Origin of the sequence: Acinetobacter sp. yr461, assembly GCF_900110445.1 — a bacterium.
Classification (GTDB): domain Bacteria; phylum Pseudomonadota; class Gammaproteobacteria; order Pseudomonadales; family Moraxellaceae; genus Acinetobacter; species Acinetobacter calcoaceticus.
Genome location: NZ_FODU01000001.1, coordinates 230,687 through 461,372 on the forward strand (window position 1 = coordinate 230,687; position 230,686 = coordinate 461,372).

Below are 230,686 nucleotides of genomic sequence, written 5' to 3' on the forward strand. Positions count from 1 at the left end.
AGTGGCTTTTGCACAAGTCGATGAAGCAGGACGTCGTTATCATAGTCGTTTACATTCAGCGGGACATTTGCTTGGACATGTAATGCATCTATTTGGCTGGCAAGCTGTAAAAGCACAACACTGGCCACATGATGCGCGAGTTCAGTTCATTGCTTTGGACACAGCTCAGCAGTTAGATGCTCAAATACTTGAACAGCATTGTGTACAATATATTCAGGCTAATTTACCAGCCAATCTTCAGCAACATGCAGATGGTTTTCGTGAAATCGGTTTTGGTGAGTTTTCTGCATTTCCATGCGGTGGGACTCATGTTGCAGCATTGGGGGATATTGGTTTTATAGAAATTCAGTCCTATCAGATTAAGAAAGGAAAGCTTAGTGTAAGCTATAGCGTTGCCAAGGAGGCTGAATAAATGTGGCAGTTGTATGGGCATGAGTTTTTAACACTGGCACTCATTCACTTTTTGGCAGTGATTTTACCGGGACCAGATTTTGTGGTTACGGTAAGACAAAGTGTACGTTATGGCTACTTAATTGGATGTCTGACTGCGATTGGTATTGGTGTTGGAATTTCGGTCCATGTGTTTTATACACTTGTTGGCATTGGCTTTTTGATTCAACAAAGCGAATGGCTCATGTCACTCATCAGAACAGCGGGAGCAGCTTATTTGCTTTATTTAGGATGGCAATGTTTACGTAGTCAGCCGAATACTAATATTGAGATTAATGACCAAGCAGAAAGTGACACTCCGAGTTTGTTTAAAGCCTTTACGATGGGTTTTTTAACTAATGCTCTTAACCCAAAAGCCACAATCTTTTTTCTGGCGATTTTCACTACGATTGTGAGTGTAACCACCCCCATGAAAGTTCAGATCTTTTATGGCATTTGGATGTGTATGGTTAATGCGATCTGGTTTATGGTCGTGAGTGTAATGTTTGCTCATCCAATAGTACGTAAACGATTTTTGGAGTTTGGTGTTTATTTTGAGAGGGTCATGGGGCTGTTGTTAATTGGGATTGCATTGAGATTGATTTGGGGATTATTTGTTTAATTGCCGTGAGTATTTAGTGGGGTTGCAGAAGTACGATTTTAGATTGCTTATAGTGTTCAAGGCGGAGTCTTATCGTTTATATACCAATAGAAAGTAGCTAATTCTGTTACTTTTTTTGGAAAAAGTAACCAAAAAACTTTGTCATCTACAGAACCTGTTAACTGTTTTATCTATCAGAAAATGTTGCGAAAACATTATTTTTATAAATTATGGGCAGGCTGTAGATGACTCTTAGCACGAGCCGAAGGTTAATCTAGGAATCGAAATTAAAATAACAAGACTCCGCCGCGATAACTACTTTGATTTATTCTTATTGCTGATGACCTTTTGCTCGAGCAGTTTTAGTAAATAACCCATAAAAAAGACCGCTCGAAAGCAGTCTTTTTTTTTCAAAAATAGATTTAAACACTACGCTTGTTACGTGTTAACTGGTGTAAAACAGACACCAATAAATCAATTTCTTCAGTCGTATTATAAAAAGCTAAAGACGGGCGCACGGTTTGTTCCACACCAAAACGACGTAAAATTGGCTGTGCACAATGGTGACCAGAACGTACGGCAATACCATGTTGGTTTAAAGCTTTACCGACCTGTTCAGTCGAATAGCCTTGTAAGGTAAACGACATGACACTGGCTTTGTGATGCGCAGTTCCGATCAAGCGTAAACCAGATACACTACTTAATGCATTTTGACCATATTCAAGCAAATCATGTTCATAGCGAGCAATGTTATGGATACCTAGACTTTCTACATATTCAAGTGCTGCACCTAAACCGACTGCATCAGCAATATTGCCTGTGCCCGCTTCAAACTTGTTTGGTGCAGGTTGGTAAACTACCTGTTCGAAGGTGACGTCCTGAATCATGTTGCCGCCACCTTCCCAAACCGGCATGGTTTCTAGCAGTTCTGGTTTCGCATAGACTGCACCAATGCCTGTTGGACCAAACACTTTATGCCCAGAGAACACAAAAAAGTCGGCATCAAGGGCTTGAACATCGGTTGGTATATGCGAAACAGATTGAGCGCCATCAACCAATACACGTACACCTTTGGCATGGGCAATTTTAATCACTTCAGCAACAGGGGTAACTGTTCCCAAAGCATTAGAAACTTGAGTAATAGACAGCAGTTTAGTGCGTTCATTAATCAGTTTTGGTAACTCTTCTAAAATAATTTGACCCGTATCATCAACAGGAATGACTCGTAACTTTGCTCCAGTTTTTTTAGTGAGTTGATACCAAGGCACAATATTGGCATGGTGTTCTAAGTGAGAAACAATAATTTCATCACCTTCACCAATATTTTGTTCGCCCCATGTTTTTGCAATTAGGTTAATGCCTTCAGTGGTTCCTCGAACAAAAATAATTTCTTTGGAAGAGGGTGCACCGATAAAACGGGCAACTACATTTCTTGCATGTTCATAGGCATCGGTCGCACGAGCTGCTAACTCATGTGCAGCACGGTGAATGTTTGAATTTTCATGCTGATAAAAATAAGCAATTCGATCAATCACACGCTGTGGTTTTTGCGTAGTAGCAGCATTGTCAAGCCAGACTAGCGGGCGACCATTGACGCGTTCCTGCAAAATTGGAAAATCACGACGAATGGCATGCACATCTAAGGGCTGAGTACTGCTTGCTACAAAGGTCGGTTGCGACGGTTGATAGTGACTATAACTTTGTCCACTTTGAGGCAAGTCTAAAAAATAAAATGCAGAGCTTGGTGAGGTTTTTGTTGGTGTGTCAGCTGCAAAACGATCTTCAATGAGTAAAGACTTTAGCTGGTCGCCATGCGGCAACTGAAAAGACTGCGCAACCGAATAATTATCTTCAACACCTTTAACAGATGGCTCTGCTGCATTTGGAGCAGAAAAATCATTTAAAAAATAATAAGGTGATTCACCAGTACCTGTCGGTAAGTTTGGTTCAATACGACGTGGCACATTCGGCTCACTATGAACAGCTTGTGGCAAATGTGGTTCAAATGGCGGACGAGGTAAATTTGCACCACCAACTACAGGTGCAGAAGAGACAATCCGACGTTCAGGATAGTCTGGTAAGTTAGGAATATGCTCAGGATATTCCGGATTAAGACTTTTCTGAAAGGCGATATTCGGTGCACGACCACTGAGTGCCGAAAATGGTTCACCCGGTTGTGGTGGATGTGGAGGTGTACCTACAGGTAAATCCAAGTTAAGGCCCGATGGAGAAGCTGAACTGCTTGAACTTGGCAATGCTGAAAAAAACTCATTAGCAAGACGAGCAATGGTGGACTCATCAGGGAAGTTGGCTGGTGGTGGGTTAACACCAGTTACTTCCGACCCTTTTGGGCTACCTTGCAGATTACTTGTAGTTAACTGGGTAGTCATGATATTTGTCCACCTCCACATCATCTAATACTGCCAACGCATCATCAGTCAGTACTGCTAGCGAGCAATATAACGAGATGAGATAAGATGCAATCGCGTTACGGTTAATGCCCATAAAACGCACTGAAAGCCCCGGCGATTGTTCACCTGCAAGCCCCGGTTGGAATAAGCCGACAATACCTTGACGTTTTTCACCGACACGAAGCAGTAAGATTTTAGTTTTACCATCTTCTACCGGAATTTTATTAGATGGAATGAGGGGAATTCCGCGCCATGTAATAAATTGCGAACCGAATAAACTCACTGTTGGAGGCGGTACACCACGACGTGTACATTCACGGCCAAATGCTGCAATTGCATCTGGATGTGCTAGGAAAAATCCTGGTTCTTTCCAGACTTTACGTAATAAATCATCTAAATCATCTGGAGTTGGTGGGCCATTTAAAGTCGAGATACGTTGATCATCTGTCACACTCGCCAATAAGCCATATTCAGGGTTATTGATGAGCTCACTTTCTTGACGTTCTTTAATGGTTTCAATGGTTAAACGGAGCTGTTCTTTAATTTGGTCATGTGGACTACTGTAAAGGTCAGCAACACGTGTATGTACATCCAGAACAGTCGATACACCATTCAAAAAGTATTCGCGTGGCTCTGGGTCATAATCAACAAAAGTTTGGGGTAAAGTTGCTTCATCACGTTGTGTGCAAGCCACTTGAATATCATCGGTATTATTTACACGGTTTAGGCGATAAATACCTGCTTCAACAGGAAGCCATTGAAGTAAGTGAGTCAGCCATCGGGGAGTAATCGTAGAAAGTTGAGGAGCTGTCTTGGTTGCATTGGCCAGTTGGCGGGCCGCATGGTCCCCAAGCGCAAGTTGGGCTTTATCAGTATTTTTCGCCATGAATCATTTTTCCTTATTACAGTGGCTTGGTAAAATCAAAAAATTAAAAACTCTAGTATTGCTATAAACTAGAATTAGTTCTGGTTTTAAAAAAATAAAAAAGGTTTTATAAACTTTGAATAGGTGGCTTATTAATTAAAAATCTATCTTTAAAATAAAAATATATTTAAATGAGAAATAAGCATTAAATTAATTTAATTCAGCTCTTACTATTTATTTGTCTCCTTATCTATTTATTTCACATCTATAGTTTTTAACCGGGAATATGATTTTTTTGATAAGACTCATTTGGTGACTGTAAAATCTGGCTACCTGCGGCAATACTATGTGTCAGCCAGACATTTCCCCCAATAATGGACCCTCGACCAATCGTAATACGGCCTAAAATAGTGGCACCTGCATAGATCACAACGTCATCTTCAACAATTGGATGGCGTGTATAATCTTTTTTCAAAGCACCATCATCATTGGTTTCAAAGCGTTTTGCTCCAAGCGTTACTGCCTGATAAATACGGACACGTTCCCCAATGACACTGGTTTCACCAATCACTACGCCAGTACCATGATCTATAAAAAATCCTTTACCGATTTGTGCACCCGGATGAATATCAATTCCTGTTGCAGAGTGGGCTAACTCAGAAATAATGCGAGACAGTAGAGGTACTTGGCCATATAACTGATGTGCAATTCGGTGATGAATAATCGCGAATATGCCTGGATAGCAGAGTAATACCTCATCCACACTATGTGCTGCTGGATCACCTTCGTAGGCCGCACGCACATCGCCATCTAAAAGACGACGTATAGAAGGCAAGGTATTAGCAAAATCCTGAACAATATTTTGGGCAAGCTCTTGTGGCTGTTGGGCTGTGCTTGAATGACCCAAATGACGCTTTGCCTCATAATTTAAAGCCAGTTGTACTTGAGCATGTAAGGCTGTGAGTACCCGATTTAAAGTATAGGCAATATAAGAATCTTCAGTTTCCTGACGTAAATCGGCAGGGCCTAAGCGCATTGGAAATAGAATCCCGCAGAGATCATCTAAAATAGCTTTCAAAGCTTCTTTAGATGGAAGTTCACGGCCCCCAAATTCTTTGATTCTGTGCTGTTGCTGACGCCAGTCATGCCTTGCTTGTTGTAAACCCTGTACAACAGCATTAATGTTCCATTGAGTCACAAGCTTTCCTTGATTCACTGAAAATGTGTTGAAGTTTTAGTCTTGTTGCCAAGGCAGTTGATGAATACGCCAGCCGTTTTTTTGATTACGCTGCTGTTGATCATCTAAGTCACCTTCAAAGCCTTCAAGAACGTTATAAATGTGCTCAAAACCCGCATTAAATGCAGCTTCGGCTGCTAATGCGGAGCGGTTTCCGCTACGACATAACAAAAGAATGGTTTTATCTTTACCCGTCTTGGTTTCGAGTTCTTTTAAAAAACGTGGATTACGATTGAAAGAGGTGCCAGTTGCCCATGCAACATGAATACTTTCAGGAACATATCCTACAAATTTGCGCTCTTCGTTAGTACGTACATCAACTAAAACTGCTTGTCCTTGTTGTACGAGATGCCATGCATCAGTGGGTGATAAACTTCCACTAAAATTAAGTTCATGGTCTTGGGCATATTGTTTTGCTTTAGAAAGAATCTCTTCGTTTGACAAGGATGTATTTGAACCCGATGAAATAAAACCAGAACGGTTTTCTGTATTTAATTTGGCATTCATTAAAAATATCCTTTATCTTCTATCTAGATTGTTATTGTTAAATTTACGCTGATTTGGATATAAGCAGAAATAACGAATATCTATTTATATATATTTTTTTGATAAAATGAATTTTAATGTTTTAAGTGTAAATGTATAAATTACTTGAAAGTTCTTATATTGTTTTAAGCTATATTTATTATAAATTTTAGATTAACTGATTTTAATAAAAAGCCCACTTAAAAAGCGGGCTAAATATTTTAAAAATGACGATTAAACTTTATCTTGCGTTTTGGTCTCAAAATCACTTGCATCATGACGTTCATGTAACTGTGTTTCTAAATCGCCAAAAGTGCGATTAACCATACGACCACGTTGAACAGCAGGGCGTGCCAGAATTGCATCTGCCCAGCGTTTTACATGTTTATATTCATCAACACCTAAAAACTCCGCGCCGTTATAGACCCAGTTTTTAACAAGTCCACCATACCAAGGGAATGCCGCAATGTCAGCAATGGTATATTCAGAACCAGCTAAATATTCATGCTTTGCTAGATGTTGATCTAACACATCAAGCAATCGTTTTGTTTCCATGGCAAAGCGGTTAATCGCATATTCAATTTTAACGGGCGCATAGGCATAAAAATGTCCAAAACCACCACCTAAATAAGGCGCGCTACCCATTTGCCAGAATAACCAATTAAGGCATTCAGTACGTGCAGCAATATCGGTCGGAATGAAAGCTTTAAACTTTTCAGCCAAGTAAAGCAAAATTGAGCCAGACTCGAAAACTCTTAATGGAGGGTTTTGGCTATGGTCAACCAATGCCGGAATTTTAGAGTTAGGGTTAGCTTCTACAAAGCCACTGCCAAATTGTTGGCCTTCACCAATTTTAATGAGCCAAGCATCGTATTCAGCATCTTGAATTCCTAATTCTAAAAGCTCTTCAAGCAAAATAGTGACTTTTTGTCCATTAGGTGTTGCTAAAGAATAGAGTTGGAGCGGGTGTTTTCCGACGGGCAGAGTATGTTCGTAGCGAGCGCCTGAAGTAGGTTGGTTTAAATCGGTTTTTTCTCCAGTCCATTGCCAAACTTGTGGAGGAATATAGTTTGAATCACTCATTTTTTTATCTCATGTTTGGTTGAAATATAGGGTTTAGTTATGTCGCAAGGCAAGCCATTTTTGAACGCTCGGGCGTTGCCATTGTTGCAGTGCATAATTTTTTAATCGCTCTGGTACAGCGTCACCATTTTGGATGAGGCGTTGTAACATTAGTGCGAGTTCAGCATCCACAATGCTCCATGAATCAAACAGAAATTCGGCATGAGGCGCTAGAAGTTTTTCTGCAACAAAGAAAAGTTTCTCGGCTGCCTTTTGACCTTCTTCTGAAAGGGGGATAGATGTGGGTTGAATAAAAATAACATCAGTTGGACGTTCAGTTCTTAATGCCACCAAGTCTGATCTGAGCCATGCCTGAATTTGTCGAGCTCTTGCACGTGCCTGAATATCTGTTGGATAAATTGGTGTGTTTGGATAGAGCTCTTCTAAATATTCCAAAATGGCAGATGATTCTGATAAAGCAAAATCATTGTGTTCAAGTACAGGGACTTTTGCTGTTAATGACTTTTCTAGATAAGATTTTTCAAACTGGTCTTGTTGGCCTAAGTTGATGGTCGCTATTTCAAATGGAATTTGTTTTTCATGTAGCCCGACAAAAACTGTAAATGCATAGGGGCTTAGAAATTGTGAATCTGTGTACAGCTTAAAATGTTCATTATTCATTGTTATTGTCCATGTCATAAAACGGATGGGATCTAGTCTAAGTGAGCTGTTCCAAGATTGGGTAGCTTTTTTGTGGAAAAGCTTTATCGGTTTTTGAATTAAGCAATTTCAGTGTTCATGAGGGTTTAATGTGCTGAAAATGTTCACGAACAACGCTGAGCCAAGCGTCTACGGCCGGAGAGATAGGGAGGTTCTTTTTCCAAGCCATCACTAAGTGCCATTGAATATTTGGTTTTTCGAGTGGCACTGCTGCAAATAAAGTAGGGTCAAGCATGTCAGTATAATATTGAGGAAGAAGTGCAATCCCCATACGTTGTAAAACCATATCTGCCAAGAGGTGCCATTGACTGGTACGACAAGCGATAGAGGGATAAAATCCACGCTGTTTACAAGCATCGAGAATAATACTATTTAGAGAGAAGTTTTCTGGAAACATTAAAAACGATTGGTGTTGTAGCTCTTCTAGATTTATTTTTTTACGGGTTGCCCAAGTCGCATCCCGACGTAAAAGAACCATTAAAGGGTAATTACATAACTCAATGCTATTAAAGATTTGCTCATCAAAGGGCTGTAATAAAACGCCAACATCTAACTCGTTATTGAGTAAGGCTTGTTCAATACCGCGCGAACCAACCTCCATAAAAGCCAATTCAATATCTGGCCATTGTTGATGATAATCAAACAGGGCAGTCGTTAGGAGCTGCGAACCTAAAGGCGGTACGCCAAGTTTTAAAGTCCCTGTTTTTAATTGTTGATAGTTTTCAATTTCAAGAAAGATGTTTTGTTCTGCCTGAAGAAGTTCAAGAGCATGTTGATAAATACGCTCTCCAATTGTAGTTAATTCAATTTGTCTTTTGCGTCCATGATCCGGTTTAATTAAAAGCTGTACCTGAAGCTGCTCTTCGAGCTGTTGTAAGATTTTACTAATCGTCGGTTGAGTCAAATACAACTCTTCAGCGGTACGGGTAAAGCTTTTTGTTTTTACCAAGGTAACGAAACACTGTAATGATTTTAAAGAGAGCATAACGAAGAGTAGATTATTCCATTTTGGAATAATATTAACATGAATAATTCATATTTAGCAGATTTAACCAAGGTAGCATAATGGTGTAGTTAACCATTTAATTTCGTAAAATGAGTACTGAATTTGCTTCTGGAACACCCACACCACATTCACTTTTAGAGTTAGTTAAACAAATTCTGATTTTGGCTGGATTTTGGTGGGTGGGATATCTTTTACATCAAAAACTCGGTGTACCTGTTTCGGCAGGCATTTTAGGTATGTTTTTATTGCTTTTATGCCTGTTCTTTAAAATTATCAAAATGGATCAGGTGGCAATGGGAGCAACTGTTGTTTTAGGTGAGCTGTTACTGTTTTTTGTGCCTGTTGTGGTTGCCGTTGTTCAGTATAAAACTCTGTTTATGACCGAAGGGTGGCAAATTGTCTTGAGCATTGCAGTTGGGACTATTTCAGTCATGCTAAGTACGTGTTTGACCATTCATTTTTACAATCGTTTGAAGGCTTATTTACAGGCTCGGAAACGTCTTCAACATAAGCATATCTAAGAGCACGACGACATGAATATCTGGTCAATTCTTTGCCTCATCTGGACTTTGGTAGCTTATGTTGTGGCAAAGAAAATCTATCAAAAGCATCCAAAACTTTGGTTGTCACCCGCAATTAGTGTGCCTGTACTTACTATTATATTGATGACGATTTTTGGAATTTCATACCAAACTTATTCAGAAGATACGCAGTGGATTGTTAATTTATTAGGGCCAGCTACGGTCGCATTTGCTGTACCTATTTATCGTTATCGGGAAACAATCCGTAAAAACTTAGGTGTTTTATCTATCGCGATTATTGTGGGAATGAGTGTGGGCGTGATGTCTGCCTATGAAATGGCACAGTGGTTCCATTTTAGTCCTGAAGTCACCAACAGTTTGATGGCACGTTCGATTTCAACACCATTTGCCATGATTTTAGCTGAAGATATTCATGGTTCGGCGGCTTTGGTTTCATTATTCACCGTCATTACCGGTTTGGTCGGAATGATTTGTGGCGATGCAATTTTAGCGATTACTAAAATTCGTTCTAATGTGGCAAATGGAGCAGCTTTGGGGAACGCAGCCCATGGTTTTGGTACAGTCCGAGCTCAGCAGCGCAATAGTGAAGAGGGCGTAATTGCAAGTTTAACCATGGTGATTGCAGGTATTTTAATGGTACTGATCGGCCCATTTGCTATCCATCTATGGTTGCTGTTGTAGGTTTTGTCTACGTTGGCTTGTCATGTTGTTGAATAATTTTTGATAGTTTTTTGATGGCTTGTTCCATAAGTTTGGGTTCAAAGTCACCCAAGCCAACAATTAAACCTGAACGTTGCTGTTCTTTTGAAAATGTTGGTGAGATTGCTTTAATGGCGATGCCTGCATTGACCGCCGTGCTTGCAACTTCAACGTCATTAACATGTTGAGCAAGCCATAACACCATATGCATGCCTTGATCGCCCGGTTGTAACCAAGCCAGTTCTTGAGGGATGTATTTATCAATTAAACCAATAATGTGTTCTCGAACTTCTGAGTAAACATTCCGAATACGTCGAATATGCCGCTCCAAATAGCCTTCTTGAATAAAAGCAGCCAAAACATGTTGGTCGGCTGTAGGCGGATGTCTATCAATTAACACCCTGAGTCCACAAAAAGGTGCCACCAGTTCTTTAGGCAACACTGCATAGCCAAGTCTAAGAGATGGAAATAGAACCTTGCTAAACGTTCCGAGATAAATCACCTGATCTGGTGCCATGCCTTGTAAAGATGGAAATGGCTGACCGTTATAGCGGAGTTCACTGTCATAGTCATCTTCAATGATCCATGCATTTTGCTGCTTTGCCCAAGCCAATAATGCAGTACGTCTTGCTAGACTCATCGGCATGCCAAGTGGATATTGGTGAGACGGTGTCACAAAAGCAGCACGGGCATGCTTAGACAGTTTTATACCAGCCTCAACCTCAATACCTTCTTCATCGACAGGAACACGCACCATGCGAATATTTTGTACAGCATGCTCAAAAATGGCCGTGGTCCCACGATAAGCTGGATCTTCAATCCACACCTCATCTTTGGCTTCAAATAAAATCTGGCTACAAATATAAAGTGCTTGTTGAATGCCGGGTGTAATCACGATTTGTTCAGGTTCGCAGTGTACAGAGCGTGAACGACGTACATAGTCTGCAATAGCAATTCTTAGTGATAACACGCCTTGCGGTTCACCATATCCCGAAGGTGCACCTGCGCCTCGTGATCTAAATTTATTGCCAAACTTACGCCAGATATCATTCGGTTGAGTGCGGCCAACCGGTACAGATACAGCAAATGGAACATGGGGAAGAGGTTTAAATTCCTTGAGCACTTGGGCATAAGAAAGAGCAGATTTGGTCAAAGGTATTGAGCTAGGTGTGGTTTGTTTTTGAGAATGTTGCGGCGTAGTTTTTTTAGCTAAAGAATGAGACACATAGGTGCCAGTTCGTGCTTGAGAATCAAAAACACCTTCAGCTAAAAGCTGGTCGTAAGCTTCAATAATGGTTCCGCGAGCCACATCAAGGGTTTGAGCCAGTTCTCGGGAAGATGGCAAAGGGTCTCCTGGTTGCAAATCGCCACTTTGTACAGCTTCACGTAAAGCTTGGGTCAATTGAGCACTAATCTTTCCTTGGCTTTTATCAATCTTTGCAATAGACGGAAGTTCAACAACTTTTGCCATTCTTGCCATAATTCTGGTCTACTTAAAAAAATACAAAGTGGTTCTTTTTAATAAACCACATAAACCAGAAAATTTACAACACAAAATATAAATAACCCTGATATTTACAACGAGGTTCTTAGCCATGTATATCCCTGATGATTTTGCAGAAAACCGTTTGGACGTATTGCATTCTCTTATTTTGGAGCATCCATTTGGGGTGCTTTTTACTCATGGAAGCAATGGTTTAGATGCAAATCATCTTCCATTTGAGTTACAGGCAAATGAAGGGAACTTGGGGGTATTGCATGCGCATGTGTCTAGAATTAACCCTGTTTGGCAGGACATTAAAAATGGAGATGAAGTGCTGGTCTTGTTTCAGGCGGGAGATGCTTATATTTCTCCAAACTGGTATCCATCCAAACATGAACAGCACAAACAAGTGCCAACATGGAACTATAGAGTTGTACATGCATATGGCAAAGTCACGATTCGAGATGATGAGCGTTATGTTCGAGGTGTCGTGGCTCGTTTAACCCGTACCCATGAAGCATCTCAACCTGAACCATGGAAAATGTCGGATGCGCCAAAAGACTATCTAGAACCCATGCTAAAAGCCATTGTGGGTATAGAAATTGAAATTACCAAGCTTCAAGGAAAATCAAAACTTGGGCAAAACAAAGATCGTCGAGATATTTTAGGTGCGGCAGATGGTCTATCGAAATCTGGTCATAAAACTATAGCGGATGCTATGTACAGTGTGGCTGAGTTAAACAAATAGTTTTGAAAATATAAAATTTTAGTATTCATTAAGGAGAAAAACATGTCTTGGACTACACCTGTTGAGTTGGTAGGTGAGCACGTTATTTTAAAGCCCTTAGACTTAACTCAAGCTGAATCACTGGCGGAGGCTGTTTGCGATGGGGAACTCTATAATCTTTGGTATACCCGTGTGCCAAGACCTGAACAGATGACTACTGAAATTGAAAGACGTCTTGGTTTACAACAATCAGGAAGCATGTTGCCATTTTATATTGAAGATCGAAAAACTGGGCAAGCGGTGGGTATGACGACCTTAATGCATATTGAAGCTGCACATCGCCGTGCAGAGATTGGTTCGACTTGGTATCGTAAATCTGCACAGCGCACGCCTGTGAATACTGAGTGTAAAAAGCTATTGTTGGCTCATGCATTTGAGTCTTTAGACTGTATTGCGGTTGAGTTACGCACATCTTCTTTAAACGTTCAAAGCCAAGCTGCAATTGTACGTTTAGGTGCAAAGCTCGATGGGGTACTCAGAAGCCATCAAATTGTGAAAGATGATATTTTGCGAGACACCCATGTTTATAGCATTTTAAAACACGAGTGGCCTGCGGTTCGTCAAAACTTGGAATGGCTGTTAAGCAAACCACGTTAGAAATAAGTCTTAGGTTAAAAGTCCGAAAACTCGTTCATCAATAGCTGTTCTTTATTTCAACCATTAACTTCAGGTTAATGACTACCGATGTAGGTTGATTGATCAAAATTCCATAAAGCGTTTTTATAGATTCAGAACAAAACTGCGATCTATAGGTAAGCATACATGGAAGGCTCAGTTCAGAATAAAGAACGGTTATGGACAAAACGGCGTCATGCCAAACAACTAAAACTGGAGATGGCAAGCCAATATACCGACGGAGTTGTCATTCCAACTCAAGACATTATTAAAGTCTTAGAAACCCTGATTACACCGGGTGACAGAGTCGTACTCGAAGGGAATAACCAAAAGCAAGCAGATTTCTTATCTCGATCTTTGGCACAAACCAATCCAGATGTTTTGCATGATTTACATATGATCATGCCAAGCGTTGGACGCTCAGAACATCTTGATCTGTTTGAAAAAGGTATTGCACGCAAGCTAGATTTCTCTTTTGCTGGCCCGCAAAGTTTGCGTATTAGCCAGTTGATTGAAGATGGATTATTAGAAATTGGTGCTATCCATACCTATATTGAATTGTATTCACGCCTTGTAGTCGATCTTATTCCAAATGTGGTGCTTTCGGCCGGTTTTATGGCAGACCGCCAAGGCAATATCTATACAGGTCCAAGTACTGAAGATTCTCCTGCACTCATTGAACCTGCGGCTTTTAGTGACGGTATTGTGATTGTTCAGGTGAATGAACTGGTCGATGACGTCACTGATTTACCACGTGTCGATATTCCTGCCTCTTGGGTTGATTTTGTGGTTGTGGCAGACCAGCCTTTTTATATTGAACCGTTATTTACCCGTGACCCAAAACACATCAAGCCTGTGCATGTGCTTATGGCGATGATGGCAATTCGCGGAATTTATGAAAAGCATAATGTGCAATCGTTAAACCATGGTATTGGTTTTAACACTGCGGCAATTGAGTTGATTTTACCGACCTATGGCGAGTCTTTAGGTTTAAAAGGAAAAATTTGCCGAAACTGGACTCTTAATCCGCATCCGACGTTAATTCCAGCCATTGAGACAGGTTGGGTAGAAAGCGTGCATTGCTTTGGTACCGAACTCGGTATGGAAAAATATGTTGCGGCACGTCCCGATGTCTTCTTTACAGGTCGCGATGGCGCCTTACGTTCTAACCGCATGATGTGTCAGCTTGCAGGTCAGTACGCCGTTGATCTATTTATTGGTGCAACTTTGCAAGTTGATGGAATGGGGCATTCTTCGACTGTTACCAAAGGCCGTTTAGCTGGTTTCGGTGGTGCACCGAACATGGGGCATGATCCGCGCGGACGCCGCCACGACACACCTGCATGGCTAGATATGCGCTTGCAAGGTGCCAATGAAACAGAAACCTATTTGGCCCGCGGTAAAAAGCTAGTTGTGCAAATGGTGGAAACCTTTCAAGAAGGTGGTAAGCCGACTTTTGTGGATCGTCTTGATGCGATTGATGTTGCTAAAACGGCTGGTCTGCCTTTAGCACCAATTATGATTTATGGCGATGATGTCACCCATTTACTCACCGAAGAAGGCATTGCTTATTTATATAAAGCAAGTAGCCAAGAAGAGCGTCAAGCCATGATTGCCGCAGTGGCAGGGGTAACCAGTATTGGTTTAAGCCAAGACCCTAAAACAACAGCACGTCTAAGACGTGAAGGTTTAGTGGTATTCCCTGAAGATTTAGGCATTCGCCGTACCGATGCTACACGTGAACTTTTAGCTGCAAAAAATATTGCTGACTTGGTGACATGGTCAGATGGGTTATATCAACCACCTGCAAAATTCAGGAGTTGGTAATGATGGCTCAAGTTAAATATCAAACACTTAGTGATAGCCAGCTTTTGGCAGAGATGGCGGTCGAGGCTTTAATTGATGAAGTTAATCTGACACCTAAGCCAGCCTTGGTCGACCGTCGTGGCAGTGGCGCACATGATGATTTGACTTTGGAATTAATGGAGCGTTCTGCGAAAAGTTTAGGTCCAATGTTTGAAGCGATGGCGCAAGCAGCAATCCAGCACGGAACAGTGTGTCAGGCCTTGCGTGAAGACATTGGTGAAATGGGTCGCCAAGGTGAAAAGGTCATGATGTTGGCAACAAATGGTGTCAATACACACCGAGGTGCAATTTGGGCCTTGGGGTTAATGGTTACGGCAGCAGCATTGGCACGCACAAATCAACAGTACTTATCGGCTGTTGAGCTATGTCAGTTAGCAGGTCAGATTGCCCAGCTTGAAGACCGTTTTATTCCCAAACAGGCTTTGAGTCATGGTCAGCAGGTACAAAAAAAATTAGCTGTTTTAGGTGCAAAAGAACAAGCACAACAAGGCTTTCCAACCATTGTGAATTTTGGTTTAAAGCAGCTTTATCAAAGTCGCAGTAAACCCATGAAAGAAGAGTTTGCTCGCTTAGATGCTTTGCTTGCCATCATGACTAACTTGACAGATACCTGTGTGCTCTATCGCTCTGGAACTCACGGCCTAAAGCGTATGCAACAAGGGGCTCAGCAAGTGCTTGATTTGGGCGGTAGTTCAAGCTTAGAAGGCCGACGAGCTTTGCATTTGTTAGAGATTGACCTACTTAGGATGAAGGCATCCGCTGGCGGAGCAGCCGATTTGTTGGCAGCAACATTGTTTATAGATCGTGTTGAGCAGTCATCTTTAAAAAATAAAGAGGGATTTTGATTATGGAAACACTTCATTTTGAGTTTTTGGCGACAGAGCCACCTGTAAAAAAAGCGTTGGTGGGATGTGTGGGGTCGGGTGATTTAGAAATTCTGATGGAACCTGGTGAGGCGGGAAAAACCACTATTCAGGTGGTGACTTCGGTAGATGGTAGTGTTGCACGTTGGAAAAATCTTTTTGAAAGGATTTTTACAGCGCAAATGCCACCAGCGGTCAATATTGATATTCATGACTTTGGTGCAACCCCCGGTGTCGTTCGCTTACGTCTGGAACAAGCCTTGGAGGAGATTGCTCATGACTAATATCCAAAGTTTATTAAATAAACAAGATTTTATTGAACTGAGTGCAAGAGAGCGTGCCAAGGCATTATTGGATGAAGGAACATTTAGAGAGCTACTCGATCCATTTGCACGTGTCATGTCGCCTTGGTTGCTTAAGCAAAATATTGTGCCGCAAGCAGATGATGGCGTGGTGATTGCAAAAGGATTTATTCAAGAGCGACCAGTAGTTTTGATTTCAATTGAAGGCTTATTTCAGGGTGGCAGCTTAGGCGAGGTTGGTGGTGCCAAAATTGCGGGGGCATTAGAGCTTGCGGTTGAAGACAACCTTAAAGGTATTCCAACGGCTGCAATCTTATTACTAGAAACTGGTGGGGTTCGCTTGCAAGAAGCAAATCTAGGTTTGGCTGCAATTGCTGAAATTCAGGCTGCAATTGTGAACTTACGTCAGTATCAACCCGTGATTGCAGTAGTTGCAGGCAGTGTAGGGTGCTTTGGTGGCATGTCGATTGCTGCTGGACTATGTAGCTATATTGTAATGACACAAGAAGGACGTTTAGGTTTAAATGGCCCACAAGTGATCGAGCAAGAAGCAGGTGTACAAGAATATAACGCCAAAGATCGCCCATTTATTTGGAGCATAACTGGTGGCAACCAGCGTTTTGCTAGTGGCTTGGTAGATGCCTATGTTGACGATGATCGCCAGAAAATTCGCCAACAAGTGATCGACTATTTAGCCCAAGGCGTGCCTGAACAGCATCGTAGTTCAAATTACTCATTCTATTTAGCGCAGCTACAACACGTTGATACTACCCAGCAGATTACTCCAGCACAGGTTCAGGCTTTGTATCAAGGAGAACAAGTATGAACATCGCCGTTGATAAATTAAAAGCATCTACGCGAGGTGCACACTGGTTTAAAGCAATCACGAAGGGCTTTAACACAGTTGAAGGTTTTCCAGCTTCGGTTTGGGTGGTTGATGGTCAGATTGATCAGCAAGCAGTACGCGTGATTGCCGTTGTTCAAGACAGCAATAATCTGTTCCCGCGAGCGAGACAAGGTGAGGTTGGCCTTTTGGAAGGTTGGAGCTTGGCAAAAGCGGTTGATGATGTGATTCAAGCTGATGCGCATGCCGAGACTAAACGCGGCATTTTATGTCTGGTTGATGTGCCTAGTCAGGCCTATGGGCGCCGTGAAGAATTATTAGGTATTCATCAAGCTTTAGCGGGTGCAGTAGACAGCTATGCCAGAGCCAGATTGGCAGGCCATCCTATTGTCAGTTTATTGGTTGGTAAGTCGATGTCAGGTGCTTTCTTAGCGCACGGTTACCAAGCCAATCGTATTATTGCCTTAAAAGATTCAGGTGTTATGGTGCATGCGATGGGCAAAGAATCTGCTGCACGCGTTACCCAAAGGTCGGTTGATGAGTTAGAGCAACTGGCTGCAAGCATTCCTCCAATGGCTTATGACATCGAAAGTTATGCAACGCTTGGATTGTTGTCGGAACTGTTATCGGTTGAGAACCCTGAACAACCGACAAATGCTGATCTGTGGTTAGCGAAACAGGTGGTTGCTCGAGCATTTAAAGAAATTAATGCTGAGCAGTCTAGAGGACTGGAACAAAGACTTCACGGCCAAAACCGTCAGATGTCTAAAAAGGTTCGTGAATTATTGCGTGAGCAATGGTCATGAAATTTGATCTCGAAGCCCATGATTTGCTGTGGGGTATGACAGCCGACTGCTTGGCTGATGATGCTCCGTTTTGGGTGAAAGAGGTGTTACATCGCGGCGATCCTGTTGTAGTTCGGCGGGAAATCACTCCCGTAGATCAGGTGGCTGTGGGCGTAAGAGGACAATTACGTTATCAACGATATGCATCACAAATGCCACGATCTGCTATTACCAAACAACTTAAACCTGAAGCACTGACTCACGTTAATACACAGCGGTTTGAGCATTTGGCAGAACGTTTACAAACCATTTCTAGCATCATGAAAAACTTTTCAGGATGTTGGGGCTATACAGGAGGTTTTGGGTTTGAGTTGGCAACGGGTATTGAAACAGTCACCCAGCAAAGTGACATAGATTTGTTGATTCGAGCTGAACAGCTTTTTGCCAAAAAGCAAGCAGTCGAGCTACTCGAAAATTTTCAGCAAGCGGGGCTGAATGTGGATATACAGCTACAACTGCCACAGGGTGGTATGGCTTTAAAAGAATGGGCTAGCAATAGCGGAAAAGTTCTGCTGAAACGTGCAGATGGTGCTGTTTTAGTAGAAAACCCATGGAATTAGGGAATAGATATCATGGCTTCAATTTGGGTATATCCGGGACAAGGTGTGCAACGAAGCAATATGTTGCACGACTTACCTCAAAGCGCTCTGGTTAAAGAATACCTTGAGCGTGCATCGAATGCACTCAAAGAAGATGTCTTGATGCTAGATAGTTCTGCTGCATTGCAATCGACAAGAGCCGTACAGCTTTGTTTGCTCATTTCAGGCGTGGTGAGTTCAGCTTTATTAGCTGCTGAAGACTTAAAACCTGATTATGTAGCAGGTCTATCGATTGGTGCATGGTCGGCTGCGGTTGTAGCAGGAGTTTTAGCCTTTGAGGATGCCGTTCGTTTGGTTGCCTATCGAGGTGAACTCATGCAAAACGCCTATCCAACAGGCTATGGCATGACTGCCCTGATTGGTACAGACCGTGCAGCTGTTGAAACATGGGTCAAACAGATTTATGAAATAGCGCCAGAGGTGTTTGTCGCAAATATTAATGCACATAACCAAATCGTTATTTCAGGAAGTTTTGAAGCCATGAACCAAGTTGCTGTTTTGGCAAAGCAACATGGAGTGGTGGCAAAAAAATTAGATGTATCGGTGCCATCGCACTGTGAATTATTAAGTCAGCAAGCAGAGCAACTTGCAGCGTCTATGGAGGGAGTGACTTTAAAGCAGCCTAAAATTCGTTATTTAAGTGGTACAACGGCTCGTACGCTTAGCAGGCCAGAACAAATTAGGGATGACTTGGCTTTTAATATGAGCCGAATGGTGGATTGGGAAAGTACCATCCAAGCTGCATGGGAGCGAGGTGTCAGGTTGCAGATCGAAGGTTTGCCGGGAACGGTGCTTACTACACTTGCACGTCGAACATTTAAAGAAGGAACCGTGTTGTCTTTTCAAGGAACACGCATAGACAGCATTCAGATAGCAATGCAAAAAGAACAGGACAATAGTTTTTCTTTTTGAATCTGATTTTACAAAAGCATAAATGATCCAAGGATATGAGGGATTGTCATGATTATATATGGAGTTGGTTTACTCGCACTTTGCACCTTGGTGGGTGTGATTGTCGGTGATCTGTTGGGCATTTTATTGGGCGTAAAGTCCAACGTTGGTGGCGTGGGTATCGCCATGATTTTACTCATTTGCATACGGTTATGGATGGAAAAACGTGGTGTTATGACAGTTGAAACCGAAAAAGGCGTTTCATTCTGGGGCACCATGTATATTCCTGTTGTTGTTGCTATGGCAGCACAACAAAACGTGGTTTCAGCTCTATCTAGTGGACATATGGCACTCTTTGCCGCTGTAGTTTCAGTTATCGTTTGTACGCTCACGATTGCGGGTTTAAGTCGTTATAACAAAGCAACCCCTTTACCGAAGGAAGAAGACACCACATTAAACCGCATTGGAGGCAAAGTTCATGGTTGAATTATTATTAAAAGACTTAACCCATTTAGGTTTAATTACAGCTTTCGCCTTAATTGCTTTAATTATGTGGTTGTCGACCAAGTTATCTAAATATTTAACCAATGGACGAGTGCATGCTTCAGCAATTGCGATTGTGATTGGTTTAATCTTGGCGTGGTTCGGCGGAAAAATGACGGGTGGTGAAAAAGGCATAACTGATCTTGCACTCTTCACAGGTGTAGGGCTCATGGGCGGTGCAATGCTACGTGACTTTACAATTGTAGCAACGGCATTTGAGGTACAAGCCACTGAAGCGAAAAAAGCCGGGTTTATTGGCGCATTCTCTTTATTTCTCGGAACCATTTTGCCATTTATTGTCGGTTGTATGTTTGCGTGGATTTTTGGTTATCGAGATGCGGTGAGTATCACCACAATCGGTGCGGGTGCGGTGACTTATATTGTGGGACCAGTTACGGGTGCTGCAATTGGTGCAAGCTCAGAAGTAATGGCATTGTCAATTGCAACTGGTTTAGTTAAAGCAATTTGTGTGATGGTTTCAACACCGCTCACTGCTAAATTTATGGGACTTGATAATCCACGTTCTGCCATGATTTTTGGTGGCTTGGCTGGAACTGTCAGTGGTGTATCAGCAGGCTTGGCAGCAACAGATCGCCGCTTAGTACCTTATGGCGCACTTACAGCAACGTTCCATACGGGACTGGGCTGTTTAATGGGGCCGACCGTTTTATTCTTTGCTGTTAAAGCATTGGTCGGTGGCTAAGCATCCCCGGCTTAAATAAAAAGGGCTGTTGTTATACAAAACAACAGCCCTTATTTTTATCTTTTAAAATTAGAAGCAAACATACGACACTCGGCAATCAGTGCGAGTAAATTAGGATCTCGTTCTTTACTTTTCAAGAAAACCAAACCAATTTCTTGTTGCATATGATATTGCTGTTTTAGGGGAATAAGCTTAACTGAGCTTTCATAAACCGCAGAAATACGACCCGGTAAAAGGGCAAATCCAACGCCTGAACTGACCATACTAATTAAGGTAAAAATATCGTTCACTTGCAAAGCAACTTTAGGAGAAAAACCTGCTTTTTTAAAAATAATATCGCTATCGTTATGGGTCGCAAAGCCTTTGGTTAAAGTGAGGAAGGTCTCTTCTTTTAATAAACTTAAATCAATGTCTTTAAAATCTGCATATTTAGAATCTTTGTTTACCGCCAGAAAAATATCATCTGAAAACATCGGCAAAATTTCAAAGTCATCATCTTGAGTGGTTTCATTTAAAGCCACAATAATTGCATCAAGTTCCGTTGCTTTAAGCTTTTTAACTAAATCCTGATTTGAGCTCAGTAACAGTTGAATATCTAGTTCACTACGTCTGAGCTTAAGACCACTAATCACATTTGGAATTGTTTTGACAGTCAAAGAATAAAGAGAACCTAAATGTAAAACTTTTGCCGCAAAGCCAGCAGCTTCTCTCGTTTTATTAACGGTTATAAAAATGTCCTGTACGATTTTTTGCGCCCGTTCTTCAAATACATAGGCACTTTTTAAAGGAATTAGATTACGGCCTTCATTTTTAAAAAGCGGGCAACGCAAAGCGCTTTCTAAAGAGTGCAATGCTTTGTGAACACTGACATTACTAAGCTCCATTTCTGTTGCTGTTTTAGACAAATTACCACAGCGCATAAATGCTAAAAAAATCTGTATCTTTTTAAGGGTGAGTTCTTCATCAATTTCCATATTAATCCCTTGAACCTGTTTCCTTTAAAAATATAGATTTAAGCTATAAATTTACCACAAACCTACCACTATAAAATTGTGCTTAGGTCGAAGTACTTTATTTAAGAAACAGCTTCAACTCTTTGTTGAATTGTCTTAATGATTTGTTCTAATGCACTTTGAATTTTAGGTGTTGATTCAAAAGAGCAGTTGATTCTTAAATAATGCTGCTGGGCGGGTAAAACACTAAACAATGGGCTTGGAGCTACCCCAATGTTTTGTTGAATTAACTCTTCATAAATTTGCATACTATCTAAACTATTCGGCAGCTTAACCCAAAGAAAATAACCACTTGGGTAATAATACACTTCGCAAGATGGTGGCAGATGTTGCTTTAAATAATGATAAAACTGCTTTTTATAACGCTCAAGTGAAAGCCTGAGAGTACGTAAGTGCTTTTCATAGTGATGATGAGACAAAAACTCGACCAATGCATTTTGAATGAGTGCATTTACTGAAATGGTACTCATGAGTTGTAAGTGTTGAATATGGTCTGAAAACTTCCCCGCATAGACCCAACCGACCCGAAAACCTGCACCTAGAGTTTTAGAAAACGAAGAGCAGTGAAGCACCAGATTTTGCTGATCAAAATACTTCATTGAAAGTGGCTTTTGTCCGCCATAAAACAGCTCTTCGTAGACATCATCTTCAATCAAATAAATCTGGTGCTCATGAAGCAATTTGGCAATTTTATATTTAATCTCATCGCTGACTGTAAACCCAATTGGATTATGGCTATTGAGCATGAGCCAACATACTTTAATTGGATAATTGTTAATGACCTGTTCAAAAGCTTCTAGATCAAAACCATGTTGAGGATGTTCAGGAATGGTAATAACTTTTAACCCTAAACGCTCTGCTGCCTGCCAAGCTCCATAAAATACATTTTGCTGTAATAAAATATAGTCGCCAGGCTGAGCAACTGCTTGTAAAGAAAGATTGAGTGCATCCAATCCTCCCGATGTAATGACAATGTCATCTGGGTCGGTCTGTATACCTTGCATGCAGTAGCGTTGAGCAATAAGTTTTCGTAAAGCTAAATTACCCGGAGGTAGGCTTGTAGTTTGGTCATAACTTTGTTTCTGGCGGGCAAGCTGCCCCATAATCTGAATGAGTTTAGGTGCATATAAAAGCTGACTATCGGGAAAGGCCGAACCAAAAGGGATGACAGACTCATGTTGAATCGATTTAAGATATTTAAAAACTAAAGAGTTAATTTCAATTTTAGAATTGAGTGAAACAACAGAATATTGTTCTAAAGGTTTAAGCGTAATTTGTTCGGCAACGAAGTATCCCGATTTTTCTTTGGAATAGATCAAACCTTGAGATTCAAGCTCTTGGTAAGCATTCATTACCGTCATTAAACTAAAACCAGAGCGTTGCACCTGATCTCTTAAAGAAGGTAACTTCTCGTGTGCATTTAAAGTGCCGCTCTCAATGAGTTGGCGAATGCTATGGGCAAGTTGTTCTGATTTATACATGTATTGGCTGCACGAAATGACAAAATGAAAGATGCACTTAATCAATAATAAATGCCGTTTGTAGAATCTACAAACGGCATTTGCTTATAAAAATAAGTTTACTTTAGGTAAGGGGCTGCATAAATCAATATCACTTTAAACAAACCGGCAATCACAGCTAATGCTAAAAAACCACCTAGCCATAGCAAAATAAACCATTGGGTTTGAGACAGTTTAGAAGATAAATTTTTCATAAAACCCTCCTAACTTTAATGATAGCCTTCATCACCTACACGTACTTTGTCACGGAATACCCAGTAAGACACAATAGTGTAAGCAATAATGATTGGAATCAGAATGAGCGCACCGACTAAAGCAAACAGTTGGCTTGAATGTGGAGCTGCGGCTTGCCAGATGGTGACTGATGGCGGAATAATATAAGGCCATAAACTAATCACAAAACCTGTAAATGCAAGGAAAACGAGGGCTAGCGTATATATAAATGGTTTAAGGTCATGTTGCTGCTTTTTACAAGCCGATAAAATCAGGCCAACAAACAATAAGACCAAAATAGGTACAGGGCTAAAATAGAACAGATTAGGTAAAGAGAACCAGCGATCTGCGATTTCAGGATGAGTCAACGGAGTATATAGACTCACTCCACCAAAAATAATGAGCAGTGCAATAATCAGCTTTGGCATAAGCTCATACATACGTTGCTGCAAGCCTTTTTCGGTTTTTAAAATAAGCCATCCACATCCTAAAGTGGCATACATGGCAACTACACCAATACCAGTAAAGAAGGTAAATGGTGTCAACCAATCAAGTGATCCGCCAGAAAAAATACCATTGGTGGTTTTAATGCCTTGAATATAGGCTCCCAAGATGATGCCTTGAAGGAAGCTAGTTAACACTGAACCCCAAATAAAAGCTAAGTCCCAAAGGTATTTGGTGCGATGAGCTTTAAAGCGGAATTCAAATGCGACTCCACGGAAAATTAAGGCAATGACCATAAAAATAATAGGTAAATACAGTGCCGATAAAACCGTTGAGTAAACTAGTGGAAATGCAGCATATAGACCAGCTCCACCGAGTACCATCCATGTTTCGTTGCCATCCCAGACAGGGGCTACGGTATTCATCATCACGTCACGTTCTTGGCTGTTCTTAATGAAAGGGAACATGATCCCGATTCCTAAGTCAAAGCCATCCATCACGACATAAATCATGACACCTAAACCGATAATACCGACCCATATTAAAGAAAGATCAATCATGACGGTTCTCCCCAGAATTTTGTTTACTGTCAATGTTTTCATCGACAGCACTGAGTGGGCGCATTGGTGTTTTAAAGTGTCCAACACCGCCTGCTTCCATATTTGGCGTATCGATAAATACAGGGCCTTTATTAATCAATTTTAAGGTGTAGTAGATACCGCTGCCAAAAACGATGGTGTATACCACTACAAAAATAAAGAGGCTCAGGCCGACTTGTTCTGCCGACACAGTATGAGATAAACCATCTTTAGTTCGTAGGATGCCATATACCACCCATGGTTGACGGCCGACTTCAGTAGTCACCCAACCTGCAAGCATGGCGATATAACCAGATGGGCCCATCACTAAAGCAAACTTATGGAACCAGGAAGTTTCATAGAGTTTTCCACGCTTACGTAGCCAAAGGGCTATTAAAGACAGCGTAACCATGAGTACGCCAAGCCCGACCATCACACGGAAACTCCAGAAAACGATGGTTGAGTTTGGTCGATCTTCAGGGGCGAAATCTTTTAAACCTGTGACTTGGCCATCTAAACTGTGAGTTAAAATTAAACTACCTAAATATGGAACACCCACTTCAAAATGGTTTCGTTCTTCTTTCATATCTGGAATTGCAAAGAGTAACAGTGGCATAGGTTCATTGTGATTCGTTTCCCAATGACCTTCCATCGCTGCTAGTTTGGCAGGTTGATGCTCACGGGTATTTAAACCATGGTTATCGCCAATAACCACTTGCAAACATGAAGTCACAAGCACCATCCAGAGACCCATCGAGAACGATTTTTTTACCAATTCATCACGACGGCCTTTCACTAAGTGCCATGCAGAAGTTCCGACCACCAATAATGAAGAAACTAAAAAGGCTGCTGCACCCATGTGGGCAAAGCGGTAAGGGAAGGATGGGTTAAAGACAATTGCAAACCAGTCTTTTGGCACAATAATGCCATTTTCTATGGCAAAGCCTTGAGGGGTCTGCATCCAGCTATTGGACGATAAAATCCAGAACATGGAAATACAGGTACCTATTGCAACCATGAGTGTTGCAAAAAAGTGGGCTCTGGGTCCGACTCGTCCCCAACCAAATAACATAATGCCTAAGAAACCAGCTTCTAAAAAGAAGGCACTCAAGACTTCATAGGTAAGTAAAGGACCAGTAATACTTCCTGCAATACGAGAAAACTCACTCCAGTTGGTACCGAACTGATAACTCATGACCACGCCCGAGACCACACCCATACCAAAGGCAACGGCAAAGATTTTGATCCAGTATTTAAACAGATCTTTATAAATCGGGTTTTGGGTTCTTAACCACTTCCACTCTAAAACTGCTAAAAAGCAGGCAAGACCAATGGAGGTGGCTGGAAAAATAATATGAAAGGATACTGTGAACGCAAATTGTATTCGTGCTAATTCTAAAGCGGTTAGACCGAGGCTCATATACATTCCCCCTGTGAACTAGCTGATGATGATTGATTGTGTTAAATACTTATTTTCAGGCAATAAAGTATTCTGACGATTGAACTTACTTCTGTGATAAATGTTCTTAGCAAGTAAAATGCCAGAAGGGAGAAGTAATATAATTGCTTGATATTTCAATAGAATAGACCGATTGATTGTTCTCAATCTGTTAACAAAGCTCATGCTTGATGTTGCATTTGTAAAAATGCATGTTGCATTGAAACATTGATGAAATATCTGACGATGAACCATAGATCGTTTCATGAAAACTACCTACCTTAAGAAGTTTTCTTAATCATGCACTCACTCATTTTGTATATGTAGATACAGAAATTTTTTATAAAACTATAACAGTCCGAAGTCATTATTATGGGTGCTATAGTTTTTTTTCAATTATCTGTAGCTATATATCCCTTCATCTAAAGTCCAAAATAAAAATGAACAAGATTTATGGCTAACCAAAATCAATCTTCAAAAACAGCATGAATGCGACTTTGGGGTTACATATGAGCACAGGATAAATTTCTTCTTGTCTATTCCCTTGTTGTTTTGTATGAGGTCTGGTTGTTACGTAGGTTATTAAAGACCTTGGTTTAAGTGTAGCTCTTCTAAAATAGCTTGGATGTTAAAAAATGTTTATTACTTCTCAACTCAATATCCTAAATAAAATTATTAAAAATCAGGCTATTCCAGCACCTATAATGGCTCAATTAGAGCAAGCTTATGTTAATCTTGAAGCAACTTTATTAAGAGCAAAAGTCTTAAGAGACTTTTCTAAATCTCAAACTGTTTATTTAATTCAATCACATATTCATCCGCAGCAAAGCAGTTTGGCTTATCTATTTTCACCTTTTGTTTTTGCTAACCTCAATAAGCCTGCTATTTATACAACACCAGCAACAAAGCCAGTTCTTGCTATTCTCAATAAATATTATCAAGCCGAAAAGAAAGTTTTGTTTAAAGTAGATGAAGTTCTAGAGAGTCTAAAAATATATTTAGATTTAGAATTATCAGAGTTGAGTGAAGTTGGGTTTATTTATTTAAGCTTAATCAAAGCGCTGTGCCGAAGTGATATCTCCACCATTTTTTTAATTACAAATTTAGATATAGACCTAGAGTATTTAGAAGAGGTTGGGTTGTTTTTAAAAGTCAAAATTTATTGGATTAATCCTCAACAAAATACTGATTTAAACGATCTAAATGATTTAGATATGCGTCAATTATTATTTAAAAATAAAGATGAAACCTATGTGAAATTGTGTGCCCAATTTGCCCAGCTAAATGCACAGCTTGTAGGCTTATGCGATACTTTTACCGCCTCTCAAATGACCCATTTAATTGATGATATGTTTTATTCGGAACATATTTTTGAGAAGTTATCTGTCTATTCCGAATATATGCAAACCTTATTGCAAAGTCAGCATAGTCTTCAAAAGAAAGAGATCGCTTAATGTTGGTAGGCATTTTCTGTCGTTATATGAAGAATGAATACTGTTATAAAAAAATAATCGTTTTCATGTGAAATAAATATTTTATGGTAAAAGCAAAGCAATCTTGGTTTTACATAAATGACAAATCTAAATTTTGAGCATCATCTCGGTTCACTAACTCACGCTGCACTTAGTCAGGCCTCAATCATTTCTCGGGTATGGGGTGAAGGGCCTTCTGAACGTTATGATGAATTGGCAAAAAATTTCAGACCAACTTTTGCACGCATTAAAGAAGGGGCTTTAATCCGTGAGCAACAGCACATTCTGCCGTATGAACAACTTCAGTGGCTCAAAGATATTGGTTTTACAAGATTACGACTTCCTAAAGCACATGGTGGCTTTGAAGCATCCATTCCTGAATTATTTGCATTGTTAATTGAACTTGCAGAAGCAGACTCAAATTTACCGCAAGCGTTGCGTGTGCACTTCGGTTTTACTGAAGATGTGTTGGTCAGCAAAAATAAAGAATTTCAACAGCGCTGGCTAAGTCGAATTGCAAATGGTGAAACGGTTGGTAGTGCTTGGTCTGAAGGTGGGAAAGAGTCAATCGATCAATTCGAAACTCATTTATATCGAGATGCTGACGGAAAAATTCGAGTTAAAGGTCAAAAATACTACACCACAGGTAGCCTATATGCGGACTGGGTTGACGTTGGTGTAACAGATTTAAATGGGGAATCTGGCTCAGTCGTTGTCCGCCGTGAAGATGAAGGCGTTGAAATTGTAGATGACTGGAATGGCTTTGGTCAGCAACTCACTGCAAGTGGTACGGCATATTTCCATGACGTATTGGTTAATGAAAGCGAAATCTTACCTGATGATGATCGTTTTAAATATTCGGCTGCCTATTATCAACTTGTGCAACTGGCAATCATTACTGGTTTAGGGCGTGCTGCGACATATGAGGTTTCACAAGCGGTGGCTAAACGTACCCGAAACTATACTCATGCGAATGCCCAATTTGTAAAACAGGACCCGCAAATTTTACAAGTAGTGGGACAAATCCGTGGCGCTGCTTACAGTGCAGGGGCGATTGTTGAAAAGGTTGCACAAAGCTTACAGCGTGCTTACTTGGCAGCATTTCAAAATAATGAGCAGCTTGAAGAAGAGCAAAATGCGCTTGCCGAACTTGAAAGTGCACAATCTCAAACAGTTATTACCGATCTAATCTTAAATGCATCTACCATTTTATTTGATGCATTAGGTGCTTCAGCAACAGACAAAGATTTAGGCCTAGATCGATACTGGCGAAATGTACGAACCTTATCTTCACATAATCCAAGAGTGTTTAAAAATCGGATTGTGGGTGATTTTAGTGTGAATGGAACATTACCGCCTTATCAGTGGCGAATTGGTAACGTTGCTAAACAATAATTTTAAAGTTTAGATATTAAGCTGCTATTTTAGCGGCTTAATATATTTCTTGTTTTTAAAATAAATTATAAAAATCTATTAGAATAAAATCATATTTTGTTTGGGATTTATATTATAAAGAATAGGTGTAAATTGTTTTAGTATGAAAGTAATTAAAATGCTGGTTGATATTTTATGACTAAGAAGATTAGTTTTAATGCTTTTGAAATGAATTGTATTGCACATCAATCTCCCGGATTATGGCGACATCCCCAAGATCGCTCTGTTGAATATAAAGATTTAGAATATTGGACAGATTTAGCACAAATTTTGGAACGCGGTTTTTTTGACGGTATTTTTATTGCAGATGTGTTGGGGATTTATGACGTTTACCATCAGAGTGCTGAACATGCCTTAACAGGGGCGGTACAAGTTCCGGTCAATGATCCATTACAGATTGTGCCAGCGATGGCAGCAGTCACAAAGCACTTGGGTTTTGGTGTCACGACCTCTATTTCCTTTGAGCATCCTTATCCTTTTGCTAGACGGATTAGCACGTTAGACCACTTAACCAAAGGGCGAGTTGGTTGGAATATCGTGACGTCTTATTTGGAAAGTGGTTCGAAAAACTTGGGCCTAAAAACTCAGGTCAATCATGACAATCGTTATGATATTGCTGATGAATATTTAGAAGTCCTATATAAACTTTGGGAAGGTTCATGGGAAGAAGGTTCGGTACTTCGTGACCGTGAAAGCGGTGTCTTTGCTGATCATAAAAAAGTGCATCCAATTCAGCATGAAGGTAAATACTTTACAGTGCCGGGCATCCACATTTGTGAGCCATCACCGCAGCGGACGCCTGTACTTTATCAAGCAGGTGCTTCCTCACGCGGGCAGAAATTTGCTAGTCAAAATGCCGAATGTGTATTCATTGCAGCGCCGTCTAAAATTGCCACTAAAAAAGTGGTACAGGGCATTCGCCAAAAACTGGCTCAAGAAGGCCGCGACCCGTACTCAGTTAAAATTTATGCACTCTTGTCTATTGTAACTGATGAAACAGATGCAAAAGCTCAGGCTAAGTTTAAAGAATATCAAAGCTATGGAAGCTATGATGGAGCTTTAACATTGCTGTCTGGCTGGTCAGGTGTCGATTTTTCACAATACCAACCGACTGACAAAGTTGAATATATTCAAACCAATGCGATTCAATCTTTATTAGACTCTTATGTAAATGCAGATCCAGAGCGTGTATGGACGATTGAGGAAATTGCAAACTGGAATAGCTTAGGTGGTAATGGCCCAGTATTGGTGGGTTCGGCAGAAACAGTTTCCGATGCTTTACAGCAGTGGGTTGAAGAAACCGATGTGGATGGCTTTAACCTAGCCTATATTTTGGCTCATCAAACCTTTGCTGATGTTGTAGAGTTTATTGTTCCAGAGTTACAAAAACGTGGGGTATATCAAACCTCATATGCGCAAGGAACATTAAGAGAAAAATTATTTGGTGCAGGTCCTTATTTACCTGAAAATCACCGCGGTGCTAAATATCGTAATCTAAAAGAATTAAAACTTGCTGAGGCGAGTTAATATTTTAAATAGTATTTAAATAAAGGCTGGTTAAATACCAGCTTTTATTTTGTCTTTTATATCGGTTTTATTGCTGAGTTAATAATGAAAAAATAATTCTATAATTCAGATTAAAACATCAGATTAATTTGTTTTTGTATTGTGTGAATAATCATTATTTTGTTTCTGTTATTAAAATTCAGGAATTATTAAGTGAGCACACAAGAACTCGATCATAACCACCGTTATGAAATTAAATCTCCCGATGATGTTTCACAATTAATTTCCAAGTTTGCAGGGAAGGGGAAGTCTAATAAAGTCATTTGGTTGGCGCTAATTGGCGTGTTTATTGATGCTTATGATTTAACAACACTCTCTTTCGGTATTGAGCAAGTCATCTCAGAGTTTTCTTTAAGTCCCGTTATGACGGGTGTGGTGGCTTCAGCAATTGTCTGTGGAACCATTGTTGGTAATTTAATTGGCGGTTGGCTGACTGATAAAATTGGCCGTTATCGGGTCTTTATGGCGGACATGGTGCTGTTCGTCATTGCGGCAATTGTCGCTGGTTTTGCACCAAATGTTTGGGTTTTAATTTTAGCCAGATTTATTATGGGAATTAGTGTGGGGATCGATTTACCCGTCGCAATGTCCTACTTATCTGAATTTTCCAAATTTAACGGAAGTAGCAATAAAGCAGCCCGTCTAGCGGCATGGTGCCCAATGTGGTATGCGGCTTCTTCTGTCTGCTTTGGTCTGGTTTTAGCGCTTTATTTTCTTTTACCACCTGAACATAGCAACTGGTTATGGCGAGCATCGTTAATTTTTGGAGCAGTGCCTGCGCTACTCATTATTTTCATTCGCGGTAAATATTTAACCGAGTCACCAATCTGGCTTGCCAACCAAGGTGATTTAAAAGGGGCAGCTAAAGTTTTACAAGAGTCCTATGCAATTAATGCAGTCGCCACAGTCGAAAAAGTAGAAAAAACAGCTGAAAAGAAAAAGCGTGAGGGTTTTGCGGTTTTATTTAATAAAACTTATTTGCCAAGAACGATTGTGGCCATTGTGATTCATATTTCGGTGGCGTTTCAGTACACCACTATTGCCTTCTTTTTACCTTCTATTTTGACAAGGTTCTTTCATACAGATGTTTTGACGACCATTACTACAACGCTCGGACTCAATTTACTGTTTGCATTTACGGGCGGACTATTAGGTGTATTTGTTGCCAGCAGATTTAAATCTCGTCATGTGTTGCTTACAGGCTTTTTACTTCAGTTTATTGCCCTCATTGCATTGGCATTAATTGGTGAACCCGGTAATAGTTTTTTACTCTACACCGCAATTGGCATGCTCGGTTTGTGGCTTTTTGCTGAAGGCTTTGGTCCAGGGGCACAAATGATGGTTTATCCAACCATGGCTTATCCTGCTTCAATCCGTGGCGTTGGTGTTGGCTTTAACCGTGCGGTAACTGGTGTTGCTCAGGCGATTGCTTTGTTTGTTTTACCAATCTGGATGGCGGGTTATAAAACGGATGTTTATCTGATTATTTCTATCTTTGCATTTATTCCTTTAATTGTGATTGGATTACTGATTAAGTTTGAGCCTACTGCCCAAGATGTCGATGTTGTTGATGAAAACAGTCCAGAAATTCCACTCAATAATTCACCTGTAATTGATTAGTTAAATCTAAATCTTTAGATAAAAATAAAGGTCAACATGTGTTGGCCTTTGTTTTAAGAGTTAGAAGTAATAAGCAAAAATCACAAACGCTTTTTTATTCCATTTATCATTGATTCCACCAGCTGCCAGACCTTCACTGTCTCCTAGGTATGGGTCGTGTTTGCCCATCAGCAACTCTGCTTGTACCGTCAGTTTTTGATAGTTAAACGCAATGCCAGGAATAAAACGGGTTGAGTCTTTAAAGCCATCTTGTTCTTTTCGATAAGAACTATAGTTTAGGTAAGGACGAACAGAGGTAATTGGGCCAAACTGCTGAGGAAATAAATAGCTCAGTTCGGCTGAATAAATCTGACCTTTGGTTGCCGAGTTAAATGAATAATCGAAACCGCCCAAAGTAAGATGGTCCTTATATTGGGTGTCGGCATTATCAATGTCTTGATAACCGGCCAAAAGCTGCAAATTCCATTGGTTATAATTGGTATTGCTAAAAACTGAATAGACTTGGCGGTCGCCATCTTGGCCTGAGAGTTTGTTTTCAATGGTGGAATACCAAGCAGAGGCACCAAGTTGGGTAGAGAAATTTTCTTGCCCTAAAACGTTCTTAAAGGTGTGAGCACCGCGAATAACAATCGAGTTCTTTTCTTTGGTATTGGTGCCTTGCGGTACAGAGTCATCCGCATTGACAGGGTTGATACTAAATCGACTCGAGTCTTTGCTTTTACCTCTATAGGTGCCACCATCGGTAGGATAAAAGGCGAGTTGTGCTTCATTGATTCCATCATTGAAATCATATTTCACCCCAAGGTTGTGCACATCTTCCCAACCTGCACTATTGGCAATGCCTAAATAATAAGTATTTCCCCAAAAGCGACCTAAGCCAAAAGGAACAGGGTTTAAGCCAACAATAATTTTACTGTTGTCATTAATTTTATAACCCATCCATGCATCGGTCAGCCAATTGGCATCGCCTAAACGTCCATAATACTCATAGATCCGATAATCTAAACGACCAATCCATTTGGGTGAGTTGTAGTCTAACCATAATACGGCATCATTAAAGGAAAATTTGCTAGTCGTTGGATCAGAGTCAAAATCATAAACATATTTAGCCCGAACAGTACCACTCACTTTAAGTTGGCCTTCTTCAGCATTACCAAAAGTAAGGGCTGCATGACTTGAAAGGCTGAATGTAATTAAAGTCGTTGCGATGAATATTTTTTTGAAAATTGTGGGATGTTTAAACAAGGGGCTATTTCTCCTCTTAAAAAATAAAAATTAAATTTGCGTCATGTATAAACCAGAAAAAGATTTGTCCAAATCTCAATATTTGCAGAAGATTAAAGATAAAAAGATAATAAAATCTGTACTTTATATAAAAGAATGAAAATTAATTAGATGCAAAACTCTGGTTGCGATAAGCAAAAACAAAAATGATGAAATGGATAGGATAAAATAATTAGAGGGTGTGTGTCAGGTGTTCATCATCATGTATTTTTTAAATATCGTTTTTAATTATTGATATATAAGTATTTTAATTTTACCTCTAACCTGTAAGTTTGTTTGATATTTGTTTTTTACCAAAAGATAAAAACTTATAAGGAAAAGTTATTTATAAAAACCTGATAAGCAACTCATATTTTTTTATTTTTCATTATAAAGCCGGCTGCATACCATGAGCTTATATTATTGAAAGATCATGAAATTATGAGCACAAAGACCAAACCGTTGATTATCACGGCAATTGTGGTTGTAGCAATTGTTGCATTTATCGTATGGCAAAATAAGAAAGACAATAATACAAGTGCATCAGTTCGTGACAGCAAACCTGTTGTTATTGCTTATCAAACAGGGGTTGACCCAAGCAAAGTTGCGCAGGCCAATGGAGACTATGAAAAACACAGCCAGCGGACTATCCAATGGAAAAAATTTGATGCAGGTTCGGACGTTGTAAATGCACTCGCTTCAGGCGATGTTGTGCTTGGTAATATCGGATCAAGCCCACTTGCTGCTGCGGCAAGCCGTGATTTACCAATAGAAGTATTTTTAATTACTTCAAAACTTGGTGCATCTGAAGCCTTAGTGGTGAACAATAAATCAGGCATTAAAACCCCTCAAGATTTAATTGGTAAAACCATTGCTGTACCTTTTGTTTCGACCACGCATTACAGCCTATTGTCTGCGCTTAAACATTGGAACATTCCAGAAGACAAAGTAAAAATTGTTAACTTGCGTCCACCAGAAATTTCAGCTGCTTGGGAGCGTGGCGATATTGATGCTGCATATGTGTGGGAACCTGCTTTAAGTAAAGCTAAAGCATCTGGCACGGTCTTAACAGACTCAAAACAAGTAGGTGAATGGGGTGCTCCAACCTATGACTTATGGGTCGTACGTAAAGATTTTGCAGAGAAAAATCCTGATTTCTTAAAAGCTTTTGTACAAACCACACTTGAGCAACTCGAAAAATATAATCAAGACCCAGCTGCTTACGTTAAAGATGCTGATAATGTGCAAAAAATTGCGCAGTTAACAGGTTCTGATGCAAAAGATATCCCGCTTTTATTAAGTGGAAACATCTACCTTGACCACGCTCAACAAAAACAAACCTTAGATGGCGACTTTGCGCAAAATATCTTTGATACTGCGAAATTCTTAAAAGGTCAGGGTAAAGTCGACCAACTTAAAGCCGATTATAAAGGCAATGTGAACTCTTCATTTTTGCAGCCTTAAGGAGTTGTCATGAGTGTATTAGAAGCCAAACATATTCATCTGACTTTTCCTAAACAGCAGAAGCCAGTTTTACAAGACATTAACCTTAAAATTGAAGAAGGTTCTTTAACCGTCATTTTAGGAGAGTCGGGTTGTGGTAAAACAACTTTGCTTAATATCTTGGCAGGTTTTCAAAAGCCGAGTTCAGGCGATGTGCTTGTAAATCATGAAGTGATAAATGGACCAGATGTAACACGCGCTGTGGTGTTTCAGGATCATGCCTTACTTCCTTGGTTGAACGTTGCAGATAATGTTGGCTTCGCTTTGCAGTTAAAAGGTTTAAAGCGTGGGGATATCGAAGCGCAAGTCACCGCAATTTTAAAAATTGTAGGTTTAAGTCACGTTGAAAAAGCCAATATCTGGGAACTTTCCGGCGGTATGAAACAACGTGTGGGTATTGCCAGAGCTTTGATTAGTCACGCGCCATTTATTTTGTTAGATGAACCTTTTGCCGCATTAGATGCTTTTACTCGTGAAAACATGCAGCAGTTAGTGCTCGATTTATGGATTCAACAAAATAAAAGCTTCTTTTTAATTACTCATGACATTGAAGAAGCATTGTTGCTGAGCAATCAGTTGGTACTGATGACCGCGCATCCGGGCAAAATCGTAGAAACTCTACATCTCGATTTTGCTAAACGATATCGTGAGGGCGAGTCTATTCGCTCGATTAAATCTGATCCTCAATTTATTCAGCTTAGAGAACAGCTATTTGAAAGTTTAAGGGCACAAAAACAAAGCGGTAAGGAGGCGTTAACCACATGAGCACTAAAGATAACGTCTATGAATATGACAAAGCAGGGCTAAAACTTAAGCCAGATGTGCAAACAGAAAATCCTTCATTTTTATCGACATTTTTTGAAAAGCATCGAACTTTGGCAGTGAGCTTTATTAGTGTTGCAAGTGTAGTTGCGCTCTGGTTTCTCATTACAGCTTTGCATGTCGTTCCTGAGCTATTTTTACCAAGCCCACAGGCGGTATGGCAAAAATTTATATCAGTGAGCCAACAAGGCTTTATGAAAGCTACTTTGTGGCAACACTTGGCAGCCAGCATCTCGCGTGTGTTTTTAGCGCTGATTGCTGCCGTAGTGATTGGTGTTCCGCTAGGTTTATGGATGGGACTAAACAAATGGGTTCGTGCTGTCCTAGATCCTTTGGTTGAATTATTACGTCCAATCCCACCGTTAGCTTATTTGCCTTTACTTGTAATTTGGTTCGGTATCGGCGAAACCACAAAAGTCCTTTTGATTTTCTTATCAATATTAGCACCCGTCATTATTAGTAGTGCGCATGGTGTGTTGAGCCATCAGCTTAATCGTGAGCGTGCTGCCTTGTCGCTCGGGGCAAGTCAGGCACAAGTCTTTTGGCATGTCATTTTGCCAACGGCTTTACCTCATATTATTACCGGTATTCGTATTGGTCTTGGAGTGGGTTGGTCAACATTGGTTGCAGCGGAGTTGGTTGCAGCGGACCGTGGTATTGGTTTTATGGTGCAGTCGGCCGCACAGTTCTTAATTACCGATACGGTGATTCTGGGCATTATTGTGATCGCGATTGTCGCAGTTAGTTTTGAGCTGTTTTTACGTTGGTTACAAAAACAGTTTTCTCCTTGGTATGGTCAGCAGTTGTAGTAAAGAAGATGAATACAGTAGTAGCAAACTTAAATATTGAAGTGATCAAGCCTACCATTGGCGCAATTATTCACGATATTGATTTGAATGCGTTAAATGAAAAGACGACGCAACAAATTCAGCAGGCTTTGCTTGATCATCAGGTCATTTTTTTTCGAAAGCAACAATTAGCGCCTCAAGCACAAGCAGATTTAGCACGTAGTTTTGGCACCTTACATGTGCACCCGATTTATCCTTCAATTGAAGATGTACCTGAAGTCATGGTGCTCGACAGTTGGAAACAAGACCTGCGTGACAATGAACTTTGGCACACAGATGTCACCTTTAGCAAAAATCCGCCATTAGGGTGTGTGTTGCAAGCCATTAAAATTCCAACTGTAGGCGGAGATACATTATGGTCGAGCAATATTGCAGCTTTCAAAGGACTTCCGCTTGAGTTACAGCAAAAATTACGTGGCTTAACTGCGACGCATGATATTCGTAAATCTTTTCCACTTGAACGTTTTGCTCATAACGAAGAAGAACGTGAAAAGCTTTTGCAAACCTTTAAACGTAACCCACCAGTGGTTCATCCCGTTGTGCGTACCCATCCGGTCACAGGTGAGCCTTTGTTGTTTGTTAGTGAAGGCTTTACCACTCGAATTAATGAGTTAGCAGAAGACGAAAGTGAGCAGTTACTTAATTTCTTGTTCGAACATGCGACTCAAGAACAGTTTCATTTGCGTTGGAAGTGGCAAGATGGTGATGTCGCGATTTGGGATAATCGTTGCACACAACATAAAGCATTATTTGATTATGGCGATGCACATCGTATTATGCACCGCGCAACCATTAATGGTGATGTGCCATTTTATAAAGAAGAACAACAGCCAGAGTTAGCCGAGGTTTAATTCTTTTAATTTCTCTTTGTTTTAATTCCAACGCAGTGTTTTGAGTTGGAATTGAAACAATAACTCTTTAGCGCATTCCAAAACCTGACAATATGCCTGTGTAGTGCTTTGCAGGAGGTAAGGCCCAATCTCCAACTTTACTGGTTTTTAACTTTAACTGAACTAACATTTCAGCTTGTTTAACGGCTGTTGTTACGCCGTCAATAACTATTACACCTAACTCATTTTGTAGCTTTAGACATAAGTCACTCATACCTGCACAGCCCAACACAATCGCATCGCTTTTATCTTCTGCTAGTGCTTTTTTGCACTCGTCTCGTACAATTCGATAAGCGTCTGAGTCTGGAAGCTCCAACTCTTCAACTGCGATGTCACAAGCTCGAACGTTTTTACAAAATGGCTGAGCCCCATAGCGATGAACCAGATGCCAACTCATATTCACTGTCCGCTGTAATGTAGTGACTACACTAAACCCAGTACTTACATAACTTGCAGTTCGCATGGCTGCTTCGGCAATCCCAATTACAGGTGCTGAAGTAATTTCACGGGCGGCATAAAGCGCAGGGTCACCAAAACAGGCAATAATATAGGCATCTACATTTAGCTGTTCACCTTGTTGGATTTCCTCCAGCACACCTACTGCACTTAATGCTTCATCATAATAACTTTCAATCGTTGCAGGGCCCATTTGAGGACTGACTGCAATAATTTGAGTATTAGTCCCTGCGACTATCTTTGCAGAAGCAGCAATTTTGTCTGTCATACTTTGAGTGGTATTGGGGTTAATAATTTTAATTTTCATTGTACTTATACCTTGGTCATTACAGATTTAGCATGAGTAAGCGGTTGGTTAAGAAATCGGTAAATCACAAAACCAAGCCCCATGCCAATAAACCAAGTGAAATTAGCAAGCGCAGACAATTGAGGTAAAAGCACGCACAAAACAGGAATTAATGAAGCTGGAATTAAGGCATAAAAAGCAGAACGGTTATAACCATTTTTGTACCAATACAAACCCTTAGGGTCTAAGGTATATAAGTCATCTACTACGATTTTTTGTTTTTTCACGAAGTAAAAATCAGCTAGCAATACGCCAAAAAGTGGGCCGATAAATGCACCTAAAATATCAATGGTGTAGTGAATCACTTGAGGATTATTAAACAGATTCCATGGAGTGATGAAAATTGAACCTACTGCTGCAATCATTCCACCCATACGCCAGCTAATTTTGCTCGGTGAAACATTCGAAAAATCAAAGGCAGGCGAAACAAAGTTAGCGACAATATTAATCCCGATGGTCGCAATCATTAAGGTCAAGCTGCCTAAAATGACTACAAAAGTGTTATCCAATTTGCCAACCATTTCGACAGGGTCGGTAATGAGTTTGCCGTAAACAGGTAGCGTTGCTGCAATACAAACCACAGTAAGTAAAGAAAAGCCTAGAAAGTTAATCGGTAGTCCAAGAAAGTTACCCATTTTAATCGCACTAAAACTTTTGCCGTAACGAGCGAAGTCGCCAAAGTTCAGCATAGGCCCTGAAAAATATGAAACAACAAGCGCAATAGCACCAATCATGACAGGTACAACCGCGAAACCGTCGTATTGAACACCACTTAAGTTTAAATCAATATTTTGCCATCCGGCTTTCCAGATGAGCCATACTGCCATGGCAAACATCACAACGTAGACCGCGGGACCAGCCCAGTCTATGAACTTACGAATGCTGTCCATGCCAGACCAAAAAACAATAGCTTGTAGTAGCCAAAGCAGCATGAAGCCGATCCATCCTAAAAAGGAAAGCCCAAGAAAGCCATAAGTTGAAACATCGGCATAGACTGTCCATTCAGGAAAGAACTTTAAAATGACTAATAAGAATGCACTTGAGGCTAAATAGGTTTGGATGCCATACCATGCGACAGCAATCAGACCACGAATAACGGCAGGAATATTTGCACCAAGCACACCGAAAGTGGCACGACAAATAACAGGATAGGGAGTACCAGTTTGTTGGCTAGACTTGGCAATCAGATTTGTAAAAAACTGAACAATTGCAATACCGATGAGTAAAGATAAAAGTACCTGCCAGCTATTCAGCCCAAGTGCAAAAAGGCTTCCAGCCATAACATAACCACCGACACTATGAACGTCAGACATCCAGAAGGCAAAAATATTGTAAGCACCCCATGTTTGCTTTTTTAAAGGGGCTAAGTCTTGATTTGTCAGTTTTGCATCATAAGAAGGTTTAATTATTGCTTCGCTATTATTCATCTTGAACGCTCACTTCCCTAAGATGGTGGGTACTTTCAGCAGCTTTGAACTTCTGTCTAAAAGAATGAAATTAAGATTGTGTGCAATTTGATATATGGATTGTGCACAATCTTAACTGAGCAAAAGTTATGCCAAATTCCGAAATCAAAGCTTGTGAGTTTTTCATTCAACTCGTAGTTTAAGTATTGAGAGGTAAATTAATGCAAGTTAGTCTGCTTAATCTGTTATAAAAAAATGAGTAAATTTAAAGGAATGGAAGAATCTTATAATGTTAAATCTTGAATAGATCTTCCAGCATAGATATTGTTCTTATGAGAGAAATATTTCCAAATAGTTAAGTTGGACATACACTGTTCAAATTAAATAATGTTTTAAAAAAGAGGGGGCGTTAATAAAAATGGAGAAATCAATGCCATCGAATGCACCAAAAAAAGCTGTAGAAATGAGCAATGATGAAATTGATGACCATATATATAACGCTATTGTAGATGCCATTTTAAATAGGCAACTTACACCTGGAGCACGCTTGGTTGAAGCACCATTATGTGAAGCATTTGGTGTGACACGGGGAGTCTTAAGACGCGTTTTTGTTAAACTCGCCCATGATAGAGTCATCGAAATACAGCCCAATCGTGGGGCACTCATAGCAAAACATAGCCTTGATGAAACAAAAGAGGTCTTTGAAGCACGGAGTATGCTTGAAATCGCCACGGTAAAAAAACTTGCACAAAAGTCTCATCATTTAGATTTTAGTGAGCTTCGAACCTTAGTCGATCAAGAGTCTCATGAGCGTTTAGCTGGGAATTGGGCCGAGTGGATTAAGCTATCAGGTAAATTTCATCTAAAGCTTGTTGAAGCTAATCAAAATACGATTATGACCAGTTATTTGCAGACGCTTATTGCAAGGACTTCGTTATTGATTGGGTTATATGAAATTCCCAAACATAATAATTGTTCGGCAGATGAACATCGTGCAATTTTAAATGCCATTGAGCAAGGCGATGAAAAGCGAGCCACACAACTGATGGAAGAGCATTTAGAACACTACGCGACGACATTTATTGAAGAAAGCAGCGTAGTAACAGCAGAGCAAAATTTATTAAATTTATTTAAAAATAAGAAGATTGAAGCTACTCAAACCAACTAAAAAAAGTGGGCCAATTCTTATGGAAAAGGCCTAACTCACTTATTTTATGGGAGCGATTTGATGTGTTAAAAAATCAATAAATAGTTTTACTTTCTTCGATAAAATTTTACGGTTTGGCCATGTCACATATAAGTGAAGTGGCTGACTAGTGTAGTCTTCTAAACATTTCTGTAATTTACCTTCTTTGTAGTAAGGCTCCGCAATAAACTCTGGAAGAAAGACAATACCGTGATCTTTTAGGCACATATCTAATAATAATTCGCCATTATTACAGGTCATCACAGGGAAACAATTAAAGGACACTTCTTTTTGATCTTTTTGGAAAATCAATTTCTTATGACGGCTATCTTGATAATAAATTAAAAATTTATGATCTTTGAGTTCTTCTAAAGAGGCGGGTAATCTATGCTGATTAAAATACTCAGGCGTTGCGTATAAGTAACGTTGATAGGTATTTAATATTTTACTATTTGCCAAATTTGGAGGAGAACCATCTACACGAATTGTTAAATCAAATTTATTATTATTCATGTCTAATAACTGATCTGTCATGAACAAATCAATTTTGATACTGGGATATTTCTCTATAAAGTCTGAAATTATATTTTGAAGAAAAATATTGCTAAAAGACATGGGGGTATTGAGCTTGAGTTCTCCTTCAGGGTACTGCTGATTGTAGCTAATTTCGTAGGCAGCCCATTCAAACTCACTTAAAATAACTTTGCTATGCTGATAAAACTTTTCTCCACAAGAGGTGAGGTTCATCTGTCTTGTGGTTCGGGTTAACAGTGTAGTTTTTAGGTCATTTTCGAGGTAGCAAACGCGTTTGGCAACCAAGTCACGAGAGATATCGAGTGCTCTGGCTGCACTACTAAAATTACCATGTTCTACGACACTTACAAAAGTGGAAATACAGTCTAATCGATCCATGGATAAGCGAAAGTTAAAAAAATATATATCAATGATTAAACTATAAAAATTAAAAAGCAATCATTGTGTTTATTGTATCCGTGCAGGATACAGATTCGTGCTGATTTGCTGTCTATGCTTTTACATTTTTATCTGTTTTGATAGAGACCAGTAAGCAATTTCAATGCATTACTCATAAGGAATAATGGAGTTTACCCATGAATAAATCACTTTTAGAACAACTATCACCAACGAATTGTCAGGTTATTTTTATTGATCACCAGCCACAAATGGCTTTTGGGGTACAGTCAATAGACCGCCAAGTATTAAAAAATAATACAGTAGGTCTCGCAAAAGCGGCTAAAACTTTCAATATTCCTGTCACCATTACTACGGTTGAAACTGAAAGCTTCTCTGGGCATACCTATCCTGAGCTTTTAGATGTATTTCCAGATGCTCCATTATTAGAACGTACATCAATGAATTCATGGGATGACCAAAAAGTACGTGATTCACTTGCAAAAAATAATCGTAAGAAAGTGATTGTTTCAGGTTTATGGACTGAAGTGTGCAATAACACTTTTGCTTTTGGTGCCATGCTTGAAGGCGATTATGAAATTTATATGGTTGCGGATGCTTCTGGTGGTACATCGAAAGAGGCACATGACTATGCTATGCAACGTATGATTCAAGCGGGTGTTGTTCCTGTAACTTGGCAACAAGTATTACTTGAATGGCAACGTGATTGGGCACACCGTGATACGTATGATGCAGTCATGGCAATTGTACGTGAGCATTCTGGTGCTTATGGTATGGGCGTGGACTATGCCTATACAATGGTTCATAAGGCACCTGAACGTACCACATCAAAACACGAAGTACTTGCGCCAGTTCCTGCAAAATAAAATAGTACTTATTTAGGTAAAGACATGTCTAGTATTCAATATTGAAGTGATATTAATACGGATATGCCTTTATTTTTTAGAACGATAATTCACAAGAATGGAGTTCAGAATGACCGAAATAAACCTCATACTTAAAAACGGTAAAATCACCACACTAGATCCTAAAAATCCAGAAGTACAAGCAATTGCTATAGCAGATGGTAAAGTTGTACGCACCGGCACAAATGATGAGATCATGAAGCTGGCAGCAGCGACGAGCAAAGTTGTAGATTTAAATGGTCGTCGCGTTATACCGGGTCTAAATGACAGTCATCTGCATATTATTCGTGGTGGTCTAAACTACAATATGGAGCTGCGTTGGGAAGGTGTGCCATCTGTAGCGGATGCACTACGCTTACTCAAAGAACAGGCAGATAATACACCAGCTCCGCAATGGGTACGTGTGGTTGGTGGTTGGACTGAATTCCAGTTTGCCGAAAAGCGTTTACCGACTTTAGAAGAAATTAATAAAGCCGCTCCTGATACTCCAGTATTTGTTTTACATTTATATGCTAGCGCCTTGTTGAACCGAGCTGCACTTGATGTATTGGGCTTTAATAAAGACACGCCAGACCCGCCCGGCGGCAAGATTGTACGAGATGAAAAGGGTGAGCCAACGGGTCTATTACTCGCAACTCCATCCGCTATGATTTTATATTCGACCTTGGGCAAAGCACCGAAATTGCCAGTTGAAGACCAAGTCAATTCAACTCGTCATTTCATGCGTGAACTAAATCGATTAGGTATTACTTCTGCAATCGATGCGGGTGGCGGTGGGCAAAACTATCCTGAAGATTATGATGTGATTAAGCAATTGCATGATCAAAATCAAATGACAGTGCGAATTGCTTACAACTTATTTGCTCAAAAGGCGGGTCAAGAACTTGATGATTATCGTCGCTGGACAGAAATGACATTCCCAGGCGATGGTGATGAACTATTTAGAATGAATGGAGCGGGTGAGAACCTGACTTGGTCGGCGGGCGACTTTGAAGATTTCTATGAGCCGCGTCCAGATTTACCAGAAAAAATGGAAGGTGAACTCGAAGCCATTGTAGAGCATTTATCTGAAAAGAAATGGCCATTTCGTATTCATGCAACCTATGATGAAAGTATTAATCGATTACTCAATGTCTTTGAACGGGTAAATGCCAAACAGCCATTTGCAACCCGATTTATTATTGACCATGCTGAAACCGTATCTGAACGTAATATTGAGCGTATTGGTGCATTGGGTGGTGGTATTGCCATTCAACACCGTATGGCATATCAAGGTGAGATTTTCGTAAAACGCTATGGTGCAGAAGCCGCTCAAGCAACGCCACCAGTTAAGAAAATGCTAGAACTAGGTGTTCCTGTAGGTGCAGGAACAGATGCAACACGTGTTGCATCTTATAACCCTTGGGTGTGTTTATATTGGCTGAGCACAGGTAAAACCGTTGGTGGTTTACCTTTGTATGATGAAAAAAATCTGTTAGATCGCCAAACAGCGCTTCTGCTCTGGACCAAAGGTTCTGCATGGTTTTCAGGTGAAAAAGATGTCAAAGGCTCATTAACAGCAGGGGAACTTGCTGATTTGGTTGTATTGTCAGATGACTACTTTAAAGTTGAAGCAGATGATATTCAGTGGATTGAATCTGTACTCACTGTTTTGGGTGGCAAAGTGGTATATGCCGGAGCAGAGTTTAAGCAAGATGATCCGCCGTTACCACCAGCATCTCCAACATGGTCGCCAGTAAAACGCTTTGGTGGACAATGGCGTTTATCTGAAAACCGTAACGCACCTTCAAATCAGTCTTTACAGTCAGAAAGCGCGCTTTGTGCATGTGCTAGCAGTTGTGGCATGCATGGACATAGCCACTCATGGATGCTTGATGTTCCGGTAAATGATAAAGATAAAAAATCTTTCTGGGGCGCACTAGGGTGTTCTTGTTTCGCATTTTAAATAAAACAGTATGGGAGCCTGCCGCTTTAAATGGCTTGGTTCTCTAAGGTATGTACCATGAAAATGTACTTATTATCTTTGGCTGTAGGGTTGCTCGTTGGTGTCTTATATTATGTTTTAAATGTGAAGTCGCCAGCTCCACCTCTTGTTGCATTAGTTGGTTTATTAGGCATGGTGATAGGAGAACAACTTCTTCCTTTTATTAAGTCCTATTTTTAACCGTTTTCATTTAACAAAAAAGCTAAATGGTATTGCGCCATTTAGCTTTTTATATTTATGAGAATCTTAAATTATTTTACTCGTTGACCTTGTTCATTAATGATCACTTCACCATCTTCTTTTGCAAAAAAGCCTAAGTTTTCTGAATCTAAAATATCAAGGACAATTTCAGAAGGGCGGCACAGACGAGTACCCTTTGATGTCACCACAAACGGACGATTGATTAAAATTGGGTACTGAATCATAAAATTAATTAATTGTTCATCTGTCCAGCGGTCTTGTTCCAAATCTAAATCTTTATATGGATCAACATTTTTACGAATTGCATCGCGAACAGTTAATCCAGCATGTGAAATGAGTTGAGTAAGCTCATCTTTACTAGGAGGTGTCTGTAAATATTCAATAACAATGGGTTCAATCCCAGCGTGACGAATAAGTGCCAGCGTATTACGTGAGGTTCCGCAAGCAGGGTTATGGTAAATCTTCACTAGCTCAGTCATGACAAATTTATCGCCAAATTAAGATATTGCATTTATATATGGATATCCGTATATTTGCAATAACGAATATGAACTGTTGCTGACATGATTACTCAAGTCGATTTTTTTAAATGTCTTTCGGACCCTACTCGGTTAAATATTCTTAAATTAGTTTTAAACAAACAAAACATATGTGTCTGTGAGCTAACTGAACAACTAGATTTAAGCCAACCGAAAATTTCTAGACATTTAGCTCTACTGCGTACCCATGGCGTATTACTTGATGAAAGAAAAGGACAGTGGGTTTATTACAGCTTAAATCCAGTTTTACCTATATGGGCGTTGGATATTTTAAAAGTTATAGAAAAGCATCAAGACGGAACTATGGTCCAACAACTGGATCAACCTTTATCAATAGCGACTTGCTGTGATTAAGGTTTGAAAAACTTTATTTGAAAAATGTTTGCTTGTTTAAGTTATGGGAATAAATCATTTCTATATGACAAGTAAAACTCATAAATTCTTTCATTGAGCAGAACATGACTAAACAAGGCCTTTCTTTTTTAGACCGGAACCTAACGCTATGGATTTTTATTGCTATGGGTTTAGGTGTGGCAATAGGTGTTTTCTTTCCTCAAGCCTCGGTTTCTTTGAATCAACTTAGTGTAGATAACGTCAATATTCCGATTGCAATTGGTTTAATTTTAATGATGTATCCACCTTTGGCAAAGGTAGATTACGCAGCTTTACCGGAAGTATTTAAAGATAAAAAAACGTTGGCTTTGTCTTTAGTACAAAACTGGTTAATTGCTCCAATTTTGATGTTTGCTTTAGCGATTATTTTTCTTCATAACTATCCGGAATATATGACAGGTCTAATCCTGATAGGCTTGGCACGATGTATTGCAATGGTATTGGTCTGGAACGGTTTGGCATGTGGGGATAACCAATATGTTGCTGCTTTAGTTGCATTTAACAGTATTTTTCAAATTTTATTCTTTAGTACTTATGCATGGCTTTTCTTAACTTTCTTGCCGCCATATTTTGGTGTGGCGGGTCAAGTCATTGATGTGAATTTCTGGACCATTACCCATGCTGTATTGGTGTATTTAGGTATTCCATTTTTAATGGGTTTCCTCACGCGGCTCATTTTAGTGAAAGTAAAAGGATTAGATTGGTATCAAACTAAATTTTTGCCAAAAATTAGTCCAATTAGTTTGATTGCATTACTTTTTACCATTGTAGCTATGTTTAGTCTTAAAGGTGGTGATGTGGTGAGCTTACCTTTAGATGTATTACGAATTGCGATTCCACTGACGATTTACTTTGTGGTGATGTTCTTCATTAGCTTCTTTATGAGTAAGCGTATGGGGAATAACTATCCACGTACCACTGCCATTTCATTTACCGCTGCGGGTAACAACTTTGAGCTCTCTTTAGCCGTTGCGATTGCTACTTTTGGTTTAGCATCACCTGTAGCATTTACCACTGTGATAGGACCATTGGTCGAGGTTCCGGTTTTAATTTCACTCGTTTCAGTTTCTCTTTGGCTAAAGAAAAAGTATTTCTCCCATGAACAGTCTTAACAATGATTTATCCAATGTAGCGTTAAATCTTTTAGATAAGCCTACCTTTGAACAAGTGCAAGCACAGCAACTTGAACATCCACCACGCATTTTATTGCTATATGGTTCTAATCGTGAGCGTTCTTATAGCCGTTTTGCTGTGTTGACGGCTGGACGAATTCTTGAATATTTAGGTGCCGAGGTTAAAATCTTTCATCCTAAAGGTTTACCTTTACCAGAAGATGCAGAAACAGACCATCCAAAAGTTCAAGAATTACATGAACTTTTGGCTTGGGCAGAAGGAATGGTTTGGTGTTCACCAGAACGTCATGGTGCAATGAGTTCGATTTTAAAAGCTCAGATTGATTGGATTCCCTTAGCTGGTGGAGCAATTCGTGCAACACAAGGTAAAACCTTAGCAGTTATGCAAGTTAGTGGAGGTTCTCAATCTTTCAATGCTGTGAATCAAATGCGCATTTTAGGGCGCTGGATGCGTATGATTACCATCCCAAATCAGTCCTCAGTTGCTAAAGCTTTTTTAGAGTTTGAAGAAGATGGAAGTATGAAACCATCCTCTTACTATGACCGAATTGTCGATGTAATGGAGGAACTCTATAAGTTCACTTTATTAACACGTGGACAAAAACAATATCTGACAGATCGCTATTCGGAACGTAAAGAATCGGCAGAAGAGTTATCAAAACGAGTGAACCAAAAATAGACTGTTTTACTCAATAAAAAGTGCTCCGATAGGGGCATTTTTTATTGAGTAATTTTTTGCTTACGTAATTGTTGGTAATAATTTTTGTAATAAATTAATAAAGTTTGAAACTTTGGCTGAATTTTCATTTTCTCTTGTAATCAAGTAAAGAGGAGCATTAAGTTTTATTGAACTATCAAATTCGCGATAAACAATTTCATGGTCCCAGAAGTTATGCATTGAGGCTGGTACAATAGTGATGCCAATTCCAGCAGCAACTAAATTTAATGTTGCGGTAGGTCGAGGCGCTTCCTGAATAATACGTGGGCTAAAACCCGCTTGATAACAACTGTATAAAATATTGTCATATAAACCCTGCCCTGAAGAGCGACGGTATAAAACAAAATTTTCATTTGATAAGTCACTTGAACTAATTTTTTCTTTTTGTGTAAGTGGATGTCCTGTAGGTAATGCCACCATCATTGGCTCATCTAATATATGAAGATGTTTTAACCCAATATCACGACTAATCGGGGCTCTTAAAAAGGCGATATCAAGTTTTTCCGAGATTAACCGATCTAATTGCTTTTGGCTGCCTGCTTCTTCAAGTTTGGTTTGTACCTTTGGGTATATTTCCCGATAGGAGCGCAATACTAATGAAATCAGTGGATGCAAGCCTGCAGAACTTGTAAAACCAATATTGAGTTGTCCTGTTTTACCTTGGCTGACATCTTGAACTAATTTAGGAATATGTTTGGCATGCTCTAATAAAATTTGTGCTTCTTTAAATAGTGCTAAGCCTGCTTCAGTCGGTTCAATTCCCCGTGGTTGGCGAACAAGTAATTGCGTACCGAGTTCTTCTTCAAGTTTTTTGAGTAAACGCGTTAAAGGCGGCTGTTGAATAAACAAACGGTTTGCCGCGTGAGTGATGTTTCTTTCTTCAACAACCACAACAAAGGCATGAAGCTTGTGCAAATCTAGCATAGGAATACCTTTAGGGTATGGTTAAAGAAAATAAAAGCATTTGTAGATATGTCATAAAAGTATCATTCTATCTTGGTCAGATAAAGTGAAAAGTAACGAAAATGAACCATGTTGAGATTGCCGTGCAGAAGGAGAGTGTACCGAGCTGCACAGAACTATTTTTAGGTTTTTTAACATTAGGTTTAATTGGATTTGGCGGCGTGTTGCCTTTAGCACGAAAAGTCGTTGTAGAACAACGACAGTGGCTAAGTCCTGAAAAATTCACTGAGTTACTTGGTCTGTGTCAATTTTTACCGGGTGGCAATATTATTAATTTATCTGTTGCGATTGGCATGGAGTTCCGTGGTGTTCGTGGCGCCGTGAGCTCACTGATTGGCTTAATCTTTGCACCGACGGTAATTGTTGTACTTTTACATTATGTCTATGAGCAGTTCCAAGACAACCTCATGGTTAAGCATCTTTTTGAAGGATTGGCAGCTGCTGCTGCTGGGCTACTGGTTGCAACAGGGTTGAAAATGCTTAAGCCTTTATTACGTAATCCATTAGCGATGTGTGTAGTTGTAGTGGCAATTGTCAGCATCGCTTTTCTGAAAATCTCTTTACTTGCGACCATGCTGGTTTTGTTGTCATTTTATTCAGCTGTTATTTGGAGACGTGTGTAATGGGCGCAGTTCTACTTACTTTAGCTATTATTTTTACTCAGTTATCACTTATTGCTTTTGGTGGCGGAAATACGATATTGCCTGAAATGCAACGTCAAGTCGTTGATATTCATCACTGGATGACTGCACAAGAATTTAGTGCCTTATTTGCAATAGCTCAAGCAGCACCCGGACCTAATATGATGATTGTGCCGCTCGTTGGTTGGCATGTAGCAGGGCTATCGGGTTTGCTTGTGACATCAACCGCCAAATTTCTACCCTCATCTATTATTACTGTATTTGTAATGAGAGGTTGGTCAAAATTTAAAGATAAGAAGTGGCGCCGTGTTTTACAGCTTGCATTACAACCTGTCACAGTTGGAACGGTACTTGCCAGTGCGTGGATTATTTCTGAGGCGGCTGCAATCAACACTTTACTCATTATTATGGTTATCGTTGCAACGTTATTGTCTTTAATTAAAAAAGTTCACCCATTACATGTCTTGATTGCAGGCGCTGTATTTGGTGTTGTTCTACTCTAGTTTAACCAGTTTGCCGACCTGCGCTGGATGAGTTCAGGTTGGTTTTTTTATTTAAGTAAATAAGATTAAAATCTAGAAAACCGATTGAATCTATAAAAACATACTGTTTTACCTATTCTATGTTTTAACGTACTATGCATCTATTGAAAGAATTTGGATGCATTGGAGTAAAAACAGATGTTAGATCAAAACATTAAAACTCAATTAAAAGCTTACTTAGAACGTTTAGAAAGTCCAATCGAATTAGTTGCTGCTTTGGATGAATCAGATAAAGCAGCTCAAATTAAAGAACTAGTTACCGAAATTACTGAACTTTCTGACAAAGTAACGGCCCGTTTTGATGGCAACAATACACGTCGTCCAAGCTTTGGTGTGGCTAAAGCAGGTGAACAACCTCGTGTGTTCTTTGCTGGTTTACCGATGGGCCATGAGTTTACATCTTTGATCTTGGCACTGTTACAAGTGTCTGGCTATGCTCCTAAAGTGTCTGATGAAGTACTTAACCAGATTAAAGGTTTAAACCTCAAAGCAAACTTTGATGTGTTTGTATCATTAAGCTGTCATAACTGTCCGGACGTGGTACAGGCGCTTAACCTGATTGCGATTTATAACCCGAACACAACGGCAACCATGATCGATGGTTCATTCTTCCAAGACGAAGTTGAACAACGCAAAATCATGGCGGTTCCAATGGTGTTCCAAGACAATGAGCACATTGGTCAGGGTCGTATGACGCTTGAAGAAATCGTAGCAAAACTCGACACCAACTCTGCTGAAAAAGATGCAGCGGCGCTTAATGCCAAAGATGCGTTTGATGTGTTAGTAATTGGTGGTGGGCCTGCAGGTGCAACTGCTGCTATTTATGCAGCACGTAAAGGCATTAACACAGGTATCGTGGCTGAACGCTTCGGTGGTCAGGTCATGGATACCATGGACATTGAAAACTTCACTTCTGTGCAAAAAACTCAAGGTCCTAAATTTGCTGCTGAAATGGAAGCACATGTCCGTGAATACGATGTTGATATCATGAACCTGCAACGTGTCAGCAAAATCACAGGTGCAAACCAAACCGCAAATGGTCTGGTTGAAGTTGAACTTGAAAACGGCGCAAAGCTTGAATCGAAAACAGTGATCCTTTCAACAGGTGCACGTTGGAGAGAAATGAATGTACCGGGTGAACAAGAGTATCGTACCCGTGGTGTCGCGTACTGCCCACACTGTGATGGCCCGTTATTCAAAGGCAAACGTGTTGCCGTGATTGGTGGCGGTAACTCGGGTGTTGAAGCTGCGATTGACCTTGCGGGAATTGTTGAGCATGTCACTCTGGTAGAGTTCGACACCAAACTACGTGCAGACCAAGTGTTGCAAAACAAACTGCATAGCTTGCCAAACACAACTGTGATTATGAATGCCTTAAGTACGGAAGTGTTAGGTGACGGATCACAAGTAACTGGTCTTAAATATAAAGATCGTGCGACCGAAGAAGAACATGTGGTTGAGCTTGCAGGGATCTTTGTACAGATTGGTTTATTGCCAAATACTGACTTCTTGAAAGACAGTGAGCTTGAGTTAACCAATCGTGGCGAGATCATTGTAAATGACCGCAACGAAACCAATGTAAAGGGTGTATTTGCTGCGGGTGACTGTACTACGGTTCCGTACAAACAAATCATTATTGCTACAGGTGAAGGCGCGAAAGCATCACTCTCTGCGTTTGATTACATCATCCGTTCTGGGCAATAAGATTTAAACCCAGAAACAAAAAAGCCAAAGATCATTCTTTGGCTTTTTTTATTTTATGGTTTATATAAACCGTGCTCGACTAAATGCTCTCGTAAAATACGACGCAGTTCTAATACAGCTTGCGGCGTTAACTGAATTGAATGTCCACCTGGAAGAACCTTCTCAGATTTGGCACCCTCTAAGTGAGCACTTTTATACGGAACAATACCATCCGTAATTACGTTTGGATCATCGCTCTTGGTGATATTTCCCATAATTGAGTGAAAAACTAAGCCTTTATGAGGATTAATATTTTCTGTAAGCTCCATAAATTTGGACTGATGACTCAAATCGCTTGGACCATTTTGAATCAAACCACTATCAATATTACTCAAAAAATCTTTAACATCTAAATTTTCGGTTGTGAGTGAAGTTGCTACAGCTGATAAAAAAGCACCAGGTAGGCGAATAACTTTACGCGCTGCTAATGTAAACCAGCGATCTGCATAATCTGTACCTCGATGAGGGGAAGCCAAGAAAATTGCACGATCAAAATTATTGATTGAATGCATTTGCAATCGTTCAGTAACCATTGGATGTTTCTTAAAGCGGTTTTGTTGACGTGTCGTCATTAGCTCTAAAGCAGGCTTGGTAATATCTCCATCACTTACCAGTAAACGGCTAATAATACCTCCCATACTATGTCCAACCAGTACGGCATCATGTGCAGCAGGATCATTAGCGTTCAAAGAACCAAAAGCTTGCTTAAGAAGAGCATAAGTTTGGAAACGGCTTTCCAAAATCGGCATGTTGGTTGAATAGAAAACTTGCCAAACTTGATAATTATCTCTTAAAACCGTATCGCCCATAACATCATTAGTCAGTGCAATCCATGCCTCAGGACTACTTGCGAGCCCATGGACTAATACAATAATTTTCTTATTTGGGTTGTATGGTTCAAGCATATATAGGTGTGGCATGGTTAAGTGCTGATCACGATCAATCAGACTTAAATAAGCCGCGACACCTAAATTATTTTCAGCTAACCATAGGCCGTAAGGCGCGGAAAAGTTGGCCGCTAGAGGATATTGTTTTCCTGCTACACTAATATTATCGGTCCGGTATGGATCGTAAACCCGAATCACGAATTCAGGATTATTAATAATTTCTTCAACAGTGGTCGCATGTTTTGGTTCAGCTACAATAGTTGCAGCCAAATAACGTGCATGATGAATATTTGGATTAACACCATTTTTATAATTGTATTTAAGCGGGTCTAAAATATATTCATTAATATCTTCTTTTCCTGAACTCGGAAAAACCGCTACAAATTCAGATCCAAAACCATCACGACGGTTAATGGTTCTTAACCCTGAAAAATTTAAATTATAACTAGAAATTAACTTTTCTAATTTTTGCCCAGCAAGCTGCTGATGAAATTCGAAATCAATCGAATAGACACTTTTACCAATATGTATTTGAGGTTCAACACCATTTTTTTTAGGGTAGCGTAAATCATAAACACTCACCATTTTTGCGATGGCTTGATTATAAAAGTCCCGAATTTGAACTTGTCTATTATCAAAAATACGGTCATTAGGCTGACGTTTTGTTGAGAATAGGTAGGCATAGCTGTAACGAATACTTTTATCCAGTAAATTCAATTGCTGGTCTAGGCAATCATCATATTTACTTTGAATATTCGTTTGTTCTTCTTCAGACTTATGTTTAGTAAATCTACTAATTTTACAATTAGATGAATCTGACAAAGCCATTGCTTTTGCCAAATACATTTCACTTGCAGCTGATAAGAACTGTTCATCTAAAATTTGAGGAAGTTTTTTGAGTTGATTTACACAGTTATCAGGTGTGTCAGTACAAACTTTAGCTTCCTGACCAGACATTGATAAAACATTCAGACTTGCTTCGCTGAGTTTATCTTGCGTAAGAATACTATTACGTTCATTTGCAATAGTTACATTCAAAGCTTGCTGTTTAACATTAACGACCTGACAACCACTCAGAATTGAACCGAGTAGTATGACCGTCAATACTGTTTTGCTTCTTTTTATTGAAAACATTATGGTCAAAATTTAGTGGCTCAATGGTAGGTAGATCATACAAATTTTAAAATATTTTTCAAATGATCAAATAAAAAAAGGGCTGTCAAAACAGCCCTTTTTTATCTAATTACGCTTATTTTTGAGGTGTTGTGCTAGGAGTAGTGGCAGACATTGCAGGGTTAGTTAAAACTTGCCATACATTCCAACGACCTTGTTTTTCAATTTCTTGAATTAAACGATCAGCAATTTCCGATTCATCTGGATATTTAACTTTATAATTCTTAAGCGTCTGGATCGCATTTTTCTTTTGCTCCATCGCAATATAGTTATTTGCAGCAGCTAAATATGCTTCTTGAACATTACCTTTAATTGCTTTATCTAAATATGGAATGGCTTCGCGTTGACCACCACCTTCAGATAAACCAAAACCGAACCAGAAGTTTGCTTCCGCGTCATCTGGATTAATTTTTAAAAGTCTTTGAGCATATTCTAAAGATCTAGTGGTATGAGCAGTACCTAAATCAAGGTTACGTGCAAGAACACTTGCTTTAAAAGCGCGAAGTAAAATATCAAATGATGCATTTGGGTTTGCAGCAAGTGTATCGAGTTGCTGTGTTACTTCTTTAAGTTTACTTTCGAAGCCTTTACGTTCTTGGCGGTCAGTAAAGCGAGGTGGATAGTGACGTGCTTTGCCTTCCACTAACTGTAAGAAGTCATCAATGCTCGTAACATCAATTTCATTCTCGCCAGCTAAAACTGCATATTTCATTGAACGCTGTGTGTTATTTACAGTCGGAACAATCAGTTTATTGGTGTCGAGAGTAAGCTGTTTGGTTGGGTCATCTTGACGATTAACCACCATTTTCGTTACCGGCTGTGCAGCAGCTTCTTTTAACGCAACTTCAAATGCTGGCGGTTTATCATAGTTAAAAGGATTTAGTGCATAAAAAGGAGGAGTAAGCTCTGGTTCCTTGAAAACAAAAGGCTCAATTTTTTGTTGTTTTACAGGTGCCATTGTACAAGCTGTTAAACTTGAGGTCGCAAGGATGATATATGCCAAAGGCTTAAAATTCATAGGATCTTCCGTTCATTTTAGTAAAGTCAGATTTGGTAGTGGTAAGTCTAGGAAAAGCTAAACCGACATGCAAGAGTAAGCGTGTTACATTATGAATCAAGAATATTACGTTTTTGATATCTTGTTTTGTGCGCCACATTCACGACGCACTTCTTCAAGAATTTTTAGCTCTTCATCACTAAAAGGTTGTTCATCTTGGCTTTCTTTTTTGAAGCTAGGGTCTAGCTCGGATAAACGCTGGCATAAATTATTCATACGCGTTTCATTGTTCTGAATACGATCAAGCAAAACGCGCATACCTTCTAAAATAGGGTCTGACTGATCAGCAGTTGTCGCATATGGGGCAAAACCAATACTTTGTGCATAATCACGGCGACGTTCTTCATCTTTATCTTGGTTCTTGTCGGTATCTTTATAGATATAGCGAGCAGGGTTTCCAACAGCAGTTACACCAGCAGGAACAGCTTTAGTCACTACAGCATTTGAACCGACTTTAGCACCTTTACCTACCGTAAATGGGCCCAAAATTTTCGCGCCAGCACCAACCACCACACCATCTTCTAAAGTTGGGTGACGTTTGCCGGTCTTCCATGTTGTACCGCCTAAGGTAACACCATGATAAAGCGTAACATCATCGCCAATTTCAGCAGTTTCACCAATCACAACACCCATACCATGATCAATAAAAAAACGCTTACCGATTTTAGCACCCGGATGAATTTCGATTCCTGTGGCAAAACGGCTAAATGAAGAAAGTAGGCGAGCTGCACCTTTACAATCTTTTTGCCATAATTCATGTGCAACACGATGCATCATAATTGCATGAATGCCAGGATAAGTCGTAAGAACTTCGAGTGTATTGCGGGCAGCAGGATCTCGCGCAAATACAGCCTTTATATCTTCTTTAAGCTGCTTAAGCATTGGGTTGATCCTCCTTGTCAGATAATGCTTTTTTCCATTTACCACTGGTTAGAGCTTGTACACGACTAAAAATACCGCGAAGTAAATGATATTCCATACGATCTAATTGTATACGACCAAACAGACGACGCAAGCGTAAAGGCAATAAACGTGGATTCTCTGGGTCTAAAAATTCAATTTCAGTCAGCATTTTTTCTAAATGAGGATAAAACTCTTCCATTTGTTGCTGAGTAACCAAAGGTTCATCCCATTGCATGCTTTGGCCTTGCACTAATGGCATTTCATCTACATTCTGATCGACTTTATCTTGTTCCAGAGCAGACATTCGAAGCTCATAACATACAACTTGAATTGCTTGCGCTACATTCAACACGCCATAGTCCGGATTTACAGGAATCGTTAAATGGTAATTTGCCAGTGCTAATTCTTCGTTAGTTAGACCACGATCTTCGCGGCCAAAAACAATCGCAATTTGTTGTCCTTGAGTGGTTGCTTTAATGGCTTCTTTAGCTGCAGGTCGCACATCCAGTAAAGGCCAAGGAATGGTGCGACTACGTGCACTTGTTCCAAAAACCAAATGGCAATCTTTAATCGCATCTTCTAAGGTGTCTACAATCTCAAGATGTTCAAATAAATCTTGGGCACCAGCGGCAAGTGCTTGTATATCTGGATGAGGATATGTTTTGGGTGCTACGAGAACTAATTTAATTAGTCCCATTGTTTTCATGGCACGTAAAGCACTGCCAATATTAGCAGGCAAAGTTGTATTTACCATGACAATACGCACTTGTGCTAATTGTTTTGACACGGTGGTGTGGTCAAACGAACTCATAAGATTTCCAGAAATTACGAATATTGAGAAACTTCGCTTTGGTATAAATCCAATGCATCGTCCATAGACATACCCGCAGGAGGAGAGGCAACAGCATGTGGACGAACAGGATCTTCTGCTTTAGCCGCTTTAGACTTTACTTGATATTCAATGTAAATATTATCTTTACCAAAATAATCTCTGAGCTTAGCAAGTAATTCATCTAGAGGAGCGACTTTCCATTGCGGACCAAACAGAAGCTCGGCTTGAGCATAGGGTTGATCAATCTGTAACTGTAGAGCGATATGTTGATGCATATCTACATTGCAAAATGGCAAGATCATGTTTTGCAGATCTTTTGCCAATGTTGGTTGCATGAACTCTTCTGTTAATTTGATTTGAATACTGTTAGCACGTTTTTGTCGTATTTCATTTAAGGTGAAAGCTTTGGTTAAACGTCCCATTGGACGATCAAAGCCTTCACGCTCATAGATTTCGCCTTCGAAAACTACAACACGTTCCACTTGAACGATATCTTTAAAACGTTGGAAGCGCTCATGATTACAGCTGACTTCAATACGTGCCGTACCATCATCAAGTACAATAACAACTCGGTTCGGGAAGTTTGCCACATCAATGACCAAACCTGCATAAACCGTAGTAACACCACGACGCGTAGCTGTAATTTCATTTAGTTTTACAGGAATAAATGCTTTGAGTTCTTGTCGGTAAACATCAATTGGATGGCCCGTTAAATATAAACCAAGCGTATCTTTTTCGCCTTTTAGACGAACTTCATCACTCCACGGTTTAACAGGCTTAGCTGGTTTACGCTGAACTTCTTCAACTTCACCAAATAAATCCATAATACCGCTTTCACGGTTACTTCGCGCTTGTTCAGCAGCTTGAACAGCTTCAGGCAATTGAGCCATTAAGCTTGCACGTTCAATACCTAGGCAATCGAGTGCACCCGCACGAATTAAAGCTTCAAGAGTACGCTTATTGATTTTCTTTAAATCAATACGGTGGCAAAAATCGAATAGATCTGTATAAGGGCCATATTGTCGACGAGAGTCAATAACTGACTGCATTGCTTGTTCGCCGACGCCTTTAATTGCACCTAAGCCGTAAACAATCGTTTTATCATTACTCGCATGGAAGTGATAAGTCGACATGTTGACCGAGGGCGGTAAGACATCAAGATTATTATTTCGACAGTCATCAATCAAGAATACAACACTGTCTGTGTTTTGCATTTCCGATGTCATTACCGCTGCCATAAATTCAGCAGGGTAATGAGCTTTCAACCATGCTGTATGGTAGGCAACGAGTGCATAAGCAGCGGCGTGAGATTTGTTAAAACCATAGCCTGCAAACTTTTCCATATAGTCAAAGATATGGTTGGCTGTGCTTTCATCAATCCCTTTTTCAGCAGCACCTTCTAGGAAAATTTGGCGTTGCTTAACCATTTCCTCAGGTTTCTTTTTACCCATTGCACGGCGTAATAAGTCTGCGCCGCCTAACGTGTAACCTGCACAGATCTGTGCAGCCTGCATAACTTGTTCCTGATAAACCATAATGCCGTATGTTGGTTCTAATACACCTTCAAGAAGGGGATGAAGATATTCAAAATCTCCACCATGCATACGGTGAATAAAGTCAGGAATCAGGTCCATTGGACCTGGACGATACAATGATACGAACGCAATAATTTCTTCGAATTTGCTTGGGCGTGCTTCTTTAAGCATCCGTTTCATGCCGACGGATTCAAACTGGAATACCGCTGTCGTATTTGCATCGGCAAAGACAGAATATGCTTTAGCGTCGTCTAGAGGAACATGCAAGATATTGAGCTGATCATTACTGTCGCGGTTTTTATTAATATTTTGGATCGCGTCTTCAATAACGGTTAAGTTACGTAAGCCCAAGAAGTCGAATTTGACCAGACCTGCTGCTTCTACATCGTCTTTATCATATTGAGCAACACGGTTCGTCCCATCTGCATCACAAAGTACAGCCGAGAAATCGGTAATTTTACCTGGTGCAATGACTACACCTCCGGCATGTTTACCAGTATTTCGGGTTACACCTTCTAATTTTAATGCCATTTCCCAGATTTCGCTTGCATCGTCGTTATCTGGGTTAGATGGGTTGGTCACAATATCTTTAAGCTGAGGTTCCATATCAATAGCGGTAGCTAAGTCCACACCGAGCGGTTTGGTAGGCACCATTTTTGAAATACGGTCAGCTAAACCGTAAGATTTACCTAATACACGTGCAACATCACGGATTGCACCTTTTGCTGCCATGGTTCCGAAAGTTGCAATTTGTGAAACGGCTTCGCGACCATAAGTACGTGATACATAATCAATGACGCGGTCACGTCCAGCAATACAGAAATCGACGTCAAAGTCAGGCATCGATACACGTTCTGGGTTTAAGAAACGTTCAAAGAGTAGATCGTAACGAAGTGGATCAAGGTCAGTAATTTTTAAGCTATATGCGACTAAAGAACCTGCACCTGAACCACGACCTGGCCCTACAGGAACACCATTATTTTTTGCCCATTGAATAAAGTCCATGACGATGAGGAAGTATCCTGGGAAACCCATTTTCAGGATAATACCGACTTCATAATCAATTCGTTCATCGTAAGGCTTACGAATCTCTGCCCAGTCCTCGCCACGTTTTTCAACAGGGTAAAGATAATTTAAGCGCTCTTCCAAACCTACTTTAGATAAATGTTCAAAATAAGTGTCGATGGTAAAACCATCTGGAATTGGATAGTCAGGTAAAAAGTAAGTACCGAGTTGTAGTTTAACGTTGCAGCGTTTGGCAATATGATAGGTGTTCTCGATAGCACTAGGAATATCGGAAAACAATTCGATCATTTCATCTGAGGTTTTAAAGTGCTGCTCTGGGCTATACGTCCGTGGACGGCGATTATCTGCTAATACATAACCATCAGCGATACAAACACGTGCTTCGTGTGCCTCGAAATCTTCTTTTTCTACAAAGTGCACATCATTATGTGCAACTACACCAACATTATATTGAGCAGCAAGCTTAGCTGCTTCTTGAATAAAGTCTTCTTCACCTGGACGGTCAGTACGTGTTAAAGCAAGATAAACACGGTTACCAAACTTTTCGAGCCATGCTTCTAAAAGGGGAGCAGCTTTTTGAGGGTTAGATGAGCAAAGCATCTGACCAACATCACTATGCTGGCCAAGTAAAACGATAATATCTTGATGCTGTTCAAGTACCCATTCTTTTTGTACACATGGAATACTGAGCTGTTGTCCTTCAATAAAGCCGCGTGAAACGATTTCGGTGAGACTTTTCCACCCAACATCACTCATTGCAAGTAAGGTGACACGATGTTGAGCATCATCAAGGCGAATTGTGCTACCTAAAAGCGGCTTAATTCCTTTTTTTAAACAAGAATTATAAAATTTTACCGCCGCATGGAGGTTAGAGAGATCAGTTAATGCCAACGCAGGCATTTGGTCTTTAACCGCAGCATTGACCAAGTCAGGTATGCGAACTATCGACTCTGTAATCGAAAATTCTGTATAAATACCTAGATGAACAAACTGCATAAACCAATCCTTAATGCGACCACAGCATAGTTTAACACGCAAAGTTAAAAGGAAATGGTTAATATTTTGGCAAACTGTTAAGGATTTTATTATTTAAGAAGAATGAGTTGAACAACTATTGTACAGATTTAATATAAAAGACATTATTTTTATAAAATATGACCAGCTCAAACATCTAGGTTTGAGCTGGTTGAAAAACTTAGTACTGCCAGAACATGCGTTGAATTTCTTTAGCATCGGTAGTCTTGGTAAGAGCTAATGCTGCAAGAAGACGCGCTTTCTGAGGATTTAAATCATGTGCTGCTACCCAGCCATATTTAGAGTCAGGTTGTTCTGCATCACGCACTACAAAACCTTGTGGAACACGTGATGAGCGGATAATTTGAATACCGTTCTTGTCGTGAAGATTTTGTAAAGTTGGTACGATATAGTTCGCAACTGAACCGTTACCAGTACCTGCATGGATAATCGCTTTAGCACCAGCTTTTGCATATGCTTCATAAGCATCTGGAAGCATAGAGTCTGAGCCATAAACGATCTGCACCATTGGAAGTGCATCACCTTTAATATTTTCAATATTAAATTCTGAAGCATTTGTAAAACGTTTTACAGACTGTCTGAACCAGTATGGCTTGCCTTCAACTAATGTACCTAAAGCGCCCCATTGGCTAACAAAAGCATTTGTATGAATGTTAATGCCTTTAGTTACATCACGCGCAGCAAAAATAGAGTCGTTCATAAGAACCATAACGCCTTTATTTTTTGCATCATCAGAAGCAGCTAAAGCAACTGCACTATAAAGGTTAAGTGGGCCATCTGCTGAAAGAGCAGTTGAAGGACGCATTGAACCAACAATAACAATCGGTTTATCAGTGTGAACAACCAGATTTAAGAAAAATGCTGTTTCTTCTAAAGTATCTGTACCGTGAGTAATCACAACACCATTAACAGATGGTTTTTTTACCAGCTCATTTACTTGACGAGCAATTTGTAATAATTCCTTGTCAGTAATACTTTCAGAAGCGACCTGTAATGCCTGAATACCAGTTACATTCGCCAAATCTTTGATTTGTGGAACTGCATTAATTAAGGCATCAACTGGAACTTTCGCAGCAGTGTAAGTTGCACTGTTTGTTGAATTTGCGCCAGCACCTGCGATAGTACCGCCAGTGGCAACAACAACTACATTGTTTTTTGCGTAAAGTGGGAGAGAGCAGGCCAATAAGCCCATCGCTAAACCTAAAGATTTAACAGTTTTAGTCAACATCGAAAATATCCTTATGAAGTGACGAAAGTAAAAAAAGTTTGTCGAATATGTCTGCTTTTCCTAAGCAAAATACATACCATGTAAAACATATTCGTAACTTGCTGAATAAGAAGCATCCCTGAATAGCATTTTGTTTCACCAATAATTACTTAGTCATTGCTTTTATTCAGCGTTAATAAATATCATGAATAAAATAAAAAATCTATTAAGTTTTTCTAATTTATCTCGATTTGTTTGCTTTTTAATATAAAGAAAGCAAATGATTTTTTTATCTTTATAAAATTAAAAAATAATGGGTGTGGTGCGGGTTTTATTTACCATTTGGTACTTATATGGTATTGATTACAAAGTTTATTATTTATAAATAAAATTATATAAATTTTTTAGTAGGGAAACTAAATAATAATTACAATAGTTTAATATAATTAAGTTGTAATAAAATGAATTAAAATTTAATCACTTGATGCTTACTTTTAAGAATATAAATTCTGTTTGGGTGATTTTTATTCTCTTTTTAAGGTTTATTTTAAAAAAATTTAATAGGAGTTAAAAGCTATTATTTGGTTCATTATTTAATATGAAAATACAGATAAATTTTTATTGTTTAATTTTAGAATAAAAAGAAGAGCAATTTTATAAGGTCATATAAAATTGCTCTTAAGTTGGGAGAGTGGGAGAAAAGAGAAACTTAAGCGGTCGTTTGTTCTTGAGTTGATTTAATTAATACAGGCTCTGGTAGCTCTTCAGTGTCAGCTACTTTATCACCTTCAAGTTTAGCAACTACGGCAGTAGCAATACTGTTACCTACTACGTTTGTTGCAGTACGACCCATATCAAGGAACTGATCGATACCAAGCAATAAGAGAATGCCTGCTTCAGGTAAATGGAACATGGTAAGTGTTGCTGAAATAACGACGATAGAAGCTCGTGATACACCCGCAATACCTTTACTTGTCACCATAAGCGTTAACAGAATTAAGATTTGTTGAGTGAAGCTAAGATCAATGTTGTAAGCTTGAGCAATAAACAGTACTGCAAACGTGGTGTACATCATTGAACCATCTAGGTTGAATGAATAACCCAAAGGTAATACAAAGCTAGTCACTTTTTTAGGTACACCAAATTTATTTAGTGCATCCATTACTTTAGGGTAGGCAGATTCACTTGAAGCTGTAGCAAAAGCAAGCGTTACAGGTTCGCGAATTAATTTGCCTAGGCGTAAAATATCTTTTTTAAGTACGATTGCACCAACAGAGAACAAAATAATCCAAAGCAACAGAAGACCAAAATAGAACTCTGCGATTAAAATACCGTAGTCAACAATCAAGCCTAAACCTTGTACCGTAATTGCTGAAGCGATTGCAGCAAATACTGCAAAAGGTGCGAACATCATGACGTAATCGGTAATACGGAACATGATCTTGCTAAGTTCTTCAGTCAAACGGATAATGACAGAGTCTTTTTCTTTACCTTGATTTACAAAAGCAAGAGCTGAACCAAAGAAGATTGAGAAAACGAGTACTTGGAGGATGTCATTGTTGGCCATTGCTTCTGCAATGCTGCGTGGGAAAACATGGCTTAAGAATGATTGTAGTGTAAAGCCAGTGGTCGCTGGGAGAGAAGCGCCACTAAGTTGTTGAGCTGTTGGTAGTGCTAAGTCTAAAGCTGCACCAGGTTGGAAGAAGTTAGCTAAACCCATACCGATTGCAAGCGATACAAACGAAGCAGTAATAAACCAAGTCATTGACTTAAGTGTAATACTTCCAATTGATGTAGATTTCCCCATTGATACAATGCCTGACACAATTGTGGCAAATACCAATGGAGCAATAATCATTTTGATTAAGCGTAAAAAGATGTCTGAAATGATGCTGAAATAAGAAGCGATTTGCTTCAGTTGTTCACCTTCATTGAAAAAATGGTGACAAATCCAACCTGTCAGTATGCCGAGTAAAATAGCAATAACAATATACTTGAGCAATTTCTTTTGCTTCATATGAACCTCTATCCATTTGATTCAATCATTCTTTGATGGGATTTGAATGATTGAAAGCTTTCCTTGTTAGTTCAGTCCGGTCGTTCTACCGATTTTATCTTCCTAGATATCTGTATCTGTTTAACCGAATCGAATATGGTGGTGTTGTTATGGAAGGGGATTGTTGCTCGATTTTGAAGCAGTGTGAAATGCAAAAATATATTGATCCATGCATTTTTTGCATAATAAAGATTGAGGAAAATGCGAAATTACATACAAATTTAAACGTATGGTAAAAAATATATAAATGAATTTTTAAACTGAATTTATAGATTAAAAGAATTAAATTTCTAATGAAAAGTATTTAATTTCAAATCATTATTTTTGAATTGGTGGGAAAGTGAGAACGTTTTTGATAATTCTTTTTTTTAAGTAATAAAATAGAATTATCAAAAAAGGCATCGTAAATTAGATGCCTTTTTTGATATGCATTTTTTTAACGGCGGTTGGCTAAGAAACGACCTAAACGAGTAATAGCTTCTCGTAATTCATTTTCAGCAGGTAAGAAAACCACGCGGAAATGATCTGGAGTTGGCCAATTAAAGCCCGTACCTTGCACCAATAACACTTTTTCTGCACGTAACAAATCAAGCATTAACTTTTCGTCATCTTCAATTGGATAGATGTTGGGATCGAGGCGAGGGAAACAATACATTGCTCCCTCTGGTTTCACGCAGCTTACCCCTGGAATTTCATTTAGCATTTCCCAAGCAATATTACGCTGTTCGTATAAACGGCCACCCGGACGAATCAAGTCATTGATTGATTGATATCCTCCGAGGGCGGTTTGAATTGCATATTGAGCTTGAACGTTTGCACATAGGCGCATAGATGCCAACATATCTAAACCTTCGATATAGTCAGCAGCACGGCTTTTGTCACCAGTAATTGCCATCCATCCTGAACGGAAACCTGCAATACGATAAGCTTTTGACAAGCCATTAAAAGATACGCATAGCTGGTCACCCGCTAATGACGCCACCGAAACATGTTCAATGCCGTCATAAATAATTTTGTCGTAAATTTCGTCAGCAAATAAAATTAAGTCATGTTTCTTTGCAACTGCGACAATTTGTTCAAGCACATGACGTGGATAGACGGAACCAGTCGGGTTGTTCGGATTAATAATGACAATGCCGCGTGTGTTCGGCGTAATTTTACTTTCAATATCAGCAATATCTGGATACCAGCTATTTTCTTGATCACATTTATAGTGGATTGCTGTACCACCTGAAAGATTAACAGCTGCTGTCCAGAGAGGGTAATCTGGCATCGGAATTAGCATTTCATCGCCATCATCAAGTAAGCCTTGCATCGCCATGACAATAAGTTCAGAAACGCCATTACCGATATACACGTCATTCACGTGCATATTTAGGATGCCTTTTTGTTGGTAATACTGACAAATTGCTTTACGAGCAGGAAAGATACCTTTTGAATCAACATAACCAATTGCATTTGGTAGGTTTAAAGCAACGTCATTAATAATTTCTTGTGGTGCTTCAAAACCAAATGGAGCAGGGTTGCCGATATTTAGCTTGATGATTTTATGTCCTTGCTCTTCCATTTCATTGGCGGCTCGTAATACTGGTCCGCGAATGTCATAACAAACATGCTCAAGCTTCGATGATTTCTTTATTTCTCGAGAAGTTGGCATGGATTGGAGGGTAGCAGTATTTTTAGACATAGCTGGATTCACTTTTGCATATCGGTATAAATAACTTTTAAATGTTTTAACTGTTACCAAATTCAGATCGTGTTGATCTTTTAGCAATTCAACAATTTTTTCATGGGTAAAGCCCGATTGCTGATACTGTTTGATAACTGGTAATAGTTGCTGGAAAAGCACACTTTTTTTCTGAGACATGTTTTGTCCTATACAACCGTGCCAAACAAGAATAGCACCATCTTTGCTTCCTTGGAAGAAAATAAAGCATAATTTTGCTTACTTTTGATTTTGAATTTTGCCTACTTTTTGCTTTCTATTACTTAGATGATTAAATTCCAACAAATTTTACGTTCAGAGACTAGTGTTTTTGTGATGAATGGCGTAAATATAAAAACTCAATCATCAGAAATGTTTACATCAGAATAAAGGTGCATGTCATGGGAAAAGTCAATAAAACAGACCGGGAATGGCAAAGAGAGTTATCACCAGAAGAGTATCGGATTACACGACAAAAGGGCACTGAGCCTGCATTTACGGGGCAATACTGGAATACTAAGCAACATGGTACCTATGTCTGCCGTTGCTGCGGCGCAGAATTGTTCTCATCAGATACTAAATATGACAGTGGTTGTGGTTGGCCTAGCTTCTTTAAACCGATTGAGCCAACTGCAATTGAAGAACATGACGATTTATCGCATGGTATGGTCAGAACAGAAATTGTTTGTCATGATTGCGAAGCCCATTTAGGGCATGTTTTTGAAGATGGACCACAGCCGACTGGTTTGCGCTATTGTGTAAACTCGGCATCATTACAACTGAAATCACAAGAAAAAAATGATGAGGAAACCTATCCATGAGTAATATTTATCAGTTTGAAGCTGAACTGTTAGAGGGTGAAGTTAAGCAATTAGCTGATTACAAAGGTAAAGTTTTACTAATTGTAAATACTGCGAGTAAATGTGGTTTTACACCACAATTTGCTGGCCTTGAAAAACTTTATGAGAAATATAAAGATCAAGGTTTGGAAGTTTTAGGTTTTCCCTGCAACCAGTTTGGGGGGCAAGATCCAGGTAACAATAAAGAAATCGGTACGTTCTGTCAGCGCAACTATGGGGTGAAATTCCCGATGTTTGCAAAAGTTGATGTAAAAGGACCGGAAGCTCATGTGATTTTTAGATATTTAACACGTGAAGCTAAAGGTATTTTAGGTAGTAGCACGATTAAATGGAACTTTACCAAATTTTTGGTGGGAAGAGATGGTGCTGTGTTAAATCGCTATGCTCCTACGACTAAACCAGAAGCTTTAGAAGCTGATATTGAAAAAGCATTAGCAAGTTAATGAATTCAACGAACGCTATTCCCCAAGCTTTTGAGTTTTGGCAAGATGGGCGAATGCCTTATGTTGAAACCAGAAGGTCTTGTTTTAGCCGGACATGTTATAAGTCTCATAGTCATCCAACATTTTCAATTGGAGCTATAGACGAAGGGAATAGCGTTTTTCAAAGCTCATTTGGTACAGCACAAAAGATTTCTGCCGGCACATTAGTCATTGTGCCTGCCCACATTGAACATTCTTGTAACCCACTGCCTGATCAGGCTTGGAGTTACCAGATGCTGCATCTGGATATATCTTGGCTTAATCAATGGTACGCCGAATTTCAAAAAGAGGGCTTTGATTTAAATTTGCCCCAACATAGACCTCTCATTATTAAAGATGAAAATTTATATCAGGCTTTTTCTGATATGAATGAAACTTTATTTGATTCTCAAAAATTAATTCTCGAAAAAGAACAGTCGCTGATCTATTACCTTACACAGTTGTTATTACCTCATTTTATATTAGAAGAAATACAGAAAACTCAATATTTGTATGAAAGCTTTTTGGACTTGATTCATATTATTAAATCATCCGAACGATTTATTTCTTTAGAAGAGCTTGCCCAGCAGGTTGGCCTTAGTCGATATGCAATCATTCGCCTATTTAAAGCCAATGTTGGTTTAACACCCCATGCATTTCAAATTAATTTAAAGATTAATCAGGCCAGAGCACAATTAAAACAAGGCATTCCACTCGCAGAGCTGGCTGTAAATTTAGGCTTTAGTGATCAGAGCCATTTTCATAAAGCTTTCAAAGCCCATACAGGAATCACTCCTCGTCAGTTCCAACTCGTTGCCGCGCAATAATTTACAAGAAATTATTTTTCTCTATTTTTAAGCTATTCCATACTGTTTTACAGATGAAGCCGTTATGGAAGTTTTTTTAGTTATTGCCTTTACCCATTTTTTAGCTTTGTTATCTCCGGGGCCTGACTTCTTTCTGATTCTCACCAGTCTTTTGCAAAAGGGTTCGCGCTATACGTATGGAGTTATTGTGGGAATTACTTTTGGTAATCTCTTGATTTTGATGGCGTGTATGTTTGGATTTGTGTTGCTTGGAAATTTGAGTACGAACATTCTTTTAGTACTTAAATGGCTTGGGGCGGGGTATTTGGTTTATTTGAGCTACCTTTGTTTTAGTGCTGCTCGGTCTGGCACCTTAACTTTTGCTATTGAAAAAAATGGTTTGATGGATCAAGAGCAAAAATACCAGAATAAAATTAAAAGTTTAATGTTAGGAATACAATCTAGTCTTCTTAATCCAAAAAATATCATGTTTTATAGTAGCTTAATGTTGCTCATTCAGCATGACTTTAATCTGCTTCAAAAATTGCTAATGAGTACATGGATGACTGGAGTGGTGCTTACTTGGAACTTATTATTGGTTCGCTTATTGCTTCAAAATCGGGTTCTAGAACAGATTAAACGTTCTGCTAAGGGCTTATATTATTGCTCTAGTTTGGCTTTTATATTTTTCGCAGTACTGCTGGTTATTTATAGTTAATGTAGTGTACAGCCTTTAATATTACTAAAGGCTGTACAATTTACTTATGCTTAGAGAATTGCTTTTAAACGCTTAACCACTTCTTCGCATTGCGCTAAATCGGCAACTAAAGCCATACGCACATGATTTTCCCCAGGGTTACCTTGATCTGTGTCACGAGATAAATAACGGCCAGGTAAAACCTTAATATGTGCTTTTTCTATTAACATCTTGGCAAAAGTTTCATCATTATCAACTTTTAACCAATAATAAAAACCAGCATCTGGCTTTTGCAGAGGTAATAAGTGACCTAGTTCGGTTTGGAATAAATCAAATTTTGCACGATATTGCTTACGATTTTCTTCAACATGGTTCTCATCATTCCATGCTGCAATTGATGCAAGCTGATGTTGAACAGGCATTGCGGCACCATGATAAGTACGATACTGCAAATATGGTTTTAATAATTCTGCATCACCGGCTACAAAACCCGAGCGTAAACCCGGTAAGTTTGAGCGTTTAGAAAGTGAATGGAATACGACACAGTTTTTATAGTCATCACGCCCAAGTTCTGCACAAACTTCTAGTAAACCTGTAGGTGCTTGATCGAACCAAAGTTCTGAATAGCATTCGTCAGAAGCAATAACGAAATTATATTGATCGGACAAGGCAATTAACTTTTTGAATTGCTCTTTAGAAAGCACAGTACCTGTTGGGTTACCTGGTGTACATACAAAAAGAAGGGCTGTTTTTTCCCATACTTCTGCTGGTACAGCATCAAAATCACCTAAATAGCCATTTTCTTCGGTGCAATTGATGAAATAAGGTTTTGCACCAGCCAGTAGAGCTGCACCTTCATAAATTTGATAAAACGGATTCGGCATTACTACATACGGCGCGTCTTCACGGTTAATGAGCGCCTGAACAAATGAGAAAATCCCTTCACGTGTACCTGATACGGGTAAAATATGATTTTCTGCACTAATGCTATTCAGTTTGAAGCGTTTGGTTAACCACTCTGCAATACTTTGGCGAAGCTCTGGCAAACCCTTACTATTCGGATAAGTTGATAGATGTTTAAAGTTGTCAATGATTGCCTGTTTAACAAACTCTGGTGCTGGGTGCTTAGGTTCACCAATTGATAGTGGAATCAATGGAAGATTAGCAGGAGTGATATCCTTAAAAAGCTGGTTTAACTTTTCAAATGGATACGGGTGCAATAACGACAAGCTAGAGTTCATTAAACAGTTACCAATTAGTTGAGTTTCAGTGCTGACAAATTTGATTAGATGCTTCATCTAATGCAGCTTTAAGCTTTTCCGAGAAGAGTTTGACCTCTTCGTTATTTAACGGTTTTCCATCTTTTTTCGTGACAAAGAAAATATCTTCTGCACGTTCACCTAAAGTTGCAATTCTAGCTGAATGGATGTCTAAACCTTGCATCATAAATAAGCCACCTACGCGTGCAAGTAGGCCAGGGTGATCAAGTGTTGAAATTTCGACCATGTTTTGCTGTAACGCTTCATTCAATGTAACGTCGACTGTATTTTCAATATCAAAATGACGTAGTTGACGTGGAATACGGCGTTGCATGAGTCCTGGATATTGGTCTGGCTGACTAAGTGCTTTCACTAATGCAGTTTTAACTGTTTCTTCGCGTTCAGGGTCGGTCAGCAATGTACCGAAACGATCAAGTACAACATAGGTATCTAAGCTAAATGCCGTACTTGCCGTGATAATTTTTGCATCTTGAACGTCTAAATTCATTTTGTCCAAAACTGCAACAGTGGTGGCAAAAAGGTTGGGTTGGTCACGTGTATATATAAAGATTTGCACTGCATCTTGGGCAGCTTTACGGTGAGCACGCAACAGTACTAATGGCTCTGGATTATCGCCGTGTTTCAAAATTGCTTGAGTGTGCCATGCAATTTCATCTGCTGATTCTTTAATAAAGTATTCATCTCCAAGTTCTTGCCATACTTTTTCAACATCTGTTAATGAGAAGTTATTCACCAGTAATTCACTTGCTGCAAATTTGGTGTCTTCAATCAGCATTTGATAGTCAACTGGACGACTTAAACCTGTACGAATTACATCACGGGCATGCGTATAAAGTTGACGCATAAGTGAAGCACGCCATGTGTTCCACAGCTTTGGATTTGTCGCATTAATATCTGCAACTGTTAAGGTATATAGATAATCAAGATGTTCCATATCGCCAAGTTTTTCAGCAAAATCTTTAACAACATCCGGATCGGAAATATCCTTTTTCTGAGCAGTTAGTGACATGAGCAAATGGTTGTGGATGAGCCATGCAATTAGTTTGCATTCACGCTCTGTAAACCCATGCGCACGTCCAAATTCGATGGCATCTTCTGCACCGAGTTCACTATGGTCTCCACCGCGGCCTTTAGCAATGTCATGAAATAATGCAGCGATAAATACAATATCTTGACGTGCGAGACGTTGGAAAACAGAGCTTACAACAGGAAACTCTTTAGCAAACTCAGGTTCTTTAAAACGGTTTAAGTTGCGCAGCAATAATAATGTGTGAGCATCGACCGTATAGATATGGAATAGGTCATATTGCATAAGACCCATAATTTGACCAAATGCTGGAATATAGTTTCCTAAAACACCATAGCGCTTCATCGCAACCAAAGTATCGTATAGGCGATAGGGTGAGCGAATAATCGACATAAACAGCGCTTGATGTTCAGGATTATCTCGATAATTTTGGTTAATCCGTTTTGCAGCAAGAATAAGTAAGCGTAAAGTACGAGCGCGGATCCCTTCAATATCTGGTCGATTAGCCAAAATATAGAATAATTCTAAAATAGCACTTGGGTGTTCTGCGAATATTTTGTGGTGCTGTACTGCAAGCTTGTTATCAACGATTTTAAAATGATTATTAACTTCTTCAATTTTACGTTCGTAATTTGGTAAGCGCGGAGTAATAACCGATTCGCTAAAATAGGCCAACAACATTTCATTGAGGGTAGAAACCTGTTGTGCGGTACGGTAGTAGCGTTTCATGAACTGCTCCACACCGTAATTTACAGGTTGACCTTCTTTACGGACATAACCAAATTGAGCCGCAATTTCTCTTTGATGATCGAACAGAAGACGGTTTTCATCACGTTTCGCTAAGCGGTGTAAGTGGTGGCGAATTTCCCAAAGAAAACTTTCAGCTTCTTCTAAAACTGTTAATTCAAACTCTGAAATAAAACCTAAATGCACTAAGTCATAAATGCGGTTTACACGGAAATGACGCTTGGCAATCCAGCCAATCTGGTTAATGTCACGAATACCACCCGGTGCATTTTTAATATCGGGTTCTAAATTACTTTCAGTATTGTTGTGTTGATGGTAACGCTTGGCTTGTTCAGCCATTTTTGCATCAAAAAATGTTTTGTCTGTCCATGTTTGCGAAACAATACGACGCGGCCATTTTGCCAGTTGACTATTGCCTGTGATTAACCGAGCTTCAATGAGCGTAGTTGCAACTGTTAAATCTGTAGCAGCCTGTTCAACACAGCTCTGAATGGTACGAACGCTAATTCCGGGTTTAAAATTACCAACGTCCCATAAAGAGGAAATAAATGTAGAAATACGCTTTTCGTTTTCTTCGTTAATTTCATGTTCTGACAAAATCATGATATCAACATCGGAATAGGGCAACATTTCACGGCGCCCATAACCACCCACTGCAAAAAGACCTAATCCTGTCTGGTCGAGTTCGGCATGTTTCCATAAAAAGATCAGTGCTTCGTCTACAAGGTCTGAGCGCGCTTTAATGACTTCTCGAATCGATTGCCCATTTTCATATGAATCCTGCAATTGCTTTTCTACATCCGTTCGCCATTGATTAATGGCTTTAATATCATGATGGCTTGTAACGTAGTTCAGCAATGGCGATGTATTGATCATGAAAATGGGTCTACCAATAAGTAAATATTAAGAGTTGGTTTTTACGCTTACTTGATCAGCGGTTTCTTTCGCTAAAGTACGAGCAAGATCAGTATTTTCTGCACGAGCAGTTGCCACACCCATACGACGTCGTTTGAAACCTTCTGGTTTACCAAACAGGCGTAGGTCAGTATTTGGATTGGCTAACGCCGTATTTAAGCCACTGTAGCTTAAGTTGTTGGCATCTACCCCCGCATAAATGACTGCACTCGCGGCAACACTATGCCGGGCTGTGTTCACTGGTAATCCTAAAATTGCACGAGCATGCAGTTCAAATTCGCTTTGAAATTGCGATGCTAGAGTCACGAGACCTGTATCATGTGGGCGAGGTGATACTTCACTGAACCAGACTTTATCGCCTTTAATAAACAGTTCTACACCAAAAATACCACAGCCACCCAGTGCTGTTGTCACTTTATTGGCGATCCGTTTTGCTTCTTCAAGTGCAGCAACTGTCATGGGTTGAGGCTGCCAGCTTTCTACATAATCACCTGCATCTTGACGGTGACCAATTGGATCGCAGTAGTGAGTTTCGATTTCACCAGTTTCAGGGTTTTTAGCGCGAACAGTAAGTAATGTAATTTCAAAATCAAAATCAATTTGAGATTCAATGATGACCGTACCTTGGTTAACACGACCACCTTGCATCGCATATTCCCAAGCAGCATCGACTTCATCGAAACTTTTTACACGAGATTGGCCTTTACCTGAAGATGACATCACTGGTTTTACAAAATTTGGATAACCAATATCATCAGAAGCGGCACGGAAGCTTTCTAGTGAGTCTGCAAAGCGGTAAGCAGAGGTAGGTAAACCAAGTTCTTCAGCAGCAAGACGACGAATACCTTCACGGTTCATTGTCAGGTTTACAGCTTTAGCAGAAGGAATAACTGTTGCGGTTTGGCTCGCTTCAATTTCAACGAGAACTTCTGTAGCGATGGCTTCAATTTCTGGAACAATTAAATTCGGTTTAATTTTTTCGATGAGTTGTTTTAATTGAGTAGGATCAGCCATATTTAATACATAAGAAAAATGTGCAACTTGCATGGCTGGCGCATGATCATAACGGTCGGCTGCATGTACTTCTACACCAAGGCGTTGTAAGGAAATTACAACTTCTTTGCCAAGCTCTCCTGAACCTAACAATAAAACTTTAAATGCAGAAGATTGAAGTGGGGTACCGAGTGTCACGCTCATGCGAATCATCCTGACAAAATTATTTTTTTAAGCATAGCAGAACTTATGGTGGAGTTAAGCCTTATAACGCATAAAAAATAAATTTTGTCGGACAATTAAGAATGTACTTTATTTAGACATTAACTTGATAGTTTAAAAGTAGCTCGTCGGCATTTTTACCACGAATACCCCAATTTTCTTTAGGTGTTTCAAAAATCGTAATTTCGATATCTTGAGGTGCTATTTTGCATTGTTCTTCAATATTGCGAAATAACGTTTGGATGAGTCTCTTTTTCGTTTCTGTACTACGACCTATAAACATTGAAAGCTCAAGGATGATGTAGTGTTGGCTACGGTCAGAAGGATAGATAAAGTTTCCTGGTTTAAGGCTAATAAAACGTTGAAATCTTTTATCAACCGGATATTTTAATTCTTCAATGAGTGCTTGATGTATGGCATGAGAAAGTAATTCTCGATATTGCATAATCGTTTGTTCATTTGCGTAAATTTTAACTTGTGACATTTTTATCTCTAATGGGTAGATGAAGTTATCTTTTTAATCAATTCAAGAAAATTAGTTTTTTAAGCCAGAAGGCTAAATACTTCTGGCTGGAATTTATTTTATATAAGGAAGATAAGTTTATCTATTTATAAAGGTAAATAAGTATAGATCAGGCCATAAACAATTGCGGCAGTTAATGTTGCTGGAACAATTTTCTTAAACTTAAAATAAAGGCCTGCTAAAACCAGAAAGCCGATAAGCATAGCGAAACTCTTATCTGGATTCTCAAGCAGTGGTGGAAGAGTGGCAACGACAAGCATGGCGCTAATTGCAGATATACCAATACAGCCCAAAGCAATTTTTAACCAGACTGAACCGCGTCTTTGCTGCGTACCTTGCAGCTTTTGTATAACAAAGAATGGTCCAAAACGTGAGGCGAAATTAGCAATACCCACAATTATGCCGACCAGAATAATCTCTAGGTTCATTTTAAACTTCGACCTCTTCTTGTTGTCTTAAAACATAATGTTTAAACAGGCCTGCTAAAATGCCTGAAAGAATGCCAATAAAAATGGCAGCAGATAAGTTAATCCAATAGCAGGCTAAAGCTGAAACGACTAAAGATACAGCGACTACAAGGCTATGTTTTCGCTCAAAAGCCGCTAACAAGAAACTCAAAAATAAAGCTGGAAGTAAAAAGTCTAATGCTGCTTGTAAAAATTTTGGAAGATGACTGACCTGATCTGCAAATAATCCGCCCAGTAAAGAGCCACTTGCCCAAGCCATCCAACTAAATAGGCTAAGTCCTAACATCCAAGATTCAGACCATTGCTGACGACGTTGTGAAAGTTGGATCATGCCACTTGCAAAAACTTCATCGGTTAATCCCCATGCCCAAACCGCCGTTTTTTTAAGATTTAACTTGCTTGGAATGAGGTTATATAGGGCAGGTCCATAAAGCACATGACGAATATCAAGTGCAATCACTGTTAATGCTGTTAACCAGATAGATGAACCACTAGCCAAAAGTGCAACAACCAAGAACTGGCTGGCTCCGGCATACATTGAACAAGATAGGAAAAAAGCTTCCCATGGTGTAAAACCAAACTGCGATGCAGAAACACCGAAGGCAAAAGAAACGGGTAAATAGGTGAGTACGATAGCTTGACTATCTTTGGCACCTTGCCAAAAAGTTGCCGTTTGATCAGCCATCAATTGTTGTTTGGACACAATACACCTTGGCAATAAACCAAATGATAAAAATACTTGAAAGATTGAGTATTGTAGCCGAATTTAATAGCATAGTGCCGAAATGTTTAATCGGCAGTTTGATATGTTCAACGCAAAGATTCGTTTAGTTTATATCGCCATGTTGAGTGCAGGTATTTTTACATTGCAGGGCTGTGACAATGGTAATCAGGGTGCAGAAAAAAAAGTAGAAATTAAACCAGCACCGAAACTAACCAATGATGCAACTGTTTATGCTCAAAAAGCATGGACATTAATTAATACGGTTGAGCATTTGGTTTATGAAAAGCAACTGAGTCAAATTAATGACGAAGTTCGTAAACCTTTACGTCAATTGAGTACGGACTGGCGTATTAATGTGAAAATGACTGACTCAGTGACAGAAGGGAAATACGCGCTTTGTCGTAAAGCTCTCACTAGTCTAGATGTGTGGGCACGCGAAACGCTTGAAAATAATGATTCAGTTGCTAAGAAGCAGGCAGATTATGAGCGAGATAAAGCTCAATGTAAGGATGCAATTGAAAAGCCAAGTCTTGGAAATACTTCTCCAAAATAAAGCAGACAAATATAAAAAGCGAGATGATCAATCTCGCTTTTTTGCTTTTAAACGATAATGAGTGAATGTTAATTAAGGTTTTGTTGCCGCTTTAGCTGTGTTAGTAGTTTTTACTGCATCTTGTTTCATTTGATGAGTCATTTGTTGAGATTCATGCTGAGCATGCATAGATTTCATCATTGCGTCATGTTTTTGTTCAGTCATATCTTTTTTAACATCTTGTTTTGCTTTTGCTACTTCTTTTTTAGCAGTTGCTTTGCCGTGTGCCGCAACACATTTTCCGCCTTTATGATTTGGTCCTGTACCGCCTTGTAATTGAGTTCCTTTTGGACATGCAAATGCCGAAACACTTAACATAGCCAATACGCCTGCTGTAAGAATTGTGGATAATTTTTTCATGTTAATCAGCGCCTTGTTGAGTATTATTGCTCAGCTTGAGTGTAGGATGAAAATATCTGCTTTGAAACATTTATTTTGTGAAATAGAGTTTGAACAATGTGTTGTTTTGCAGTGTTATCTAATTTTTTAATTTAATTTTAAGTTTTTGTTATATGGCTGCCTTTGCATGGATTACGGATGGACATGAGCAACTACTTTCAATTTTTCAATATCTAAAATCTCAATTTTTTTAAAAGCAATTTTGATGATCTTTTGTTTTTCGAGCAGGCTTAATTCATGATTGATAGTCTGTCTGGAGGTAGTTAACATATTTGCCAATTGTTCTTGAGAAATATGAATGTGATGATCTTGAATAAGAATATGATTCCCATATCCTTCTAAAATAAATAGAAGACGTTGAGCAAGCCTTTGAGAAATGCTGCGTGTTTGGATAGCAATCTGTTCTAAGAAAACGTACCTGAGTTTTTGGCTGGTTAAGCGTGCAAAGTAATACCAATAATATGGATTGTCTTTGAGTAATTCATTTAATGGTTTTGCAGGAATATGCAGAACGGTACTTTTTTTTAAAGCAATTGCGTCATGTGAGCGCGGTTCATGATCAATCAGCGATATTTCGCCAAACCACATAATTGGCTCAGCAATTGCAGAAAGTGCTTCATTACCATTTACATCGACATAACCTAAGCTAATTGAGCCTTCAAGCACGGTATAAATGCCATCAAACACATCTTGGGCACGGAAAACATAACTATTTTTTTCGAAAGTAATTTGCTTACCATGCTCTAGAATAAAGTTTTGGAATGCCTCCGGAAGCACACTAAACCATGTATTTTCTTTTAGTCGGTTAATATAAATAAGGTCCAATATTGGGGCCATCCATGAAAAAAATCATTACTTTGTCAAATAGCTGACAACTTTAAGTTTTCCTTATTTGTACAGTATGACTATATGTAGATGAATAGGGAACAACTCATGTCAAATCTGGAGCAACAGCTTAGCAAATATGCGGCTTATCATTTAAATCATAAAAATATTTTGACGCATTTTATTGGTATTCCACTCATCGTGTTTTCAATTTTATGTTTAACAGCAAGAGCTGGGATAGATATTGGTAGTTTTAAACTTACTTTAGCCATGGTGTTGATTGCAGTTAGTACGATTTATTATTTTATTTTAGATAAAGTATTTGGTTTACTCATGCTGATTCTTTTAGTTGCTGTCTATCCACTGGCGAGCGAAATTGCCCAATTATCTTGGGGAGAATGGTTAGCAGCAAGTATTGGTATCTTTGTGGTGGGATGGGGCTTTCAGTTTGTTGGGCATTATTTCGAAAAGAAAAAACCAGCTTTTGTCGATGATGTGATTGGACTTGCGATAGGGCCGTTATTTGTATTAGCAGAATTTATTTTTATGCTGGGTTTTAGAAAGCCATTGCATGAGCGAATTTTGAAAGAGGCACGTAGTAAACGAGAGATGATGGATCTGAATCATTCCTTATAAATATAAAAAAAGCCCCAATGTGTTGGGGCTTTTTCTTAATCTTTAACTTAAACGTTAAAACGGAAGTGCATTACATCGCCATCTTGAACGATGTAAGTTTTACCTTCTAAACGCCATTTACCAGCTTCTTTAGCGCCGTTTTCACCGTTGTATTGTACGAAGTCATCATATGCAACAACTTCAGCACGGATAAAGCCTTTTTCGAAGTCAGTGTGAATCACGCCAGCTGCTTGAGGAGCGGTTGCACCAACTTTTACAGTCCATGCACGTACTTCTTGTACACCAGCGGTGAAATAAGTCTGTAAACCTAAAAGTGCATAACCTGCACGAATAACCACATTTAAACCTGGTTCTTCCATGCCCATTGCTTCTAGGAACTCAGCACGATCTTCATCTTCTAATAATGAAATTTCAGCTTCGATTTGGTTGCAAAGAGGAACAACAATTGCGTTTTCTTCAGCAGCAAGTTTTTTTACTGCATCTAAATGCGGGTTATTTTCAAAACCGTCTTCAGCAACGTTTGCAATATACATCGTTGGTTTTAAAGTCATTAAACCAAAACCACGAACTAATTTACGTTCATCATCAGACAAATCAGCAGCGCGTGCTGGTTTACCTTCATCTAGTAACGGTTGAATTTTTTCTAAAACTGCTTTAGTTGCAACAGCTTCTTTGTCACCGCCTTTAGCAACTTTAGTTAAGCGTAAAATTGCTTTAGCAACAGTTTCAAGATCTGCAAGTGCAAGTTCAGTATTGATAGTTGCGATGTCGTCTAACGGATCAATTTTACCATTGACGTGAATCACGTTTTCATCTTCGAAACAACGTACCACGTGAGCAATTGCATCAGTTTCACGAATGTTAGCAAGGAATTGGTTACCTAAGCCTTCACCTTTTGATGCACCAGCAACAAGACCTGCAATATCTACAAATTCCATTGTAGTTGGCAAAATACGCTGTGGTTTAACAATCGCAGCAAGTTTGTCTAGACGTGGATCTGGTACAGGAACAATACCTGTGTTTGGTTCAATGGTACAGAAAGGGAAGTTTTCCGCTGCAATTGCTGCTTTCGTTAATGCATTGAAAAGGGTAGATTTCCCTACGTTTGGCAGACCAACAATACCGCAATTAAAACCCATGAAAACCACTCACAAATGTGTAAATTAAAAATTGTCGCTGATTTTACATGAAAGCCATGACAAAGTCATGGCTAGAGCAGGGTTCTGTTGCGTTTAAACTTTACGTTTATCAAGTTGCTGGGCTAATGCATCACCAGTCGCTTGTACTAACATGACTAAAACAATCAACACTAAAATTACAGCCACCATAATTTGCATATCAAAACGTTGATAGCCATAACGATACGCAATGTCTCCTAAGCCACCAGCACCAATAGCACCTGCAATTGCAGAGGAGTTAATCATGGTAACAATTGTGACCGTAAAGCCTGCCACAATACCAGGTAAGGCTTCTGGTAAAAGCACATGCCAAATAATTTGTTTACGGTTACACCCCATTGCTTGTGCTGCTTCAATTAAGCCTTGATCGACTTCACGTAAGCTGACTTCTGCAATACGCGCAAAGAAAGGAATTGCAGCGATAGTCAGCGGAACAACCGCCGCCCATACGCCGTAACTTGTCCCGACAATCCAGCGAGTCAGTGGAATCAGGGCCACCATTAAAATAAGAAAAGGTACAGAGCGAGTAATGTTGATTACCCAGCCCAACGCCTGATTAATTTTTTGTGATGGGTGAATGCCATGCTCAGAAGTACTTACTAGAACAACAGCAATCGGTAAGCCAATTAAAAAAGCAATCAATGCAGATGCACCCACCATCAGTAAGGTATCTACAGTTCCACTAATTAATAGATCAATGAGCTGGTCGGGCATAGCCAAGTACCTCAAATTGTGCAATTGCAGTTAATGCGTCTTGTCGTATGGATGAAATATCAATTTCTACATTAGGGATACCCACTAAAAGTGAACCAATAATGTGCCCTTGAATGGTGTCGACCTGACTTTGATATAAATTGACCGGTGCTTTAAATCTAGCAAGTAGTTCTTGAATATCAGGAACCTGATGAGCTTCAGCCTCATATTTAAGTTTTATAATAATATGAGTCGAATTTTCATCGGGTAACGGACTGATCTTAAAAGGCAGGGTGATCTGTTCAAGATTCAGCAATTCTTGAGTAATTTGTTGCTCTGGTCGTGAAAATACAGACCAAACTTGTCCAGCCTCTACAATCTCACCTTGATCAATCACTACGACTTGATTGCAAATTTCTCGAATGACCTGCATTTCGTGAGTGATTAATACAATAGTTAAGCCAAGCTCCTGATTAATCTTTTTAAGCAAAGCCAAAATAGTGGCTGTACTTTCTGGATCAAGTGCTGAGGTCGCTTCATCACAAAGTAAAATTTCAGGGTGGTGAACCAGTGCGCGTGCAATACCGACACGTTGCTTTTGCCCACCAGAAAGTTGTGAGGGATAGTAGTTCGACTTATCTGCTAATCCCACCAGTGCCAAAACTTCATTTACACGTTGGTCGATATCTGGTTTGTTATAGTTCGAAACTTTTAAGGGCAATGCCACATTTTCCCAAACTGTTTTTGCAGACATTAAATTGAAATGTTGGAAAATCATTCCAATCCGTTGACGAGTTTGGATGAGCTCGGCATGACTCAATTCAGCAATGTTTTGTTGATGAATATGAATACTGCCAGTATTCACTTGTTCCAAGCCATTTAAAGTACGGAGCAAGGAAGATTTTCCTGCACCACTTTTCCCAATAATGCCTAAGATTTTACCTTGAGGAACATCAAGGTTAATTTCTTTTAAAGCATGGAGTTTTTGACCCTGTGATTGGTAAAACTTATTTAAACCACGAATTTTGATATGGGGTAGAGAAAAATCAACTTGTGATCCAAAACTCACCATCGTCATTCTCCTTATTTCCAGCCTTGAAACCACATACCTTGGCCAAAGTCTTTATCCAGAATATCCTGCGCTTGTTTTGAGTTCTGGAATGCTTTAACAAAGGTTGCAAGTTTTTGGTTTTTATCTTGGTAATCGAGACGGGTCACAAACAAAATTGCATATTTTTTATCAATTGGATCTAAAAATAATGCGCTATGCGGGTCGGTTACCTTTGCCATTTTTAAGTAGTGGGGGAAGCCGAAAATTAAATCGACATCGTTATATGCATGCGCTGTCTGCGGGCCTTCAACCTCAACAAAATTTAGCTGTTTAGGATTAGCAATAATGTCTTGGGTGGTCGAAAGTTCATTGTTGCTGTCTTTTAGCTGAATTAAGCCAGCGCGATGTAGCAAAATTAAGGCACGAGCTAAATTGACTGGGTCGTTTGGAATAGCAACACGTGCTTTTAAAGGTAAGTCATCAAGTGTTTTATATTTTTTTGAATATAAACCTACATGACTTCCTGAACCCACAGCAAATGCGTGTAAGTCATATCCTGTTTCTTTAACTGCATTGCGTAGAAATACACTTTGCTGGAAAAAGTTTGCATCAATATCGCCGTTTTGTACGGCAACATTCGGTGCTCGCCAGTCAGAAAATTCAACAAGCTTGACGTGAATACCTTGCTTTTCAACTTCATTGGCAACGCTTTGTAATAGCTCAGCATAAGGCGGGCTAATGCCAATCGTTAAAACATCATCGGTTTGCTTATTTTTAATATAGCGATAACCGATGAGACCCAGAATTACGATTAAAATCGTAATTCCGAGTAACCAAGGCTTATATTGTTTGAACTGAATAGCCATAATCTTTCCGTTATTACTTCCAGCCAGGGAACCAAAGTGTTGGCCCAATCTCAGCATCTAAGACAGCTTTAACTTTTGGCGAGTTTTGATAAATCTCAACAAATTTCTTCAATTTGTCGCCCTTGTCCTGATAGTCATCACGTACTACAAATAAAATGGCATAACGTTTATTGGTATTGTCATCAAGTAAAAGTGCACTCTCAGGGTCAGCTGTTTTTGCTAAGCGTAAGTAATGTGGGTAGCCAAAAGCTAAGTCAACATCATCAATTGCACGAGCAGTCTGTGGTCCTTCAACCTCGATGAATTGCAAATTTTTAGGGTTTGAAACAACATCTTTAAGTGCAGATAAATGATTGTTTGAATCTTTAAGCGTAATTAATTTAGCTTGCTGTAAGAGTAGTAGGGCACGGCCTTGGTTCACTGGATCATTTGGAATGACTACACGCGCATTTTGTGGTAATTCATCAAGGCTTTTATATTTCTTTGAATAAAGTCCCACATGTGATGCTGCACCCACTGCAAATGCCTTTAATTTAAAGCCCGTCTCTTTAATTGCATTATCTAAGAAAGGTTGATGCTGGAAAAAGTTCGCATCAATATCCCCATGATTTAAAGTAATGTTTGGTGTATTCCAGTCAGAAAATTCAACCAGTTTCACGTTTAAACCCTGTTGCTTCGCTTCATCGGCAGCAGCTTGTAAAGTTTTTGCAAATGGTGGACTAATGCCAATTACAAGTTCATTTGAGCCACTTTGACGGTGTTTATTCCAAAAGAATAAAGCAACAAAAAGGACTACAACGACTAAGCCTACGCCTAGCCATTTTTTAGAGGCTGTTTGAGCCATGTCTATCTCCAAATTTAAGCAGTTATTTCTTCAATTTTTGTTAAGTTTTTGCTGTTGTTATAGGGACTACATCGGAACGCTTGAACAGGGTGCTGTTTCGGTAATTGATCACCCCGATTAAAGATTTTGTTCCGTAGTGAACCCGTTTTATATGCAGTTTTATAGCGACCACGTTGTTGTAGCTCAGGAATGACCAAGCGAATAAAGTCGTGGTGAGACTCAGGTGCAACAGTACGCGTCAAATTAAAGCCATCAATATCAGTCTCATCTAAAAGATGAATTAAATATTCAGCAACTTCTTCGCCACTGCCAACAATGAGTGGATAACGGCCGCCTAAAACATGTTGAGCTTTTAAATCATTTTTAGTGATTTGCTGTTCTTTAAATTTTTCGGTAATGGAAACAATGCTGTTACTTTTCTGATAAGGAATTGCTTCATCGTCGGCAAATTTACTTAAGTCGATACCAGTTGAACTTGCATAATGAGCTAAGCCTGCTTCAGGACTTGCGTACTGACGATATTCATTAAGTTTTTGTACTGCGAGGTCATGTGTCTCAGCAACGACAACGGTTATGCCGACAAAGACTTTAATGTCATCTGCCGCACGTCCTTGCTGTTCAGCAAGAGCGCGGATCTTTTTCACTTGCTCACGAATTTTTTCGGGCTTGTCACCACCAATAAATACACATTCAGCATGACGAGTCGCAAACTGCATACCTTTCGGTGAAGCACCCGCTTGAAATAATGTTGGGGTGCGTTGCACAGAAGGAGACACCTGAAATACACCTTCACTCTGGTAATATTTTCCGTGATGGTGGATGGTGTGAACTTTAGATGGGTCTGTAAAAACACGTTGGACTTTATCTTTTTTGACTGCGTCGTTTTCCCATGAACCTTCCCAATATTTATAGCAAAGCTCTAAAAATTCTTCGGCTTGTTCATAGCGGGCATCGTGGTCTTTTAAACCTTTTTGACCAATCAGACGTTCTGCACTATCTAGATAACCGGTAACAATATTCCAGCCAATACGACCTTGAGTTAAATGGTCAAGACTCGCAAAGCGACGAGCAAACTGATACGGATGCTCATAGCTTAAGTTAACAGTCACCCCAAAACTCAAGTTCTGCGTGACTGCTGCCATAGCTGAAATGAGTGTGGAAGGGTCATGGCTCGGAAGTTGAATTGATTCTTTTAAAGTGAGGTCAATACCATTTTGATAGACGTCATACACACCTGTAATATCGGCAATAAACAAACCATCAAACAGACCACTTTCTAAGGTTTTGGCTTGTTCTGTCCAATAGCTGAGTTCATTAAAACGGTGTGACTCATCACGTGGATGTGTCCATAGACCATGATTAATATGCCCAACACAATTCATATCAAAGGCATTCAGCAAAATCTCTTTAGCTTTAAAATCAGTCATCACAATGTCCCCCGACGAGGTGGTAGAACACCGTTTAAAACATAGTTGCCGATAAAGTAATATTTCCAGCGTGCAGCATCATGCAACGTATGCACGCGTGCATTTCGCCAGAAACGGTCTAAGCCATCTTGTGCTTGACTACCACGGCTACCAGCAAGTTCAATCAGCTTCGACGATGCTTTTAGTGCGATATCGCTACTATGAGCACGTACTTTTGCAACATCAATTGAAGCCTTAGCAATCCTTTCAGGTGTAGTTTCAATTTTTGCGGCATCAATTGATTGAGCAGCTTGTTTTAATAGAACCTCACTTGCTCGTACATCTACTGCAATGCGTCCTAATTCATAAATTGTTAAAGGATCTTGGTTTGCCGTTGCAACTTGCGAATCAATCCATGGGCGAGCTTGATGTACTCTTTGCAAGCTTTCTTCAAAGGCTGCACGTGCAATGCCTACCTCAATCGATGCATGCATAATTTGAGCAAAAGGGCCCACTAAAGTTGGTTGTAAAAATGCAGTATCAAAAGGAATGACATCATCTGCATCGACAAAAACCTGATCAAACTTAACTGTGCCGCTACCTGTGGTTTTTTGTCCAAAGCCAGACCAGTCGTCCACAAGTTTTAATCCTTGCGAACCACTTTTCACAAATGCCAGATATTCTCGGCCAGCATCGTCTAGAACTAAAGTTGGAATACGGTGAGCAAATAAACTTCCTGTGCAGTAAAACTTTTCGCCTTGAATCAGATATCCATTTTCGTGAGGACGAATATTGGTTTGTTTGTGAGTCGAAGTTTTAGTTTTAAACTCAGCAAGTGCATTACCAAAGCGAGTACCATTTAACACTTCGCCATATAAGCGTTGTTTTTGAGCTTCTGTTCCCGTGTTGCGTAAGACTTCTAAAGCATAGAAATGATTTTGTGGAATTTGACCAATTGAACCATCTGCACCGCTTAAAAGCGCAATTACTTTAGCTACTGTATGGCTTGAAACTTCGGCACCCCCATATTGCTTGGGTACTGTAATTGCCCATAGCCCAGACTGGCTTAAGGCATCAATTTCGGTATACGGTAAAATTCGCTTTGTATCGCGTTCTACAGCGGTTTTTTTAAATTGCTCAGCAAATTGTTTTGCAATTTCTAAAGCTTCAGCATCATTTTGAATAATGTGTGCTTGGTTTGATGCTGATGTTTGTTTAGTTTGAACCGATTGATATGAAGTCATGACAATTTCTCCTTAAATCCAGGCATGGCGGGCAGGGAAATGACCATTAAGGTAATAATTGCCAATGGCATGTAATTTCCAACGAACAGGATCGTGTAATGTATGTACACGGGCATTTCGCCAATGTTGATCTAAATTGTGTTGGCTTAAACTTGAACGGCTACCGCCAAGTTCCAGCAGTTTTTCAGAGATTTGTAGAGCGGCATCATTGGCATAGACTTTCGCTTCAGCAACCAAAATTGAAGCTTTTGCTACTTGTTCATCAGTCACATTTTGAAGTTGGTCAAGTTCATCTAAATATTCAGCAGCTTCATCAAGTAATAAAATTGCAGCGTCGAGCACAATATTTAACTTACCAACCTCTTGTAGGGTGTAATGCTCAAAACTGGCTTTTTCAACATTTGCATCAATAATCGGGCGTGCTTTATGAATGGTCGATAAGGTATCTTCAAAAGCGGCTTCTGCAATTCCAACATCAATTGCAACTTGTAATAACTGTGAATAAGCACCGCGATAGGTTGGGGCTTGTGTTAATAAGCGTTCATCAAAAATAAGTTCAGGATTAATTTCAACCTCAGTTAATTTAACTGTACCGCTCGCAGTTGTACGTTGGCCAAAGCCATTCCAGTCATTAATGACTTCAATACCTTGGGCTTCTCGGTTAACAATCACTAAAACGACATGGCCTTCAGGATGAACGGCCTTAATTGCAAGCCAGTGAGCAAAACTTGTTCCAGTCGAATAAAATTTCTCACCGTTTAAAATATATTTGCCACTTTCAATGGTGAGCGTGGTTTTTAGTGTTTTTGAGTCATGTGTATTACGTTCTGGGCCACCGTTGGCAAGACGTTTTCCTGCTAGTATTTCTGAAAAGATAAATTGTTTTTGTTGTTCTGTACCCAAGATTTCGATCAGGTTTAAAAGGCTAATCTGATTTTGTGGAATCTGACCAACATTCGCATCGCCTTTACTTAAAATACGGAAAACTTGTGCCAAGGTTTTATTGGACACAAAAGCTCCGCCATATTTTTTTGCAATTCGGATTCCGCCTAAGCCTTTTTGGCTAAAGCTTTCGATTTGCTCATGAGGTAATAAGCGTTGTTGATCACGTGTATTACGACCCTCTAAAGCATAATCCGCCACTTGATAAGCGGCATTAATGGCTTGTTGATCATTTTGAATGACTTGGACGTATGCCGTCGTTTTAGATAGAGAATTAGACATAATGACACCTTGTATTGCTGTCATTACCTTACAAAAGAAATATTTTTCCACTAAACGAGGACTTATGCTCAGCTTATGAAATAAAGTGCAAAGCATTTTTTTTGATTTTTAATGGAAAAATAAAGATATTAAAAGTTATTATAAATCAATTGGTTATTTTTTTATGCAAAAAATTAATAATAAAATTAGTTTTAATATGAAAAAGAGCAATAAGTACGGTAAAAAAAGATATAAAAAAATAGACTTAACTGTCAGCAAAAATGAGCACAATATCCATTGTTTTCACTAAAAATAGCTTCTAAAGTATCTACTTACCATCGACCATTTTTGTACAAATAGTCAAATAAAAATAAACGTGGAGATTTTATGCGGGTTTTGTATCAGTTCCCTTTGTCCCATTATTGTGAAAAAGCTCGCTGGTTGTTAGACCATAAAGAACTTGATTATGTGGCTCATAACTTGATTCCAGGGTTTCATCGTGCTTTTGCACAACTCAAAACAGGGCAAAATTTGCTGCCAATTTTGAAAGATGATCATCAATGGATTGCTGAATCAACCAAAATTGCACTTTATCTGGATGATACTTACCCAGAACATGTGCTTTTACGTCGTGATGAGCAACTTAGACAACAAACACTGAAAATTGATAGTTTGGCTGATGATCTTGGGATACATGTGCGCCGTTGGGCATTAGCACATAATTTAGCCCAAGGGGACCATGCTCTAGAAATTATGATGGGTGAACAAGGTTATTTACGTCAGTTTGAAAAAATATCAAAACCTTTTCTCAAAACACTCGTAAAGAAGAACTATAAACTTGAAGAGGAGTTAGTGAGCCAGTCCAAAAAGCATATGGACGAACTCATAAATGAACTAAACCAGTATCTAATTGAAAATCAAGCGCGCTATATGGTCGGAGACAGATTAAGTCTTGCCGATATTTCTGTCTGTTCGATGCTTGCACCAATATTAGAGGTAAAAGGTACGCCGTGGGAGCGTGAAGAGGCAGAAGAAGTTTCAGTCGAATGGAGCAACTATCAAAAATATTTACTTGATTTGCCTCTAGGCCAATATGTTTTAAGAATATATCAAACCGAAAGAAACGCGCGCGTAGATTGGCGAGGAATTTAAACTTTATAAAGTGCCCTGATTTTCTCAGGGCATTTTTGTAATATTTCTAAGGTCACTCATTTATCTAAATATTACTATCAATTTTCTAAATGATTTTTATTAAACCATTTGTATATATTATTTTGATGCTTAAGTTGCTTTTTACAATGTGAATTTAATGTTTAGCTAAATCTTTAATAATTTTAATTTTTATAATTTCCCAGAAAATATAATTTTTCTAAAAACAGTTTTTAGAAGAAGTTAAGCCTCTTTATTGTGCATGTGTTTACAATGTAATCAATAATTGCCACATTTAAGTGTAATTAGGTGAGCTTAATAATAGACAGAAGATTAAAATATAGATTAAAGTAGAAACATGTGAGCAGTTTTAAAGGTATTAATTCTGCAAAACAGATTGAATAAAATAAGTGAAGCAAATGGATGTGTCCTACTTGGAAAAGTTGGCTCGATAATTGCAATTTAATAATAAATCACTCTATTTCTCTATATGAATGATTCTATAGATAAATAGAGAGAATGATCATCAAGGAGTTCTTATGAAACGTTCTGCAACCTCTCTCATTGTTTCAACAGTTATGCTTTGTACGGTTGGTGCTACTTCTCAAATTCAGGCAGCAGATACATTAGCTAAAATTAAAAGCAGCGGAAAAATCGTCATTGGCCACCGAGAATCTTCTGACCCAATTTCATATGTTGTTGCAGGTAAACCAGTAGGTTATGCAGTCGATATCTGTAACCAGTTTGCAAATGACATTAAAAAAGAATTGAAAATGCCTGGGCTAAAAGTTGAATACAAGGCGGTAACTTCATCAACTCGTATTCCTGAACTTTTAGCAGGCAATATCGATATGGAATGTGGTACGACCACAAACTCTAAGCAACGCCAAGAACAAGTTGGTTTCTCAACAAACTACTATGCGACTGAAGTACGCATGGCAGTTAAAGCGAACTCTGGCATTAAGAGTTTGGCAGATTTAAATGGCAAGGCTGTTGTAACAACTCAAGGTACAACATCTGATAAATACATCAAGATGAATGAAAAAGGCCAAGCACTTACTATCCAAAACATCTATGGTAAAGATCACTCTGACTCTTTTGCAATGATGGCATCAGGCCGTGCTGCTGCATTTGTCATGGATGATAATATTTTAGCTGGCTTAGTTGCCAAGTCTTCTACACCTAAAGCTTTCGCAATTGTTGGTCCAGTACTTTCATCAGAGCCTTATGGCATTATGCTTGCTAAAGGTGATACAAAATTTAAAGCGATTGCTGACCGTACTGTAAATAATCTATGGAAAACTGGTCAAATGGACGCTTTATATAAGAAGTGGTTCTTATCGCCAATTCCACCAAAAAATACAAATTTGAACATGCCACAAAGTTCATCTTATAAAAAATTAAAAGCTCACCCAACAGATGCAGGGATCTAACAAGATCTTTTTGTCCTAAATTTACTTAAGCAAGTGAAACCTCACTTGCTTAAGCGGTCTATTTTCCTAAAGATATTCATTTAAGGGGCAAACATGTCAGTCGGCTCGCTAAACTGGACTATATTCTGTGCGGAGTCTAATGAATATGGTGTCGATAAAGCCGCATGGGCAGAATCAGTCTGTAGAGTAATTGGTAGCTCAAGCTACAATGCTCATGCTGAAGCGCCCACATGGTTACAAATGTTAGGTTCAGGCGTCTTTACTATGGTTTGGACAGCTGTTATAGCCTTTCTTATCGCATTTTTATTAGGTTCTCTCCTAGGGGTAATTCGTACATTACCCAACAAACCTCTCGCATTTATTGGCAATTGTTACGTTGAAATTTTCCGTAATATTCCACTTATCGTACAGCTATTCTTCTGGGCATTTGTTTTTCCGGAATTTTTGCCGGATAGCATAAGTGCAGGCAGTGGGGATGTTGTTGCTGGTGGATGGTGGAAAAATCTTTTAAATCAGCAACCTGCGGTTATTGGTGTTTTTGCATTAGGTCTCTACACAGCTGCGCGTGTATCTGAGCATATACGTGCCGGTATTAATACTGTTTCAACAGGACAAAAATTTGCTGCTTCCGCAGTAGGTTTTACCACTGCACAAAGCTATCGTTATGTCATTTTACCTGTTGCATATCGTACGGTGTGGCCAACGATTACTTCTGAAGCAATGAACGTTTTCAAAAACTCAGCTGTTTTATATGCTTTGAGTGTTTTGAACTTCTTCGCTTATACAAAAACCATGCGGGAAGAAACTTCTCAGGACATCATTATTCTTATTCTCTCTACACCTGTTTATTTGATCATTACTTATAGCATTAAATTTGTAATGGCATGGATTGAGAAACGAATGGCTGTACCTGGCTTAGGTTCGGGAGGGAAGTAATTATGGATTTTTCTTTATTACAGAACCCTGACGTGATTGCGGCACTCAAAGAAGGTTTCGTTTTTACCCTTACCGTAACTGTATTGGCGATGCTGGGCGGTATTCTGATCGGAACCCCATTGGCAATGATGCGTTTGTCTAGCAATGCCATCGCAAGTAATTTCGCAAAATTTTATGTCGATCTGTTTCGTGGTATTCCATTGATTCAGGTAATCTTTATTTTCTACTTTTTGTTGCCGAAAATATTTGAGTTTCAATCTGATACGTATTGGGGACCGTTGTTTTCGAGTGTTGTGACTTTTGCTATTTTTGAGGCTGCATTTTTCTCGGAAATTGTACGTTCAGGCATTCAGTCTATTTCAAGAGGTCAGGTAAATGCAGGTTACGCGCTAGGTTTTACCTATGGTCAATCAATGCGCTATGTGGTTTTACCTCAAGCTTTTCGTAACATGCTCCCAGTATTGTTAACTCAAACAATTATTTTATTTCAAGATATCTCATTAGTTTATGTGATTAGTGCGCCAGACTTTTTAGGTCGTGCAGATACATTGGCTAATACTTATGGTCCTGAAACGAAAGCAACATTCTATTTAATCGTCGCTGTAGTGTACTTCTGTAGCTCGTTTGTGCTATCGCAATTAGTCAAACGCTTACAGCAAAAAATTGCCATCATTCGCTAATTGGAGATTTTAAATGCCAATGATAGACATCCAACATATCTCTAAATGGTATGGTGATTTTCAGGTTTTAACAGATTGCACGACGAGTATTGAAAAAGGTGATGTCGTTGTTGTTTGCGGACCATCTGGTTCAGGAAAATCAACACTCATTAAAACAGTAAATGCGTTAGAACCATTTCAACAAGGTGACATTATTGTTGATGGCGTTTCTCTAAAAGATCCAAAAACGGATCTTGCTAAATTCCGTTCACGGGTGGGAATGGTCTTTCAGCACTTTGAACTTTTTCCACACATGACTGTTTTGGAAAATTTAACAATTGCTCAAGTTAAAGTGTTAAAGCGTTCAGTTGCCGATGCTCGTGCAAAAGGTTTGAAATATTTAGAACGTGTAGGTTTGCTTGCGCATAAAGATAAGTTTCCGGGGCAATTGTCTGGTGGACAGCAGCAACGTGTAGCGATTGCGCGTGGCTTGTCCATGGACCCAATTTGTATGTTGTTTGATGAACCAACCTCTGCACTTGACCCTGAAATGGTCGGTGAAGTACTTGAAGTAATGGTGCAACTTGCACATGAAGGTATGACCATGATGTGTGTTACACATGAAATGGGCTTCGCTAAAAGAGTATCTAACCGTTTAATTTTTATGGATGAAGGTAAGATTTTAGAAGACTGCCCAACACATGAATTTTTTGATAATTTAGATGCTCGCCACGAGCGTGCTAAACTTTTCTTAGAAAAAATTCAAGCCATGCACTAATACTGCTAATAAAAAAAGAGCCTTTTTAAAGGCTCTTTTTTTACACCTGATTTTTAGAAATTATATTTTGCTAATAAGTTGACACGTGAGTAATCGCCCTTATCACCTGCGAAAGTTTCGCGCTGGCCGTAAGTATATTCTGCACCTAAATCAATATTTTTAACTGGATTCCAGATTAAATTGACCAAGGCATTATAAATTTCTTTGTTATAGCTGGTACTGGTTAAATTGCTATTTGCGTAAACGCTATCATCTTTATATTGAATACCGCCTATTGCAAAAGTAGAGCGGAAGATAGGGCTCCATTTTCGTTGATATCCAATCACTGCACTATCAAATTCACCTAAATTAATATCTTGTGTTGTTGTGTCATAGGCATAAGCAGAATTGCTATAAGATAAATAACGGCCGTCTCCTTTTACATGATAGTAGTTAGCAACCAAGCTATCTTGAGGAGTTAAATCATATTTACCTCCAACGCCTACACCCCAACCAAATTTTTCTTCAGAAGCGCTATCTTTGGGTGCCACACGGTTTTCATGTGCAAGACCATGTAGTTGTAATAGGCCTTTGTTATCAGCAGTTTTAAAATCATATCGGGTTGTTAGAGCAGGGAAGCGACTTCCACCAGCAGCATTACTCACTTTTTCAACATCACCACCTTCTAAAGCAACTAATATTTTTTGTTGTGCATTAATCGGCTGAGTATAACGAACTTGCACCGTACGCGCAGTGCCTGTACCAACAGCTCCAGTGAAATCTAGTGTTTCTGGCGATGTATCGGTGTTCACAAAAGGTGAAGTTGTTTGACCTGCTAACCATTTTCCTAAAGACATATAGGCATGGCGAACACGGAAGGTTCCATTGCCATTATCTCCATTTCCACCCATGAAATCGGCTTCAATTTTACCTGTTAAATCTCCATATTGAGTTGGACGAGTAATATCTAGGCCAATTCGTGAAGTTGCAGCAGATACATTTAACGAATCTTGTCTTGGGTCATCTTTATTTAAAGGGTAGTTGGCGCCATTTGAAATGCTACCATTTGAACCTTTAAAGTCGTAGGTTGCATCTACTCGGACATTACCATAAAGCTTAACTTGGGTTTGACCATCCGCCATTGCCATCCAACCTGGTTTTGATACAGGAGAGGTAGAAGCAGCAGGTGTTGCGGGAGGTGCTGGTGGAGCACTGACCAATAAAGCTGTTTTTTGTTGATCAGATAGTTTCTGAACAAGTTGTTTTAATTCCTTTACTTCATCACGCAACGCATTAACTTCAGCATCTGTAGCTGCATGCACAGGCATCGCCACGCTAATTACACCTAAAGAACTCATTGCTAGCACTAGTGTTTTGATCTTATTCACAGGAATTCCCCGACATGGATAAAAATTTTCCTGCAAATACATAACAATAATAATGCCAACTTTAAGAATTTAGAAAAATAGTAAAATTTCTATTTTTATCATTGGCTTATGTCAAAATAGAAGTGTAAATAAGCCCCTACATTGAAAAAAATAAATGAGAGCATGAAATTGATTCTCTAAAATGAGTCATATGCTCTACTATTTGCACGGTTAAAATGCATAACTGCAATAAAATATGTAAAAGAAATAAATGTTTTAGCTGTTTTTAAACCTTTGTATTTTTCAATGTGTGGGAGTTGTATAGGGTATACTGTCCTCATTGTAAAATTCTGGCTGGAGATAGGAATGGAGTTAGATCGTTTTGATAAACAAATTCTAGAAATTTTGTCTCATGAAGACTTAAATTTGAATGAACTTTCAGAACGGATCAATCTGTCAGTCAGTTCTGTACATCGCCGGATTAAGCACCTGATTGAAGCCAACGTTATGGGGCAGCTCAAAAGGGAAATTAATTTTAGTAAACTCGGCTTTACCTTGCACATCTTATTGCAAGTTTCATTGAGTAAGCATGACACTGAAACATTTGACAAGTTTCTTTCCGAAATAGAAGCAATTCCAGAAGTGACCAATGCATTTCTAGTGACAGGGCAAAGTGCCGATTTTATTTTGGAACTTGTAGCACGCAACATGGATGACTATAGCGAAATTTTATTAAGACGTATTGGAAAAATTGACAATGTGGTTGCTTTGCATTCCAGCTTTGTTATTAAAAAATATAATGTTTTTAACTGCTATAACCTATTAAATAAACTATAAAAAAACGCACCATTAGGTGCGTTTTTTTAATTCAAATGTTTGATTTAGGCATCAAGTTGAGCCAAAACCTCATCTGTGAACTCAACGTTGGTATAAACGTTTTGTACATCATCGAGATCTTCAAACATATCAATCATTTTAAGAATTTGTTTTGCTTGGTCGACATCAGTAATTTCAGCTTTGGTTGATGGACTCATAACCACTTCTGCATTGTCAGATTTTAAACCAGCAGCAGTCAGAGCATCTTGAACTTCACCAAAAGTTTCTGGTGACGTGATTACCAAAATTTCATCTTCAGAAATTTCAATATCTTCAGCGCCAGCTTCTAAAGCAACTTCCATGATTTTGTCTTCTAAAGACACATCTTCAAAAGTAATTTCACCACGTTTAGTAAATAGATAAGCTACAGAACCTGCTGTACCTAAGTTACCATTTGTTTTACTAAAACAGTGACGTACATCTGGTACTGTACGGTTCAAGTTATCTGTCATTGTTTCAACAAGAACAGCAACACCGCCAACACCATAACCTTCGTAAGTTACTTCTTTTAAATCATCATTATCTTCACCACCGGCACCACGTTGGATTGCACGGTTGATGGTGTCACGTGTCATATTAACTGAAAGAGCTTTTTCAACTACTGCACGCAGACGAGGGTTGCTAGCAGCATCTCCACCGCCAAGTCTGGCAGCAGTCACAATTTCACGAATATATTTAGTAAAAACTTTACCGCGACTTGCATCTTGTTTCGCTTTACGATGCTTAATATTGGCCCATTTAGAATGACCCGCCATGGACGTGAACTCCAAAAAAGAAAATGCAAAAGTGCTGGAATATTAGCATAGGCTTGGTTTTGTTGAAAACTGTTGCCCTGCGTTTTGTTAGCCAATTGAATAAGAATAATAAACTTAAGACCTAATGAGTAAGATTAGGCCGAATCAAGTCCAATTTGATTTAGTTAATTTTGACGTCTATGTCAAATTGCGCATATAGCTCTTTAATTGTTTCCAAATCTTTTTGTAAGTCTGTTGGGTAAATTTTTCCTAGAATTCCGCCTTGTTTACTTCGCGCGTTAGCATACATGAGTACAATGGGAACATTAGCTGCTTTGGCAATATGCCAAAAACCTGTACGGATAGGTTTACGTTCAGAGCCATCTTTGGCACGAGTAGCTTCAGGAGCAATCACCAAGTTAAAAGTTTCATGATTTTGAAATTGTTCAACCATTTGAGAAACAATATCTTTACTCGCTTTGCGGTCAACGGGAATGCCTCCAAGTTTTTCTAGAATTGGCTTAAGGGGACCCTTAAAAAGTTCTTTCTTTATTAAAGTATGAATCTTAATGTCTAAAATTTGGAAGAGAGCAACAGATAGCACTGCATCTAGATTTGATGTATGTTCAAAGCCAATAATAACTTGTTTTTTCTCAAGAATTTCTGGATCTACATTGTAGGTCCAGCCAGCAGCTTTAAAGATAGAGTTACCTAGAAATTTTTTCATAGATCAGTGCAAGGTGATAAATTTTCAGGATTCTAATATGAGTTTGTAAAAAAGCCTAGAAAAATTATGAAAGCTAAAGTAAGGCATCAATAATGAAGATTATCTAAGCTGTAGAAGATTTAAAAAGTTCTTTTTATTTTTCTTTTAAACTTAATAAACTTAGATAATTTTAAAATTAAGAGACCTGCTGAGGTATCTCTTCATTAATTAAATATTCAATATATTGCCAAATTTTTTCAGAGTTAATAAGTGCTTTATCTGTTGTTCCATCAATAATCATCCCATCAATAATAGAAATAATGATGTGAGTAAGTGGAGTAGGGTTTTCTATCCCTAATTGAGTGAGCTGTTCTTGTAATAAATGAGTCAACCACTTCGTATATTCGTAAAATGGTTCACGAATTGAAGTATATTGTTTAGATACTTCAATAAATGCTTTTTTAAATAAACATCCATTAAATGTTTCACTATTGATCCATTCAATATACCAATTAAAAATAATATGAATTTTCTCAAGCGGGTTAGCATCTTGACGTAAACTTAGTTGTTCATTAATTGAATTTTGAATATTTAAATTTCGATGTTGCAAGCATTCCATAATTAAATTTTCTTTCGAAGGAAAATATTTATAAAATGTCATCTTTGCAACGTTAGATTCAGCAATAATACGGTCAACACCAGTAGCATTGTATCCAATCTGATTAAATAAATTTAAAGCAGTATTTATAATATCTTCTTTTTTTGACATTACTATTCCATATAGTTAGAACTAATTATAACTTAATCTAAAAAATTAAAATTTTAATATGAATTATCATAATAAAAAAAGGGATTGGATACAAGTTTATATTGTGATAATGATTATCATTATCTGAGTTTTTTTGAAAATTTCTATTTGATTTCGTACGATTTTAATTCTAATATTGATTGATAAGAGAACATATTTAAATATTAATTTAAGTCATTGTTTTTATAATAAAATATGTAAAAATCGATCAGGCTTCAATAAATTTAATGAGAGTGGATATGCCTAAGAAATTTGAGAATTTTAATAATCCTAGAAAGAAAGCACTCGCAGGGATGAAGCAAAGCATTTCAGCCGAACTATGGGAAAAAAATTCAGACTTTTTGTCCCGTTTAAGAGCAAAAATTGCTAACCATGCCGTGTCAAATCATCCAGCAATTGATATTTTAAATAACGGAAAAATTAATAAAGAAAATTTAAAAAAAATTCACTTAGAATATCGTCACGCAATTGTGCAAACTTTTACTGATGCACTGCTCATGGCCCAATTTCAAACTAAACAATTAGAGCCAAGATTGCATGCTGGTGCAAAAATGTTTCCGCGTTTTCTTTTAAGCCTAAATATTTTTGATGAGTTTGGATTTCGACCCGGTTTAGACAAAGATGGTTATTATCAGGGAAACCCAGAATATGCTCACTATCCTTTATTTGAAGATGTATTAAATGATTTCGGTATTACGGAAGAAGATCGTCTGACTTATCAACCAAGTGACATTGCAGATCAAGTTAGAGTATTTTTAGAAAATGCTTATCATGACTATAAAGCTGTTTCAGCCTTATTAGCAGTCGCGGAAGAAGAGGTTATCCTTTATAGTCCACCTCTACGTAAAGCAACTAAAGCCGTCGGTTTGGAGGTGGAGGGTGGTGGTTATTATCATGTACATGGTATTTCTGAGGATGAGAGTGCCGAAGCCGCGGATGATGATCATGAAGAAGACTTATGGTATGTCTTGATGCAAGCTTGTACAGAAGAAGATTATAACTATATTGAAAAGATATGCTTAGAGTATTGTGATTTATGGGAAAAGTTCTGGGATATTCAATTAGAACATTCCGAACCTATGCGGAAACAAATCTTAGCTTAATAGATGAAGTAGAAATATTCAGTGCACAAAGAAAATTTATTTTAAAAAAGCTGAAAAGTTTGGGAATAAAAATAAATTTTAAAATTTGATAATTAAATTTTAAGTATTGTTTATAACGGTGAACCAAATTCTATTTGAATACATATTAAAAAACCCCATAAACTTTTAGTTTATGAGGCTTGGTATTTGGTGGGCCCACACAGACTTGAACTGTGGACCAACGGATTATGAGTCCGCTGCTCTAACCAACTGAGCTATAGGCCCTATAAGCAAGAAAAGCTTTTAATCTCAAGGCTTTTCAGTGCGTGCAATACTAATCAATTTTTTAATTAAACACAAGTCATTTTCTAAAGTAGGCACATAGTAGCCCAAAAAATATTGTGTTGTTTTGGTTAAATATTACAAGCGGTAGTGATTCTAGCGTATGACTACTTCGTGAGTAAAGTGAACTAAGTTATTTATCGATCAATTAGAACTTATTTCAGCCAGCAACTTATAGTGGTATAGGTTTAATTGTTATTTCGATTCAAATTATTAATTCTTTTAAAACATATATTGTTTGAAAAACAACCAATCTGTGGGAGGTTATTTGAATAATACTGACAAGATTAAGTTAGATAAGTTTAGCGAAAAATAGTAGAGCACAAGCTGATTTGTGCATGTATGTATCGCACGCAATTTATAAATTTAGGATTAATTATTTTTAGAAACTATAAAGGACTTTTCCTTCAATTTTTGGAAGTTTGGATATAATCGAAAAATTACTCATAAATATTGAGAGTCAGAGTGTTTAAAATAAATAATCTAATATATAGCATGAATAAAGCTTTAAAGATGAAAAACGAAAAAATATGAATAAAAATGTGCTTATTTTAAAATTAAGCGCTTTATCTCATTTTATTCAAAACATAGAACTTTTAAGTGGAAAAGTTAGAAATTTTTATCATTGAAATTTTTTTCTTTTTCTAATGTGTTTTCTATATGAAACTTAAAGTGTGACTGCTTTCACATGGAATACAAATGATTGTATTTTATTGATTTTATTCTTGACTAAAATGCTAGGTTTTAATAAAGTATAAATGTATTTTTCCAAAATAAAAAACTATTGCTTAGTCCTGAAATACAGTAAGAAGCCTGCTTTTTAAGTAGGCTTCTTGCTTTCTATAATATTGACGGAAATAGGAGCTGAACAATAAGGTAAATTTTTAAAGCAACCATATTTAATTTGAAGTAAAACTATAAAAATAGATCAGATGTACTCGGAACTAAAGTATAAGAAATTATAAATTTTCTTGAATAATTTGGATGAGTTCTCGAGCCGCTTTAGATAATGGGCGGTCTTGAAGCCAAATTAAATAAATAGATAGAGGTAAATGATTTTTGGTATTTTTAAAATCTAAAAGAACTAAATGACCTTGATCGATTTTTTCTTGTACTAATGATAAAGGGAAATTACCCCAACCGAGTCCTGCTTCAACCATATTAATTGCTGTTTGTAGACTATTCGTTTTCCAGTACATTGCACCAATAATTGAACGAGAATCTGTCATTTCATGGTCACTACTCGCTACTACAATTTGCCTAAGATTGATTAACTCTTCAATAGAAAACTGCTTTGTTTTTTCTTTTAGAAGACGATGACTAGACGAAATAGTGGCAACTACTGTTTCAGTCATTACCAATTGCAGATTTTCACGCATTTTTATATTTAGGTCTGAACCCGCTAAACAAAGACTAATTTCTTCCGTATAAAGTAAATTGACGATGTCATCTTGAGGGGCAGTAATAACTTCTATATTAAGTAGTGGGAATTTATCGGCTAATTTTTTTATTGAATAGAATAATAATTTGGTATTTACATCAGAGACAACACCAATACGTAATTTACTTTCAAGCCCTAAAGAAAGTTCATGGGCATGAGTGCTAAATAGCCTAAGCTGTTCAGAAATAATGCGAGCCTGTGGTTCTAAAGCTAATGCTGTAGAGGTTGGAATGACCTTTCGATGGGTTCGTTCAAATAAGATATAACCCAATTCTGCTTCCAAATTAGCAATAGCCATGCTGACTGCTGAGGGGACCCGATTTAGTTTACGAGCGGCCGCAGAGAAAGATCCCGTATCTAGTACGGTGATGAAGAGTTCAATATTTTCACTGTTAAAATTCATTTTGATATCAGTCAAACTGAAAGCTATTAACTTTATATATGATTTTAACTGAAATTAAAATATAAAGAATTAATTAGAGTTTGCCTATTATGCAAGGTGTAAAGCGTCGAATCGTATATGTTTCTTCATATGAAGTGATCGGAATGATTATTTCATCAGTAGGGTTAGCTATCTTGGCAGGTGATAGTGTGGAACATACAGGACCACTATCTGTCATGATTACGACCATCGCTGTAACTTGGAATTTTATTTACAATGTTTTATATGAGAAGTGGGAGGCTAGGCAAAGCAGTAATATCCGTACAGTCAAACGTAGGGTTGGGCATGCAATTGGTTTTCAGCTTACCTTAGTTTTATTTTTGATTCCTCTTATTGCATGGTGGATGGATATTTCTCTGATTGCTGCTTTTTGGTTAGATGTAGCCTTTATTATCATTATTCCCATCTACACTTTTATCTTTAATTGGGGCTTTGATAAATTATTTGGTTTACCTATTTCAGCCCAAGGTAAAGCACTACAAGAATAGCCCTGAAATGATATTAGTAAGCTATCAAGGTATCCGACTTTGATAGCTTATTGAGTTGTACTATTTGGTTTGATCAATGACGAATTGCTTTGAAAACTTTAGTTGAGCTTTTTTTGCGAAAATATAATAAATCAGTGCTGTAGAGATAAGTCCCACTAGCCATGATAGATCTATGCCTCCTAACATTGCAGCAATTTGCCCCGTATAGAATTTACTATCAATAAATGGCAGTTGAATCAAAATACCTAAAAAGTAGCAAGCAATACCAATTCGATTCCAGCGACCATACTTGCCATTTGGATCATAGAGCGCATCTACATCACATTCTTCTTTAGAGATAAAGTAATAATCAACCAGATTAATTGCGCTCCATGGAATAAAAAAAGTAAGTAAAAACAAAATAAATGCTTTAAAAGCACTTAAGAAAGTGTGCTCGCCAATAATTGCTATAAAGGTTGAGATCACAACCATAACAAGGACAATGAGCAATCTTGTTATTTTTGAGATTTGATTTGTCGATTTGAAACTGTTCCAAACTGTAGCAACACACATAAAACTACCATAAGCATTTAAGGTCGTCAGAGTAACTTTGCCAAAAGCAATACTAAAATATAAGAAGGTAACAACTAAGGCGATGGGGTTCATTCCAACCACATATTGAACCTCATTTCCAATAAAATTCCCGTTTGCAACCTGAGCAATCAAAACACCTAAGGTCATGGAAATCTGTGAACCTAATAAAGAACCTAAGCCAACGGCCCAGAAAACGCGAGATGAAGACGTTTTAGTTGGAAGATAACGAGAGTAGTCTGCAACATAAGGTCCAAAAGAGATTTGCCAAGAAGCAGAAAGTGAAACTGCTAACAAAAATGAAGACCAACTAAAATGACGTACTGCTAAGAGTTCTGAGAAATCAGAAAGAGCTAAAATTTGAGTCAGAATAATAACAAAAGCAATCAAGCCAATAATACTGGCTACTTTGCCTACCACATGAATTAAGCGATATCCAATCGTTGCAAATAAGATAATAAAGCAAGCATAAATTAAGATGCCAGTTGTATTGCTGACATGTGCTAGATGTGCAATTGCTTTACCTGCGAGTACCTCACCAGTTGCAGTAAACCCCAGATACATGAGACAGACGAGTATGATTGGAATACACGCACCATATACCCCAAATTGGACACGACTTGAAATCATTTGTGGAAGGCCAAGTTTTGGACCTTGAGCAGCGTGTAGAGCCATGACAGCAGCGCCAAAACACTGTCCCAAAAATAAACCAATAATCGACCAAAAAACATCACCACCTAATACAACTGCTAGTGCACCCGTCACAATAGCCGTGATTTGTAAATTGGCACCAAACCAGAGGGTGAATTGGGCAAACACTCCGCCATGTCTTTCATTCTCTGGAATAAAATCAATGCTTCGGTTTTCAATAAAACTACTATTTGGTTTCTCAGCCGATGAGTCCATTACACTCTCCTTGTCCTTTAAGAGTCCACTCTATTTTTATTAAGTCTGCATTTGTACAAACAAATACAAACATGTATATACAAGTAATTTTAAAAAGAATCAAATACTTTTTGAGGCTGTAGAACCTAAAAGTGGCTTAAATATTTCATAGATAAATAAAAAAATAATTAGACTGATATTATTTTTAAGAGATTTAAATGATATAAAAATAATATATAAAAAAGCCCTCTATTGAGGGCCTGACTTTATACATTAGTGTCTAAGATAGCTTGAAAAAAAGTTGGAAGTTCAGAAAATTGGATGAGTTGGGTTTTATCTTCTTGTTTATAATAATACTGATAGTTTGGAGCTTCTGAATGATTATCGAGATATTGAGTTGCATCGGTAAATTGTGCTTTTGCAACTGGTTTGTCTTTTTTAAATTTCACAATAATAGGATTTACTGAATTTAATTTTACCGGTACACCATTCTCAAATTTAGCAGTTTCAATTAATAAAGAAATTTTAAAATTTCCGAATGTTACACAACAGTGGCCTCCATTTTCTGTTTTAATTTCTTGATCATGAAAAAGCTCTTTAAATAAATTCTTTAAAGATTCTCTATGCTTATCTAAAGCGATTTGAAAATCATGATCTTGTTGTCCAATTTTTTCTTGCTCTTCTTGCAGCAATTGGGCTTGCTTTTCAATGGTGGTGAAATCCAGCTTCATTTTAATATCTCCTTGGGTTGTTTTAAAACTATATACGGCAATATTTTATTAAGTTTTAGAGAAACATATATTATTTGTTACAACGCAATAATTAAGATGAGCTTTTGTGATAAATAATTGAAAATGTAAAAATATATTTTTAAAAAGAAAACTTATAAGATTAAAGAGTTTATTAAGTAAATATTTTTTCTATTTTTTATTTGAAAATGCTGCTACATGATAAACATATGATTTTTAATGTAGCAGCATATTTCCTATTTTGTACAATGTTTTACTATAAGAGGCGTGCCTTTAATTTTAAAACCCCCCCCGCTACTCATTACACCAAGCATTACTAAAGCTGTTCCTATTAATTGCCAGATATTGAGAGACTGCCCTGTAAGTAGGGCGATCAGCATACTAAATACAGGTACAAAGTTAAAAAAGACGGAAGCACGCCCAGCTCCTAACTTTTGTATGCCATTAAACCAGAATAAATAAGCAATCATTGTAGAGCAGATAATCACATAACCCATGGCCAGATGTGCATTTACAGGCGCAGAAGTGATGGCTGTAAGAGGATCTTCAAATATCATACTTAACACGCCAAGGGTTATTGCCCCGAACATCATAGAAAAAGTCGTTGTTTCTAAAGGCGTGGCATTTTTTACATAGCGGCGAGATAGAACGTTTGCTAAGCAAAATCCAAAAGCCCCTAATAATATAAATAGATCTCCAATGTCTATTTTCAGGTGAAGTAAAGTTGTTATATGCCCCTGACTAATGACGAGTAACACACCGCTTAAGCCGAATAAAACACCTAAAAATTTACTGGCGGTAAGTTTTTCACCGTCCAAAATAATTGTCATTAATAGAGTCATCAACGGTGTGGTTGCCATAATTAAAGCACCATTCACGGCAGATGTAGTCTGTAAGCCATAAAAACAACCTATGTTGAATCCTGCAATACCGACAACCCCAATAATAAGATAGATAAATAAATTTTGACTTAAGGCTGCCCATCTTAGCTTGCCTGTTATTGAAAAGATCAGAAGTAAGCCTAGGCTTGCAATTGAAAACCGTTCAGATGCGGCAGATAGCGGAGGCATATGTTGAATAATATAAGACATTGCATTAAATGCTGATCCCCAAAAAAACATCGTTAATACAACACCAGCATAGGCATAAGCCACCGTTCTGTTCATCGACAGGCTCCCACTAAGAAAGGTTTTATTCTGGGCAATTATATAAAGGTGTACAATTCCGTATTAATACACTTCTAATGTGAAAATTTGCACAATGATTGATTGGGAAAATTTACATTACTTTTCAGTTTTTACCGAAGAGAAGTCACTGTCAGCTGCCGCAAGAAAGTTGGGGGTAGACCATGCAACTGTATCCAGAAGAATTGCTCAACTAGAACAAAATTTAAAACTCAAATTAGTTGATCGTAGACCACGCACATACATACTTACCCCAGATGGAGAACGTCTTGCACAAGTAGTCGCTCGTATGATGGAAGAAACGTTTTCTATTGAACGTTTAACTCAGGCTGGTCAGCAAGAAGTGATGGGTAGTGTTTCTATTAGTATGCCTCCTTTAACGGCTGCGCATCTTATCATGCCTCATTTGGGAAGGTTTTATCGTCATTATCCCCAATTAAAATTACGTGTACTCGGCGATGTTCATTATGTTTCTTTGCAGCATAGTGAGGCTGATATTGCTGTACGATTTGGACGTCCTAAAGATGAAAACTTAGTTGCTCGTAAAGTAGGTGAAATTCCTTTTGGAATATATGCTGCTCCAAATTATTTAGCTTCAACTGATTCTGAAAGTTATGAGTGGATCAGCGTAGAGGTCGGGGGGGTACATGGTCAAAAACAGCAGAAGTTAAAAGAAAGATTAGGCAATAAAGAACCTGTAATGGTTACAAATCATCCTGAACTTCAGTGGAGGGCAGCATGTGGCGAAGCTGGGTTAGCTGTGTTACCTGATTTTTTAGGCACACTGAGTAACTTGGTCAGATTGCAAGATGATCATCCTATGAGTGCTGAAATCTGGTTGGTAACCCATGAAGATCTACGACATAGTCCTGCAATACGTGTTGTAATGGATTTTCTGATGAGCTGTTTCGAGTCTTTTAGAACTTAAACTTGGTTAGTTAAATGCTAACGCTTAGACGTCTGTTTAAAGAAGCTGCCATTTTCCCCGCAGCTTCTTTTGAATTTAGTTAGATCAATACGCTAGGTCAGACTAACTTCTATACCTTTACGTAAATTAGATTGATCCTGTTTAGAGTTTAAATCAATTTTAATGTAGGATTTAGCAAGTAAACGTCTAGTAGCCGAATTAATAGGTTTTTCTACCCATTTAGGTAATTTTATCCCTAAAGGATTAGTTTCGGTTTTAGATTCTTCGGTAGTTACTCTTGTGCCCATAATATAATCAAACCAAGGTCTGGTAACGCACCAATTCGCATTCTGATTACTTGTCATATGGTGATCATAATGCCAAGGAATACGCTTTTTTGCATATTCTGGGTCTAAATGAGACTTGGCATGCACGCGCCAATAATTCCATAAACCATAATAGAGTCCAGCTGTAAAAAAAGGAGCTACAGGTAAAAAAATGGTAGCAGCACCTGCTAATCCAATTAAGGCCGTTTTTTCATTATAAATTTCAGCATTTTTAAGCATAGATTCGGCATAGCCTTCATCATGGAAGCCATTTAAACGGGCACGTTTATGATGTGCGATATGGGTGAAAAATGGACTATTACGATACTGGCTTGGAAACTCATGCAGCCAAACTTTATGAAAGTACCATTCCAAGCCATTTGCTACAAAAACACCTACAGGGAATCCAAGCATATTGGTCACTTCTTCTAAATTACAATTTAAAGCCATTGTAAAAGAAGAACGTTTTATCCCTTTGACCTAATAGGCAGTAGACCAATTGCCTTTAGAATCAATTTGATTGTTTTTGTTTACGTTGTCGATAAGCACTTGGAGTTTCAGTGGTCCATCGTTTGAATGCACGCGTGAACGCAGAGGGCTCTGAAAAACCGGTTAAATAAACAATTTGATCAATAGTTTCTTGTGTATTAGCAAGCAAACGTCTGGCAAGTTTTTCTCGATGTTGATTTAGAATCTTTTCATAATTTGTATTAATAGCTTGCAAATCAGCGCGAAGAGTACGAGGGTTGCGGTTTAATTGTTCTGCAATCAATTTTTGATCAAATTGCCCAGATTCAAGTAATCCATTACTAAGTAAACGTTCAATTGCATGAATCAGTTGATGCTTTTCTAATGTTAATAACTGCTGTTCAGCAAGAGTTTCATGGATTTTTAATAATTCTGGCTCAGCAGCTGGCGAGGTCTTATTTAATAGTACACTAGGAAAAACTATAGCACCTTTTGTTTGGCCTAAAATGATGGGGCATTCCCACATCTCTTGATAAGTTTCAGCCGAGGCATCTTGTTGATAAGGTAGAGTAATATGACTAGGTCTGAACTCATTATTAGTAATATATTTAAAAAAATTAAGGAAAATACCAATCCCACATTCTAGATAATGTCTTACGGGATGCTCAAAACCCGATAATATTGCTTGATCTTCATTAATGGTTAAGGAAAGGCTAAAGACATCTGTAAGTAGTGCTTGATATCTTATCGCGCGCTGCAATCCTTCACCAAATGTAGAGCTGCTCAAAAATAGATATTCAATGACCAAACCGGAAAGGGGGCATTTGTTTACCTATATGTAAGCCAATATCAGGATCTTGGCTGATTTCTTCAGCAGCTGTCCAAAAACGGTGTTGGGTAGAATTATCTCTACGAATATTTTTATCAGGCGGGTGATTCGGCAAATTTACACTTGCAAAAATAGATGCTGCATCTAAGCCCATCTTTTGCATAGTCTGGTAAGTCATCCATAAAAAAATTCCAGCGTCTGAAGAATTTTTAGACATAATTTGATGACAACTCTATAAACTATAGCGCATATTCAATCATGATTTTATTGCTGATTCTATATCTCAGAAACTTATATTAGTTTAATGATCAGGAAAGAAACCCGCATCTTCACGTGCTTGTTTTAAAGCTAAGATAAAGGAGGTTAAAAAAAGTAAACCTATAAAAAAAAGAAAAAGATCAATGTTACTAATCGCAAAACCTATACTTGTAGCACCTAGACTTAGTAATAAGATACATAATATTTTCCAAAAAATGAGCATGTTACGTTCTGATAAAAAGTCTAAAACATATTATTTGCAATTGAAGGGGATTTCTAAATTTATTTATGTTTTTTTTATTATAAATTATGTAATTCTTTAAAGTTTAAATTTTTATGATTTTAGACTAACTATTTGAAATTAAATTAAATTTAAGTTTATTCGACTTGAGGAGTGTCTTTTAATTTTTCTTAAAATTAAGTTTTTATTAATTATATAGAATGATAATTCTTTAGAAGCACTATAAAATAGCGATTATAAATTAAATTTATTTTTTTAATTTATTTAAAACAATATGTTATGGTTGGTTTTTAAATTTTTGTTAAAAAAAAGACTTGATCTTTAAGCCGAATTTTGAAATTATACCCATGCAAGTTGTGATCTATTTCCCACAATTTGTATTTCAGGTTAAGTGGTTATCACTAATGCTCATTTGCTATTTTTGCTTATGAGCATTTTTTTATGTGATTTTTTAATAGAACTACAAAGTATGAAAAACATTAGTTTTTTTGAGTTCTCTTGGTAGCATTAAGCTTATTTGTTTTTAGTAATTTTATAGAGAATAGTTAATCATATTGAATCGTCACCGTCGCTGTGGCTTTAACCTCACCTGCGGTCACATTGGTGGCGGTCTGATAATAACGAGCAGTTAAAGGAACATCATATTCAACAGTTTGGTTGGAACTCACCATACCTATATTTAGTTTGCTTGCTTTTTGAATCGGCTGATTTGCTCCATTCATATTCCATAACAGTTCGACACCCACACCGTTGGCTTTGATTGAATTCGCGGCACTGTTGTTAATCACCTGATTATTGGAGGTATCAGAATTATAATCAAAACTTAAGCTGATCGTATTGCTCGTAGCGATACCAGAGTTGTTTTCGCCACCATTACATAAGATTGATAGATTAAAATTCTGTTCCCCTTGGGTTGACCCAATCGCTCTAAAGCCTGATTTCATCACGGTTGGAAGTTGAACTGGTGAATCTACACCATTTTGAATTTCACAAGATGAAGACGCAATAAGAATAGGGGCATTACTTAATACGGTAGTGGTTAAAAATGGGCGGTTCTGTTGTCCTGATACGTAATAGGTGCTGTAACGGCCTGCGACTAGTGCTCCAGAGCCTGTTGTCATGGCAGTTTTAATAACTTCCATAACAAAATACCCAGGGGAAAGTGTATATGTTTGATTGGGTGTTAATGTACGTCTATAGGGATAATATCCTGAAAAATCTGAAGCATCGGCAGCTTCGCGATAAAGTCGAATACCAATACCTGGAATATTAGTCGCATAAACATTATTCCCTATAGGACTAATTGGATAATTTAAGGGGAGAGCTGCAATAATTTGATCACTCGCTCGATTACAAGTTGCAGTCGAATTATTAGGAGATACTGTAAAAGTATTCTTTTGTAAGATCGTTCCTATTGGATCATTTGGTTTTACTACGATTTTACCTATATTCATCGGAATATCGACGGTAGTAAATCCTTTACTTAAATTACAATTTGCATTTGTATGGCTATAAGCAAATAGACTCACTGCCAAAAATCCAATTCTTTTTAAAATATTATTCATTTACAGACTGCCTTTGTCATAATAATTGGTTGGTTGTTATGCTTTATTTGATCCGCTATATCGTATTCAATTTCACATTTTTCAGTACTCGTATTTCCCCATTTCACATATAAATGGTCATGGGTTAAGGGTGTTCGTAAATAAATGCGACTGCCTTGCGCGACAATACCTATTACTTCGTTATTCTGGTTGTACACTTGTGCGGCAAAAGGTAGATGTGAGCCATCTAATGTTGTTGTACTAATAAAAAGTGCATAACCTTTTTTTGTTGAGAATTGAACTTTAGTGATCGAGCCTGCATAGGGAGCAATCCGTAAACTGCTCTCACCAAGTTCAACTTGTGTGGACATATCTTGTGGATCAAGACTGATGTCATTCATACGATAAGGCGTAACATAAGGAATAACGGCATATCCCTTTTTGTTAATACTGAGCCCTGGTGTATTACCGACTTGTGCTCCCGTAGCATCCGGTGCATAGACCAGCACCATAGTTTGAGCCTGATCTGGCCCAAACAGAATTCCTTGGGAATGTGCAACAACATTGCCACTGAAGTTAAGCATTTCTTGTTGGTATGAATCTGCGTGACTTAATGAAGCACCAAGTGTTGTATAGTTTGTTTTATAGGTACCATTAATATTCAGGTTGGTTTGACCACGATCCTGATTAGAAATTGATGCGCCGTAGTTTAAGCGACTTCCTGTAAAGCCACTGAAACTTAAAGTCTGGCTATCCTCACCAATAACACTATTAAAAGTCAGAGAATTTTTCTTAAAATCTAATGGAAAAGATAAAGAAGCAAGATACTGCGTATCTTGACCTGTGCGAGTGCCGCCTTCATTAATCTCGCTGCTAATTGCGGATAAACTATAAGTTAAATCTTTAAATTGATTGCTATAACCTAATTGGAACTGTTTATTGGTCGTGGGTTGATTCCAATAGTTTGTCCATGAACCCACTAAATAAAAATTTCCCCATTGCTTTGGAAGAACTTGATTTAAAGTAATCTGGAATTCACTTTTTTGTTTTCCTACGGAAAAGCTATCAATATTTTGTTGTTGTAAATCTTGAATTAAAATTGCATCACGCAATTTGAGGTAGTTCTCTGTTGAATAGCGATAAGTAGCTAATGTTAAATTAGTATTTGTTGGAGAAAATAGTCGACTGTAACTTAAACGATAACTTTGCCCTGTCATTTTAGATTGATGATCAAACTTAGCTTTTGATTGAGTGGCATCAAAAGAGACAGCTCCAATTGGTGTTGAAAAAGCTGTACCTAGTAATAACGAGAGATATTGCTGGGTCGCTTGAACCGCACTGTAAGTTGTGAGGTAATTATTAATTCCTCGTTGATACTTACCCTGTATCAGCCATGGAGTTAGGCTAAGGTTTGAATCTCGAAACTGCCCTAAAGTAAAAGAGTATCGACTCATTTGAGGGCGTAGCATTTCGACGACAGAAGCATAGGGAATAGAGAATTTTTGAATTATTCCATTAGATTCAATTACCGAAACTTGTAGCTCGCCTCCAAACCCCGTTGGGTAAAGATCATTAATTTCAAAGTTTCCGGGTGGCACCGTTGTCTGATAAATTAAATTGCCTTGTTGCCTAACCTCGACTTTCGCATTGGTTTTTGCATAACCTCTCACTCTGGGAGCGTAACCGAGCATACTGTTTGGAAGCATTCGGTCATCACTTGAAATATTTACCCCGCGATACTGTAACGAATCGATAAAATCACTATTAGTAAAATAATCGCCTAAAGTCACAACGCCATGAATTTTCGGAAATGCTTTTTGTATATATGTATTCGTTGAAGTATAAGAAGAATTATCAGTATGGTCTTGCCATTTCCATTGTCCATTATGGCGCAATTGCCAACTCGCTAAATTTGCTCCAAGATTCGTCCCCATAAAAGCATATGTACTTTCATTTTGTTCGTTAACTATCCGATAAGCAGTCGCGTTATATGTCAAAAAAGCTGCATTAATACCTTGATCCCAAAAATGTGGATCGATATAGCCCTGTGCATTTTTTTCTAATGTGGCTTGGGGGATAGAAATATCAATTCTTAAACGGGAGCTGTCAAATAAATAAAAAGCATTATCTATCCAAGTCCCAAGTGTGTCACAAGAAAGAGATGATGTATGAGAATGTTGGCTAAGCACCTCAGCTTTTACGCCATATTCTAGTAACATGGCTTCTGTGAAACAGGTTTCGGCATTTGCATTGGGAGTATGTGCGTTAAAGCGCATACGTCGTTTACCCAGCCATTGACCATTAATATAGACATCTAAGCTATATTCACCAGCTAAGATGGGGTTTCCATATTTGAAACGACCAATATCAATTTTTTGCGCATTACCTACTAAAAAATTACTATCAAACTCTGCTTTTGAGAAACCTGAAACATCGGTACTATTTTCGGCATATACAGCCGAAGGCATAAATACCGCAATACTTGAGGCCACATAACAAGTAAAAGGGCTTTTTAAACATATATAAGGTATAAACCATTTAGACATAGTTTTAGAGCCTATTCATGATAGGTATTTAGGTTTTCTTAAGTAATACAGTAAGGTTAGAACTTTATTGGGTGCTCAACTCTTCCACCATAATCATTGATATATACAAAGCTCATATCGGCTAAATTTTTAGTTTTTAGTTTTATTTTATCTTCGGAAAAAGGGGCAACCATTAATCCTTGCTGTAATAAGTCTGTTTTATGGCCTTCACTTCCCTGAAAAATGGAGCTAATAGTCAGGAAAAAGGGTGTCGGGTTCTTCACTATTAGATATTGATCATTCATTTTCCATTGAACTTTCTCACTTAGTTGTTCAATATTTTCTTTTAGATTTATAGGGCGATAAAAAAATTTAATGCGCGAACGAACAGCAAGCTGTAAAAAATTATTAGAAATAGAGGTGTTTTGGTCTTGTTGAGTTTTTCCTTCCGGTTTAGGAGGTATATCTAAAACATTAAGCCAAAGAATAGATTCTTGTTGCTGATTTAATTGAAAAGTATTAGGCAGAGCTGTAATTCTTAAGGTCTGGCCTTTATTCGCTTCTACTCGTGAAATCGGGGGAGTAATAATGAAGGGCACATTTGCTTCATCGGGAGTCAACTTTGCATTTCCATCATCGATCCAAGCTTGAACAAGAGAGGGAGCTGTACCGTTATTACTCAGTTGCAAAGTGATCTCACGTGCATTGGAAGGATAAATGACACGAGTTCCATGTAAAACAATTTCAGTATGCCCTGTGGTAGTCAGTGCTACCTGTAGACAAACTAATCCCCAAAAAAACTTACGACCACGAAAAAGCATGAGTCATATTCTCAATAATGAATAATAGATAGGAGATAGCTTCTATCTCTAAATAGAAGCTTCAATTTTAATTTTATTGATAAATAATGGTGTATTTTACTTGCGATGTTACCGTACCCGCAGTAGAGGCGCCTGTAGCATAGTATTCAGCATAATAGTTAAGGTCAGCATCACCACCTGCTGAAACATTCACCCATTGTGAGTTGGTCTGAGCTGCATTCGTGCCTGTAGCGAGTACAGGGATTACAGCATTATTACTGCCTAGCAACTGGATATTCACGTTTGTTGCCCCGCCCGAGGTTGCTTGGTTTAATAAACGACCAGTATTAAAGTCAACGGTAGCACCTGGCTCAAAATAGGTGGCTACTTTACCAGCCGAAGCACAGTTCGTTAAATTAATTTGAAATGGGGTGCGACCAGCTACATCACCTGCATTTTTTAAGGTTTGAGATGAAACTGTAGGCAGGTTAATTGTTAGATTTTTATCTCCAGTATCAATCGTACAAGTATTATCTGTGACAAGACCATTAATAGTAATTGTGCCATCTGCAGCTTGTGCATTTGTTATATTTAAGAGAGAAACCGCCGCCATAAAAATAAATCTTTTCATAAAATCCCCAGAATAGCCTTTTAAAATAAATTCCATTACTTTTCAGCAAGTTTATTCTGCTTAAGTAAGGCGAAGGAAATATATCACTTTTCAACCAAAAAACAAGAAAAACATTATATTTATATATATTTTGATAGGTTGTTTTTATTAATAAATATTTTGGAAATATATTTTTTATCAGTTGGTAAAATAATGTGTGATTCATTTTTAAAATAAAATGAAAAAACTCGTAATATTTAAGTAATTGTATTTTATTAAATTAATCTAACTTTAAAGAATTTAAGATGGAAGTTGTCTATATTTTTGATTTAACCCAATGTTTTTTAACAATAAAATTATTTTTAATTTATCTTGTGAATATATTTGTTTTTTTAAGAATTTTTTAAGATTCAATTCCTACTGTTTTAGTTGTAATTTAATAAAAGATAATCTGGAGTTCCGTTCCATGAATAGTATGAAGTATAGCTATAAACCTAATTACTTTTTCTTTGCTCATAAGCTAGTTTTGTTTTTAAAGGATTATCTCATTAAGCACCCAACGGAGCAGCAGACAACGTTTAACTTGCAAACGATTTATGACATCTTTAGTCATGATCTTGCTTCGAGTACAACTAATCTTGAGGGTATCTTAAATATTGCAGATGAATACGTCTTTGAAACAGAAGACGGTTTACTTCCATTGATCAGTAAGCACTCTGTTAACCTCAAGAATCATGTACTTTCTTTGGAATTTTCACCACAAGCTTTGACAAGCTTATTGTTGGGTCGTTCTTTAGTGAACCCTAAAGCAGCTTAGATTCTCTTTTAAGGTAGAGTTAACTCATATAAAATTCATAAAATTTATTTTTAAGAGTGATTTATGAGTAAAGACTTTAAGGCTTTAACTTATATTGTGGATGATAATATAGCAGATACAGTGACTTGGCTTTTACATCATCAGGATGTTTTTGATTCTTTTAATTTTGATGTGTTAAGCCAAGAGTTGTCTGTAACGCACGCAGCAGGAAAAGACATTGTTCGAGTCGGGACATTTCTTAATGCCACTTATGGAATTTTAGTTACTTCTGTTTAAATAAAAAAGCCCTGATTCTTCAGGGCTTTTTTATTTTACTGCCTTGAGTTATGCGCTCATAGCATTTACTGATAGATCAGCAACTGTTGGTTTTGGTTTTTCTGCGGTTAAGCCGAGTTTGTTAAACAACGCTTGGTCTTTACCTTCCCCTGCATTTGGTGTGGTGAGTAACTTATCACCAGAGAATAATGAGTTTGCGCCTGCCATAAATGCTAATGCTTGATCTGAATCACTTAATGACTCACGACCAGCGGATAAACGAATATAGCTATGCGGCATAATAATGCGCGCAACAGCAATAGTGCGGATCCATTCAATTACATCAAGCTTCTCAACATCTGCTAACGGCGTTCCTTCAATTGGAACAAGCATGTTAATTGGCACAGATTCAGGATGAATTGGTAGGGTAGCTAATTCATGTAATAAACCAACACGGTCATCACGGCTTTCGCCTAAACCTACAATGCCACCACTACAAACTTTCATGCCAGCTTGGCGAACATAATCTAGGGTATTTAAACGATCATCAAAAGTACGCGTGCTAATGATGTGTGAGTAGTACTCACGAGATGTATCTAGGTTGTGATTGTAATAATCTAAACCAGCAACTTGTAGGCGCTCTGCTTGAGATTGGTTAAGCATGCCTAAAGTCATACAGGTTTCTAAACCTAAAGCTTTTACTTCACGTACCATTTCTAAAACATAAGGCATATCGCGCTCATGTGGGTTACGCCAAGCTGCACCCATACAAAAACGTGAAGAACCTGAATCTTTTGCAGCTTTTGCTTCGCTAATCACTTTTTCTACAGCAATACGTTTTTCTGCTTCTAGTTTTGATTCGTAATGTGCGGATTGTGAGCAGTATTTGCAATCTTCAGGGCATTTACCCGTTTTAATCGATAAAAGGGTGCTGACCTGAATCGCATTGGCAGTGAAGTGCTCGCGATGTACTTGCTGAGCCTTGAAAACTAAATCCAAAAAGGGTTGTTCATATAAAGCTTGGATTTCTTCACGATTCCAATCATTACGTAGAGTCATTGTCATATCCATGATGATGGCATTAATTCACTATACATAATCATACAGAATTCGTATTAAAGCTATAGGGCAAAAAACATCATTTTTTTAATTTCATGACTGAAGTTGATTAAGTTGTTGTTCAATTGCCCAATCAATATGCACGTTGACAATATCATCATGCAAAATCTTGCCATTTTGTAGTTGAGCTACAATTTCCTTTGAATAAGGAGCATTTCCTAAACCGATAGCAATATTACGTTTAAAAGATTGATAACCTGTCCGGCGGATTGGACTGCCTTCCGTATTTGCCAAAAACGTAGCTTCATCCCATTGCCAGATGTCTAAAAGACTGATGCTGTCTAAACCATTCCTAGGATTGAAATCGCTAATGGATGCAGTTTTGGCAAAACTATTCCATGGACAGATCAATTGACAGTCATCACAGCCAAAAATCCGGTTACCGATACCTGCGCGTAATTCTTCAGCAATAATTCCTTTATATTCGATAGTTAAATATGCGATACAACGTCTTGCATCGAGCATATAAGGTTCTACAATTGCTTGTGTAGGACAAATATCAATACAAGCACTACACGAACCACAGTGAGAGGTTGTTGGGCCATCAAAAGGTAAATCGAGTGATGTAAATAGTTCACCCAATACAAAAAAAGAACCTGACTTTTTGTGAATGAGCAAAGTATGTTTACCCGTCCAACCCATTCCAGCACTTTCAGCCAATGATTTTTCAAAAATAGGTGCTGAATCAGCGAAAGGACGTGATTCAAAATCACCAACTTTTTCACGAATTCGTATGGCTAAAGTTTTCAATCTACCACGCATGACCTTATGGTAGTCTCGACCACGTGCATAACGGGCGATAATGGCAGAGTTCGGTTCAAAAGGTACATAACGTGGCTTTGGTGACTCGACCAGATAGTTCATGCGAACGCAGATAATACTTTTTGTGCCAGGAACTAATAATGTTGGATCAGCCCGCTTTTCTAGATTTTCCTCTAAATAGGTCATATCTGCATGATAGCCACGTTCAAGATACTCTAAAAAACGTGGCATTTGATCTTGAGCATCTGGTTTTGCAATGACACAATCAGCAAAACCCAAGTCTAAAGCTTGAGCCTTGATCCATGCTTTTAATTCATGAAGATCAAGTTGTTGCACCGTAATGCGTGATGTATCGGAAGATGTCATAAATCAAAACAGAAGAGGATAATAATATGCAGATGGTAGTTTACCATAGCGATGATATTCAAGCATGGGAGCAACGCTGGTTTGCTGCGCAAAACTCATCATTAGGTTTAATGCAACAAGCGGCTTGGTCAATTGCTCAACAGTTAATTGAACTTTTTAAAGAGCAGTCTATTAAAAATATTGCTGTTTGGTGTGGGCAAGGCAACAATGCTGGTGATGGTTATTTTATAGCAGCTTATTTAAAGCAAGCAGGTTGGAATGTTCAAATCTTTGCATCCGAAGTAGGGGCTTCAGCAGATTTACATCAAGCTGTGCAATTTGCAAAAGATCAACTGGTACAAATTCATCAAGGTTTTGAACTCGCAAAGCATTTTGATTGCCATATTGATGCTTTATTTGGTATTGGTTTAAATCGAGAATTAAACATTCATTGGCAACAGGCTATTCAACAATTTAATGGACAAACGGGCCTAAAAATTTCTGTTGATATACCCAGCGGTTTGCAGGCAAATACAGGATGTACTTTACCTTGTGCAATAAGGGCTGATCATACATTTACAGTTTTAGGACTTAAAGCCGGATTATTTACAGCTCAAGGCAAAGAATATACAGGTGAGCTTCATTTAATTGATTTAATTCCTATAGACCAAGAACTGAAACCGTTAGCTTATTTAACATCAACAAATATTAAACTTCCTAAGCGATTAGCATTTGGTCATAAAGGGAGTTATGGGCATGTTTTAGTCGTTGGCGGGCATGAACAAATGGGCGGTGCTGTAATTATGGCTGCCGAGGCTGCTTTTCATGCAGGAGCAGGTAAAGTCACGGTGGTTTGTCATCAAAACCATCATCAGGCTATTTTGTCTCGTGCACCAAATATTATGCTCCGTGATATTAATGCCCTAAATGAAAAGTCTATTAAAGATATTTTATCTCAGGTTGATGCAGTGTGTGTTGGGATGGGATTAGGGCGTGATGATTGGGCAAAGCAGATCTACCGACAATGGTTTAATTTATTAAATCAGAGTGAACATCTGGAGATTGTTTTAGATGCAGATGCTTTATGGTTTCTAGCAAAACAGCCTCAAAAATTGAATGCACATATTTATCTAACACCTCATCCTGGAGAAGCTGCAACATTACTTGAGTGTTCTACTACTCAGATTGAGAATGACCGAATCTCTGCAATTTATGCCTTACAACAAAAATATGCAGGACAGTGGGTGCTTAAAGGAGCAGGTAGTCTGATCTTAGAAGATGCTCTTTATATTTGTACCCAAGGGAATGCTGGTATGGGCACTGGAGGGATGGGAGATGTGCTAGCAGGAATGATTGCGAGTCTAAAAGCACAATTCCATAAGGCAATTGCATTACATGAAATTGTTACCCTTCATGCTCAGGCTGGTGACCAACTTGCAAAACAAGGTATGCGTGGTTTACAGGCTTTTGAGATGAATCAGGCAATTACAAAAGTCGTAAACTAATAAAGCGTTAACGTCTGCGACTGCTAGAGCGGCTTCGTCCACGTGCCATGCCACCTAAGGCATTAAGGACAGACAGTTTGCTCATACTTCCAGATGCATGAGCATGGCAAATTGCTGCTGCTAGTGCATCTGCCGCATCTGCTTGAGGCTTAATGGTCAAGTTAAGTAATCGCATGACCATCATTTGTACTTGTTCTTTGTCTGCGGCTCCATAACCTACAACAGATTGTTTAATTTGGCGCGCAGTATATTCTGCAACCTGCAAATCTAAATTGACCAAAGCTGCTATTGCTGCACCACGTGCTTGACCAAGTTTTAGAGCCGAATCGGGGTTTTGAGCCATAAACACTTGCTCAACGGCAGCTTCAGTTGGACCATGAAATTTAACAATACGTTCAATACCAGCAAAGATACGTTTTAAGCGTTCGGGCATTTCCTTAGTTTCTGTTCGGATAGTACCTGCATCGATAAAACGTAGTTTGCTACCATCTTTTTCAATGATTCCATAACCTGTTAAGCGCGAACCAGGGTCAATCCCAATAATCAAAGACATGCGAAGGCTTACATAAATAATTTAAAGCTATTGTTACATACCAAAATATGATCTGCATGAGTTATTTAAGCAAGTCACTTATGAATGGTTATTTTTCGTTTTTTAATAGATTCTATTTTGGTTACTACAAAGAATAGTTTTTCAAGATTTCTAAAAAAGATAAAATTCTTTAATAATTGACAGGATTCTATTTTAGTGGAATATTTGTCTATAATTTTGGAATTTGAATTTGTGGGTGCATGGAAGATATTAATATTCGCATCGCACAGCAAGTACGTGAACTGCGTTTAGCTCGTGGATATACCCTTGATGTTCTTGCTACACGATGCCAAGTGAGCCGTTCTGCTATTTCGTTAATTGAAAGAGGTGAGGCCAGCCCAACAGCGGTTGTCCTTGAAAAGCTAGCAAATGGTTTAGATGTACCTTTGACTCAACTCTTCGCTAACCAGCAAGGTAATCAATCACCTCAGCCCATTGTTCGGCGTAGTCAACAATCAGAATGGAAAGACCCGGAAACTGGTTATATTCGCCGTCAAATTTCACCTCCAAATTGGAAGTCCTCATTTCAAATTGTTGAAATTGAATTTCCCCCTCACTCACGAATTACTTATGAAATTAGTGAAACTTCCAAGGTGGTACAACAGCAACTTTGGGTAGTTGAAGGGAAAATTGATATTCAATTAGGTGAATCTTCTTATGCTTTAAGCACAGGGGATTGTTTGGCAATGCAACTAAACCAGCCCGTTATATACAGTAATAATTCATCTCAAGTCGCTCGCTATATTTTAGTCGTCTCTAGTCAACTCGTCTCTGCCCTTAAGGAATCTTTATGACCTTTTCCCTCAATTCCAATTTTCGTTTGATTGATTGTAATGAAGCAGAACATTCAGGGGCTATATTAGAGATTCTGAATGAAGCAATTATCAATTCTACCGCTCTATATGACTATTTACCGCGCTCTGAAGAGTCGATGAAAAACTGGTTCTCGGTTAAAAGACAAAATGGTTTTCCCGTCATTGGTATTGTTGATGAGACTGACAAGTTATTGGGTTTTGCGAGCTGGGGAACCTTTAGGGCTTTTCCTGCCTATAAATATACCGTTGAACATAGTATTTATATTCATCATGAGCATCGTGGTAGCGGACTAAGCAAAATTTTAATGCAAGAGCTGATTCAGCGAGCTCAAGAGGCCGAGTTACATGTATTGATTGGTTGTATTGATGCGAGCAATCAGGCAAGCATAGGTTTACATGAAAAAATGGGCTTTATCCATGCAGGTACTTTTAAACAAGTCGGTTTTAAGTTTGGTGAATGGCTGGATGCTGCTTTTTATCAGTTAAATTTAAATACGCCATTACATCCAGCTGATGGCTAATAAATTAGGTTCAACTTTTAAAATTAAAGAAATCGCCCAATCTATGCTTGGGCTATAGAGTTCAACTTATAAGATACCCAGTTGTTCTAAGCCTTTATAAGCAATTTCTTTGCGAATAGAGCTAGGAGTTCCTTTTTTCATTTCTAAATTAAGTGAGAATGCGATAATTTCTCCTTGTGGTTGAACGACCCAGCCTGTTAACCAACCAACTTGTGGTTCAACATCCCATCCCCAACCACTTTTGGCATAAATTTTACTTCCATTTTTTTCTTCTATGAACACCATAGATTGAACTTGTTCTTGTACATTTTTGCTAAATGGAAGAGTTTTATGGGCTAATTGATAAGCAAATTGGGTTTCTTGTTGAGGTGTAATTTTTAGAGGGCCAACGAGCCAAAAATTATCTACTTTTGAACCAATGTTAGCATTACCGAAAGCAATTCTTTTCACCTCTTTGGACATAAGATTCAGACCAATTCGTCGGGCTAGTTCTTGGTAAACTGGAATTGCAGAAGCTTTCATGGCATCGCCTAGTGTCATGTCCTTTTCCCAATCAGGAAATAAACGTTTTTGCCCATCCCATTTAAATACTTCAGTTGTAGTTACCTTATGATGTTCAAGTCCAATTAAAGCATTTAACATTTTAAAAGTAGAAGCGGGAACATATTCGGTTGATGCTCTTTTAAGATCATTTCCATAAATTTCTTCTGTTTGCCCACGCTTAATCACCAAAACACCCGTGGTCTGTGCCTGATGAAACAGTGATTTAATTTCTTCTGAATTTTTATTGGCAGAAATAGAGTGTATTTGATGTTGTTTTACCATATTGGAAGAACAGGCGGATAAAAATAGGAGGTTTATTGCAACGATAAGGGCTTTTTTATACATAATCTGACTAAATTTAATTTGAAGTATTACTAATTAATTTAACTTGAATAGAGCTGTCTTTAGATAGGTAAAATGTAAGCTATCTATGAAGGTTGATATGTCGGTATTGCTTTTAAAGTCCTCTAAAAGTAAAGCATAAACAAAGGAATGCTCCTAAATTTGTTAAGCAAATAAGACTTTATTTGACTAAAGAAGTTCTTTTTTGAACGAATTCTCGCTCAAATAGAATAAAAAAATTAAAATCTGATTGAAGTGGCACTTGATAAAGTTGATACAGCACTCATTAATAATGAAGCATGTTTGTTTTTATCGAGTTAAAATCAAATGTACTCTAGTATTGCAGACTCTTGCCGATGCGATAGTTTTTATTAATTTTTAGAAATTAGAAAGAACAATCAGAGCTAAGAGGAATGCTTAATCCTTATTTGCAACTTAGATAAGGTTAGGTCAAATAAAACTGCAATGAATTTTCTTTTTGAGATAGATAAAGTTTTACATGAATTTACTTCTTATTGTAGTTCTGGGCGCGATTGTTGAAATTGCCGTATGGATTGGCGTAGCACAGTTCATCAGTGGATGGTATGTGTTCTTTTGGTTCATTATTGCTTTCTTTATTGGTTTGGGGCTTATTCGCAGAAGTACTGCTGGTATTATGCCTCAATTACAGCAAATGCAGATGACAGGCCAGCTAGGTAGTGATCCAACAGTAACTAAAAAACTTGCTTATGCTTTTGCAGGTTTCTTATTAATGTTGCCGGGTCTCGTATCTGATGTTTTAGCTGTTTTAATTTTGATTCCTGGTGTTCAAACCGCATTTCGTAATATAGTGATGAGAACTCTTGCAAAACGCCAGCAAGCTATGATGAATAAAATGATGGGTGGTATGGGCGGTAATGCTTCGGGACAAAACCCATTTGCTGATTTAATGCGTCAAATGCAAGATATGCAGAACCAGCAGGGTGGTGGTCAAGGCCAATACCATGATTCAAACATTATTGATGGTGAAGCGCGAGACGTTACCCCAGACCACAAAAAAATAGAGCATAAAAATAAAGATTAATAAGTAAGTGTGTTATGAAAAAGCTTAAACCTCATGGGTTTAAGCTTTTTTTATTTTTAAATAATTATTTATTTTGGCAATCCGAAGTCGATGAATCAATATCATCCATTTCTAATCTAGTTTTTTCTTGTGGTTTCGACTGTGGCTGATATTTATTTGAAGGTAGAGCGGTTTGCTTGTTTTCAGATTGTTGATAACCTCGACTTCGGTTGGCTCTTTCGCGAAAGCCACCCTTATTAATGAGCTGTGTATCTGACATGCATTGACCTAAAATGTGAGATTATTCGCTTATTTTAGCAAATTTGACAAAATATCAAAATAAGAAAAATAGTGCCAAAAAAATAATATTTAACTTATCTTTTTGTATTTTAAAAATATTTTTTAATTGACTCAATTGTTCATTCAGATTGAATTATCTTTTCATTTCACATAGGATAAATATAAAGGATGTATAAATTAAAAAATGCAGCAAACCTATTAAAAAAACAACGGTTGAAATGAGGGAAGGAGGGTTACCTATGCTATATCAATACCATTGTGCGTGTTGCGACAAAGTTGTGGCATCAACTGATAAATCATGTCCACATTGTGGTTCGCAACATATTCGAAGCCCTTATGGTTTGTGGATATTTTGTGTGATGGCTTGTCTAGCGGTTGTCGTCGTATTTAAAGTTGTCCATATTTATGTACAGGACCATCAAGATACTCCTACACAGTCAACAATACTTGATGTGCTAAATCAGGATGATAAAACGACAAGACAATAATTTTGTTCAAAGTTATAAATGATATGGCATCAAGGATGGTTGCTAGAAGAGTAAACCCTACATACTATAAAATTTAAACTATAAATAAAAAAGCCCGCTCATTGGCGGGCTTTTTTATGTCATTTTCTTAGAGACCAGCAGCATCTTTAAGGGCTTCAACTTTATCAGTTTTTTCCCATGTAAATGCAGAGTCTGATCCTTCGCGACCAAAGTGGCCATAAGCCGCAGTTTGTTTATACATTGGTTGAAGAAGATCCAACATACGAGTAATACCAAACGGTCTTAAATCGAAATGATCACGTACAAGTTGAATAATCAACTCATCAGAAACTTTTGCTGTACCAAAGGTATTAATTGAAATTGAAGTAGGCTCAGCTACACCAATTGCGTAACTCACCTGAATTTCACATTTGTCAGCAAGACCAGCTGCTACAATATTTTTTGCAACATAACGACCTGCATATGCAGCAGAACGGTCAACTTTAGATGGGTCTTTACCAGAGAAAGCACCACCGCCGTGACGAGCCATACCACCGTATGTATCAACAATAATTTTACGGCCTGTTAAACCACAGTCACCCACAGGTCCGCCAATAACGAACATACCCGTTGGGTTAATATGGAACTTAGTAGCAGCATGGAACATTTCAGCAGGAATGATCGGCTTGATAATTTCCTCAATGATCGCTTCTTTAAGCTGGCTTTGAGTAATTTCAGGATCATGTTGAGTAGACAAAACGACTGCATCTAGACGTACAGGCTTGCCATTTTCATATGCAAAAGTAACTTGGCTTTTTGCATCTGGACGTAACCATGGAAGTGCACCTGAGCGACGAAGTTCAGCCTGACGTTCCATTAAACGGTGTGCATAAGAAATCGGAGCAGGCATTAACACATCTGTTTCACGGCTTGCATAACCGAACATCAAACCTTGGTCACCGGCACCTTGATCTTCAGGTTTTTGACGGTCTACACCTTGTGCAATCTCTGGTGATTGTTTACCAATCATATTGATTACAGCACATGTTGATCCATCAAAGCCAAGATCAGAGTGGTGATATCCAATACCGTTAACGGTATTACGAACAACAGCTTCAACATCAATATTAGCAGTCGTTGTTACTTCACCAGCAAGTACAACAGCGCCTGTTTTTACCAGTGTTTCACAAGCAACACGTGCGTATGGGTCTTCTTTTAAGATTGCATCCAAAATAGCGTCGCTAATTTGGTCGGCCATTTTATCGGGATGACCTTCGCTTACAGATTCCGAGGTAAAAACAGCGTACTCGCGCATGAAAGTCCTATCTTGGTTATTTCAAAAGACATAATATGTTACATCGACTTGAGCTTGAGGACCAGTTCATACTGACCAAAAAGCATGAATTTGTTTCATTTATACTGTGTTTTAATTGATAAGTGTATTAGTAAAATTGATATAAAGAGTATTCATTTAAAGTATTAGTATTTTAATAATTTGTTGTTAGTGCGTTTTTTAGACATATGACTTAACAAAAAGATGATGTCTTACAAGTCGGATTTTAAAGAAAAGAAACATGATCGATCTAGATAGAGATTTCACAATATTTTATCTATATATCAAAGTCTAATAGAACTTCCTGCTCGTATATGGGAGCAGTATTTAAAAAAATGAGCACTGTTTTGTATAACTTAAAGGTTCAAATGTTTTTTGTGTAACCAAGAAACGATTAAAAATAAAGAAATATACTATGTTGGGGTTTACCCTCAGCCTTTTTTTTAAGACAATATAGCGGCATTGAATTGTTATTCATCTTCTTCTTTTCATCAATCTATTAAAATTGGATTCTGATCTTATGGCGACCCCTTTAAACGAACGTCGTATTGCAAATGCAATTCGTGTATTGGCAATGGATGCTGTGCAACAGGCAAACTCAGGGCATCCTGGTGCTCCAATGGGGATGGCAGATATTGCTGACGTCGTCTGGCGCGAGTTTCTAAATCACAACCCAACTAATCCACAATGGGCAAACCGCGACCGTTTCGTTTTATCAAACGGCCATGGTTCAATGTTGCAATACGCTTTGCTTCATTTAACAGGTTATGATCTTTCAATTGAAGATTTAAAACAGTTCCGTCAATTACATTCAAAAACTCCTGGTCACCCTGAATATGGTTATGCACCAGGTATCGAAACAACGACTGGTCCTTTAGGTCAAGGTATTGCTAATGCTGTTGGTTTTGCATTGGCAGAAAAGACTTTAGCTGCCCAGTTCAATAAAGATGATTTAAACGTTGTAGACCATTTCACTTACTGTTTCTTGGGTGATGGCTGTTTAATGGAAGGTATTTCTCACGAAGTATGTTCTTTAGCAGGTACTTTACAACTTGGTAAATTGATTGCTTATTATGATGACAATGGCATTTCAATTGATGGTGAAGTAGAAGGCTGGTTCAGCGATGATACGGAAGAGCGTTTTAAAGCCTATGGTTGGCAAGTTCTTCGTGTAGATGGTCATGATGCTGATGCGATTCGTCAAGCAACAATCGAAGCAAAAGCTGAAACTCAAAAACCAACCATTATTATGTGTAAAACCATTATTGGTTTAGGTTCACCAAATAAACAAGGTAAAGAAGACTGTCATGGTGCGCCATTAGGTAAAGATGAAATTACTTTAACTCGTGAAGCATTAGGCTGGAAAGAAGAAGCATTCGTTATTCCTGCTGATGTATATGCTGCATGGGACGCGAAAGAAAAAGGTACTGAATCTGAAGCAGCTTGGGATGCGGTATTTGCACAGTATCAAGCAAAATATCCAACTGAAGCAGCTGAGTTACTTCGTCGTATTAGCGGTGACTTACCAGCTGAATTTGCAGCCCAAGCAGATGCATTCATTCGTGAAACAAATGCGAAAGGCGAGACAATCGCAACACGTAAAGCAAGCCAAAACACATTACAAGCATTTGGTCCTTTATTGCCTGAATTGCTAGGTGGCTCTGCTGACTTAGCGGGTTCTAACTTAACGCTTTGGAAAGGTTGCCAAGGTATTCAAGAGAACCCAGCTGGTAACTACGTATATTATGGCGTACGTGAGTTCGGTATGACTGCAATTGCCAATGGCGTTGCATTACATGGTGGTTTTGTTCCTTACGTTGCAACATTCTTAATGTTTATGGAATATGCGCGTAATGCAGTACGTATGTCTGCATTGATGAAACAACGTGTAATTCATGTTTATACACATGACTCAATTGGTTTGGGTGAAGATGGTCCAACTCACCAACCAATCGAACAAATTGCTTCTTTACGTGGTACACCTAACCTAAATACATGGCGTCCTGCTGATACTGTTGAAACTGCTACTGCGTGGAAATCTGCTCTAGAGCGTAAAGATGGTCCTACAGCACTCATTTTCTCTCGTCAAAACTTACCATTCCAAACACGTTCTGAAGAACAAATTCAAAATGTTGCAAAAGGTGGTTATGTTCTTGCTCAAGAAAAAGGCGAATTAAAAGCAATTATTATTGCAACTGGTTCTGAAATTTCTTTAGCAATGGAAGCTTATGCTCAACTTGATGGTGTGCGTGTAGTTTCTATGCCATGTGCAGAAGAATTTATGAAACAAGACGCTGCATATCGTGAAGCTGTATTACCAGCTCATATCCGTGCGCGTGTTGCAGTTGAAGCTGCTCATGTTGACTACTGGTGGAAGTTTGTTGGTCTTGATGGCAAAGTAATTGGTATGACAACTTATGGTGAATCTGCACCAGCAAAAGATTTGTTCCAATTCTTTGGTATTACAACTGAAGCTGTTGTTGCAGCAGTAAAAGAACTAACTGCTTAAATATTGAAGTAGTGTAAAAAAAGCGCTCCCAATGGAGCGCTTTTTTTATATCTGAAAGGTCAAATGCTAAGTTCGGTTTGAATATTAATTTGAGAAGTGAGTAACTTATGAATGGGGCAGTTCTCGGCAACTTTTAATAAACGCTTGTGTTGGTCTTCAGTGAATTCACCTTTGAGCGTGATTTTGCGTTCAATATTATTTTGGCCTTTCTCTGGTTCACCATTTGGGTTTAATGTTAAATCAACTTGAACATGATCAAGCTTAATACCTTTAAGATTCGCATACATCTCTAATGTGATGGTGGTACAAGCGCCTAAAGCAGACAGTAAGATTTGAACTGGGTTTGGAGCAGTATCTAGACCACCTTTGTCTGTAGGTTCATCAGCAAACCATTGGTGACCCGAAGGATCGGTCAGAGTTACTCGATATGGAGTGGAAGTACTTTGTGCTTGAGCAGTATTAGCCATGTTTTACCTTGTTATTGATCAATAAAGTCGAAGTAAAAACGAATTAATTTGAGAGTTCGGAAACGGTATGACAACACCGATATCTTATAATATTGTTTTTAAATAATAACTGTAACGCTTTTATTGTTGCATGGATGAAACATATCGTTTTATAAAGAATAGTGAATTAAATTACTTGATGTATACACTAACGACTATATCAATAAAGGATACGAAAAATGCATCTTAAAACACTAAGCTTTGGTTTGGCAGTAGCATTGGCTAGTTCAGTTACTTTAGCTGCGCCAGTGGACTACAAAATTGATCCTACACATACAGCTACTGTTTTCTCGTGGAATCACTTCGGTTTCTCTACTCCAAGCGCTAACTTCTCGGATATCCAAGGTGTAATTAAAGTTGATAATGCTAAACCAGCAAATTCATCTGTAAATGTGACTATTCCTTTAAGCAGCGTAAATACAAACGTTTCTGCTTTGGATAAAGAGTTCCAAGAAGAAGCTTGGTTTAATGCTGCTAAATATCCAAATATTACGTTTAAAAGTACTAAAGTTGAAACCAAAGACAAAAAGCACTTTAAAATTACTGGTGACTTAACGGTTAAAGGTGTAACTAAGCCTGTTGTACTTGATGCTGTTTTAAACAAGCAAGGCGAACACCCAATGGCAAAAGTTCCAGCGATTGGTTTTAATGCTACAACTTCATTCAAGCGTTCTGACTTTGGTCTAGGAAACTATGTGCCTAATGTTGGTGATAAAATCACTGTAAACATTACGACTGAAGCAAAAGTTGATAAAAAATAAGTTATAAGTTTTCTAAAAGCCCTCATATTTGAGGGCTTTTTTATTAAATTGGTTCTTTTTTATCTGGATCTATAAACACTAAGGGGACTGAAGGATCAATATTCCTTTTTTCAGATTTTTCTCTAAGAAATTGATAAGTAGGGACCTTCATTTTTGCCTGATCACGCAATTTCTTTTTAATATAAAGAACAAGAGCAAAACATGTCGTTGCAACAGTGAGCATCATCCCATTCATATAGCTCATGATTGAGCTTACATAGCCAATCGTCGTTAATCGATGCATCATACGTTCAACTTGAGTGCTACTTTCGACTCCAGTAATTGCCCAACTACATAAATGTTCACAGTTATTAATAATCAGATGGTAGTGGTTTTCATGCATACGTGAACGCATCCGGCGCACGACAGCTCTTCCTTTATAGCGTGGCGTGTCATAAGAGCGAATGTGTATTTTTTTGCCATGCGAGAATGCATCTATTGAGGTAATTTCAATGGGGCGTTTTTTGATGAAATGCGCTAAGCCTGAATAATGGATGACTCGACCTCTCCCTGCGTATATACCGTGATGGCTATAGCCGAGATGCCTTACGATGAGATGAGCCCCTAAAGGGTAGCGCTTATTCGGTTGTTGCATGCTTACGCTGATCCAATAAAGTGTAAATGGCTTTTATTGAAAAGCTGCTAACCATTATAACCAATATAGACATTTTCGAGTGTATTGATTACGTCGAATGGATGAGTTTGGTACATATCCAATTATAATTGTGTTTATTGTATCTAATTTAAAGATTTAATATGAAGAAAAAATGTCATGTCTGGTGGTATTAAATGAAATGGTTGATGTGGTGCTTAACTATATATGTGCTTTTGATTCAGTCTGTCTATGCGATAGAACACCAGCAAGTTAAAACAGCAGAAGGTAATGAGTTTGATGTGGTTTCAATTAGCAATTTAAAACAGTTACGTTTGTTTCTTAAGAATTCTAATAATCAGCAGTATTACAAAAGCTTTAATAGTGTGCAGGAACATTTAAAGCAATGTGAGCGACTTTCTTTTGCAATGAATGCTGGGATGTTTCATCCGGGATTTTCTCCAGTAGGGCTGTATATTGAACAAGCTAAGGTGATTCAGCCATTAAATACAAGTAAAGGATTGGGCAATTTCTTTTTACAGCCTAATGGTGTGCTAGGTTGGAATAAAAAACGGGCATTTATTTTAACAACGCAGCAATATAGTCGACGAGATTTCAACGTTGATTATGCGACACAATCTGGCCCGATGTTAGTGATTGATGGAAAGATAAATTCCCTTTTTTTACCAGATTCTCAATCAAATAAAATTCGTAATGGAGTCGGTATTCGAAATAATAAACTCTACTTTGTAATATCGAAGAATAGTGTGAGTTTCTACAAGTTTGCTCAGTTCTTTCAAAGAAATCTTAAGGTAGAGCAGGCTTTATATCTTGATGGTTCTATTTCTAGTTTATATGTTCAAAAAGACAAGCGTAATGATCAACAATTTGAAATGGGACCAATTGTTGGTTGGGTAGATCAGACAGAGTGTAGATTAAAGTGAAATATAAAAAAGCCAGTACAAGACTGGCTTTTTAATTAATGGATAGATGGTTTTTGAGTGAGTTCATTTAACTCTTTTCGGCTATAACCACGGGAAATAAGAACTTTCTTTATTCCCTTAATGACATCTTCATCTGTTGCTAGTGCAAGAGCACTTAGAAGTTGTTCATTTGTTTTACATGAGCAGTCATTTTCAACACAAGCAGTTTGGTTTTTATGCTCGTTATGCTGTTGATCTGCTAAGAACAGCTTTTGCCAAAAACTCATAGAGCCTTCATATACAATCTAACATAGCTCGAAATATAGCCAATTTAAAATAAAATACAAGTCTCTATAAGTGATAAATCCACCAATTGAACTCGAGAATTTTCGATAGGAATGCGTGAGTTAAACGAAATTATGACGGATAGATGACTTGATATTTTTTGAAAATCTAAATAGTTAAATAAAAAAACATTAAAAAATAAGGAGGTATGTAACCTCCTTTGATTTTAAATTTACAATGAAAGATTTTGTTTAAATCTTCTCAAGTAATACACCTGACTCAACATGATGTGTATATGGGAACTGATCGAATAATGCAAACTTGGTAATACGATGAGTTAAACCTAATATTTTTAGGTTCTCATACAGTGTATCTGGGTTACATGAAATGTAGATAATACGTTCAAAACCTTGTAAAAGTTTTAAAGTTTCATCATCAATCCCTGCACGTGGGGGATCAACAAATACGGTATCAAAGTCATAACTTTGGATATCAATATTCGCTTCTTGTAAGCGGCGGAATTCGCGTTCACCCTGATAGGCTTGAGTAAATTCTTCAGCTGAAAGACGAGCTACTTGAATATTATCAATCTGGTTTTGCTCGATATTCCATTGAGCAGCATAAACGGAAGATTTCGCAAGTTCTGTTGCTAGAACACGTTCAAACTTTAAAGAAAGAGGTAGAGTAAAGTTACCATTACCACAATAAAGTTCTAATAAGTGTTTTTTCGACCCTTCAGCTGCATCACACGCCCATTGCAGCATTTTTTTGCAAACTTGTGCGTTAGGCTGAGTAAAGCTACTTTCGATTTGTTTGTATTTAAATGAACGGTTCAAAAGTTCAAATTCTTCTACGACAAAGTCATCGCCAATAATAATTTTTTGACCACGACTACGACCCATAATCTTAATGTCTAACTTCTCAGCAAGCGCTTTAGCTGCTTGTTCCCATTCCTGATCAAGTTTACGGTGATAGATTAATGTAACTAACATTTCTCCACTAAGTGTTGCAAGAAAATCAGCTTCAAATAAGCGGTTAGAAAGCTTAGGTTCTGCTTTGAGCTCTTCCAAAAGTTTTGGCATTAAATGATTAATGCTTTGGTCTGCAATAGGGAATTCATCAATGCGTACAACGGTTTTTTGTTTGTCATCATCGTTACGTTCAAACATGGCATAGAACATGTCATTTTCTGTATGCCAGATACGAAACTCAGCACGCATACGGAAATGTTGTTCAGGTGACTCAAACACTTCTAATGCAGGTGGAGTAAATTCAGAAAATTGGGCAGTAATGCGGTCAATTTTAGTTTGAAGTTGTTGATGATAAGAAGAGGTCATAGACAAAGAAAATTTAGACAGAATCAAATAGTGAATGGTATCAAAAAAAACGGGGTTACAGGAGCCAATTTTAGCTAGATATCGATACCGACAAGTAGCTAAACCTTAGGTTGATTTAATACACGGCTAATAAATTCTGATTTTATTGCTCTATATTGATCGTGATCTAAATGGCTACACTCTAATTTTAATTGATTATATTCATCGACCAGTGTTGGAGAGGAGATAAGCTTATTTCTAAATGTTAAGAAAAATGTGAACTTTGAACCTGTGACTACAATTTGAAATGCTACATCATCATCGTTGAGCGATTCGAGCATACAAAGCTCATGTGTCCTTAGTGTATTTTGTTTTTCTATAAACTTTAGCTTTTTTAATTGCTCGATTGCGAATTCGAACTGATCAGGCTTAACTTCAATATAAATATCTAAATCACCCTTTGAAATTACATTCGGTATTGAAGATGAACCAATATGCTCAATTTTTGCAAATGGTAGAAGTGTGGAAATATCTTTTTGATATGAATTAAAAAGCTGAGCGCATTTTTGTTGATATTGTTTTGGTTCTAAAAAGATCATTATTAGAATCTCGAATGGATAAAATTTATATATTTAAGAAAAGATTACTTCATTATATAAAAAAGCCCAAATACTAAGATTTGGGCTTTTTTTAGAAACTTACGTATTAATCAGCCATTGTCATTAAGCTTGCGTTACCGCCAGCCGCAGCTGTATTCACACTAATTGCACGTTCAATTACTAAACGTTCAAGTGGAATAGTCTCATTTGGCTCAACATGTGTAATACCCACAATTGCACCAGAACGAGTAGCAACTTCTTGCTGTAATGAGAAGATTTCTTCGCGGTTACCATGATGTAAAACTGCATCAAAATCATCTGAACTGATGTTTTTAATAACACGAATTGCATCTAATACATCTTTTGGCAATGTTTGTTTATGTTTTGCCAATAATGGACTATTTGGCATTACGGCCGCTTGGCTACCAACTGCAAAAATTGCGAGCAATTGATGCAACTGATTTTGTTCTGTATCAGCGATTGAAAGCACACGGTGACGCGGCAAAATAATATATTGGTTACTTTCCCCAGTAGGGCCTTGTAACTCATAGAATTTACCAACACCAAATGGTTCAATTTCGCGATTTGCTTGCGGTAAATGCTGTTTCGCCCAATTTTGTAAGCTCTGATAAACCTCTCGGTTAAAGCCTTCAAAAGCAGTTGGTTCATTTTTCATGGCAAATGGTGTTGCCAATACTTTATTTGAACAATGTTGCATTAAGCGATACATGTAAAGCGGACCACCAGCTTTTGGACCTGTACCAGATAAACCTTCACCACCGAATGGTTGAACACCAACAACAGCACCAACAATATTTCGGTTGATATAAAGGTTACCAACTTCAGCATGTTGAATCACTGTTTGGATCGTTTGATCAATACGGGTGTGTAAACCCATTGTTAAACCATAACCTTTGGCATTAATTCGCGAGATGAGTTGCTCAAGCTCGCCATACTTATAGGTAATGATGTGTAAAACTGGACCAAAGACTTCACGTTGTAAATCATCAAGGTTAGGTAACTCAATTGCTGTTGGTACAACAAAAGTTCCTTTATCTAATTCATTCTGGCTCGTTGCGCCAAACATGAGCTGATGTACTGGATAGCCCTTAGACTTCATTTTTTGGATGTGCTGATCAATCGTCTGTTTTGCTTCAACATCAATAACAGGACCAATATCAGTTTTTAAAATCGCAGGGTTACCTACGCTCAACTGTTGCATTGCACCTTTAAGCATTTTAATAACGGTTGTAGCACTGTCTTCTTGCACACATAAAATACGTAAAGCAGAGCAACGTTGACCAGCGCTATCAAAAGCTGAACTTACAACATCAAGTACGACTTGTTCAGTTAATGCAGATGAGTCCACAATCATTGCATTTTGACCACCAGTTTCTGCAATGAGGGGAATTGACTGGCCATTTTCAGATAAGCGTTTCGCAACAGTTTTCTGTAAAATTTTTGCAACTTCAGTTGAACCTGTAAACATGATGCCATCGATACGGCTATCTTGGCTGAGTTGAGCTCCAACTGTTTCACCACGACCTGGCACTAACTGCACAGCGCCATGAGGAATACCAGCTTCCCATAAAATTTGCACTGCTTGAGCTGCAATTAATGGAGTCTGTTCGGCAGGTTTAGCAATAACACAGTTACCGCTGACTAATGCAGCCGCGATTTGGCCTGAGAAAATCGCAAGAGGGAAGTTCCATGGGCTAATGCAAAGTACAGTACCTAAAGGCTGAATAGTTGTATTAGCTGGAAGGTTCTCAACTTGAGTTGCGTAGTAACGTAAGAAATCTACAGCTTCACGAACTTCAGCAATCGCATTGGCATAGGTTTTACCACTTTCACGGCAAAGCAATACCATTAACTCTTCAATACGGCTTTCCATCAGGTCAGCTGCACGTTTTAAGTATTGAGCACGTTGATCTTTAGGAGTATTAGCCCATTCAGACTGAGTTTGTTCAGCTGCATTAAGTGCAACTTCTACATGCTTTAGGTCAGCTTCTTGTACATGCCCAACAATTTCATCATTTTGTGCTGGGTTTGTAATTGCAACAGAATGACCTTGCTCTAAAGAACCGTTATCTGCCAATAATGGATGGCTTTGCCAAATACGACTACGCAGTTGTTGAGCTGTGCTGTCTAAAGCTTCAAGTGGAGCATCATTTGCTAAATCATATCCTTTAGAGTTTTTACGGAGCGAGCCATACATGTCTAAAGGTAACGGAATAGATGGGTGTTTTAAGCCAACTGAACCTTCAAGTTTAGCTGCGTTGCGAATATCGTAAATTGGAGACTGAATCAGATCTTCAACTTTAAGTGTTTTATCGGCAATACGGTTAACAAATGAAGTATTTGCACCATTTTCAAGTAAACGGCGAACTAAGTAAGCCAACAAAGTTTCATGGTTACCAACTGGAGCATAAATACGGCATGGTACGCCTAATTTATTTTGCTCACGTGGGCCAACAACTTGTTCATAAAGTGGCTCACCCATACCATGTAGGCATTGGAACTCATATTGACCAGCATAATATTTGCTTGGATCAGCTAAGTGATAGATCGTTGCTAACGTTTGAGCATTATGAGTTGCAAATTGCGGATAGATGAACTCTGGTGCTGCAAGTAATTTTTTAGCACAAGCGATATAAGATAAATCTGTATGCACTTTACGAGTGAAGACAGGATAGTCATCCATACCTTCGATTTGTGCTTTCTTGATTTCGCTATCCCAATACGCACCTTTCACAAGACGGATCATGAGGCGCTTTTGGCTGCGCTTAGCAAGATCGATAATATAATCAACCACGAAGAAACAGCGTTTTTGGTACGCTTGAATAACGAAGCCAATGCCTTTCCAATTTGCAAGTTCTGGTTCGAAGCAAAGACGTTCAAGTAATTCAAGAGAAATTTCTAAACGTTCTGATTCTTCTGCATCGATATTTAAACCAATATTGTACTTCTTAGCTAAAAGAGCGAGGTCAAATACTTTACCGTATAGTTCTTGATGAACACGTTCAATTTGCGCGCGTTGATAGCGAGGGTGTAAAGCAGAAAGCTTAATTGAGATACCTGGGCCATCATAAACGCCTTTACCGTTAGACGCTTTACCAATTGCATGGATAGCTTGTGTATAATCATTGAAGTAACGTTCAGCATCATGTTCGGTTAGAGCAGCTTCACCCAACATGTCGTAAGAATAGCGGAAACCTTTGTCTTCAAGTACTTTTGCATGGTCTACAGCTTCTTCAATGGTTTCACCAGTAACAAACTGTTCACCCATCATACGCATTGCAACATCGACTGCTTTACGAATAATGCCACGGCCACTACGTGCTAAAAGCCCAGTAAGTACACTTGAAAGACTAGTTTGCTTTGGTGTTTCCATCAGCTTACCAGTCAGCATAAGGCCCCATGCAGCAGCATTTACAAACATTAAGCTGCTTTGGCCAACGTGTTCTTTCCAGTTGCCTTGATTGATTTTATCTCGAATAAGCAAATCACGTGTTGCTGAGTCTGGAATACGAAGCAAAGCTTCAGCAAGACACATTAAAGCCACGCCTTCTTGTGAAGAAAGGGAGAATTCTTGTAGTAACCCTTGAACAATACCTGCTTTACCCGAAGAAGTTTTACGTTCACGTAAGTTATGGGCAAGATTAAAGGCAAGGTCATAAATTTTATGATCTAAATCATCAGATACTGCGGCAGCTTGTAATAGCTCTTCTACAGCTTCTGGTTCAGCACGACGCCAAGCTGTGTTAATGCGTTGTTCAAACTCACTTTTATCGTTGAATTCGGTGATATAGCCTTGGTGAGATTTATCCATTTGATGAAAAGTATCCATTGTATTCATATCTGTTTCCGCCAACTAGCTCTCATACGATTTATCTTGAGTAGAGAGGTTTAGATAATTTATCATTACAGAAGAAACACCGAATAACTCACTATATTTATCCCATTTTTTAGAGGAAAATTCAGATGAATGGCCCATTATTAAGCCTTGATCGTACTGATTTAAAAATTTTGGATATTCTTCAAACAGATGGGCGTATTTCGAACAGTAAATTAGCCGAACTTGTGAATTTGTCTCCAACTGCTGTGATGGCACGAGTTCAAAAGCTAACGAAGGATGAATTCATCTTGGGATATGAGGCTAAGTTAAATCCTGTTAAGTTAAATGCTAATTTTTTGGTGTTTGTTGAAGTATTACTGGATAAAACGACACCTAATGTTTTAGATGAGTTTATTGATGCTGTGGTGCATTATCCGGAAATTGTTGAGTGCCATATGGTCAGTGGGGGCTTTGATTTTTTAATTAAATTACGAAGTGCCAGTATGGAAGAGTTTAGACGTATTGCAGGGCAAGTGTTATGGCAATTACCGGGTGTAAAAGAGACTCGTAGTTACCCAGTGATGCAAGTCGTAAAAGATACTTCAAAAATTAAAATCAAAACTAAAAATAAATAAAGGGGCCGAAGCCCCTTAGTTTATTTAGATGGATTATACGCTTTCTTTGTAGAGTTTATCTGCTTGTTCAAAGCGTCCAGTTACTGTTGTATTTGGCGCTTTAGTTAAAAGACTCACAACAACGATGCTGATAAATGCAAGGATAAAGCCAGGAATAATTTCGTAAACACCAGTGTCTGCGAAAAGATTTTTCCAACCAATAACCACAACTGCACCAACGATCATACCCGCTAAAGCACCTTGTAAATTCATACGTTTCCAGAACAATGACAAGATGATAAGCGGACCAAACGCTGCACCGAAGCCAGCCCATGCATAAGCAACAAGACCAAGAACCTTACTGTCTGGGTTACCAGCAAGAGCAATGGCAAGAACAGCAATGACAAGAACCATGACACGGCCAACCCATACAAGTTCTTTTTGAGATGCATTTTTACGAAGGAAACCTTTGTATAAATCTTCAGTTAAAGCACTTGAACATACCAAAAGTTGACAGCTTAACGTGCTCATAACAGCAGCTAAAATTGCAGCCAAAATGATACCCACAATCCATGGATTGAATAAAATTTTAGTCAATTCCATAAATACAGTTTCAGGGTTTTTGCTCACAACTGCCGCTAATTCAGGGTGTTGCTCAAAATAAGCAATACCAAAGAAACCAGCACCTACAGCACCCATTAAGCATAAAATCATCCATGTCATACCGATACGGCGTGCAGCAGGAATAGATTTTACTGAATCAGCCGCCATGAAACGTACAAGGATGTGTGGTTGACCAAAGTAACCAAGACCCCATGCCATGGAGGATAAAACTGCTACCACACCAAAATCTGAGATGAGATTAAATGCATGCGGACGTGCAGTTTCAATGAGAGTAACAAAATGAGTTGTGTCCCCGATCGCAAGGTAAGTCACGATTGGCGTTAATATCAGGGCAAAAATCATCAGCCCAGCTTGGAATGTATCAGTCCAGCTAATTGCTAAGAATCCACCGATACAAACATAACTGATGGTCGCAATAGCACTAAGCCAAATTGCAGTGTTGTATGACATACCGAATAAATTTTCAAATAAACGGGCGCCCGCCACCATGCCTGAAGCACAGTAAATAGCGAAGAAAACCAAGATGATAACGGCAGAGAAAATACGAAGTACTTTTTTCTGGTCATCAAAACGGCTTGTAAAATAATCTGGCAAAGTTAATGCATTGTTTTGAATTTCAGTATGAACGCGTAATCGACCAGCAACCAGTAGCCAGTTAAGCCAAGCACCGATAATAAGACCAATTGCAATCCACGCTTCAGATAGACCAGAAAGATAAATTGCTCCTGGTAAGCCCATGAGTAGCCAGCCACTCATGTCTGATGCGCCTGCGGATAACGCAGTAACGAAACTGCCTAAACTACGACCACCAAGAATATAATCTGAGAAGTCGCTTGTAGCACGGTAGGCAAATAAGCCAATAAGTACCATTGCTACGATGTACACCATAAACATGATGAGGGTGGGATCAAAATAACTCATGATGGATGTGTGTCCTTATATCCATAATCCGTGATTGTAACCTAATCCAGGTCGCTGTTTTCTTGTACGGCATTCAAGAGGTTGAGATTCAACCACAAAAGAATTTTTTTGCTCTGTTATTTTTATATTGTATTTTTGTATCTTTGTGTAAGGCGGTGTAATTTAAATTACAATCCAAAAAATATATTATTAATCATTTACTTATAATTTTTTAATATTTTATTTTTTTGAATTTTCTTGAGAAAAATAAATTTTTTAAAAAAATAACTCTATATTTGGTTACAAAGTAAGTGGAGGGAAAAATTTTATTGCGCGAAATTAGAACAAAATTAGAAAATTTGACAAAATTTTGTCCAAAAAATAATAATTTTTATTCAAATTAAATTGATTTTGTACTTAAAAATAGGAGTCAATTGGTTAAATTCTTAAAAAGTTCATGCATTCCTTGAGTAGCTGACATCTTTAACAATTCGTATTGTTGGGGAACACGCACATGATCTGCTTTGGGATCTATATAGTAAGCTTTACATTGAGCTGCAATTTCATGCACTAAACCTGCAACAGGATATACGCTTAATGTCGACCCGATTACAATAAAAATATCTGCACTTTGCACTAATCTAATTGCTTCTTCATAAGCTGGTACAGCTTCACCAAACCAGACTACATGTGGGCGAAGAGGATATCCATCTGGGCAAAGGTCGTGTTCTAAGTCTAATTTCCAACCCGTAATGTCATAAAACTGAGTTGTGAATTGTGCCTTTGGCCCCGAGCTTTTTGCTAACCGAATGTTTCCATGCAAATGTAAAACGTTGGAACTTCCTGCGCGTTCATGCAAATCATCAATGTTTTGAGTAATAACTTGTACTTCAAAATAGTCTTGTAGCTTGGAAATATATTGATGAGCTTGATTAGGTTGAGATTCTAAAATATTTTTGCGTCTTTCATTATAAAAGCGTTGAACTAAAGCAGGGTTCTTTTGCCATGCTTCAGGTGTGGCAACTTGCTGAATGTCATAATTTTCCCATAGACCATTACTGTCACGAAAAGTGCTAATTCCACTTTCGGCACTCATACCCGCGCCAGAGAATACAACAAGTTTTGTCATATAGGTCACCGAATCAGATAACTGATTTTAAATTAACTGCATAAACAAAGAAAAAAACCAGTCTAAATCTAAACTGGTTTTTATTAAATCTTGAAAACTATGCCTATCTTATAAGCCAGCTTCATATTCTGCATTTGTTAAAAGTTTTTCAACATCTGCAATATTGTCTGGTTTGATTTTATAAATCCAGCCTTTGCCGTATGGATCATCATTTACAAAATCAGGATCATCTTCAAGGTCAGTATTTACTTCTACTACAGTGCCTGAAACAGGAGCATGGATATCTGAAGCAGTTTTCACTGATTCAACAACTCCAGCTTGTTCGCCAGCTGTAACTTGACTACCAACTTTAGGAGTTTCGACATACACCAAATCGCCAAGCTCATCTTGTGCGTGATCAGTAATCCCTGTAATAACAAGATCACCTTCAATTTTTACCCACTCATGTGTACGTGCATACTTCAGTTCCGAAGGGTGATTCATGGTAACTCCTTAAGCTTGTGTCCAATAGTTTTAAACATTATAAGTATGGGTCTTTACGCCAGTTGCTTGGGCTGCGGCCACTCCAGCGTTTAAAAGCACGGCTAAAATTTGCAACGTCCGAATAGCCAAGTTCATCTGCAATCTGTTCAAGACTATAATCTGTACGCGAAAGCAGAGATGTTGCATGTCGATAACGGACTTCATCAACTAATGTAGAAAAGGAAGTTCCTTCTGCTGCCAATTGACGTTTAAGCGTGCGGTCCGACATATGTAGGCATTCTGCTACATTTTCTATGCTTAAGTAATGTTGTTCAGAATTACTTAAAATATCACGAACTCGCATTGCTAAACGTCGACGCTCACCCAAAGCGGAAAGTTCAGCTTCACATTGGTTAATGGCAACTTGACTTGCAATAGGGTCGGCGTTGACTAATTTAAGTCCTAAATACTTTTTATCAAAACTGGAAATTAAATGTGGTTGGTTAAAGCGAATTGTACTGCTCAATTTATTTCTATATTTTTCAAAACCTTCTGGCTCTGGGAAATCTAAGTCTACATCTCCAGCTAAATCTTCAATACCAGTCATAGCTTTCGCCATGCTCATAATGCCAATGGTTAAACCTAAAACGATTTCTGTACGTAAAGGCTCAAGTTCAATATCACACTGTAATTGTAAGGTCGCCTTGGGTCCAAATGTTGAGAAATATAATTGTAAAAAGGGCAGGCGTAGCTGAATAAAGCGTGCTGCGAGTGCAATTGCTTCTGTAATATCTTTGGCTGTCATAATTGCATAGCCAATGAAACCATGAATTGAAATACGCATTTGAGTACCAAGATGGTAACCCAAAGTAGTTTCACCAGTTAGTTTAAGAGCGTGTTTAACCAGCTCATTTGCTACTGGTGTAGAAATACGATAGTCAGGGTCAGCCAGTTGCTCGCTTGTAAGATGAAATGGAGCAAATAATGTTTCATCGTTGTATCCCCAACGTGAAACGACATCTAATAGCAATAAGCCATAGACACCCGGAATACCCTGATCTTGACGAGCTGAGGTAATTTTCATATGCGTTCCATTGCTCTCATCAATTTTTCACATGCATTTCTTACACATCTTGTCATGAAATATAATCTGAATTTATAAAAACTGTTAGACAATCATATCAACCATTTTTAAACATTCTTTTTAAAGACAACAATTTTTGTTGTTGAAATAAGTAAGACATCCCCATGCTGATTTAAGGCTTGTGTAACGTAACTTACAATACCACGATCTAATTTTGTTTTGGATGGGGTGATAGCTGAAATTTCAGTTTCAACATGAATTCTATCACCCGGTCGAGTGGGGCGTGGCCACCGCAAACTAGATTCTGAACCTATCAAACCTCCATGAATAGGCATGCATTCGGTCCATAAACGCATAGTAATGGCAGAAGTGTGCCAACCACTGGCAGCAATCCCTTGAAAAATAGGATCATGCTTAGCTTGCTCTTCATCTATGTGAAATGGTTGAGGGTCATAGGAATTTGCAAATTTTTTGATTTCATCTAAGGTGATTTCATATTCACGACTAATAAAACGATCACCAATTTTCAAATCTTCTAAATAAAGCATTAATCTTGACCCTGTAAAACTTTTTGTTCAATTAGGAAGCCACCTGTTTGACGTTTCCATAATTGGGCATATATTCCATTTTGCGCAATTAACTCTTCATGTGTTCCTTGCTCAGCAATTTGGCCTTCATCAAGAACAATTAAACGATCCATTTGTGCAATAGTAGATAATCGGTGTGCAATTGCAATAACAGTTTTATCAACCATAAGGTCATTTAAACTTGACTGGATAGCTGCTTCAACTTCTGAATCTAATGCACTAGTGGCTTCATCTAAAATGAGAATAGGAGCATCTTTTAAAAATACACGTGCAATAGCAATACGTTGTCTTTGACCCCCAGAAAGTTTTACACCACGTTCACCTACTTGAGCGTCATATCCATTACGACCCTTTAAATCTACCAATTGAGGTATAAATTCGGCGGCTTTTGCTTTCTTTACAGCAGTTTTCATATCGGCATCAGATGCATCTGGACGTCCATACTTAATATTTTCAGCGACTGAGCGATGTAATAAAGAAGTATCTTGTGTTACTAAGGCAATATTCGCTCTTAGACTATCTTGAGTCACATCTTCAATATTTTGCCCATCAATTAAAATTGCACCTTGCTTAAGATGATAAAAATGTAAAAGCAACTGAATAAGCGTAGATTTGCCTGCTCCAGAACGTCCAACAATTCCTATCTTTTCACCAGCTTTAATTTTTAAGTTGAAGTGATTAATCACATTTTTATTGTTATAAGCAAAGCTAACATCTTTAAATACAATCTCACCTTGGCTTACTTCAAGTGTTTTTGCATCAGGTTTGTCTTGAATATTAATTTTTTTACCTAATGTTTGCATACCATCTTGAATGGTTCCAACATTTTCAAATAACGCGGACATATGCCACATCATAAACTCAGCCATACTATTAAGTTTTAAAATCATGGCAGTAGTCGCTGCAATTACACCTAATGCTGCTAAACCTTGAGTCCATAGCCAAACTGAGGTGCCAATAACGCCAATAAATAAGACGGCTGATAGCATGTTGATACTTATTTCAAAAAGAGTGCCTAAACGCATCTGAGCATAGACTGTTGTCATAAACTCTTTCATTGATGCTTTTGCATATTGGCTCTCACGTCCTGCATGAGCAAATAATTTAACTGTTTGAATGTTGGTGTAAGCGTCGGTAACACGACCAGTCATAATTGATCGAGCGTCGGCTTGCTGCTGAGATACTTTACTTAAACGTGGAATAAAGAACCACGCACTTAATAAGAATAAGGTTAACCAAACTAAAAGTGGTATCAGCAAAGTTGTTGAAATTGAGCCAAGAACAATACTAACGGTAATAAAGTAAATAGCGACGTAAGCCAACATATCGCCCAAAATAATCCAGAATTCACGAATGGCTAGAGCGGTTTGCATAACTTTTGCAGAAAGTCTGCCAGCAAAGTCATTATGGAAAAAATCTAAGCTTTGTTTTAATAAAAGATTATGGAAACGCCAACGCAAACGCATTGGGAAAGTACTATATAAAATCTGATGTTTTACAATAGATTGAATGTTTACAAAAAAGATATTGGTAAATAAAACACCAATTAAAAGTAGTAAATCATTCGTGTGCTGACTTAAAAAACTTTCAGGATGACTGTTACTTAACCAGTCTACGAGTTGTCCAATCTTTGAAAAAAGTAAGGCTTCAAAGCTTGCCGCACCTGCTGTAAAAAGAATAAGTAAGAATAAGTAAGGGCGTAAGCCTTCCGTTGCTTGCCAGACAAATGGAAAAAAACGAGTTGGTAAAGGTTCATCCAGACCTTTTGTTGGGTAGGGATCTACAAGTTTTTCAAACCACTTCAGCATGAATTACTACCTTTAAGACAAAAGCCACTTAATTAAGTCTTTGCAATTAAATTTACAAAAAAGTCAGTTAGATCAATATCACTTCGGTTTTCGATCTTTTGAATATGCACAAATACACATGAACTGATTATGTTGTACGTCATTCATTCGTACATGACGTAAATTTGGATGCCTGAAGAAATCTTCAAGAATGTCGCGAAGACTTAAAAAATTATGATTTATTATATCGGGATTAATAGATAAAGTGGTGAAGGAATTTATTCTTTAAGTATTTTTTCTTACTATTTTGAACAATTGTTAAATTAACATTTTTTAAATCCATTTGAAAAAGGCCTTTATATTTGCATAATAAAGGCCCTTGTATGTCTTACCACATTAAATCATCAGGAATAACATAAGCTGCATATGGATCTTCTTCATCTGTAGTCTGTTCATTGGACTCAGCATTGTTCAATAAAATAAAACCTTTCATCTTCTGATCAATTTTTTCAGCTAATGCTTTAGGTAAGTAAGCATATTGATTTTGATCTTTAGCAATGACTAGACTGCCTGAAACAAGGGCATTATAAACTTGCTGAGAAATATATACCTTCTTGATCTTACCCTCATCAATAAATTGATAAACACTATCACCATCAGTATTTGAAATTTTATGATGTTTAATCATTTGAATGATTGATGCTTTGAGGACTTTTTCCTCAAGCTGTTGTTGTTTTTCTAAGTTTAAAGCCTGATCTTTAGCTAACTTTTCTTGTTGAGCTTTTTCAATATTCGCTTTGATTTCCGCCTCATTACTTTGACCGATACGTTGTTCATGATGAGCTTGTTTTGTTAACTTTTTTGCTTTTTTATTATCCACTAACCCAGCTTTTAGTAGCTGTGCTTGTAAGGCATTTTTAACCATGACTTAATCCTTATGTGAAGTTGAAGGGCTATAGAAGTAAACTACCCAGTAAGAAATGCTTAAGACTAAGCTTAAAGTTGCTGGCAATAAAAATGCTTGTAACTTTAAATGTGGATGTACCAGCGCGGCGAGAATTCCACCCAGCAGAAAACCCGCAAAAATTAGTAAGTGTAAAACAATACGTCGGTTTTCTACCTGTAAGCCTCTAGCTTTATATCCAAGTGCTAAACCGATATCTGTTAAAACGCCAGATAGATGGGTAGTTCGAATAATGGTTCCTTTATAATGGCTAACCATTGCATTTTGAAGGCCCATTGCTGTACAAGCCCATAATAATCCATAGCGTGGAAAATAAGGAAGTAATAGCCAACAAAGAAAAATGAATAAAGCAACAAGACTCAAAGGTAAGCCATAGCGACGACCTAGTCGAAAATGGCTGCTGCCTAAAATAAAACCACTATAAAATGAACCGCAAACATAACAAATGATCACCAGAAGCAAGAAAATGATATGTTCTGGTTGCCACTCTACCAAACTCATAGCTAGCATACTAACGTTGCCAGTCATGTGTGAAATTGATTGATGCAAAAGGGTAATTAACCCTAATACATTAATCATTCCGGCATTGAATGCCAGTAAAAAGGCTCCAAGTTGGAACCAGTTTGGTAGACGTTGAAATGGCATTTCGTTTAGGAAGCTTGTTTCGAACGAATATCTACAGCTGCGGTAAATAAAACGTCTGTAGAAGAGTTAAGCGCTGTTTCTGTAGAGTCTTGCAATACACTAATAATCATACCAATAGCCACTACTTGCATCGCAATTTCAGTTGAAATGCCAAATAAACTACAAGCTACTGGAATAAGAAGCAAAGAACCACCAGCTACACCAGAAGCACCACATGCTGAAACTGTAGCAACAACTGATAAGATGAGCATTGTTGCAAAATCAACATGAATTCCAAGCGTATGAACAGTGGCTAGTGTGAGTACGGTAATTGTCACTGCCGCACCAGCCATATTTACTGTCGCACCTAATGGAATAGAGACACTTGCTGTAGATGGATTAACACCTAAACGTTCTGCTAAATCTAAGTTAACTGGAATGTTGGCTGCTGAGCTTCGTGTAAAGAAAGCAGTAATCCCACTTTCTTTAAGGCATTTAAACACGAGAGGGTATGGGTTCCCACGTATAGTAAGCGCAACAAGAATTGGATTGATAACTAAAGCAACAAAGAACATCGTACCTAACAGTACTACTAATAATTGCGCATAACTTTCAAGTGTTGCGAGACCCGCATCTGCAAAAGTTACTGCAACCAATCCGAAAATACCGACAGGCGCAAAAGCAATTACTTTATGAATAATAGCACTAACAGCATGTGCAACATCCTGCATGACTTCTTTTGTGGTGTCTGAGCTATGGCGCATCGCTAAACCGAGGCCAATTGCCCAAGCTAAAATACCAATAAAGTTTGCTTCGCTAATGGCTTGAACAGGGTTAGCAATAAAGCTTAAAAGCAAATTTTTCAGAATGTCAGCTAAACTTCCTGGCGATTGCAAATCATTATGAGAAACTGTGTTGAGGAACAAAGTGCTTGGAAAAGAAAGACTAACAATCACAGCTGTGAAAGCAGCAAGCAACATACCTACCACATATAAAATCATGATTGGACGTAAATTCGCACTATGGCCCACCTGAAAATTGGCAATAGAAGAAAGTACTAATACAAAGACTAAAATAGGGGCAACAGATTTTAACGCTTTGATAAAAAGCTCACCAAATAAACTTAAATATGGCGTAATGTCTGGAAATAGTAATGCAACGCCAATACCTAAAATAATGGCGATAATAATCTTGGCTACCAAGCTTAATCGAGAAAAGAATTCAAGCATATAAAGACCTTATTAACCTATTCATGGCTAAAGGTTGAACAAGCGGAGTATTTTATACTTAAGTTATGGGAATCTTAAGCTTTTTTATATCAACTAGACGTTTTTATAGTAGATGGTAATATTAAGTCATTGTTTTAGTTTTGGTTAATTTTTAATTTTAACTTTTTTTATTGGAGGCTTTGCTTGTTAATTGTTCGTCAAGAAAACGAATTATATCAAAAGGGGTAAAAGTGCCGAATGAACTCCGAAGAAATAAATTGATAACAGATTAAATGGCATCGGTGAGGCTTTGGAAAAGCTACGCGAATTTTCAAAACTTTGTGCTTCGACTAGGCTCTAAGCTTTCAAGCTGAAAAATCGCATATTTCAGGAAATTACTACTATTATTATAAAATTATAATTTAAAAATATTATTTACTTGCACAGTACAGCTGATGAAGCGTATTTAAAATTGAATGCATATTGTCATCCTTAATAGAATAAAAAATTTGCTTGCCATCACGACGAGTTGATACAACATCACTTTTACGTAACATCATAAGCTGTTGTGAAAGAGTGGGCTGTGTAATTTGGGTCTTCTCTTCAATCTGTGAGACATTTAGCTCCTCGTAAGCTAAGTGACATAAAATTAATAAACGATCTGTATTAGCCAAAGATTTTAGAATTCCCACGACTGAATCAGCCGCATTTTTCATTTCTTCAATTTGGAGTCCATCTTTCATACTTTATACCTATATCAATATAGCGGGCATAGTATAGATTGATCTTGCTCAAATGAATGTAGCAAAACTAATCAATCCAATTGTTTTTGTTGAAAAGCAATATAAGGGGAATTGATAAATAAGTAGTATTTTTAATTAAAACAGTTGTTTGTATTTCTTTTGTGTTTAAAATGTTGCATTGTGTTATAAGTTTAATTGTTAAGTATAAGTGAATTGAAGTCAACATGAAATAAGCCTTATTTCATGCCGATAAATAGTTAAATCTAATTTATCTTTAAATGAAACAAAAAAAATGATTGAGTTTTTATTTTTTAAATATATAATCTGTTTTGTACAGACAGGTCTGTATATTTTGGTTTAGTAAGGTCGAAAAAAACGTCTAATTTTGAACCAAAATGACTTTCAGACGCAGCGTGATAGATAAGAAGAATATTAATATAAGAAGAAGAATGTCACGCTTTATTTTTAAGCAGCTCTTTCAAAGTCAATTAACTTTTCAACTCGATTCCAATAATCATAAATTTTTATTGAACCATGCTCGACCTGAGCTTGAATGGTCATACCTTCCAATATATTAACGAGTAGTAAAGATAAAGGACCTGGTTCTTTTACATTATATTGGTTGAGAAGGTTTTGCATAAGTTGAGTCAACCAAGCTTTATACAAAGTGGCAGGTTGATGTGTTGATGGATATTGTTTTAAAACCTCTTCCAAAGCTTTTTGAAACATACAGCCATTAAAGTCTTCACTATTAAACCAGTCGGAATACCATAAAAATACTGCTTTAATTCTCGCAAGAGGGTCTAACTCATCATGTTTTGATAAGGCCGAGGTAAGAGAGTTCTGTAAAAGCGTGTTTCGTAGAAGTAGACATTCTTCAATTAATTTTTCTTTTGATGGAAAATGCTTGTAGAAAGTCATTTTTGCAACGCCAGATTCATTAATGATGCGATCCACACCTATAGAATTATAGCTATACGAGTTAAAAAGTCTTAATGCGGTGTTAATAATGTCATCTTTCTTCGACATATTTTTAGCCTCTCACAAATGAATTGCTATTAGCTTGTGAACTGTGATCTGTATTAATGAAAATCTGGATATTTAATTTTACAAGGTATTGTTTGTTATTGATAGAAAAAAGATATTATTTTTTTAAACTGTAACGTTTAAATTTTAAGGAAAAAGTAAGTAAGAAATGTGTCGTTTTTTTAATCATGAAGCTTTTCTATTTTTAATTCTCATTTCAAGATTTTTTCAAAGTTTAATAATCTTAACCACGCATTATTTAAGATTTTTTTAGATAAATTTAACGAATAATAATTGAATGTATTTTTGAGTTTGCTTGCTAATTTAAAAAGTAGGTTTTTCCACTTTCATGAAAAAACCTACTTTTATTAAAACATTTACTCTGCAGGGGGTAAAAGCATCAGAATAGATTCATTTAATAAGTGAGCAACGTTTTCTAGTTTTTCGTCATCATTAAAATGGCTATCAAATGGCAGGCTCTCTCCATTGGCAATCGCTTTTAATTTTTGCTCAAAGGGTTCAGCTATAAATAGAACTTCACCATTTCCCCAAAAGTTTAGGGTTCCGTTTTGTTCTGTATAAAGTAGTCGAGAGGCTGGCTCTAAAAGAACTTCGTATCCTTCGTGTAAAATTTCTTTCAAGTCATCGGCTTCGATTTCATCAGCTTCTGGAATATTATCTGGATATTTAGGTTCACTCATATAAGACATGATAGCGGCGTCAAGTACTGATGAATCTTTTAATTGAGCTAAAACTAAGTCTTTTAAGTGGCTCAGTTCAGTTGCGTTAATTTCACCAATTTGCCCCATCTGTTTGCGTGCAATGTCTACAACAGGATTTTGCAATACAGTATTAGCTGAAAATTGATCACTAATACGTTCCATCATTCCTGCAACGTTTGGCATGCGAAAGCCAAATGAGAAAGTTAAGCAATCGTCTTCGGCAACGCCATAATGTGCCATTCCAGGCGGAACATATAGTAAATCACCTGGTGCTAGAACTTCATCAAATTGTACATCTATTTCTGGTAAAAGTTTTAATGGTTGATTAGGTACAAATGCAGTATTTACATCGCACATTTGTCCTATCTGCCAGCGACGATGTCCGTGACCTTGAACTAAAAACACATCATAAAAATCAAAATGTTTTCCAACTGAACCGCCTTTAGGTGCATAAGACACCATAATATCATCACGGCGCCATTGAGGAATAAAAGGAAATTTTTTCCAAAGCTCAGAAAGATCAAAAGAGTAGTGGTCTACCGCCTGTACTAAAAGCGTCCATAATTTTGGTAGCTTTTGAAAGTCTCCTTTAGTTAGAGGTGAAGACTTGACGTGCCATTCATTTGGATTTCTATCTTTTTGGCGAATGAGTCGGGCACTCGCATGTTCTTCCAAAGCAAGTTCTTGCACATCTTGCGGTTCTAAAAGACCTACAATCTCTGGCAATCCGTTACGTACCAGCAAAGGTTTTTTCTGCCAATATTCTGCTAAGAATTGTTCGGCAGTAATACCGCCTAAAACTGCTAAAGGTTCTGTCATGGAAATAACCTATTTATAAAAATATCTAAAATTAAGGAATCTGTAGACCAAGCTGCCTTAAAATATGGCAAAGTTGAATCATGGGTAAACCCATAAGAGTCGTCTGGTCTTGGCCTGTCATTTTTTCGAACAAACTAATTCCTAAACTTTCACACTTAAAGCTACCAGCACAATGGAGTGGTTGATCTAATGCAATATATCGTTCAATTTCGGCTTGATTCAAGGTTCGGAATTTAACTTGATAATGTTCAATAAGCGTTTGTTCAAAATTCATGTCAAGCCATTGCACACTGAGTGCGGTACTAAAGTAGACAGTTCGACCTGAGTTTTCTGCTAACTGTAATTTGGCATTTTCAATGGTCATCGGTTTACCAATAAAGTCATTGGGAGCATGTTCTCGCCATGCGACTTGATCGGAACCAATAATAATTGCATGTGGGTTTTGTGCAGCAATTACTTGGGCTTTTGTGAAAGCCAACCTTTTTGCAAGTTCATCTGCATGGATCTCATCCCGAGGGCTCTCATCAATATCTGGACTAACACAGATATAGTTAATCCCTAAGCGATCCATTAAGGCTTTGCGTGTTTGACTGCTTGATGCCAAAATAATTTGTGGCTGTACCATTACACTGCAAATTCCATTAAAACATCTAAAGGTACATAGCTTAATACAGCTTGATGACATGCATGTATTTTAATGGGAGGGGCTTGACCTGCTTGATAAGCTTCTACCCAACGAGTTACACAGATACACCAGAAATCACCGGGCTTTAGGCCTGGGAAATCTACTTCTGGTAAAGGGGTAATAAGATCATTCCCAATTTTTTGTGAAAAATTTAAGAAATCAGAGGTCATTTGCGCACATACAGTATGCTGACCAAGGTCTGTGACTGCTGTGTGGCAAAAGCCATTTCTAAAATAGCCAGTAATAGGGTCGAAACAACAACTTGCTAAAGGTTCCCCTAAAACATTTAAACGATTGATTTGTGGATCTGGATGAATAGACATAATGGATGAAATATCAAATGACTATCTCTATCATAATCAAAACTGGGGCTTTCTACAGCTTTTATGCAAAAAAACTAACCTTTTTTGATGTAATCATTTAAAATTGGCGCGTTTTTAAAATCATAAAGAGAGCTTTACATGAATTTTCAGCGTATGACTGACCTTAACTTAACAGGTAAACGTGTCCTTATTCGTGAAGATTTAAACGTTCCTGTCAAGAATGGTGTGATTACTAGCGATGCTCGCTTGCGCGCAGCATTACCAACTATTAAAGCTGCTTTAGAAAAAGGTGCAGCTGTGATGGTGTTTTCGCATCTAGGTCGTCCTGTTGAAGGTGAACCAAAGCCAGAACAATCACTTGCGCCAGTTGCTGCTTATTTAACAGAAGTATTGGGCCAAGACGTTAAATTGTTAACAGATTACCTAGATGGCGTAGAAGTTGAAGCTGGTCAAGTCGTACTGCTTGAGAATGTGCGCTTTAACCATGGTGAAAAGAAAAATAATCAAGATCTTGCACAAAAATATGCTGCATTATGCGATGTATTTGTTATGGATGCATTTGGTACTGCTCACCGTGCAGAAGCATCTACTGAAGGTGTAGCTCGTTTTGCTCCTGTTGCAGCAGCTGGTCCTTTATTGGCAGCTGAATTAGATGCACTTGGCCGTGCAATGCAAACTCCTGAAAAACCGATGGTTGCAATTGTTGCTGGTTCAAAAGTTTCAACTAAACTTGATGTTTTAAACTCACTTTCTAGTATTTGTGATCAACTTATCGTTGGTGGCGGTATTGCAAATACATTCTTGGCAGCTGCTGGTTTTAATGTTGGTAAATCATTATACGAAGCTGACTTGGTTGAAACTGCAAAACAAATTGCTGCGAAAGTAAGTGTTCCACTGCCTACAGATGTGGTAGTTGCTGATGCTTCGCAAATTAATTTTGAAGATTTCTTAGGTTCGTTGGCAGCAGCGCAAGCAGTTGTGAAGAAAGTAGAAGATGTAACATCAAACGATATGATTTTAGATGTCGGTCCGGAAACAGCTAAAGCATTTGCAAATATTTTAACAACATCAAAAACGATTCTTTGGAATGGTCCTGTAGGCGTATTTGAAGTTGATCATTTTGGTGAAGGTACTAAAGCACTTTCTCTTGCTGTTGCACAATCTGCTGGTTTCTCGATTGCTGGTGGTGGAGATACTTTAGCTGCGATTGATAAATATAACGTTGCTGATCAAATTGGTTATATTTCTACAGGTGGCGGTGCATTCCTTGAATTTGTTGAAGGTAAGACTTTGCCAGCAGTTGCTGTTTTACTTGAGCGTGCTTAATACTGTTATCTAAAAAATAAGAAGGGATTGGGCTACCAGTCCCTTTTTTCATGGATAGGTCATTAAACTGTCATATATCTGCAATAAAATAGCGAGCATTAAATCACCAACTGTGGACAATAGTGATGAATTTAAAGCTTACATTTGCTGCTTTGTTAATTGTACCGATGATGTTGACTGCTTGTGCTAAGAAAGATGAAGCATCTCAGGCTGGACAAGAATCGGCTGCTTCTACTGCTGTTTCTGAAAAAGTAACACCTGAGCAACAAGCAGCAATTGATGCGATTGATAAGCCAGTTTTAGATGAAAAGAATACCGATGTGGTTGAAGGTAGTGCACCAAGTGAGGCTGCTGCTTCAGAAACACATTAATTTGTTGTTTTTTGTTAAAAAATCCCTGCATATGCGGGGATTTTTTTTGAAATACTGTGATTTGTTGCTGAATTGAAATAAATGAAAGGGTAGAATAACCCGCACTACCTGGGAGGATATTATGGCACTCATTTCAATGCGCCAGCTCTTGGATCACGCTGCTGAACATAACTACGGCGTACCAGCATTTAACGTAAATAACTTAGAACAAATGCGCGCAATCATGCTTGCCGCGGATGCAACCAATTCACCTGTAATTGTTCAAGCATCAGCTGGAGCTCGCAAATATGCAGGCGCTCCATTCTTACGCCATCTTATTTTGGCTGCAATTGAAGAATGGCCACATATTCCAGTGGTAATGCACCAAGACCATGGTACAAGCCCTGATATCTGTCAGCGTTCAATTCAGCTTGGCTTTAGCTCAGTAATGATGGACGGTTCATTAGGTGTAGATGGTAAAACACCTACATCTTATGAATACAATGTTGATGTAACTCGTAATGTTGTTGCTTTGGCACACGCATGTGGTGTTTCTGTCGAAGGTGAGATTGGCTGTTTAGGTAGCCTTGAAACTGGTATGGCTGGTGAAGAAGATGGTGTTGGTGCAGAAGGTGTACTTGACCATTCTCAACTTCTAACTTCTGTTGAAGAAGCGACTCAATTCGTTGCTGATACAAATGTAGATGCACTAGCAATTGCAGTTGGTACTTCACACGGTGCGTATAAATTTACGCGTCCACCTACAGGCGATATCTTGGCGATTGACCGCATTAAAGAAATTCATGCAGCATTGCCAAATACTCACCTTGTAATGCATGGTTCGAGTTCTGTTCCGCAAGAATGGTTAAAGGTAATCAATGAGTTCGGCGGTAATATTGGCGAAACTTATGGTGTGCCTGTTGAGCAGCTTGTAGAAGCAATTAAACACGGCGTACGTAAAATCAATATTGATACTGATTTACGCTTAGCTTCAACTGGTGCGATTCGTCAGTTTATGGCTGAGAATCCATCTGAGTTTGATCCACGCAAATACTTTGCTAAAACAGTTGATACAATGAAGCAAATTTGTGTCGATCGTTATGAAGCGTTTGGTACAGCTGGAAATGCTGACAAGATCCGCCCAATCTCTTTAGAGAAAATGGTTGATCGTTATAAATAATTCCCGTTAGGGTTTAATTTATAGAAGCCGGTTATTTATATAACCGGTTTTTTATTAGTTAAATTTTATTCATAAAAAAACCTGTGTTTATCACAGGTTTTGATGATGATAAAGAACTTATTTCTGTAAGTTCTTTTTGTCTAAACTTGGATCTTTGATTTCTACATATGCATTTGCACGGACTTCACGCAACCAGCTATCGATTTCAGTGTTAAATTGGCGTTCACCTAAAATTTGACGTGCCATACGCTCTTGATATTCGTGAGTCATATCTTTTTCACGTTTTTCAGTTACTTGTAAGATATGCCAACCGAATTGAGTCTGGAATGGTTCGCTGATTTCACCTACAGGAATTTCCTGCATTTTTTTATCAAATTCAGGGACCATCGTACCCGGAGTTACCCAACCTAAGCTACCACCATCGCGCGCTGAACCCGTATCATTTGAATAGGTAGCTGCAAGTGTTGCAAAATCATCGCCAGCTTTTAAGCGTTTATAGATGTTGTCAATAATTTGCTTGGCATTTTCAAGGCTAACCACTTCAGATGGTTGAATGAGAATGTGGCGAGTTTGAAATTGAGGTACTAAAGCTTTTTGCTCATTTTGTTTACGCTCAATAAGCTTTAAAACATGTACACCATCACGTACTGAAATTAAGTCAGTTGTTTGGCCGTCTTGTAATGGAGTAATACGTGCTGCAAGTTCAGCAGGAATGTCTGAAAGTGGACGGAACCCCATGTCAGCACCATCAACTTTTACATTTGCAGTTGAAAGTTTTTTCAATGCGTTTATATCATTACTTTGTGCAAGCTTTGAACGTACTTCTTGAGCCACAGATTGAACTTCCTGTGGATTATCACCAGCAATACGCATATGGATTACATGTGCTTGGTTGCCTAAAGCAGCTTGTCCCTGAGGTGATTTTAAGAAGTTTTCTACATCTTGATCACTAATTTTAATACGAGACATGACTTGTTGTTGGCGCAAACGACTAATTGCTAAATCTTCAGCGATTCGACCGCGTAAACTTTCATAAGTCCCTGGTGCCATAGCATCTAACTTTTGCTGGAAGGCTTCTAAGCTCTTAGTTCCAGATTGACTTGCTACTTTTAATACGGCTTCATTTAAGCTTTTTTCATCAGGTTTGATACCATATTTTTTAACTTGCTCAAGTTGTGCCTGACGCAAGATTAATTGATCTAACACCTGAAATTGTAAATATTGCTGAGGTGGAACCTCTTTTTTTTGTGCTTGTAGTTCGTGAGCGGCTTCAGCCATCCCTTGTTGAAGATCGCTTTTTAAAATTACGCTATTGTCCACAATTGCCACAACTTCATCAGCGGGTTGGGCAAAACTATGCATTGATGAAGAGATTAGGGCAGCAAGGGTAGTTGCTTTAAAAAACTGTTTAAGATGCTTTGTCTTCATTAACGTTGTGTCCAAGATTGATTAATTTTGTTAAAACCTAAAACGCGATTTTCAAGTAAAGACGCGAGTTTATTGTTTAAACCACCTAAACCTTTTAGTGTAATTTCGGCCATAATGGCGCGCTTTTCACTAACATCTGGAGATTTTGGATCATCTAGGTCGTTGTAGTATGAGCGGCCATAGACTGAAATACCCCAGCAACATGATTCATAGTTAACGCCTAATAAAATCTCACGCGCAACATCGTTATCCATGTCGTATTGTACGTGCCCCATAATACGCCAATTGTCTTTAATTGGTTGTATAAACGATGCAACAACCTGATCGTAAGTATCTTGACGGCCTACAATATCTTTGCGATAGAAATAGCCTAAGTTATATAGATTTCCTTTATCTCCAGTATAGTAAACCTGAAAATCACGCTGAGCGTTATCACCATTAGACATCCATGCTGAGTTGGCTGCGATAGTGAAGTTTTGATTTAACTGGCTTGTTAAACTTACAACTGGACCAGTATTGCGTTCTGTATCAATCTCGTCTTGTTGCTTTAATGTCACACGGCGGTCTTCAAAATAATAACTTTGACCAACACTTGCACGTAGACGTTCTAAGCCTACTGTGTCAAAAAGACTATAACTTAAGCCAAGTGATAGAAAGTTGTTGTCTTCAAGACGGTCATGTCCGTAGAAGCGGTAAGGGTTAAATAATTGATCGTAACTTACTGATGCTGAAGTTGAGTCAAAGTTTGGAGAACTGTCTTGGTTTTTGTATGGAGCATATGCATAAAATGCACGAGGAGTAAGGGTTTGTAAATACTTGCCCTCACGTTCAAAATTCAGTCCAGTGTCCAATGTAAATTGAGGTACAACTACTGATTTATTTTCAGAACCGCCATCTAAACCTTGAGATGCGATACTGTCCTTATCATAGAATGTTTGAATAGAGCGTACGGAAACTTCAGGTATTACAAATGCTGCTGGTGTGCGGTAGTTATAACGCGTAGCAAACTGGTTGTAGATACGTGTACCACTACTTTCCTGAGCAGAATCATCAGTAATTGATTTCTTGAAGTATGCAGTATCGTTATTAAATTCGTATTGTAAGCCTAATGGATTGCCTGTGACATAATTCAATAAGAATTGTGGTAAACGCGCATAAGGCTTATCAATATCCGCAATTTCCGGATCAAGTGTCTGGAAATCTTCGACTTTAAGTTGAGCTTTTAAGCCTGGAATACCATGTTGGTAGTTAAGTTCCCAAGCTCTACGTAAGTTTAGGTCTGTTTTAGAGTTAGGGCTGCTATCTAAATCTGAAAAATAGTCTTTATCTGAAGCGTAGTTATATTCGAGATTAGTTGACCATTGATCGTTGATATCCCAGTTATGTAAGAAATGGAAATCTTTACGATCTTTATCATCGTATTCTTTGTCAGATGGCAACATGCCACCCCACATTTCACCCGCACCAAAACCATCGGTTAAGTATCGAAAGTCACCTTTTAGCATTGCACCGCGGTCTGCTAAATAACGCGGAGTCAGTGTTAGATCATAGTTAGGTGCAAGGTTTAAATAAACTGGAACAGAAAGCTCAATACCACCATCGTTTGAGAAACCAAACTGTGGGTTGAGAATACCTGTAGTTCGGCGATCATCAATCGGGAAGTTAAAGTAAGGAACTGCTAGAACAGGAACGTCTTTAACATACAGTTTTGTCCCGCGAGTTACACCACGCCCAGTTTCCTGATTTAACTCAATTTTATTTGCCTGAATTTTCCAACCCGGTTTTTGGCCTGGTGGGCAAGTCGTATAGGTTGCATCGTTAAGAACCATGACATTTGGCGAGGTTCTTTCGATTTTTCCTGCATGACCATGGGCATGTTGTTGTTCAGAAATATAAAAACTATTTTCTAAATTACCAGTCTGGTTTTTTAGGTTGTAATTAATTTCGTCACTCTGTGAAAGTAACCCGCCTTGAGCGAGTTGTACTCGGCCTTGTGCATGTGCAAAGGTTTGGGTCTTATCAATCGTAACCTTGTCAGCACGAACCGTGCGTCCTTCCTGATCAATAACGACGTCGCCTTCTAAAACAGAGTCACCGGCAGGATTATAATGTCCATAGTTAGCCGTAACGACAGAAGTCGTTTTGTCGGCATCTAGAGCTTTGGTCTCAGGGTTAATCGGTGTAACCCATGTACCCTGGCAAAATGCCGAGCTTAAATATTTATTGTCACGAAGCTGTGCCTCAGGTGCTGATTTATCAACATAATACTGTTGAAAGAATTCTTGACCCGGGTAGGCTTCTTTGATGCTCGCTTTAAGTTGATTATTGTCTATATTGGAGACAACATCAGCTGACTCAGCATAACTTGATTGTATGGAGCCACATAAGAGCGTAAAAATAGCTGTCGCTAAAGGATTAAATTTAAACTGATGCTTCATTGTCTCATTAACCAAGTATGCTAATTCACAATTAATTATTGTCGCATCATAGAGAAAAAGTTTATAAGTGGCTACACTTAACCCTTCAAAAATCTCAGCTTGTTTTAGATTTTATTGCAAATGAATACACAACGTGAACAATTGATATATACATGGCTTACATCTGTTCTTGAAAATGATCAATTTAAGATCGCTTTTTTGGCAGGTGATGCAAGCTTCCGCCGTTATGCGCGTATCCAGTTACAAAATAAAACGTATATGCTCATGGATGCCCCTCCAGAAAAAGAAGACTGTGTTCCGTTTGTGACCATTGACGAATTTTTTGCAGGCCATGGTGTACGCGTCCCTCAGATCGTCGCGAAAGATTTAGCTCAAGGTTTTCTGTTATTGGAAGATTTTGGTGATGTGCTGTTGTCGACATTATTAAATGATGAAACAGTCGATAAATATTATGAACAAAGCTTTAAACAGCTGATTCATTTGCAGTCTGTGAATGGTCAGGAGCAATTTCCAGCATACTCCTATGAGAAATTGTTAACTGAAATGAAGCTATTGACTGACTGGATGCTGCCATCTTTGCAGATTACTCCTAATGCGAACCAGCAACAGATAATTGATGATGCTTTCGATGTATTAGCAAAAACTGCATTGGCTCAGCCGCAAGTGATTGTACATCGTGATTTTCACAGTCGTAATTTGATGAAAATTGCAAATGAACCAGAGCTTGGAGTTATTGATTTTCAGGATGCGGTGATTGGTGCAGATACTTATGATCTAATTTCGATTACTCGTGATGCTTATGTTCAGTGGAATGCAGAGCGTGTGTATCAATGGTTTAGAGTCTTTTATGACTTATTACCTGAGTCTGCGAAATTGAACCGTAGTTTTGAACAGTTCAAACGTGATGCAGATTTAATGGCTATTCAGCGTCATATTAAAATTTTGGGCATCTTTGTACGTCTGTTTGAGCGCGATGGTAAATCAGGTTATTTAAAAGATTTACCACGTGTAATGTGGTATTTGATTGAAGAAAGCCGTGGTTATGCTGAACTTGATGAGTTTATGTTGTTCATAAATGACATAGTTATGCCGAAGTTTATCGAGAAATATGGTAACTACGAGGTAGCAGCATAATGAAAGCAATGATTCTTGCTGCTGGTTTGGGTAATCGTATGCGTCCACTTACGCTATATACACCAAAGCCTTTGCTTGAGGTAGGTGGTAAGGCGCTTATTGTGTGGCATATTGAAAAACTTAAGAAAATTGGTGTGACCGAAATCGTCATCAATTCTGCATGGTTGGCCGATAAACTCATCAGCAGCTTAGGCGATGGCTCTCAATTTGGTGTGGATATCCGTTGGACACGAGAGGATGAAGGGTTAGAAACAGCTGGTGGAATTATTAATGCTTTGCCACTGCTTGGAACAGATCCGTTTATTCTGGTGAATGGAGATGTATGGACCACAATGGATTTTGAAGCCCTACGCCATATTAAGCTAAATGATGATTTAGCACATCTTGTGTTGGTTGATAATCCTAAACAGCATCCTGAAGGCGACTTTACATTGTTCGATGGACGCACTTTTACATTTGATCAAGATGTGACGGGTGAGAATCTCACTTTTAGTGGTGTGTCTGTTATCCATCCTAAGCTTTTTGATGGATTGGAACCTGGTAAACGTCCTTTAGCTCCATTGTTGAAGCAAGCGATGCAGAATCAAAAAATATCTGGCGAAAAACTTAAAGGTGCATGGGTAGATGTGGGAACGCCTGAGCGTTTAATGGAGCTAGATTTGCAAATTCGTGAAGGCTTCTACGATTAACTGTGTAATCCCTAATCGTTAACTAGTGTTCCACGATGCATAAATGGGTATACTTTGTTTTAAATTTTACTTAGATGTTATCTGTTTATGCATCCGTTTTTTCAAGAGTTACAACAGGGTAGTCAAAAATTAGGTTTATCGCTTAGCGATGAAGCTTTGGCATTATTGTTAAAGTATCAAGATGCTTTGGTACTTTGGAATAAAGCATACAATCTGACAGCAATTCGTGATCCGAAAGAAATGTTAGTGAAGCATTTGTTGGATAGTCTAAGTATTTTAAATGACTTACCTGAAGGTAGACTGCTTGATGTGGGTACAGGTGGTGGTATGCCTGGCATGATTATTGCTCTTTGTCAGCCACAACGCCAATGTGTTCTTTTAGATTCTAATGGTAAAAAAATTCGTTTTTTGAAGCAATTTATTGCTGATCTTAAATTGAGTAACGTTGTGGCAGTACAAACACGTGTTGAGAATCAAGATACAATTGATGAGCTTGGCCAGTTTGACGTCATAACAAGTCGAGCTTTTGCTTCTTTAACGGACTTTGTAGATGCGGCTCAGCCATACCTTCATCAGAGCAGTATAATCGCAGCGATGAAAGGTGTGGTGCCAGTTGAGGAAATTGAGCAGCTCAAGCAGGACTTTTCATGTAAAGTGATTGAACTGCGCGTCCCAAGACTTGATGAACAACGTCATTTACTTTTACTTCAACATATCTAAATAAAAAGTATTAAGGTTACCATGGCTCAAATTATTGCGATTGCAAACCAAAAGGGTGGTGTTGGTAAAACAACGACTGCAGTAAATCTTGCAGCGTCTCTAGCTGTATTAAAAAAACGTGTATTACTTGTAGATATGGACTCACAAGGTAATGCTACGATGGGGTCTGGTATTCAAAAGAACGATCTTTTGTATTCAATTACAGATGTTCTTCTTGGTGAAGTTCCAATTGAAACAGCCATTCAAAAAGCAGAAGTTGGATATAAAGTTCTAGGCTCTAATCGTGAGCTTTCAGGTGTAGAGCTTGCTATTGCAGAGCAAGAAGGTCGTGAATTCATTCTAAAGAATGCTTTGAATGAAATCAGAAACTCATTTGACTATATCATTGTGGATTGTGCTCCAAGCTTGAGCTTGATTACTGTCAATGCTTTGGCAGCTGTAGATAGTGTAATTATTCCAATGCAATGCGAATATTATGCGCTAGAGGGTTTGGCTGATTTAACTCAGACCATTGATCGTATTCAAAAAGCACTCAATCCCGATTTAGAGATTATTGGTGTACTGCGTACGATGTACGATGCACGAAATGCTTTAACACGTGATGTATCTGCAGAACTAGAGCAATATTTCGGCAAAAAACTTTATGATACTGTTGTTCCACGAAATGTTCGCTTAGCAGAAGCACCAGCACATGGTTTACCTGTTATCTATTTCGAAAAAAGTTCTAAAGGTGCAGTTGCATACTTAAATCTTGCAGCTGAGATGTTAAAGAGAAGTAAAGTGAAGAAAGGAAGTAAAGTATGAGCATCAAAAAACGCGGATTGGCTAAAGGACGTGGTTTAGATGCATTACTTGGTTCAATTCAAAAAGAAAAACTACAACTTGAAGCACAGGCGTTAGACCACGGACAGTTAAAACAAGTTGATGTGAATTTACTGAAACGTGGTGAATATCAACCACGTCGTTTTATTCATGAGCATGATTTACAAGAGTTGGCGTCGTCTATTGAAAAACATGGGGTGATGCAGCCTATTGTAATCCGTCCAGTTGATGATGAAACTCATCCATTTGAAATCATTGCGGGTGAACGTCGTTGGCGTGCAGCACAAATTGCGGGCTTAACTGAAATTCCAGCAATTGTTCGAGATTTGAATGATCAGGTTGCGATTGCTTTAGCGTTAATTGAAAACATTCAGCGTCAAGATTTAAATCCAATTGATCAAGCAATCGCTTTACAGCGCTTTCATGATGAATTTGGTCTAAGTCATCAAGAAATTGCTGATACGGTAGGGAAAGCACGTACTACTGTGAGTAATTTATTGCGATTATTGAGTTTAGCTGATGACATTAAAGATTTCATGCAGCAAGGCCAGCTTGATATGGGGCATGCTCGAGCAATTTTGACATTAAAAGGGAAAGATCAATTAGAAGTTGCTAAAATTGTAATTGAGAAAGGATTGTCAGTTCGTCAAACAGAGCAATTGGTGCGTGATAGGAGTGAGCCGAAGCAGGAGAAGGAAAAAGCGCCTGTAGCACCAGATATTGAGCAATTGACACAAAAATTATCAGAGCGTTTTGGCGCTAATGTAAAAATTGATCATAACCAAAAGGGTAAGGGTAAACTGGTTATTCATTATCATACCTTAGATGAGTTAGATGGCATTTTAAATATTTGTTTGCCAGAATAATTTGCAGTTGAGTCATGTATTTCTAATTTTATATTCTTGGGGAAGAACATATGTGGGAACTTGTGAGAGCGGGTGGCTGGTTGATGCTGCCTTTAATTCTATGCTCGATTTTAACTGTTGCGATCAGTATTGAACGTTTTGTTCGGTTAAGACGTTCACAAGTTCTACCCGAAGCATTAAGCGGTAAGGGCTCTTTAAGAGCTGAAGATGTCGTGGAAAGTTTAGAACAAAATGTAGAAGTGCAAAGTAGCGCATTAGGACACATTTTAAAAGCAGGTTTTGAGCATCGCGAGCATGGTGAGCAATTTGCTCGTGCGCAAATGGAAGTAGCAGCTTCTCAAGAAATTTCTTATTTGGAAAAAAATATTAATTTTTTGGGCACTCTAAGTGCTGTAGCGCCGCTGTTAGGGTTGCTTGGTACTGTAGTGGGAATTATTGAGTCATTTCTTGTGATTGATTTTGGATCGGCTGGTAGTCCAAGTTTAATGATTCCTGGTATCTCTAAAGCATTAATTACCACAGCTGTAGGAATGTTAATTGCAATTCCTGCTTTAATTGCTTATCGCTATTTTCAAAGAGTGGTACAAGATTATATTGCCGAATTAGAACAGCAATCGACCTTATTTCATGCCTCATTGTTCTATAAGCGTTCTTCGTCTGTAGCTGAACACCGCCGTGTCGGTTAGGAGGTGAAAGCCAGATGAAATTTAAACGTTCTCAGGTTGAAGACATTCATATTAATTTAACGCCTATGATTGACTGTTTGTTATTCATTTTGGTTTTTTTATTGCTGTCGACCACTTTTAATCAGCCAAGTCGCATCAATCTAACATTACCAGATGCACAAGGTGTTCCACCAAAACAGTACGATCATAAAATTGAAGTCGTGGTAGACTCTGCTGGTCATTATGCTGTGAATGGTCAAGCACTTTCGTCTAAAGAGGTTGCTGATCTGAGTACTGCGATTAAGCAAGTTGCTCAAGAGCACCGTGATTTTATGTTCATCATTGCTGCGGATGCCAAAGCGTCTCATCAGGATGTAATTCGCGTTATGGATGTGGCAGGACAACTCGGTTTTGTTAACATCAATATTAGTACCAAAGTTCCTTCTAGAGGTTTTTCTGAGTGAATCAAGATTTTAAGGTTTATAAGCGTCTCATAGCCTATTTAAAACCTTATTGGGGCGCCGCCTTATTAGTACTTATCGGGTTCGGTATAAACTCAGCAACAGAAGTTTCCGTTGCTAAATTGATTAAATTTATTATTGATGCAATCCAAAACAGCAGTAGAGCAGATTTGGATTGGTTCCCGTTATTAATTATTTTATTAGTATTCTTTCGCGGCTTAGGCCTATTTATGGGCGGCTACTATACTGCGGTGATTTCACGCAGTTTGGTTTTTAGTATTCGCCAGGAAGTTTATGCGAAACTTTTAAAACTCCCAGCACAATATTACTTAGATAATTCATCTGGCCATATTACTGCCAAAATTATGTATAACGTTGAACAGCTAACAGCTGCTTCTTCTGAATCATTAAGAACCATCGTTAGGGATGGAATGATTACTATTGGACTATTAGGCTATCTGTTTTATACCAATTGGCGTCTTACTTTATGCGTTTTTGTGTTTTTGCCTGTGATTGGTGTATTGGTACGTAAAGCTTCGAAACGAATGCGAAAGCTTTCGTTACAGGTACAAGATACTATGGGTGATGTGAACCACGTTGTCCAAGAAAGTATTAATGGTAATGCTGTTGTAAAAAGTTTTGCTGGTGAAGAATCTGAACAAAAACGTTTCTATAAGTCATCGGAAGAGAACTTAAAACGCGGCTTAAAAATGGTAATTGTACAAAACCTGAATAGTCCGGTTGTTCAGGTGGTCATGGCTTGTGCTATGGCTCTTATTGTATGGTTGGCTTTACGACCTCAGATTTTAGGCACTACAAGTGCTGGTGAATTTGTAGCTTACCTTACAGCAGCTGGTCTGTTAGCAAAGCCAGTTAAAAGCTTGACTGATGTTAATGAAAAGTTACAACGTGGTTTAGCAGCAGCTCATTCTGTTTTTGAATTACTAGATTTACCTGAAGAGCAGAATAGTGGTCAACTGAAACCTAAATTAAATGGGGCAATTCGTTTTGATCATGTGACATTGAATTATGCTGATGGCGTAGCAGCTATTAAAGATTTTTCTTTGGATATTCTTCCAGGTCAAACTGTGGCATTGGTTGGTCGTTCAGGGGCAGGTAAAAGTTCATTAGTTAACATGTTGGTACGTTTTCAAGAAGCATCAAGTGGACAAATTTATTTAGATGATTTGCCAATTAATGATATTGAGCTTTCTTGTTTGCGTACGCAAATTGCAATGGTAAATCAACAAGTTATATTGTTTAACCGTACTGTTCGTGAAAACATTGCATATGGTCAGTTGGAAGGCGCATCAGATGAAAAAATCTATGCAGCGGCAAAAGCAGCATATGCACATGACTTCATTATGAATTTACCAAACGGTTATGACACTGTTTTAGGGGCACAAGGTCTAAACCTATCAGGTGGTCAGCGTCAGCGAATTGCAATTGCTCGAGCAATTTTAAAGAATGCTCCAATTCTAATTTTAGATGAAGCTACAAGTGCTCTCGATAATGAATCTGAACATTTTATTCAGCAAGCATTTGATGAAGCAATGCAAGATCGCACAACAATTGTTATTGCTCACCGGTTGTCAACAATTGAAAATGCTGATCGTATTGTAGTGATGGATCAAGGGGAAATTGTTGAGCAAGGTACTCATCAAGAACTTCTTGAAAAACATGGTGCTTATTATCAATTACATCAGCGTAATTTTGAGGATAACTAAGCATGTCATTGGCCCAGCTGATCCAGAATGCATGGAATAAGCAATCGAGTTGGTTGATTGCTTTACGTCCATTATCTTGTTTGTATCGTGCTGGGTTTCTATTAAATCGTAATTTTTATACTGCTGGTTTAAAGAAAGTCTATAAAGCACCTGTACCTGTCATGGTGATTGGTAATATTACCGTGGGTGGAAGTGGAAAAACTCCATTATTAATACAACTGGTGAATTATCTACAACAGCATAATGTCAAAGTTGGGGTAATTAGTCGGGGGTATGGTGGTACTGGTCCTTTTCCAATGTTGGTTACTTCGGGTGCTCAAGCAACTCAGGTCGGAGATGAGCCTGCATTAATTGTTCAATCGACGAGTGTACCAATGGCGGTGGGTCCTAATAGGCAGGCTGCAATAGAGCTCTTGATTGCATCAAAACCACTAGATTTAATTATTAGTGATGATGGTTTGCAGCATTGGGCTTTGGGACGACAAATCGAGTGGATCGTACTCGACCAAAATCGTGGTTTAGGAAATCAAAAACTATTACCCGAGGGATATTTGAGAGAGCCAGTTGAGCGTTTAGAAACTGGAACAGTAATTGAACATGCGTATAAACCAACTACAGAATTAAATATGCATCTTGAGACTGGACAGCCATATTTACTCAATCCTTTGTCAAGGGCCGAACACGGTTTTAATCCTCAAAGTAATTATCATGCTGTAGTGGGTATTGGCTTTCCACAGCGTTTTTATCAAACACTTAAAGATTTAGGCCTGAAACAGTTTCAAGAACATGCATTTCGTGACCATCATGATTACTCAATCAATGATTTAATTTTTAATGATGAACTGCCACTTATTACAACTGAAAAAGATGCAGTTAAATTATTACCGCTGCTTGAAAAAAATCCGGAATTTAAACAGCCTATTTGGGTTGTTCCTGTTAAAGCTATCCTGTCTATAGAGTGTTATCAGGTTTTAAAGCAGCAACTGCAGCAACTTGATATCCAATTATCTTAGGAAGAAAAAATGAAACACATCGTCATTCCAGCACGCTTCTCAAGTTCGCGTTTGCCAGGTAAACCATTGTTGCTTATTCATGACCGTCCTATGATTTTGCGTGTGGTGGATCAAGCAAAAAAAGTCGAAGGCTTTGATGATCTATGTGTGGCAACAGATGATGAGCGTATTGCTGAGATTTGCCGTGCAGATGGTGTGGACGTTGTGCTTACAAGTCCTGATCATCCGTCAGGAACAGACCGATTAAGCGAAGTTGCTCGTATTAAGGGGTGGGCAGCAGATGATATTATTGTGAATGTTCAAGGGGATGAACCTTTATTGCCAGCTCAACTTGTTCAACAAGTTGCAAAACTCTTGGTTGATAAACCAAATTGTTCAATGTCTACATTGTGTGAGCCTATTCATAACTTAGATGAATTTCAGCGTGATAGCATTGTAAAAGTAGTCATGTCTAAACAAAATGAAGCGTTATATTTTAGCCGGGCAACCATTCCGTACGACCGTGATGGGGCTGCGCAGGCAGAGCCAAGTTTACATACTGAAGCATTTCGCCATTTAGGTTTATATGCCTATCGAGTGAACTTATTACAAGAGTATGTGACTTGGGATATGGGTAAGCTTGAAAATTTAGAAAGTCTTGAACAATTACGTGTTTTAGAAAATGGACATCGCATTGCGATTGCTGTCGCTCAAGCAAATTTACCTCCTGGTGTGGACACTCAAGCTGATCTTGATCGCTTAAATAAAATGCCTGTCGAATCTTTTGAATAAGCGTTAATTTTTAATGAATCCGAATGTAACCTCGAAGGTTTATCCTTGGCAAAAAACGACATGGGATACCTTAACAACAAGGTTTCCCAATATTGGACATGGCCTATTATTTTATGGCAAGCAAGGCTGTGGGAAACATGCTTTTGCTAAGCATTTTTTGGCATGGGTGCTTTGCCTTAATAAGCAGCCTCATGGTGCTTGTGGTGAGTGCACTAGCTGTCAATGGTTAAAATCAGACACTCATCCCAATTATGTCCATATCACAACAGATGAAGAAAATAAAAAACAGAATGCAAAAATAAAAATCGAAAAGATCCGAGATTTACTGCCTTTCGTGCAACAAACAGGAGAAGGCTGGCGCGTTATTCTTATTGAGCCTGCTGAAGCTCTTAACTTGGCATCATCGAATGCGCTACTAAAAACTTTAGAAGAACCCGGTGAACGTGTTGTTTTAATTTTATTGGCTGATCATTATCTTAAATTACCAGCCACTATTCGTAGCCGATTGCAGCATTTTGCTTTAGATCGTATTTCATATGAACAAGCTACTTCATATTTGGATGAGCATTTATCTGAACTTGCAGAAGTACAACCTGATTTATTACTTGGTCTATCTAATGATATGCCTTTGCAAGCAATAGAGATTGCAAAAAGTGATTGGTTTGCTAAACGACAGATTTTCTTAAATGACTGGCTAAAAATTGTAGCTCAAAAAAATATGCCTCTATTTTTCTCAGGAAAATGGCAAAAAGAATTAAGTTTTAATGATTTTATCGTACTTTTTGAATACTTGTTGGGAGATTTAATTTGTGTCAAGCTAAATCAGCCACAAAAAAATACTGATTTAGATTTTGATCAATTAAGTCCATATTATGATTTAGAAAGCTTATTTAATATTTATAGTGAAGTACAACAAGTAAAAAAGCTTGTTGATCAAAATGTACAAAGTCAACTTATTATAGATCAATTGTTTATAACGTTAATGAATATTTAAGGGGAAGATTATGCAACCGCAAATGGGGGGGATTATTCAGGTAAATATTCCTGATAGAGCTACTTTGCAAGCAAGCTATATGGGATATGTGCAAGGTGGGGGCCTATTTGTACCATCAAAACAAAAGGTAAAGATGGGACAAGAAATTTTCATTTTAGCTACTTTGCCTGAGCAGTCTCAAAAAATTCCTCTAACTGGTAAGGTAATTTGGATATCACACAAGCAAAGTGGATTTAAACCTCAAGGTTTTGCTATTCAATTAAGTGGAGATAAGGGAATTTACTATAAAGCTGAGGCAGAAAGAGTTTTGGCTGGTAGTATGTCTCTAGATCGTCCAAGTTATACCATGTAATCAAATAGGATAGAAAAGTGTTTGTTGATACGCATTGCCATTTAACGATGTTAGATTTAACGCCTTATAACGGTGATCTGGACCTTGCGCTCGCTGCAGCGCGAGCAGAAGGAGTGTCTAAATTTATGGCAATTTCCGTTGATCTTGATGACCATATTGCACTAGCAGAAATTGCAAATAGGCATGAAGATGTTGGTTATACGGTAGGTGTGCATCCTTGTGAAGATGTAGATACGATGGCACGTGCAACGACCGAGCACTTGATTGAATTAGCTCAGTCGGAAAAAGTATGGGCTCTGGGTGAGACTGGACTGGACTATTATCACAGTACAGATTTTGTTGAAGAGCAAAAGGCATGTTTTGCAAGACATATCCAAGCTTCGAAAATTGTAAAAAAACCAGTCGTCGTTCATACGCGTTCAGCAAAGCATGATACGGTAGATATTATCCGTGCTGAACATTCCACGCATGGAATTCTGCATTGTTTTACTGAAGATTGGGAAACAGCTAAGGCTGTACTGGATTGTGGTTATTACATTTCTTTTTCAGGTATTGTGTCATTTAAAAATGCACAAGACTTGCGTGATGTAGCTAAACAAGTTCCGCTAGATCGACTTTTAATTGAAACAGATAGTCCTTATTTAGCACCTGTTCCATACCGCGGTAAAACAAATGAACCAAAATATGTGCCTCATGTAGCCAAAGCGCTCAGTGATGTATATGATAAATCGGTTGAGGAAATTGCAATGATCACCTCACAAAATTTTGAGAACTTGCTAAAAGCGATTTAAGTTATAGAAACTATATAAGAGAGTAATTGCGTGAAGATGGATCGTCAGGCTCAGTTCCGAGCAAGAGAAGTATTAATATTTCAGGTTGCGGAGCAATTATTGCTAGAAAATGGCGAAGCCGGAATGACACTTGATGTCTTGGCTGCTGAGCTTGATTTAGCAAAAGGAACTTTGTACAAACACTTTCAAAGTAAAGATGAATTGTACATGCTATTGATTATTCGTAATGAACGTATGTTACTAGAAATGGTTCAAGATACTGAAAAGGCTTTTCCAGAACATTTGGCCTTTTTCATGTTGCATCATTTACATCATCCTGAGCGGACAGTTTTATTTCATCAAATTGAGGAAAAACTTTCGATTACAGCTCAAGGCGTACATCACCTTTTTAATGAACTTTATCAGGTGCGTAAACAGCGATTACGAATTATCATTCGCATGACAGATCACTATTTAGAATCTATTCAAAGCAATATGACAACTCGAGATTATCTGGCATCTATTTGGTCATTAACTCATGGTGCAGCAGCTATTCTTAACTCAAGTTTTTACCAACGGTATTTAGGTTCAAGGGACACTTTAAGAGTGGCTTATATTGATCAGGCATTAGCCTTACCTAAACAAGCTGTTGAACAATATGCTTAATAGGTCAGTATGAAATCTCAATCACCATCTAAATCACAAAAAGGTTTTACCCTCATTGAAGTGATGGTGGTGATTGTTATTATGACGATTATGACCTCTCTCGTTGTACTCAACATCGGTGGGGTTGACCAAAAGAAAGCGATGCAAGCAAGAGAATTATTTTTGCTTGATGTACATAAAATTGGCAAAGAATCACTTGATCAATCTCGTGTTTTAGCTTTATCTACTCTGAGTGAGACTGACGTTTACCCATTTTCCTATGAACTGTATGAATACCACGATCAGAGTAAATTACAGGTCCAAGATTTAAAAAACCGTTGGCAGAAATACCCAGAATTTACTACGCGCCAATTGCCTAAACATGTATATTTTACAATACAGCCTCTAGATGGGCAGAACTATTCAAAAGCTACGAATACAGATTTAGTTGGAGGGCAGGCTCCTCAGTTAATCTGGTTTGGAAATGGTGAAGCTAAAACAGTTAAAATACAGTTTTACTTTGAACAAAAACCAATTGGTTCAGAAATACAAATTGATCATTTGGGTAAAATAAATGAAATCTAAAGGCTTTACTCTATTAGAAGTAATGGTAGCTTTGGCAATTTTTGCAGTAGCTGCTGTCGCGTTAACTAAAGTGGCCATGCAATATACCCAATCTACCTCAAATGCAATTCTTAGAACAAAAGCTCAGTTTGTGGCAATGAATGAAGTAGCCTTAATGGAGATAAATCAAGAATGGCTTCAAGGCACTCAAAGTAAGCAGGTTACTTCTCAAGGGGAAACTTGGCAGATTGATAAATCTGCTGAAACTACAGTCAGCCCGAATGTTCAGAAAGTAGATTTACAAATTAGCTTATATGATTCTGATAAAGGAAAAGTTCAAAATGGTATTACCCATTTGGTGTTTTTTAATTATCCAATGAAAGCAAAATAATGATAAAAAATAAATATTTTTACTCTCGAAGCACACCTTCTCGTCTTGCGGCACGATCGGAGCGGGTGATGAGGGGCTACTCCGAGCACAGCTCTTCATCTTGCGCTCGGACAAAGCGTCGCTTTAAAGACTCTCACACTCGAAACACAGTTTCTCATCTTGCGGCACGATCGAGCAGTGCTCGATTAACTCGTGCCTCAGGATTTACTTTAGTTGAGCTTTTAGTCGCAATTGCAATTTTTGCTGTTTTATCTTTGTTAGGTTGGAAGATTTTTGATTATTTATTAAAAGTCCGTGATCGTAATGCTCAACATGAAGTGCAGCTATTTGAATTACAAGATGCGTATCAACAAGTTTTGCGAGATACATTACAAATTATACCCTTATCAGCAAATCAAGGGGGGCAGCTTCATCCAGCATTAGAACTTGATAATCAAGTTCTTCGCTTTAGTAAGGCTGGTGTTACTGATCCCTTAAAACAAGGGTTATCACCTTTTGAGCGTATTGAATATCGATATGATCCTGATCAAAAAAAGCTTTATCGTCTTAAATATAGTAATTTAAATACTTCAAACCGAGAGCAACCTTTATCTAGCACTTTGTTGAGTCAAGTTGAACAGTTTCAAATTATGGTGTTAACGCCGCAAGAAGTGACAAAGTGGCCAGAAATTAATCTTGATCCTACAAAGCCCGATGAGTTTAGAAAGCTACCGAAAGGAATAAAAATACAACTCACGGTTGCTGGTGTAAGTTATGAGTGGATTTATAGCTTAAACCAAGGGAATTTATCGCTCTCCAAACAAGGAGGAGCATAATGTTGCACTATAAAAAGAGCCAGCAAGGTGTAGCTTTGCTCACAATTTTGATTATGGTTGCATTGGCTACAATTTTAGCTGCCTCTATTGCAAAGCATCAAACCAATACGATGGAAAACACTGGTTATTTAATGCGTCAGAATCAGTCATTATTATATGCCAAAAGTGCAGAAGCTTTTTTTTCTGAGTTATTAATTCAAGATGCAAACAATGCAGGTGGCGTTGATCATTTAAAAGAAACATGGGCACAGCCAATGCCACCTTTTCCAATAGAAGATGGATCTGTATCAGGGCGTTTAATCGACGAGTCAGGCAAATTTAACTTAAACAATTTAACAACCAATGAAGGTAAGGTAAATGAAGCTGCCAAAAGCTGGTTTGAGCGCTTACTTGTACGTGTAGGCTTGCCAGCAGAGTTAAGTCAAGCAGTTATCGATTGGCAAGATCTAGATGAAGAACCATCTGGACCTATGGGAGCAGAAAGTAGCTATTATGAAGGCCTTGATCCTAGCTATTTAGCTTCAAACGCTAAATTTCATCGTATTGAAGAGTTGAAATTAGTAAGAGGTTTTGATGGCAAGAAATACGATTTAATTGCTCCCTATATTTCTGCATTACCTGAAAATACAAAAGTGAATATTAATACTGCTTCACCATTAGTCTTAGCGAGTATTGATGAAAAATTAGATATAGGGGCGATAGAAAAAGAGCTTCAAATGCGCCAACAAAATTTAAAATTCTTTCAAAATGTTGATGAATTATGGCAATTGAATGCTTTTTCAACAGTCGATACCCAAAAGAGAACTGAGGTGAATAGCCTATTAGATGTAAAGTCGAGTTTTTTTCAAGCACAAATTGAGGTCATGCTTAATAATAGAAAAAGACAATTTACAAGTGCACTCATGCGTAATGATAAGCAGGTTTATGTTTATTCTAGAAATATGTCACCATTTAACTAGTTGAAAAATTGTAATTTATTTGTTTGGGTCATGTTGTGGAAAAGTCATTTTTAGGAATTTCTCTAATGGACATAATAGAATAAATATAAATTTTCCATATGCTTATCTTCAATATTTCTTCACAAGTCTTATCATACTTTTCGCTAATTGTTTCTAATTGAAAAGTGGTGCGAAGTTTTTGTCTTTTGCTTTATAATAATGTTCTTAGAAGGAATGATCGATTTGGCACATGTTAATTCGCAAGTTATTTAAGTTTGAAAATGCACATGTTGTACGTAACTGTACATCGGATCGTTGTAAGCGATCAATTCATGGACATAGCTATAAAGTCGAATTATTGCTTAAAGCTTCGAAATTAGATCATGGACAAATGGTTTATGATTTTGGGCTTTTAAAAGGTGTAATAAAAGACCTTATTGACAGCTTTGATCATGCAATCTGTTTTTGGGAAAAAGATGATTCTCAATATATTGATGCTTGTCAGACTTTTAGTGCTCGCTGGATTTCTTTACCGGTTTCACCCTCAGCTGAACAGTTTTCTCGTATTTTCTTTTATCTAGCTCAGCAAGTTTTGCAGTCAACAATCACTCAAAATGGGGAAGGTGATGTTGAGGTTTATTCAGTTATTGTTCATGAGACCGATACTGGATATGCTCAAAGCTTTATTGAAGATATTCAAAACGAACAAATGGGGATCTTAAGTCTTGATGGAATTGTTTTTTCAGAACAAATTCAGATAGAGTGGGCAAATCCGAAAATGTATGAAGACTTGAAAAAAGGGATGAAATTTAATAATCCTCAAGTTGATTTGCAAGTCGAAGTGTAAATCGAATTACTCTATTTGTAGAATTGAAAATTGATCTAGGATGACATTAATGCAATTAACTGAGCAACAGCAAGATAAACTCAGTAAAGTTCAATTAGAAGAAAGCTGGAAAATATCTTTAGCACCTTTTTTGTTAAGCCCTCAAATGGATAATTTGCGCGATTTCTTATTTCAAGAGAAGCAAGCACAAAAAATAATATATCCACCGAGTAAACAAATCTTTAGTGCTCTAAATACGACACCATTGGCTGATGTGAAGGTCGTTATTCTGGGACAAGATCCATATCATGGACCGAACCAAGCGAATGGATTAAGTTTCTCTGTTCAAAAAGGTATTGCATTACCACCATCTTTACGTAATATTTTTCATGAATTGCATACAGATTTGGGTATTCCAGCTCCTCGCCATGGTGACTTAACGAAATGGGCTAAACAAGGGGTGCTTTTACTGAACAGCGTGCTTACTGTTGAAGCTGGGCAGCCAACTTCACATCAAAAGCAAGGTTGGGAAGCATTTACCGATGAAGTCATTGATGTTTTGAATGAGCAAAGAGAACATGTGGTATTTATTTTGTGGGGTGCTTATGCACAGCGCAAAGGACAACGTATAAATAGAGATAGACACTTGGTTTTAACCGCCGCACATCCATCACCTCTTGCTGCAAATAGAGGTGGTTTTTTTGGGTGCAAAGTGTTCTCAAAAACAAATCAATATTTGAAACAACATGGCATTGAGCCCATAGACTGGCAATTGGACGCATGATGAACTCTCCCAATGTAAATAACTATCACCCGGACTTGGTGGTTGAAGAAGCAAAAAACGGCTGGCGTATAGTACGTTTGAATCGTCCTAAATCATTGCATGCTTTAGATGAATCAATCGTAACGGCATTATTGCGTGTATTTGAAGATTTTCGTGATGATGAGAACGTTAAAGCAATTTGGTTAGATTCAACTACACCAAAAGCTTTTTGTGCAGGTGGCGACGTTAGAAAATTGCGTCAACTTGTTATAAATCAAGAAGTAGATACTGCTAATAAGTTCTTTCAGCAAGAATATGCTTTAGATTTACTTTTACATAATTATGCTAAACCTGTGGTTGTTTGGGGCGAAGGCTATGTTATGGGTGGTGGTTTGGGCTTGTTCATGGCAGCACCATTCCGTCTAGTAACCCCATATTCTCGTTTGGCAATGCCTGAGATTAATATTGGTTTATATCCAGATGTCGGGGCGAGCCGTTTCCTAGCAGATCGAGGTCCAGTAGGTTTGTTTACTGGTTTAACTGGTTCAATTATGACAGCCGCTGGAGCATATAGCATCGGTTGGGCAACACATATTTGTGAAGCACAGCGTGATAATGTTTTGCAAAAAGTTTTAAATATTAATTGGGCTCATTATCCTGCAGGGGATTTCCGCGCAATTGATGATACTTTAAATAGTTTGCATCGTCCTGTTGCGGCAGGTCCGTTGCAAAACTCGCTAGATGTGATTCATAGCGTTTGCCGTGGTTTTAATTTTGAACAAGATTACCAAGCTATTGTTAGTTTACGTGATGCTAGCAGTGATTGGCTCCGCCAAGCGAGTGAGAACTTGCAAAAAGGATCTCCTAGTACTGCGGCAATTACTTGGTTGCTGTGGCAATGGGGTAAACAAATACATTCTTGGGATGAGGTCTTTGACTTAGAAGCTCAGATTTCTGAGTGGAAAATTCGTCATCCTGACTTTGTAGAAGGTGTTCGGGCGCGCTTGGTTGATAAAGATTTATCACCAGAATGGAAACCATGTGAAGACCTAAGCTTAAGAGGCATATTAGCTGATGGTCCGCCAGTGACCTCAATAGATAGCTGGAATGCTTTGCTTAGACAACATGGTGTGATCACCTAAAATACATGACTGAATATAGTGATGAATATTGGATGCAGCTTGCTTACGAGCAAGCTGAATTAGCCGCTCAGCAGGGTGAGATCCCGGTTGGAGCGGTTGTGGTGAGCGAAAATAGAGTGATTGGATCGGGATATAATGCTCCAATTAGTTTGTTAGATCCAACTGCACATGCAGAAATTCAAGCTATCCGCGCAGCATGCTTATCATTAGAAAATTATCGATTACCTGAAGATGCAACTTTATATGTCACTCTTGAGCCGTGCACAATGTGTGTAGGCGCATTAGTACATGCAAGAATCAAACATGTGGTTTTTGGTACAACAGAACCTAAAGCAGGTTCATTGGTAAGCGCTCGTCAATTACTACAACACGGTTATTACAATCACAGATTTACCTTTCAACAGGGTTGTTTACAAGAAAAATGTGCCCAACAACTCAGTCATTTTTTTAAACAAAGACGTGAGCAAAAGAAACTAGAAAAACAACAAAAAACGTCCTTAAATGATTAAAAAGTAACATGAGCTTATGGCAAACTAACGCGATTTTACTGCCATGATTCTATTTAATAAGGAATATTCAATGCGTAATGTAATTACCGTAAAAAAAGAATTTAATGCTCCACTTGGTGATGTATTTAACTTGCTCTCTAAACATTCAACTTATAATACTGCTTTTGCACCGTTACAAGTTGTACGTGTAAAAGACTCAGCAGATTCTAAAAGACCTGATGGTTTAGGTTCAGTTCGTCGTATGGGATTTGGTCCAATCAAGCCATTTAAAGAAGAAATTACATTGCTTGAAGAAAATAAAAGCATTGAATATAAATTAATAGACAATCCTTTGATTAAACACCATTTAGGTCGAATCGAGTTTTCTGAAATTACCCCATATATAACTTTAGTTACATACCGCATCGAGTTAACTGCAAAAGCTCCAGTGGTAAGTAAATTAATCCTTGCACAGCTAAAACTAGCCATTACACTAGGCTTTTCGAGATTAGCTAAAGCAATTGCTTCTTAGTGAGAGTTCAATGACAGTTCAAATTATTACTATTGATGGTCCGAGTGGTTCGGGTAAAGGAACATTGGCCGCAAAACTTGCAGCACATTATCAATATCATTTACTCGATTCTGGTGCCTTATATCGTTTATTAGGGTTGTCATTACATAAACACGATTTATTAGAGAAATTAGACAGTCAGCTCGATGAATGCGTTCAGTATGCACGTCAACTGGATATTAAATTTGAAACTTCCGCAGCAGGGATTTTAGTTTTTCTAGATGGCGAAGATGTATCTCAAACAATTCGTACAGAACGGGTTGGTGAATATGCATCGAAAGTTGCAACAATTCCAGAACTTAGACAGGCATTATTTGAGCGACAAAGAGCTTTTGCACAAAATCCTGGTTTAGTTGCAGATGGTCGTGACATGGCAACAGCTATTTTTCCTGAAGCAAATGCTAAAATTTATCTAACGGCTTCAGCTGAGTCGCGTGCCGAGCGAAGAGTAAAACAGTTGCAGGGCATGGGCCTAGATGCTAAAATAAACGACATTTTAGCTAATATACAGGCGCGTGACAAAAGAGATATGGAGCGAGAAGTTGCTCCACTCAAGCCAGCCGAAGACGCTTATATCATTGATAGTTCGGAATTAACGATCGATCAGGTATTTAAGTTGATGGTTGATTATGTCGATAGCCGTACCATTTAGCAAATAGAATTATCAGTTGACGCATAGCTTGATCAGTTTATAAAGACTATGTTGATACTTAACTAAACCGGCCTTGTCTGATCCAAGACCGCTGAATTTATCAGGTATATCATGACCGAATCTTTTGCAGCCCTCTTTGAAGAAAGTGAATTAAACCTCAACGTTGAAAAGGGTGCAGTCATCCAAGGTGTTGTTGTAAACATCGATAGCGACTGGGTAACTGTTGACACTGGCCTAAAGTCTGAAGGCATTGTTGACCGTGCTGAATTTTTAAATGAACAACGTGAACTTGAAGTTCAAGTTGGCGATACTGTTGACGTAGTTGTTGAAGCTCTTGACAACGGTATGGGTCAAACAGTTTTATCACGTGAAAAAGCTAAGCGTGCTGAAACTTGGACTAAACTTGAAAAAATCTTTGAAGATGGCGAAATCGTTACTGGTGTTATCTCTGGTAAAGTTAAAGGCGGTTTTACTGTTGACATCGGTCCTGTTCGTGCATTCTTACCAGGTTCATTAGTTGACACTCGTCCTATCCGTGACACTACTCACCTTGAAGGTAAAGAGTTAGAGTTTAAAGTAATCAAACTTGATGCTAAACGTAATAACGTTGTTGTATCTCGTCGTGCTGTTATGGAAGCTGAATCTTCTGCTGACCGTGAAGCATTACTTGCTCAACTTGAAGAAGGTCAAACAGTTACAGGTACTATCAAGAACCTTACTGATTACGGCGCATTCGTTGATCTTGGCGGTATTGATGGTCTTCTCCATATCACAGATATGGCTTGGAAACGTATCAAGCACCCTTCAGAAGTTGTTGAAGTGGGTCAAGAAGTTACTGTTAAAGTACTTAAATTTGACCGTGAGCGTAACCGCGTATCTTTAGGCCTTAAGCAATTAGGCGAAGATCCATGGTTAGCGATCATGAGCCGTTACCCTAAAGGTTCTATCGTTAAAGCTCGTGTAACTAACTTAACTGACTACGGTTGTTTCGCTGAAATCGCTGAAGGCGTTGAAGGTTTAGTTCACGTTTCTGAAATGGACCACACTAACAAAAACATCCACCCATCTAAAGTTGTTCAGATTGGTGATGAAGTTGATGTTATGGTTCTTGAAGTTGACGAAGAACGTCGTCGTATCAGCCTTGGTATCAAACAAACTCGTGCTAACCCATGGGAAGAGTTTGCTAAAGCTCATGAGAAAGGCGAAAAAGTATCTGGTACTATCAAGTCTATCACTGACTTTGGTATCTTCATCGGCTTGAACGGCGGTATCGACGGTTTAGTACACTTGTCTGATATTTCTTGGAACGAGCAAGGCGAAGAAGCTATTCGTCGTTACAAGAAAGGTGACACTGTTGAAGCTGTTATCTTGTCTGTAGACGCTGAAGGTAACCGTATCAGCCTTGGTATCAAGCAATTGAACAGCGATCCGTTCAATGATTTCTTAGCTGCTAACGAACGCGGTGCTTTAGTTAAAGGTACTGTAACTGCAGTTGATGCTCGTGGCGCAACTGTTAAGTTAGCTGACGAAGTAGAAGCTACTCTTAAAGCTTCTGAAATCAACCGTGACCGCGTTGAAGATGCAACTAAATTCTTAGAAGTTGGTCAAGAAGTTGAAGCGAAAATCATCAACGTTGATCGTAAATCTCGCTCTATCAACTTGTCTGTTAAAGCAAAAGACGAAGCTGAAGAGAAAGAAGCAGTTGCTACTTTACGTACAGCAACAACAAGTCAAGAAAATGGTCCTAAGACTATTGGTGACTTGATTAAAGCACAAATGAAGTAATAGGTTAACAAAGTACAGTTTCATGTAACGGAATTGTACTTTTTATACAAATTACTGTAAACGGTAGCGTAGTATTCAACATACTACGCTACCGTTTTGTATTTAAACAGGTTATTATCAGACGACATAGAGTAGCAATAAATAACGAGGTCGTAGATGACTACTGAAGCTCTTAATAAGTCTGATTTGATTGAACGCATTGCGCTAAAAAACCCACACTTAGCTGAACCTTTGGTGGAAGAGGCGGTTAAAATTATGATTGATCAAATGATAGAAGCACTATCAACTGATAATCGAATTGAAATCCGTGGTTTTGGTAGCTTTGCTTTACACCACCGTGATCCAAGAGTTGGTCGCAATCCTAAAACAGGAAGATCAGTTGAAGTGGCAGCTAAAGCTGTTCCGCATTTCAAACCCGGGAAAGCACTGCGTGATGCAGTCAACGAATCCGGAAAATAAATAAAAATTTATAAGTGGGGTGCCTATGCGTTATATTTTAATTGCATTGCTTATTGTTGTATTTGGTTATTCTTTAGCCCTTGTATTGCAAAATCCAACAGAGCTGTCTGTTGATTTGCTATTTACTCAAGTTCCAGCTATGCGATTAGGCTTATTATTGCTACTCACATTAGTACTTGGAACGGTGGTCGGTCTTTTGCTAGGTGTACAGGTTTTCAGAGTGTTTCAACAAAGCTGGGAAATTAAACGTCTTCGTAAAGATATTGACCATTTGAGAAAAGAACAGATTCAAAGTGCTCAATTAGCAGCAGCAGAAGCCGCTGCAAATGTAAGACATGAAAAAACCGTTTTAGATGTTTATCCTCAAGATAAAAACTCTACTCCGCTATAATTCGAACACTACTCTTTATTCACGAATAAAGAGTAGTATATTCCTTAATTTATCAGTGTTTTCTTCTTTTTATTTTTCTAAAAATCAATCCCCGTGACATTATTGTCTCTAAATTTGAAAGCCTTCCTTATACATTCCTTTATTACTTGATGACTTGTCTATTATAATGACGCTGATTTTATGTGATGGAAGAAAGTCTCTTGAGTATCATTGTTGCGTTAGATGCAAAAAGCCAATATGACGCTTTAAAAATTGTTGAACAACTTGATCCTACTTTATGCCGTGTAAAAGTGGGTAAAGAGCTTTTTACTCATGAAGGCCCATCTGTTGTAAAAAAACTTCAAGAACAAAATTTTGAAGTTTTTCTTGATCTTAAATTTCATGATATTCCAAATACTACCGCTCAGGCTGTTTGTGCAGCAGCTGATTTAGGAGTGTGGATGGTAAATGTTCACGCTTCAGGTGGCCGTAAAATGATGGAAACCTGTGTTGAGCGTTTAAAAGCAGGTAACTATCAAACCCAGCTTATTGCTGTGACAGTACTCACATCAATGGGTCGAGAAGATCTAAAAGATCTTGGTCTAGATGTTGAGCCTGTAGAACATGTAAAGCGCTTGGCTAAACTCACTAAAGAAAGTGGCTTAGATGGGGTGGTTTGTTCTGCTCAAGAAGCTAAGATTCTTCGTGAATTAATTGGGCAAGACTTCTCTTTGGTAACACCAGGTATTCGTCCAGAAGGGACAAATGCGGACGACCAAAAACGTATTGTGACTCCAAAGCAGGCTATGCTTGATGGTTCTACACATCTGGTCATTGGTCGACCGATTACTAAAGCAGAAAACCCAACAGAAATGTTGAAATCTATTCTTGCTTCAATTGCCTAAAAATTTAGAAATAAGCTAATTAATAACGGGGCGAGTAGGCTTAATAATAAGCCACTCATCATGGCATGTGGTACATAATGTGTACCGCATGACTGTTTTACCATTGCTAAGGTAACATCCATTGACGTTGCGCCAGCACTTGAGATAGCAGGGCGAGGAAAACGCCATCCCATGGTATACATTAAAAATATAGCAACAATTTCTCTAAATAAATCAGTCAATAGTGCGATGCCACCTAGTTCTGCCGAATGTAATTGCGTAAATAAGATCCCTGACATTGAGTACCAGCCATAACCTTGTGCTAATGCTAATGTTTCGTTCAGTGCAAAATGTTTGTTAAGCAAAAAGTAGTTGAAGAAGCCTGCAATACATGACCCTATAAAAGCAGCTAAAGGTACAATTAAAATTTTCCAGCTTAACCATGTACGGTTGAAATGAGTGAAGGCAAGTTCAATACCAATTAAGAAAATAAACAATAATAATAAATACCAACTATTAAATGCCATATGTGAATTGAATTGAGTGGCGATAGCTCCTAATAAAACACCGATACCTAAGGCAAGAAAAGCTTTTGCAATATTCTTTAAAGCATTTACAAAAAGTTGAAGTGAGATTTTTCCTTTTACACTTTGTTTATCAAAAATTGTATAAGCCAATAAACATATAAAGAAAGAACCAAAAGATGTGGTAAGTGCAATGATTATAGCTGGTGGAAGTATCGCAGAAGGGTTCTCAATTTGATCAAGTGCTAGTGTTAACTCTAAAGCCACACTTGCTAATAGAATATAGGAAAAATAGGGCAGTATTTTGAAAATAAACTGTCGGATATTTAGAGATAGTTTAGGTGCTAGAAAATAGCCGAAAGCAAGTGCTAAAAAAATTTGAATGATAAGATAAAAAGATTGCATATAATAATAGGTGGCTTGTTTTTAACCCACCTATTATGTCTTGAACATTTTAAGCTGCATAGCTCTGTGAGCTTTTATTTAAGAGTAAGTAATCTTTAGGATTAACTTTGCGCGTTTCTAACCAATACTTCCATGTATAGGTGGGCCACAACGAAAAGTTTTTTCCATCGGCAGATTGATACCAGCTACTACAGCCTCCAGCTTGCCATACAGTCCCTTGGAGCTGAATTTGAACCCGCTCGTTAAAAGCATCTTGAACTTCTGGTTTGATCTCAATTGCTTTTTGACCGGATTTCTCTACGAGTTGAATCAGTTGTAAAATGTAATTTACTTGAGATTCAATCATAAAAATAACCGAATTATGACCTAAAACTGTATTGGGGCCGACCAATTGGAATAGGTTAGGAAAGTTTTTAGTCATAATGCCATAATAACTTTCTGCACCATCTTTCCATGCCTGTTTTAACTCGATTTGATTGCGTCCAATACAAGTGAAATGTTTTAAGTAAATACGTGGGTCAGTAATAAAACCTGTGCCGTAAATTAAACAATCAATAGGCCGTTCTTTACCATCTTTAGTAATAATACTGTTTTCTTTAATTTCTTGAATGCTATCCGTTATTAGCTCAACATTTTTACGGTTAAATGTAGGGAAGTATTTATTTGAAATAAGAATACGTTTACATCCCATCACAAAGTCCGGTGTGAGTTTCTTGGCCACTTTCTTGTCTTTAACTTGGAAGCGAATGAAAGCTTCAGCCAACTTTTGACCATATTTCATAATTTGAGGTTGAACAATCGGTACAACGCGTGACTCATTACTCCAATAAAGACGACTACGATGAATTTGACGATAAAGATTGGAAGATTTGAATAATGCTTTACTCAAACCTGAGTATTTGCGTTCATCTCGTGGTATTACCCATGCTGCCGTTCTTTGAAATACATAGAGCTGCTTAACATCTCCAGCTATTTCTGGAATATATTGAATTGCGCTACCACCTGTACCAATAGATGCAACTGATTTACCATTCAAATTATAGTCATGTTCCCATTGTGATGAATGGAAAACTTTGCCTTTAAACTTTTCGATACCCTGAATATGGGGAATTTGTGGGATATGCAACGGGCCTGATGCAAAAACTACAAATTGAGCTTCGATCGAAGGCTGATTTTTAAAGTCTAGAGTCCATACATGACGTGCTTCATCATATTGGACATTGCTCACATTATGGTTAAACTTGCAATAATCTTTAATCTTGTATTTTTCTGTAATATCTTGAATATATTGAAAAATCTCTGGTGCTTCAGCATAGCGTTTTGACCAGTCGGTTTTAGGTGCAAAAGAGAGGGAATACATATGAGATTGAACATCACATGCTGCGCCTGGGTAGCGATTTTCCCGCCAAGTTCCGCCAACATCATTTGATTTTTCTAAAATAACAAAGTCTTGCTGTTGATTTTGCAGTAAACGGATTGCCATTGCTAGGCCACCAAATCCAGCACCAATAATAGCGATTTTAGTTTTTTGAATAGCATCTTGCTTTGCGTTTAGCATTGGAAACCCTGCATAAGCTAAAAGGAGGATTGCAGGCAAGACTAACGTTTTTTAACCAGTTTAAACATGATTGTATCGACGTGAAAATTGATAGATTCGGCAATTAATTTTCTTTCTTGTTTATAGTAAAACATTTGAGTCTAGGGAAATTGATAGAAGAATGAAACGGTCGATACTTGGTTTAATGTATTTAATTCAAGGAATGCGCAATGCAGGCATTGATGTCGACTCACGTTTGGCTGGTATAGGAATTAAGGTTGATGCTTTAGATCCGAGTTCCACAATTCATGATCGCCTAGAATGGGATATTCAACAAATTATTAGTGAAAATGTTGAGCCTGAAAAGGGCCTATTTATTGGACAGCATTATGCTTTAGCCGGTTACGGACCATTACTTATGTTGCTTGTAACAAGTAATGATGTTCAAACTGCATTAAATAAAGGGATAAAGTATCAAAAACTTACTCATTTATTTGGTGCTTTAGGCCTATATGAAACTGATGAGCGTACAATTTTAAGTTATTTGCCTGTTGATTTGAAAACACAAATTGGCAAGTTGCGGGCTCAATGTGAAGTTTCAGGAACTTATAAATTTATTCAAGATATTTATACGATGATGGGATTACAAATGCCTGCTATGCGTATAGAACTTCCATTTGAAAAACCAACTGACTCAGATACTTTATCTCGCTATTTTGCATACTATGGCGATGATGTGCACTTTAATGGTAAATATGCAGCATTTAGCCTAAGCAAGGATGTGCTTGAAATTAAGATCCCTTCGGCGGATATCATTACACATCGTATTTATGAATCAAAATGTATTACAGAAATAACAAGATTAAATCAACAAGATCACCAAACTCCACATATCATACAATGTGTGCAAGATTATCTTGAGTTGCAACAAGGTATTATCCCGAGCATGGCGGAAACTGCTTTTGCATTGAAAATGCCTGAAAGGACATTAAGGCATCAATTGCAACAGTTAAATACGAGTTATAAGCAAATTCGTGAACAAATCATCAAGAATAAGGCATTAAAGCTTATGGAATATAGGGAATACTCAATAGAAGTTATTGCCGAATTGCTCGGTTATTCTGAACCAGCGGCATTTAATCATGCATTTAAACGATGGTTTGGACAGAGTCCTCGACAATATGGCAAAGAGTCATCGTCGTAATTCTTGATGCTAAAAGCTAATGTGGTTGAACAAAATGTTCGCTATACTCCTATCAGTTAAAATTGAAATAAAACGATATGTTAAATTTAAAATCTTCTCATAGTACTGCATTCTCACCTTCTTCCCCAGCAGAACGCTATGCTGAGGCTTTAGCTTCAGGCCAGTTTATGGCAGATGAAGCGCAAGCACAGGCAGTGCAAGAATTAGATCGCGTATGGAAAGAACTTTTAAACCGTTATAAAGCCTCTAAAAAAGCTTTCCGTCGTTTTCGCCGCCAAACATCACCTAAAGGTGTCTATATGTGGGGTGGTGTAGGTCGTGGAAAAACTTGGCTTATGGATCAATTTTATGAGTCAGTGCCGTTTCGTCGTAAAACACGTATGCATTTTCATCATTTCATGCAACATGTTCATAAAGAGCTAAATAAGCTTTCAGGCCAACGTAATCCACTTGAAATCGTGGCTGACCAAATTTATAAAGATGCAGTCGTTATTTGTTTTGATGAGTTCTTTGTATCAAACGTAACAGATGCAATGATTCTAAGTGATTTATTTCAAAAATTGTTTGTTCGTGGTGTGACATTAATTGCAACATCAAACATTGCACCAGATGGTTTATATAAAAACGGTATTCATCGTGACCGTTTCTTGCCAACAATTGAAATGGTTAAAAAGAACTGCGCTATTTTAAATGTAGATGCAGGTGTAGATTATCGTTTACGCGTATTAAAACAAGCTCAATTATTTAAATCACCATTAAGTAATGAAGTCCAAAACTGGATGTCGGAACGTTTTAGTGCATTAACTCATACACAAGCTCATTCTCAAGAGCCTATTGTAATCAATAATCGTATTGTTGAGACTCTAGGGCATACAGAAGATGTATTGTGGTGTGAATTTTCTGAACTTTGCTTTAAACCACGTAGCCCAGCAGATTTTATTGAAATTGCAAATATCTATAATACGGTTCTGGTAAGTAATGTTCCGCATTTAACAGATTTCTTGTCTGAAGGTACACGTCGTTTTATCTACTTAGTCGATGAATTTTATGATCGTGGAGTAAAATTACTTTTAACTTCTCAAGATAGTATTATTGATATTTATCAAGGTGAAAAGTTAGCATTTGAAATTGAGCGTACTCGTTCGCGTTTATTAGAAATGCAATCGGATGAATATTTGCATTCAGAACATCGTCATATTGATGAAGCTAAAAACGCATAAAAAATAGATATGAAAAGCGCTCTATATAAGGGCGCTTTTTTTACAACAAAAATAGATAAATTTCGTTAAATAGTGCTTTTTCAAGCTGCAAAGTTTGATATAACTAAATACGCTTTAGAAAAATAAGATAGTGAAATTTTTTGTCTGTTAACAAAAAGTCTAGTTTCAGTATCTTTAAATATTGAATAAATTGTTGGGAATCCTAGTTAGAATTTTAATATTTCCTATATAGAAAAATTTATCTTTGTCAATAGTTTTACAAGGGAAAATGCTTACTATTTAGGAATGTGATATTAGTATTCAGCTTAATTTAAATCGGTATACTAGGATTCTCTTGGTATAAAAAGTAGCAACTTCAGGAAAGACAATGACTGCACGTATTCAAAAAGGCAAGTTAGCGATTGCTAAAGAACTTTACGATTTTATCGAAAATGAAGCTTTACCAGGTTCTGGTTTAGATAGTGAAACTTACTGGAAGAACTTTGAGCAAGTTGTTGTCGATCTTAGCCCAAAAAATAAAGCATTATTGGCTAAGCGTGATGAATTACAAGCAAAAATTGATGAATGGCACCGTAACAACAAATTTGAATTAGGTGCTTATAAGGCGTTCTTAACTGAAATTGGTTATTTATTGCCAGAAGTTGAAGATTTTCAAATTACAACTGAAAATGTTGATGAAGAAATCGCATTATTGGCAGGGCCGCAGTTAGTTGTACCTGTGCGTAATGCACGTTATAGCTTAAATGCAGCAAATGCTCGTTGGGGCTCTTTATATGATGCACTTTACGGCTTCGATGTAATTTCTGAAGAAGGCGGGGCTGAAAAAGGTAAAGGATATAATCCTGTACGTGGTGCAAAAGTGATTGAGTTCGCTAAAAATTTCTTAAATGAAGTTTTCCCACTTGCGCAAGGTTCGCATGCCGATGCAACAAAATATGCGATTGAGCAAAATAAACTTGTTGTAACTTTGAAAGATGGTTCAAAAACAGGTTTAGCTCATGAATCTCAGTTTGTTGGTTTCAATGGTGAAGAAGCGAATCCTACAGAAGTTGTACTTTTAAGTAATGGCCTTCATGTCATTATCGAAATTGATGCATCTAGCCCAATTGGTCAAACTGATTTAGCTGGTGTTAAAGATTTAACATTTGAAGCAGCTGTAACTACAATTCAGGATTTAGAAGATTCTGTTGCAGCAGTAGACGCTGAAGAAAAAGTTGAAGGCTATCGTAACTGGTTAGGTTTAATGAAGGGTACGCTTCAAGAATCTATCGAGAAAAATGGTAAAACGATTGTTCGTGATTTAAATAAAGACCGCGAAATTAAAAACTTAATTGGTGGCACAACAAAACTTCATGGTCGTTCACTTATGTTACTTCGTAACGTAGGTCATTTAATGACTAACCCAGCTATTTTAATAGATGGAGAAGAAATTTTCGAAGGAATTATGGATGCATTGGTAACACCATTGTTGTCAGTTGCTGATATTCGTAGTGAAAACGAAAACAAGAACTCTCGCAAAGGTTCTATGTATATTGTTAAACCAAAAATGCATGGTCCAGAAGAAGTTGCGTTTGCTGTAGAGTTATTTGAACGTGCTGAACAGGCGATTGGATTACCAGCGAAGTCATTAAAAATCGGTATTATGGATGAAGAACGTCGTACATCTGTAAACTTGAAAAACTGTATCGCTGCTGCAAAAGACCGTACTATCTTTATTAATACTGGTTTCATGGACCGTACTGGCGATGAAATTCATACGTCAATGGAAGCTGCACCAGTTGTTCGTAAAGAAGCTGTAAAAACACAAAAATGGATTGCTGCTTACGAAAACCGTAACGTTGCAATTGGTTTGAAGTCTGGTTTACAAGGTAAAGCACAAATTGGTAAAGGCATGTGGCCAAAACCAGATAGCATGAAAGATATGTTGGCAACTAAAGCTGCACATCCAAATGCGGGTGCTTCATGTGCTTGGGTTCCATCTCCAGCAGGTGCAGTACTTCATGCAATGCATTACCATCAAGTTAATGTAAAAGCACGTCAAGATCAGTTAAAAGCTGAAGAAATGTTGTCATTAGATGACTTGTTGACTCCGCCGTTTGCACCTGAAACAAATTGGTCAGCAGAAGAGATCAATAACGAACTTGAAAATAACTGCCAAGGTATTTTAGGTTACGTTGTACGTTGGGTTGACTTGGGTGTAGGTTGTTCGAAAGTTCCTGATATTAACAACGTGGGCTTGATGGAAGACCGTGCAACATTACGTATTTCTTCTCAACACGTTGCAAACTGGTTGCGTCACGGTATTGTGACTCGTGAACAAGTTGAAGAAGTGCTTAAACGCATGGCAAAAATTGTTGATGAGCAAAACGCGAATGACCCATTGTACAAACCAATGGCAGCTAACTTTGAAACCAATATTGCTTTCCAAGCAGCTTCTGACCTCATCTTTAAAGGTTGTGAACAGCCTTCTGGTTATACTGAGCCGTTACTACACGCTGCTCGTTTAAAGTTAAAAGGTTATACAGGTGACTAATTTTAACCTGTCATAAAAAAAGCCTCTTCGGAGGCTTTTTTATTTTCGGTATATTTTGTGCTTACTAGAAAGCAGATTTATAGCTAAAAGGTTTTAAGTTTGATTAATTTAAAAAATCTCAATCGAGAGAATTGGATTCAATCTGCAAGATTATCATTGGATGAATCTCAAAAAGATTATGTTGCGCCAAATGTATATTCTATTGCTGAGTCTAAAGTGGAAGAACATTACTGTCCACGAGTGATCTGTTTTAATAATGAAGTCGTTGGTTTCTTAATGTATTGTGTCGAAACTGATCCACCTGATGAGACATTGTTTTGGTTGTTTCGCTTTATGATTGATGCAAATAATCAAGCCAAAGGTTATGGTACCGCAGCTTTGCAAATGGCGATTGATGAAATATTCACAAAAGGAGCTAAACGCATTCGAACTATGTATAAATCATCTAATCACGTTGCTAATAAACTTTATAAAAAAATAGGTTTTATAGAAACTGGAGAACATGATGAGTGTGGAGATATTATTTTAGAGTTGAATATTTCCCTTCAAAAAAAAACGCTAACTGAAAATTCCAGTTAGCGTATGAAGTAATAGAATAGATTTAAAAGCAATATTAGTTACTGCTCACAATTCCAATTTTAGTGACACCTAAACGCTGCGCTGTAGCCATAACCATCGCTACGTTTTTATATTCAGCCATTTGGTCAGGTTTAAGTTTGATCTGGTCTTGATCTTTTTTGGCAACAACACCTTGAAATAAAGTCTCTAGTGCCGTGCGGTCAGAAACCTGTTGGTTATTCCAAAATACTTTGCCAGCTGCATCAATTTTTACATCAATGACTTCAGGTGGCTTTTCATTTGTTGGCGGCGGTGTGCCATTTGGCAAATTAATATTAATCGCGTTGTTTGGCGCAGGTATGGTAATAATAAACATAATAATGAGTACCAGCATGACATCAATAAGAGGTGTCATGTTGACTTCTAACATCACGTCATCATCATTATTTGAGCCGACATTCATACCCATAAAATTCTCCTTAAGTTAATTACGGGGAGGCTGGAGGGCTAGTAACAAAGGCAATTTTGCCAATACCGGCTTGTTTGGTCGTGCTAATAACCTGATCTATTGCCTCAAAATGGGTAAGCTGATCTCCACGAATGTGTACCTCTGGCTGAGGTCTTTTTTGTGCAACTGCTTGGAGTTTTGACAGCAATAGCTCTTTATTAGGCACATAACTTTCGTTCCAAAAAATATCTCCTTTCTTGTTTACAGAAAGTTGAATATTTTCAGGTGTTGTTGCATACGGAGTATTTTTTTCTTCTGGCAGTTTCACAGGAACCGTATGTGTAACTACCGGTATCGTAATAAGAAAAATAATAAGTAAAACCAACATGACATCAACGAGAGGTGTGGTGTTAATTGTGCCAATCATTTCATCATCATCTTCAGAGCCAACACTCATACCCATAATGTTTACTCCTGATTATTTAATGCTGCGGTTAATGGAGTTATTGGTATTAATTTCTCCACTTAATAAAACCGCATGTAAATCTGAACCAAACGAACGGACATTTTCCATAACTGCTTTATTACGGCGAGTTAGCCAGTTGTAACCAAGTACAGCAGGTACTGCGACTGCAAGACCAATAGCTGTCATGATTAAAGCTTCACCGACAGGGCCAGCAACTTTATCAATAGATGCTTGACCTGAAATTCCGATAGCTGTTAATGCATGATAAATTCCCCAAACTGTACCAAAAAGACCCACAAATGGTGCCGTTGATCCAACTGTTGCTAAAAAGGCTAAACCACCACCTAAGTGATTTTGTATTTTTTCAATTGCGCGTTGAATTGAAATGCTTACCCATGTATTAAAGTCAATACGTTCAAGTAAAGAGCCGCCGTGTGATTTAGTTGAATTAATGCCTTTTTCTGCAATAAAGCGATATGCACTACTTTGCTCTAGATTGTCGGCTGCATTATCTAGTGAAGTTGCTTCCCAAAAACTTTTCTCTGCTTCTTTACCTTGGCGCTTTACTTTAGCTTGCTGTAAGAATTTAGAAATAATGATGTACCACGTACCAATCGACATGAGTACTAATATAAATAAAGTAGATTTAGCAACTAAATCTCCCTCACGCCAAAGCGCTTCTAGGCCATAAGGATTTTTAACAGTTTCACTTGTTGCTGGCTTTGGTGGTGGAGTCGGAGTTGCAGCATTTGAAGTTGTCTCAGCGGTTGCTGTTGCAACTGGAGTATTCGTTTCTTCTGCAAAAACCGAGCTTAATGGAAGTAAAGAGCATGCTGCGATTAAACTTGCAGAAGCGAAGCGTACTAGGTGTTGAGTTGGTTTTTTCATCATATTATCTCCAATATTTTTAATTTCTTGCTAATTCAGTTGTTTATTCAATTACAAATGGATATTCAATTTCATACCAGTCTTGCTGAGGCACGCCATCTTTCATTGCAGGTTTGAACGTACATAGGCTGTAAGCTTTAGTTGCCGCCTTATCTAAGATTCTACTCCCGCTCGACTTCTTCACCTTTGCTTCGATAACCTTGCCATTGGTATCAACTAAAACTCGGATGCGCACAGTGCCTTGTTCACCACTCATTTCTGCTTCACGTGGATATTCAGGTTTTTCACAGCCAGCAGAACCCTCCGAAACACCGCGAGTTACACCCGCAGGTTTTGGTGCTGGTGTTGCAGCAGCAGCCACTGGAGCAGGTGCTGCAACTGGGCTAGGTGATGGAGTGCTAGGTGCAGCAGTTGGAGTTGGGGCAACTTTAGTCGGTTGAGCTACTGGAGTCACTTTTTGTACAGGTGTCGCTTTTTCGACCTGTTTCACTGGCTCGGGTACTTTGGCTACCTTTTCTACCATTTTAGGTGGCTCAGGCGGTTTTTCCTTAGGCTTGGGCTCCTCTGGTTTTGGAGGAGGCGGTGGCTTAATATCCTGAATAATTTGCAATTCCACAGGTTTTTCTGCTGGTTTTTGAATATTGTTTGCTAAACCTGACATCAGAATATAGGCAACAAGAAGATGCAGAAAAAGCACTGCGGCAATACCAATAAGGCGCTTTGCAGATTTATTTTCTATGTCTGTAAAAGTCATGCCCATAGTTACTCCTGAAACTGTAGACAAACAATTTTTTTAAATGACTGTTTGGCTAAGAATGGGTATTTGTTCTGCAAACTAACTATTGAGAGTTATATTTGCAGAACAACCATTTAGAACTTATATGTACCTCGTACAAAGTACGTACGTCCTAAAGGATCTGCGTAACGTGGGTCATATCCCATTTGGAAGTTATCAATTACATTAGAAGCAGGAGGGTCTTCATCAAAAATATTTTTGATACCAGCTGTGACTTCTAGATTTTTAAAGCCTTTATAGGTGCCTGAAATATTATATGTTGTATAGTCACTGACTCTATGGTTTTGCTCATCAGAGTTTTGATCTTGGTACCCACGAGAGAAGTTTTGTTGTAGGTTTAAAGCCCAGTTTTCATAATTCCAATTTAGGTTTGCAGTATGTTTCCATCGCAGAATAATAGATTGATAATCTAAGCCGCTATATGACCCAGCAACACCTATCCATTCTCCATCTGGTTCGGCTTGGTATTTGTAATCTGTTATATATGTACCATCAATGTTCAAACCGAATCGACCTGTAGCAGTCATTGGAGAAACCCAGCTTAAGCCGACATCGAAACCTGAAGTTTTAATTCCACCTAAATTTTGTTGTGTTGTAATAATATAATCTAATGAACCATCAGGATTACGTACAAATTTGTCTGCATATTTCACGGGATCATTAAAAATAGCAGTTTCCGAAAGTGTAGCAATTTGCTTGTCGACTTCGATATTGAAGTAATCAAGAGTAAAGGCTAAGTTTTTAATTGGTTCAAATACTAATCCAGCAGTAAAAGACTTTGATTCTTCAGGATCTAAAGTTTTATTACCCCCATTTTGTCTGTCGAATTGCATATTACAATCGCGTTCTTTTTTTCCTCCTGGTTGTACCTTGCCACCTGTGCAAAGTACTGGATCATCATATGACGCACCTGTATTGGTTACGGAATTTGGACCATTCACTTCCCAAAGTGTTGGGGCTCTGAAACCTGTACTATAAGTTGTACGGAACATTAACTGTTTAATCGGTTCCCAACGAAGTGCAAATTTTGGATTAAACGTATTGCCAAAATCATTGTAGTCATCATAACGAGCGGCGATTTGAGCTTCTAATGTTTTAAGAAGTGGAATATGGAACTCGGTAAATACCGATTTAATATTACGATCGCCAGTATTTTCTGGTTCATCAGGGTCGCTACCTGCACTTGGAGCTACACGGGCAATATCCGCCATAACTTTTGAAGTCCAATCTTCATAACGATAGCTTGCACCAATCGCAAAACCAACGTCTCCAGCTGGTAATTTAAATATAGGTCGGCTTGCAGTGAAATCTACAGTAGTTGTGTCTAGATTAGCTTTTAAATATTTACCTTCAACGCCTAACTGATTCCACGCATCCGCATCTTCAGGATTTTGAGGTCCGAACGGGTTTAATGTGCCATTGGTTAAAGCTTCTTGAGTTTTGTCATAGTTTAAATAGCCACTTACGAGAGCATCCGAGGCACTGCTATGCGCATAGGTAACTCCTGAATTAATATCCCAACCATGAGTTTCACCCTCAATACCAGCAAATATTCTATGTGACTGGTTAATACTATTACTTACACGATTCCCCGATTGTGAACGCAAATATAGAGGGATAGTTCCAGTAGCACCTGCTAAAGCAGGAGTGATACCTTTACCTGGATAATATTTACTGCTTGGGTCAAGCGTCAAATCAAAAAATACATCTGGCGCAACTGAAGTAGTGACTTCACTTCTTGCATATAAATATTCTGCAATCGCATTAAAATTATCGTTCAGTTTAAAAGTAGCTCGGCCCATAGCTGAGATGTCTTCTGTTTTTGGAACAATTCCAATCACAGCTTGACTGTTATATCGACAAGTTTCCCCATCGGTGCTCGCTACTAGAGGATCATTACCACACCCCGTAGCTGCATAGGGATTACCTAAACCAGGGACATTGGCTGGAAAGGAACCGCTACTGGTTCTATTTACACCTAATTCGGGTAATATTCCTCCACGCCGACTGACCTTACGGTCTTTGGCCATGACATCATCGCCTTTGCGATAGTCCACAACACCAAAAACGTTATAGCCATTTTCGTCTAAATCACCAAAGCCACCAAAGATGCTATAGTCTTGCTGTTCACCACCTTTTTGTTCTGGTTTTTGATAACCAGCGGTTAAGTTTAGACCTGTAAACTGCTTTTTGGTAATGAAGTTAATTACTCCACCAATTGCATCTGTTCCATAAATGGAAGAGGCACCATCACGTAAAACCTCAATACGGTCTAACATTGCAAGTGGGATAATATTTAAGTTTGTGACGCCACTGTCGTATGCATTTGCAGCCAACCGACGACCATTAAGTAAAACAAGAGTCTTATTGGCGCCTAAAGCCCTAAGGTTTGCCGCCGAGCCTGCTGTTTTGCTTGTACCCACGTTGCTGGCAGTAACAAAGTTCGATTGGTTTGCACTAATTTTGGCTAAGGCTTCTTCAGTTGTAGTCACCCCTTGTTTTAAAATTTCATCAACTTTTACTACTGTAATTGGTGAAGCGCTTTGAGCAGCAACGCCTTTAATTGATGAGCCTGTCACAGCAACTTTTATGACTTTGACTGGTTTGTCTTCAGATGTTGATGATGGTTCGGTTTCTGCTGCTTGTGCCAGGGTAAGACACATCATGCTTAAACTAAGGGTGCTTAATTTAAGAATTGTTTTGCCGATCTTGGGGGTTACCTGAGATCGAACATTGTATTTTTTTTTCATCGTAGATTTGATCCCTTTTTGTTGTAGTTAGCGATATTGCTGAAAAGTGTTTAAGCAAAGCAAGTGCCAACTATATATTTTTCTTTTTTTAGTTTATGCAAAATACTGATAAATATTGATTTTATTATGGTTGAGGCTGTAATTCAGAGAGTGGAATCAAAGAAATTATTTTTCTATTTGGAAAAAAATAATGAGTTGGCGAAAAGTTTCAAATTTATTTGTATAAAAAATAATCATTGTTTGAATCTTCATGTATTAGATATTCATTTTTGTATCTTTTTAGAACTTTATGAAATGTAATTGTATAACGTAACATTATGATAATTTAATATACTTCTATTTATAAATCAAATGTTTGATCTGTTATTTTTTGTGAAAAATAACGATTTTTTCTGAACTAGAATGAAACATTTATGACTTTTAATTGTGCATTATAGGTTAATGATGGATAAGTTATATAAATATAATATTTGGCATAAACTTACTTTTATTTATATAGTCCCAGAAGTTTTAAGTGCCTAATTAAAATGTAAATTTTAAATATTTTTATATGGATTATTTTTTATCACAAAATATGGCATGAAATTCGCTTTATATTAGATAGTTACAGCTTTCTAATTTTATTGTTAGCTTTTCCATTTGATCAAATAAAAGATTGAATAAAACGGTTAGTAATTTACAAAGAAGAAAGTAGTCCGTTGAGAAAGAACTTTTCTTATGCGGATTTAGATGTTACTCAAAAGGATAATATCTTTAAAATATTAATTAAGTAGGTAGGAACTTGAAATTAAAAATTTTTAAGCTCGCCATTTTAAGTCTGGCTATTACATCAGTTTCTTGTGCTTTCGCCCAAACGCCTGCACAACCAAACAAAGTATTACATGTTGCTTATGAAGCGCCTGATGATGGTTTTGACATGGTTAAAACCACTAATTTTTATAGTGGTAGTATTGTGGAAGCTATTTTCGAGCCTTTACTCAAATATGATTATTTAGCTCGTCCAGTACAGTTAGTTCCTTATACCGCTGAAAGCCTGCCTAAGGTGGAACAAGACGGTAAAGTTTATACATTTAAAATTAGGCCAAGTATTTATTTTACCAATGATCCTGCTTTTAAAGGTAAACGCCGTGAACTTGTGGCAGAAGATTATGTTTATGCAATTAAACGCATTTTAGATCCTGAAAATAGGGCACCTTCTGTTTCATTCATTGATGGGAAATTGTTAGGTGCCGATGCGGTTGTAGCTAAGGCAAAAAAAACTGGAAAATTTGATTACGCCGCACCCATTGCAGGAGTGAAAGCGCTTGATCGATATACTCTACAACTCACTTTAACTCGGCAAGACTTTAATTTTCCTTATATTCTTGCCTATATATCTTTTGGTGGAGTTGCTAAAGAGGTTGTTGATTATTATGGCGACCGTATTGGTATGCATCCGGTAGGTACAGGACCTTACATGTTAAGTAAATATGTACCTCGAAGTAAGGTTGAGCTGGTTGCCAATCCTGATTATCGGGGTTTCGTGTGGAACTTTAAGTCAACAGGAACGCCGTGGGATAACCAGCTTGTTAAAGAAATGAGCGGTAAGAAAATGCCGCAAATTGGTAAAGTTGTAGTCAGTATTATTGAAGAACAACAGTCACGATGGTTAGCTTTTCAGTCGGGTCAATTGGATTTTGATAGACTTACTGCGAATGCAGTTCCTCAAGCTTTAGATAAGGGACAACTTAAAGCATCTTTTCAAAAAAAAGGAATTAAGCATTTCCCTAATAAAGAACCTGAAATTACCTATACGATGATGAACATGCGTGATCCGGTGATTGGCGGTTTTAGCCCAGACAAGATAGCGCTTCGTCGAGCAATTACTTTGGCATATGATCAAAAAGAAAGTATAAGACAGGCTTACAAAGGGCAGGCTGTTAGAGCAGAAATGTTTATACCTGAAGGTGTAAATGGATATAACCCGAAGTACAGAAGTAGCGTAGGATACAATCCGCTATTAGCCAATAAACTACTTGATCATTATGGTTATAAAAAAGGGGCTGATGGTTACCGAAACTTACCAAACGGGAAACCTTTGGTTTTAAAAATTAATAATGAAAATAGCTCAGCATCGGTTATTCATTCTGAACTCTGGAAAAAAAATCTGGATGCCATTGGCATTCGCGCTGACTTCAAGGTGAGTAACTTTGCAGATAACTTAAAAGCTGCAACTCAATGTAAATATATGATTTGGAGTGGAGCATGGATTGCTGACTATCCTGAAGGAGACAATTTTGCACAATTACTTTATGGTCCAAACGCGGGGCAAGGAAACCATGCTTGTTACCAGTCTAAAACTTATGATGCCCTTTATAATCAAGTCACTCATTTGCCACCCCAACAACGTCTACCATATTATGAAAAGCTTAACCGCCAGATTGAAGCTGACAATCCGTGGATTATTCATGTAACTCGACTTCGTAACTGGTTGATACAGCCGCAAGTTCAGGGATTTAAACCTCACCCGATGATGAATACAAACTGGCAATATCTTGATATTACCCCTGTTAAAAAATAATTTTAGATAAAGATAATTATGACTGAAAATTTAATAAAACAGCTCAAGCATTGTAGTGTCAGCCTATTATTCGCCAGTATGGCATTAACTGGATCTACAAGTATTTTTGCGAAAAGCCCAGCCGATCCAAATAAAGTTTTACGTTATGTATTCCCGACAGCTGAAACAGGTTTCGACCCAGCCTATATCCATGATTTATATTCGGCGCATGTAACCACTTCAATATTTGAAACTTTATATACGTATGACTATTTAGCAAGGCCCGCAAAATTAGTTCCTCATATTGCTACAACTATGCCACAAGTCAGTGCAGATGGTCTGACTTATACCATTCACATTAAAAAAGGCATTTATTTTACGCCGGACCCTGTTTTTAAAGGGAAGTCTAGAGAGTTAACAGCCAATGATTATGCGTACTCTTTTAAGCGCTTATTGGATCCGCATTTACGTTCTCCAAATAGCTGGTTGTTAGATAACAAAATTGAAGGTATGGATGCATTAATAAAAGCAGCCAATAAAACCGGAAAATTTAACTATGACCAAAAGGTAAATGGTTTACAAACACCTGATAAGTACACTTTGGTGATCCGATTAGTTAAACCAGATTATAACTTTCCTTTATTACTGGCACATGACCCGACAGGTGCTGTGGCGCGTGAAGTCATCGAAAAGTATAAAGACAAAGCCGGTTTTGTCATGGGACATCCTGTAGGAACTGGACCTTATGTACTCAGTAAATGGGTGCCTGCTTCGCGTATTGTTTTAAAATCTAATCCAGATTTTCGTGGTTTTACTTGGAACTTTGCAGCCAGTAGCCCTGAGGATGAGGCAATTGTGAAGCGCCTGAAAGGCAAACAAATGCCGCAAATAGGCACAATTGATATTCAGGTTATGGAAGAAAACCAATCACGATGGCTGGCATTTCAGCGTGGTGAGATTGATATATTTCAGCTTGAAGGGCAATTGGTCGCGAAGGCGATTAAAGACGGTAAATTAAGACCTGAGCTTGCTAAAGAAGGTGTGCATTTATCTCGTATTGTTGATCCTGAAATTAGCTATATTTATTGGAACCTTAAAAATCCGGTTGTTGGGGGAATGAGTAAAGAAAAAATTGCTTTACGCCGTGCAATTGCAATGTCTCGCTCACTAGATCAAGAAATTAAATTAGTAAGAAATGATGATGCCGAGCGTCTACATTTTCCAGTTCCACCTGGTGTAGTGGGATATGACCCTCAGTATAGAACTAGTACGCCATATTCGGTGAAAGCAGCAAATTTACTATTAGATAGATATCACTATAAAAAAGATGCATCAGGTTGGCGCACTCAACCAAATGGGAAGCCCCTTGTAATTGAATATATGGCTCGCAGTGACAGTATTGGTCAGCAAAGTGCTGAACTTTGGAAAAAAAACTTTGATAGTTTGAATATTCGAATGGTATTTAAACCAATGCTTTTTGCAGATCTAATTCGAGCACAAAAACAGTGCGAAGGTATGTTTGGTGCTTCTGCATGGATTGCTGATTATCCTGATGGCGATAATTTTATGCAGAATTTTTATGGTCCCAATACGCATATGACAAACTGGTCTTGTGGCTCAATTCCAGAGTTTGACCAATTGTATCGCCAAACCCAACAAATGAAAGCTGGCTCTGAACGGGATGCACTTTATCGAAAAATGACGCGTTTGTTAGAAGTCTATATGCCTGTGCAAATGTCCTACGCCCGCTACCGAAATATGTTGGCCCAGCCGCGTGTCATTGGCTATAAAAAGCATCCAATTTTACATGCTGAGTGGATGTACTTTGATATTGATACAAATACTAAATCTAATCATTAAATGAAAAATCTGGAGATATGATGAAGAATAAAACACTAAAAATGACAACGTTATGTATGTTGGCTATAGGTATAAACCAATACGTTTCAGCTGAAACAACTCGTAGTACATTACCACTACTTAAAGCAAAGCAGCTTCCAACATGGTGTGATTCTAATTTAAAAAAAATTCAGCAACAGATTACAGACTTTGAGAAAATACCTGTTAATGCTAACGCCGCAGCGGCACCTATTTTGGCAAAATGGGATAAAATTTTTGCTCATTTTGAAGATTTTTCAGGTCCGATAAGCTTATATAGTAACGTAGACCCAGATGCAAAGTTGCGTAAGGCAGCCGAAGATTGTGAAATCAAAATTAATCAGTTTCACACCGACATATTTCAAAATCCCAAGCTATATAACTTAATTAAAAATACACAAGCAACGGACCTTGTTGATAAAAAATATCGTCAAGATATTTTGAGCCAATTTGAAGATACAGGTGTTCAACTTGAACCTACAAAACGCGCAAGAATGAAAGCTATTCTGGATGAATTGACTAAACTTGAACAAGAATATGCCCGCAACATCCGTGATAATCCTGAAAAACTTGAGTTTACTCCTGAAGAGATGAAGGGTTTACCAGAAAGTTATATTTCAGGTTTGAAAAAGAATGCGAAAGGAAATTATTTGGTTGGTTTTGAATATCCAGAATATCGACCATTTATGGAGTTGGCAGACAACGATGATGCCCGAAAAAGATATCAGATTGCTTTTACAAGACGTGGTACTGAGCAAAATTTAAAACTACTCAAGCAGGCAGTAGATTTGCGTTATGAGTTGGCACAATTGTTTGGAAAAGCAAGTTATGCGGATTGGGTTTTAAAAGATCGTATGGCTAAAACCCCTGAAGCTGTAAACCAGTTTTTGGCAGACGTACAAAAAACGGTAGCACCACTTGAACGTAAAGAAGTCGAAGAACTCCGAGCATTTAAAGCGCAAACTTTAAAAACGCCGTTAGATAAAACTGAGATAACACGTTGGAGTGAAGCTTACTGGAGTGAAAAACTTCGTAAGAGTAAATACCAGATTGATCAGGAAAAGCTTCGTAATTATTTCCCAACTTTAGCTGCTCAAAAGTGGCTGTTTGCCATTTCATCTGACCTTTACGGTATTGACTTTAAACCTGTCAAAGTTAAAGCATGGCAGGACGAAGTTGAATATTACGATGTAGTTGATAAAAAGACAGGAAAGCTTTTGGGCGGCCTATATATGGATAAATTCCCTCGTGAGGGGAAATATGGCCATGCAGCGGTTTGGGGAGTATACGGTGGTAGCACTTTAACCAACCGTTTACCGGTTTCAGCATTGGTCACCAATTTTAACCGCAAAGGTTTAAATAGCGATGAATTAGAAACTTTTGTTCATGAGTTTGGTCATGCCTTGCATGGCATTTTATCAAATACACGTTATGCCAGTCAGTCAGGAACATCCGTAGAACGTGATTTTGTAGAAGCACCTTCTCAAATGTATGAAGAGTGGGCTCGCCGTAAAGAAACCTTATCTAAAGTTGCCGATTATTGTGATCCAGCATGTCCACGTGTTGATGATGAGTTAATTGCCCGTTTAAAAGCGGTGCATAACTATGGACGTGGTTTGCGTTATGCACGTCAGACACTCTATGCCCAGTACGATATGGCTCTTCATAGCGCTGATGCTTTAAAAGTAAAACCTTTGGAAACTTGGCAAAAAATGGAAGCCGCTACAGCCTTAGGTTATGTACCAACAACTGAATTCCCAGGTCAGTTTGGGCATTTGATGGGCGGGTATCAAGCAGGTTATTACGGCTATATGTGGTCTGAAGTTTTGGCTTTAGACATGCTTTCTGCTTATGGCGATAACCTCAATAATCCGCAAATAGGGCAACGTTACCGTCAAACGATTTTATCGCAAGGTAGCCAAAAACCAGCAGCTGAACTAGTTAAAGATTTTCTTGGTCGTGAGCCTGACAATAAAGCGTTCTTTAATGAAATTACCGGACAACGGGTTAAATAAGGAATTATCACTATGCTGGCATATGTTATTCGGCGTTTATGGCAGATGATTCCAACCATGTTGGGAGTAGTCTTACTTATTTTTATTCTTTTTAACTGGGTCGGTGGAGATCCTGCCTATATTTTAGCAGGCAAGATGTCTAATCCTGAGCAAATCGAAAACATTCGTAAACAGCTAGGTGTCGATCAGCCGTATTACGTCCAGCTCTGGATTTTCATTAAGCAGATTCTGACTTTTGACTATGGCGCAAGTTGGAGTACTGGCGAACCTGTTTCCCAAATTATTTTAACCCGATTAGGGCCGTCGCTCACGCTTTTAATTCCGCTCACTATTTTACAAACAGTTATTTCAATTATTTTGGCATTGGCTGTTGCAGCGGTCCGAGGTTCTTTAACCGACCGTATGGTCATGATGCTATGTACTATTGCTATGTCAATTAGTATTTTAGTTTACATTATTGTTTTTCAATATGTTTTGGCTTATCAACTCAGTTGGTTCCCTGTACAAGGCTGGAGTGACACCTTTACCGAGAATTTATTTAAATTTGCCTTACTTCCAATTTTAATCATGTTGGTTGTAAGTATTGCACCGACCTTACGTTTGTATCGTAGTTTTGTGCTTGATGAAATTAATCAGGACTATGTTCGAACAGCACGTGCTAAAGGTGTAGGTGAAAGCCGAATTTTAGGTGTACATGTACTGCGTAACGCTTCAATTCCTATTATTACCGATGTGATGTCAACTTTACCTGCATTACTCATAGGCGCATTTTTAATTGAACGTTTTTTTGGTATTCCTGGTATTGGTCGAGAGGTCATTATTGCAGTTGAGCGAAGTGATTTTCCTGTTATTAAGGCAATTACAGTATACATCGCAGCTGCAACTATGATTTTTAACCTGATTGCCGATTTGGTCTACAAAGTGGTTGATCCACGTGTACAGTTGAAGTAGGTGGGCTATGCTGAGCGTTTTATCAAAAAGAAAAGAACAAACAAAAGCCGAAACTGATTCATCTGGCCTGTGGAAACTTGCCATGCGACGTCTTCAGGCCGACAAAATCGCGATGTCATCACTAGCGATTGTATTGCTTTATTTTATTATCTTGATTCTATCAATGACGGGTGTGATTGCATCTGATTGGAATAAAGAAGTTGCAGTGAGCTACGCACCTCCCACATTTATAGGTGCAGATAAGACAACAGATGCTGGACAAAATGCAGCGGCGGTTGACGAGGAATTACCGATAAATCCGGTGGATCCATTAAAAGATGTTATCAAAGAACTGAATGCGCAGATTAAGCAAAGCAAGAGTTCAGGGGATGCGATTGATTACTATGGTGTAGTTGACCCATTAGCCGATGATATGAAAGCGATCGATCAGCAACTTGGCGGACATTTATTAGACCAGCAAGCAGAGCTTAAAAGTACACTTGTGTTTGGTGCTGATAAGTGGGGACAAGACGTTTTAAAGAAAACAATTAAGGGGGCTGAAACTTCAATTATTGTTGGAGTCATCTCTGCTTTACTTGCGGTAGTTATTGGTACGTTATTAGGTGCAATTTCAGGATATTTTGGTGGTTGGGTTGATGATATTCTCAACTGGTTTTATAACATTTTTACCTCAATTCCATATTTATTATTAGTACTTGCTATTGCTGCCGTGCTTCAACAAAAAGGCATTTTATCTATTGTTCTAATTTTAGGTTTAACGGGTTGGACAGGCGTTTATCGCTTAATTCGTGCCGAATATATGAAACATACTGCACGTGAATACGTTCTTGCAGCTAAAGCAATTGGCGTTGGACATTTCCGCCGTATGTTTATTCATATTTTTCCAAATGTCAGCCATATTGCACTGGTCCAAATGTCGATTTTGGTGGTTTCTTTTATTAAATCGGAAGTTATTTTGAGTTTCTTGGGTTTTGGTGTGCCAGTAGGTGTTGTGTCTTGGGGGAGCATGTTAAATGAAGCACAAAGTGAGCTTCTTTTAGGTAAATGGTGGCAGCTAGTCGCAGCCTCTGTCGCAATGGCTGTTTTGGTTACGGCATTCTCAATGTTTACTGATGCACTTCGTGATGCGTTAGACCCAAAGCTAAAATAAGAGGAAGGTCCAAATGATAGAACAAGAATATGAGAATGCGCCGTTACTACATGTTAAAAATTTACGAGTAAGTTTTAAAGGTGAAGATAAGCAATATATTGAAACCGTAAAAGGAATTTCTTTTGATATTCCAGCAAATACTACGGTTGCTTTGGTCGGTGAATCGGGTAGTGGTAAATCGGTAACTTCGTTGGCAACCATGGGATTACTGCCTGTAGGGCAAAGCAAAATTGATGATCAAAGTAAAATTATATTTGAAGGCAAAGACTTGCTTAGCTTATCTCGTAAAGATATGCGGAAAATCTGTGGTAAAGATATTGCCATGATTTTTCAAGAGCCGATGTCATCATTAAACCCTGTTTTTACGGTTGGAACTCAAATTGCAGAAGTGTTGTGTTTGCATATGGGGTTGAGCCGTAAACAGGCTCGACAACGTGTTTTAGAATTACTTAAAGAAGTAGGTATTCCTTCACCTGAAATTAAAATTGATGCCTATCCAAATCAACTTTCAGGTGGTCAACAGCAACGTGTCATGATTGCAATGGCGATTGCTTGTGAGCCTAAACTACTGATTGCCGATGAACCAACCACTGCACTTGATGTCACCATTCAAAAGCAGATTATTGATTTACTCGAATCGTTGCGTAAGCGCCGTCAAATGTCGATGCTTTTTATTACCCACGATTTGGCACTGGTCGGTGAAATTGCAGATAAAGTCATTGTGATGCGCCATGGTGAAATTAGAGAGCAAGGCGCTGCTGAGCAGGTTCTGGAACAGCCTAAAGATGTATATACCCGAGCATTACTTTACTGTCGTCCACAAATATCACAGCGTCCTTATCGATTGCCTGTGACCAGTGATTTTATGTGCCAAGAAGATAATATTTTGGTTGAGAAAAGTTTTTCTGCTTCAGAAATCCTGCAGCGCAAACGTGGCTTAAATGGTGATGAGCAAATTATTTTAGAAGTAAAAGATCTGAAAAAAAGCTTTTATAGTCGGAAAGGATTATTTGGCAAAGAAGAGTTTCAAGCCGTAAAAGGAGTTTCTTTTAAACTTGCTAAAGGAAAGACTTTAGGTTTAGTCGGTGAATCTGGTTCAGGTAAAACGACGGTAGGCCTATTGCTTATGCGTTTACATCAAGCCTCTGGTGGGCAAGCTTTCATTGAAGGAAAAGATATTCTTTCATTAACTGAGAAAGAGTTTGCTAAATATCAACGGAAAATCCAGATTATCTTTCAAAACCCATATGCTTCTCTTAATCCACGCTTTACAGTTGGACAAATTTTATTAGAACCCATGCAAATTCATAACATTGGTAAAGATGATGCTGAGCGTAAACAAATTGCGCTTGGATTACTTGAGCGAGTGAATTTACCTGAGCAAGCTTATTATCGCTATCCACATGAGTTTTCGGGTGGGCAACGTCAGCGTATAGCCATTGCACGATGTTTAACCCTAAAACCTGAAATTTTGATTTGTGATGAATCTGTTTCAGCACTAGACGTTTCGGTTCAAGCACAGGTCCTCAACTTATTACAAGACTTACAAGATGAGTTTGGACTCAGTTATATCTTTATTTCACATGACTTATCGGTTGTGAAATATATATCTGATCAGGTGATGGTCATGAATCATGGTGAAGTTGTTGAAATTGCCAATTCGGATGATCTCTATGCACATCCTCAACATGATTATACCAAACGACTATTACAAGCCATTCCCCAAGGGATTCACCACGTTTCATAAGCGTAAAGTTATGTCGTTAAAGGCACTTTCGAGTGCCTTTTTATTTGGTTTATCGGCTAAATGCTTATAAAATAAGACATGTAGAACTACTGTCTTTTGATTCTTACTATGTGTGCTAACTTCAAGCCTTTGACTCTTGCCCAATTACAGCAACTCCAATTGCCTGTGGTCGGCTTTAGTTATGCCGAAGAGGTTTATCCTGCGGGAACAATGCCGCTATTATTTAAATCACCACAAGGTCTTGAATGGCGTGAAGTCATGTTTGGCCTAGTTCCTAAATGGGCCGAAGATACAAACATAGCAAAACATACCTACAATGCCCGTCATGAAACGATTTTCCAAAAACCGAGTTTTCAAGAAGCTGCACTTAAATGTAAGTTCGGTGTGATTCCGGTGACTGAATTCTATGAAAGTAAATATATAAATGATAAACCTGAGCGGTGGGGTGTACGCCGTAAAGATGGACAGGCTTTTTTTATTGCAGCAATCTATGAAATTTGCAAAATAAATGAAACGATTATTCGTTCTGCAAGTATGTTGACCATGGATGCCATAGACCATCCTATGATGAAAGATTTTCACGAGCCTGGAGATGTCAAAAGATCAGTTATTGTGATACCACATGACCGATTAGAAGAGTGGTTGAGTTTGGAATCACCTGATATTTCAAGCTTTATCGAAGGTTTTCCAGTTGAAGAGTTTGAATGCTCACATGTACCAAAAGAAAAAATTATAAAACCTACACCACAGTTAAGCATGTTTGACTAATCTATCTAAAATAAGATGAGGTTATTGATATCAAATCTGAATCAATAACCTATATTGCTTATTCAATAGTTTTACTTAATGTTTGTACTTCTGAATCTTGAGCTAGATAGCTCAACTCAATTGGCGAAATAACAAAAGTGGTATTGTCTGAGGTCTGTTTAAATACAAAGCCATATTCAAAAGACTGGCTATTTTTACTTGGTAACCAGAATAGATAAGGACATCCTGTGTAACTGCCATCCCAACCCATTTCTCTTGCTAAAGCTAAAGCTGTATCTGATTTCGCAATGATTTCTTTGAGAGACTCTTTATCTCTTGTTGAAACACCACCATCATCGTCTGCAAATGTTTGTAGGAACTCATTTAAGGGAGTGAGTTCTTCCCAGTTATGTTCGATTGTCGAGAAATGATATCCATATAGCATCATGTGCGCTTTCTTCCATCTTGTTATTGTGTGATTGAACATAACAAGAAATACATGAAAAGAAAATGGATAAATCTGATTTAAGTTGTTTATTTTTCATAACTTATAGATTGTTTTTTGTACAAAATAAAGGCTTTTTTAAACACTATAATTATTCATATTAGCTATATAGCATGCACAGAAAGCAGCGCTTACCTAATGATTAAGATAAATGACTATTTTAGTAAATCAAACTGTTGGTGAATACTGAATTGTTCATAATTCACCTATAATATAAATGAAACTATGTAGAGCATATTTATGTTTATAACAACTACGCGCCCACAAGATACTTTGATTAATCAGCTTCTTCCAGTTTTGGAACAAGCGAGCCAGATTTTATTACAAGAATATCAAAATTATTCTGCGGGTTATGAGTTTACTATTCACGAAAAACAAGATGATTCACCGGTAACTCAAGCAGATTTAAAAGTGAACCTTTTCTTATTAAAGCACTTGGCAGAGATTACTCCAGACTTGCCGGTTTTGTCTGAAGAAAGTGATTATAGTGCTCGGCATGAGTGGTCCACATGCTGGATGTTAGATCCTCTTGATGGAACTAAAGAATTCATACATGAGCGTGATGAGTTTACGATCAACCTAAGTTTGATTAAGGGTAAAGAAACGATCTTTTCAGTTATTGCTGTGCCATGTGAACAAGTCGTGTACTTGGGATATCTGCAAGATTTACCTTTTAAATATAGTTTCACTCAAAAACAGTGGTATCAATATCAAATAACTTCGTTTTCGCCAGATGAGCCTATTCAAATAGGACTTAGTCATGGCAGTAAAAACCCAAAATATCAAAAATTTATTCAACCTATTGAAGAAAAACATAGCATTATTCGACGAGAAGCAGGAAGTGCCTACAAATTCTGCATGATGCTAGAAGGTGAAATCGATATTTACCCGAGATTTCATCCAACTTCTGAATGGGACACAAGTTCTGGTCAAGGTTTGTTAGAAAGTATAGGCGGTGGCTTACTTACTCTTGATGGAAAACCTTTTGAATATAATCAGAGACACACGGTTTTAAATAAGGGCTTTATCGCATTTCGTGATCAGGAAAGCAAAAAAATAGCATTTGAAGCATTGGCCCAAGCAGGTGTTATTGATTGAGAGTTATGCCAGACATGTTATAGTGGCAAAGTATTGAAAAAAGATGATAAGATAAAAATGGCACTCGATTTATTGCCTAAAAGTATGTTTGAAGCAATTGATTTATTGCCTGATGCTTCAACTCCTGTAACCTTATTTACGCGTCATTCTCTAAGAGAACTTGTGGATGGGCAGGGCTTAGCTGGATATGATCTCCAACTTACTCCTCAAGGGCGTGAGCTTGCGCAGGCATGGGGTAACTATTTAATTAAAAATACAGATCGTGTTATTCAGCATTGTATTTCAAGTCCAATACAACGTTGTGTCGATACGGCTGCGCTGATGATCGAAGGGGCTGATGCCGTAAGCCCTGAATTTAATACACATACGATTGAAATTATTGAGCAAGGATTACTCGTTGAGCCAGGGAGTTTTGTACTAGACATACAACAAGCTGCCCCTTATTTTAAAAAGCAAGGTGCTTTGGGTTTTATTAATAGTTTTGTAAATAATGCATTACCTGGTATGAAACACCCAATTACTGGTGTTTTAGATGTACTAGAGCTTATTTATCATACGCATCCTAAAACTCAAGGCGGGCTTAGTTTAGCTGTCAGCCATGACACTATTATTGCTGCAATTGTTGCTGTAATTTCTGGTGAAAATGAAATTAAGAAAGAAGATTGGCCTGAAATGATGGAAGGCCTATTTGTATGGTTTGAAGGTGACGAATTTCCAAATTGCAAATTAAAATGGATTTGGAGAGGTAAGGCCTATGAGCTGAATGTAGCCAAATTTGGAAAAACGCTATAAGCTCAAAAACGATAGATAATAAAAAAAGCCCTATTGGGCTTTTTTTACATGCTTTAATTAGTTAGCTAACGCTTTAACTTGAGCATTTAAACGGCTCTTATGACGAGCAGCTTTATTTTTGTGGATGATGCCTTTATCAGCCATACGGTCGATTACAGGAACAGCTTTTTGGTAAGCTTCTGTAGCAACAGCATGATCACCACCAGCAATTGCACTTAAAGTACGTTTGATGTATGTACGAACCATAGAACGCAAGCTTGCGTTGTGTTTACGTGCAGTAACGTTTTGACGCGCACGTTTTTTAGCTTGAGCAGAGTTTGCCACTCTTGCACTCCTTGAAAATAAGTTGGTCTGGGCGGGCTGTGGTCAATCCAGTAAACTGGTGCAACCATCACCAGCCCGTAAACAAGTGCCATATTGTGATGAATAGACACCGTGAAGTCAAGCCTTGAGAACGTTTTAAGCTGTTTTAGGGGCTGTTAAAACGGTAAGAAAAGGTTAAATTTAAAACAAAGTTAAAGAGGGATGGATAAAAAATGACAGCAAGTAAGAAAAAAGCGATTGTGCTTGGCGCAACAGGGTTGGTCGGATTAGCACTTGTTGAAAAGCTCCAGCAGGCTCCAGAATTTGAAGCCATTACGCTGGTGGTTAGAAAAGAATCTCAAGTATTTAATACATATGAAAAAGTTAATCAGCTCATCATAGAAGATTTCTTAATGTTGAATGATGAAGATGTGAATGGTCATACCCATGCATTTAGCTGTCTGGGAACAACATTAAAAAATGCGGGTTCAAAGCAAGGCTTCTACGCGGTAGATTATGAAATCAATGCCCATTTGGCAGATTTGGTACAAGATAAACATATTCACCTTTTATTAGTGAGCGCCCTTGGTGCAAATGCAAACTCACCAATTTTCTACAATAAAGTTAAAGGACAGTTAGAAGATTATATCGAGAGTTTGGGAATTGAAAAATTATCTATTTTTAGACCATCTTTATTGATTGGTAAGCGCAGTGATGTACGCCTTATAGAGGATTTAGGGCAAAGTCTATTTAAATTTATTGAGAATAAATGGCAAAAACCATTCAAATATAAACCTGTGACTGCGGAGCAATTGGCTCATACCATGGTCGTAGCGGCGCTAACGCAAATTGAAGCATTCAAACGATATGATAATCTGAGCATACAGAAAACTCGATAAGGGAGAATAGAAGTGTCCACAGTACTGTTTGTAACATGTGATTTATTAGATGATAACCCTGAAAAAGACTTACAAGTTGTAATTCCTTCAATGGATGGAAAGTTCTTTCAAAGTTATGGGGCGCGTAAAACTTTTGGGGGACAGGTTGTAACAGTTAAGTGTTTTGAAGATAACTCGCGTGTAAAAGAGTTATTGGCAACAGATGGTACAGATAAAGTACTCGTTGTAGATGGTGGTGCATCTATGCGTTGTGCGCTTATGGGTGACCTGATTGCGGAATCGGCAGTTAAAAATAACTGGAATGGTGTGGTAATTTATGGCTGTGTACGCGATGTCGATGCTATTGCTACCCTTGATTTAGGTATACATGCATTGGCAGCAATTCCCCAAAAAAGTAATCGTAAAGGCATTGGCGAAGTAGATACCACTTTGTATTTTGGTGGTGTCACAATTCAATCAGGCGATTATATCTATGCTGATAATAATGGAATTGTGATTTCAAAAGAAAAATTAGTGTAATCACAGTCTATAAAGGATCGCATGATGGTGAATCATCAAATTAAAGTATTACAGGCAGTTGTCTCTGCAATTGCTGAAGGTGGTCGGGGCGTAACAGGTACAGCATTTCCTCAGCAACCTGTAAAAGCTTTGAAGCTATACGAATTTGAAGGTTCGCCATTTTGCCGTCGTGTTCGTGAAGTGATTACTCTCTTAAATCTGGATGTAGAAATTTATCCATGCCCTAAAGGTGGGACAAAATATCGTTCGGTTGTAAAAGAAAAAGGTGGCAAATTACGGTTTCCTTTTTTAGTAGATGAAAATACAGGTGACTACTTATATGAGTCACAAGAAATTATTCATCATTTATTTAAACACTACGGTAAGACCGGGAAGACGCCTCAGAAATTTTCGAGTTACCCTAACGTCCCTTATGCTGCATTTGCTGGGACCATATTAAATGGTGCTCGGGGAGTTTGGATAAATAAAAAAATCATTAATAGAGCTGCGCCTGAACAAAAACTTGAGTTGTGGAGTTTTGAGGCAAGTCCTTATTCACGAGTTGTAAGAAGTCTACTCTGTGAGTTGGAGCTTCCTTATATTCTGCATAATGTTGCAAAAGAAAGATGGCAAGATCAAGGCCCAGCTATTTTTCGCTTAAAACCTGGTAAATATGTACCTCTAAAAGATGGAAAACGAGAAAAAATATTGCCTGTTATGCAAGGTAAAATGCAGGTACCTTATTTGGTAGACTCAAATACGGGAGTGAAGATGTTTGAGTCTGCTCAAATCGTAAAATATTTAAAGAAGCAATATGGTCGTTGATTAATTAAGATAGGTTTTAGTAAGAGTTTAAGTCAATTTACTTAAACTCTTAGAAAGATCAGATTTCATAAGAACATGAATATGCTAAATTAAAGAGGTTAAATACCCCAATAAGGCATATTTTATGGAATGTATGAGAATTCAACCTGTAACGAGCAGTCCTGGTGAAAATGCACTATTTATCGTATTGGGACTCACGCAAGGTGATTCTGTAATAGAAAAAGTAAAAGATTTTGCTAGTAATTTTTCAGCATTAACTAGAAGTCTAACTAATCGTTATCCAGATAGTAAGTTTAATGCCACGCTAGGTTTTAGCTCAAATGCATGGGATGTATTGTTTAATGATCAGCCAAAGCCACAAGAATTAGAAACATTTAAAGAACTTAAAGGGCCGAAATATACGGCTGTTTCAACACCTGGTGATCTATTTTTTCATATTCGTGCCGATCGCCAAGCTTTATGTTATGAGCTGGGTAATATAATCAATCAACAACTTGGTAAAGTGACCTACCCAATTGATGAAGTGCATGGTTTTCGTTATTTTGATGGGCGGGCAATTATTGGCTTCGTAGATGGAACAGAGAATCCAGAACCCGTTATTGCAGCGCAATGGGCATTAGTGGGCAATGAAGATCCTGACTTTATCGGGGGAAGTTATGCTTTTATCCAGAAATATACACACGACATGGAAAAATGGCGTTCATTAACCGATGAAGAACAAGAAAAAGTGATTGGCCGTAAAAAGTTCAATGATATTGAGTTAGGTGATGATGAAAAGCCTTTAACTGCTCATAATGTTGTAAGTAAAGCGCATGATGCAGAAGGTAATGAGCTTAAAATTATGCGAGCTAATATGCCTTTCTCAAATCCTTCAAAAAATGAATATGGCACATTTTTTATCGGTTACTCGCGTAAATTTAGTACAACCCGACAAATGCTTGAAAACATGTTCTTGGGGAACGAGCAGGGAAATCTTGATCGGTTGCTTGACTTTAGTACTGCTCAAACAGGAACTTTATTTTTTGTACCAACGGTCGATTTTCTTGATGATTTAGGTGATGACTAGTCGTTAAACTAAAAGGCTTAAATGATGGAAGTAACTAGATTACTTCCATTGCTTTAATTGCAAATTAATATGATGTGATGAAATGTTTAAGAAGATAACGCAGCTTTTTCAAGGCTCAAAAGAAACGCCAGAACAAATTTACTTGCGAGAAAATCTATTAAAATTTGATTCTGAACGCGGTCCTATAATCAAGGATGTAGTGATTAATGAGAAATGGTCAGAACATCTTGAGTATTTCTCAAACCGTAAATTACAAAATTTTGATAATCTTCAGAAATTATTCCTAATTACTCCACAAATTAATGAAAAGATTGATCTGGAAATCGCAACCCAACGTTATGTAGAAAGATTAGGAAATACACAAGAAAAGCTACTTCAGCTTAAAGCGATTATACAAATATTGAATCAATATTACGTTTTGTTTTTGCGTGATAAATAATCATAGTTGATTGATTAAAAAATATAAAAAGTAGAGCTAACTAGTAGTTTGATTTTCAAAAAAATAACTCATTTCACTAAAAACATCATGCTACTATTAGGCTCATATCTTCTTAGCTGATAAAAGCCATATACATGTTTCAACAAGAAATCTCTCAATTGAATTTACAACAGCTCAAAGCCGGTGAAAAGCGTTGGGTGGGGTCGTTATTAGGTTCATCTGCTGCATTATTATTTAAAGAAATTGCTGCTCAGCATCCATCTTTACTTGTTGTGGTCGCCAGAAATAACCAACATGTTGCTCAATTAGAAAGTGAACTTGAGTTTTATGGCATAAAACCGACAATTTTTCCTGATTGGGAAATCTTACCGTATGATCGTTTGTCACCTCATCAAGATATTGTTTCAGAACGTCTTGCAATTTTATCTAATATGCCTCAGAAGGGTGTATTGCTCATTTCAGCAAGTACTTTAGCTCAAAGAGTTGCGCCGTATTCATGGGTTTTAGGTGAACACTTTGATATTCATGTTGGACAGAAATTCGATTTAGAGCAACAGAAGTTACGTTTAGTACAAGCCGGTTATCATTTGGTAGACACTGTTTATGATCACGGTGAGTTTGCTGTACGTGGCAGTATTATGGATATTTTTGCGTCAGGGCAAGAAGCGCCTATTCGTATTGATCTGTTTGATGATGAAATTGATACATTAAAATTCTTTGATCCAGAGACGCAAAGAACAACGAAGCCTTTAAAAAGTTTTACAGTTTTACCAGCAAAAGAATTTCCGCTAAAAGAAGCCCGTTCAATTTTTAGAGATCGGTATTCTGAACTTTTCCCTACGGCTAATCCTAAGAAAAACCCGATTTATCAAGATGTCCTAGAGGGAATTGCTTCACCAGGAATTGAATTTTATTTGCCATTGTTTTTTGATAAAGCACAAATGCAATCGCAAAGTACACTTACAACGTACTTCCCAAAGAATTGCATTGTAATTACAACTAATGATATAGATACTGATTTAACTAATTTTTGGAAAGAAGTTTTTCGTCGTTATGAAGACAGACGTCATAACGTAGATCAACCAATTCTTCCTCCTGAAGAATTATTTATTGCTCCAAATCATCTGCTCAGTGCTTTAAATCAATTTCCGCGTATGTTGGTGAGCGCAGAAATAGTTGAAGAAAAAGCTGGCGCGTTAAATCTTAAGGTAGAGCAGCCACCCAAGTTACCAGTTGATCCAAAAAAAGAAAAACCATTCGCGGTAGTCAAAAAATATATTGATGAAGCAAATCATCCGGTCTTGTTGGTTGCAGAAAGTGCAGGTCGACGTGAAAGCTTAAGAGATGGTTTACGTGCCAGTTTAGGAGATATCCCAGGCGTAGACAGTTTTGAACAATTTCTGACAAGTCAGTTTGCGATTGCTATTACAAATGCACCGCTTGACCGTGGGTTGCTTTTAACGGACCAATTGTCAGTTATTTCAGAAAATCAGTTATATGAACATCGGGTAGTTCAGCGTCGTCGTAAACGTCAGCAAGAAGTTTCAGAAGAGTTCTTAATTCGCAGTTTGACTGAATTAAGTATAGATGCTCCTGTTGTTCATATTGATCATGGTGTGGGGCGTTATGCAGGATTAGTTACTTTAGCAATTGAAGGGCAAGATTATGAATTCTTGCAACTAAATTATGCTGAAGGGGCAAAAGTTTATGTGCCTGTGACTAATTTGCATCTTATCAGTCGCTATAGTGGCGGAGACCCAGATTTAGCTCCACTTCATAAAATTGGAAGTGATGCGTGGAGTAAAGCTAAACGCAAAGCTTTAGAACAAATCCATGATGTTGCAGCCGAATTATTACATATACAAGCACGTCGTCAGTCAAAACCCGGTTTTGGCTTTGAACTCGATCAATCGCTTTATATGCAATTTGTCAGTGGATTTGCTTACGAAGAAACACTCGATCAGGCGAATGCTATTGAAGCCACGCTTCACGATATGCAACAAGCTAGACCTATGGATCGACTTGTTTGTGGCGATGTTGGTTTCGGTAAAACTGAAGTAGCAATGCGAGCTGCGTTTGTTGCTGTGCAAAACGGTAAGCAAGTTGCTGTTTTGGTACCTACAACTTTACTTGCACAACAACATTATGAGTCTTTTAAAGATCGTTTTGCTGATTGGCCTGTGCGTATAGAAGTGTTGTCACGCTTTGGCTCAAATAAAGCCCATACAAAAAATATTGAAGATTTAATTGCTGGTAAAGTGGATATTGTGGTGGGAACACATAAACTTTTACAAGAAAATGTGCAATTTAAAGACTTGGGCCTAATGGTGGTCGATGAAGAACATCGATTTGGTGTGCGTGATAAAGAGCGGATCAAGGCATTACGTGCAGATGTAGATATGTTGACGCTTACCGCAACACCAATTCCACGAACTTTAAATATGGCTTTTTCGGGAATGCGTGATCTATCTATCATTGCTACTCCACCAGCCCGTCGTTTAGCAGTTAAAACATTTGTACAAGAACATACGGAAGCTTCTATTAAGGAAGCCATCTTGCGTGAATTACTACGTGGTGGCCAAGTATATTTCTTGCATAATGAAGTCGATACGATTGAAAGGGCTGCTGAAAACATCCGTGTTCTTGTGCCTGAAGCTCGTGTAGCAGTAGCTCATGGCCAAATGAGAGAAAGAGAGCTCGAACAAGTCATGCAGCAGTTCTACCACAAAGAATTTAATGTATTGGTATGCTCAACCATTATTGAAACCGGAATCGATGTTCCAAATGCCAACACAATTTTGATAGAAAGGGCCGACAAACTTGGTTTAGCTCAATTACATCAATTACGAGGGCGTGTGGGACGCTCACACCACCAAGCTTATGCTTATTTACTGGTTCCTTCTATAAAACATCTAAAAGGTGATGCAGAGAAGCGTTTAGATGCAATCCAGCGTGCTTCAACTTTAGGTGCTGGTTTTATGCTAGCTACAGAAGATTTAGAAATTCGCGGTGCGGGTGAGCTTTTAGGTGAGCAACAAAGTGGTTCAATGCAGGCAATTGGATATAGTCTGTATATGGAAATGCTTGAGAAAGCCACTAAGGCAATTCAGCAAGGTAAAACCCCGAATTTTGATGCACCTTTGTCATTAACTGCGGAAATCAATTTACATATTCCAGCGCTTATTCCAGATGAGTATTTGGGTGATGTTCATCAGCGTTTGTTGTTCTATAAGCGTATTAGTAATACAGATACACAAGAAAAACTCGACAATATTCGTATGGAGTTAATTGATCGTTTTGGAGTGCCGCCACAATCTGTAAAACACTTATTTAGTGTTCATCAGATTAGGCTAAAAGCAGAGCAGTTGGGTATTACCAAAATTGATATCAATACACAAGGCGGTAATATTGAGTTTTCACCGGATACTCCAGTTCAAGCCATCAGTATTATTCAGTTAATGCAAAAAAATCCGACCTATTACCGTATGGATGGTGGGCAGCGTTTGAAGGTTATGGTTCAGCTTGAAGAACATGAAAAACGTATCCAGTTCATTAATGATTTGTTAGCGAAATTATTAACTGAAATACATGTATAAATGATGTTTTGACGCATTTTTTACTGCGTGTGAATTTTATGTAAGTTGATAGCATGGTTTTATGCACGATTTCTTGGACCATAGAGGGAATAAGTGCATAAAATCATTGTTATTTGTAATCAAACCAGACACTACCAATACTCACATCAAAACTGATGTGATAGTATTAGCCATTATTGTTTATTGTCATTTATAAAAGATATGTTTAGTTTGCATCCACAACTTGCTCAAGATACTTTTTTTGTAGGCGATTTCCCGCTTTCAACATGTCGTTTAATGAATGATATGCAATTCCCGTGGCTGATTTTAATCCCTCGTGTGCCGGGAATCACAGAATTATATGAATTGAGCCAAGCTGATCAAGAGCAGTTTTTACGTGAATCAAGTTGGTTGTCTAGCCAGCTATCTCGAGTATTCCGTGCTGATAAAATGAATGTTGCAGCTCTAGGTAACATCGTGCCTCAGTTGCATTTCCATCATGTCGTGCGTTATCAAAATGATGTTGCATGGCCTAAGCCAGTTTGGGGTACACCTGCTGTTCCATACACAAATGATGTACTGGCTCACATGCGTCAAACCCTTATGCTTGCTTTACGTGGTCAAGGTGATATGCCTTTTGATTGGCGCATGGATTAAATCAATGCAATGCCACATTTATATGAATGTGGCTACATTGAGGTATGGAGGACAGGGTGCAATTAGAGAGGTTTATCGATAGAGAGCCTAAGCAGTTTGCATATTTTCATCGATTGATGGGATATTCAATTCTGTCCTTAATTTTAGTGATCTATGCTTTTACCTCACCTAATACAAATTATCAGATCTACGTTCCACCTTTCTTCCTATTTTTACTTTTTATTAGCTCAAAGTTAGAGCACTGGCTTCAATACCAATTTGATAAGAAAACACAAAAAAGTGTTTTTTTTGCAATTGATGCAATTGTTGTAGCAGTTACCTTAGCGGGTCTGCATCTTAATTTGGTGCCTACATTTATTGCACTTTTTGCATTATTTTATTCTGCAATTAATAGTCGTATTTCTTTCGCAGTCATTTGTTTGACTAGTTTGCTAGGCGCGATTATTTTTTATTTAAGTACTTTTTTCCTATTTGGTTTTTATACATATTTTGAACCTACTAGCCAAGAGTTAACTGTAATTACACTCTTAGGCTTGGTCATGTTTATTACCATTGGAAATTATTACCAACATCGTTGGGTTAAAAAAATTAGTCAGCAGCGTCAACACTACTATGATCAAATGACGCGCTATATTGCTTTTGCTAATCAGTTAAGCCGTTATGCGCCACTACAGTTGTGGCAGTCTATTATGCGCGGTGAAGCGGAAGCAAAAATTGAATATAAACGAAAAAAAATGACTGTATTTTTTTCTGATATTCAGGGTTTTACAGAGTTATCAGAAACATTAATTCCTGATGATTTAGCATTTTTGCTTAATGATTATTTAAGCCATATGACGGAAATTGCGAAGCAGTATGAAGCTACTGTCGATAAATTTATGGGGGATGCCATCCTCATATTTTTTGGTGATCCGAATTCTCAAGGTGTAGAGCAAGATGCCAAAGCCTGTGTAGAAATGGCAATCGCTATGCGTCAGCAAATGAAATTGTTACGCGAACGATGGAAAAAAATGGGCTATTCAGCCTTACACATTCGTATGGGAATTAGTACCGGTTACTGCCACGTAGGAAATTATGGGGCAACGCATCGTATGGCTTATACCATTGTAGGTCGTGATGTGAATTTGGCAGCTCGTTTACAATATGCTGCTGAAATAGATGAAATCTTAATTTCAGATGATACTTATCAAATAATCAAAAGTGATTTTCTTTGTGCTCCCAAAACGCCAATTTACTTAAAAGGTATTCAAGGTGCAGTAAAGACATGGCAGGTGATGGAGAAGTACACGGGGAATAAGTCGGATCATCAACAATGGTTTGACTATGAGTATAAAGGCTTTCATTTAGTACTTAATTTAGAAGAAGTACAAAATTATGAATATCCAGAATTAGTAGAAGTACTCGAGAAAATGGTTCAACGACTTAAAGTTCAACAAACTTTAATTAATACTCAAGGCATTGCACGGTTAAGGCTTGAAGATGAAGTTAAGCCAGTTGAAATTGATCAACAAGATCAAGTTTAAAAACGTGAAGCAAAAAAAAGCTGCTTTTAAAGCAGCTTTTTTATTTTAATGATTTTCGGAAGCGTGATTGATTGTATATTTAGGAATCTCAATTTCTAAATCTTCATCAACAATCTTCACTTGACAAGAGAGACGAGAATCTGGTTCAAGACCCCAAGCCCGATCTAAAAGATCTGCTTCAACGTCATCCATTTCTTCTAGACTGTCAAAGCCCTTGCGAACGACTACATGACAAGTTGTACAAGCACACGACATGTCACAAGCGTGTTCAATTTTAATTCCTCGATCAAGCAAACTTTGACAAAGATTTGCATTTTGTTCGACTTCAAATTCTGCGCCTTCAGGGCAGATCTGAGCATGAGGAAGTACTTTAATACGGGGCATATTGATCACCTATACCTTTAGTTTGAATTTGACCAATCTTCAAGTTTTGTACCTTTTAAGGCGTGGTCAATATGTCGATTCATACGTAGTGCGGCAAAAGCATCACTATGTACTTTAAGTTGTTCTACAGCTTTTTCAATTGCTTGAATATCATTGCCTTCAAGCTGTACTTTTAGCAAATTTTCAGCAGTTTTAAGTGCTTCAAGCTGCTTATCATTGAGTAAATCAGCATCAACTTTGAGAGCTTGCTCTAAAGCTTCAAGTTCGCGTTGTGCTTCAACTTTGGTTTCTTTTAAATGACGCAGATTTTTATCTTCTTCTGCGTGCTGGAAACCTTCAATTAATAAGCGTTCAGTGTCAGATTCCGATAGGCCGTAAGATGGCTTAATATCAATTTGAGCTTGTACACCAGAAGTGGTTTCGCGAGCTGAAACTGTAAGTAAACCATCAGCATCTACCTGAAAGGTAACTTCAATGCGTGCTTGACCAGCAGTCATTGGAGGAATGCCGTGAAGGACAAATCTTCCTAATGAACGGCAATGCTCTACCAAATCTCGTTCACCTTGAACCACATGAATAAGCATGGCAGTTTGACCATCTTGATAAGTAGTGAATTCTTGACGACGAGCGACTGGAATAGCGGTATTACGTGAAATAAGACGCTCTACTAATCCACCCATAGTTTCTAAGCCAAGTGAAAGAGGAGTGACATCTAAAAGTAATGAGCCGTCTTGACTGTTTCCAATTAATTGGTTTGCAGTAATGGAAGCACCAATTGCAACTACTTCATCAGGATTGATCGTACAAAGTGGTTCTTGATTAAATACATTACGAACTGCTTGTTGAACAGCATAAGAACGGGTAGAGCCACCAACTAAAACAACATTCTGAATATCAGTTAACTCAAGTTTCGCATCACGTAAAACGCGTTTACAAACACTGATTGTTTTATCTAAAGCAACTTGAATAATGCTTTCAAAAGTTGGACGATCAAGTGTTAGTGCGTTTTCAAGTAGTTTTAACTGAACTGATTCTTGTTTAGATAGTTGTTCTTTTGCTTGACGAGCAGCAACAATAAATACTGCATAAGTTTCATCGTTAAGAGTATCGATATTAAGCTGCTTTTTAGCCCATTTAACAATGAGACGATCTAAGTCATCACCGCCTAAAGCAGTGTGGCCACCTGTAGCTAATACTTCAAAGACACCTTGTGAGAAACGCAAGATTGATACGTCGAAAGTACCACCACCTAAATCATAAATTACATAGTTATGATCTGTAGCTAAATTAGTTTCTTGGTCTAAACCATAAGCGACAGCAGCAGCAGTTGGCTCGTTTAATAAACGTAATACATTTAAGCCAGCAAGCTGGGCAGCATCACGTGTTGCTTGTCGCTGAGCTTCATCAAAATAGGCTGGAACAGTAATCACTGCGCCATTTATTGGATTTTGTAAGCTAGCTTCAGCACGGTCTTTTAATTGCTTTAAAATTTCAGCAGAAATTTCAACTGGTGTTTTTCGCCCTGCACGTGTTTCAAAAGCTGGCATTTCATTTTCAGAACCCACTAACTCATAGGGGTGCTGAAACTTAATATCTGCCTTTGAACGACCCATAAAACGTTTTACAGAAACAATTGTATTTTTAGGATCGGCAATAAGGAAAGGCTTTGCTTCTTCACCATAGTGAGTTGCATCATTTCCATAGTGCACAATAGAAGGAAGGAGTCTTCTTTCTTTTTCGTCATTGAGTACTTTAGGTTTGCCTGATAACACTGTCGCAACTAAAGAATGTGTTGTTCCTAGGTCGATACCAATCGCAATGCGGTGTTGATGTGGGGCACTGGATTGACCCGGTTCAGCAATTTGCAAAAGTGCCATGAGTTAAATCCCTTGAATATAATTTGGAAAAAGCAAAATTAAAAATCGTCGTCTAAATCAAAGTTGTCTTCGTCATCCAACATTTGATCTTCTGCTTTTTCAATGTCGTTAAGAACGCGCTGAAAGAAACGTAATTTACGTACAGTATCTCGAGCTTCGCCCCAGTCCTCATCTGCGTAATCAATTTTAAATTCGCGAACTAGGCCATCCATCCATTGAAACACTTCTTGTTTAAGTGTGGTCAGATGCTCTTGTGAAGTTGCTTCATCAAGTTGTTCACGAATTTCTAAAGCTGATTGTAAGAACTCAAAATCGCTAATGGATTGATCAAGGTGGTGATCTTGCTTTTTGAGTGACAAAAGATAAGCAGCGCGGCTATCTACTTGCGACAAAGTTTTAAAAGCTTGATTGATTTCACTTGATTTGATCAACGCCTGATCTTTATCTTCAGCTTTATCTGGATGATACTGCTGCTGCAAATTCAAGAAACTAGATTTTAAGCTCGCCAAATCGATATCGAGTGCTACGGGTAAATTGAACAACTCAAAATGATTCATTGGAAATGAGGTCCACATTAATTAAATACATTAAAACAGTGCTATAAAAAGACACTGTTTTAATGAGAGATGAAAGGAGAAAGCTTAGACCGTGAAAGATTCACCACAGCCACATTCACCTTTTTTATTAGGATTGTTAAATTCGAACCCTTCATTAAGGCCATTTTTAACGTAGTCCATTTCTAAGCCCTCTAAATACACTGAGCTTTTTGGATCTACAAATACCTTAACGCCAAATTGTTCGAAAACTTGGTCATGTTCATCAATAGAGTCTACAAACTCAAGAACATAGGCCAATCCAGAACAACCAGAAGTTTTCACACCCACGCGAATGCCTTCACCCTTACCTCGATTTTTAAGGTAATTGCTAATATGAGTCGCAGCATTTTCAGTTAAATGAATCATGAAAACTCCAACGTTTACAATGGTAACAAATTACGCTTTAGATTTTTTAGTGCGGTAATCTTCAATCGCAGCTTTAATCGCATCTTCAGCTAGTACAGAACAGTGAACTTTTACTGGTGGAAGTGCAAGCTCAGTCGCAATATCAATATTCTTGATGGTTTGAGCTTCATCAAGAGTCTTACCTTTTAACCATTCGGTTACAAGAGAACTTGATGCGATTGCAGAACCACAACCATAAGTTTTAAAACGTGCTTCTTCGATTACACCGTTATCGTTTACTTGGATTTGTAAACGCATTACGTCACCACACGCAGGTGCACCGACCATACCTGTACCAACATTTTCAGAGTTTTTATCTAAAACACCAACATTACGTGGATTTTCGTAATGATCAATTACCTTTTCGCTATAAGCCATGTCGCTTCTCCAAACCTCGGGGTCAGCCTAATATTAATATGAGGGTAAAAATACTAATTTCAATGAATTAGTGTTCAGCCCATTCAACTGTAGAAAGATCGATACCTTCTTTATACATATCCCAAAGCGGAGAAAGTTCACGTAATTTCTCAACAGCGGCTTTGGTAATTGTAAGCACATGATCAATGTCTTCTTCAGTTGTGTATTTACCAAAACTGAAGCGGATAGAGCTGTGCGCTAGCTCATCAGATAAACCTAATGCGCGAAGAACGTATGAAGGCTCTAAAGTTGCAGAAGTACAAGCAGAACCACTTGATACAGCAGCATCTTTAAGTGCCATCATTAAAGATTCACCTTCAACAAAGTTAAAGCTGACGTTTAAATAGTTAGCAACGTTTTGAGTTGGATGGCCGTTTAAGAAAACCTGCTCAAGGCCTTGTAAACCATTCCAAAGTTTGTCACGTAGTTTACGAATGCGTTCTTGTTCTGCATGCAGTCTTTTGCCAGCAAGTTCAAAAGCTTCACCCATACCAACAATTTGGTGAGTTGCTAAAGTACCAGAGCGCATACCACGTTCATGACCACCGCCATGAATTTGTGCTTTTAAACGAACACGTGGGCTACGACGTACATATAATGCACCGATACCTTTTGGACCATAAATTTTATGAGCAGAGAAACTCATAAGATCAATTTTCATGGTAGATAAATCGATTTCAACTTTACCAGCAGCTTGAGCAGCATCTACATGAAAGAAGGTTTTATTGGCACGTGTTAACTCACCAATTGCTGCTACATCTGTAACTGTACCGATTTCGTTGTTTACCATCATAAGAGAAACAAGGACAGTATCAGGACGAAGTGCAGCTTTTACCATTTCTGGGGTAATTAAACCTGTTTGTGGTTCTGGTTCTAAATAAGTAATTTCAAAACCTTGTTCTTCTAATTCACGACAAGGATCTAGAACAGCTTTGTGTTCAATTTTACTTGTAATAATGTGTTTGCCTTTAGAAGCATAAAATTGAGCTACACCTTTTAGGGCAAGGTTGTCTGATTCGGTAGCACCAGAAGTCCAAACGATTTCACGTGGATCGGCTTTAATTAAATTTGCGACTTGCTCACGTGCATATTCAACTTTTTCTTCTGCCTGCCAGCCATAAGCGTGGGAACGAGATGCAGCATTACCAAAGGTACCGTCGAAAGTTAAACACTCCATCATACGTTCTGCAACTTGCGGATCTACTGGAGTGGTTGCTGCGTAATCAAGATAAATTGGACGTTTCATATCAAATACCTGTACCCGATAAAAGAGCTGAATCTGTGCCAGTCACATTTTGGCGCAATGCAACAGTTTGAACGTTGTCTCGGCTAATGAGGTCGGCAAGAGAGATTTTTGCTAAATAGTCGGCAATATGATGAGAGAGTTCTTGCCATAAATCGTGAGTAAGACACATTGCACCATTTTGGCAGTTAGCTTTGTGGTCGCAACGTGTTGCATCAACGGTTTCATTTACGGCTTCAATAATTTCTAACACAGTAATTTCATCAGCGTTTCGAGCCAAATGATAACCACCATTTGCACCACGGACACTAGAAACTAACCCATGACGCTTAAGTTTAGCGAATAACTGCTCTAAGTAAGCAACTGAAATAGATTGACGTGCGGCAATTTCGGCGAGCGTGATCGTTTGTTCAGTTGGCTGCAAAGCTAAATCAAGTAGAGCAGTCACTGCGTAGCGACCGCGAGTTGTAAGGCGCATGATTCGATACACATGTTAAGACTAGATAATAGGATTTTATGAATCCCGACTAAAATAGTCAAGTTTTTTTATTTTTAATTCAAGTGCAGGAACAAAATAGAAAAATAATTTAAGCAACCCACAAATTATATATGAAAAAAACAATAAATATCAGGCTAATTATACCAAAGCCTAAGTTAATGTTGCGTTGACGTTGTTGTAAGCGAGTAATTCGATTTTGATATTGTTTGATTTCCACATGAAGTGAATTGATTTCTGAACGTTGTTGATCAATTTTTTCAAGCAATGGAGCAATTCGTTTATGTGAAGCAAGGGTCTCAGCTTCATCATCTGGTGTGTTAAACCATTGCTTCCAGTCAGCTAAAAGTTTAGGCAGAGTAAGATGAGAAATTAAATCTAATAACTCTTTTTTCGTTTCTTCATCACCATCAATACGCATGTTCTTAAGACTACGCTGATTTGAAAAAGCGAAAATCTTAATCAAATCGATAAGCGTACTATTGATTTCAAGATCAATACGTCGGTCAAAAGAATGGATATCGAACAACAAACCCTTTTCTGTAAATTGAACATAAAAGTCAAAAAAAGGAAGGTAGCTATTGATACGAATAGTTGTTTTGTTTGAAATAAACTTTTTCGCTTGCAAGCGAAGAACACCATCGTGGGTGAGAATAAATGAAAAGAAAGTTTCTAAAATAATTAGAACAATATTCAGCAACAGACGGGGATGTTTTTGTCTTTGTTGCGTTTCACTCATAAAAGTTTATCCTTACAAATAGCAATTAACCGAAGAATGGGACATCCTATCCCAAACTTTAATAAATGTCCTGTTAAATATATTTACACGACTTAATTGCTTTGTAGAACAGTTTTGTAAATGGATCAAGTCTTTACTTTGATATTATAGAAATATTTTGTGGTCAAATCAGTCATCATCTCTCTCATCTGATTAGGAGCTTAGATCAATGGATAATACAAATATAGATACCCCGACAGAAGAGTCAGAAGAAAAAAACAAATTAAAATCAAGAGGTTCAAGGAAATCGGCTTTGGATTTTAGAAAGTATACCAAGCAAATTTGGTTAGCAGGGCTAGGGGCTTTTTCACGCGCAGAAGAAGAAGGTAATAAGCTATTTGACTCTTTGGTTAAGGTAGGTGAAGAGCTAGAATCTAAAACTGGAGACTTAGCAGACACTACTGTTGGTAAGGTCACAGAAAAAGCAAAAGAATCTGTATCTGAAACAAAAGATAAAGTAGAAAAAATTCTTGATACCAGTGTTAACCATTCTTTAAACCGGATTGGATTGGTGACTCCGAAGGATTTACAGCACATTGAACAGCTCTTGGTACAGCTTCATATTAAGGTGGATGCTTTAATAGAAGAAAACCAGCAGTTGAAAGAAAAATTGAATAAAAAGTAAAAAATGTTGGGATTTAGCAAATATATAACAGTTTTTTAGCATTTATTTTCGCTAAAAGCCCTGCTCTAGTATTGCGTTTTCCCCCAAAGCATTGCTATAAAGGCGTCATGGCCTTTTAAACTATAGCCTTGGACCTTAAACAAACGATATTAAGAGGATGTTTTATTCATGAATAAATCAGAATTAATCGATGCAATTGCTGAAAAAGGGGGAGTATCTAAGACTGATGCAGGCAAGGCACTCGATGCGACAATTGCGTCAATTACTGAAGCACTTAAAAAAGGTGACACAGTAACTTTAGTTGGTTTTGGTACTTTCAGTGTTAAAGAACGTGCTGCACGTACTGGTCGTAACCCTAAAACTGGTGAAGAGCTTCAAATTAAAGCAACAAAAGTACCTAGCTTCAAAGCTGGTAAAGGTCTTAAAGATTCAGTAGCTTAATCTTTTAAGATGATTAAACGCGCCAATATAGGCGCGTTTTTTATTAAAAATCTGAATTGACCAATATTGCTCATTCATTGATTGTGGTTTTTCAGTTAAAATTCGCCTCGAAATAAAATATTGGAATACTTATGGAATCGTTTCGTACAGTCATTAAGGGTTGGCTCGGCAAAGTCCTTCTAATTTTGTTTTTGACCCCTTTAGCACTTGTAGGTATTGAAGGATATTTTAATAGGGGAAACAAGGCTGATGTTGCAAAGACAGTAAATGGCCAAGAAATATCTAAAAAAGACCTTGAAACTTTAACTCAGTCTTACAAAGAACAATATTTAGCTGCTGTTAAAGGTGATGAGAGTTTACTTAATTTGCCTGTTATTCAGGCTAAAGCACTCGATATTTTAATGTCACGTAATTTACTAATTCAACAAGCTGAAAAACTAGGTATTTCACTGAGTGATACTCAAATTGAGCAGATGTTAGCTCAGCAGCCTAGTTTGCAAGAGAATGGACAATTCTCGCAAAAACTCTATGAAAATTATTTACGTTCTATTGGTATGACAAGTCAGGGCTTAATATCTAGCCTTCGTCAAGATCATGCTTTAAAAATGCTAACTTCAACTTTTTCTGATTACTCTTTAGTAAGTAAAGTTGATTTAATGCAAATTGCGAATTTGCAAACTGAACAACGTACATTACATTTGGCTAGCATTAAATTAGATGGTTATAAAACTGGTTTAACTGCATCTAATCAAGAAGCTACAGATTATTACAACAAACACCAAAATGAGTTTAAACAACAGGCTTCTGTTGACGTGGATTATGTTGTTGTGTCTCCATCACTGATGGCTAAACCAGCTCCTGCAACTGAAGCTGAACTTCAGCAAGCATATAGCAAGTTCGTTGAAACTCAGAAAAAAGATGCTAAACGGACTGTGAAGCATATTTTAATTACTACCGATGCTCGTGATGATGCAGCAGCTCAAAAACTTGCTAAAGAAGTATATGCGAAAATTCAAGGCGGTCTTACATTTGCACAAGCTGCATCTCAGTTCTCTGAAGATCCAAGTTCGAAAACAAAAGGCGGTTTAGTTGAAGCATATGCACCGGGTGTTTTTTCCGATGCGTTTGATAAAACTGTAGTGAGCTTAAAAAATGGACAAATTTCTCAACCAGTAAAAACTCAATATGGTTATCATATTATTGAGGCAGAAACTCAAGCTAATCAAATTCCTTCATTCGAAGCAGAGAAGGCGCGTTTAACTGCTGAAGTTGAAAAGAATAAAGTTGCGACTGTTTATTCAGATACCGTAAATGGTTTAAATGAAACGATTGTTGGTAATGATTCTTTAGAAGCTGTTGTGCAAGAAGTAAAAGGTACAAAAGTTGAATCATTAAATGGCGTAACTTTAGCTACACAAAATCCATATTTAAGTGATCCAAACGTTAAAATTAAATTGTTTAATGATGACGTGAAAAATGGTGACCGTAATACATCATCTAATATTCAATTAGCGAATGGTGATACGGTATGGGTTAAAGTACGTGATTATCATGCTGCTGGTGTAAAACCTTTAGCACAAGCGATGAATGAAGCGAAAGCAAAAGTTATCGATGAAAAAGCGCGTAAAGCTGTTCAAGCAAAAATTGCTACAATGTTGGCTGAATTTAAAACTCAACCAGCAGATCAAGTTGTTGCTAAAAATAAAGTAGCATTTGAATCGGCTGGCGTATTTAGTCGTTCACAAGGATTAAAGCGTGAAATTGAGCGTGCAGCATTTAGTGCAGCTACACCTAAGCCAGGTATGTGGTCTGTTTCAACAGCGAATTTACCAAATGAGCTGGTTGTTGTTGCAGTTTCAAATGTAAATTCATCTGCTGCGAATGCTATTCCTGCTGATCAGTTACAGCAGTTAAAGCAACTTTATCGTCAATCGCGTGGTCAACAAATATTAGAAGATTACAGTCAATATTTAAAATCACATGCGAAAATTAAATAATAATTTGATTCAATAAAAAAAGCGCCTCGGCGCTTTTTTTATTGGCAGTTAATCTAAGCTGTGTCCAATATATTGCTGTCTATATTGTTTAGGAGATAAATCAAAAATTCGTTTAAATGCCTGACTAAATGCTGTTTCAGATGAGTAGCCGACCTTATTTGATATTTGTTGAATTGATAAGTTGCTTGTGCGTAAATACTGACTTGCTAAACGGAAACGATAATGCTGTAAGTAAGTTAGAGGCGGTTCACCAATAATACTGCTAAATAAGTTTGCAAACTTAGAACGTGACATACAGCATTGTTCAGCTAAAGATTCAACTGTCCATGTGACTTCAGGCTGGCTATGAATAGCAGATAGTGCATTGCTCAGTTCAGGATGAGTTAAGGCACTTAACCAGTTTTGTTGATCTGTCATTTGTTGAATATGATCACGGATACATTCAATGAGCAAAATACTGACTAAATGATCAATAATTTTGTCATGACCCGGCCTGATTTTTTGAGTTTCGATTGCGAGAAAATAGAGTCCAATTTGTAGCCATTCAGGTGGGTTGGTCTGATTTTCATGCTGAATATGCATGATGGATGGCAGTGCATTAATAAGTGGCCCAGCCATATGAGTATCGATTTGGCAGCGTAAACATAGCAATAATGTATTATCTGGAGATGAAGTACCAAACTCGATTGCATCTTGTCTGTGACCGTTAAAAAGCGAAGTAATATCCAGATAATCTACCAACTTACTCGCTGTTGATTTTGAGTCAGTTGCACTATGTGCTTTCCCCGAAGGAATTAAAATAATATCACCAGCAGTCGCAGTTATTTTTTCTGAAGCATTAAGTTGTATATATACTGAACCAGTTAAAACAATATAAGCAAGTAGAGCAGATTGATCTTGTGTTTTAAAAGCCCATTCTCCTTGCGCTTTTAAATAGATGTATTCAGACTTATTAAGGTGAATATCATCAAAAAATTTACTTAGTGCATCCATATTTAAATGATCAATCATTATTTTAATAAAATTATAGTGAGCTATAAGAATAGATCAACATGTGTTTTTAGGACAGAAAAGTGGAAGAAAATGCCAAAGACTTTAACATAGGTTTTTTGGACGGTTACTACTGTTAACTAAACACTATTTCTTTAACTATATAGACATATAGAAAAAGGAAATATAGCTATGAATGCACCAGTAAATGTTCAGCAAGAACTTATGCCAGTGCCTGCGTCTATGCGTGAAATAGATCGCAAACGCTTTTTATGGATGATTAGTCCTGCTTTACCTGCTATCGGTTTAGGTATTTTAGCAGGTTATCAGTTTGGTCCACGCCCTTTAAAGAAAGTCTTTGCTTTAGGTGGTCCACTTTTATTACATGTCGTGATTCCAGCAATTGATACTATTATTGGGAAAGATGCTCGAAATCCGACAGATGAAGAAATTAAGCTTTTAGAAAAAGATCCATATTATTCTCGTCTTGTGAAGAGCTTTATTCCTCTACAGTACGCTGCAAATGTTTATGCATGTTATTTAACAAGTCGTAAAACGACATCTTTTATTGATAAGATTTTACTTGGTATCTCAATGGGTGCAATCAATGGTATTGCGATTAATACAGCCCATGAGTTAAGTCATAAGCATGACCGTATAGACCATATTCTGTCTCATCTTGCTTTAGTTCCTACAGGTTATAACCATTTCCGTATTGAGCATCCTTACGGTCATCATAAGCGTGCAGCAACACCAGAAGATCCAGCTTCATCACGTATGGGTGAAACATTCTATGAGTTCTGGCCACGTACTGTTGTTGGTTCTTTTAAGTCTGCAATAGAAATTGAAAAAAATCGTTTAAAACGTAAAGGTAAAGAATTTTGGTCTTCAGATAATGAATTATTACAAGGCTGGGGAATGACCGCTGCTTTTCATGGCTCCATGATTGGAATCTTTGGTAAAGGTACAATTCCATATTTAGCGACTCAAGCTTTTTATGGTATTAGTCTTTTCGAAATTATTAACTATATTGAGCACTATGGTTTATTGCGTCAGAAAAAAGCTGATGGTAATTATGAGCGCACAATGCCTGAGCATAGCTGGAACAACAATAACGTAGTAACAAACTTATTCTTGTACCAGTTGCAGCGTCATTCAGACCATCATGCTTATCCGACTCGTCCATTCCAGGCATTGCGTCATTTTGATGAAGCACCTGAACTACCAAGCGGTTACGCAAGTATGTTATTACCGGCATTAATCCCTTCATTGTGGTTTAAAATAATGGATAAACGCGTTTTTGATCACTATAAAGGTGATTTAAACAAAGCAAATATTTCATCAAAGCGTCGTGCAAAAATCTTTAAGAAATTTGGTGTAGTTGATAAAACGTTAGAAAGTACAACTGCTGAATAAATAAAAACATTAATTCCTGAAATACGAAGTCCTCTAGTTATTAGACTAGAGGGCTTTTAAGTTTTGACATAGATAGCTAATAAAAGAAGGGAAAAATTTCCCTTAATTATTATTTTAGTTCGCTAGAAGATTTATCAAGTTCTCGGCGGGCAATGATCAATTGCTGGATTTGCTGAGTACCTTCAAAGATATCAAGAATTTTCGAATCACGTGCCCATTTTTCAAGTAACTCATCTTCGTTATAGCCCATGCTTGCAGCCAGTTCGACACATTTTAAAGTAATCTCGTTACCCACACGGCCAGCTTTGGCTTTCGCAATCGACGCTTCTTTTGAGTTTGGCTTTCTGTTATCTGCCATCCAGCAAGCTTTTAGTGTTAGCAAACGTGCAGCTTCCCATTCAGCTTCCATACGATAGATTTGAGCAGCAAGATTAGAGGCTTGTAAGTACGGTGTTTTATAGTCAGCATCGAGTTGATCTTTAAAAATCTCTTTAATACGTTCTAAAGAGGCTTTCGCACAACCAATCGCCATCGCTGCGACTAATGGACGAGTGTTGTCAAAAGTTTCCATCACCCCTGCAAAACCTTTAGCCACATCAATTTCAGGATTACCTAGAAGGTTAGCAGCAGGAACGCGACAGTCAATAAAACTGATCACGGCAGTATCTGATACTTTAATGCCCAATTTATATTCTAAGCGTTCAACTTTCATGCCCGGTGTACCTTTAGGTACAACAAAAGATTTAATCGCAGCACGACCCAGTTTTTTATCTAAAGTCGCCCAAACGACAACAGAGTCAGCACGCTCACCACACGTTACAAAGATTTTTTCGCCATTGATGATATATTCATCGCCATCTTTGGTTGCTGTGGTACGAATCGCTGCTGAATCAGAACCACAACCTGGTTCTGTGATAGCCATTGCCGCCCAAGTATTTTTGAAGCGTTCAAGCTGTTCGTCATTGGCAACAGCAGCAATTGCAGAATTTCCAAGTCCTTGACGTGGCATTGTTAGCATCATGCCTGCATCGCCATAACACATTTCAATTACGCCAAGCGCAGTTGAAATGTTATTACCATTTTTATTGCCTGTTTCAACTTCACCACGTTTTTTACCAACGGCAGCGCCTGCATTAATGCCTTCGCCACCTTCGTTCATACCATCAATGAGTGAAGCTAACATATCGAGCTCTTTTGGATAAGCATGCTCAGCTTTATCATATTTACGAGAAATAGGACGTAAAACATTGATCGCAACATCATGTGCCTGATCAATCATCATTTTGAATTTTTTAGGATTTTGTAAGTTCATTGTATTATCCTCTGATCATCAGTTATGCATGTAAGCCAGAATGTAAAATTGCAGTAGCTCGTAAATCACGATACCAACGTTCTACGGGATGTTCTTTTGTGAAACCATGTCCACCAAGAATTTGCACACCATCTGTACCAATTTTCATGGACTTTTCAGCACAAAGTAAACGAGCAAGGTAGGCTTCACGGTGAAATGGCTTGCCTGATTCTGCAAGGCTTGCTGCGTTTAAAACCAGCATACGCATTGCGTCAATTTCAATTGCCATATCTGCAATCATGAAAGCGACACTTTGGCGGTGAGAAATCGGCTCTCCGAAAGCAGTTCGTTCATTGGCATATTTAATACAATAGGCTTTTACAGCGTCACAAGTACCAACAGCCATTGCACACCACATTAAATTTCCCAGATCTAAGAAAGCAGTGTAATTAAAGTCTGTTGCACCTATGCGTAGAGCAGGAGTGTGATTAAAGCGTAAAGTTGCTGTTTCTGTCGCTTTAAGGCCCATAGCAGGCGTATTTTTGATAGAAATACTATCGTTGCATTGCACTACAAATATATCTGGCTTGCCATTAAAGTCCGCACTTACTAAAAATACATCGGCCAGATCACCTAAAATAACAAGCGTTTTTTCACCATCAATATAGAATTGATCATTTTCAAGTGATGCTTTGGTTTTTAATACATAAGGATTAAATGCTGGAGTTGCTTCTTGTACAGCAAAGGTTGCTGTAATGTCTGAGTCTTCTGCAAAACAAGGTAAGTACATCGACTGAACTTCGGCAGAACCCCAACGTGTAATTGCATTAATGACGCTAAATGTACTGAGTAATCCCGCTGTAATGCTAAAATCGCCTTCAGCCAATTTTTCAGCAATCAATAAGTTACTTACAATATTTTGTTCGGTTGCTACACCGCCTAATGCTTCTGGAAGAGCATAGTAATTAAGACCTAGATCTTCTACATATTGCCAAAGGCTTTCTGGAAACTGGGCAGTCTGATCAGCATCATGAGCTAACCCTAATAAAACTTCTTGAGCAAATTGAGACATTGCATCAGAGGTCATTTGTTGTTCTTCAGTTAGGCTTAAATCAAACAGAGTTTTTTGTTGTTGAGGCAATCGCTGTTGAGAGATTTGTTTCGGTTTAAATGCTTTTTGAGTCTGGCTTAATGCTTTAAAACCAGCTTTTGAACCTTGATATAGGGATTTTTCAACAAATTTGCGTAACTTGAGTTGATCAAGTACATCGCTTCCAGCCAATTTTGTGATCAGCGATAAACCCAAACCCTGAGCTTTATTGATCATACTTGTCATGATTATGGTGTCCTAACACGTTGTTATTGTTTTATGCTGACACGCATTATAGTAAAAGACTATGTCGTTACTGACATTCAAAAAATGAGTGGATAAATGGTAGGTGAAAAATAAACGTATTTTAAGTATATGATTTTATTTATTAAAAATAATTTTATTGTGAGGTGTTTGGCGCGGTATTGACTAGAATGACATGGAATCATTCTAGTCGTTCACTAAATTAAGCGAAGTTACGAATCATACGACGTACATTTGTTTTTGCATCAATAACCGTCATAAATGTATATGCCCCAATAAATTTACGGCTAATAAACATAAATTCTTTTGGAGGTACTGAGAAATAACGTGATGCCATTGATTTACTTGCTTGCTGCATAACACGGCTATGTAACTGACTTTTCTTCCAGTCATAACGTTCATGTTCATCCATTAGGCCAGCGGGCATATCTGGATTATTTGCAGGGGTACTAAATGCTTCTGTTGCGAGTAAAAAGACATCGGCCATGCCTGGTTTAATACTTTCAGGCATTGCATCAAAAAATTCATATCCAGTCATTGCTTGTACCATCGCATGTTTATCATGCTGATAACCTGCCTGAATTAAGTTGCGGGCAACCGATAACAAGTGGTCATCAAACTGACGGATAGCGCCAAAGTCTAATAATACAATCTTATCCTGAACATCTTGGCCATTACCTAAACGGACAAGGTAGTTACCGAAATTAGGATCTGTTTGCATTTCGCCCCATTCAAAAATTTCACGAACAGCAATTTCTAGTGAAGCTTCACCAAGCTGATTACGACGCTCTTGAGGCAAAGACAACATCACAGGGCTATTAATTGGAACACCGCGTTCGAAAGTCATGCAGAGTACTTGGTTTGTGCAATATTCATCTACAATCGTCGGAACAATATAACGCTCGTCATCTTTTAAGCGTTCACCGAAGCGACGAGTAGTGGCAGCTTCAACATCATAGTCCACTTCACGATGCATCATCTCACGCACTTCATCAAACCACTGATCAAATTCACGGGTTTGTGGCACCATTCGTGTCAGTTTAAGCATGTTTTTAAACAAGCTCATATCTGAATCAATTGCGTTCGCAACACCTGGATATTGAATTTTTAGAACTAATTCCAAGCCATCTGATTTACGTGTTGCACGGTGTACTTGTGCGAGAGAGGCGGTACCAATTGGCTCATGATCAATCGTTAAATCATTTAGCTTAGCGCCCAGTTGTTCTTGTAGATGTGGCTTAATTGCAGGCCAATCTAAAGCAACAGTTTGGTTATTTAGGGTATTTAATGCTTGTGTAATCTCTTCTGGTAAAAAATGTTCACCATAAAGGGCCATCATTTGCCCAATTTTAACAATAGAACCCTTAAGTTTACCTATTTCAGAAACCAGATAATTAGCTTGTTCGCTCATCGCTTTTTTACGTTTCTTTTCTTTGTCTTCCTCATTAGAAAAAATAGAAGAAGCACTTGCAGTTGCCCAACGTGTTCCTGCAAGTAAAGAAGCTTTCGCGATTGATAAGCGTCGATCCATGGAAGAAGTTTTTAAACTCTTAAGCTTATCTTTCTGATTTGACATGAAAATAGAATCCTATGCGCATCATGCAGCCAAACGCTGTGATCTAAAATTGTAACGAATATTACATGTTTTGAGCGTATTAAAATAGTTCTCTCAGACTGAATGATAGGTCGAAATCGCCATCTTTATTTCATTAACTATTAAATAGCCTAAGCAATTTATAAATTTGAGAAATTAAGAGCATTCAGATGAGTAAAACTAAGATAAAACGGACCTTTGATAACAAAATGGATTACATTTTAAATTGAATCTTTAATTCAGATTTCTGCATCAAATGCAGGCGATTATTCTGAATATGTTGCAATAACATTTGTTTGACTGAATCATGCATGAAACCAAGTGCATGAGCTTTTACGATAATGATGCTAGGCAGGGTATAAAAGAAGTACTTAACATCATCAAGAGTTGCGTTATTAAAAATACCTTGTTCAATTAACGTCTGCTGCAAAAACTGCTTTTCATTTAATACAGAATCTGAAGATTCATCCCAAAAACGGTGACGCATAGCCATCAGATTGTTGTGTTTATAACTCATAAAATTGCCAGCTCAGACTTCAAATCTAAATAAAATATATGGAGTCGAGCAGCGAATATCAAGTTGAGATTATTTTTTCTTCAGTTGCTGATTGAATTTTTATGTAACTCTTGTAAATAGCCTAAGCAAATTTAAAAAATTTTTTAAAAAAACTATAATCAAAACAATTTCATCTATAACACCACTTATTATGACTCCTGCATGTAGATTGTTAAAAAGTAATAAAATTGAATTTTCTATTCATGAATATGAACATGATTCAAATGCCAAAAGTTTTGGATTAGAAGCAGCTGAAAAATTAGATTTGGATGTAAAAGAAGTATTTAAAACTCTAATGGTAAGTGACGATAAGAATTATTTTGTTGCTGTCTTGCCAGTTAATCACCAATTAAATTTAAAAAAAGTAGCTACGGCGTTTGGATGTAAAAAATTACAGATGGCTAATCCTAAAGATGCCGAACGTTTAACGGGATATTTGGTAGGAGGGATTAGTCCTTTAGGTCAAAAAAAGCGTTTAAAAACTGTCATTGATGCATCTGCTCAAAACTTTAGCAAAATTTATGTCAGTGGCGGAAAAAGAGGGCTGGATATTGGTTTAAATCCTAAAGATTTAGCACAGCTTTTAAATGCTCAATTTGTTGATGTACTTGATCAGTAAGAAAAGTTTAGAGGAATACTCTAAGAACTAATCATTATTTTTATCTACATTGAGAAAATACTTTGTTGAGAGGTATAGCTCATTGCGGATCCTTCTTTATTTTTCAAAAAAGAGAGAAGTATAAACAATTGCAAAAAAGCTTGAATTGTTAAATGAAAATGATTATCATTATTGTTAATGGCGATGTAGTCCTAGTCCCGATAAGGGGGAGAAGATTGATGCTCATTTTCTAATGAAATTTAGAGTTATACCAGAAGCTCAAATAAGAAGAGCAGCGAAAGGCGGGTTGATTTCTGGTATGTGACACCTGCAAGACATTATAAAAATATGCGGGTTCAAGCAGCGGTAAATGGAACTAAGAAAAATAAATACTATCAGCGCAATAAAAAGAATAAACCAAGAGTAGCAAGCGAGGATGGCTTGCTACTCTTGCATTTAAAGTTAGTTTCATACTTATTTATATAGTTCAACCTTTTTAGAGTTTCAACTCTGCTCAGTAACAGATCACTTATATTTTTGATTAAAAAATAACCACTAGTGTTTCATTTATTAACATCCTGCCTTTTTAGCCAATTTTTTGTATACCCTGAATAAAACATGATCAAAAAAAGAGGTAAAAGCGTGCTTATTTTTCATGGAAAACCTGTTCATGGAGCAATTTTTGATATGGATGGGACAATGTTTGATACTGAGAGATTGCGGTTTCAAACATTGCAACAAGCATCTCAAGAACTCATTGGACAGGAATTTTCACACGAATATTTAATGCAATGTTTAGGTTTAAGTGCAACTACTGCTGAACAATTAGCTCAACGTTTGTATGGTGTGAATGTTCCATATAAACAGATACGAAAAAGAGCCGATGAGATGGAGCTTGAACATATACGAAAACACGGCGTTCCTATCAAAAAAGGTTTGGTTCAAGTTTTAGAACGTTTAAGAAAATCAGGTTTAAGAATGGCTGTAGCTACTTCAAGTCGTAGAGCAATTGCCGAAGAATATTTAATTAATGCGAATGTTTATAAATTTTTTGATGTAATTACTTGTGGGGATGAAGTACAAAATGGAAAGCCTCATCCTGAAATATTTCTCAAGGCAGCAAGTCAACTTCATTTAGATGCTAACCAATGTTTAATGTTTGAAGATTCTGAAAATGGTTTAACATCAGCTCACTCATCGGAAGGTCTAACGATTTTATTAAAAGATATTAAAGAACCAAATGATGAAATGTTGGAAAAAGCCGATTTTTATTACGATCAGATGTATGACTTCTTAACAGATCTCGATCAATTTATTCCTGTTATGG

At 38.0% G+C, this 230,686-nt stretch carries 225 protein-coding genes, 1 tRNA gene and 1 pseudogene (2 of these 227 cut by a window edge); 117 read left to right on the forward strand and 110 right to left on the reverse strand.

Annotation, left to right across the window (positions count from 1 at the left end; genetic code table 11):
* Together BMW38_RS01090 and BMW38_RS01095 are read left to right on the forward strand one after the other, a co-directional pair.
* A protein-coding gene (locus BMW38_RS01090; protein WP_092705492.1) for a hypothetical protein crosses the window boundary here: on the forward strand, window positions 1–412 show its 3' portion. 230 nt of this gene lie to the left of the window's left edge; 412 of the gene's 642 nt are visible here — the last part of the coding sequence; its start codon lies off the left edge, out of view; its stop codon occupies window positions 410–412.
* Window positions 413–1,051 carry a LysE family translocator gene (locus BMW38_RS01095; RefSeq protein WP_092705493.1) on the forward strand — a complete coding sequence of 213 codons (639 nt, stop codon included), beginning with the start codon at window positions 413–415 and terminating at the stop codon, window positions 1,049–1,051.
* Window positions 1,052–1,452: 401 nt separating this feature from the next.
* On the opposite strand, the gene BMW38_RS01105 is transcribed toward BMW38_RS01095, so the two are convergent.
* From BMW38_RS01105 to BMW38_RS01135, 7 genes are all read right to left on the reverse strand, one after another.
* The gene (locus BMW38_RS01105; RefSeq protein ID WP_092705495.1) at window positions 1,453–3,420 is read right to left on the reverse strand and encodes a family 2A encapsulin nanocompartment cargo protein cysteine desulfurase; all 1,968 of its coding nucleotides are present in this window, start codon (window positions 3,418–3,420) and stop codon (window positions 1,453–1,455) included.
* A complete protein-coding gene (locus BMW38_RS01110; protein ID WP_001107602.1) occupies window positions 3,395–4,327 on the reverse strand; it encodes a family 2A encapsulin nanocompartment shell protein in 933 nt (310 codons plus the stop codon). Before BMW38_RS01110 ends, BMW38_RS01105 begins: the two co-directional genes overlap by 26 nt.
* 253 nt (window positions 4,328–4,580) lie before the next feature.
* On the reverse strand, window positions 4,581–5,522 hold the full coding sequence (epsC, locus tag BMW38_RS01115) for a serine O-acetyltransferase EpsC (RefSeq protein ID WP_092705496.1): 942 nt from the start codon (window positions 5,520–5,522) through the stop codon (window positions 4,581–4,583).
* An 18-nt stretch (window positions 5,523–5,540) separates the two neighbouring features.
* Window positions 5,541–6,050, reverse strand: coding sequence for a rhodanese-like domain-containing protein (locus BMW38_RS01120; RefSeq protein ID WP_005041394.1), 510 nt, complete (start codon window positions 6,048–6,050; stop codon window positions 5,541–5,543).
* Between the two features lie 252 nt (window positions 6,051–6,302).
* Window positions 6,303–7,151, reverse strand: coding sequence for a glutathione-dependent disulfide-bond oxidoreductase (yghU, locus tag BMW38_RS01125; RefSeq protein ID WP_092705497.1), 849 nt, complete (start codon window positions 7,149–7,151; stop codon window positions 6,303–6,305).
* Window positions 7,152–7,184: 33 nt separating this feature from the next.
* Complete coding sequence (gene yfcF / locus BMW38_RS01130) at window positions 7,185–7,811, reverse strand: glutathione transferase (protein WP_092705498.1); 627 nt, start codon at window positions 7,809–7,811, stop codon at window positions 7,185–7,187.
* Window positions 7,812–7,926: 115 nt separating this feature from the next.
* Window positions 7,927–8,835, reverse strand: coding sequence for a LysR family transcriptional regulator (locus tag BMW38_RS01135; protein ID WP_092705499.1), 909 nt, complete (start codon window positions 8,833–8,835; stop codon window positions 7,927–7,929).
* Window positions 8,836–8,945: 110 nt separating this feature from the next.
* Between BMW38_RS01135 and BMW38_RS01140 the strand changes: the two genes are divergently transcribed.
* Both BMW38_RS01140 and BMW38_RS01145 read left to right on the forward strand, forming a co-directional pair.
* Entirely contained in the window at window positions 8,946–9,377 is a 432-nt protein-coding gene (locus BMW38_RS01140) for a CidA/LrgA family protein (RefSeq protein WP_092705500.1), read from the forward strand.
* Window positions 9,378–9,389: 12 nt separating this feature from the next.
* Window positions 9,390–10,079, forward strand: a complete 690-nt coding sequence (locus BMW38_RS01145; protein WP_092705501.1) for an LrgB family protein — start codon at window positions 9,390–9,392, stop codon at window positions 10,077–10,079.
* 7 nt (window positions 10,080–10,086) lie between these two features.
* Here BMW38_RS01145 and BMW38_RS01150 read toward each other — a convergent pair whose 3' ends face one another.
* The gene (locus BMW38_RS01150; protein ID WP_092705502.1) at window positions 10,087–11,577 is read right to left on the reverse strand and encodes a MocR-like pyridoxine biosynthesis transcription factor PdxR; all 1,491 of its coding nucleotides are present in this window, start codon (window positions 11,575–11,577) and stop codon (window positions 10,087–10,089) included.
* A 115-nt stretch (window positions 11,578–11,692) separates the two neighbouring features.
* On the opposite strand from BMW38_RS01150, the gene BMW38_RS01155 reads away from it, so the two are divergent.
* The 11 genes from BMW38_RS01155 to madM all read left to right on the forward strand — a co-directional run bounded on the left by BMW38_RS01155 (window position 11,693) and on the right by madM (window position 20,438).
* Complete coding sequence (locus tag BMW38_RS01155; protein WP_092705503.1) at window positions 11,693–12,328, forward strand: FMN-binding negative transcriptional regulator; 636 nt, start codon at window positions 11,693–11,695, stop codon at window positions 12,326–12,328.
* Between the two features lie 42 nt (window positions 12,329–12,370).
* Complete coding sequence (locus BMW38_RS01160; RefSeq protein WP_092705504.1) at window positions 12,371–12,964, forward strand: GNAT family N-acetyltransferase; 594 nt, start codon at window positions 12,371–12,373, stop codon at window positions 12,962–12,964.
* Between the two features lie 165 nt (window positions 12,965–13,129).
* Window positions 13,130–14,809 (forward strand): malonate decarboxylase subunit alpha, encoded by a 1,680-nt coding sequence (gene mdcA, locus BMW38_RS01165; protein ID WP_056479374.1) that lies wholly within the window; start codon window positions 13,130–13,132, stop codon window positions 14,807–14,809.
* Window positions 14,809–15,693, forward strand: a complete 885-nt coding sequence (locus BMW38_RS01170) for a triphosphoribosyl-dephospho-CoA synthase (RefSeq protein ID WP_092705505.1) — start codon at window positions 14,809–14,811, stop codon at window positions 15,691–15,693. The genes mdcA and BMW38_RS01170 overlap by 1 nt, the downstream gene beginning before the upstream one ends.
* A gap of 2 nt (window positions 15,694–15,695) precedes the next feature.
* Window positions 15,696–15,995 (forward strand): malonate decarboxylase subunit delta, encoded by a 300-nt coding sequence (locus BMW38_RS01175; RefSeq protein WP_056479380.1) that lies wholly within the window; start codon window positions 15,696–15,698, stop codon window positions 15,993–15,995.
* Window positions 15,988–16,839, forward strand: coding sequence for a biotin-independent malonate decarboxylase subunit beta (locus BMW38_RS01180; RefSeq protein WP_092705506.1), 852 nt, complete (start codon window positions 15,988–15,990; stop codon window positions 16,837–16,839). Before BMW38_RS01175 ends, BMW38_RS01180 begins: the two co-directional genes overlap by 8 nt.
* On the forward strand, window positions 16,836–17,663 hold the full coding sequence (gene mdcE / locus BMW38_RS01185) for a biotin-independent malonate decarboxylase subunit gamma (protein ID WP_092705507.1): 828 nt from the start codon (window positions 16,836–16,838) through the stop codon (window positions 17,661–17,663). The genes BMW38_RS01180 and mdcE overlap by 4 nt, the downstream gene beginning before the upstream one ends.
* Window positions 17,654–18,262, forward strand: a complete 609-nt coding sequence (locus tag BMW38_RS01190) for a malonate decarboxylase holo-ACP synthase (protein ID WP_092705508.1) — start codon at window positions 17,654–17,656, stop codon at window positions 18,260–18,262. The genes mdcE and BMW38_RS01190 overlap by 10 nt, the downstream gene beginning before the upstream one ends.
* Window positions 18,263–18,274: 12 nt before the next feature.
* Entirely contained in the window at window positions 18,275–19,213 is a 939-nt protein-coding gene (mdcH, locus tag BMW38_RS01195) for a malonate decarboxylase subunit epsilon (RefSeq protein ID WP_092705509.1), read from the forward strand.
* Between the two features lie 48 nt (window positions 19,214–19,261).
* Complete coding sequence (gene madL / locus BMW38_RS01200) at window positions 19,262–19,678, forward strand: malonate transporter subunit MadL (protein ID WP_017390471.1); 417 nt, start codon at window positions 19,262–19,264, stop codon at window positions 19,676–19,678.
* A complete protein-coding gene (gene madM, locus BMW38_RS01205; RefSeq protein WP_005041341.1) occupies window positions 19,671–20,438 on the forward strand; it encodes a malonate transporter subunit MadM in 768 nt (255 codons plus the stop codon). The genes madL and madM overlap by 8 nt, the downstream gene beginning before the upstream one ends.
* Window positions 20,439–20,494: 56 nt before the next feature.
* On the opposite strand, the gene BMW38_RS01210 is transcribed toward madM, so the two are convergent.
* The 5 genes from BMW38_RS01210 to BMW38_RS01230 form a co-directional block, all read right to left on the reverse strand.
* Window positions 20,495–21,412 carry a LysR family transcriptional regulator gene (locus BMW38_RS01210; protein ID WP_092705510.1) on the reverse strand — a complete coding sequence of 306 codons (918 nt, stop codon included), beginning with the start codon at window positions 21,410–21,412 and terminating at the stop codon, window positions 20,495–20,497.
* Window positions 21,413–21,513: 101 nt separating this feature from the next.
* Window positions 21,514–22,932 carry an aminotransferase-like domain-containing protein gene (locus BMW38_RS01215; protein ID WP_035357515.1) on the reverse strand — a complete coding sequence of 473 codons (1,419 nt, stop codon included), beginning with the start codon at window positions 22,930–22,932 and terminating at the stop codon, window positions 21,514–21,516.
* Window positions 22,933–23,030: 98 nt separating this feature from the next.
* On the reverse strand, window positions 23,031–23,165 hold the full coding sequence (locus BMW38_RS01220) for a hypothetical protein (RefSeq protein WP_003651253.1): 135 nt from the start codon (window positions 23,163–23,165) through the stop codon (window positions 23,031–23,033).
* 15 nt (window positions 23,166–23,180) lie between these two features.
* Window positions 23,181–24,188, reverse strand: coding sequence for a cytochrome d ubiquinol oxidase subunit II (gene cydB, locus BMW38_RS01225; protein WP_003651254.1), 1,008 nt, complete (start codon window positions 24,186–24,188; stop codon window positions 23,181–23,183).
* Entirely contained in the window at window positions 24,181–25,626 is a 1,446-nt protein-coding gene (locus BMW38_RS01230; protein ID WP_045436368.1) for a cytochrome ubiquinol oxidase subunit I, read from the reverse strand. The genes cydB and BMW38_RS01230 overlap by 8 nt, the downstream gene beginning before the upstream one ends.
* A 653-nt stretch (window positions 25,627–26,279) precedes the next feature.
* Here BMW38_RS01230 and BMW38_RS01240 point away from each other — a divergent pair.
* The 4 genes from BMW38_RS01240 to BMW38_RS01255 all read left to right on the forward strand — a co-directional run bounded on the left by BMW38_RS01240 (window position 26,280) and on the right by BMW38_RS01255 (window position 31,736).
* Window positions 26,280–27,098 (forward strand): hypothetical protein, encoded by an 819-nt coding sequence (locus tag BMW38_RS01240; protein WP_092705512.1) that lies wholly within the window; start codon window positions 26,280–26,282, stop codon window positions 27,096–27,098.
* 117 nt (window positions 27,099–27,215) lie between these two features.
* Window positions 27,216–28,511 carry an acyl-CoA dehydrogenase family protein gene (locus tag BMW38_RS01245; protein WP_092705513.1) on the forward strand — a complete coding sequence of 432 codons (1,296 nt, stop codon included), beginning with the start codon at window positions 27,216–27,218 and terminating at the stop codon, window positions 28,509–28,511.
* Window positions 28,512–28,685: 174 nt separating this feature from the next.
* A complete protein-coding gene (locus BMW38_RS01250; protein WP_092705514.1) occupies window positions 28,686–30,077 on the forward strand; it encodes an LLM class flavin-dependent oxidoreductase in 1,392 nt (463 codons plus the stop codon).
* A 192-nt stretch (window positions 30,078–30,269) separates the two neighbouring features.
* Window positions 30,270–31,736, forward strand: a complete 1,467-nt coding sequence (locus tag BMW38_RS01255) for an MFS transporter (RefSeq protein ID WP_092705515.1) — start codon at window positions 30,270–30,272, stop codon at window positions 31,734–31,736.
* A 60-nt stretch (window positions 31,737–31,796) separates the two neighbouring features.
* Here BMW38_RS01255 and BMW38_RS01260 read toward each other — a convergent pair whose 3' ends face one another.
* Window positions 31,797–32,981, reverse strand: coding sequence for a hypothetical protein (locus BMW38_RS01260; protein ID WP_092705516.1), 1,185 nt, complete (start codon window positions 32,979–32,981; stop codon window positions 31,797–31,799).
* 441 nt (window positions 32,982–33,422) lie between these two features.
* Here BMW38_RS01260 and tauA point away from each other — a divergent pair, with 441 nt between their 5' ends.
* From tauA to tauD, 4 genes are read left to right on the forward strand one after another with little or no spacing between them, the layout of a single operon-like run.
* Window positions 33,423–34,463 carry a taurine ABC transporter substrate-binding protein gene (tauA, locus tag BMW38_RS01265; RefSeq protein WP_092705517.1) on the forward strand — a complete coding sequence of 347 codons (1,041 nt, stop codon included), beginning with the start codon at window positions 33,423–33,425 and terminating at the stop codon, window positions 34,461–34,463.
* A gap of 9 nt (window positions 34,464–34,472) precedes the next feature.
* Window positions 34,473–35,267 (forward strand): taurine ABC transporter ATP-binding protein, encoded by a 795-nt coding sequence (locus tag BMW38_RS01270; RefSeq protein WP_092705518.1) that lies wholly within the window; start codon window positions 34,473–34,475, stop codon window positions 35,265–35,267.
* Window positions 35,264–36,133: a taurine ABC transporter permease TauC gene (gene tauC, locus BMW38_RS01275; protein WP_092705519.1), complete on the forward strand. Its 870-nt coding sequence runs from the start codon at window positions 35,264–35,266 to the stop codon at window positions 36,131–36,133. Before BMW38_RS01270 ends, tauC begins: the two co-directional genes overlap by 4 nt.
* A gap of 8 nt (window positions 36,134–36,141) precedes the next feature.
* Window positions 36,142–37,023 (forward strand): taurine dioxygenase, encoded by an 882-nt coding sequence (gene tauD / locus BMW38_RS01280; RefSeq protein ID WP_092705520.1) that lies wholly within the window; start codon window positions 36,142–36,144, stop codon window positions 37,021–37,023.
* A 67-nt stretch (window positions 37,024–37,090) separates the two neighbouring features.
* On the opposite strand, the gene BMW38_RS01285 is transcribed toward tauD, so the two are convergent.
* Together BMW38_RS01285 and BMW38_RS01290 are read right to left on the reverse strand one after the other, a co-directional pair.
* Window positions 37,091–37,825, reverse strand: a complete 735-nt coding sequence (locus BMW38_RS01285) for an aspartate/glutamate racemase family protein (protein ID WP_092705521.1) — start codon at window positions 37,823–37,825, stop codon at window positions 37,091–37,093.
* A 5-nt stretch (window positions 37,826–37,830) separates the two neighbouring features.
* Window positions 37,831–39,291, reverse strand: a complete 1,461-nt coding sequence (locus BMW38_RS01290; RefSeq protein WP_092705522.1) for an NCS1 family nucleobase:cation symporter-1 — start codon at window positions 39,289–39,291, stop codon at window positions 37,831–37,833.
* Window positions 39,292–39,688: 397 nt separating this feature from the next.
* Between BMW38_RS01290 and BMW38_RS01295 the strand changes: the two genes are divergently transcribed.
* Complete coding sequence (locus BMW38_RS01295; RefSeq protein WP_092705523.1) at window positions 39,689–40,438, forward strand: GntR family transcriptional regulator; 750 nt, start codon at window positions 39,689–39,691, stop codon at window positions 40,436–40,438.
* A 39-nt stretch (window positions 40,439–40,477) separates the two neighbouring features.
* On the opposite strand, the gene BMW38_RS01300 is transcribed toward BMW38_RS01295, so the two are convergent.
* Window positions 40,478–41,368, reverse strand: coding sequence for a LysR family transcriptional regulator (locus BMW38_RS01300; protein WP_092705524.1), 891 nt, complete (start codon window positions 41,366–41,368; stop codon window positions 40,478–40,480).
* A 197-nt stretch (window positions 41,369–41,565) separates the two neighbouring features.
* On the opposite strand from BMW38_RS01300, the gene BMW38_RS01305 reads away from it, so the two are divergent.
* The 3 genes from BMW38_RS01305 to BMW38_RS01315 all read left to right on the forward strand — a co-directional run bounded on the left by BMW38_RS01305 (window position 41,566) and on the right by BMW38_RS01315 (window position 44,455).
* Window positions 41,566–42,252, forward strand: coding sequence for a hydrolase (locus tag BMW38_RS01305; protein WP_001043290.1), 687 nt, complete (start codon window positions 41,566–41,568; stop codon window positions 42,250–42,252).
* Between the two features lie 109 nt (window positions 42,253–42,361).
* Window positions 42,362–44,236 (forward strand): amidohydrolase, encoded by a 1,875-nt coding sequence (locus BMW38_RS01310; RefSeq protein ID WP_092705525.1) that lies wholly within the window; start codon window positions 42,362–42,364, stop codon window positions 44,234–44,236.
* Window positions 44,237–44,293: 57 nt separating this feature from the next.
* Complete coding sequence (locus tag BMW38_RS01315) at window positions 44,294–44,455, forward strand: DUF1427 family protein (protein WP_000784879.1); 162 nt, start codon at window positions 44,294–44,296, stop codon at window positions 44,453–44,455.
* A 71-nt stretch (window positions 44,456–44,526) separates the two neighbouring features.
* Here BMW38_RS01315 and arsC read toward each other — a convergent pair whose 3' ends face one another.
* Window positions 44,527–44,955 carry an arsenate reductase (glutaredoxin) gene (gene arsC, locus BMW38_RS01320; protein ID WP_092705526.1) on the reverse strand — a complete coding sequence of 143 codons (429 nt, stop codon included), beginning with the start codon at window positions 44,953–44,955 and terminating at the stop codon, window positions 44,527–44,529.
* A gap of 84 nt (window positions 44,956–45,039) precedes the next feature.
* On the opposite strand from arsC, the gene BMW38_RS01325 reads away from it, so the two are divergent.
* The 3 genes from BMW38_RS01325 to arsH all read left to right on the forward strand — a co-directional run bounded on the left by BMW38_RS01325 (window position 45,040) and on the right by arsH (window position 47,220).
* The gene (locus BMW38_RS01325; protein WP_092705527.1) at window positions 45,040–45,369 is read left to right on the forward strand and encodes an ArsR/SmtB family transcription factor; all 330 of its coding nucleotides are present in this window, start codon (window positions 45,040–45,042) and stop codon (window positions 45,367–45,369) included.
* Between the two features lie 104 nt (window positions 45,370–45,473).
* Window positions 45,474–46,520, forward strand: coding sequence for an ACR3 family arsenite efflux transporter (gene arsB, locus BMW38_RS01330; protein WP_092705528.1), 1,047 nt, complete (start codon window positions 45,474–45,476; stop codon window positions 46,518–46,520).
* The gene (gene arsH / locus BMW38_RS01335; RefSeq protein ID WP_092705529.1) at window positions 46,507–47,220 is read left to right on the forward strand and encodes an arsenical resistance protein ArsH; all 714 of its coding nucleotides are present in this window, start codon (window positions 46,507–46,509) and stop codon (window positions 47,218–47,220) included. Before arsB ends, arsH begins: the two co-directional genes overlap by 14 nt.
* A gap of 60 nt (window positions 47,221–47,280) precedes the next feature.
* Here the strand turns inward: arsH and BMW38_RS01340 are convergent, their stop codons facing one another.
* Window positions 47,281–48,183, reverse strand: a complete 903-nt coding sequence (locus tag BMW38_RS01340; protein ID WP_092705530.1) for a LysR family transcriptional regulator — start codon at window positions 48,181–48,183, stop codon at window positions 47,281–47,283.
* Between the two features lie 101 nt (window positions 48,184–48,284).
* Here BMW38_RS01340 and BMW38_RS01345 point away from each other — a divergent pair, with 101 nt between their 5' ends.
* The 3 genes from BMW38_RS01345 (at window position 48,285) to ahpF (ending at window position 51,109) form a co-directional block, all read left to right on the forward strand.
* Window positions 48,285–48,845, forward strand: a complete 561-nt coding sequence (locus BMW38_RS01345; protein WP_092705531.1) for a chromate transporter — start codon at window positions 48,285–48,287, stop codon at window positions 48,843–48,845.
* Window positions 48,845–49,366, forward strand: coding sequence for a chromate transporter (locus BMW38_RS01350; protein WP_004642525.1), 522 nt, complete (start codon window positions 48,845–48,847; stop codon window positions 49,364–49,366). The genes BMW38_RS01345 and BMW38_RS01350 overlap by 1 nt, the downstream gene beginning before the upstream one ends.
* A 177-nt stretch (window positions 49,367–49,543) precedes the next feature.
* On the forward strand, window positions 49,544–51,109 hold the full coding sequence (gene ahpF, locus BMW38_RS01355) for an alkyl hydroperoxide reductase subunit F (protein WP_092705532.1): 1,566 nt from the start codon (window positions 49,544–49,546) through the stop codon (window positions 51,107–51,109).
* 53 nt (window positions 51,110–51,162) lie between these two features.
* On the opposite strand, the gene BMW38_RS01360 is transcribed toward ahpF, so the two are convergent.
* The 8 genes from BMW38_RS01360 to BMW38_RS01395 form a co-directional block, all read right to left on the reverse strand.
* Complete coding sequence (locus BMW38_RS01360; RefSeq protein WP_092705533.1) at window positions 51,163–53,169, reverse strand: esterase/lipase family protein; 2,007 nt, start codon at window positions 53,167–53,169, stop codon at window positions 51,163–51,165.
* 115 nt (window positions 53,170–53,284) lie between these two features.
* A complete protein-coding gene (locus tag BMW38_RS01365; protein ID WP_213031075.1) occupies window positions 53,285–54,226 on the reverse strand; it encodes an ABUW_2363 family tetratricopeptide repeat lipoprotein in 942 nt (313 codons plus the stop codon).
* A 105-nt stretch (window positions 54,227–54,331) separates the two neighbouring features.
* Window positions 54,332–55,147, reverse strand: a complete 816-nt coding sequence (cysE, locus tag BMW38_RS01370; RefSeq protein ID WP_092705534.1) for a serine O-acetyltransferase — start codon at window positions 55,145–55,147, stop codon at window positions 54,332–54,334.
* A complete protein-coding gene (locus tag BMW38_RS01375; protein WP_005041281.1) occupies window positions 55,140–55,979 on the reverse strand; it encodes an RNA methyltransferase in 840 nt (279 codons plus the stop codon). The genes cysE and BMW38_RS01375 overlap by 8 nt, the downstream gene beginning before the upstream one ends.
* A 14-nt stretch (window positions 55,980–55,993) precedes the next feature.
* Complete coding sequence (gene dnaE / locus BMW38_RS01380; protein WP_092705535.1) at window positions 55,994–59,557, reverse strand: DNA polymerase III subunit alpha; 3,564 nt, start codon at window positions 59,555–59,557, stop codon at window positions 55,994–55,996.
* Window positions 59,558–59,756: 199 nt separating this feature from the next.
* Window positions 59,757–60,824, reverse strand: coding sequence for a type II asparaginase (locus BMW38_RS01385; protein ID WP_045432880.1), 1,068 nt, complete (start codon window positions 60,822–60,824; stop codon window positions 59,757–59,759).
* A gap of 688 nt (window positions 60,825–61,512) precedes the next feature.
* Window positions 61,513–62,820 carry a dicarboxylate/amino acid:cation symporter gene (locus BMW38_RS01390; RefSeq protein WP_092705536.1) on the reverse strand — a complete coding sequence of 436 codons (1,308 nt, stop codon included), beginning with the start codon at window positions 62,818–62,820 and terminating at the stop codon, window positions 61,513–61,515.
* Window positions 62,821–63,295: 475 nt separating this feature from the next.
* A complete protein-coding gene (locus BMW38_RS01395) occupies window positions 63,296–64,726 on the reverse strand; it encodes a pyridoxal phosphate-dependent aminotransferase (RefSeq protein ID WP_092705537.1) in 1,431 nt (476 codons plus the stop codon).
* Between the two features lie 239 nt (window positions 64,727–64,965).
* Between BMW38_RS01395 and msrB the strand changes: the two genes are divergently transcribed.
* From msrB to BMW38_RS01415, 4 genes are all read left to right on the forward strand, one after another.
* Entirely contained in the window at window positions 64,966–65,385 is a 420-nt protein-coding gene (gene msrB, locus BMW38_RS01400; RefSeq protein ID WP_004792889.1) for a peptide-methionine (R)-S-oxide reductase MsrB, read from the forward strand.
* A complete protein-coding gene (locus BMW38_RS01405; protein WP_003651303.1) occupies window positions 65,382–65,867 on the forward strand; it encodes a glutathione peroxidase in 486 nt (161 codons plus the stop codon). Before msrB ends, BMW38_RS01405 begins: the two co-directional genes overlap by 4 nt.
* Window positions 65,867–66,712, forward strand: coding sequence for an AraC family transcriptional regulator (locus tag BMW38_RS01410; protein WP_092705538.1), 846 nt, complete (start codon window positions 65,867–65,869; stop codon window positions 66,710–66,712). The genes BMW38_RS01405 and BMW38_RS01410 overlap by 1 nt, the downstream gene beginning before the upstream one ends.
* Before the next feature lie 64 nt (window positions 66,713–66,776).
* On the forward strand, window positions 66,777–67,409 hold the full coding sequence (locus tag BMW38_RS01415) for a LysE family translocator (protein WP_092705539.1): 633 nt from the start codon (window positions 66,777–66,779) through the stop codon (window positions 67,407–67,409).
* A 50-nt stretch (window positions 67,410–67,459) separates the two neighbouring features.
* Here BMW38_RS01415 and dapC read toward each other — a convergent pair whose 3' ends face one another.
* The 6 genes from dapC to BMW38_RS01445 form a co-directional block, all read right to left on the reverse strand.
* Window positions 67,460–68,629: a succinyldiaminopimelate transaminase gene (gene dapC / locus BMW38_RS01420; RefSeq protein ID WP_092706084.1), complete on the reverse strand. Its 1,170-nt coding sequence runs from the start codon at window positions 68,627–68,629 to the stop codon at window positions 67,460–67,462.
* Window positions 68,630–68,654: 25 nt separating this feature from the next.
* Window positions 68,655–71,318: a [protein-PII] uridylyltransferase gene (gene glnD / locus BMW38_RS01425; RefSeq protein WP_092705540.1), complete on the reverse strand. Its 2,664-nt coding sequence runs from the start codon at window positions 71,316–71,318 to the stop codon at window positions 68,655–68,657.
* 27 nt (window positions 71,319–71,345) lie between these two features.
* Entirely contained in the window at window positions 71,346–72,563 is a 1,218-nt protein-coding gene (gene purT, locus BMW38_RS01430) for a formate-dependent phosphoribosylglycinamide formyltransferase (RefSeq protein ID WP_092705541.1), read from the reverse strand.
* Between the two features lie 103 nt (window positions 72,564–72,666).
* Window positions 72,667–73,056 carry a tautomerase family protein gene (locus BMW38_RS01435; protein ID WP_092705542.1) on the reverse strand — a complete coding sequence of 130 codons (390 nt, stop codon included), beginning with the start codon at window positions 73,054–73,056 and terminating at the stop codon, window positions 72,667–72,669.
* Window positions 73,057–73,181: 125 nt separating this feature from the next.
* Window positions 73,182–73,523, reverse strand: coding sequence for an L-valine transporter subunit YgaH (ygaH, locus tag BMW38_RS01440; RefSeq protein ID WP_017390502.1), 342 nt, complete (start codon window positions 73,521–73,523; stop codon window positions 73,182–73,184).
* Between the two features lies 1 nt (window position 73,524).
* Window positions 73,525–74,247: an AzlC family ABC transporter permease gene (locus BMW38_RS01445; RefSeq protein WP_092705543.1), complete on the reverse strand. Its 723-nt coding sequence runs from the start codon at window positions 74,245–74,247 to the stop codon at window positions 73,525–73,527.
* Window positions 74,248–74,368: 121 nt separating this feature from the next.
* Here BMW38_RS01445 and BMW38_RS01450 point away from each other — a divergent pair, with 121 nt between their 5' ends.
* A complete protein-coding gene (locus BMW38_RS01450; RefSeq protein ID WP_213031076.1) occupies window positions 74,369–74,839 on the forward strand; it encodes a hypothetical protein in 471 nt (156 codons plus the stop codon).
* Between the two features lie 72 nt (window positions 74,840–74,911).
* On the opposite strand, the gene BMW38_RS01455 is transcribed toward BMW38_RS01450, so the two are convergent.
* Together BMW38_RS01455 and BMW38_RS01460 are read right to left on the reverse strand one after the other, a co-directional pair.
* Window positions 74,912–75,238: a hypothetical protein gene (locus BMW38_RS01455; protein WP_092705545.1), complete on the reverse strand. Its 327-nt coding sequence runs from the start codon at window positions 75,236–75,238 to the stop codon at window positions 74,912–74,914.
* A gap of 171 nt (window positions 75,239–75,409) precedes the next feature.
* Window positions 75,410–76,114 carry a Crp/Fnr family transcriptional regulator gene (locus BMW38_RS01460; protein ID WP_092705546.1) on the reverse strand — a complete coding sequence of 235 codons (705 nt, stop codon included), beginning with the start codon at window positions 76,112–76,114 and terminating at the stop codon, window positions 75,410–75,412.
* A 96-nt stretch (window positions 76,115–76,210) separates the two neighbouring features.
* Here BMW38_RS01460 and BMW38_RS01465 point away from each other — a divergent pair, with 96 nt between their 5' ends.
* Entirely contained in the window at window positions 76,211–76,738 is a 528-nt protein-coding gene (locus tag BMW38_RS01465) for an Mpo1 family 2-hydroxy fatty acid dioxygenase (RefSeq protein WP_092705547.1), read from the forward strand.
* A gap of 47 nt (window positions 76,739–76,785) precedes the next feature.
* Here BMW38_RS01465 and ychF read toward each other — a convergent pair whose 3' ends face one another.
* The 8 genes from ychF to BMW38_RS01505 all read right to left on the reverse strand — a co-directional run bounded on the left by ychF (window position 76,786) and on the right by BMW38_RS01505 (window position 85,268).
* Window positions 76,786–77,877 carry a redox-regulated ATPase YchF gene (gene ychF / locus BMW38_RS01470; RefSeq protein WP_017390507.1) on the reverse strand — a complete coding sequence of 364 codons (1,092 nt, stop codon included), beginning with the start codon at window positions 77,875–77,877 and terminating at the stop codon, window positions 76,786–76,788.
* A gap of 93 nt (window positions 77,878–77,970) precedes the next feature.
* Window positions 77,971–78,630: a methionine ABC transporter permease gene (locus BMW38_RS01475; RefSeq protein WP_003651328.1), complete on the reverse strand. Its 660-nt coding sequence runs from the start codon at window positions 78,628–78,630 to the stop codon at window positions 77,971–77,973.
* A complete protein-coding gene (locus BMW38_RS01480; RefSeq protein ID WP_092705548.1) occupies window positions 78,611–79,687 on the reverse strand; it encodes a methionine ABC transporter ATP-binding protein in 1,077 nt (358 codons plus the stop codon). Before BMW38_RS01480 ends, BMW38_RS01475 begins: the two co-directional genes overlap by 20 nt.
* 5 nt (window positions 79,688–79,692) lie before the next feature.
* Window positions 79,693–80,526: a MetQ/NlpA family ABC transporter substrate-binding protein gene (locus BMW38_RS01485; RefSeq protein WP_092705549.1), complete on the reverse strand. Its 834-nt coding sequence runs from the start codon at window positions 80,524–80,526 to the stop codon at window positions 79,693–79,695.
* A 13-nt stretch (window positions 80,527–80,539) separates the two neighbouring features.
* Entirely contained in the window at window positions 80,540–81,370 is an 831-nt protein-coding gene (locus BMW38_RS01490; protein WP_069030613.1) for a MetQ/NlpA family ABC transporter substrate-binding protein, read from the reverse strand.
* A gap of 14 nt (window positions 81,371–81,384) precedes the next feature.
* Window positions 81,385–82,797: an LLM class flavin-dependent oxidoreductase gene (locus BMW38_RS01495; protein ID WP_092705550.1), complete on the reverse strand. Its 1,413-nt coding sequence runs from the start codon at window positions 82,795–82,797 to the stop codon at window positions 81,385–81,387.
* Entirely contained in the window at window positions 82,797–84,020 is a 1,224-nt protein-coding gene (locus BMW38_RS01500) for an SfnB family sulfur acquisition oxidoreductase (protein WP_080026841.1), read from the reverse strand. The genes BMW38_RS01495 and BMW38_RS01500 overlap by 1 nt, the downstream gene beginning before the upstream one ends.
* A 12-nt stretch (window positions 84,021–84,032) precedes the next feature.
* Window positions 84,033–85,268 carry an SfnB family sulfur acquisition oxidoreductase gene (locus BMW38_RS01505; RefSeq protein WP_092705551.1) on the reverse strand — a complete coding sequence of 412 codons (1,236 nt, stop codon included), beginning with the start codon at window positions 85,266–85,268 and terminating at the stop codon, window positions 84,033–84,035.
* 342 nt (window positions 85,269–85,610) lie between these two features.
* Between BMW38_RS01505 and BMW38_RS01510 the strand changes: the two genes are divergently transcribed.
* The 5 genes from BMW38_RS01510 (at window position 85,611) to BMW38_RS01530 (ending at window position 90,178) form a co-directional block, all read left to right on the forward strand.
* Window positions 85,611–86,375 (forward strand): glutathione S-transferase family protein, encoded by a 765-nt coding sequence (locus BMW38_RS01510; RefSeq protein ID WP_092705552.1) that lies wholly within the window; start codon window positions 85,611–85,613, stop codon window positions 86,373–86,375.
* Window positions 86,376–86,911: 536 nt separating this feature from the next.
* A complete protein-coding gene (locus BMW38_RS01515) occupies window positions 86,912–87,805 on the forward strand; it encodes an amino acid ABC transporter substrate-binding protein (RefSeq protein WP_092705553.1) in 894 nt (297 codons plus the stop codon).
* 93 nt (window positions 87,806–87,898) lie between these two features.
* On the forward strand, window positions 87,899–88,741 hold the full coding sequence (locus BMW38_RS01520) for an amino acid ABC transporter permease (protein ID WP_004642555.1): 843 nt from the start codon (window positions 87,899–87,901) through the stop codon (window positions 88,739–88,741).
* 2 nt (window positions 88,742–88,743) lie between these two features.
* Window positions 88,744–89,421 carry an amino acid ABC transporter permease gene (locus BMW38_RS01525; protein ID WP_005047524.1) on the forward strand — a complete coding sequence of 226 codons (678 nt, stop codon included), beginning with the start codon at window positions 88,744–88,746 and terminating at the stop codon, window positions 89,419–89,421.
* A 13-nt stretch (window positions 89,422–89,434) separates the two neighbouring features.
* Complete coding sequence (locus tag BMW38_RS01530) at window positions 89,435–90,178, forward strand: amino acid ABC transporter ATP-binding protein (RefSeq protein WP_042896581.1); 744 nt, start codon at window positions 89,435–89,437, stop codon at window positions 90,176–90,178.
* Window positions 90,179–90,231: 53 nt separating this feature from the next.
* Here the strand turns inward: BMW38_RS01530 and BMW38_RS01535 are convergent, their stop codons facing one another.
* Complete coding sequence (locus BMW38_RS01535) at window positions 90,232–91,545, reverse strand: DcaP family trimeric outer membrane transporter (RefSeq protein WP_213031077.1); 1,314 nt, start codon at window positions 91,543–91,545, stop codon at window positions 90,232–90,234.
* A 345-nt stretch (window positions 91,546–91,890) separates the two neighbouring features.
* Here BMW38_RS01535 and BMW38_RS01540 point away from each other — a divergent pair, with 345 nt between their 5' ends.
* The gene (locus BMW38_RS01540) at window positions 91,891–92,361 is read left to right on the forward strand and encodes an Lrp/AsnC family transcriptional regulator (RefSeq protein WP_004642558.1); all 471 of its coding nucleotides are present in this window, start codon (window positions 91,891–91,893) and stop codon (window positions 92,359–92,361) included.
* 44 nt (window positions 92,362–92,405) lie between these two features.
* Here the strand turns inward: BMW38_RS01540 and BMW38_RS01545 are convergent, their stop codons facing one another.
* The 3 genes from BMW38_RS01545 to BMW38_RS01555 form a co-directional block, all read right to left on the reverse strand.
* Window positions 92,406–93,155, reverse strand: coding sequence for a YebC/PmpR family DNA-binding transcriptional regulator (locus tag BMW38_RS01545; RefSeq protein ID WP_003651352.1), 750 nt, complete (start codon window positions 93,153–93,155; stop codon window positions 92,406–92,408).
* A 160-nt stretch (window positions 93,156–93,315) separates the two neighbouring features.
* On the reverse strand, window positions 93,316–93,861 hold the full coding sequence (locus BMW38_RS01550; RefSeq protein ID WP_092705554.1) for a 1-acyl-sn-glycerol-3-phosphate acyltransferase: 546 nt from the start codon (window positions 93,859–93,861) through the stop codon (window positions 93,316–93,318).
* A gap of 175 nt (window positions 93,862–94,036) precedes the next feature.
* Complete coding sequence (locus tag BMW38_RS01555) at window positions 94,037–94,609, reverse strand: TetR/AcrR family transcriptional regulator (RefSeq protein WP_045125357.1); 573 nt, start codon at window positions 94,607–94,609, stop codon at window positions 94,037–94,039.
* A gap of 278 nt (window positions 94,610–94,887) precedes the next feature.
* Between BMW38_RS01555 and BMW38_RS01560 the strand changes: the two genes are divergently transcribed.
* Window positions 94,888–95,751, forward strand: a complete 864-nt coding sequence (locus BMW38_RS01560) for an iron-containing redox enzyme family protein (RefSeq protein ID WP_045125358.1) — start codon at window positions 94,888–94,890, stop codon at window positions 95,749–95,751.
* 187 nt (window positions 95,752–95,938) lie between these two features.
* Here the strand turns inward: BMW38_RS01560 and BMW38_RS01565 are convergent.
* A tRNA-Ile gene (locus BMW38_RS01565) sits at window positions 95,939–96,015 on the reverse strand.
* 1,016 nt (window positions 96,016–97,031) lie between these two features.
* On the reverse strand, window positions 97,032–97,916 hold the full coding sequence (locus tag BMW38_RS01570; protein WP_092705555.1) for a LysR family transcriptional regulator: 885 nt from the start codon (window positions 97,914–97,916) through the stop codon (window positions 97,032–97,034).
* 89 nt (window positions 97,917–98,005) lie between these two features.
* Here BMW38_RS01570 and BMW38_RS01575 point away from each other — a divergent pair, with 89 nt between their 5' ends.
* On the forward strand, window positions 98,006–98,443 hold the full coding sequence (locus BMW38_RS01575) for a PACE efflux transporter (protein ID WP_004642565.1): 438 nt from the start codon (window positions 98,006–98,008) through the stop codon (window positions 98,441–98,443).
* 60 nt (window positions 98,444–98,503) lie between these two features.
* Here BMW38_RS01575 and BMW38_RS01580 read toward each other — a convergent pair whose 3' ends face one another.
* From BMW38_RS01580 to BMW38_RS01590, 3 genes are all read right to left on the reverse strand, one after another.
* Window positions 98,504–99,919 carry a purine-cytosine permease family protein gene (locus BMW38_RS01580; protein ID WP_092705556.1) on the reverse strand — a complete coding sequence of 472 codons (1,416 nt, stop codon included), beginning with the start codon at window positions 99,917–99,919 and terminating at the stop codon, window positions 98,504–98,506.
* Between the two features lie 245 nt (window positions 99,920–100,164).
* Window positions 100,165–100,629, reverse strand: coding sequence for a hypothetical protein (locus BMW38_RS01585; RefSeq protein WP_092705557.1), 465 nt, complete (start codon window positions 100,627–100,629; stop codon window positions 100,165–100,167).
* A 254-nt stretch (window positions 100,630–100,883) separates the two neighbouring features.
* Window positions 100,884–101,813, reverse strand: coding sequence for a DMT family transporter (locus BMW38_RS01590; protein WP_213031078.1), 930 nt, complete (start codon window positions 101,811–101,813; stop codon window positions 100,884–100,886).
* A gap of 94 nt (window positions 101,814–101,907) precedes the next feature.
* Between BMW38_RS01590 and BMW38_RS01595 the strand changes: the two genes are divergently transcribed.
* A complete protein-coding gene (locus BMW38_RS01595) occupies window positions 101,908–102,759 on the forward strand; it encodes a LysR family transcriptional regulator (protein ID WP_092705558.1) in 852 nt (283 codons plus the stop codon).
* Window positions 102,760–102,851: 92 nt separating this feature from the next.
* Here BMW38_RS01595 and BMW38_RS01600 read toward each other — a convergent pair whose 3' ends face one another.
* From BMW38_RS01600 to BMW38_RS01635, 8 genes and pseudogenes are all read right to left on the reverse strand, one after another.
* On the reverse strand, window positions 102,852–103,478 hold the full coding sequence (locus BMW38_RS01600) for a sterol desaturase family protein (protein ID WP_092706090.1): 627 nt from the start codon (window positions 103,476–103,478) through the stop codon (window positions 102,852–102,854).
* A gap of 97 nt (window positions 103,479–103,575) precedes the next feature.
* Window positions 103,576–104,058 (reverse strand): helix-turn-helix domain-containing protein, encoded by a 483-nt coding sequence (locus BMW38_RS19735; RefSeq protein ID WP_348271186.1) that lies wholly within the window; start codon window positions 104,056–104,058, stop codon window positions 103,576–103,578.
* Window positions 104,050–104,578: pseudogene (locus BMW38_RS19740) on the reverse strand (AraC family transcriptional regulator); the annotation flags it as partial. The gene BMW38_RS19735 and the pseudogene BMW38_RS19740, both read right to left, overlap by 9 nt.
* Window positions 104,579–104,662: 84 nt before the next feature.
* Complete coding sequence (locus BMW38_RS01610; protein WP_092705559.1) at window positions 104,663–104,842, reverse strand: hypothetical protein; 180 nt, start codon at window positions 104,840–104,842, stop codon at window positions 104,663–104,665.
* Between the two features lie 563 nt (window positions 104,843–105,405).
* On the reverse strand, window positions 105,406–106,425 hold the full coding sequence (locus BMW38_RS01620) for a fimbrial protein (RefSeq protein WP_092705560.1): 1,020 nt from the start codon (window positions 106,423–106,425) through the stop codon (window positions 105,406–105,408).
* Window positions 106,422–108,872, reverse strand: coding sequence for a fimbria/pilus outer membrane usher protein (locus BMW38_RS01625; RefSeq protein ID WP_092705561.1), 2,451 nt, complete (start codon window positions 108,870–108,872; stop codon window positions 106,422–106,424). The genes BMW38_RS01620 and BMW38_RS01625 overlap by 4 nt, the downstream gene beginning before the upstream one ends.
* Window positions 108,873–109,006: 134 nt before the next feature.
* Window positions 109,007–109,750, reverse strand: a complete 744-nt coding sequence (locus BMW38_RS01630) for a fimbrial biogenesis chaperone (protein ID WP_092705562.1) — start codon at window positions 109,748–109,750, stop codon at window positions 109,007–109,009.
* A gap of 73 nt (window positions 109,751–109,823) precedes the next feature.
* A complete protein-coding gene (locus BMW38_RS01635) occupies window positions 109,824–110,396 on the reverse strand; it encodes a fimbrial protein (protein WP_004642576.1) in 573 nt (190 codons plus the stop codon).
* Between the two features lie 409 nt (window positions 110,397–110,805).
* Here BMW38_RS01635 and BMW38_RS01640 point away from each other — a divergent pair, with 409 nt between their 5' ends.
* The gene (locus BMW38_RS01640) at window positions 110,806–111,156 is read left to right on the forward strand and encodes a hypothetical protein (RefSeq protein WP_092705563.1); all 351 of its coding nucleotides are present in this window, start codon (window positions 110,806–110,808) and stop codon (window positions 111,154–111,156) included.
* A gap of 63 nt (window positions 111,157–111,219) precedes the next feature.
* A complete protein-coding gene (locus tag BMW38_RS01645) occupies window positions 111,220–111,432 on the forward strand; it encodes a hypothetical protein (RefSeq protein ID WP_004642577.1) in 213 nt (70 codons plus the stop codon).
* A gap of 48 nt (window positions 111,433–111,480) precedes the next feature.
* Here BMW38_RS01645 and bioB read toward each other — a convergent pair whose 3' ends face one another.
* The gene (bioB, locus tag BMW38_RS01650; protein ID WP_004642579.1) at window positions 111,481–112,470 is read right to left on the reverse strand and encodes a biotin synthase BioB; all 990 of its coding nucleotides are present in this window, start codon (window positions 112,468–112,470) and stop codon (window positions 111,481–111,483) included.
* Between the two features lie 93 nt (window positions 112,471–112,563).
* Window positions 112,564–113,658, reverse strand: a complete 1,095-nt coding sequence (gene queG, locus BMW38_RS01655; RefSeq protein WP_213031079.1) for a tRNA epoxyqueuosine(34) reductase QueG — start codon at window positions 113,656–113,658, stop codon at window positions 112,564–112,566.
* 26 nt (window positions 113,659–113,684) lie between these two features.
* Here queG and BMW38_RS01660 point away from each other — a divergent pair, with 26 nt between their 5' ends.
* Window positions 113,685–115,142: an NAD(P)H-hydrate dehydratase gene (locus BMW38_RS01660; RefSeq protein WP_092705564.1), complete on the forward strand. Its 1,458-nt coding sequence runs from the start codon at window positions 113,685–113,687 to the stop codon at window positions 115,140–115,142.
* Between the two features lie 7 nt (window positions 115,143–115,149).
* Here the strand turns inward: BMW38_RS01660 and ruvC are convergent, their stop codons facing one another.
* Window positions 115,150–115,695 (reverse strand): crossover junction endodeoxyribonuclease RuvC, encoded by a 546-nt coding sequence (gene ruvC / locus BMW38_RS01665; RefSeq protein ID WP_003651385.1) that lies wholly within the window; start codon window positions 115,693–115,695, stop codon window positions 115,150–115,152.
* Window positions 115,696–115,934: 239 nt separating this feature from the next.
* On the opposite strand from ruvC, the gene BMW38_RS01670 reads away from it, so the two are divergent.
* Entirely contained in the window at window positions 115,935–116,528 is a 594-nt protein-coding gene (locus BMW38_RS01670; protein WP_092705565.1) for a helix-turn-helix domain-containing protein, read from the forward strand.
* Window positions 116,525–117,070, forward strand: coding sequence for a GNAT family N-acetyltransferase (locus BMW38_RS01675; RefSeq protein ID WP_092705566.1), 546 nt, complete (start codon window positions 116,525–116,527; stop codon window positions 117,068–117,070). The genes BMW38_RS01670 and BMW38_RS01675 overlap by 4 nt, the downstream gene beginning before the upstream one ends.
* A 66-nt stretch (window positions 117,071–117,136) precedes the next feature.
* Here the strand turns inward: BMW38_RS01675 and blaOXA are convergent, their stop codons facing one another.
* A complete protein-coding gene (gene blaOXA, locus BMW38_RS01680; protein ID WP_092705567.1) occupies window positions 117,137–117,958 on the reverse strand; it encodes an OXA-213 family carbapenem-hydrolyzing class D beta-lactamase in 822 nt (273 codons plus the stop codon).
* Between the two features lie 496 nt (window positions 117,959–118,454).
* On the opposite strand from blaOXA, the gene BMW38_RS01685 reads away from it, so the two are divergent.
* Window positions 118,455–119,018, forward strand: coding sequence for an FxsA family protein (locus BMW38_RS01685; RefSeq protein ID WP_092705568.1), 564 nt, complete (start codon window positions 118,455–118,457; stop codon window positions 119,016–119,018).
* Window positions 119,019–119,082: 64 nt separating this feature from the next.
* On the opposite strand, the gene BMW38_RS01690 is transcribed toward BMW38_RS01685, so the two are convergent.
* Entirely contained in the window at window positions 119,083–119,277 is a 195-nt protein-coding gene (locus BMW38_RS01690) for a hypothetical protein (protein WP_092705569.1), read from the reverse strand.
* Between the two features lie 259 nt (window positions 119,278–119,536).
* On the opposite strand from BMW38_RS01690, the gene BMW38_RS19470 reads away from it, so the two are divergent.
* The gene (locus BMW38_RS19470) at window positions 119,537–119,785 is read left to right on the forward strand and encodes a hypothetical protein (RefSeq protein WP_199990636.1); all 249 of its coding nucleotides are present in this window, start codon (window positions 119,537–119,539) and stop codon (window positions 119,783–119,785) included.
* Window positions 119,786–119,912: 127 nt separating this feature from the next.
* On the opposite strand, the gene metK is transcribed toward BMW38_RS19470, so the two are convergent.
* Complete coding sequence (gene metK / locus BMW38_RS01700; protein ID WP_092705570.1) at window positions 119,913–121,079, reverse strand: methionine adenosyltransferase; 1,167 nt, start codon at window positions 121,077–121,079, stop codon at window positions 119,913–119,915.
* A 538-nt stretch (window positions 121,080–121,617) separates the two neighbouring features.
* On the opposite strand from metK, the gene tkt reads away from it, so the two are divergent.
* Window positions 121,618–123,606 (forward strand): transketolase, encoded by a 1,989-nt coding sequence (gene tkt / locus BMW38_RS01705; protein WP_092705571.1) that lies wholly within the window; start codon window positions 121,618–121,620, stop codon window positions 123,604–123,606.
* A 59-nt stretch (window positions 123,607–123,665) separates the two neighbouring features.
* Here the strand turns inward: tkt and BMW38_RS01710 are convergent, their stop codons facing one another.
* Window positions 123,666–124,073 carry an OsmC family protein gene (locus BMW38_RS01710; RefSeq protein WP_092705572.1) on the reverse strand — a complete coding sequence of 136 codons (408 nt, stop codon included), beginning with the start codon at window positions 124,071–124,073 and terminating at the stop codon, window positions 123,666–123,668.
* A gap of 218 nt (window positions 124,074–124,291) precedes the next feature.
* Here BMW38_RS01710 and BMW38_RS01715 point away from each other — a divergent pair, with 218 nt between their 5' ends.
* Complete coding sequence (locus BMW38_RS01715; protein ID WP_092705573.1) at window positions 124,292–124,873, forward strand: YceI family protein; 582 nt, start codon at window positions 124,292–124,294, stop codon at window positions 124,871–124,873.
* Window positions 124,874–124,916: 43 nt separating this feature from the next.
* On the opposite strand, the gene BMW38_RS01720 is transcribed toward BMW38_RS01715, so the two are convergent.
* Window positions 124,917–125,507 (reverse strand): lecithin retinol acyltransferase family protein, encoded by a 591-nt coding sequence (locus tag BMW38_RS01720; protein WP_092705574.1) that lies wholly within the window; start codon window positions 125,505–125,507, stop codon window positions 124,917–124,919.
* A 194-nt stretch (window positions 125,508–125,701) separates the two neighbouring features.
* On the opposite strand from BMW38_RS01720, the gene BMW38_RS01725 reads away from it, so the two are divergent.
* Window positions 125,702–126,448: a phosphodiester glycosidase family protein gene (locus BMW38_RS01725; RefSeq protein ID WP_092705575.1), complete on the forward strand. Its 747-nt coding sequence runs from the start codon at window positions 125,702–125,704 to the stop codon at window positions 126,446–126,448.
* 35 nt (window positions 126,449–126,483) lie between these two features.
* On the opposite strand, the gene BMW38_RS01730 is transcribed toward BMW38_RS01725, so the two are convergent.
* The 4 genes from BMW38_RS01730 to putA form a co-directional block, all read right to left on the reverse strand.
* On the reverse strand, window positions 126,484–126,714 hold the full coding sequence (locus tag BMW38_RS01730; protein ID WP_003651412.1) for a hypothetical protein: 231 nt from the start codon (window positions 126,712–126,714) through the stop codon (window positions 126,484–126,486).
* A 249-nt stretch (window positions 126,715–126,963) separates the two neighbouring features.
* Window positions 126,964–128,049: a tRNA (uridine(54)-C5)-methyltransferase TrmA gene (gene trmA / locus BMW38_RS01735; RefSeq protein WP_092705576.1), complete on the reverse strand. Its 1,086-nt coding sequence runs from the start codon at window positions 128,047–128,049 to the stop codon at window positions 126,964–126,966.
* 98 nt (window positions 128,050–128,147) lie between these two features.
* A complete protein-coding gene (locus BMW38_RS01740; RefSeq protein ID WP_092705577.1) occupies window positions 128,148–128,627 on the reverse strand; it encodes a GrpB family protein in 480 nt (159 codons plus the stop codon).
* A 106-nt stretch (window positions 128,628–128,733) separates the two neighbouring features.
* Window positions 128,734–132,486: a trifunctional transcriptional regulator/proline dehydrogenase/L-glutamate gamma-semialdehyde dehydrogenase gene (gene putA / locus BMW38_RS01745; protein ID WP_213031080.1), complete on the reverse strand. Its 3,753-nt coding sequence runs from the start codon at window positions 132,484–132,486 to the stop codon at window positions 128,734–128,736.
* 125 nt (window positions 132,487–132,611) lie between these two features.
* Between putA and BMW38_RS01750 the strand changes: the two genes are divergently transcribed.
* Window positions 132,612–133,100, forward strand: a complete 489-nt coding sequence (locus tag BMW38_RS01750) for an Lrp/AsnC ligand binding domain-containing protein (RefSeq protein WP_003651419.1) — start codon at window positions 132,612–132,614, stop codon at window positions 133,098–133,100.
* Between the two features lie 33 nt (window positions 133,101–133,133).
* On the opposite strand, the gene putP is transcribed toward BMW38_RS01750, so the two are convergent.
* From putP to BMW38_RS01820, 14 genes are all read right to left on the reverse strand, one after another.
* Window positions 133,134–134,624: a sodium/proline symporter PutP gene (putP, locus tag BMW38_RS01755; protein ID WP_092705579.1), complete on the reverse strand. Its 1,491-nt coding sequence runs from the start codon at window positions 134,622–134,624 to the stop codon at window positions 133,134–133,136.
* A 409-nt stretch (window positions 134,625–135,033) separates the two neighbouring features.
* Window positions 135,034–135,741 (reverse strand): SIR2 family NAD-dependent protein deacylase, encoded by a 708-nt coding sequence (locus BMW38_RS01760; RefSeq protein WP_092705580.1) that lies wholly within the window; start codon window positions 135,739–135,741, stop codon window positions 135,034–135,036.
* 99 nt (window positions 135,742–135,840) lie between these two features.
* Window positions 135,841–136,215, reverse strand: a complete 375-nt coding sequence (gene gcvH, locus BMW38_RS01765) for a glycine cleavage system protein GcvH (protein WP_092705581.1) — start codon at window positions 136,213–136,215, stop codon at window positions 135,841–135,843.
* 37 nt (window positions 136,216–136,252) lie between these two features.
* Window positions 136,253–137,278, reverse strand: a complete 1,026-nt coding sequence (locus BMW38_RS01770; RefSeq protein ID WP_017390547.1) for an AraC family transcriptional regulator — start codon at window positions 137,276–137,278, stop codon at window positions 136,253–136,255.
* Window positions 137,279–137,385: 107 nt separating this feature from the next.
* Window positions 137,386–137,826 (reverse strand): MaoC family dehydratase, encoded by a 441-nt coding sequence (locus tag BMW38_RS01775; RefSeq protein WP_003651428.1) that lies wholly within the window; start codon window positions 137,824–137,826, stop codon window positions 137,386–137,388.
* Window positions 137,826–139,673: an ABC transporter ATP-binding protein gene (locus BMW38_RS01780; protein ID WP_092705582.1), complete on the reverse strand. Its 1,848-nt coding sequence runs from the start codon at window positions 139,671–139,673 to the stop codon at window positions 137,826–137,828. The genes BMW38_RS01775 and BMW38_RS01780 overlap by 1 nt, the downstream gene beginning before the upstream one ends.
* A 367-nt stretch (window positions 139,674–140,040) precedes the next feature.
* On the reverse strand, window positions 140,041–140,577 hold the full coding sequence (locus BMW38_RS01785; protein WP_092705583.1) for a DUF2058 domain-containing protein: 537 nt from the start codon (window positions 140,575–140,577) through the stop codon (window positions 140,041–140,043).
* Between the two features lie 3 nt (window positions 140,578–140,580).
* On the reverse strand, window positions 140,581–141,261 hold the full coding sequence (locus BMW38_RS01790; RefSeq protein ID WP_092705584.1) for a YoaK family protein: 681 nt from the start codon (window positions 141,259–141,261) through the stop codon (window positions 140,581–140,583).
* A gap of 5 nt (window positions 141,262–141,266) precedes the next feature.
* Window positions 141,267–142,469, reverse strand: a complete 1,203-nt coding sequence (gene sstT, locus BMW38_RS01795; RefSeq protein WP_092705585.1) for a serine/threonine transporter SstT — start codon at window positions 142,467–142,469, stop codon at window positions 141,267–141,269.
* A 410-nt stretch (window positions 142,470–142,879) separates the two neighbouring features.
* On the reverse strand, window positions 142,880–143,191 hold the full coding sequence (locus BMW38_RS01800; RefSeq protein ID WP_002121379.1) for an ArsR/SmtB family transcription factor: 312 nt from the start codon (window positions 143,189–143,191) through the stop codon (window positions 142,880–142,882).
* A gap of 465 nt (window positions 143,192–143,656) precedes the next feature.
* Entirely contained in the window at window positions 143,657–144,220 is a 564-nt protein-coding gene (locus BMW38_RS01805) for a TetR/AcrR family transcriptional regulator (protein ID WP_092705586.1), read from the reverse strand.
* A 374-nt stretch (window positions 144,221–144,594) separates the two neighbouring features.
* Entirely contained in the window at window positions 144,595–145,758 is a 1,164-nt protein-coding gene (locus BMW38_RS01810) for a ribosomal protein uL16 3-hydroxylase (protein ID WP_092705587.1), read from the reverse strand.
* 31 nt (window positions 145,759–145,789) lie between these two features.
* Window positions 145,790–146,383 carry a Maf family protein gene (locus BMW38_RS01815; protein ID WP_092705588.1) on the reverse strand — a complete coding sequence of 198 codons (594 nt, stop codon included), beginning with the start codon at window positions 146,381–146,383 and terminating at the stop codon, window positions 145,790–145,792.
* A complete protein-coding gene (locus BMW38_RS01820) occupies window positions 146,383–146,766 on the reverse strand; it encodes a DUF2237 family protein (RefSeq protein WP_003651438.1) in 384 nt (127 codons plus the stop codon). Before BMW38_RS01820 ends, BMW38_RS01815 begins: the two co-directional genes overlap by 1 nt.
* 138 nt (window positions 146,767–146,904) lie before the next feature.
* Between BMW38_RS01820 and BMW38_RS01825 the strand changes: the two genes are divergently transcribed.
* The 3 genes from BMW38_RS01825 to fba all read left to right on the forward strand — a co-directional run bounded on the left by BMW38_RS01825 (window position 146,905) and on the right by fba (window position 149,622).
* Complete coding sequence (locus BMW38_RS01825; protein ID WP_092705589.1) at window positions 146,905–148,092, forward strand: phosphoglycerate kinase; 1,188 nt, start codon at window positions 146,905–146,907, stop codon at window positions 148,090–148,092.
* Window positions 148,093–148,217: 125 nt separating this feature from the next.
* On the forward strand, window positions 148,218–148,463 hold the full coding sequence (locus BMW38_RS01830; RefSeq protein ID WP_005041128.1) for a hypothetical protein: 246 nt from the start codon (window positions 148,218–148,220) through the stop codon (window positions 148,461–148,463).
* Between the two features lie 121 nt (window positions 148,464–148,584).
* On the forward strand, window positions 148,585–149,622 hold the full coding sequence (gene fba / locus BMW38_RS01835) for a class II fructose-bisphosphate aldolase (protein WP_092705590.1): 1,038 nt from the start codon (window positions 148,585–148,587) through the stop codon (window positions 149,620–149,622).
* A gap of 117 nt (window positions 149,623–149,739) precedes the next feature.
* On the opposite strand, the gene BMW38_RS01840 is transcribed toward fba, so the two are convergent.
* Both BMW38_RS01840 and BMW38_RS01845 read right to left on the reverse strand, forming a co-directional pair.
* The gene (locus BMW38_RS01840) at window positions 149,740–151,050 is read right to left on the reverse strand and encodes a peptidylprolyl isomerase (RefSeq protein ID WP_092705591.1); all 1,311 of its coding nucleotides are present in this window, start codon (window positions 151,048–151,050) and stop codon (window positions 149,740–149,742) included.
* Window positions 151,050–153,488 carry an LPS-assembly protein LptD gene (locus BMW38_RS01845; protein ID WP_092705592.1) on the reverse strand — a complete coding sequence of 813 codons (2,439 nt, stop codon included), beginning with the start codon at window positions 153,486–153,488 and terminating at the stop codon, window positions 151,050–151,052. Before BMW38_RS01845 ends, BMW38_RS01840 begins: the two co-directional genes overlap by 1 nt.
* 120 nt (window positions 153,489–153,608) lie before the next feature.
* Between BMW38_RS01845 and BMW38_RS01850 the strand changes: the two genes are divergently transcribed.
* The 28 genes from BMW38_RS01850 to pyrF all read left to right on the forward strand — a co-directional run bounded on the left by BMW38_RS01850 (window position 153,609) and on the right by pyrF (window position 175,786).
* Window positions 153,609–154,622, forward strand: coding sequence for an aminoglycoside phosphotransferase family protein (locus tag BMW38_RS01850; protein ID WP_092705593.1), 1,014 nt, complete (start codon window positions 153,609–153,611; stop codon window positions 154,620–154,622).
* Complete coding sequence (gene murU, locus BMW38_RS01855) at window positions 154,622–155,311, forward strand: N-acetylmuramate alpha-1-phosphate uridylyltransferase MurU (protein ID WP_005047459.1); 690 nt, start codon at window positions 154,622–154,624, stop codon at window positions 155,309–155,311. Before BMW38_RS01850 ends, murU begins: the two co-directional genes overlap by 1 nt.
* Window positions 155,312–155,398: 87 nt before the next feature.
* A complete protein-coding gene (rsmG, locus tag BMW38_RS01860; protein WP_092705594.1) occupies window positions 155,399–156,031 on the forward strand; it encodes a 16S rRNA (guanine(527)-N(7))-methyltransferase RsmG in 633 nt (210 codons plus the stop codon).
* Between the two features lie 21 nt (window positions 156,032–156,052).
* Complete coding sequence (locus BMW38_RS01865) at window positions 156,053–156,835, forward strand: ParA family protein (protein ID WP_003651453.1); 783 nt, start codon at window positions 156,053–156,055, stop codon at window positions 156,833–156,835.
* Entirely contained in the window at window positions 156,832–157,719 is an 888-nt protein-coding gene (locus BMW38_RS01870; protein WP_056479611.1) for a ParB/RepB/Spo0J family partition protein, read from the forward strand. Before BMW38_RS01865 ends, BMW38_RS01870 begins: the two co-directional genes overlap by 4 nt.
* Window positions 157,720–157,769: 50 nt before the next feature.
* Window positions 157,770–158,405 (forward strand): MotA/TolQ/ExbB proton channel family protein, encoded by a 636-nt coding sequence (locus BMW38_RS01875; RefSeq protein WP_092705595.1) that lies wholly within the window; start codon window positions 157,770–157,772, stop codon window positions 158,403–158,405.
* Between the two features lie 14 nt (window positions 158,406–158,419).
* Window positions 158,420–158,848 carry an ExbD/TolR family protein gene (locus BMW38_RS01880; protein ID WP_004642621.1) on the forward strand — a complete coding sequence of 143 codons (429 nt, stop codon included), beginning with the start codon at window positions 158,420–158,422 and terminating at the stop codon, window positions 158,846–158,848.
* A complete protein-coding gene (gene msbA, locus BMW38_RS01885; RefSeq protein WP_092705596.1) occupies window positions 158,845–160,572 on the forward strand; it encodes a lipid A export permease/ATP-binding protein MsbA in 1,728 nt (575 codons plus the stop codon). Before BMW38_RS01880 ends, msbA begins: the two co-directional genes overlap by 4 nt.
* Window positions 160,573–160,574: 2 nt before the next feature.
* Window positions 160,575–161,585 (forward strand): tetraacyldisaccharide 4'-kinase, encoded by a 1,011-nt coding sequence (gene lpxK, locus BMW38_RS01890; protein WP_092705597.1) that lies wholly within the window; start codon window positions 160,575–160,577, stop codon window positions 161,583–161,585.
* A 9-nt stretch (window positions 161,586–161,594) separates the two neighbouring features.
* Entirely contained in the window at window positions 161,595–162,356 is a 762-nt protein-coding gene (kdsB, locus tag BMW38_RS01895) for a 3-deoxy-manno-octulosonate cytidylyltransferase (RefSeq protein ID WP_092705598.1), read from the forward strand.
* 13 nt (window positions 162,357–162,369) lie between these two features.
* Window positions 162,370–163,350, forward strand: coding sequence for a DNA polymerase III subunit delta' (locus BMW38_RS01900; RefSeq protein WP_092705599.1), 981 nt, complete (start codon window positions 162,370–162,372; stop codon window positions 163,348–163,350).
* A gap of 10 nt (window positions 163,351–163,360) precedes the next feature.
* Entirely contained in the window at window positions 163,361–163,702 is a 342-nt protein-coding gene (locus BMW38_RS01905) for a PilZ domain-containing protein (RefSeq protein ID WP_003651467.1), read from the forward strand.
* A 17-nt stretch (window positions 163,703–163,719) separates the two neighbouring features.
* The gene (locus tag BMW38_RS01910; protein ID WP_092705600.1) at window positions 163,720–164,493 is read left to right on the forward strand and encodes a TatD family hydrolase; all 774 of its coding nucleotides are present in this window, start codon (window positions 163,720–163,722) and stop codon (window positions 164,491–164,493) included.
* A gap of 36 nt (window positions 164,494–164,529) precedes the next feature.
* Complete coding sequence (locus BMW38_RS01915) at window positions 164,530–165,138, forward strand: TetR/AcrR family transcriptional regulator (RefSeq protein WP_005041096.1); 609 nt, start codon at window positions 164,530–164,532, stop codon at window positions 165,136–165,138.
* Window positions 165,139–165,147: 9 nt separating this feature from the next.
* Window positions 165,148–165,702 carry a type II secretion system protein gene (locus BMW38_RS01920; RefSeq protein WP_092705601.1) on the forward strand — a complete coding sequence of 185 codons (555 nt, stop codon included), beginning with the start codon at window positions 165,148–165,150 and terminating at the stop codon, window positions 165,700–165,702.
* Window positions 165,692–166,072, forward strand: coding sequence for a type II secretion system minor pseudopilin GspI (gene gspI / locus BMW38_RS01925; RefSeq protein WP_092705602.1), 381 nt, complete (start codon window positions 165,692–165,694; stop codon window positions 166,070–166,072). The genes BMW38_RS01920 and gspI overlap by 11 nt, the downstream gene beginning before the upstream one ends.
* Window positions 166,072–166,887, forward strand: coding sequence for a type II secretion system minor pseudopilin GspJ (gene gspJ, locus BMW38_RS01930; RefSeq protein WP_092705603.1), 816 nt, complete (start codon window positions 166,072–166,074; stop codon window positions 166,885–166,887). Before gspI ends, gspJ begins: the two co-directional genes overlap by 1 nt.
* Window positions 166,887–167,846, forward strand: a complete 960-nt coding sequence (gene gspK / locus BMW38_RS01935) for a type II secretion system minor pseudopilin GspK (protein ID WP_092705604.1) — start codon at window positions 166,887–166,889, stop codon at window positions 167,844–167,846. Before gspJ ends, gspK begins: the two co-directional genes overlap by 1 nt.
* Before the next feature lie 229 nt (window positions 167,847–168,075).
* The gene (locus tag BMW38_RS01940) at window positions 168,076–168,672 is read left to right on the forward strand and encodes a 6-pyruvoyl trahydropterin synthase family protein (protein WP_092705605.1); all 597 of its coding nucleotides are present in this window, start codon (window positions 168,076–168,078) and stop codon (window positions 168,670–168,672) included.
* Window positions 168,673–168,721: 49 nt separating this feature from the next.
* Complete coding sequence (gene ung / locus BMW38_RS01945; RefSeq protein ID WP_005041081.1) at window positions 168,722–169,435, forward strand: uracil-DNA glycosylase; 714 nt, start codon at window positions 168,722–168,724, stop codon at window positions 169,433–169,435.
* Window positions 169,432–170,556: an enoyl-CoA hydratase/isomerase family protein gene (locus tag BMW38_RS01950; protein ID WP_092705606.1), complete on the forward strand. Its 1,125-nt coding sequence runs from the start codon at window positions 169,432–169,434 to the stop codon at window positions 170,554–170,556. The genes ung and BMW38_RS01950 overlap by 4 nt, the downstream gene beginning before the upstream one ends.
* A 5-nt stretch (window positions 170,557–170,561) precedes the next feature.
* Window positions 170,562–171,065 (forward strand): tRNA adenosine(34) deaminase TadA, encoded by a 504-nt coding sequence (tadA, locus tag BMW38_RS01955; protein ID WP_092705607.1) that lies wholly within the window; start codon window positions 170,562–170,564, stop codon window positions 171,063–171,065.
* A gap of 70 nt (window positions 171,066–171,135) precedes the next feature.
* Entirely contained in the window at window positions 171,136–171,576 is a 441-nt protein-coding gene (locus tag BMW38_RS01960; protein WP_092705608.1) for an SRPBCC family protein, read from the forward strand.
* Window positions 171,577–171,586: 10 nt separating this feature from the next.
* Window positions 171,587–172,267 (forward strand): (d)CMP kinase, encoded by a 681-nt coding sequence (gene cmk / locus BMW38_RS01965; protein WP_092705609.1) that lies wholly within the window; start codon window positions 171,587–171,589, stop codon window positions 172,265–172,267.
* Between the two features lie 111 nt (window positions 172,268–172,378).
* A complete protein-coding gene (gene rpsA / locus BMW38_RS01970) occupies window positions 172,379–174,052 on the forward strand; it encodes a 30S ribosomal protein S1 (protein WP_005041073.1) in 1,674 nt (557 codons plus the stop codon).
* Between the two features lie 156 nt (window positions 174,053–174,208).
* Window positions 174,209–174,511 carry an integration host factor subunit beta gene (locus BMW38_RS01975; RefSeq protein ID WP_003651488.1) on the forward strand — a complete coding sequence of 101 codons (303 nt, stop codon included), beginning with the start codon at window positions 174,209–174,211 and terminating at the stop codon, window positions 174,509–174,511.
* A 25-nt stretch (window positions 174,512–174,536) separates the two neighbouring features.
* Window positions 174,537–174,902, forward strand: coding sequence for a lipopolysaccharide assembly protein LapA domain-containing protein (locus BMW38_RS01980; RefSeq protein ID WP_005041071.1), 366 nt, complete (start codon window positions 174,537–174,539; stop codon window positions 174,900–174,902).
* A gap of 185 nt (window positions 174,903–175,087) precedes the next feature.
* Window positions 175,088–175,786 carry an orotidine-5'-phosphate decarboxylase gene (gene pyrF, locus BMW38_RS01985; RefSeq protein WP_092705610.1) on the forward strand — a complete coding sequence of 233 codons (699 nt, stop codon included), beginning with the start codon at window positions 175,088–175,090 and terminating at the stop codon, window positions 175,784–175,786.
* Here the strand turns inward: pyrF and BMW38_RS01990 are convergent.
* A complete protein-coding gene (locus BMW38_RS01990; RefSeq protein WP_092705611.1) occupies window positions 175,783–176,694 on the reverse strand; it encodes a lysine exporter LysO family protein in 912 nt (303 codons plus the stop codon). The two genes, pyrF and BMW38_RS01990, sit on opposite strands and share 4 nt — an antisense overlap.
* A 49-nt stretch (window positions 176,695–176,743) precedes the next feature.
* Window positions 176,744–178,291 (reverse strand): flavin-containing monooxygenase, encoded by a 1,548-nt coding sequence (locus BMW38_RS01995; protein WP_092705612.1) that lies wholly within the window; start codon window positions 178,289–178,291, stop codon window positions 176,744–176,746.
* 121 nt (window positions 178,292–178,412) lie between these two features.
* Between BMW38_RS01995 and BMW38_RS02000 the strand changes: the two genes are divergently transcribed.
* The 4 genes from BMW38_RS02000 to BMW38_RS02015 all read left to right on the forward strand — a co-directional run bounded on the left by BMW38_RS02000 (window position 178,413) and on the right by BMW38_RS02015 (window position 183,767).
* The gene (locus BMW38_RS02000) at window positions 178,413–179,435 is read left to right on the forward strand and encodes an AraC family transcriptional regulator (RefSeq protein ID WP_056479642.1); all 1,023 of its coding nucleotides are present in this window, start codon (window positions 178,413–178,415) and stop codon (window positions 179,433–179,435) included.
* Between the two features lie 77 nt (window positions 179,436–179,512).
* A complete protein-coding gene (gene zapE / locus BMW38_RS02005; RefSeq protein WP_003651500.1) occupies window positions 179,513–180,655 on the forward strand; it encodes a cell division protein ZapE in 1,143 nt (380 codons plus the stop codon).
* A 367-nt stretch (window positions 180,656–181,022) separates the two neighbouring features.
* Entirely contained in the window at window positions 181,023–183,188 is a 2,166-nt protein-coding gene (locus tag BMW38_RS02010; protein ID WP_092705613.1) for a malate synthase G, read from the forward strand.
* A gap of 99 nt (window positions 183,189–183,287) precedes the next feature.
* Window positions 183,288–183,767, forward strand: coding sequence for a GNAT family N-acetyltransferase (locus BMW38_RS02015; RefSeq protein WP_213031081.1), 480 nt, complete (start codon window positions 183,288–183,290; stop codon window positions 183,765–183,767).
* Window positions 183,768–183,801: 34 nt separating this feature from the next.
* On the opposite strand, the gene BMW38_RS02020 is transcribed toward BMW38_RS02015, so the two are convergent.
* From BMW38_RS02020 to BMW38_RS02040, 5 genes are all read right to left on the reverse strand, one after another.
* Window positions 183,802–184,215 (reverse strand): ExbD/TolR family protein, encoded by a 414-nt coding sequence (locus BMW38_RS02020; protein WP_016138286.1) that lies wholly within the window; start codon window positions 184,213–184,215, stop codon window positions 183,802–183,804.
* A gap of 19 nt (window positions 184,216–184,234) precedes the next feature.
* Window positions 184,235–184,657, reverse strand: coding sequence for an ExbD/TolR family protein (locus BMW38_RS02025; RefSeq protein ID WP_045432684.1), 423 nt, complete (start codon window positions 184,655–184,657; stop codon window positions 184,235–184,237).
* 15 nt (window positions 184,658–184,672) lie between these two features.
* Complete coding sequence (locus tag BMW38_RS02030) at window positions 184,673–185,551, reverse strand: MotA/TolQ/ExbB proton channel family protein (protein ID WP_005041052.1); 879 nt, start codon at window positions 185,549–185,551, stop codon at window positions 184,673–184,675.
* A gap of 40 nt (window positions 185,552–185,591) precedes the next feature.
* The gene (locus BMW38_RS02035; RefSeq protein WP_092705614.1) at window positions 185,592–186,308 is read right to left on the reverse strand and encodes an energy transducer TonB; all 717 of its coding nucleotides are present in this window, start codon (window positions 186,306–186,308) and stop codon (window positions 185,592–185,594) included.
* A 110-nt stretch (window positions 186,309–186,418) separates the two neighbouring features.
* Entirely contained in the window at window positions 186,419–189,094 is a 2,676-nt protein-coding gene (locus BMW38_RS02040) for a TonB-dependent receptor (RefSeq protein WP_213031082.1), read from the reverse strand.
* 781 nt (window positions 189,095–189,875) lie between these two features.
* Between BMW38_RS02040 and BMW38_RS02045 the strand changes: the two genes are divergently transcribed.
* From BMW38_RS02045 to BMW38_RS02075, 7 genes are all read left to right on the forward strand, one after another.
* Window positions 189,876–191,654 (forward strand): ABC transporter substrate-binding protein, encoded by a 1,779-nt coding sequence (locus tag BMW38_RS02045; protein WP_092705615.1) that lies wholly within the window; start codon window positions 189,876–189,878, stop codon window positions 191,652–191,654.
* Between the two features lie 15 nt (window positions 191,655–191,669).
* Window positions 191,670–193,493, forward strand: a complete 1,824-nt coding sequence (locus BMW38_RS02050; RefSeq protein WP_092705616.1) for an ABC transporter substrate-binding protein — start codon at window positions 191,670–191,672, stop codon at window positions 193,491–193,493.
* Window positions 193,494–193,513: 20 nt separating this feature from the next.
* Window positions 193,514–195,526: a M3 family metallopeptidase gene (locus BMW38_RS02055; protein ID WP_092705617.1), complete on the forward strand. Its 2,013-nt coding sequence runs from the start codon at window positions 193,514–193,516 to the stop codon at window positions 195,524–195,526.
* 12 nt (window positions 195,527–195,538) lie between these two features.
* Window positions 195,539–196,477: an ABC transporter permease gene (locus BMW38_RS02060; protein WP_003651522.1), complete on the forward strand. Its 939-nt coding sequence runs from the start codon at window positions 195,539–195,541 to the stop codon at window positions 196,475–196,477.
* 7 nt (window positions 196,478–196,484) lie between these two features.
* A complete protein-coding gene (locus BMW38_RS02065) occupies window positions 196,485–197,627 on the forward strand; it encodes an ABC transporter permease (RefSeq protein WP_092705618.1) in 1,143 nt (380 codons plus the stop codon).
* A 13-nt stretch (window positions 197,628–197,640) separates the two neighbouring features.
* Complete coding sequence (locus BMW38_RS02070) at window positions 197,641–199,374, forward strand: ABC transporter ATP-binding protein (RefSeq protein ID WP_092705619.1); 1,734 nt, start codon at window positions 197,641–197,643, stop codon at window positions 199,372–199,374.
* 108 nt (window positions 199,375–199,482) lie between these two features.
* Window positions 199,483–200,142, forward strand: a complete 660-nt coding sequence (locus tag BMW38_RS02075) for an SOS response-associated peptidase family protein (RefSeq protein WP_003651527.1) — start codon at window positions 199,483–199,485, stop codon at window positions 200,140–200,142.
* A gap of 58 nt (window positions 200,143–200,200) precedes the next feature.
* Here the strand turns inward: BMW38_RS02075 and BMW38_RS02080 are convergent, their stop codons facing one another.
* Entirely contained in the window at window positions 200,201–200,569 is a 369-nt protein-coding gene (locus BMW38_RS02080; protein WP_003651529.1) for a hypothetical protein, read from the reverse strand.
* A gap of 297 nt (window positions 200,570–200,866) precedes the next feature.
* Here BMW38_RS02080 and BMW38_RS02085 point away from each other — a divergent pair, with 297 nt between their 5' ends.
* A complete protein-coding gene (locus BMW38_RS02085) occupies window positions 200,867–201,724 on the forward strand; it encodes a 3'(2'),5'-bisphosphate nucleotidase CysQ family protein (protein ID WP_005041033.1) in 858 nt (285 codons plus the stop codon).
* A 57-nt stretch (window positions 201,725–201,781) separates the two neighbouring features.
* Entirely contained in the window at window positions 201,782–202,516 is a 735-nt protein-coding gene (locus BMW38_RS02090) for a histidine phosphatase family protein (RefSeq protein WP_092705620.1), read from the forward strand.
* 57 nt (window positions 202,517–202,573) lie between these two features.
* On the opposite strand, the gene rpsT is transcribed toward BMW38_RS02090, so the two are convergent.
* Window positions 202,574–202,840, reverse strand: a complete 267-nt coding sequence (gene rpsT, locus BMW38_RS02095) for a 30S ribosomal protein S20 (protein WP_003651535.1) — start codon at window positions 202,838–202,840, stop codon at window positions 202,574–202,576.
* A 212-nt stretch (window positions 202,841–203,052) separates the two neighbouring features.
* Between rpsT and BMW38_RS02100 the strand changes: the two genes are divergently transcribed.
* From BMW38_RS02100 to BMW38_RS02135, 8 genes are all read left to right on the forward strand, one after another.
* Window positions 203,053–203,718 carry an NAD(P)H-binding protein gene (locus BMW38_RS02100; protein WP_003651536.1) on the forward strand — a complete coding sequence of 222 codons (666 nt, stop codon included), beginning with the start codon at window positions 203,053–203,055 and terminating at the stop codon, window positions 203,716–203,718.
* 12 nt (window positions 203,719–203,730) lie between these two features.
* The gene (rraA, locus tag BMW38_RS02105) at window positions 203,731–204,237 is read left to right on the forward strand and encodes a ribonuclease E activity regulator RraA (RefSeq protein WP_092705621.1); all 507 of its coding nucleotides are present in this window, start codon (window positions 203,731–203,733) and stop codon (window positions 204,235–204,237) included.
* Window positions 204,238–204,258: 21 nt separating this feature from the next.
* Window positions 204,259–205,041 carry a glutathione S-transferase N-terminal domain-containing protein gene (locus BMW38_RS02110; protein ID WP_092705622.1) on the forward strand — a complete coding sequence of 261 codons (783 nt, stop codon included), beginning with the start codon at window positions 204,259–204,261 and terminating at the stop codon, window positions 205,039–205,041.
* Window positions 205,042–205,174: 133 nt separating this feature from the next.
* Window positions 205,175–206,107: a Dyp-type peroxidase gene (locus tag BMW38_RS02115; protein WP_092706100.1), complete on the forward strand. Its 933-nt coding sequence runs from the start codon at window positions 205,175–205,177 to the stop codon at window positions 206,105–206,107.
* Between the two features lie 82 nt (window positions 206,108–206,189).
* Window positions 206,190–206,546, forward strand: coding sequence for a hypothetical protein (locus BMW38_RS02120; RefSeq protein WP_092705623.1), 357 nt, complete (start codon window positions 206,190–206,192; stop codon window positions 206,544–206,546).
* 134 nt (window positions 206,547–206,680) lie between these two features.
* Entirely contained in the window at window positions 206,681–210,142 is a 3,462-nt protein-coding gene (gene mfd / locus BMW38_RS02125; protein WP_092705624.1) for a transcription-repair coupling factor, read from the forward strand.
* A 201-nt stretch (window positions 210,143–210,343) separates the two neighbouring features.
* Window positions 210,344–210,778 (forward strand): HIT domain-containing protein, encoded by a 435-nt coding sequence (locus tag BMW38_RS02130; protein ID WP_003651547.1) that lies wholly within the window; start codon window positions 210,344–210,346, stop codon window positions 210,776–210,778.
* 56 nt (window positions 210,779–210,834) lie between these two features.
* Window positions 210,835–212,301, forward strand: coding sequence for an adenylate/guanylate cyclase domain-containing protein (locus BMW38_RS02135; RefSeq protein ID WP_004642669.1), 1,467 nt, complete (start codon window positions 210,835–210,837; stop codon window positions 212,299–212,301).
* A 45-nt stretch (window positions 212,302–212,346) separates the two neighbouring features.
* Here BMW38_RS02135 and fdx read toward each other — a convergent pair whose 3' ends face one another.
* The 8 genes from fdx to BMW38_RS02175 all read right to left on the reverse strand — a co-directional run bounded on the left by fdx (window position 212,347) and on the right by BMW38_RS02175 (window position 218,458).
* Entirely contained in the window at window positions 212,347–212,685 is a 339-nt protein-coding gene (fdx, locus tag BMW38_RS02140; protein WP_003651552.1) for an ISC system 2Fe-2S type ferredoxin, read from the reverse strand.
* Window positions 212,686–212,702: 17 nt separating this feature from the next.
* The gene (gene hscA, locus BMW38_RS02145; RefSeq protein WP_092705625.1) at window positions 212,703–214,562 is read right to left on the reverse strand and encodes a Fe-S protein assembly chaperone HscA; all 1,860 of its coding nucleotides are present in this window, start codon (window positions 214,560–214,562) and stop codon (window positions 212,703–212,705) included.
* 38 nt (window positions 214,563–214,600) lie between these two features.
* Complete coding sequence (gene hscB, locus BMW38_RS02150; RefSeq protein ID WP_003651556.1) at window positions 214,601–215,119, reverse strand: Fe-S protein assembly co-chaperone HscB; 519 nt, start codon at window positions 215,117–215,119, stop codon at window positions 214,601–214,603.
* An 84-nt stretch (window positions 215,120–215,203) separates the two neighbouring features.
* A complete protein-coding gene (iscA, locus tag BMW38_RS02155) occupies window positions 215,204–215,524 on the reverse strand; it encodes an iron-sulfur cluster assembly protein IscA (protein ID WP_003651558.1) in 321 nt (106 codons plus the stop codon).
* Between the two features lie 30 nt (window positions 215,525–215,554).
* Complete coding sequence (gene iscU, locus BMW38_RS02160; RefSeq protein WP_003651560.1) at window positions 215,555–215,941, reverse strand: Fe-S cluster assembly scaffold IscU; 387 nt, start codon at window positions 215,939–215,941, stop codon at window positions 215,555–215,557.
* Between the two features lie 67 nt (window positions 215,942–216,008).
* Entirely contained in the window at window positions 216,009–217,226 is a 1,218-nt protein-coding gene (locus BMW38_RS02165) for an IscS subfamily cysteine desulfurase (protein WP_005041010.1), read from the reverse strand.
* 1 nt (window position 217,227) lies between these two features.
* Window positions 217,228–217,701: an Rrf2 family transcriptional regulator gene (locus BMW38_RS02170; protein ID WP_003651563.1), complete on the reverse strand. Its 474-nt coding sequence runs from the start codon at window positions 217,699–217,701 to the stop codon at window positions 217,228–217,230.
* 109 nt (window positions 217,702–217,810) lie between these two features.
* Window positions 217,811–218,458, reverse strand: a complete 648-nt coding sequence (locus tag BMW38_RS02175; protein ID WP_092705626.1) for a hypothetical protein — start codon at window positions 218,456–218,458, stop codon at window positions 217,811–217,813.
* 208 nt (window positions 218,459–218,666) lie between these two features.
* On the opposite strand from BMW38_RS02175, the gene BMW38_RS02180 reads away from it, so the two are divergent.
* The 3 genes from BMW38_RS02180 to BMW38_RS02190 all read left to right on the forward strand — a co-directional run bounded on the left by BMW38_RS02180 (window position 218,667) and on the right by BMW38_RS02190 (window position 221,560).
* Window positions 218,667–219,122: a phasin family protein gene (locus BMW38_RS02180; protein WP_092705627.1), complete on the forward strand. Its 456-nt coding sequence runs from the start codon at window positions 218,667–218,669 to the stop codon at window positions 219,120–219,122.
* Window positions 219,123–219,290: 168 nt separating this feature from the next.
* On the forward strand, window positions 219,291–219,563 hold the full coding sequence (locus BMW38_RS02185; protein ID WP_001043034.1) for an HU family DNA-binding protein: 273 nt from the start codon (window positions 219,291–219,293) through the stop codon (window positions 219,561–219,563).
* A gap of 131 nt (window positions 219,564–219,694) precedes the next feature.
* Entirely contained in the window at window positions 219,695–221,560 is a 1,866-nt protein-coding gene (locus BMW38_RS02190; protein ID WP_092705628.1) for a SurA N-terminal domain-containing protein, read from the forward strand.
* 48 nt (window positions 221,561–221,608) lie between these two features.
* Here the strand turns inward: BMW38_RS02190 and BMW38_RS02195 are convergent, their stop codons facing one another.
* Window positions 221,609–222,571 carry an AraC family transcriptional regulator gene (locus tag BMW38_RS02195; RefSeq protein WP_092705629.1) on the reverse strand — a complete coding sequence of 321 codons (963 nt, stop codon included), beginning with the start codon at window positions 222,569–222,571 and terminating at the stop codon, window positions 221,609–221,611.
* A gap of 171 nt (window positions 222,572–222,742) precedes the next feature.
* On the opposite strand from BMW38_RS02195, the gene BMW38_RS02200 reads away from it, so the two are divergent.
* Window positions 222,743–223,966, forward strand: a complete 1,224-nt coding sequence (locus tag BMW38_RS02200) for an alkane 1-monooxygenase (RefSeq protein WP_092705630.1) — start codon at window positions 222,743–222,745, stop codon at window positions 223,964–223,966.
* Window positions 223,967–224,075: 109 nt separating this feature from the next.
* Here the strand turns inward: BMW38_RS02200 and BMW38_RS02205 are convergent, their stop codons facing one another.
* From BMW38_RS02205 to BMW38_RS02220, 4 genes are all read right to left on the reverse strand, one after another.
* Window positions 224,076–225,278: an acyl-CoA dehydrogenase family protein gene (locus BMW38_RS02205; protein WP_092705631.1), complete on the reverse strand. Its 1,203-nt coding sequence runs from the start codon at window positions 225,276–225,278 to the stop codon at window positions 224,076–224,078.
* Window positions 225,279–225,300: 22 nt separating this feature from the next.
* On the reverse strand, window positions 225,301–226,584 hold the full coding sequence (locus tag BMW38_RS02210) for an acyl-CoA dehydrogenase family protein (RefSeq protein WP_170834029.1): 1,284 nt from the start codon (window positions 226,582–226,584) through the stop codon (window positions 225,301–225,303).
* A 229-nt stretch (window positions 226,585–226,813) separates the two neighbouring features.
* The gene (locus BMW38_RS02215; protein WP_092705633.1) at window positions 226,814–228,187 is read right to left on the reverse strand and encodes an ABC1 kinase family protein; all 1,374 of its coding nucleotides are present in this window, start codon (window positions 228,185–228,187) and stop codon (window positions 226,814–226,816) included.
* Between the two features lie 232 nt (window positions 228,188–228,419).
* Window positions 228,420–228,722: a hypothetical protein gene (locus BMW38_RS02220; protein WP_005047401.1), complete on the reverse strand. Its 303-nt coding sequence runs from the start codon at window positions 228,720–228,722 to the stop codon at window positions 228,420–228,422.
* Window positions 228,723–228,912: 190 nt separating this feature from the next.
* On the opposite strand from BMW38_RS02220, the gene ybaK reads away from it, so the two are divergent.
* Together ybaK and BMW38_RS02235 are read left to right on the forward strand one after the other, a co-directional pair.
* Entirely contained in the window at window positions 228,913–229,380 is a 468-nt protein-coding gene (gene ybaK, locus BMW38_RS02225) for a Cys-tRNA(Pro) deacylase (protein ID WP_004642683.1), read from the forward strand.
* Window positions 229,381–230,001: 621 nt separating this feature from the next.
* On the forward strand, window positions 230,002–230,686 hold the 5' portion of the coding sequence (locus tag BMW38_RS02235) for a bifunctional mannitol-1-phosphate dehydrogenase/phosphatase (RefSeq protein WP_213031083.1). The gene runs 1,463 nt beyond the window's last position; the window shows 685 of its 2,148 coding nt (coding positions 1–685); it begins with the start codon at window positions 230,002–230,004; the stop codon falls past the right edge of the window.

Bases quoted from the DNA above. Each gene is read 5' to 3' on its own strand.
- BMW38_RS02010 (WP_092705613.1), top strand. From the start codon at position 181,023: ATGACTGCACGTATTCAAAAAGGCAAGTTAGCGATTGCTAAAGAACTT.
- BMW38_RS01220 (WP_003651253.1), bottom strand. From the start codon at position 23,165: ATGAAAAATTTATCTTCTAAACTGTCTCAAACCCAATGGTTTATTTTG.
- rpsA (WP_005041073.1), top strand. From the start codon at position 172,379: ATGACCGAATCTTTTGCAGCCCTCTTTGAAGAAAGTGAATTAAACCTC.
- murU (WP_005047459.1), top strand. From the start codon at position 154,622: ATGAAAGCAATGATTCTTGCTGCTGGTTTGGGTAATCGTATGCGTCCA.
- arsC (WP_092705526.1), bottom strand. From the start codon at position 44,955: ATGACTGAGCTAGTGAAGATTTACCATAACCCTGCTTGCGGAACCTCA.
- madM (WP_005041341.1), top strand. From the start codon at position 19,671: ATGGTTGAATTATTATTAAAAGACTTAACCCATTTAGGTTTAATTACA.
- pyrF (WP_092705610.1), top strand. From the start codon at position 175,088: ATGGAAGAAAGTCTCTTGAGTATCATTGTTGCGTTAGATGCAAAAAGC.
- BMW38_RS01635 (WP_004642576.1), bottom strand. From the start codon at position 110,396: ATGGAATTTATTTTAAAAGGCTATTCTGGGGATTTTATGAAAAGATTT.
- mdcA (WP_056479374.1), top strand. From the start codon at position 13,130: ATGGAAGGCTCAGTTCAGAATAAAGAACGGTTATGGACAAAACGGCGT.
- BMW38_RS02110 (WP_092705622.1), top strand. From the start codon at position 204,259: ATGATGGTGAATCATCAAATTAAAGTATTACAGGCAGTTGTCTCTGCA.
- BMW38_RS02070 (WP_092705619.1), top strand. From the start codon at position 197,641: ATGATAGAACAAGAATATGAGAATGCGCCGTTACTACATGTTAAAAAT.
- BMW38_RS01530 (WP_042896581.1), top strand. From the start codon at position 89,435: ATGCCAATGATAGACATCCAACATATCTCTAAATGGTATGGTGATTTT.
- BMW38_RS01950 (WP_092705606.1), top strand. From the start codon at position 169,432: ATGATGAACTCTCCCAATGTAAATAACTATCACCCGGACTTGGTGGTT.
- BMW38_RS01915 (WP_005041096.1), top strand. From the start codon at position 164,530: ATGGATCGTCAGGCTCAGTTCCGAGCAAGAGAAGTATTAATATTTCAG.
- tkt (WP_092705571.1), top strand. From the start codon at position 121,618: ATGGCGACCCCTTTAAACGAACGTCGTATTGCAAATGCAATTCGTGTA.
- BMW38_RS01345 (WP_092705531.1), top strand. From the start codon at position 48,285: ATGAACCATGTTGAGATTGCCGTGCAGAAGGAGAGTGTACCGAGCTGC.
- BMW38_RS01785 (WP_092705583.1), bottom strand. From the start codon at position 140,577: ATGGTTAAAAATGCCTTACAAGCACAGCTACTAAAAGCTGGGTTAGTG.
- BMW38_RS01525 (WP_005047524.1), top strand. From the start codon at position 88,744: ATGGATTTTTCTTTATTACAGAACCCTGACGTGATTGCGGCACTCAAA.
- tadA (WP_092705607.1), top strand. From the start codon at position 170,562: ATGACTGAATATAGTGATGAATATTGGATGCAGCTTGCTTACGAGCAA.
- BMW38_RS01365 (WP_213031075.1), bottom strand. From the start codon at position 54,226: ATGAATTTTAAGCCTTTGGCATATATCATCCTTGCGACCTCAAGTTTA.
- BMW38_RS01815 (WP_092705588.1), bottom strand. From the start codon at position 146,383: ATGGTACAGCCACAAATTATTTTGGCATCAAGCAGTCAAACACGCAAA.
- BMW38_RS02085 (WP_005041033.1), top strand. From the start codon at position 200,867: ATGTTTATAACAACTACGCGCCCACAAGATACTTTGATTAATCAGCTT.
- BMW38_RS01405 (WP_003651303.1), top strand. From the start codon at position 65,382: ATGAGTAATATTTATCAGTTTGAAGCTGAACTGTTAGAGGGTGAAGTT.
- BMW38_RS01560 (WP_045125358.1), top strand. From the start codon at position 94,888: ATGCCTAAGAAATTTGAGAATTTTAATAATCCTAGAAAGAAAGCACTC.
- BMW38_RS01875 (WP_092705595.1), top strand. From the start codon at position 157,770: ATGTGGGAACTTGTGAGAGCGGGTGGCTGGTTGATGCTGCCTTTAATT.
- BMW38_RS02220 (WP_005047401.1), bottom strand. From the start codon at position 228,722: ATGAGTTATAAACACAACAATCTGATGGCTATGCGTCACCGTTTTTGG.
- BMW38_RS01435 (WP_092705542.1), bottom strand. From the start codon at position 73,056: ATGTCACAAGTTAAAATTTACGCAAATGAACAAACGATTATGCAATAT.
- gcvH (WP_092705581.1), bottom strand. From the start codon at position 136,215: ATGAATCACCCTTCGGAACTGAAGTATGCACGTACACATGAGTGGGTA.
- BMW38_RS01375 (WP_005041281.1), bottom strand. From the start codon at position 55,979: ATGAGTTCGTTTGACCACACCACCGTGTCAAAACAATTAGCACAAGTG.
- dnaE (WP_092705535.1), bottom strand. From the start codon at position 59,557: ATGCAGTTTGTTCATCTAGGTATTTATACAGAATTTTCGATTACAGAG.
- BMW38_RS01820 (WP_003651438.1), bottom strand. From the start codon at position 146,766: ATGTCTATTCATCCAGATCCACAAATCAATCGTTTAAATGTTTTAGGG.
- BMW38_RS01495 (WP_092705550.1), bottom strand. From the start codon at position 82,797: ATGACTGATTTTAAAGCTAAAGAGATTTTGCTGAATGCCTTTGATATG.
- BMW38_RS02090 (WP_092705620.1), top strand. From the start codon at position 201,782: ATGGCACTCGATTTATTGCCTAAAAGTATGTTTGAAGCAATTGATTTA.
- BMW38_RS01920 (WP_092705601.1), top strand. From the start codon at position 165,148: ATGAAATCTCAATCACCATCTAAATCACAAAAAGGTTTTACCCTCATT.
- BMW38_RS01250 (WP_092705514.1), top strand. From the start codon at position 28,686: ATGACTAAGAAGATTAGTTTTAATGCTTTTGAAATGAATTGTATTGCA.
- BMW38_RS01150 (WP_092705502.1), bottom strand. From the start codon at position 11,577: ATGGCAAGAATGGCAAAAGTTGTTGAACTTCCGTCTATTGCAAAGATT.
- BMW38_RS01865 (WP_003651453.1), top strand. From the start codon at position 156,053: ATGGCTCAAATTATTGCGATTGCAAACCAAAAGGGTGGTGTTGGTAAA.
- BMW38_RS01385 (WP_045432880.1), bottom strand. From the start codon at position 60,824: ATGTTGACTAAAACTGTTAAATCTTTAGGTTTAGCGATGGGCTTATTG.
- BMW38_RS01975 (WP_003651488.1), top strand. From the start codon at position 174,209: ATGACTACTGAAGCTCTTAATAAGTCTGATTTGATTGAACGCATTGCG.
- BMW38_RS01410 (WP_092705538.1), top strand. From the start codon at position 65,867: ATGAATTCAACGAACGCTATTCCCCAAGCTTTTGAGTTTTGGCAAGAT.
- BMW38_RS01660 (WP_092705564.1), top strand. From the start codon at position 113,685: ATGCAGATGGTAGTTTACCATAGCGATGATATTCAAGCATGGGAGCAA.
- BMW38_RS01455 (WP_092705545.1), bottom strand. From the start codon at position 75,238: ATGAAAAAATTATCCACAATTCTTACAGCAGGCGTATTGGCTATGTTA.
- cysE (WP_092705534.1), bottom strand. From the start codon at position 55,147: ATGCTTAAGCAGCTTAAAGAAGATATAAAGGCTGTATTTGCGCGAGAT.
- BMW38_RS01625 (WP_092705561.1), bottom strand. From the start codon at position 108,872: ATGCCTTCGGCTGTATATGCCGAAAATAGTACCGATGTTTCAGGTTTC.
- BMW38_RS02195 (WP_092705629.1), bottom strand. From the start codon at position 222,571: ATGATTGATCATTTAAATATGGATGCACTAAGTAAATTTTTTGATGAT.
- BMW38_RS01640 (WP_092705563.1), top strand. From the start codon at position 110,806: ATGAATAGTATGAAGTATAGCTATAAACCTAATTACTTTTTCTTTGCT.
- BMW38_RS01960 (WP_092705608.1), top strand. From the start codon at position 171,136: ATGCGTAATGTAATTACCGTAAAAAAAGAATTTAATGCTCCACTTGGT.
- mdcH (WP_092705509.1), top strand. From the start codon at position 18,275: ATGGCTTCAATTTGGGTATATCCGGGACAAGGTGTGCAACGAAGCAAT.
- BMW38_RS19470 (WP_199990636.1), top strand. From the start codon at position 119,537: ATGCTATATCAATACCATTGTGCGTGTTGCGACAAAGTTGTGGCATCA.
- metK (WP_092705570.1), bottom strand. From the start codon at position 121,079: ATGCGCGAGTACGCTGTTTTTACCTCGGAATCTGTAAGCGAAGGTCAT.
- BMW38_RS01315 (WP_000784879.1), top strand. From the start codon at position 44,294: ATGAAAATGTACTTATTATCTTTGGCTGTAGGGTTGCTCGTTGGTGTC.
- arsH (WP_092705529.1), top strand. From the start codon at position 46,507: ATGAACAGTCTTAACAATGATTTATCCAATGTAGCGTTAAATCTTTTA.
- BMW38_RS01990 (WP_092705611.1), bottom strand. From the start codon at position 176,694: ATGCAATCTTTTTATCTTATCATTCAAATTTTTTTAGCACTTGCTTTC.
- hscB (WP_003651556.1), bottom strand. From the start codon at position 215,119: ATGAATCATTTTGAGTTGTTCAATTTACCCGTAGCACTCGATATCGAT.
- BMW38_RS01505 (WP_092705551.1), bottom strand. From the start codon at position 85,268: ATGACAGCAATACAAGGTGTCATTATGTCTAATTCTCTATCTAAAACG.
- BMW38_RS01475 (WP_003651328.1), bottom strand. From the start codon at position 78,630: ATGCCCGACCAGCTCATTGATCTATTAATTAGTGGAACTGTAGATACC.
- gspK (WP_092705604.1), top strand. From the start codon at position 166,887: ATGTTGCACTATAAAAAGAGCCAGCAAGGTGTAGCTTTGCTCACAATT.
- BMW38_RS02000 (WP_056479642.1), top strand. From the start codon at position 178,413: ATGAAACGGTCGATACTTGGTTTAATGTATTTAATTCAAGGAATGCGC.
- BMW38_RS01155 (WP_092705503.1), top strand. From the start codon at position 11,693: ATGTATATCCCTGATGATTTTGCAGAAAACCGTTTGGACGTATTGCAT.
- ychF (WP_017390507.1), bottom strand. From the start codon at position 77,877: ATGGGTTTTAATTGCGGTATTGTTGGTCTGCCAAACGTAGGGAAATCT.
- BMW38_RS02130 (WP_003651547.1), top strand. From the start codon at position 210,344: ATGTTTAGTTTGCATCCACAACTTGCTCAAGATACTTTTTTTGTAGGC.
- BMW38_RS01460 (WP_092705546.1), bottom strand. From the start codon at position 76,114: ATGGCCCCAATATTGGACCTTATTTATATTAACCGACTAAAAGAAAAT.
- BMW38_RS01710 (WP_092705572.1), bottom strand. From the start codon at position 124,073: ATGGCTAATACTGCTCAAGCACAAAGTACTTCCACTCCATATCGAGTA.
- BMW38_RS01310 (WP_092705525.1), top strand. From the start codon at position 42,362: ATGACCGAAATAAACCTCATACTTAAAAACGGTAAAATCACCACACTA.
- BMW38_RS01805 (WP_092705586.1), bottom strand. From the start codon at position 144,220: ATGTCGAAGAAAGATGACATTATTAACACCGCATTAAGACTTTTTAAC.
- BMW38_RS02030 (WP_005041052.1), bottom strand. From the start codon at position 185,551: ATGATGAAAAAACCAACTCAACACCTAGTACGCTTCGCTTCTGCAAGT.
- putP (WP_092705579.1), bottom strand. From the start codon at position 134,624: ATGAGTTATTTTGATCCCACCCTCATCATGTTTATGGTGTACATCGTA.
- glnD (WP_092705540.1), bottom strand. From the start codon at position 71,318: ATGATCAATACATCGCCATTGCTGAACTACGTTACAAGCCATCATGAT.
- BMW38_RS01390 (WP_092705536.1), bottom strand. From the start codon at position 62,820: ATGAAGCAAAAGAAATTGCTCAAGTATATTGTTATTGCTATTTTACTC.
- BMW38_RS02025 (WP_045432684.1), bottom strand. From the start codon at position 184,657: ATGGGTATGAGTGTTGGCTCTGAAGATGATGATGAAATGATTGGCACA.
- BMW38_RS01905 (WP_003651467.1), top strand. From the start codon at position 163,361: ATGCAACCGCAAATGGGGGGGATTATTCAGGTAAATATTCCTGATAGA.
- msrB (WP_004792889.1), top strand. From the start codon at position 64,966: ATGGGAAAAGTCAATAAAACAGACCGGGAATGGCAAAGAGAGTTATCA.
- BMW38_RS01180 (WP_092705506.1), top strand. From the start codon at position 15,988: ATGACTAATATCCAAAGTTTATTAAATAAACAAGATTTTATTGAACTG.
- BMW38_RS01285 (WP_092705521.1), bottom strand. From the start codon at position 37,825: ATGAAAATTAAAATTATTAACCCCAATACCACTCAAAGTATGACAGAC.
- BMW38_RS01620 (WP_092705560.1), bottom strand. From the start codon at position 106,425: ATGAATAATATTTTAAAAAGAATTGGATTTTTGGCAGTGAGTCTATTT.
- BMW38_RS01490 (WP_069030613.1), bottom strand. From the start codon at position 81,370: ATGGCTCAAACAGCCTCTAAAAAATGGCTAGGCGTAGGCTTAGTCGTT.
- sstT (WP_092705585.1), bottom strand. From the start codon at position 142,469: ATGCTTGAATTCTTTTCTCGATTAAGCTTGGTAGCCAAGATTATTATC.
- BMW38_RS01675 (WP_092705566.1), top strand. From the start codon at position 116,525: ATGACCTTTTCCCTCAATTCCAATTTTCGTTTGATTGATTGTAATGAA.
- BMW38_RS01095 (WP_092705493.1), top strand. From the start codon at position 413: ATGTGGCAGTTGTATGGGCATGAGTTTTTAACACTGGCACTCATTCAC.
- yfcF (WP_092705498.1), bottom strand. From the start codon at position 7,811: ATGAATAATGAACATTTTAAGCTGTACACAGATTCACAATTTCTAAGC.
- yghU (WP_092705497.1), bottom strand. From the start codon at position 7,151: ATGAGTGATTCAAACTATATTCCTCCACAAGTTTGGCAATGGACTGGA.
- BMW38_RS01450 (WP_213031076.1), top strand. From the start codon at position 74,369: ATGTTCAACGCAAAGATTCGTTTAGTTTATATCGCCATGTTGAGTGCA.
- BMW38_RS01720 (WP_092705574.1), bottom strand. From the start codon at position 125,507: ATGCAACAACCGAATAAGCGCTACCCTTTAGGGGCTCATCTCATCGTA.
- BMW38_RS01770 (WP_017390547.1), bottom strand. From the start codon at position 137,278: ATGAAAATTACCTCAGCTCGTCAAGATCAGGGTATTCCGGGTGTCTAT.
- ung (WP_005041081.1), top strand. From the start codon at position 168,722: ATGCAATTAACTGAGCAACAGCAAGATAAACTCAGTAAAGTTCAATTA.
- BMW38_RS01175 (WP_056479380.1), top strand. From the start codon at position 15,696: ATGGAAACACTTCATTTTGAGTTTTTGGCGACAGAGCCACCTGTAAAA.
- fdx (WP_003651552.1), bottom strand. From the start codon at position 212,685: ATGCCCCGTATTAAAGTACTTCCTCATGCTCAGATCTGCCCTGAAGGC.
- BMW38_RS01595 (WP_092705558.1), top strand. From the start codon at position 101,908: ATGATTGATTGGGAAAATTTACATTACTTTTCAGTTTTTACCGAAGAG.
- BMW38_RS02120 (WP_092705623.1), top strand. From the start codon at position 206,190: ATGTTTAAGAAGATAACGCAGCTTTTTCAAGGCTCAAAAGAAACGCCA.
- BMW38_RS01480 (WP_092705548.1), bottom strand. From the start codon at position 79,687: ATGACGATGGTGAGTTTTGGATCACAAGTTGATTTTTCTCTACCCCAT.
- BMW38_RS01145 (WP_092705501.1), top strand. From the start codon at position 9,390: ATGAATATCTGGTCAATTCTTTGCCTCATCTGGACTTTGGTAGCTTAT.
- BMW38_RS01210 (WP_092705510.1), bottom strand. From the start codon at position 21,412: ATGGAAATTGATGAAGAACTCACCCTTAAAAAGATACAGATTTTTTTA.
- BMW38_RS02200 (WP_092705630.1), top strand. From the start codon at position 222,743: ATGAATGCACCAGTAAATGTTCAGCAAGAACTTATGCCAGTGCCTGCG.
- dapC (WP_092706084.1), bottom strand. From the start codon at position 68,629: ATGAACTCTAGCTTGTCGTTATTGCACCCGTATCCATTTGAAAAGTTA.
- BMW38_RS01600 (WP_092706090.1), bottom strand. From the start codon at position 103,478: ATGCTTGGATTCCCTGTAGGTGTTTTTGTAGCAAATGGCTTGGAATGG.
- rsmG (WP_092705594.1), top strand. From the start codon at position 155,399: ATGCATCCGTTTTTTCAAGAGTTACAACAGGGTAGTCAAAAATTAGGT.
- BMW38_RS01800 (WP_002121379.1), bottom strand. From the start codon at position 143,191: ATGAAAGATGGACTCCAAATTGAAGAAATGAAAAATGCGGCTGATTCA.
- lpxK (WP_092705597.1), top strand. From the start codon at position 160,575: ATGTCATTGGCCCAGCTGATCCAGAATGCATGGAATAAGCAATCGAGT.
- tauD (WP_092705520.1), top strand. From the start codon at position 36,142: ATGAATACAGTAGTAGCAAACTTAAATATTGAAGTGATCAAGCCTACC.
- BMW38_RS01570 (WP_092705555.1), bottom strand. From the start codon at position 97,916: ATGAATTTTAACAGTGAAAATATTGAACTCTTCATCACCGTACTAGAT.
- BMW38_RS01105 (WP_092705495.1), bottom strand. From the start codon at position 3,420: ATGACTACCCAGTTAACTACAAGTAATCTGCAAGGTAGCCCAAAAGGG.
- BMW38_RS01575 (WP_004642565.1), top strand. From the start codon at position 98,006: ATGCAAGGTGTAAAGCGTCGAATCGTATATGTTTCTTCATATGAAGTG.
- BMW38_RS02065 (WP_092705618.1), top strand. From the start codon at position 196,485: ATGCTGAGCGTTTTATCAAAAAGAAAAGAACAAACAAAAGCCGAAACT.
- gspI (WP_092705602.1), top strand. From the start codon at position 165,692: ATGAAATCTAAAGGCTTTACTCTATTAGAAGTAATGGTAGCTTTGGCA.
- BMW38_RS02175 (WP_092705626.1), bottom strand. From the start codon at position 218,458: ATGAGTGAAACGCAACAAAGACAAAAACATCCCCGTCTGTTGCTGAAT.
- mdcE (WP_092705507.1), top strand. From the start codon at position 16,836: ATGAACATCGCCGTTGATAAATTAAAAGCATCTACGCGAGGTGCACAC.
- BMW38_RS01830 (WP_005041128.1), top strand. From the start codon at position 148,218: ATGAATTTAAAGCTTACATTTGCTGCTTTGTTAATTGTACCGATGATG.
- tauC (WP_092705519.1), top strand. From the start codon at position 35,264: ATGAGCACTAAAGATAACGTCTATGAATATGACAAAGCAGGGCTAAAA.
- BMW38_RS01840 (WP_092705591.1), bottom strand. From the start codon at position 151,050: ATGAAGACAAAGCATCTTAAACAGTTTTTTAAAGCAACTACCCTTGCT.
- BMW38_RS01550 (WP_092705554.1), bottom strand. From the start codon at position 93,861: ATGAAAAAATTTCTAGGTAACTCTATCTTTAAAGCTGCTGGCTGGACC.
- trmA (WP_092705576.1), bottom strand. From the start codon at position 128,049: ATGACCTCTTCTTATCATCAACAACTTCAAACTAAAATTGACCGCATT.
- BMW38_RS01445 (WP_092705543.1), bottom strand. From the start codon at position 74,247: ATGGCTGATCAAACGGCAACTTTTTGGCAAGGTGCCAAAGATAGTCAA.
- BMW38_RS01790 (WP_092705584.1), bottom strand. From the start codon at position 141,261: ATGCCATTTCAACGTCTACCAAACTGGTTCCAACTTGGAGCCTTTTTA.
- BMW38_RS01500 (WP_080026841.1), bottom strand. From the start codon at position 84,020: ATGACTTCATATCAATCGGTTCAAACTAAACAAACATCAGCATCAAAC.
- ygaH (WP_017390502.1), bottom strand. From the start codon at position 73,523: ATGAACCTAGAGATTATTCTGGTCGGCATAATTGTGGGTATTGCTAAT.
- BMW38_RS01845 (WP_092705592.1), bottom strand. From the start codon at position 153,488: ATGAAGCATCAGTTTAAATTTAATCCTTTAGCGACAGCTATTTTTACG.
- mfd (WP_092705624.1), top strand. From the start codon at position 206,681: ATGTTTCAACAAGAAATCTCTCAATTGAATTTACAACAGCTCAAAGCC.
- BMW38_RS01810 (WP_092705587.1), bottom strand. From the start codon at position 145,758: ATGACAGAACCTTTAGCAGTTTTAGGCGGTATTACTGCCGAACAATTC.
- BMW38_RS01485 (WP_092705549.1), bottom strand. From the start codon at position 80,526: ATGGCTATTCAGTTCAAACAATATAAGCCTTGGTTACTCGGAATTACG.
- BMW38_RS01630 (WP_092705562.1), bottom strand. From the start codon at position 109,750: ATGCTTTTTCGTGGTCGTAAGTTTTTTTGGGGATTAGTTTGTCTACAG.
- BMW38_RS02080 (WP_003651529.1), bottom strand. From the start codon at position 200,569: ATGATGCTATATGGATATCATTTCTCGACAATCGAACATAACTGGGAA.
- BMW38_RS01980 (WP_005041071.1), top strand. From the start codon at position 174,537: ATGCGTTATATTTTAATTGCATTGCTTATTGTTGTATTTGGTTATTCT.
- BMW38_RS02035 (WP_092705614.1), bottom strand. From the start codon at position 186,308: ATGGGCATGACTTTTACAGACATAGAAAATAAATCTGCAAAGCGCCTT.
- BMW38_RS01610 (WP_092705559.1), bottom strand. From the start codon at position 104,842: ATGCTCATTTTTTGGAAAATATTATGTATCTTATTACTAAGTCTAGGT.
- BMW38_RS02020 (WP_016138286.1), bottom strand. From the start codon at position 184,215: ATGGGTATGAATGTCGGCTCAAATAATGATGATGACGTGATGTTAGAA.
- BMW38_RS01245 (WP_092705513.1), top strand. From the start codon at position 27,216: ATGACAAATCTAAATTTTGAGCATCATCTCGGTTCACTAACTCACGCT.
- BMW38_RS02190 (WP_092705628.1), top strand. From the start codon at position 219,695: ATGGAATCGTTTCGTACAGTCATTAAGGGTTGGCTCGGCAAAGTCCTT.
- BMW38_RS02040 (WP_213031082.1), bottom strand. From the start codon at position 189,094: ATGAAAAAAAAATACAATGTTCGATCTCAGGTAACCCCCAAGATCGGC.
- BMW38_RS02185 (WP_001043034.1), top strand. From the start codon at position 219,291: ATGAATAAATCAGAATTAATCGATGCAATTGCTGAAAAAGGGGGAGTA.
- zapE (WP_003651500.1), top strand. From the start codon at position 179,513: ATGTTAAATTTAAAATCTTCTCATAGTACTGCATTCTCACCTTCTTCC.
- BMW38_RS02055 (WP_092705617.1), top strand. From the start codon at position 193,514: ATGAAGAATAAAACACTAAAAATGACAACGTTATGTATGTTGGCTATA.
- BMW38_RS01300 (WP_092705524.1), bottom strand. From the start codon at position 41,368: ATGGATCGATTAGACTGTATTTCCACTTTTGTAAGTGTCGTAGAACAT.
- putA (WP_213031080.1), bottom strand. From the start codon at position 132,486: ATGAATACAATGGATACTTTTCATCAAATGGATAAATCTCACCAAGGC.
- BMW38_RS01120 (WP_005041394.1), bottom strand. From the start codon at position 6,050: ATGAATGCCAAATTAAATACAGAAAACCGTTCTGGTTTTATTTCATCG.
- bioB (WP_004642579.1), bottom strand. From the start codon at position 112,470: ATGACTCTACGTAATGATTGGAATCGTGAAGAAATCCAAGCTTTATAT.
- BMW38_RS02210 (WP_170834029.1), bottom strand. From the start codon at position 226,584: ATGATCAATAAAGCTCAGGGTTTGGGTTTATCGCTGATCACAAAATTG.
- BMW38_RS01520 (WP_004642555.1), top strand. From the start codon at position 87,899: ATGTCAGTCGGCTCGCTAAACTGGACTATATTCTGTGCGGAGTCTAAT.
- BMW38_RS01825 (WP_092705589.1), top strand. From the start codon at position 146,905: ATGAATTTTCAGCGTATGACTGACCTTAACTTAACAGGTAAACGTGTC.
- BMW38_RS01540 (WP_004642558.1), top strand. From the start codon at position 91,891: ATGGAGTTAGATCGTTTTGATAAACAAATTCTAGAAATTTTGTCTCAT.
- BMW38_RS01940 (WP_092705605.1), top strand. From the start codon at position 168,076: ATGTTAATTCGCAAGTTATTTAAGTTTGAAAATGCACATGTTGTACGT.
- BMW38_RS01415 (WP_092705539.1), top strand. From the start codon at position 66,777: ATGGAAGTTTTTTTAGTTATTGCCTTTACCCATTTTTTAGCTTTGTTA.
- BMW38_RS01290 (WP_092705522.1), bottom strand. From the start codon at position 39,291: ATGAATAATAGCGAAGCAATAATTAAACCTTCTTATGATGCAAAACTG.
- BMW38_RS02180 (WP_092705627.1), top strand. From the start codon at position 218,667: ATGGATAATACAAATATAGATACCCCGACAGAAGAGTCAGAAGAAAAA.
- BMW38_RS01730 (WP_003651412.1), bottom strand. From the start codon at position 126,714: ATGAGTTTTTGGCAAAAGCTGTTCTTAGCAGATCAACAGCATAACGAG.
- BMW38_RS01360 (WP_092705533.1), bottom strand. From the start codon at position 53,169: ATGTTTTCAATAAAAAGAAGCAAAACAGTATTGACGGTCATACTACTC.
- BMW38_RS01170 (WP_092705505.1), top strand. From the start codon at position 14,809: ATGATGGCTCAAGTTAAATATCAAACACTTAGTGATAGCCAGCTTTTG.
- BMW38_RS01750 (WP_003651419.1), top strand. From the start codon at position 132,612: ATGAATGGCCCATTATTAAGCCTTGATCGTACTGATTTAAAAATTTTG.
- BMW38_RS19735 (WP_348271186.1), bottom strand. From the start codon at position 104,058: ATGTGGGAATGCCCCATCATTTTAGGCCAAACAAAAGGTGCTATAGTT.
- kdsB (WP_092705598.1), top strand. From the start codon at position 161,595: ATGAAACACATCGTCATTCCAGCACGCTTCTCAAGTTCGCGTTTGCCA.
- queG (WP_213031079.1), bottom strand. From the start codon at position 113,658: ATGACATCTTCCGATACATCACGCATTACGGTGCAACAACTTGATCTT.
- BMW38_RS01690 (WP_092705569.1), bottom strand. From the start codon at position 119,277: ATGTCAGATACACAGCTCATTAATAAGGGTGGCTTTCGCGAAAGAGCC.
- BMW38_RS01190 (WP_092705508.1), top strand. From the start codon at position 17,654: ATGGTCATGAAATTTGATCTCGAAGCCCATGATTTGCTGTGGGGTATG.
- BMW38_RS01230 (WP_045436368.1), bottom strand. From the start codon at position 25,626: ATGAGCCTCGGTCTAACCGCTTTAGAATTAGCACGAATACAATTTGCG.
- BMW38_RS01900 (WP_092705599.1), top strand. From the start codon at position 162,370: ATGAATCCGAATGTAACCTCGAAGGTTTATCCTTGGCAAAAAACGACA.
- BMW38_RS01270 (WP_092705518.1), top strand. From the start codon at position 34,473: ATGAGTGTATTAGAAGCCAAACATATTCATCTGACTTTTCCTAAACAG.
- BMW38_RS01515 (WP_092705553.1), top strand. From the start codon at position 86,912: ATGAAACGTTCTGCAACCTCTCTCATTGTTTCAACAGTTATGCTTTGT.
- BMW38_RS01135 (WP_092705499.1), bottom strand. From the start codon at position 8,835: ATGCTCTCTTTAAAATCATTACAGTGTTTCGTTACCTTGGTAAAAACA.
- BMW38_RS02060 (WP_003651522.1), top strand. From the start codon at position 195,539: ATGCTGGCATATGTTATTCGGCGTTTATGGCAGATGATTCCAACCATG.
- BMW38_RS01880 (WP_004642621.1), top strand. From the start codon at position 158,420: ATGAAATTTAAACGTTCTCAGGTTGAAGACATTCATATTAATTTAACG.
- hscA (WP_092705625.1), bottom strand. From the start codon at position 214,562: ATGGCACTTTTGCAAATTGCTGAACCGGGTCAATCCAGTGCCCCACAT.
- BMW38_RS01725 (WP_092705575.1), top strand. From the start codon at position 125,702: ATGAAATGGTTGATGTGGTGCTTAACTATATATGTGCTTTTGATTCAG.
- BMW38_RS02075 (WP_003651527.1), top strand. From the start codon at position 199,483: ATGTGTGCTAACTTCAAGCCTTTGACTCTTGCCCAATTACAGCAACTC.
- BMW38_RS01850 (WP_092705593.1), top strand. From the start codon at position 153,609: ATGAATACACAACGTGAACAATTGATATATACATGGCTTACATCTGTT.
- BMW38_RS01395 (WP_092705537.1), bottom strand. From the start codon at position 64,726: ATGTCTCAGAAAAAAAGTGTGCTTTTCCAGCAACTATTACCAGTTATC.
- BMW38_RS02165 (WP_005041010.1), bottom strand. From the start codon at position 217,226: ATGAAACGTCCAATTTATCTTGATTACGCAGCAACCACTCCAGTAGAT.
- BMW38_RS02170 (WP_003651563.1), bottom strand. From the start codon at position 217,701: ATGCGCCTTACAACTCGCGGTCGCTACGCAGTGACTGCTCTACTTGAT.
- BMW38_RS02215 (WP_092705633.1), bottom strand. From the start codon at position 228,187: ATGTCAAATCAGAAAGATAAGCTTAAGAGTTTAAAAACTTCTTCCATG.
- arsB (WP_092705528.1), top strand. From the start codon at position 45,474: ATGACTAAACAAGGCCTTTCTTTTTTAGACCGGAACCTAACGCTATGG.
- ruvC (WP_003651385.1), bottom strand. From the start codon at position 115,695: ATGTCTTTGATTATTGGGATTGACCCTGGTTCGCGCTTAACAGGTTAT.
- BMW38_RS01870 (WP_056479611.1), top strand. From the start codon at position 156,832: ATGAGCATCAAAAAACGCGGATTGGCTAAAGGACGTGGTTTAGATGCA.
- BMW38_RS02115 (WP_092706100.1), top strand. From the start codon at position 205,175: ATGAGAATTCAACCTGTAACGAGCAGTCCTGGTGAAAATGCACTATTT.
- BMW38_RS01110 (WP_001107602.1), bottom strand. From the start codon at position 4,327: ATGGCGAAAAATACTGATAAAGCCCAACTTGCGCTTGGGGACCATGCG.
- BMW38_RS01590 (WP_213031078.1), bottom strand. From the start codon at position 101,813: ATGAACAGAACGGTGGCTTATGCCTATGCTGGTGTTGTATTAACGATG.
- iscA (WP_003651558.1), bottom strand. From the start codon at position 215,524: ATGATTCATTTAACTGAAAATGCTGCGACTCATATTAGCAATTACCTT.
- BMW38_RS01350 (WP_004642525.1), top strand. From the start codon at position 48,845: ATGGGCGCAGTTCTACTTACTTTAGCTATTATTTTTACTCAGTTATCA.
- BMW38_RS01215 (WP_035357515.1), bottom strand. From the start codon at position 22,932: ATGTATAAATCAGAACAACTTGCCCATAGCATTCGCCAACTCATTGAG.
- fba (WP_092705590.1), top strand. From the start codon at position 148,585: ATGGCACTCATTTCAATGCGCCAGCTCTTGGATCACGCTGCTGAACAT.
- BMW38_RS01555 (WP_045125357.1), bottom strand. From the start codon at position 94,609: ATGTCAAAAAAAGAAGATATTATAAATACTGCTTTAAATTTATTTAAT.
- BMW38_RS01715 (WP_092705573.1), top strand. From the start codon at position 124,292: ATGCATCTTAAAACACTAAGCTTTGGTTTGGCAGTAGCATTGGCTAGT.
- iscU (WP_003651560.1), bottom strand. From the start codon at position 215,941: ATGGCTTATAGCGAAAAGGTAATTGATCATTACGAAAATCCACGTAAT.
- cmk (WP_092705609.1), top strand. From the start codon at position 171,587: ATGACAGTTCAAATTATTACTATTGATGGTCCGAGTGGTTCGGGTAAA.
- BMW38_RS01645 (WP_004642577.1), top strand. From the start codon at position 111,220: ATGAGTAAAGACTTTAAGGCTTTAACTTATATTGTGGATGATAATATA.
- BMW38_RS02205 (WP_092705631.1), bottom strand. From the start codon at position 225,278: ATGAACTTACAAAATCCTAAAAAATTCAAAATGATGATTGATCAGGCA.
- BMW38_RS01685 (WP_092705568.1), top strand. From the start codon at position 118,455: ATGAATTTACTTCTTATTGTAGTTCTGGGCGCGATTGTTGAAATTGCC.
- BMW38_RS01160 (WP_092705504.1), top strand. From the start codon at position 12,371: ATGTCTTGGACTACACCTGTTGAGTTGGTAGGTGAGCACGTTATTTTA.
- BMW38_RS01240 (WP_092705512.1), top strand. From the start codon at position 26,280: ATGTTTATTACTTCTCAACTCAATATCCTAAATAAAATTATTAAAAAT.
- BMW38_RS01775 (WP_003651428.1), bottom strand. From the start codon at position 137,826: ATGCTTTATTTAGAAGATTTGAAAATTGGTGATCGTTTTATTAGTCGT.
- BMW38_RS01740 (WP_092705577.1), bottom strand. From the start codon at position 128,627: ATGATCTTTTTAGAACCAAAACAATATCAACAAAAATGCGCTCAGCTT.
- BMW38_RS02100 (WP_003651536.1), top strand. From the start codon at position 203,053: ATGACAGCAAGTAAGAAAAAAGCGATTGTGCTTGGCGCAACAGGGTTG.
- ybaK (WP_004642683.1), top strand. From the start codon at position 228,913: ATGACTCCTGCATGTAGATTGTTAAAAAGTAATAAAATTGAATTTTCT.
- BMW38_RS01670 (WP_092705565.1), top strand. From the start codon at position 115,935: ATGGAAGATATTAATATTCGCATCGCACAGCAAGTACGTGAACTGCGT.
- BMW38_RS01510 (WP_092705552.1), top strand. From the start codon at position 85,611: ATGCGGGTTTTGTATCAGTTCCCTTTGTCCCATTATTGTGAAAAAGCT.
- gspJ (WP_092705603.1), top strand. From the start codon at position 166,072: ATGATAAAAAATAAATATTTTTACTCTCGAAGCACACCTTCTCGTCTT.
- BMW38_RS01580 (WP_092705556.1), bottom strand. From the start codon at position 99,919: ATGGACTCATCGGCTGAGAAACCAAATAGTAGTTTTATTGAAAACCGA.
- BMW38_RS01780 (WP_092705582.1), bottom strand. From the start codon at position 139,673: ATGCTGAAGTGGTTTGAAAAACTTGTAGATCCCTACCCAACAAAAGGT.
- BMW38_RS01340 (WP_092705530.1), bottom strand. From the start codon at position 48,183: ATGCTAGATTTGCACAAGCTTCATGCCTTTGTTGTGGTTGTTGAAGAA.
- BMW38_RS01585 (WP_092705557.1), bottom strand. From the start codon at position 100,629: ATGAAGCTGGATTTCACCACCATTGAAAAGCAAGCCCAATTGCTGCAA.
- BMW38_RS01325 (WP_092705527.1), top strand. From the start codon at position 45,040: ATGATTACTCAAGTCGATTTTTTTAAATGTCTTTCGGACCCTACTCGG.
- madL (WP_017390471.1), top strand. From the start codon at position 19,262: ATGATTATATATGGAGTTGGTTTACTCGCACTTTGCACCTTGGTGGGT.
- ahpF (WP_092705532.1), top strand. From the start codon at position 49,544: ATGTTAGATCAAAACATTAAAACTCAATTAAAAGCTTACTTAGAACGT.
- BMW38_RS01140 (WP_092705500.1), top strand. From the start codon at position 8,946: ATGAGTACTGAATTTGCTTCTGGAACACCCACACCACATTCACTTTTA.
- BMW38_RS01545 (WP_003651352.1), bottom strand. From the start codon at position 93,155: ATGGCGGGTCATTCTAAATGGGCCAATATTAAGCATCGTAAAGCGAAA.
- blaOXA (WP_092705567.1), bottom strand. From the start codon at position 117,958: ATGTATAAAAAAGCCCTTATCGTTGCAATAAACCTCCTATTTTTATCC.
- BMW38_RS01465 (WP_092705547.1), top strand. From the start codon at position 76,211: ATGTCAAATCTGGAGCAACAGCTTAGCAAATATGCGGCTTATCATTTA.
- BMW38_RS01295 (WP_092705523.1), top strand. From the start codon at position 39,689: ATGGAGAAATCAATGCCATCGAATGCACCAAAAAAAGCTGTAGAAATG.
- purT (WP_092705541.1), bottom strand. From the start codon at position 72,563: ATGATTCGCATGAGCGTGACACTCGGTACCCCACTTCAATCTTCTGCA.
- cydB (WP_003651254.1), bottom strand. From the start codon at position 24,188: ATGATTGATCTTTCTTTAATATGGGTCGGTATTATCGGTTTAGGTGTC.
- BMW38_RS01305 (WP_001043290.1), top strand. From the start codon at position 41,566: ATGAATAAATCACTTTTAGAACAACTATCACCAACGAATTGTCAGGTT.